Raw genomic sequence first — 213,553 nt, forward strand, 5'->3', positions numbered from 1 at the left:
GGATCGCTGCACGCTTTTCCCGCTCCGCCGTCATCTGTTGTTCCATCGCCTGCTGCACACCGGCGGAAGGAACAATGTCGCGCATTTCCACACGGGTGACTTTCACGCCCCAGGGGTCCGTGGCCTGATCCAGCTCACGCAGAAGCAGCTCATTCACCTCACTCCTGGTGGTGAAGGTCTGATCAAGATCAAGCTTGCCCATCTCTGCCCGGATCTGGGTCAGCACGAGATTGACCATCGCCGCTTGCAGATTGTCGACGGCGTAATACGCCCGTGAATGCTCCAGCAATTGCCAATACACAACCGCATCCACTTCGATCGAGACGTTGTCGCGGGTAATGCACTGCTGCGGTGGGATATCGAGCACCCGCTCCTTGAGCGATTCATGGCTCACCACCTTTTCCACCACGGGCAACACCAGAGACAGCCCAGGTTGCAATTCACGGTCGAACTTCCCGAGCCGTTCCACCAACCTTGAACGGCCACCACTGGTGACTTTCACACTGCCGGTGCCAAGCACCGCCAGCAGGATGAGGGCAGGGAGACTGAGGATCGCTTCCACATCCGCGACGCAACTGTGCGGACCATACGGAAGGTGCCTCGACGAAACAACCGCCTCCCCAGGACGGGCCGCTGGCATCAAAGTGGGTGAAGTCGCTTCCATCAGCACCAATGGCTGCGTTCTGGGTGCCCTTGATTTGGTTGGTGGTGGCCGTGGCGCTGTTAGCGCTTGAACTGGCTCAGCCGAGCTTCGACGGTCTGATGTTTGCGGCCCTGGCAGCGCTCGTGGTGTCCGTGCTCACCGCCCTGGGCCCTCTACCCACACTGATTCAAATGGCACTGTTCGTGCTGATCACGGTTGTGGGCACCCTCTGGCTCACACGCTGGTCAGCCAGTCGCAATCCCGAACCAAGCACGCAACACCAACAGGAGGAACTCGCGGATGTGCTGAGTGCAATCCCAGCGGGCAGGGAAGGCCGGGTGCGCTGGCATGGGCAAAGTTGGGCCGCCAGCTCACTGGATCTCGACCGTGACCTAGAACCCGGCGAACGGGTGCTCGTGGTGGGCCGGGATGGCACGCAACTCCAGGTGATGGCCACCACCATCGACGTCAGTCGAAAAACAGAAGGCTGACCACCTTCCCCATTTCCTCAGCACTGCGGCAACTGTTGAGCAGAGTTTCACTGTCGTGAAACGCCAGACAGATCAACTGGTCGCAACGGTTGATGATGTCTTGATTGCAAAGACTGCTGGCCAGAGGCAACGGCAGATCGTCCTGCTCCGGTTTTTCAATCAGATGCAGCACCCGATCCAGACTTTCTCGGATCTCTGGCAGTTGCCGCTCCAGGCTCTGAGGCAACAAGACGGTGAGCTTGGAGGGATCTACCTCCAACACGCCGCGAATGACTGCCGCGTTGACACCCTGCGCCCCGGATGTGACCAAAGAGTGGCCTTCCTGAGCCAAGGATCGGGCGATCAGTTCAACCAGATGAATGGCCACGATCGGGACATGGCGACTCCCAAGGATTGCAATCCTTCGCTTGCCTTTGTCCTGGAGAAGGGCCAGTTCCTGGGCAAGGGTATCGACCTTGTCGAGGGCAGGGAGATCAAGGGAGCGGCTCAAAGACATCCCGCCAGTAGCAGTTTGAAATTAGCAGCAATTTCCCCAGTCAGGGAGCCGAAAACAGGGCCGTTTTGGCAGATGCGCACAAGGGCCCTGCGAGATCAAGCGGCCAGCCCCAGGGCGGCAAACAATCGCTCGAGCTGACAATGCTCCTCCACTAAACGGAATGCATAGGTGGCCTTCACCGCCTCATGCAGACGCACATGACCAAAGGCCTGTTCGATCACTTCAACCGTGGCCAGAGTGTCGCGCTCCACCTTCAACAGCGGAACCTCCAATTCATCAGCGCGACTGATCAGCTGGGGCAAAGGCTCTCCAGCACCCGTGAGAATCAAACACTGGGTGGATGCTTCCAGTGCCGCCAACTGAATGTCGGTGCGGTCAGCACCGGTGACCACGGCCATGTTGCGACGGCGGCGGAAAAACTCCATCGCCGAGTTCACATTCATGGCGCCAATACTCAGCGTTTCCACCAAAAGCTCAAGGCGCTCCTCGCAGCAAATCACCCGGGCATCAAGACGGCGCACCAGTTCCCCAACGGTGACGCTGCGCAGCAAAGGTGATCGGGGCATCACCCCAAAGACAGCCAACCCCAGCGACTCCAGTTCAGGCACAACATGGCGCTGAAGGGTCTCCACCTCATCGGGCGTGACCGCATTGAGAACGATCCCCGCCAGTCTTTCGCCCAACTGATCACGGGCCGCCAGCAGAGCATCGACACTGCGGCTGTCTTGCCAAAGGTGCACCAGCACCACAGAGGCATCGAGCCCCTGGGCCAATTGACCAAGGCTGAGGCCGTAAAGAAGACCTTCGTGCAGGCTGCCGGCAGCTTCCAGCAAGGTCACGGTGCTGTCGACAGCTTTCAGCTGCTCCTGCAGTCGCGCAAACCCTTCGCCTGCATCAAGGGTTCCGGCCTCGAGGCGCTGATCAGCGGTGGCGGGAGCAAGCAGATGCAGAGATGGAATCAGCTGATCTTCTGTCAGACCGAGGGTGGTGCCGATGAAACGAACGTCGTCATCGATGAGCAGATCCGGAAGTGGGCCTGCCTCGGGAGTCCAGTCCAGGCTGGTGGCCAGTGGCTTGCCGAAGCGCACGGCATGGCCGGCTGCTGCCAGCTGACGCGCCAAACCCAGCACCAGGGCTGATTTCCCACTGAAGGGCTCGCACGACCCAATCAACAAGGTGGATCCCATCACCAGCTCCAAGCGCCCTTGTGGGACTCAATGTAACGGCCCCGACTCGACTGATTCGCTCGCATCGTGCTCCAACAAGAGCCATTGCCAAAACACGTCCGGTAGATCCTGAACACCAGCAGCAGGCTCGACCTGCATCAAAAAGGTGGCGAGCTGATGGGCAGGCATCACGAAGTCGTAGTGCAGCCCAGCTGAATCCGGGAAGGTCAACTCACATCGGCAGGGCGTCAGCGGTGCTCGCACGCTGCCCCAGGTCAAAACGAAAGCATGGCTATGGCCAGCATCCAGCGCACGGCTCCCTTCCAATCGCCCTCGATGCAGCTGAGGCAAGGTCCGCCGTAAGGCGTCCTCCTGCTGCAAGCCTCCGCAATAGGGAGCGAACAGGGCAATCTGAGCTGCTTCAGCGGGGCCACCCACAGGCTGCTGCTGGGATTTCTTCAAGGATGCCCCAAGCTGGGGCAATGGCCCACTCTTCTGCACCGTCAGCACTCAAGTCCCCTTGGCAGGGGTTGCGAATCGGTATCACCGGGGTCCGTGGCGCCCTTGGGCAGGCCCTGTGCCGTCAGTTTCTGGCCCAGGGCGCCGTGGTGGTGGGCCTGAGCCATGGCCCCCGTCCGCAAAGCGAAGACCCATCCTCGGCACCTCAGGAATGGACGCAATGGCAGTGCGACCAGGAAGACGCGCTCGACTCAGTTTTGCGCACCCTCGATGTGCTGGTGCTCAACCACGGCATCAATCCTGCAGGGGATCAACGCAGCGAGACCCTTTCGAAGGCCATCACCATCAATGCCTTGAGCAGCTGGCGCCTTCTCAACCGCTTTGAAGCCATCGCCACGACTTTTCCCCAGGAGGGGCGTCCCCGCCAGCTTTGGGTCAACACCTCCGAAGCCGAGATCCAGCCTGCGCTGAGTCCTGGCTACGAGCTGAGCAAACGTCTGATCGGCCAATTGGTCAGCTTGCGTTGGAGCAATCGCAGTGCTGAACAACGTCAACGGATGCAGCTGCGGAAACTCGTGCTTGGCCCGTTCAAATCCGAACTCAATCCCATTGGCCTGATGTCAGCGGACTGGGTTGCGCAACAGGTGCTGTTGCAGGCACGGATGAACTTGTCATTAATCATCGTGACTCCCAATCTGCTGACCTACCTGCTGATGCCGGTGAGCGAATTGGGGAGAGCGATCTACAACCGCCTGTTCAATCGCCCCGATCCGTGAGGATCTCGCAACCGTCAGAGGTGACCACGATCGTGTGCTCCCACTGCGCGGAAAGGCTGCCGTCACGGGTGACGACGGTCCAACGATCCTTCAAGGTGCGGCAGTGCTTGCTGCCGGCATTGAGGATGGGCTCCACGGCCAAGGTCATGCCTGCCCGCAGCTTCACGTTGGGGAGTTCATCGGTGCGGAAATTGAACACCGACGGCTCCTCGTGCAGATTTCGGCCAACACCATGACCGGTGTAGTCCTCGACCACACTGAAACCATTGGCAGCAACGTGGTCTTCCACGGCACCAGCAATGTCAAGGAGCGTGTTGCCAGCCTTGATTTTTGCCAACCCAGCCATGAGGGATTCCCGGGCGACGCGGCTGAGGGTTTGCGCTTCCTCGGGAGCATCACCCACACAGATGGTGATGCAGCTGTCGCCGTGATAACCGTCGAAATAAGCCCCGGTGTCCACCTTGAGCAGGTCACCGTTGCGGATCACCCGTTTGTTGCTGGGGATCCCGTGCACCACTTCGTTATTAATGCTGGCGCAGATGCTGGCTGGGAAGCCGTGATAGCCCTTGAAGCTGGGAGTCGCTCCCATTTCGCGGATCCGGCGTTCCGCGATGGCATCAAGGTCACCGGTGGTCTGGCCGGGTTCGACGGACCCCATGATTTCCCGCAGCACCGTGGCCACGATTCGGCTGGCCTCAGCCATGATCTTGAGCTCGCGCGCCGACTTGACCTCCACCCCGCGGCGCTGCTGAATGCGCGGTCCTGTAGCGGTTGCTTTGCCACCGTTGGAAGCAGCCAAAAGGTCAGCGAAGAGATTCATCGAAAGGGCGCACGAGATGGCTGGGATGTCGCTGCAGGCGGGTCCTGAAGTCCGCGGCCAACTCGACTGTCCTGTTTTCACGCTATCAATATCTGCAGCTTCAGGAGAGGGTGATGCCGTGGCTGCGCCGCATCCGCCAGCTGCATCGCTGGGTCGCCCCCTTCGTCGTGTTGCCGTTGCTGATCAGCCTGACCACAGGGGTGGGTTACCGCATCGCCCGTGACTGGGGAGGCCTGACAAGGGATCAGGTGCACTGGCTCATGAGCCTGCATGAGGGGGAATGGCTAGGCCCCCGGTTGGAACCGGTGGTGGTACTGCTCAACGGCCTCGGCCTGCTGTGGATGCTGGTGACCGGAGCGACCTTGGCTTGGCAGCATTTGCGCGGGGGCCAGCAAAGGCCTCAGGAACCAGGGAAGGTGAAAGGGTAAGCTGGTTGTTTGGCGTGATTACCCGGAGCTGGGATGGCAGCGGATCCGAAAGAGACTTCCGTAAAGGAAGAAGCCACTGAAGTGGCCAACAGTGACGTAGCTGTCGCCGATGCTTCCGCCAAGGCGAAGAGCGGAGCAGCAGCAGTCAAGCTCAGCGCCCAGCAGCTGATCCACGACTTTGAAGCAGCTCAGAAAAAATCTGAACTGCCCGACATCTATGTGGGCGACACCGTGCGTGTCGGCGTCCGCATTAGCGAAGGCAATAAAGAGCGTGTCCAGCCCTACGAGGGCGTGGTGATCGCGAAGCGTCACGGTGGCATCAACGAGACCATCACCGTGCGCCGTATCTTCCAGGGCATCGGTGTTGAGCGTGTGTTCATGATCCATAGCCCCCAAGTCGCCTCCATCAAGGTCGAGCGTCGCGGTAAAGTGCGTAGGGCGAAGCTTTTCTATCTGCGTGACCGGGTGGGCAAGGCCACTCGTGTGAAGCAGCGCTTCGACCGCTGAGGTTCCGGCCTCAAACCCGTCCAAAAACCATTGCTTGCGATGGTCGAGGGGTTCATCGCCTTGCGCCGTTAGTTCAGTTGGTAGAACGCAGGTCTCCAAAACCTGATGTCGGGGGTTCGAGTCCTCCACGGCGCGTCCGATGACCCCTCATGCACATTTCTGAGTTCGAGCATGGAGTTGGATCTTCAACCTGGTGATGTTGTGAAGGTGCTCGAATCAGCCGCCCTTGGCTGGGTTCGGGCCCGAGTGATTCGGGTTAAGTCTGGTGGTCGCGTGGTCGTTCAAAGCGATCAGGGGCGTGAATTCACGGCCCGCGGCAATCAGGTCCGATTGATTGAGCCTGCAGGTTTTCGTCCCTGACTGGCATGTCATCTCTTGAGCTCCGCCCACCAGCGGAGCTTTTTTTGTGACTGGGTTCAAGCTGCAGCCGCCAGTTGCAAATCAGGAAATTGTCCAGCCAAGCTCTCGCAGCGGTGGACCAGCCAGGCCTTGAGCTCCTGAAGAGATGGCTGATGCTGAAGGTCCCTACGCACCACAAGGGCTTCGCCGCTGATCAAGCCCAGGTCATAATCCAGTCGCACTAAGCCGGGCATCGCTTGCAGGGCAAGCGAACTGGCGTAGGTCAACGTGACCTGATCCTCAGTGCGCCCCTGCCACAACTCAGGGCGAAACCGTTTCATCCGCACCCGGTTTTGCCAGAGACCATGGGAACGCAGCACGGCCTCGGTCTTGGGAAACAGCCCTGAGGGCAAAGCCAGACTGGGAAAAGGGTCGAGATCCTGATCGGTTAAACCCGACCGCCCGACAAGGGGGTGATCCGCAGCAGCCACAAGATGCACAGGGGTGCGGCAAAGATCGACAACAGCCAACTCGGGATCGTGTTCAGGCAGATCCGGCTGATAACTACCGATCCATGCATCGATCACGCGCTCACGCAACAGCTGCAGCGGACGCTCCATCCCCACGTGATCCCAGACCCCTCCTTCCCAGCCCTGCGGCAAGGGATCAAGAAACGCCGGTGCAGCCCAGAAATTGGCTTCAATCCTGAGGGGATGGCTATCAGGATCGCGCTGCAAACGCTTGAACTGATGCACCCGCCGCTCCATGAACAGCAGGGTTGAGTCCCCATCAAACTGCCACTCCCCACGCACCCTCTCGAGAGCCAAATCAAACAACGCCAAGGTCTCCACGTTGTTCCGCGACACCGTGCTCTGGGAACAATGCAAACGCTGAGCAGCCTTGTCTCCAGACCGCAACCAGACGGTGGTGTCGAGCATGCGCAGCGCGTCAGGCGAAAGCATGAACCGAAGGAATCCCTGAATGGCGAACTGAGTGCTGCCATTAAGCACCGCGCAGCGGAGCCTGCGTCAACAACATGACGACAAGACTCGATTCCATCCGAAACCTGCATAAATCAGCCCAGAGAACCAGTTGGTTGACGGAGGGCAGGGCTGAGGTCGATACTTTCTTGGTCGCTGAAGCGACACAGGGCAACCGCAGGTGATTCATCTCCTGAGTGGTTACACCTGGGACCGTAGTTCAATTGGTTAGAGCACCGCCCTGTCACGGCGGAAGTTGCGGGTTCGAGCCCCGTCGGTCCCGTTCCAAAAGCCCCACACCACAGTGTCGGTTCGAGTTCGTCTGGCTCCCAGCCCAACCGGAACCCTTCACATTGGGACGGCCCGCACGGCAGTTTTCAACTGGTTGTTCGCTCGCAACTGCGGTGGATCGTTCCTGCTGAGAATTGAAGACACCGACAAGGAACGGTCAAAGCCGGAATTCACCGAGAACATCCTGCAAGGTCTTCAGTGGTTAGGGATCGACTGGGACGAGTCGCCCGTGATCCAAAGCGAGAGGATTGAGCATCATCGCGCTGCAATCCAGACCCTGCTCGATCGAGGGTTGGCCTACCGGTGTTACGCCAACGAAGACGAACTCGAAGCGATGCGCGAGGCGCAAAAATCCTCCAATCAGGCCCCCCGCTACGACAATCGTCATCGCAATCTCACGCCTGAACAGGAGGCGGCGTTCCAAGCTGAAGGGCGGGAGGCCGTAATCCGCTTCCGCATCGACGACAGCGCTGATATTCGCTGGAAGGATTTGGTGCGCGGTGCCATGAGCTGGCGCGGTGCCGATCTGGGTGGCGACATGGTGGTGGCGCGCCGTGCACCTGCCGATCAGATCGGAGACCCCCTCTACAACCTGGTGGTCGTCGTTGATGACGCCGCCATGGAGATCAGCCATGTGATCCGCGGAGAAGATCACATCGCCAACACCGCCAAGCAGATCCTGCTTTACGAGGCGCTTGGGCTTCCTCTTCCCACCTTTGCCCACACCCCTTTAATCCTCAATGCTGAGGGGCGCAAGCTGTCCAAGCGTGATGGCGTCACGTCCATCAATGATTTCCGTTCGATGGGTTACACACCCGACGCCATTGGCAATTACATGACCTTGCTGGGCTGGTCTGTGCCCGAGGGCATGGAGGAGCGATTCAGCCTGGCTCAGGCGGCTGAAGTGTTCAGCTTCGATCGCGTCAATAAGGCCGGCGCCCGTTTTGACTGGGACAAACTCAACTGGCTCAATGCCCAGGTGCTGCATGCCTTGAGCCCGGAGCAGTTGCTCGATGCACTCCAACCGCTCTGGGATCAGCAAGGTTGGTCTGTGCCCAGCGATCGTGCGTGGGCTCTTGCCCTGGCTGAACTGCTCGGCCCTTCCCTGACCTTGCTGAAAGACGGCATCGATCAGGCCGCACCCTTCTTCAGCGAACCAGCACTGGAAAGCGATGCTCTCGCTCAGCTGGAGGTTGACGGTGCTCGCCCAGCCCTCCAGGCCCTAAGCAGCCTTCTGGAAAGCGATCCCTGGGATGGACTCGATCCAGACCGTGGCAAGGAGTTGCTTGGTGCCGCAGTCAAAGAAGCCGGCGTCAAGAAAGGAGTGCTCATGAAGACACTCCGCGGTGCTCTGCTTGGACGACTCCAAGGCCCAGACTTGATGACCACCTGGGGCCTATTGGCCCGGCTCGGCTGTGATCGACAGCGATTGCTCCGCTGCTTCTGAAGCCGAAGCTGACAACCCATCTTCAGCCGCTGGTGCCACCAGTCCGAGCACTTTGGCTAGGGGTTGGGCTGTGAGGCCTTGGAGGCCAACAGTCATCAAGATGGTGAGAAACACCAGACCCTGCAGTCGGCCAGCACCCAGCACACCGGCTTGTTCCAAGCGAATCGCGAATAAAGAAGCCACAGCTGCGGTCACGATGCCGCGGGGCGCCAACCAACCCATAAACAATTTCTGACGCCAATCCAGCGGCTGACCCACCGTCGCCAGGCTGACGGCCACCGGGCGCACCACAAGCATCAACACCAGAACACAGCTCACGCCACCCCAGCCCAGAGGGCTGAGTTCAGCCCAGGAAACGTCGGCCGCCAGCAAGGGGAACAGCATGGTGATGGCCAGCCGAGCCAATTCACGAATCACCTCATCCAACTGAGCGGCATGGGTGGCAGGCCGTCGACCAACCACCACCCCTGCGGCAACTGAAGCGGGCAGACCCGATTCAGGAAGCAACCATTCACAGGCCCCAAACATCAGAAACAACATCCCCAGGGTGATCTGCAGGGGCAATCCCACCGAGGGATCGGGAGGCAGGCGTCGTAGTCCCTCAGACAGCAACCAACCGAAGGTCAGTCCGATCATCACCCCACCACCAAGGCGGGCCAGAAGGCCATAGGCCAGTTCACGCCAGCCATGAAGATTGCCCAACAGCAACTCCAGCAGCAGTAGCGCCAGTACAGCGCCCACCGGTTCAAGCACCAGGCCCTCGGCTTCGAGCACATCCCCCAGTGGGGGGGCCAGACGAATCTGTTGAATCAAGGGGGTGACCACCGTGGGCCCCGTGGCCAAAACGATGGCGCTGTACACCGCCGCCACCGACCAGTTCAATCCAGCCAGCCAATGGGCTGCCAACAGAGCCCCCCCGAGAGACAGCACCAATCGGACCACCGAGATGCGCAACACGGTGGCCTTGATCGTGTCGCCGGGCAGACGCAGGTTGAGGCCGCCATCAAACAGCACGAGACTGACCAGCAGCCCAACCACCGTTCCCAGGCCCTGACCAAGATCAAGGGGCTCCACCAGTCCCAGCCCGGATCGACCGATCAGCAAGCCAGACAACAGCAGAAGTACCACACCGGGCAGCCCCGTCAGAGCCGCCAACAGACGTGCAGAAGCTCCCGCAAAAACGGTGACACCCCAAAGCAGCCCCAGCCTCTCAGGCGTCATCGAGAGAGGAGAATTGCGGCTCCACCCGGAGCCCGATCACTGCGTCGGGGCGCACCACGAGATACTCCCCAGATAACTCCTCCCCGAGGGGCACATTCACAAAGCCCGCACTCTCTCCTGCGTTGACCAAACCCTGATACCACTGCTGAAACTGCTCGAGGGTCGGAAAGTGCACCAACTCGGTCTGCCCCCCGATCAGATGGAGTGAAACGGCATAACGGCGGGGGGTGCGAGTCATGGATGAACCGTACCTGCCGGAACCATGGCCACAGGATGCCGAATCCGGGGACTCTCCGCCGCGAACCAGGATTGGGGTTGCGCTGAAGCCGGGAGATACAGGGGATGGCGAGGGTGACCGGCGCGGGTCCGCCCCAGGCAGAACGGTCCCATGCCCCCGGTCTTGTGGCGCTGCACGACTAACGCCTCCACACGATCCAGCAACCAACGATCGCGATCCCGAAGACAGCCGTTAGCTCCCCAGCCGAACCAGAGATCCCAGTGGGAGCAACGGGACCACTTTTTCAACCAGTGGTCAAGAACGGCCTCGTTGGCAGGGCCCACCGGCCGCTGATGACGGCGCAAGGTGGCGGGGGAAGGCGTGATCAAAGCGAACAAATTGACCACGACCAGTCGCCGGTAGCCCCACTGACGCGCAAACGCGGACAGCCTGCGAAGGGTGGGGTCATCCCTGCTGGCATCGGCCGTTGATGGGTTCAGACCACAAAAGATCAACCCATGGCGCGCAGGATCCGCAGCAATGTGAGAAGCGCATGTCTGCCAAGAACGCCCCAGCAACCAGCGGTAGCGCCCGCTGGAACTGAAGGCTGCACAACCGGTATCAGACCTCAAGCAAGGCACGGGCGGCCTCAAGGATGCGAGCACTGGCCTGGCCATCGCCGAAGGGGTTCACCGCCCGGGCCATGGCGTCATACGCCTGGGGATCACTGAGCAGTCGATGGGCCTCCTCGGCAATGGTGCCGGCATCCGTACCCACCAAACGAGCCGTGCCGGCCTCAACCGCTTCGGGGCGCTCCGTGGTGCGGCGCAACACCAACACCGGCTTCCCGAGTGCCGGAGCCTCTTCCTGCAACCCGCCCGAATCGGTGAGCAGCAGAGTGCACCCTTTCATGGCTGCCACCAAACGGTCGTAATCCAGGGGCTCGGTCAGGACCACACGGGGATGGTTGCCCAATAAGGCCTGAAGCGGCTCTCGCACCGTGGGGTTGCGATGCAATGGCAGAAGAAGAGCCGTGTCCGGATGATCATTGAGCACCTGGAGCATGCCCTCGGCAATGGACTGAAGACGCTCTCCCCAGTTTTCCCGGCGATGTACCGTCGCCAGGATCACCCGTTGCCTGCTCCAGTCGATGGCAACGTCGTCCAGCTGTGGAGCACGCTCTGCCATGCGCAGCAAGGCATCAATCACGGTGTTGCCCGTGACCATCACCTTGCCCACCACACTCGAGGCCAGGAGGTTGCTCTCCGATTGCTGGGTCGGAGCGAAGTGGAGTTGGGCGACCTGGGAAATCAGCCGGCGGTTCGCCTCCTCTGGGAAAGGATCCAGGATGTTGTCGGTCCGCAGCCCCGCTTCCACATGGCCGACCGGGATCTGCTCATAGAAGGCAGCGAGGGCTGCAGCAAAGGCTGTGGTCGTATCTCCCTGAACTAGCACCAATGACGGGGGATAGGCCTGAAAGTCATCTCGCAGCCCCTGCAGTGCCGCACAGGTGACATGCGTGAGGGTCTGCCGGGGGGCCATCAGGTTGAGGTCCTGGTCAGCCTTGAGGCTGAACAAGTCCATCACCTGGGTGACCATCTCCCGGTGCTGGCCGGTCAACACGACCCGGGTCTCCAGCAGCTGGCAAGCCTGAAATTCCTGAATTACTGGAGCGAGCTTGATCGCTTCCGGCCGGGTGCCGAGGACAATCGTCACCCTGGGCTTGCCAGCCATAGGTTTCAGCAAGACCACCAAACCTTAAGCGGGAATTCCGCTTGCCAGATCGTCAGACATGGCGAAGCTGAAATGATCAGCGCCCGCTGCCGCCGTGACCAGTCCGGTTTTTCCGCCCGGGTTCCCCCCCCGTCCACCTCAAGAGACGGCAGGAGAGTCGAGCCGCTCAGCCGAATCCAGCAGCCCGCCCTTACCCCTCGGCCTCCCGCTACCGCCTTCCGACGCGAGCACCAAGGCTGCCCCTGCCAAGGCCGAGGCCCCCAGCCTGGAAGACCTCGTGCGCACCGCGCACGAGGCGGGCCACTCGGATGTGCATCTCGGGGTTGGGGAACAACCGCGCTATCGAGCCAGGGGTGAAATGCTCACCAGCGAATGGCCGGTGACCACTGCCGCGGTCTTTCAGGGCTGGATGCAGGAGATCCTCAGTCCCCTTCAAATCGACGCCTTCACCACCCAGAAGGAATTCGATGGATCCCATGCCTTTCCATTTGTGCGCGTGCGCATCAACCTGCTCGACTCCCTGCGGGGACCGGCCATGGTGCTTCGCCTGATCCCCCAGACGATCCTCAGCCTTGAGCAACTCAAGCTGCCGGACGTCCTGCGTGAATTGGCCGCCAGACCCAAAGGCCTGGTGCTGGTCACCGGGCCAACGGGTTCTGGGAAAAGCACAACCCTGGCGGCCATGATCGATTGGATCAACAGCCATCAAACGCGCCACATCCTCACGATTGAGGACCCCGTGGAATTTGTGCACACCAGCCGTCAGTCCTTGATCCGCCACCGGGAAGTGGGACAGCACACACTCAAATTCCACAACGCCCTGCGGGCCGCTCTGCGGGAAGACCCTGACGTGATTCTCGTGGGAGAAATCCGCGACAGGGAAACGTTGAGCACTGCGCTGGAAGCATCCCAAACCGGTCATCTGGTGTTTGGAACGCTGCACACCAACTCAGCCGTTAAGACTGTGGAGAGGGTGCTGGGGATGTACCCCCCCGACGAACAGGACAGTGTGCGACGAGCCCTGTCTGAGTCGCTGCTTGGGGTGATCGCCCAAGGACTGATTCGGACGACCGACAGCAAACGCGCCGCCTTCCACGACATCTTGATCAACACAGATGCCTGCCGGGATTACATCCAGCGAGGTGCCCTTGATGAAGTGGAGGAAATCATGGAGCGCAGTGGATTTGATGGCATGGTGACCATCAATCAATCCCTGCTGGCTCTTGTCGAAGCAGGAAAGGTTGACGGCGAGAAGGCGGTGGCGGTGAGCCTGAAGCCCAATGAATTGGCGCAGGCACTGAGAGGACGAGGCTGACGATCAGGACAGGCCGCCGCTCACCAAGCGAACAAGCAACAGCACAGCCAGACCAACCGACAGACCCAACATGGCGAGGCGTCCATTCCAGATCTCAGCTTGAGGCGTGAAGCCCCGACGCCAAGAATTCAGCTCTCCGCTCGAGACATTTTCAACCTGACCGCTGTCAGGCGCAGAATCAGATGCCATTTTCAACGATCAACTCATTTGATCGTAAAGACAATGGCGATCTGATCGATGGATCAGAAAGGTGCAGGCTCGGACTGCAGGGCGGACGCCTGTTCAAGAGGCCACCGGGCGGAGACACCGAGGGACAGGGAACTGAAGGGAGTCCCCCGGATCAGCCGCTGCAAAGCTGCAGCCCCCACCATCGCGGCGTTATCCGTGCAATAAGCCAGGGGCGCACATTGCACGCTGACGCCTGCAGCCTGACCGCGCTGCATCATCAGGTTGCGCAAGCGACGATTGGCGGCGACACCTCCCACCATCACGAGGGTGCTCAGACCCTTCTCCCTGCAACAACGCAGGCTGCGGTCCACCAAGACATCGGCCACCACCTGCTCAAAACTTGCCGCCAGGTCAGCCAGAGGGAGAGTTTCAGTTTGAGAGCGCAGCGCTTCCACCTGGCGCAACATCGCCGTTTTCAGGCCGCTAAATGAGAAGTCGTAGGGGTAGAAGCCTCCCTCCGGCCGTTTCACCCGTCCCTTCGGCAGCGCAAAGCGGGTCGGATCCCCCCCCTCGGCAACCGCCTGGATGGCAGGGCCTCCGGGATAGGACAACCCAAGCAGACGCGCCACCTTGTCAAAGGCCTCTCCGGCCGCATCGTCGTGGCTACGACCCAGCCGCTCCATGCCTCCTTGCGCATCGACACGGATCAACTCGGTGTGACCACCACTGACCAGAAGTACTAAATAAGGAGGACGAGGAGGCTCTGGGGCCAGCTGCACCGAAGCCAAATGGGCTTCGAGGTGATGAATCGCCAGGAAAGGTCGTTGATGCAGCACCGAAAGGGTGCGGGCCGTGACCGAACCGACCATCAGGGCACCGACCAACCCCGGAGCCACGGTGGAGGCCACAGCGTCTAGATCCGCAAACACCACACCGGCATCCTCCAGAGCGGACTCCACCAGCCGAGGAAGCGCCTCCACATGACGACGGGACGCAATTTCGGGCACAACACCGCCCCACTGGGCATGTTCCTCCACCTGGGAGGCGATGCCTTGGGAGAGCACCTCCAGCTTGCCGTTCCGCCACTGCACGACAGCAGCAGCCGACTCGTCACAACTTGTTTCGAGGGCCAGCACGGTTGTCATTGGGTTGGGCAGCCTCCCCTAGTGTCCGCTTGTGACATCCTGCCGTTTCGGGGCAGGCTTAATCAGGAATTGTTCCGATGCGTCGTCTCTTTGCCCTTGCGCTTTCGGCCCTTCTTGTCTTCGGCTTCGCTCCGGTTGCCAAGGCAGATGTGGCAGGTTTGACCCCCTGCTCCGAAAGTGCCCGTTTCCAGCAGCGCGCTAGCGCAGCCGCCACTCCTCAGGCCAAAGCCCGCTTCGAGATGTACAGCCAGGCTGTCTGCGGTGAGGACGGCCTTCCCCACCTCATCGTTGATGGTCGTTGGAGCCACGCCGGTGATTTCGTGTATCCCGGCCTGATGTTCCTCTACATCACCGGCTGCATCGGCTGGGCTGGTCGTGAGTATCTGAAAGCAACTCGCGGCACTAAAGATCAGTACACCAAAGAGATCCAAATTGATCTCAAGCTTGCTCTGAAGAGCTGCATCGCTGCCGCAAGCTGGCCCCTTGCTGCCTTCGGTGAGTTCACCAGCGGCAAACTGCTTGAGAGCGACGACAAGGTGACCGTTTCACCTCGCTGAATCCTTCCTTATTCCAGCCACTTCGCTTCCCCTCACGATGCAGAAATTTCTCACCACAGCTCCGGTTGTTGCGGCCATCTGGTTCACTCTCACTGCCGGAATTTTGATCGAGTGGAACCGCTTCTTCCCTGATCTCCTTTTCCACCCCATGTGATCCACGGATCCATCAGAAAAGGGCCCTCAGGGGCCCTTTTTTTGTGCTGATCAGCAGGGATGCATTCAGCGAGCGTTCAAGCAAGGGAGGTTCCCTGCAAACCCATCAGACGTTCCAGTTCAGCTAAGGCAAGCTCGAGATCGTCATTCACCACGACAGCATCGAATTCCGCCTGAGCCTCCAACTCCTGACGGGCCCGTGCCAACCGCTTTTGAATCGCCTCTTCAGAGTCGGTACCTCGACCGCGGATGCGTTGCTCCAGCTCGTCAAAGCTGGGAGGTGCCAGGAAAATTTGAAATGCCTGAGGAAACGAACGACGCACTTGTCGGGCGCCCTCCAACTCGATTTCCAGAAGCACCGGCGAGCCCTCAGCCAATTGAGCCTCCACTGGCTGACGGGGAGTGCCGTAACAATTGCCGGCAAACTCGGCCCACTCCAGCAGGCCTCCTTCCGCCACAAGGGCATCAAAACGCTCGCGCGTATGAAAGAAGTAATGCTGCCCGTCCCGCTCGCCATCACGAGGAGCTCTGGTGGTGGCTGAAACCGACAACCAGAGGCTGGGATGACGCTCACGTAAACGCGTCACAAGAGTGCCCTTGCCCACTCCGCTGGGCCCGGTGAGGACCGTGAGCCGCGCGGATGTCTCGGTTAGGGCCATGGATCGCCTCAGATCGCCCAGCAGGGTAGGAAGGCATGCTGCTCTGCAGGATCCGTCTCACCTGCCATGGGATTGCCCTCACCCCAGGTCATGGATTTCACCACCCTAAGGGCGGTGGTCAACGACCTGCGCGGCAGGATCCTGCCCAGTCGGTTTGAGAAAGCCCAACAGGCCGATGGCCAGACCTTGCAGTTGGGGTTCCGCACCCTGAAGGGCATGGTGTGGCTTGAACTGAGTTGGCGGGCGGACTGCCCGCGGCTGATCCAGATCCCAGCCCCACCGAAACAGGGCAGCGGCAGCACTCTGGCCCAACAAACCCAACACAGCCTCCGGCAGCTGGCCTTGGTCGCCATCGAGCAGCAGGACTTTGAACGGGTGGTCTGCTTCGACTTCGCTAGTCGGCCCGGTGATCCAGTCCAACGAAGGCTTGTGCTCGAGTTGATGGGTCGCCACAGCAATCTGCTGCTGCTGGATGAACGCCAGCGGGTCATTGCCATCGGACGGCAAGTGCGGGATCACCAATCCAGGGTTCGCCCGATCAGTACCGGAGACCCGTATTCCCCTCCACCCCCATTGCAGGGCAGACCACCTGACGAGGCCGAGAGCTTCGAGCGCTGGAAGCAACGCCTCAGCCTGCTGCCGATTCCCCTGTCCAAAGCACTGCCGCAGGCGTATCAGGGCATCAGTCCAGCGCTCTCGCGCCAACTGGCCGGTGAACGGGTGAAGCGCTCCGTGGAGACCCTTGAGGCCAGCGACTGGGAACAGCTGCACACCCAGTGGCAGCAATGGCTGCAATGCCTCCACGACAACCGCTTCGCCCTGCGCCGCACTGATGGGAGCACCTATCAAGTCTGGGGAGCGGGCAAGGATGCCACCAGCTCAGGTGAGGACGTGCCCCTCAGCCTGGCGCTGGGCCACTTCTACAGCGACCACCTGCAGGGCCGCGAGCTGCGACGCCACAGCGATGAACTGCGCCAGCAACTGGCAGCGGCTCGCCAACGCGAACAGGAGCAGCTTCAAGATCAGACGAACAGGCTCCTCGCAACAGAGAACGCTGACGCTCTGCAGCAGGAGGCCGATGCCCTCCTCTGCCACGCCAATCCCAGCAGGGAACAGATTGATCGGTCCCAGACGCTCTATCGCCGGGCGAAAAAACTGCGCCGTGCCGTCCCCCTGCTGGAAGAGCGCATGCGCCACCACGAGCAGCGCCTGACCCTGATCGACGGAAGCGAGGCCTTCCTGGACGACGTGCTCGCTGCGGATTGGGATCGCAGTGAAGAACGCATCAGAAGACTGCAAGAACTGCGCCTCGAGGCCCAGGATCTGCTGGCCCCTCGTCAACGCCGCCGGGCCCATCAGAGCAACATGCGAGCGTCGTCCCAGCCCCAGCCCCTGGAGTTGACATCACCTGGAGGACTGACGATTCAGGTGGGGCGCAACCATCGACAAAACGACTGGATCAGCCTGCGACAGGCCCGTCCAGGCGACCTCTGGTTCCATGCCCAGGAATGCCCCGGTAGCCACGTGGTGCTGAAAGCATCCAATGGGCTTGCCGAAGACGGCGATCTCACCTTGGCAGCAGACATGGCGGCCCTGTTCAGTCGCGCCCGGGGGAATCGCCACGTCCCTGTAGTGATGGTGCCTGTAGAACAGCTACAGCGCATCGTTGGTGCCGGCCCCGGGACTGTGCGCCATCGGGGCGGGCGGGTGTGCTGGGCCGAACCGGAGCGCGCCGAACAGCAGCTCAAGGCCGGAGAACTTCTAGCCTGAGCCCAGCACAGGCCAGCCCTTCTGAGCTCTCCCGACCCGACCGATCAGCCGGACGCCAGCCCGCAGCCCCTGCAGCCACCGCCCCCCATTCGGATTGGTGCGGCCAGCGGGGAGGACCTGCCTGGCGATCAGGAGATGCCCCTAGTGGACCATCTCGAGGAATTGCGCCAGCGAGTGTTGCGCAGTCTTGTGGCGGTGGTGGTGGCCGCTCTCGCCTGTTTGGTGGCGGTGAAACCGCTGGTGCGACTGCTGGAGGAACCCGCTGGGGCCATTCACTTTCTCCAGCTGGCCCCGGGAGAGTTTCTATTCGTGTCGTTCAAGGTGGCGGGGTATGCCGGCCTCACCCTGGCCCTGCCTTACATCCTCTATCAGGTTTTGGCCTTTGTGCTGCCGGGCCTGACCCGCAGCGAACGACGTTTGATCGCTCCGGCCGTGGCGGGGTCAGCGGTGTTGTTCCTTGCCGGAATCGCATTTTCCTGGTGGGCCCTGGTTCCAGCCGCACTGCGTTTTCTGGTGAGCTACGGCGCTGACGTCGTGGAACCGCTTTGGTCGATCGAGCGCTACCTCGACTTTGTGTTGCTGCTGATGCTGGCGACCGGTCTTGCCTTCCAGCTGCCAGTGCTGCAGTTGCTGCTTGGACTGTTTGGCCTTGTGACCTGGAACCGCATGCTGGCGGCCTGGCGGTGGGTGGTGCTTGCGGCGGCGCTGGCAGGAGCAGTCCTGACGCCATCGACGGACCCGGTGACGATGCTTCTCCTTGGCGGAGCGATCACAGCGCTTTACCTGATCGGCGTGGGGCTAGTGGCCTTCACCCAGGGATTCAAATCAGAAACTCCTCAAGACGCTCAGCCCCCTCAAGCGGCAGGCTGAGGGCCTTCCCTAATCGGGGACGGTCCTTGGTGCTGCTGAGCCAATCACGGGCGACGTCCGCTTGAGCTAAACGATTCACAACATCCACAACCTGGGCGATGTGCTCCCGATAGGCCGCTTCATCAAGGGGAAACGACTGCTGTTCCAGGTAGGCCCACATCACCTGCAGGTAGAGGCGACCGCGACGCACCACCAATTGCAAGTCGTAACTCGCCTGCCATCGCTGCTGAAGACAGCCAATCACCTCATCAACAGTGAGCGGTTCAGGGGCTTCAGCAGAACGGACGTCAAGCACGGAATGGCCGCAACAAACAATCGGTAAAGCCCTGTCGCCACAAAGCGTGGCAGGACCCTTTGGCATCCATAATGGTCGCCATTCAGTGACGGTTGATCACCCGCCATGACCCAAGCCTCCTCGAGCGATGTGCCCGGAATGGGTCGTCGGCAGTTCATGAATCTGCTGACCTTCGGCTCTGTGACTGGCGTTGCCCTGGGTGCTCTTTATCCGGTCGCCAACTACTTCATCCCCCCCCGCGCCGCTGGTGGCGGCGGTGGCACCAGTGCCAAGGATGAGCTCGGAAATGCCGTCACCGCATCTGGTTGGCTGAGCAGTCACCCAGCTGGCGACCGCAGCCTGGTGCAAGGCCTCAAGGGTGACCCCACCTACCTGATCGTTGAAGGCGACGACGCCATCGGCAGCTACGGCATCAATGCGATCTGCACCCACCTGGGCTGCGTGGTGCCCTGGAACAGCGGCGCCAACAAGTTCATGTGCCCCTGCCACGGCAGCCAGTACGACGCCACGGGCAAGGTGGTGCGTGGTCCCGCTCCCCTCTCCCTGGCCCTGGCCAACGTGAGTGTCGAGAACGACAACGTGTTCGTGAGCCAGTGGACCGAAACCGACTTCCGCACGGGCGAGAAGCCCTGGTGGGCCTGATCAACCCAACCGTTTCTCCCATCCCCTCCCGCTCCTCGTCCCCCATGCGTCGCCTCCTTTCACCTCTCTTCGCCGCACTGATCGTCGGCGTAGCCGTGTTGACGGCTCCCACTGCCTCCTGGGCCTACCCCTTCTGGGCTCAGCAGAACTACGAGGCACCGCGTGAAGCCACCGGCAAGATCGTTTGTGCCAACTGCCACCTGGCCAACAAGACCACGCAAGTGGAACTTCCCCAGTCGGTACTTCCCGACACGGTGTTCAAGGCAGCCGTGAAGATCCCCTACGAAAACGGCCTTCAGGAGATCGGTGCTGACGGCAGCCAGGTTCCCCTTCAGGTGGGTGCCGTGGTGCAGCTTCCTGATGGCTTCACCCTGGCTCCCCAGGAGCGTTGGACCGACGAAATCAAGGAAGAGACCGAAGGCGTCTACTTCACCCAATACAGCGACGATCAGCCCAACATCCTGCTGGTGGGCCCCATCTCTGGTGACGAGCACCAGGAAATCGTTTTCCCAATCCTGTCGCCCGATCCCGCCGCTGACAGCAGCATTCACTTCGGCAAGTACCAGGTGTTTGTGGGTGGCAACCGTGGCCGCGGTCAGGTGTATCCCACCGGTGAGAAGAGCAACAACACCGTCTTCACCGCTCCGGCTGCAGGCAGCGTCAGTGCGATCGCCCCTGGTGACAACGGCACCAGCGTGGTGACCATCAAGGCTGCCGACGGCACCACCACCGACGAAACCATCCCCGTCGGCCCCGAGTTGATCGTGGCTGTTGGTGACCAAGTCGAAGCTGGTGCTCCTCTGACCAACGACCCGAACGTGGGTGGCTTTGGCCAGATGGACGGTGAGATTGTTTTGCAGAACCCTGTTCGGATCTATGGCCTGCTGGCCTTCTTCGCCGCCGTGGCTCTGGCCCAGATCATGCTGGTGCTGAAGAAGAAGCAGGTTGAAAAGGTCCAGGCTGCTGAGGGTGTCTGATCACCATGGCTTTTGAAGCCCTCCTTCCCCTGGTGGCTCTCCAGTCGCCAGGGGAATTTTTGCCTTTCACCAGAGACTGGGTCCTGCCGCTTCGCTGGTACGGACTCCTGATTGCCCTGGCGGTTCTGGTGGGCCTCAACCTCTCCAGCTGGCTGGCCAAGCAACGCAACCTTGAGCAAGGCCTGATCAGCGATCTACTGCCGATCCTGGTGCTGGCAGCCGTGATTGGAGCACGGATCTATTACGTCACCTTTGAGTGGCCGAACTACGCCGCCAACCCCTTCAAGGCTTTTGCCATCTGGGAAGGCGGCATTGCCATCCACGGTGCACTGCTGGCAGGAACGATTGCGGTCATTCTCTTTTGCCGCTGGAGGCGACAACCGTTCTGGGATGTGCTCGATGTGTTGGTGCCCTCAGTCGCTCTCGGCCAGGCCATCGGCCGCTGGGGAAATTTCTTCAATGGCGAAGCCTTCGGTGTGCCCACCGACCTTCCCTGGAAGCTCTTGATCGAGAGCGTTCCTCGCAACGTGCAGAGAATCTTCCCGGAAGCCCAATATTTCCATCCCACCTTTCTTTACGAATCACTTTGGAACCTGGCTGTGTTCGCGCTGCTGATGGTGCTGTTCCTCAAAGCCAAACAGGAGGGAGGCCTACGTCTTCCTGCCGGTGCCCTGAGCTGCATCTATCTGCTCAGCTACAGCTGCGGACGGCTTTGGATCGAAGGGCTGAGGATTGACCCCCTCTGCCTTGGTGGCCTGCCCCCGTTCTGCGAGGGGGGCTTGCGCATGGCTCAGGTGATGAGTTTGGGCCTAATGATTGTGGCTGCAGCTGGGCTCTGGTGGCTCTACGTCCGTCACAACGACCTGCCTGATCCCGGGCTTCGCAACGGTTCTTCCACATGACCTCCTCCTCCAGCGCTGAGCCCTCCACCATCGCCATTGTTGGCGCCGGGCCTGGAGCTCCTGATCTGCTGACCCGACGAGCAGAAGACCGCCTTCGAGCTGCGGATGTGTTGATCTGGACTGATTCTCTGGTCTCCCCTCAGATCGCAGCCCTGGCTCCCGAAGGCTGCGAACGCATTCGCACCAGCACTCTCACCCTTGAAGATGTGCTGCCGCTGATGATCGATCGCGCCCGTCAGGGCCTGCGGGTGGTGCGTCTGCACGATGGTGATCCCTGCCTGTATGGAGCTCTTTCAGAACAGGTCTGCAGTCTTGCCGATGCTGGCATTGCGGTCGAAGTGGTCCCCGGACTCAGTGCTTACCAAGCCACCGCATCAGCCTTAAGCGCCGAACTCACCATTCCAGGAGTGGTTCAGACCATCGTGCTCAGCCGTGCAGGCGGTCGCACCGGTGTGCCTGAGGCAGAAGATCTGAGCAATCTGGCGAGGCTTAAAGCGTCTCTCTGCCTGTATCTCAGTGCCCGCCATGTGGACGAGGTTCAAGCCACCCTTCTCGAGCACTACCCGGCAGACACTCCCGTCGCGATTGGCTACCGGGTGAGCTGGCCCGACCAGTGGCTGAACGTGGTGCCCCTGAATCAGATGGCAGCGGTCTCCAAGGAACGTCAGCTGATTCGAACCACGCTTTATGTAGTCAGTCCAGCCCTCGCCAACCAGGGCGAGCGATCCAAGCTTTACTCCCCCTCCCACGACCACCTCTTCCGCCCACAAGCCAGCTGAGGGAAGGGCACCGGTGGTGGTCTAAGATCTTCTGGTGCGGGCGATTAGCACAGTGGTAGCGCACTTCCTTCACACGGAAGGGGTCACTGGTTCGAATCCAGTATCGCCCATGACATTGGTGAGTTCAGTCAGGGAAATGGCTGAGCTTGTTGATCAACCAACAGACAAAGCTTTGCTTTGCCATTAAGTTCTCGGTGATCAAGTGAGGGTGCCTACGCCGATGGCGAGTCGCGATTCATTCTCCGTCGACCCCCAAAGTGACGCCCAGCAGGAGGTCATCACTGACCTGCAGCACGTGGGACAAGCTCTGCAGCGTGCTCGCGAGGCACAGGGCTTGACCCTTCACCAGCTGGCCGACGCCCTTCACATGGGGGACGAACAGCTGAAAGCCCTGGAGACCGGCGACAGGGACCACCTGGCAGAAACTGTGTTCGTGCGCGCCACAGTGCGCCGAGTGGCCAGCAAGCTGCGACTGGACCCTGAACCGCTCATCGCCGCCCTGCAGTCGTTGGACGGCCCAAACCCCTCGCATCGTCAGAGTGGCAGCGGCAGGACTGACGCTGCCAAAACCCAAACCCGCCCTCAACAAGAACCACCTGCTGGCCGTCGCAGAGGGTGGCTCCGGGTGGCCACCGCAGCCACTGCCATCGTGGCCACCATTGCAGCAGGCTGGAGCTGGGGACAAAGCACCCTTCTCCGTCAGGCCAAAGAGAACGAAGCGGCTCCATCAGACGCGAGCTCTTTGGGTGCGTCCAAGCCCCTGAGCCAAGCCAGCGCGCCGATCAACGCAGCCCCCACGTCACCTCAAACGCTGACCATCCACACCAGCCAACCCAGCTGGATTGCCGTGCGCAATCAAGACGGCGAGGAGTTGTTTGCAGGGATGTTGGACAAGGAAAAAACCTTTGCCGCCAGTGAAGGGCTTGAGATTTACGCCGGTCGACCTGACCTGGTCAGCGTCAAGAGTGCGGGAAATCAGCAGAGTCCACTGGGACCAATTGATCAAATTCGCTGGTATCGGATCAGCGCTGCACCCGAACCGATAAATCCAACCCTGTAACGTCCTTCACCACCGGCGCACAACTTTCCAAACTCCACTGCTCCAAACTGAGGTTCTGGTTTAAGCGTTCCGGGATCAGGGCCACATCCAAGGCACCTTTTGACGTGAAGGTGCGGATCGAAGCGATCACGGGTTCTGGACGACGATCCAGGGCAGCTGCCAGGCGGAGCAGCAGAGCCATTTCTGAAACAGTTCGCCGTTCTTCGCGGGTCTGCAGAGCCTGCCAGGCTTCATGACGCTTCTTGGGAAGACTGCGGCGGTGATAACGAGCAATCGCCGCGACCATCACATGCTCGGTTTCTGAGTACCCGAGCAGCTCTCCATGACGGATGAGATACCAAGAATGCTTGTGGTACGCACTGAGATTGATGTGCTGACCGCAGGAATGAAGCATCGCCGCAGCCCAGAGCAACTCCCTTCCGGGACCAGGGTCACGATGCAACACCCCAACGGTGTTGTCGTACAAGGCAAGGGCATGGCTAGCGACCCGCTCGGCCCGGGGGCGATCCACAGCGAAACGCTGCACCTGGTGAATCACCGTGCGTTGACGAATGCTGCTTTGAAAACTGAAGCGATCTTCCAGAAGGCCCTGACGCAGCATCCAATCAACGATCAACCCCTCCCGCAGAGCCCTCTCACTCAGCACCATCTCCTCTACACCGAGCATCTGCATGGTGGTTTGCAGAATCAGAGCGCCCGGGACGATAATTTCTGCCCGGCGGTCATTGATAGGTGAAAGCGCTTTGCGCTCCTCAGGGGTGAGAACCACCAACTTGTCCACCACCTGCTCAAGCCTCTCACGGGCAATGCGATAACCGTGCAACTTGCGCGGCGCGCGATCGTCGTGACTTGCCGCCAGGGCACCGATGGCCATGGCCGTTCCGCTGGTGGCCACCAACACCGGCTGCTCACCAGCATGAAGCCGGCGGCGCACCTTATCGACAGCAGGCTCCAATGAGCCCTGGATGTAAGCGCGAAGGAACGCCTGGCTTTGCGCTGGCAACGGATCCTCCGTGACGAAATCCCGCTGCAATCGCACCGCTCCGATCCGGGTGCTGGTGAGCGCCCTGGCATCACGGCCATCCGCCAGGATCAATTCAGTCGATCCGCCACCGATATCCAGCAAAAGGTGGGGACGGTCGCCGAACGACATGCCGGATAACACGCCCAGATAGATCAGCCGTGCTTCTTCAGGACCACTGACCAGATCAACGTCCAGATCAAGCTCATCCTTGATCTGTTGAAGAAAGTCACGCCCGTTGGGAGCTTCACGCACAGCGCTGGTGGCGGCCGTGACGATTTGCTCCACCTGGTGGCTCGCCGCTAGTTCAGTGAACTGACGCAGGGCATCCATCCCCCGGGTGATCGCCGCCTCGCAGAGATGGCCTGTGACTGGATCCCGCTCCCCAAGCCTGGTGGTGGATTTCTCCGCCAGCACGATGCTGAAGGTGCGCAGATTGGGGTCGACTGCCGCCACCAGCAGGTGGGTGGAGTTGGTGCCGATGTCGATTGCAGCGACCCGCCTCAAGCTGGATCCTGCTGCGCCCGGGATGGTGTCGGATGTCGCGGCATCGGCACCTGTCATCAGCGCTGAACGGCTAACCAGAGCCACTCTGCCACTGGCTGCCGTCAGGAAGGCCAAGGTGTCTAAGGTTTTTTGAAACTTCTCTCGACGTGACCGGCGCCCTGCCACGCCAGCAACCAACAGCTCTCGCCAGCTGGTTCCAGCTGTTGCGTTGGAACAAACCCAGCGGTCGCTTGATCCTGCTGATCCCCGCGGGATGGAGCCTCTGGCTGACTCCGACTGCCCCCCCTTCACCGTGGTTGGTGCTGTTGATTGTGGTGGGAGGCCTAACGGTGAGCGCCGCCGGCTGCATTGCCAATGACCTCTGGGATCGGCGCCTTGATCGGGAAGTGGAGCGCACCAAAGGAAGGCCGCTGGCGCGAGGTGGGCTTTCGGTGCCGGTGGCCGTCGCCTCACTTCTGGCGCTATTGGTGCTAAGCCTGCTGGTGGTCCTCGGTCTGCCGACCGCAGGACGCAGCCTTTGCCTTGGGCTGGCTGTGATGGCCCTGCCTCCGATCCTGCTCTACCCCTCAGCCAAACGCTGGTTTGCTTTCCCGCAGGCCGTTTTGGCCATCTGCTGGGGCTTTGCCGTGTTGATTCCTTGGGCTGCTGCAGAGGGAACGATGAGGGCGTCACCGGCCTTGCTGCTCTGCTGGCTGGCCACCCTCACCTGGACCTTCGGCTTCGACACGGTTTATGCCATGGCCGACCGGCCAGACGACCGAAAACTGGGTCTGCGCAGCAGTGCCCTCAGCCTGGGCAGACATGCCGTGACCGCGGTGCAGATTTCCTACGCCATCTGCCTGATCGCTCTGGCTCTTGCAGCGGTCAGTGCCGGAACCGGCACAGCCTTCTACCCGTGTTGGCTGCTCGCCGCCGCGGGCATGGTGGTGGAAACCCGGAAGCTACAACCGCTCAGCCAGCAGCCAATGGGGGTCTACGGACGCCACTTTAAACATCAGGTCTGGCTTGGCAGCTTGCTGCTGCTGGGATTGGTGCTGGCTGGGCTGCAGGGATGAGGCAGTCGGCACCTCCACTGAAGGCAGGGGACCTGGTGGGCGTTGTCGCCGCCAGCTCGGCATACGACGATCTCCAACCCTTGGCCGCAGGCCTTGAACTACTCCGCAGCTGGGGACTGCAAGCCAACAATCAGTCCATCCCGGTGCGCCGCTGGGGCTACCTGGCGGGAACCGACCAGGAACGGATCGCTGATCTGCAATGCCAGCCATCTCCGGCCTTACTGGCGTGTGCCCGTGGAGGCTGGGGCGCCGCAAGACTGCTGGAACATCCCATCCCGTGGAATCCAGGCTGGTTACTGGGATTTTCCGACGTCACCGCCCTGCTCTTGGCCCGCCAGAGCGCAGGCCTGGATGGCGGCATTCACGGCCCCTTGCTCAGCACCCTGGCGGCGGAACCGATCTGGAGTCAGGAGCGGCTAAGGGCGCTGCTCTTCGGGGAACCACTGGCAGACCTGCAGGGCCAATCCTGGGGGAAGGGTGCGGCCAAAGGGCCGCTGATCGCCGCCAATCTGACCGTGGCGTCTCATCTGCTCGGCAGCCCGCACATGCCCGATCTCACAGGGGCGATCCTGATTCTGGAAGACGTCGGCGAACTCCCCTACCGGTTGGATCGCATGCTCACCCACTGGCGACTGACGGGGACGCTGCAGCGCCTTGGCGGCATTGGTTTTGGCCGCTTCAGCGGCTGTGAAGATGACGATCAGCGCCCCGGCTTCAGCTGGGTTGAGGTGCTGAAAGAACGCACCTGTGATCTCGGTATCCCCGTGGTCGGGAATCTTCCTGTCGGCCATGGGCCGGAAGGCAACGCAGCCTTGCCGATGGGGCGACCTGCGCTCCTCGATGGAGACCACGGACTGCTCAGGCTCCTCTGAGCGACAGAACAGCCTCTGCCACCACCAAATCAAACGGTGTCGTGACCTTGATATTGGCGGGTCCGGCATCCAGCACCGTCACATCCCAACCAAGCCGTTCATAAAGGGAGGCATCGTCCGTGACCTCCCAGCCGCGCCGACAGGCCTCCGCATGGCCTTCCCGCAACTGGTCAACCGCAAACCCCTGGGGCGTCTGCGCCGCCCAAAGTTCGGAACGATCAGGGGTTGCCGTGATCAACCCCTTGGGATTGACCCGCTTGATCGTGTCCGTGACCGGGGTCGCTGCGATCACAGCCTCTCCGGCCATCACGGCCTGAGCACAGCGATTGAACAGGTCGGGTTCCGCCAGGCAACGGGCGCCGTCATGGATCAGCACATGCTCCGCACCCGCCGGCAACCCCGCCAGGCCGCGCAAGACCGACTCCTGACGGGTACGACCTCCTTCAATCCAGCAAATGGGCTTGGATCCGGCCCGTGGCGCCGCCGCAGCGGTGATGTCTGCAATGGCCTCACGATCACCGACCTGACCGACGATGCCGATCCAAGCAATGGCCTCGGCCTGGAGCGCCGCCTCCAAAGTCCAGGCCAGCACAGGCCTCTTCAACAACGGCAACAGCAGCTTGTTGCGGTCAGCCCCCATGCGACGACCACTTCCGGCGGCGGCAATCAACAGATGCACAAGCGACTCCTGCGGCCGGCAGGGGGAAACGGCCTCCATACAATCAGCTCGCACCCTTCTTGTGCTGCTGGTCCATGCGTCTTCTTGCCCTCTCTCCGGGGAGTCTTCAGCAGCAACTCGAACGGCTGCCCGCCATTGCCACCGCCGCTGAGCAGCTCAAGGCCACTGTGCAGGTGGCTTGCCCGCTGGCGCACCGCCAGGCCTGGGAACTCGTGCCAGCGGTTGAGAAGGTGATTCCCTTCAACTTCGATGAAGGCTCCACCCTGGCGGACTGGGCCAACCTGCTGGGCTGCGTGCGCGAGCCCGATTTCCAGGTCTGCTTCAACTTCGCCAGCGGACGGCAAGTGAATCTGATGCTGGGCATGAGCCACATCCCCACCCGGATTGCCCTCGATGGTTTCGCCACCACTGAGCAGGTGCAACTGGGCTCTGGCTGGACAGCCCAGCAACCGAGTGGATTTCTTCAGGCCATCGGCCTGACCCTGGATGCCGACCGCTTCCGCCTGTCCCTGCCCGCCAAGAGCCTGGACACAGTGCGCGCTGAGCAGCCCCGCGGGGACGGCCCCTTGCTGCTGATGGCCCCCGGCGGACAGGACAACGACTGGCCGGAGAGCCATTGGCGCGCCCTGCCAGACACCATCCGGAAACGCCTGCCTTCACTGCGCTCCCAACAGCTCACGAACGGCGGCAAACTGCAGACCCGTGCAGCCCAGGTGGCTTGCTCCGATGTGGTGTTGAGCAGCTGCCCCGTCACCCAATTGCTGGCGGTCTTTGCTGGCGTGCCACTGGTGGCACTGGGGGCAGACGCCACGGAGATGCCCCAACGCGAAGGTCTGCGCTGTCTTGGCGACAGCAGGATGGGTCTTGGTCAGCTCAGTGAAGAGGATGTGTTGACCGCCCTCGGCTTCGGATGACGCCGCGGCGGTTGCGCTCCAACCTGCGACTTCTCACCCAACCCTGGATCGGACCGATCCTGGCTTTGATCACCGTGATCTGCGGTGGAGCCCTCGGGTATCGCATCACCGAAGGCTGGGACTGGGGAGACTGCTTCTGGATGGTGCTGATCACCATCAGCACCATCGGCTACGGCGAAGTGGAACCGCTCTCCACCGCTGGACGGCTGGTGACTGTGCTGATCATTGGCGGCGGTGTGGTGGTGGTGCAGCTGACGATTCAGCGGCTCCTCGGTTTGGCGGAATCCGGTTACTTTCGCCAGTTGCGTGCTTTGCGCTTTCGCCGCAAACTCCGGCGCATGCACGACCACGTCATCATTTGCGGGTATGGCCGCATCGGCCGCGAGATCGGCGAGCAACTCCTGCAAGACAACATTCAGGTGCTGGTCGTGGAGCTTGATGCACAACGCATCCAAGCGGCCAAGGAAAGGGGGCTGCGCGTGCTCGAAGCCGATGCCACCAGCGACGAAACGCTTCTGGAAGCAGGCCTCCATCGCTGCCGCAGCCTGGTCGCTGCACTACCAAGCGATGCCGCCAACCTCTACGTCGTGCTGAGCGCCAGAGGCCTGCAGCCCAGCTGCCGCCTGATCACACGGTCTGACAGCGAAGAGGCCGCAGCCAAGCTCAAACTTGCCGGAGCCAGTGTGGTGGTCAGCCCATACGTGGCGGGTGGTCGCGTGATGGCAGCTTCAGCGCTCCGCCCGCTGGCCGTGGATTTCATGGAGCTGTTGATGGGCTCCGATTGCGAAATCGAGGAATTCCAACTCAGCAGCGCCCCGGATCGGCTTGAGAACCTCTCCGGTCGCACCCTGTCTGAGCTGCAATTGGGACGCCGCAGCGGGGCCATGGTGCTGGCGATCCGTGACCAGGGGAGACTGGTGGCGAATCCAGGCGGAGAGATGCGTTTAGAGCCTGGACAGCTGCTTGTGGTGCTGGGCAGCAAGGAGCAGCTCCTGCGCTTCCGCGACCTCCTGGGAAGCTCCGTCGACATGGTAGAGACCATGGGTCGATCCAGCACCGCTTGAGTCCTGGTGGGATCAATCTCTACGATCCAGCCACCGCGGAGACTTCCATGACGACCCACGCCTCCCTCGCCGGCCAGACGGCTCTGGTGACTGGAGCCAGCCGAGGCATCGGTCGCGCCGTTGCCCAGGCGCTGGCCGAAGCCGGGGCTGAAGTTGTCGTGAACTACGCCAGCTCACCCGATGCTGCGGAGTCCGTGGTGAATGAGATCACCGCGGCAGGAGGGAAGGCCTACGCCCTGCAGGCCAACGTGGCCGATGAAGACGCCGTTGACGGGTTAATCAAAACGGTGCTCGAGCGCAGTGGCCGCATCGATGTGCTGGTCAACAACGCCGGCATTACGCGGGATGGATTGTTGATGCGCATGAAGACCGCTGACTGGCAATCGGTCATCGACCTCAACCTGACCGGTGTGTTCCTTTGCACCCGTGCAGTCACCCGTCCGATGCTGAAACAAAAGAGCGGTCGGATCATCAACATCACCTCGGTGGTGGGGTTGATGGGCAATGCAGGACAGGCCAATTACGCCGCGGCCAAAGCCGGGGTTGTGGGCCTGACCCGTAGTGCCGCCAAAGAGATGGCCAGCCGCGGCATCACCGTCAACGCAGTGGCGCCTGGATTCATCGCTACCGATATGACCAAGGATCTTGATGCCGATGGCATCCTGGCGGCGATTCCTCTGGGCAGCTTCGGCACGCCGGAACACATCGCCGGCACCGTGCGTTTCCTCGCCGCAGATCCGGCTGCCGCCTACATCACCGGACAAGTGCTTCAGGTGGATGGCGGCATGGTGATGGGCTGAAGAAGGGTCCCCTGAGGACTAGCGATTGAGCAGCTTGAGCTGCTCATCGCGAAGCCGTCGGATGCGCTGCAACAGGCGCAACTTGCGGCTCCGCTCTGTGGCAGTCAGAAAGATTCGCAACGGCGCATAAATCAGCGCCATAGCGGCTGCCAGGCCGGCAATCAACGTGAACGACTGGAAGCCGGGTTCATCCATGGCCGGACCATAACGAGACGCACCAGGGGGGGCAGCATCTGGCCAGCTTCGATTCGGCTTTCCCCACCCAAAAGGTGTTTTTGAGGGTCAGCTCCCTGTGGGACATTGACTTTCGGGTATCGATTAATCATGGCCAAACTGCTGAGCTTTTCGGATGAATCCCGCGGTTCTCTCGAACGGGGGATGAATGCCCTGGCCGATGCGGTACGCGTCACCATCGGCCCCCGCGGACGCAACGTGGTGCTGGAGAAAAGCTTCGGCGCCCCCGACATTGTCAACGACGGCGACACGATTGCCCGCGAGATCGAGCTCGACAATCCTTTCGAAAACATCGGCGCCAAGCTGATCCAGCAGGTGGCCTCCAAGACCAAGGACAAGGCCGGTGACGGCACCACCACAGCCACCGTGCTGGCCCAGGCCATGGTGGAAGAAGGTCTGCGGAACACAGCTGCGGGTGCCAGCCCCATCGAACTGCGTCGCGGCATGGAGAAAGCTGCCGTCCAGGTGGTGGCGGGCTTGGCCCAGCGCAGCCAAGCGGTGAGCGGCGCTGGCATCGGCCAGGTGGCCACTGTGAGTTCCGGTGGTGACGAAGAAGTGGGTCGGATGATCTCCGAAGCCATGGAGAAGGTGAGCGTCGATGGCGTGATCACCGTCGAGGAGTCCAAGTCACTTGCCACGGAACTGGAAGTAACCGAAGGCATGGCCTTTGACCGTGGCTACAGCTCCCCCTACTTCGTAACCGACGGAGAGCGTCAGATCTGTGAATTTGAAAACGCCCTGCTGCTGCTGACCGACCGCAAGATCAGCGCCATTAACGACCTAGTTCCCGTTCTCGAAACCGTTCAAAAAACCGGAAACCCCCTGGTGGTGCTGGCGGAAGAAGTGGAAGGCGAAGCCCTCGCCACTCTGGTGGTGAACAAAAACCGCGGCGTCCTTCAGGTGGCGGCTGTTCGGGCCCCCTCCTTCGGGGAGCGGCGTAAAGCGGCCTTGGCTGACATCGCCATCCTCACCGGCGGCACCGTGATCAGCGAAGACCGTGCCATGACCCTCGACAAGGTCACCCTGGCGGACCTGGGCCGCGCCCGTCGCATCACCATCACCAAAGAAAGCACCACCATCGTGGCCAGCGATGAGCATCGTGCAGCAGTGAACGATCGCGTCGCAGCGATCAAACGCGAGCTCGAGAACACCGAATCCGAGTACGACCGCGAGAAGCTCAGTGAGCGCATCGCCAAGCTTGCTGGGGGTGTTGCGGTGATCAAGGTGGGTGCTCCCACTGAGACCGAGCTGAAAAACCGCAAACTGCGCATCGAGGATGCCCTCAATGCCACCCGGGCCGCCGTGGAGGAAGGCATCGTTGCTGGTGGTGGCTGCACCTTGATCCAGCTGGCCCAGGAGCTGGATGGCCTGGCAGCTCAGCTGCAGGGCGATCAGCGCACCGGTGTGGAGATCGTGAAGCGTGCCCTGAGCGCACCCCTGCGCCAAATCGCCATCAACGCCGGCGCCAACGGCGATGTGGTCGTCGAGGAAGTGCGCAATTCCGGCAAGGGCTTCAATGCCCTCACCGGCGGCTTTGAGGACCTGCTCCAAGCGGGCATTCTCGATGCAGCCAAAGTGGTGCGCTTGGCGCTTCAGGATGCCGTCTCGATTGCATCCCTGCTGATCACCACCGAAGTGGTGATCGCCGACAAACCTGAGCCCGCTGCTCCTGCTGCCGCTGGCGACCCCATGGGTGGCATGGGCGGAATGGGCGGCATGGGCGGCATGGGCGGCATGGGAATGCCCGGGATGATGTGAGCACCCACCGCCTGGTGCGGACGAGCGCTAGATCGAACGCACCAGGCGGGCATGAATTCTGCACACCGTGAGAGCTTCCGGGGGCGGCCTGCGACAGAGGCGCCCTAGCTCGCGGTTTAACGCCTGAAGTTCACTCATGGGCAGGCCAGCTAAGGGGACCCCGAACACGAGACCTCCTACTGCCAGAGGCAAGGGCAGAAGAGCAGCGATTCTCCGCATTGGTCTCACGCGTCTCACTTGATTCTGAGCTGTTGGTTCTTCAGAACCCGCAAACCACCGGATTCACTTCAAAGAACGGAACAGAGGCGGACTAAGCCGCCATCTGCCTGCAGTAGGCAGCCACCTGGAGATCGACACCGGTAATCGCTGTGCCCACCACCACTCCATCGGCTCCCAACGCCAGGGCTTGCGTGGCCATCCCAGCGGACGCAATCCCGCCCTCGCAGATCAAAGGCACCTGATCAGGCAACTGGGCACGGAGTGGCTCCAGTAAGGACCAGCCCGGCGGTGTCTCCGAGGCCGTCTCGTGTGTGTAGCCAAACAGGGTGGTGCCGACCCAGGCACAGCCCAAGCGTGCAGCCTCCAGGCCATTGGCGATGCTGTCCACATCCGCCATCAATGGGGCGCCCAGCTCCTCGTTCGCCCGTCGCACCAGCACTTCAAGCGATTCACCATCGGGGCGGGAGCGGGCCGTTGCATCCAGGGCCACCACATCAGCACCCGCAGCCCAGACAGCTTGAATCTCATGCCAACGGGGCGTGATGTACACCTGGCTTTCTGCAAAGGTGCGTTTCCAGAGGCCCACAATCAACGCCTCTGGGCAGCGGCGTCGCACCGCACCAATGTGCTCCGGGCTCTCCAGCCGAACCCCGATGGCACCGTTGTTCAAACTCGCCTCAGCCATCGCGGCGATCACCTCCGGCTCATGCATCGGCGAGCCCTCAGGGGCCTGCACCGACACGATCAGCCCGCCCCGCAGGCTTGCCCGATCCAATCTGACCATCATTCAGGACGCCTGAGGGAAATCATCCACAACCGTCGGCAGCCAACGGCGCAAACGCTGCAACTTGGGTGATGGCGGGGGTGGCACCTCTTGCAAAGGAGCCGGGAGAGACAGATCACTGGCTGAGACCGACGGCTCCACCGTGCTGGCGACCTCATCAAGGCACCCTTGCAATGCACTTGTGAAGCGACCCAAAACAGACGCCGGCGGAGCCGGCGCAACAGACGGTTGCTCCCCCGTGGTGTCGGGCTGGGGGAGGGAGCTCACCCCATAACGGTGGACCCACTGCTGTTCGACCCGAGCGATTTCACGCTGGTCGGCCCGGGCGCGGGCATCAATCAGCTGCTGGCGCAGGGCCTCCCGACGTCGCTGGGGGAGTGGGGCGCTGGAGGCAGTCACAGGATCAGGCAAGTTTGCGGTTGAGCAAAGGGCGAATCAGTAGAAACAGGCCCACGGTGAGCACCATCAGCACCATCAAGCAGGCATATCCGCTCACAGGGCCGTAGGGCGCCTGAAGCAGAACAGCTGACAGGTCCAAAGGACCGGCGTAGGCAGCGCGAATGGGTTCAATCGCGAAGGTAAGCGGATTCAAGGCCGCAAGCCAGCCCAACCATGGGGGCATAAACGACAGCGGCGCCAAAGCCGTGCTGGCAAACAGCAGCGGCAGGTTGGCCACAAAGATCACCGCAATCAATTCGATATGGCCGGGGAGTGCAAAGGCCAGCCCCAGACTGAGCGCCGTGACGGCAAACACCAGGAGCAGGAGGGTCAGCATCACCAGCCCAAGACCCGCCAGCCCCGGCCAGCCATAACCCAACAGGGCCGCGGTTCCCATAATCGCCAGGCTCTGAACCAGGCTGAGGGAGGTGATGTAGATCACCGACGCCAAAACAATGGAACTGCGACTGCGCAGCGGAGCCACCAGAAGACGGTTCAGGAAGCCGAATTCACGGTCAAACATCACCGGGAGCCCGGCATTGAGCGCGGCGCTGAAGGCCGTGAACACAATCACTCCCGCACCAAGAAAGCGCCCATAGCTTGTGCCTCCCGGGAGGAGCCCCTCAGGAGCACGGGAAAACAGCGCCCCAAACAGCACAAGCCAGATCAAAGGTTGCAGCACCCCCGCCACCAACGTGGAAGGACGACGCTGAAGCTGCAGAAACAGGCGGCGGGTGAGGGCCGTGGTTTCCTGCACCAGTTCAGCCAAGGGTGCGCTGGTGGCAACGGAACTGGTCATCGCGAAATCGAAGCGAACAAGAACGGCAAGGGAACGAACAATGTGATGCGGCAGAACGATTGGCAGAGGCGGAACTCAGCGCATGGACTGCTTGCGCTCCTGCTTGGGATCCCGCTGGCCGGCCACGGCCAATTCGGCATCCATCAAGGTGCGGCCGGTGGCCTGGAGGTACACATCATCCAGGCTGGGTCGGCTCTGGGCGAGGGCAAACACCGGCAGGCCCGCCTGATCCAGCTGATCACGCAGCCGTTGCATCACCTGATCCCCCTCCACGACCAGATTGAGGGAATACCCCTGGGCGCGATTCACAACAATCTGGCGGACCCCCGCGACGGGCTGAAGCAACCCCTGGAGCCGTTCTGCCTCCTCGGCATCGCTGAATTCCCGCACCCGCAAGGTGATCCGGTCACCGCCAAGGCGTTGTTTGAGTTCATCGGGTGTGCCCTCGGCAATCACGCGACCGGCATCAATGATCGCCATGCGATCCGCCAAGGCTTCCACCTCCTCGAGATAGTGGCTGCTGAGCAAGACTGAGGTGCCCTGCTGGCGCAGCTCCCGCAGCACCTGCCAGATCGCCGCCCTGCTTTCAATATCCAGGCCAACCGTGGGCTCATCGAGCACCAGCAGCTTGGGTCGATGCAACAAACCGGCAGCCAGATCAAGGCGCCGACGCATTCCACCGGAGTACGTCCCGCAGCGGCGATCAATCCAGTCCTGCATGCCGAGGAGCGTGATCAACTCGCCCATGCGCTGATCACGATCAGAAGGGCGCAGGTGATACAGATCACCCTGGAGCTGCAACAACTCCCGACCGGTGAGGATCTTATCGATCGCCACCTCCTGAGCCACGTAGCCGAGCATGCAGCGAACGGCCCGAGGGTCCTTCAGGGCATCAATGCCGGCAACCTGCACCTCGCCGGCATCGGGGGCCAGCAACGTGGCGAGGATACGGAGTGTGGTGGTTTTACCGGCCCCGTTCGGTCCCAACAAGCCGTAGAGACAGCCCTCTGGCACAGCGAGACTGAGGTCTTCGAGCGCCTTCACAGCCCCGTAAGACTTCTGCAGATGGGCCAGCTCCAACAAGGGCATTGAGCTGTCGCGACAGGACTACTGAAGTGGAATCTAGGCAGCGACCCCGTTGTGGATGGCGTTGAGACCACGGAACAACAGATCGATTGCCGCATGCACCTGAAAATCGAACAATGCAGCTCCGGGAAGGCGGCTCAGGATCAGCAAAAGGCAGATGCCGAAGAGATAAAGAATCGACCAGCGGAACAATCCTTTGGCCCGCTCCGTGCTTTCTGGGGCATCAGCCAGGTTGTGGACCATCTGCAACAGGCGCGCATTAAAAGGAAGCAACAGCAGCCCATACAGCAGGCCACCCTCTGGCAACGCCAGCACGCCAAACCCGCTGAGCACCACCGTGGCCCAGCCGTAGCGACGAATCGCTCGCGCCGTCACCACCGGACCCTTGACCACTGGAAGCATGGGGATGCCAACAGCGCGGTAGTCCTCACGCAACAGCAAGGCCAGCGCCCAGAAGTGGGCCGGTGTCCACACCATCACCAGCGCAAACAGCCACCATCCCCCCAAGCCCACATGCCCGGTGGCCGCTGCTGCGCCCACCAGAGGAGGAATGGCACCTGCCACACCGCCGATCACGATGTTCTGCGTCGTTCTTGGCTTCAGCAGAGCCGTGTAAAGCAGCACATAACTGCACAACCCCAGCAGGGACAGCCCAGCCGCCAGGCAATTGACCCCGCTGACCAGCAAGAGAGCAGCCGCCAGGGTGCAGGACACAGCACCGGCGAACGCAGCGGTGGGCGACAAGCGCCCCGAAGGCAAGGCCCGACCACTGGTGCGCTGCATCCGCCGATCGAGATCCTGCTCCCAAAGGCAATTGAGAACCCCAGCAGCAGCAGCAGCAAGGGCTCCACCGCCCAGGGTGCATGCCAAGCGCGGTGAGGGAAGGGGCCAGCCTTCACTCAGGGCCATTCCCCCAAGGGTGGTGGCGAGCAACAAAGGGATCAGACGCGGCTTGGCCACCTCCAACCAGGCAGGGAGCTTGACCCGCTTGCGAGAGGGCACCACCTGATCACGGGTGATGGTCAGGGAACCGGGAGCAGTGGAACTAGCCATGACAGGGCTCCAAGGAAGTGGAATCGAAATCCGCCGGATCGGAACGCACGGCAAGCCGTGGTCTCCGACAGGTGAGGGCTGCCAGGAGAGCAACCAACAGACAGGCGACCAATTGATGGGCCACGGTCACCGCGGGTTGGGCCAAACCAAGGCGGAGCGTGAAGACACCCAGGCCGATCTGGGACATCACCAAAGCCGCTGCACTGAGAAGCAACGGCCACTGACGTCGGGTCCAGCCACCCGCAAGGAGGGCAAGCAGCACAAACAGCAGCACCGTGACCGCGACGGGGGTCGCGGCGCTGCGATGCCAGTGCAGCCACTGACATCCCTGCCCGACGGCCAAGCAACGCTTCGCTGCCCAAGAGGTGGCCATACGCCCCCCCAAGAGGCACTGACCAACCACGGCCAACACACTGAGGCTTCCGAAAATCCGCCACCACAACGGTGAAGAGACCTCGGAGGTTGAGGTCTCAGCCAGCAGCAACTGGCTGAGACCACTGAGCATCACCACAAGGGTGAGCCCCAAGGCCAAATGGGCTGTCACCACTCCGGTGGGAAGCAGTTGCAGCACGGTCAACGCACCAAGCCCCCCCTGCAGCACCACCAGCAGCACCAAAACGGCACTGCAAGGCAACAACCATTTCGGCAATTGATCACGCCACCACCAAGCGGCCCCCAACTGGACGAGCAGCGCCACACCGATCACGAAAGCGTCGAGCCGGTGAAACCACTCCAGGAAGACCTGGAGATTCATCTGACGTCCGGGCAGGAACGTGCCGTAGCAGAGAGGCCAATCGGGACAGGCCAGCCCGGCCTCCATGACACGCGTGGCACCACCGATCACCACAAGAGCCACAAGGGCGACCACCAAATGGCTGGCGAGTTGAGCGAGCCGACGACGAATCGGCCATCCAGACGAACAAGCCAATGGAAGAACTCCTCCCTCGGCAGCAATGGGAATGAACGGAAAGTAGCCGTCTCATCCACAACCGCACGGTGTGTGGCTGTTCACAACATCAATTGACGACATTGCAAGAAAACTCGTCTCGTCGTCCTGACATTTTCGACAAACAGAAAGCCTCAAAAAGACTGCAAAATCAACGATTGAGGCGACGTGTCACGATCAGCGCCGAGGATTTTCCACCCGTCTTAAGAATCACGTGTGGTTCACCTCTGACGATCCCCATAGTGTGAAACGAGTCACGGATTTAACCCGTGCCCATCCCCTCTTCAATCATCACCCTGGTGCTGGGAATGATCCTGGTACTTGGTGGGCTATGGGTTGGTCAAAACATCAACCTCCTCCCCGTCGATGCCAGTGCGAATGCACCGGTCTACGACGAACTTTTCCGTGTGCTGTTCAGCATTGGCACGATCCTGTTTGTCGGCATCGTTGGCCTGGTCCTGTTCAGCTTGCTGCGCTTCCGGCGGCGTGAAGGCCAACTGGGCGATGGCCTGGCAATCGAAGGCAACCTGCCTCTGGAAATCTTCTGGACTGCGGTGCCGGCGATCGTGGTGCTGTTCGTTGGCCTCTACAGCTACGACATCTACGACCGGATGGGGGGGATGACTCCGCTGAACCACGGCATGGATCACAGTGCCATGGTCAGCGCAGCCACTGGAGCCGATGAGACTGGGCCTCGGGTCTGGGGAGGCATCGGCAACGGCACGACCACCACAGCGGAAAGCGGAGCGATCGCTCCAGTTCCGATCGAAGTGACGGCCATGCAGTTTGCGTTTCTCTTCCGTTACCCACAGGGAGATTTCATTTCCGGCGAACTGCACGTTCCAGCAGGTCAGCCGGTGAGCCTGCGCATGGAAGCCAAGGATGTGATTCACGCCTTCTGGGTTCCTGAATTTCGCCTCAAACAGGACGTCATCCCCGGCCAGCCCACGGTGCTGAATTTCACCCCCACCCGACCGGGAACCTATCCGATCGTCTGCGCCGAGCTTTGCGGTCCGTACCACGGTGGCATGCGTTCATCGGTTGTGGTCGATGAACCCGATGCCTACACCGCCTGGTTCAACGCCAATAACAAACTGGAGGTCGCTTAGGCATGACTGTTTCTCTGCCGCCTCAAAGCGAGCACCACGTCCCAACCCTGCAGCCGACAGGATGGTTGCGTTATTTCAGCTTCAGCGTCGACCACAAAGTGATCGGCTTGCAGTATCTGGTCTGCGGTTTTCTTTTTTATCTGATCGGTGGAGCTCTGGCGGGTGCCATCCGTACGGAACTGCTCAGTCCTCTCTCGGACTTCATGCCCCGGGATGTCTACAACCAGGTGCTGACCCTCCATGGAACGGTGATGATCTTTCTGTGGATTGTGCCAGTGGTCAACGGAGCCTTCGGCAACTATTTGATTCCGTTTTACGTCGGCGCGCGTGACATGGCCTTCCCCCGGCTCAATGCCGTGGCCTTCTGGCTGATCCCGCCTGCTGGATTGCTATTGATCAGCAGCTATTTCATTACCGGTGCTGCCCAGTCCGGATGGACGGCCTACCCACCCTTAAGCATCACGACCCCAGCCAGCGGCCAGATCATCTGGATCCTGAGTGTGCTGTTACTGGGGGGAAGCTCAATCTTTGGGGGCATCAATTTCATCGCCACAGTGCTCAAACTGCGGCGACCTGGGCTCAAGCTGATGCAGCTACCGATGTATTGCTGGGCCATGCTCGGCACCAGCATTCTGGTGGTGCTCTCCACCCCAGTTCTGGCTGGAACGCTGATTCTGCTCAGCTTCGACATCGTTGCCCACACCGGCTTCTTCAACCCAGGCCTGGGCGGAAATGTGGTGGTTTATCAACACCTTTTCTGGTTCTATTCCCACCCAGCCGTTTACATCATGGTGTTACCAGCCTTCGGGCTGGTCAGCGAAATCCTGCCGGTACATTGCCGAAAGCCCCTGTTCGGTTACGCCACGATGGTGTATTCGATCATGGCGATTGTGATCCTGGGCCTGGTGGTCTGGGCCCACCACATGTTCACCAGTGGCACACCACCCTGGATGCGCCTGTTCTTCACCATCGCCACCGCATTCATTGCCGTTCCCACAGGAATCAAATTCTTCAACTGGCTGGCCACCCTCTGGGGCGGGCGCATTTCGCTGAACAGCGCTGTTCTGTTTTCCTGTGGATTCATTATCAATTTTGTGCTGGGGGGAATCACCGGTGTCGCCCTCGCCCAGGTTCCGTTCGACGTGCATGTGCACGACACCTACTTTGTCGTCGCCCATTTTCACTACATCGTCTACGGCGGCACGGTGTTTGTGATCTTCGCCTCGATCTACCACTGGTACCCAAAAGTGACCGGGCGAATGCTCAACGAAAGCCTTGGCAGGCTGCATTTTCTGCTCACCTTCATCGGCTTCAACCTCTGCTTCGCACCTCAGCATTGGCTGGGTCTGAACGGCATGCCCAGACGGGTTGCGGAGTACGACCCTCAGTTCGCCTTCATCAACCAGCTCAGCAGCGCCGGTGCTCTGCTGATGGCCATCAGCACGTTGCCGTTCCTCTGGAATGTGATCGCCAGCGCCTTCTTTGGAGAGATCGCCGGCGACAACCCCTGGCAGGCGCTCACGCCCGAGTGGCTCACCAGCTCACCCCCACCGGTTGAGAACTGGAAAGGAGAGGCTCCTCTGGTGACTGAGCCCTACGGCTATGGCGTCCCCCTCGATGAAATTGACCTGGCTGCCACCAGCGGCCGTGACCTCTGGAGCAGCGGGAAATGACCACTCTTCATCCATCCAGCGCTGAGACCTCGGCCACCGACACGGCCCATGACCATGAGGACCACCGCATGTTTGGTGTGGCCACCTTCCTGGTCGCCGATGCGATGACCTTTGCCGGCTTCTTCGCCGCCTACCTCACATTCCATGCCGTGAACCCCCTGGAACCTGGGGCTGTTTACGAACTCGAATTACCGCTTCCGATCCTGAACACGGTGTTGCTGCTGGTGAGCAGTGCCACATTCCACAAAGCAGGCCAGAAGCTTCGCCAACGCGACAATTCAGGATGCAGGCAATGGCTTCTGATCACAGCAGCTCTGGGTTTGGCATTCCTTGCCAGCCAAATGGTGGAGTACTTCACCCTTCCATTCGGATTGACCGACAACCTGTTTGCCAGCACCTTCTATGCCCTCACGGGATTTCACGGTCTGCACGTGACCTTGGGTGCCCTGATGATTCTGATCGTGTGGTGGCAGTGCCGCATACCCTCAGGACGGATCACGGCCGACAATCAATTCCCCCTGGAGGCCGTTGAGCTCTACTGGCACTTCGTGGATGGCATCTGGGTGGTGCTGTTTTTGATCCTTTATCTGCTCTGAAACGAGCACCTAGAAAAGAGACCAGGGTCCTTGCCGCGCAGACCTTTGATCGCCACAATTCAGATATCTCTTCCTGATCAGATGCTGGTCGGCCAGGAACTCCTCGACAAGGCGCGCGCCCTCAGCAATCGGCGCGAAGATGAAATCGCCCGTGGCTGCGGCTATGTCGGCCCCAGCGGCAGGGTGCTCAAGAAAAGTTTTTACCGTGCCCTGGTTGAGGCCAAGGGCTACACCCTCCCATCCACCAGCAACAGCGGCGGTGGCCCCCGAGGCCGTCAAGCCGAATTCCGCACCCGGGTGCACGGCAACGGCAATCTGTTGATCGGTCACGCGTACACCCGTCGACTGGGCCTTGAACCCGGCCAGGAATTCCGAATTGAGCTGCACAAAGACTCTGGATCGATCTGGTTGTTGCCAATCGACGACACCGAATCAGACCCAGCCAGCGAGGCCTGATTCGGTCATCCGCGAGCTCGCCTTAAGCCATCGCCGGTGGATCGCCGTCGTTGTGAACGGTTGAACTGAAGGCGATCAGCTCTAGACCGCTGAATAGGAAACTGATCCCCACCAAGGTGCCCAGCACCCAGAGCAGATTCCAGAAGCCTTGGGTCACAATCAACAGACCAAGGATGAAGGTAATCACCCCATTGGCAATAGCCCATCCAGCACCGGGCCTATTGCGATTGGCCAGACCATTCAAGAAAGCCACCACGCCTTCGACGAGGAAAACAATGCCAATGGCCAGGGCAAACATGGCCACCTGCTGAAGTGTTTCCTGGCGCAGATCCTTGAGGATCGAACCACCGGCCACGATGAACAGGGTCGACACCACCAAGCGCCAGAAGCAGATCCAGCGCCCCATCCGTCCGGAACGGGCCAGATTGCTGATCCAGCCCACGATGCCGCCGATCAGAAACAGCACGCCGACGACAGCCACCGTCCAGACCGACGCGAGCACAGGAAACACCAGGGCCAGGATGCCCAGCACAATCAACAGAATGCCCTCGGCGATCGCGAAGGCCTTGAAGCTGCCCAAAGAATCAGGGCGCTCATCGACAGTCATCGATGGTTCAGGTTGAACAACTCCCGCAACCTATTAACGCCATCCAAAGCCGACCACGTGTTGTGATCCTCAGCCCCATCCATGGGCGTTAAGCCAATCACTGGTGATCTCCACGTCGGGCTTGGCTTGATGGGCAGAAGCCCCAGGTTGCGCCTGCAGAAGTAAACGCTCGGCGTAACGCGCGATCACATCCGCCTCGAGATTGACACTGGCGCCCACCACAAGATGGTGCAAAGACGTTGATTCCCAGGTATGGGGAATCACGGCAATCCAGAAGCGAGAACCGTCGTCACTACAACCCGCCACGGTGAGACTGATGCCGTCGACGGCGATGCTGCCTTTCTCACAGACATAACGGCCATAGGACGGATCGTTCCACCGCAGCTCTAGACGCCAAGACTGCGACAAGGCCTCAACCGCCATCACCGTTCCCGCCCCGTCGATATGGCCACCCACCAAGTGGCCACCCAGCCGATCCGCCAGGCGCAAGGCCGGTTCCAGGTTCACCGCCCCACGTCGGCTCGCCTTCACCCCCAGGGTGGTGCGGGCCAGGGTTTCTTCGCTGACATCCGCCAGAAAGCCGTCGCCCACACACTCCGCAACGGTCAAACAAACCCCATCCACGGCCACACTGTCACCCAGCTGCAGCGGCGCAAATGGGGCACAGCCGGTGACCAACAGCTGCACACCACGCCGCTCCACCCTGCCGACCGCCTGCACCAGCCCCGTGAACATTGCTCCCCACCCGCGGCTGTTCCTCTAGCCATAATCGGATAAAGGGGATGCAAGGCCGTGGTTGAAATGCACGTTGCCGGGATCGCCCTCGATGCGGCGAGCCGCAGCCCGATCGTGCTACTTCGGGATCCAGCGGGGCGCCGCCAGGTACCGATCTGGATTGACCAAGCGCAAGCGCACAACATCATGGCTGGCATCCAAGGGAATGAACCGCCGCGGCCCCTGAGTCACGACCTGATGGTGTCCTTGCTGGATGCGGGTGAGCTGGTTCTCGAACGAGTGATCATCCACGCGATTGAAGACAGCACCTTCCACGCGCTGCTCAAGCTCGGCCACCAGCCATGCAGTGCGGATGACGACAGCAGTGCCCCAGGCCAAGACGCGGTCTCTGAAGAGGCAAGCATCGATCCGACCGCTGAAGAGATCGAGATTGATGCCCGCCCCAGCGATGCCATTGCCCTGGCAGTCCGCACTGGCACAGGCATCTGGATGCTGGAGGAGGTGGTCGCCGAAGCCTCGATCCCCGTGGATGCGGAAGCCGATTCCGAAGAACAAGACGAATTCCGCCGCTTTCTCGACCAGGTCAGCCCCGCGGCCCTGGTTCGCCACCTCCGGTCCCGCCAGCCAGGCAGTGACAGCCCGCCTGAGGACGACAACGAACCAACACCATGACCGGCATGGCCACCAACCCGAAGGCCCGGCGTCGGCCCTTCGGGGATGGACCGGCGGTGAGCCTGTTCACTCTGGGGACCATGCGAGCCCTCGCCACGTCGGTCCAGATGCTGGAGGTGGTGGAAGCGGCGGTGAACGCCGGCATCAACCACCTGGAAACGGCTCCGGCCTACGGCCCTGCCGAAAGCTTCCTTGGGGCCGCGTTGCAGACCCTCGACCATAGGGGCATCGCACCAGCTGGCGGCTGGGTGATCACCAGCAAGGTGCTGCCGGGGGTGAGCCTGGCGGACGGCCAGGAGCAGCTGCTGGCCTGCATGAAACGCCTGGGGGTGTCCCGTCTCGACAACTGGGCCATCCATGGTCTGAATCGAGAGGAGCATCTCCACTGGGCCCTGGAGGGCGACGGCCAAGCCCTGATGCATTGGGCGCAGACACAAGGCCTGGTGGGACAGGTGGGATTCAGCAGCCACGGCAGCAACAGGCTGATTGAGACCGCTCTGCGCAGTGGCGCCTTCCGGTTTTGCAGCCTGCATTTGCACCTTCTCGACCCTCAGCGCATGCCCCTGGCAGTCCTGGCCTTGGAGAAGGGCCTTGGGGTGATGGCCATCTCCCCAGCCGACAAAGGCGGACGGCTCCAGGACCCCAGCCCCACCCTGATCGACGACTGCCAGCCCCATGCCCCGCTGGCGTTGGCCTATCGCTATCTGCTCAGTGCCGGCATCAGCACCCTCACCCTTGGTGCCAGCCAAGCCTCCGATCTGCAACTCGCCCAGCAACTGGCGGCATCAGACCACCCCCTGAGCAGCAGCGAAGAGGAGGCCTTGGTCCAGCTGAACGCCCGCCGCAGCGAACGCCTGGGGTCAAGCCAATGCGGCCAATGCCAGGCCTGTCTCCCCTGCCCGAACGCGGTGCCGATTCCAGCCCTGCTGCGCTTGCGCAACCTGCGGCTCGGGCACGACCTGCAGGGTTACTGCGAGGAGCGTTACAACCTCATCGGCCGTGCAGGCCATTGGTGGGAATCCCACGATGCCAGTGCCTGTAACCGTTGTCAGGCCTGTCTGCCCCGGTGCCCCCACCAGCTCCCCATTCCCGACCTTTTGGCCGAAACCCACGCTCTGCTGTCGGCGCCTCCCCGCAGGCGCCTATGGGGTTGAAGCGGCCCAGTTCGCTTCCAGCGCAGCCCGTTGGTCCGGCGTGAGCGGAGAGAAACTCCAGCAGCGATCCCACACCTGCTGCGAGGGCAGCACCAGGGAACGAAGCCGCGCTGGCACAGCACTGCGGGCCTGATCCAACTCCGCGTAGGGAAGAGGCGGAACCCAGCCATCACCCAGCAACCGCCCCATCAGAGGAGCCTTCCAAGCGTCCTCCACCCAGGATTGCGGCAGAGGTTCCCGGGTCTGGGACGGCCGCATCAGCAGGGTCCAGTCCAGAGGAGCACCCTGCTCCGGCAGCACGGCATGGACCCTTGGATCACTGCGCAAGGTCGCCATGCAACGCACCAATGGAAGCACCGCTGCCCGGGCCTTGCCTTGCAGCAACCAGTTGAGGGCATGGCGATCGTCGAAGACCAGGGCTGCAGCACGCAGACGCTGCAAAGCATCCTGGCGATCCATGCGATCAGCGATGCTCAGCACCACCCGCGGACTGGAGGGCAGCACCAGCTTCCCGGCAAGGGACGGCTCCAGCAGGGCATTCCAGCCATCAGCCGCGGCAGTCGGGGTGAGGGCATCACCGCGGAACAGCAGCACCCAGGGGCTGACCGACACAGGGAGCGACGCCGCCGCCTGAGCCGGTGAAAAGCCGACGAGGAACGCCTGCGCCTGGGGACTGAGACGGGCACGCAGAGCGGGGGCTGCCAGGGGCTGAACAGCGTCCGCTGCGACGTTGGCGACCCAACCATCCGGGAGGGCCAGCAGATCGGCCTGCTCCGGCAGGCCGGCGTTCCATTGCTGCAACGACTCCAAAGCAGACAACTGCCAGGGCTTGGGCAAGCGACGACGCCATTGCAAAGGCAAGGTTTCAGGCGCAGCCATCAAGGTGGGCGAGGCTGTTCGGGCACAGCCAGCCAACCCACCCAGGCCCAACAGAACCCCGTACTGGAGCAGTTCGCGGCGCTTCAGGGAAACAACAGGCGTCATGGCACTGACCCTAAAAGGGCATCCATGGCCTGATCACAGTCGTGCTGAAGCCGTTCCAGCGACACCCCACGCAATTGAGCCAGGAGCGCCAAACCTCCAGCACCGACGCCTTCCTTCACGTGCCCCTGCTCATAGGCCTGCAGCTGGTGATGGCGACTGGTGTCGAAATGCAGGCCACAGGCGAGAGCCAGCAACGGCACCTGGCAATGGGCCTCCAGCCGCCCGAGCAAGCGGGGCAGGGCAGGAGAGGAGAGCGCCTGGTTGGAGGCATCGAGTCGCTCGCCCGCGAGCCAAGCCGTGGTGCCCAGGGTGAGCAACCGCGCCAGCGCGGCCCGTTCCCCCACGTCGCAGCCCCTGAAGGCCAGGGCGATCACGGCAAGCATCTGGCTGCCACCCGCCAGCATCACAGGCTGCCTGGCCTTTAAGGCCCCCAGCACAACACCCGCAGCGAGCGCTTGAAAGGGGTCACCCACGGCAGCCACCAATGCCATGGGATCCACTAGTGCCGGCAACCCTGCAGCCGCCAGTCCCTGAGCCACCAACTGTTGTTTGAGGCGTACCGGGGGGTGCAGGGCACTGCCACTGACCAGATCCTCCACAGGCAAACCCAGCCCCTGGAGCACGGCCTGAGCCGTGGTCGTTCCTCCCGGCACGCATTCCGCCAACACCAAAGGGCGCCGGAGCGCTGATCCAAGCCGATAGCCCCGCTCCCACAGATTCCGCACCCGGGTCAGGGCCATGGCGCGCCCACCGCTCAAACAGGCGGAAGGCCCAAGATCCGGTGACTCCATCCGGAGATGCGGGAAGGGAGGCGACTGGGGCAAACCAAGGGTGGCCACCTGGGGGATCAGCTCCAAATGCTGAACCGCCACCCAACTGATCAAGGCTGGCGACACCCCTGCAGGCAAGGGAGGCAAGGGCCAGCAGGGCCGGTGAGAGGGCCCATTGAGCAGGAGTTCTGCATCCGCAATGGCGGTGTAGCGCCGAGACTCCGCCGTGGCACCTGCCGCAGAGATTCCCTCCACCTCAGCGGTGCGGGTGGCCGCCAGCACCAACAGCAGATCAGGCCGCAGGCCAGGGTCAGTCCATGGCTGCAAGTGCTGTGCCAACTCGGGTGCGGTCCAACGACCCCCGATCAGCTCACATCCTGGGGGAAGGGCTGTCGGCATCGGACGAAGGCAGAGACATCGGGTCGATCAGGGCCACCTAGAGGGGATCCAGCGCCACCAATCCCTCAAGAGCCTTGGGAGGAGAGGGAATGGGTGCCTTGAGACGCGGAAAAATCCAGTACGACAGGGCATGGAGTGCCAGCACATAAATCAGCTGCTGAACGAGCACCAACGCCAACGCCATCAGCTGAACCTGTTCCAGATCAGGGGCGATGGATAGCCGCAACGGCACCTGCACAAATGCCAGGGCGTTGTTGATGACGCCGATCAAGCCATTGAGCATGTTGTCGCCGGCCCGGGTGATCACTACCCAGAGGTTTTCACCCACCAGAAGGGAGAGGGCCACCACCCGCACTAGGAAGCCAGCCGCGCCGATCAAGGTGCCCAGGCCCCAGCTGATCCACCAACTCATCCCCCGCAACCAACACCACCCCAGCCAGAGCGACAGAAAACCGTAGGGGAACAGGATCAACGGTCCGCGAACAGGCCCCATCAACGCCACCAGCAGCAGAACCACCAACAGCACCCCTTCGACTCCCGCTTTGCCGCCCCGACGCAGAAGCAGCAGTGCCAGGGGCAAAGGAAGCGCCAGACGGAACAACGCGCCCCCGACCGGGAGGTAATAGAGCGCCAGCCAGATCAACGCTGCAGTCGCCGCCAAATACGAGGTTTCCATCACCCGCAGGGCCTGGCGACGGCTCATGCCAGTGGCAGGAGGGAGGGTCAAGGATTGGCTCCGCGGGATTCCGGGGTCACCCGCAGGCTGTGGGGGGGTTGGATCCGTTCAATCGTTTCGACCTCAAACCCAATACCGGCCTCGCGCAGGGAGCGGGTCACCACCTCCGCCGGAGCGGCAGGATCAGCCGCCGACAAGCGAATGGTGATGCGGTAGGGCTGGGGAGACTGGGGTCGGGCCTGGGGTTTGGCCACTGGAGCCTGCTTCGCGTTGGCAGCTTCGGAGCTGTTCTGAGTAGTGGTGGTTTGAGCAGTGGTCGGAGCCTTGTCGGGCTGTTTCGTTCCGCGTTCAGCCGTCCCTGCAGCAGCAGTCGTGGACGAGCCAGTGGTGCTGGACACTGCTGGAGCAGCAGAAGATCCATTCGCAGCAGGTTGCGACGACCCGGTCTGGGTCGCGGGTGGCGCATCAAAACTCTCGGACAGCTGTTGGCCGATCGGAGTACTCCCGCAGGCCTGAAGCACCAACACGGCCGGCAGCAACCAACTGAGGCCAGAACGGGCCTGGCCCATCAGGTATCTCCAGGCTTAATCACCCGCACAGCGCTGGCACGCAGACGCCCGGTCTTGGTGGTGGCCGGAGGCTTCTTCGCTGCAGGTTTCTTGGCCGCAGGCTTCTTGGCTGCGGGTTTCTTGGCGGTGGTGGACTTTTTACGGGAGGTCTTCTTGGCAGCAGCTTTGGCCTCCAGCAATTCGACCGCCTCCGCCAGGGTGATGTCATCCGCTGTTTTGCCCTCAGGCAACGACGCATTGACCTTGCCCTGCTTCACATAGAGGCCGTAGGGACCGTCGTACACCTGGATCGTCTCGTCACTGCCCTCCGGCTTTCCGAGATCTTTAAGGGCCGTGCGGCCACCACGGCCTCGCTTCGGCATCGCCAGCAACTCGAGGGCACGACTGAGGCCCACCGCCAGCACATCGTCGTCGCCCTTCAGGGAACGGTAATCCTTTTCGCCCTTGCCCTTGTCCCACACCACATAGGGACCAAAACGGCCGAGGCCGGCCTGCACCTTGCCGCCATCAGGGTGCTCACCGAGCAGGCGGGGAAGGCGCAGCAGCCCCAGCGCATCATCCAGGCTGAGGTCTTCCGGTTTCACGCCCTTGGGCAGAGAAGCCCGCTTGGGCTTGGGATTCTCATCACTGACCTGGCCGCGCTGCACATAGGGGCCGTACTGGCCAAACAGCAGGTAGACCAGATCACCGGTTTCAGGGTCCTCGCCAAGAGCTTCTGGGCCATCCGCCTTCTGCTTCAGGATCAGCTCAGCCTTCTCCGCATCGAGGTCAGCCGGGGTGATTTCGCGCGGGAGGGTGGCCTTCAGCAGCTCCTCTTCCCCGTCTTCACCGACGCGCTTCGACTCCAGGTAGGCCCCGAAGCGACCGATGCGCACCACGCAGGGCAACCCCTCGAGATCAACGGTGCGCGACGCACCGGCATCGATATCCCCCTCACGCTGCTGCACCTGGTGTTCCAGGCCCTCATCACCTTTGTAGAAGCCCTCGAGGTAAGGCAGCCATTGCACCTGGCCGTGGGAGATCTCGTCGAGGGTGTTCTCCATCCGGGCGGTGAAGCCGGGGTCCACCAGATCCGGGAAATGCTCCTCCAGCAGCGAGGTCACAGCAAAGGCCGTGAAGCTGGGGGTCAGCGCGTTGCTCTGCAACGTGGCGTACCCACGATCCACAATCGTGCCGATGATGCTGGCGTAGGTGGAGGGACGTCCGATCCCTTCCTTCTCCAGCATTTTCACGAGCGAAGCTTCGCTGAAACGCGCTGGAGGCTGGGTCTGGTGACCAAGAGCCTCCACCTCCTGCGGGCTTGGTGAATCACCGGCTTTCAAAGCCGGCAGAAGCACTTCCTGCCCTTCCAGAGCCGCATCAGGATCGTCACTGCCTTCCACGTAGGCCCGGAAGAAGCCTGGAAAATCGATGCGCTTGCCGTTCGCCCGGAAACGGGCATCTGCAACGGCCAGATCCACGGACATCATCGTGAGCCGCGCTTCGGCCATCTGGCTGGCGACCGTGCGCTTCCAGATCAGTTCGTACAACGACAGATCGCGGCCATCGAGACCTGTTTCTGAGGGTGCACGAAAGCTTTCACCAGCAGGGCGAATCGCCTCGTGAGCCTCCTGGGCGTTGCGGGCCTTGGTGCTGAATTGACGCGCGGTCTTGCTCAGATACTCCTTGCCGTAACGGGACTGCACACAGCTGCGGGCGGCGCTGATGGCCTGATCCGACAGATGAACGGAGTCCGTTCGCATGTAGGTGATGAAGCCACGTTCATACAGACCCTGAGCGCAGCGCATGGTCTCGCGCGCCGACAGACGCAGCTTGCGGTTGGCCTCCTGCTGCAGGGTGCTGGTAGTGAAGGGCGGCACCGGCCGGCGCACGGTCGGCTTTTCTTCCACCGACTCCACCTGCCACTCCGCGCTGCGCACGGTGTCGGCAAGTTTGCGGGCTTCGTCTTCACTCAGCAGACGAACCGCACTGCCCTGCTTCAGGGCACCGGTGGTTTCGTCGAAATCATTGCCGGTGGCAATTTTCTGACCACCAAGATGACTGAGTTTGGCGTCGAAGTTGCTGCCGGCATGGGCCAAGTGGGCCTTCAGGTCCCAGTAGCTGCCACTGCGGAAGGCCCGACGGGCCCTCTCCCGTTGCACCAGCAAACGCACAGCCACGGACTGCACGCGCCCAGCTGACAGCCCCCAGGCCACCTTCTTCCAGAGCAGCGGCGAGAGGGTGTAGCCCACGAGGCGATCCAGGATCCGACGGGTTTCCTGGGCGTGCACGAGCTCCATGTCGAGCTCACGGGTGTCATCCAAGGCTCGCGAGATGGCCTCTTTGGTGATCTCGTGGAACACCATCCGCTTCACAGGCACCTTGGGTGCGAGCAGCTGCAGCAGGTGCCAGCTGATGCTTTCGCCTTCCCGGTCTTCGTCAGTCGCCAGCAGCAGCTGGTCGACCCCTTTCAGTGCGTCCTTGAGCTCCCGGACCACCTTCTTCTTGTCCTTCGGGACCACATAGAGAGGCTCGAAGTCAGCCTCAGTGTTGACGCCGAGGTTGGCCCATTTCTGCCCTTTGTGCGCTGCAGGGATCTCACTTGCGTTGTTGGGCAGGTCGCGCACATGGCCCATCGAGGCTTCCACCCGGTACCCCTTGGGGAGGAAACCACGGATGGTGCGGGCCTTGGTGGGGCTCTCGACGATGACCAGGGTGTTCGCCACAGGCGGGAGGTAACCGTCCCCTTCTTTATCGCACCGAGGATCCAACTGGGGCGAATGGCGGTTTTTGCAAACGCAGGAAGAGGTGAATCCGGCAGCGCCGCTACAGTCATCCGGACTGGTCTGATCCCGCAAGCGCCATGCCCGAGTTGGGTGCACTGCTTCTTTCCACCCAGGCCATGGCCGCGCCCGGCGATTTGCTCAACCTGGCATTGAATGCCGGAGCGATTGCGCCGGAAGGGGCTGTGTTGCTGGCGATGCTGGCCACCTTGCTGGTGGACCTCGCGGGTGAAAAGGTTGCGATCCGCTGGGTTCCCCCCATCTGCTATCTCGGCTTGGGTGGCGCCCTCGTGCTGCTGGCACTGCAATGGAACACGCCTCTGGAGCCCTCGTTCCTTGGCGCCTTCCTCTCCGACCGCTTGGCGATTGCCTTCCGCGCTGTGGTGGCCACATCCACCCTTCTATCGCTGCTGATCAGCTGGCGCTATGCGGAGAAGAGCGGCACTCCCGTCGGCGAGTACGCCGCCATTCTTCTGGCCGCCACGCTCGGCGCCATGTTGCTTTGCGGCGCCACGGATCTGGTGAGCGTCTTCGTTTCCCTCGAGACCCTCTCTGTCGCCAGCTATCTGCTGTCGGGTTACATGAAGCGCGATGCCCGAAGTTCCGAGGCAGCGCTCAAATACCTGTTGGTGGGCTCCGCCGCAGCGGCAGTGTTTCTCTACGGCGCCTCCCTTCTCTACGGACTCAGCGGCTCCACCAGCCTTGAAGTCATTGGTCTGGCGCTGGTCAACAGCCCCACACCACTTGCTGCCTTAGCGCTGGTGTTCGTGCTCGCCACCGTGGCGTTCAAAATCGCTGCTGTCCCCTTCCACCAATGGACGCCTGACGTCTATGAGGGCTCACCCACGCCTGTGGTGGCGTTCCTCTCCGTGGGTTCGAAAGCTGCAGGCTTTGCTTTGGCACTGCGCCTGCTGGTGGGCTGCTTCGGCTCGTTCGACACCCAGTGGAAGCTGCTGTTCACCGTGCTTGCCCTGCTGAGCATGACCCTCGGCAACGTGGTGGCCCTGGCCCAGACCTCCATGAAACGGATGCTGGCTTACAGCTCCATCGGCCAGGCCGGCTTCGTGATGATCGGCCTCGTCTGCGGAACAGAAGAGGGCTTCGCCGCCATGGTGCTCTACATGGCTGCCTACCTGTTCATGAACCTGGGGGCATTCGCCTGCATCATCCTGTTCTCCATCCGCACCGGCAGTGATCGAATCGCCGATTACGCCGGTCTCTATCAAAAGGATCCCCTCATCACCTTGGGGCTCAGCCTCTGCTTGCTGTCCCTGGGGGGCATTCCTCCGATGCTGGGATTCTTCGGCAAGATCTATCTATTCTTCGCCGGCTGGGCTGATCAGCAATATCTGCTGGTGGTCGTGGGCCTGATCACCTCTGTGATCTCGATCTACTACTACATCGGTGTGATCAAGATGATGGTGGTGAAGGAACCGCAGGAAGCATCCGATGTGGTGAAGGCCTACCCCGAGGTGAAGTGGAACACCATCGGCCTTCCTCCCCTGCGCTTTGCACTCGTGGCCTGCGTTGTAGTGACGGCCGTAGGAGGCATCCTTTCCAACCCGATCTTCCAGTGGGCGAACAGTGCCGTGGATGGCACCCCAATGCTGCAGCAAGCGATTGCCCTGGCCAGTCAACGTGCCCTCGGCTGAATCCAACGCCACGGCTCGGGCCTCCACCCCAACGGCCCAACCCGTGGCGCAACTGAGTGGGGTCAGCAAGGTCTATGGCCAGGGCGAGACTGAGGTTCGTGCCCTCGATGGCCTCGACCTCACGGTCAACCAAGGCGATTACCTGGCCGTGATGGGCGCTAGTGGATCGGGCAAGAGCACAGCCATGAACATCCTCGGCTGCCTCGACCGCCCCACGGGAGGGAATTACCGGCTGAATGGCGTCTCCGTGGAGGAGCTCAACGATGACGCCCTGGCTGATCTCCGCAATCAGCAGCTGGGGTTTGTGTTCCAGCAGTTTCATCTCCTGCCCCACGCCACAGCCCTTGAGAACGTGATGCTGCCGATGGTGTATGCGGGAGTGCCAGCAGCCGACCGGCGCCAACGCGCCACGGAGGCCCTTGAACGGGTGGGACTGGCGGAGCGACTGCAGAATCGCCCCAATCAGCTGTCTGGAGGCCAGCAACAACGGGTGGCCATCGCCCGGGCAATCATCAACCAACCTGCCCTCCTACTGGCGGATGAACCCACCGGCGCCCTGGATTCCCGCACCACCGACGACGTGCTCCAACTGTTTGATGAGCTGCACCATCAGGGCATCACCCTGGTGTTGGTGACCCATGAAGACGATGTGGCAGCCCGGGCCGCCACCGTGGCCCACTTCCGCGATGGCCGCGTGGAATCGCTGACCCACAACAAGCGGTGACTTGCCTGTGGTCCAGCTCTTGCCGGCCTGCTTAACCTGAGATTCGGCACCCGCAGCCTGCATGCCCGACCCGGCAACACCCCGTCTGCGCGTCCTGGTGGTGGACGACGAGACCAAACTCACCGAATTGCTGCGCCTCGAGCTGGACGTGGAGGGCTACGACGTGGATGTGGCCTCCGATGGTGCAACTGGTCTGGTCAAAGCGCGCTCACAACCATCCCCAGATCTGATTGTTCTGGACTGGAACCTGCCGGACTTTTCTGGTGTGGACATCTGTCAGCGCATTCGCCGCGGCGGAGTCACCACACCAATCCTGATGCTCACAGGTCACGACGACGTGGCCGACCGGGTCACCGCCCTGGATGCCGGAGTCGATGACTATCTGATTAAGCCGTTCTCCATCGAAGAGTTGATGGCTCGCCTGCGAGCCATGCAACGGCGAGCACAGAGCTTCTCCGGCAGCGGCCAGGAGAGCTTGCCCGTGCGGCTCAGCGTTGGAGACCTGCGGGTCGACACCAGCACCCGCGACGTCGTCCGCGGCGAGCGGACCATTCAGCTGTCAGTGAAGGAATACGACCTGCTGCTGTTCCTGATGCGGGCCGGCGGAAAGGTGCTGGAGCGCGCGGACATCATGCGCGGCGTTTGGGGAGAGAACTTCTATGGCGACGACAACCTGCTGGATGTCTATATCCGCTACCTGCGCCAGAAAATCGAATCTCCGGACCGACCCACCCTGATTCACACCGTGCGCGGTGTGGGATTCATCCTCCGGGACGAGACGCAGCAGGCGACTTAAGGCTGTCGAGCAATTGGCCCACCAGCATCGCTACCGCATCACCCCCCTGCGCCGTGAGGGGATTGAGGTCCATGTCTCCGGGGTCCATGGCCACCCAGCCGCCGGCTTGGGGTCGGCGCAATTCGAAATGCAAATGGGGCCCCGTGCTGAGGCCTGTGCTGCCGACCCGACCAATCACTTCCCCCTGCCGCACCCGCTGCCCCTGCTTCACATAGATCTCCGACAAATGGCCATAGAGCGTGCGGCGACGAGGCTCGGTGTGCTCCAGCTCCACCGCAATGCCGTAGCCCCCCGCCAAACCACTGCTGGTCACCGTGCCTGAAAGGGCTGCCACCACGGGGGTGCCCTCAGGAGCCGCCAGATCCCGGCCTGCATGCATCAACCAATTGCCCAGCACAGGATGGAGCCGCCAGCCGAAATCACTGGTGGTGATCGCCGAGCCAATGATCGGAAACAGCAGACGACGGTCGCCGTTGCCTGCGAGTGCTGCTGGCCGCGGTGAGACGGCAAACACCGACTCAAGCCGGAAGCCACCCGTTCCCATCAGGGCCGACACCGGCACTGTGATTGGGGGCAGGGGCCGACCATCGGCGCCGCGCCTGAGGGTGGTGGGGAATGCCTCACCGCCCCGTTTGCGCCAGGCGATACGGGCGGCAAGGCGCCGACCCGCACCCGAGCGAATCGCCACCCCAGACTCACACTCCTGCCGCGACAACGCACCGCTGCGACAGGCCTGCTGCAGGCGAGGCACATCAATCGGCACACCAGGACTCTCCCCCTGCAGCTCACGCCGTTCCGCCGGTGTGATCACCTGCTGGCGCTCAAGGTTCTCGAGAGAGCCGTCAAACCGCAACGGCGGTGCCTGGGGTGGCATCTCCCTGGGCGGCAGTACTGGACCCGGCAATCCCTGAGGGATCCCACCAGGGATGGTCAGCAGCCACACAGCAGCAAGCCAGCGCACAGCCAAAGCGAATGGGGCACGGCGAGACTCTAGAGACCATCCACAGCGCCATCCAGCCAACGCGTCCAGCTGGTGGTGCGGGCGCCCTGACGCAGGAGTAGGGCACCATCCTCACGAAGGCCCTCCACGTGCCAATGACCTCCGGTGTCAGGGTCGCGCACCTCGCGAGACCACAAGCGTGCCTCCGTGGCCTGGCACACCGCGTCTGGATCGAGCACCAAGTTCTGAGCGCGATCCAGAGCCGACAGCACCTCAGCGGTCCAGATCAACGCACTGCTGGAACGCAGCAGAACCTTTGGCTGGCAATCCGCCAGAGCAATGGCCCCTGGAGGCACCGGATTGACCACATTGAGACCGACCCCGACACGGGCCAAGCGCACGCGGCTGCCGCGATGCACCATGCGCGGAAGGATGCCGGCCAATTTGCATCCATCCACCAAAAGATCATTGGGCCATTTGATCGCGACCGGCAGACCGAAAGCCTCCAGCCGCTCCGCCAGGGCCACCGCAACGGCCAACCCCAGAACCCCAGGGGCGGCATGCTGCCCACGCCAGGGCAAGGCCGCACTCAGCCAAACACCCCCGGGGGGCGATTGCCAACGCCGGCCCCACTGGCCATGACCACAGGTCTGACGCCGCGCCACCACGGCTCTGGGAACAGCCCCCCGCCAAGGAGAGTCCTGTAACCAATCACTCAGCACCGTCTCGGTGCTCGCACACACCGGCAGGGCGCGCAACCTCCAAGGTGGCTGTCCGCTGCACTGACGCCAATGGGCCAGAGCAGCTGCACCCGACCGCTTCAGCACTGCTGTTGCCAGAAGGACTCCAGACGGGCGACGGCCGCCTCCAGCTCCTCCACAGGCCTGACAAGAGCCATGCGCATCCAGTCTTGGCCACCCGCGCCGAACCCTGACCCGGGGGTCAGGGCCAGACCCGTCTGCTCCAGCAGAGCCGCGGTCAACTGTTCGTCATTCCAGCCCCGTTCCCGCGCCCAACCCGGCAGCGGCAGCCACAGATACAAAGCCATCGAAGGGGTCGGGACCTGCCAGCCCAGGCGGGCCAACGCCTGAAGGGTGCGATCACGCCGCTCCCGGTACACGGGCAGCAGGCGCTGCGGCCAGTCTGGTGCTTGAGACAACGCTGCCATTGCTCCTTCCTGGAGGGCCAAGGATTGGTTGAAATCCACCACGCCCTTGAGCTGCCGCAAGGCCGTGATCAAGGGCTCTGCCCCCACCGCAAAGCCCAAGCGGAAACCACCCAGACACCATCCTTTGGACAGGGAAAAGAACTCCATGCCGCGCTCACGCCAGCCGGCACAGCGCAGCAGCGATGGGGCCTCGCCGTCTAAAGCCAAATCCACGTAAGGGTTGTCATGGGCAAAGACCAGGTCATGGCGCTGAGCCCGTGCCATGGCCTCGTCCAGCCAAGCCTGCTGCCCCACCTGAGCGGAAGGATTGTGGGGAAACCCCATCACCATCAGCCTCAGCTGATCCCAGACCGTGTCGCTGAGGCTGTCAAAACGCGGCCGCCACTGTTCCTGCGGATCCAACGGAAGGTGTTCAACCCGTGCGTCGGCCAGCAACAGACCGCCGCGGTGGGAGGGATAACAGGGATCCAGGATCAACCCACCATCGCCTGGATTGAGCACCGCCAACGGCAGGTGGGCCGTGCCCTCCTGGGATCCCACCAGCAGCAACACCTCCCGATCGGGATCCACCGCCACATCAAAACGACGGGCGCACCAGGCCGACACGGCCTCTCGGAACGGCCGGGTTCCCGCGTGCAGGCAGTAGGTGGCGCTGCCGGAACGATCAAGCGCCGCGGCCATCGCCTCCAGCGCCTCAGGGGGTGGTTCGAGATCAGTCGACCCCAGCGATAGATCCACCAACGGTTGTGAATCGGCAGCCGCGCTGGAGCGATACAGCTGTTTGCGCTGATCGTTGCGATCAAAAACGCCGCTGCCGAGGCGGTCAAGTCGCCTAGAGGTGAGCATCCAGGAAAGCCTGAAGCTGAGGCTTGGCGATCGCACCCTCCTGACGCCCGATCTCCTTGCCGTCACGGAACAGGATCAGGGTGGGAATCCCTTGCACCTGATAGGCATCACGGGTGGCAGGGTTGCCGTCCACCTCCAGCTTGCCCACCTGAAGCTTGCCGGCGTAGGTCTCGGCAGCCCAGTCCATGAAGGGGGCGATCAGTCGGCAAGGACCACACCAGGGTGCCCAGAAATCCACAAGCACGGTGGTGGTTGCCTTCAGCACCTCCGCCTCGAAGGTGGCATCGGTGTAATCGGAGACAGCTTGGCCCACAGCAACGGGTGTAATTCCCCCCGATCCTATGGATCAGGTCGGGGGGATGGGCCCCGGATGCTGCCCAGGTTCAGAGTTTGTCGATTGATTTCTTCAACTCTTCGAGGTCGGCATCCACCTCCGACACCTTCACCTCCTTCACGGCGGGAGCATCACCGGCAGGAAGGGCGACCGCCTCGGGGCCACCAGCGAGTTTCTGGCGCAAATTGGCCAGTTCATCATCCACATCGTCGCCACCTTCAAGCGCCATGAACTGGCTCTCGAGATCAGCACCGGCCAACTCAGCAGCGGCTTGGCTCTGGGCCTCCATCGCTTCGACCTTGTCTTCCATGCGCTCAAAGGCAGCCATGGCCGTGTTGCTGCCAATGCTTCCCACTGCGCTCTGAAGCTGCTGCTGGGCCTTGGCCGCCTGGGCCCGGGCCTTGAGCATGTCTTTCTTGGTGCGGGCTTCGGCGATCTTGCCCTCGAGAGCCACCAGGCTTTTCTTGAGGGTCTCCACCTGCGCATCCTGACCCTGAACCTGAGCCACCAGAGAGGTGGCGGTCTCCTGGAAGGTCTTGCGGCGGGAGAGGGCTTCGCGAGCCAGGTCCTCCTCACCTTTTTTCAAGGCCAGTTCAGCCCGCTCGTACCAGGTTTTGGATTGCGCTTCAGCCTGATCGGCCTGATTGCGCAGGCGCTTCTGACTGGCAATCGCCGTGGCCACCGCCTGGCGCAGCTTCACCAGGTCGGCCTGCATGTCAGCCACCGACTGGTCGAGGATCTTGACGGGATCTTCCATGCTGCTGACCGCAGCATTGGCGTTAGCGCGAACAAGTCGGCCCAGCCGATCGAAGAAACCCATGACGGGAAGCCAGCAATGAAGAGCAGCAGTCGGAGGCTAGCGAGACATCCCTGAGAGCCCGCCTACGATCAGAAAGGTCTCATCAACTGGAGGACCGCTGAGGCGATGGCACGGGCTCCGAAATCCCAGCGGCGTGCGTTTGGGAAAGGCGAAGTGCTGATGCCACCGCCACCAGCACCAGCGGAAGCTCTGAGCTCCTGCCTGGATCAGCTGCGCTCAAGCTGGCGCCGAGAGGGCTCCTTGGCCGCCATCTGGCAAGACTGGCCCAACCTGGCCGGTGCCCAGCTCGCTCCCCATTGCCGCCCGCTCAACCTGCAGGGCGGAATGCTCACCGTGGGGGCGAGCCATCCGCAATGGCGGCAAGCCCTGCTGTACAGCCGGCCCCAGCTACTGGCGGCCCTTCGCGCTGCCGGCCACGGCATCAAAGACCTCCGCATTCAGCAGCATCACGGCCAAGCCAAGGTTGAGCTCGACAGCGAAGCATCCATCTGGGCACGGCACCCCAGTCGCATTGATGTGCACGGCATGGACCACTGCCCCCGCTGCGGGCGCCCTTCACCCGCAGGGGAGATGGCGCTGTGGGGCCACTGCGGCTTCTGCCGGCGCAGCGAACTCGCCCAGGTCATGCCTGTGGCAACGGACATGCCCATGGACGACAACACGGGGGCAGCTCAGTAGCGCTCTGGCCGAGGCTCCCGCCAGTCAGCGCTGACACCCTGCTTCTGGAGCTCTCCTGCACGGGCTTCAAGGCGGCGGCGGTCGACGCGCCAGAGCCTGTAGATGCCATGGCGGGCCAGCTCCTGGTGCTCGAGACCCTGCCAATGGGACCGTTCGCTGGTGCGGTCATCGATCACCACCAGGGCCGTGGGCTTCTCCTCAACCGATGTGCCGCGAAAGCCACGGCGGTGATTCTCATGGCGAAAGCGATCGACCACGTTGACCAGAGCGCCCTTGGAGAGGCCTTCGTACACAACCACTTGATCGGTGTAGAAGTGCAAGGACGGCTTCATCGCTCCAACCATCGCCAAAGGTTCAGGGCCCTGACGTGCCCGTTCGCGCACGATCACGTCGGCCACCTGCCGCACCGGCAACTGCCGCACCCGGTCGCCCAGCAGCATCATCGGCACCAGAGCCACGAGCTGAAAGACCACAAGAGGACCTTGCATGGCCAACAACCGACCAGGCTGAGGACGCCACCAGAGCCAGGCCCCCAACACCACGGCCACGGTCATGCAAACCGCAGCTCTCAGCACAAAACCGCTGGCCAACAACTCCGCTGGCAGGGTCGGCATCTCAGGGTCATTAATCAATGGGACCCAGATCCCAGCGCCCCAGAAGCCCGATGCCAGCACGGCCGCCAGCAGCACCGACGCCAACCAGCAGGCACTCTGCGCCCTGCGGGATCGTGCTGTTGAGGGCAACAAGGCCAGAGCGATCAGAAGTCCGGCCGCCGGTGTGGCCGGCAACCAGTAACTGGGAAGCTTGGTAGCCGCCGATGTGAACAGCAGCAACACTGCCAGCAACCAGCACCCCGCGAACAGCTGCAGGCTGTCCGGTGCCGCAGCGGGGGGCCTGCGGCGCCAGAGGTCTTGCACCAGCTGCGCAAGTCCCAGCAAAAGAAGGGGCGTGAACGGCAAGGCCGCCACCAACAGCACCGGCCCGAAGAACCACCAGGGCTGGAGGTGGCTGTTCACCACCGAGGTGAAGCGCTGAAAGTTGTGATAGCCGAAGAAGCTGTCCCAAAAGGGTTGGCCCTCCACCAACAGCTCCAGGCCATACCAGGGAAGACTGATCAGGGCGGTGATCGTCAGACCTGGCAGAGGACGAAGCTGGCACCAAAGACCTGCAAGGTTGCGGCGAGCCAGGCCAAACAGCAGCAAGGTGATGCCGCTCAGCACCACAGCCACGGGTCCCTTGGTGAGCACCGCCAAACCCAGCACAACCCAGGCCAGCCACCAACGGCGACCACCGGTCGCATGGCAGCGCCACTGGCACAGCAAGCTGAGTGCGAGGGTTCCTGACAACAGGCCATCACTGACTGCTGTGCGACTCCAGAGCAGCACCAAGGGCGAGAGCACAAACGCCAGAGCTGCGGCCACGGCCGTGCGTCGGGGATGGCCATCCCCGGGCTGCGGGAAACGCAACAGCGTGTCCCCGAGCATCAGCAGGGTGATCAGCGTGCCCAGCGCTGAGGGCAAACGGCCAGCCCAGGTGCCCAATGGATCCCACTGCGCTTGAGCGGGGAGGGCATAGCCGAGGCCCATCACCCAATAGACGAGAGGCGGCTTATCGAAGCGAGGCAGTCCGTTCACGCGAGGCGTCAGCCAATCACCTGTGCGCGCCATGGCACGACCCGCCGCCGCAAACAACGGAGGGGTCTCATCCACCAGTCCGTTGCCCCCCAACTGCCAGAAGCAGATCGCCAGGCCAAGCGCCAGAAGGACCAGCAGACATCGCCGGCGCTGTTGCCGGCTCAGAGGCTGGGAGGTGACGGCGGCCACGGCCTCAGGAGTACTGCTCATCAGGCGATGCTGCCATCTCTCGCCACCAGACCGTCTCGAATCCAAGCCTCCACCCGTTGGGCAAACACCTCCTGGCTGGCGTTGGCTTCCACCCACGCCCTGCAGTGCCGTCGTTCCAAAGAGGCCACCTCAACGGTGGCGCCTCTGAGTGCATCCACATCGTCCGGAGTCACCAGCAGCCCGGTTCGCCCGTGCTGCACAAGCTCCCCGGGGCCGCCGCGGTTGTAAGCCACCACCGGAACACCACAGGCCAGAGCTTCCACCACGACATTGCCGTAGGCCTCATTCCATTTGGGGGTGTTGATCAGGGCCCTGCACTGACCCAGCTGCTGCTGCAGCGCCTTGGTGGGCAGAAAACCACGCCATTCGATCGTGCCCGCAGGCACCCCGGCCTCGACCCGCTGGGCGTAGTCCTCATCTTCACGCACCCCCCACACCAACAGGGTTTCCCCCAAGGCAGCCGCCACGGCAGCGGCATCTTCCAACCCCTTCTCTGGGGCCACCCGTCCGGCCCAGCCGAGGGGGCCATCGGCCCTGGCCTGGAAGCTGTAAGCCCCGAGGTCGAAGCCATTACCCACCAACCGAGCCGGGGCGGGAAGAGCGAAATCATTGGCCTGCGCTTGGGTGTGAAACGCCAAGCGCCGCTGGTCCCAGCGGGCCAGGTCAGCAATCTGCTGATCCATCACCTGGGCCACGGACACCATGCTCACCAAGTGAAAGAGGGGCTGCTGAACCCGCGGCGTCAGCCAGAGGGGCAGCCAATCATAGGAGAAGTTGAGCACCGCATCGGCCTCCCCAGCCAAGGCCAGCGCCCTGTCCCAAAGCCGCGGCAGCAGGCCATCGGCAGGAATGGTCACCGGCGCTTGATGCTCGGCGTGCTGCCAACTGGGTTGATCCACACCACCCACGGTCTCCAGATGCAGGGATGGCGACGGCTGAGGAGAGCGCGAGCCTTCCGGCGCCACCAGGGTGAGTTGATGACCACGACCCAACAAGCCACGCACCAGGGAGGCCAGGGTCAGTTCAACGCCACCACCTCGGCCGCTGCCCAACGCACCGATCGGGGTGCTCACCAGCACCAAATGCAGCGGTTCGCAATCCATCAAGCCCTCCTTCATCCTCCGGACCCCTCCGCAGCATCGAGCACCACGACCGGGTCAGGTTCCCACCAGCGACGTCGCTGACTGACCAACACCACAGACAACAGCACCAGCACCACCCCCACCCACTGGAGGGGTTCCAGACGTTCCTGCAACCACAGCCCTCCAGAGGCCAGCGCAAATACTGGTGTGAGGAAGCCCAGGGTGGAGAACGCCGTCAACTCCTGGCGATTGGCGAACCAAAAAAACAGGCCATAGGCAAGGGCGCTGCCCAGCAGGCTGGCGTAGGCCATCAGCACCCACTGCGAAGGCCCCCAAGGCGGCACGAGGGCATAGGCCGGATCCAAGCCATGCCAAAGCAGCAACGGCAGACCCCCGAGAAGCATGTGCCATCCCGTCACGGTGACGGGATGGCTGGCGCTGCAGGCGTAGCGACTGAACACCGTGCCCAAAGCCATGGCCACCGCCGCAGCCAGCATCCATGCGGTGCCCCCTTCCCAGAGACCGGAGAGCGACACCGCATCACCAAACAGCCACCAATGGCGCAGCAAATCCGGGGGCACCCCCAGGCACACGATGCCCGCGAGCCCCAGCACCAAGCCAAACCAGCCGACGGGATTGATCGCCTCGGCGAACAGGCTGCGGGCGAGGAGCGCCACCATCAGCGGCTGGGAATCGATCAACACCGAACCGAGACCAGCACCGGTCTCCTGCAACCCCCTGGCCAGACAGAACTGAAACAGGGTGGCGTCGACCAGGGTGAACACCACAAACCAGAGACGGTCCTGCGGAGCGATCCGCCAGGACGCACCCAGAGCCGGGAGGGCCAGAAGGAGCACCAGCCCAGCCGGCAGCAGTCGCAGCGCTGCCACCAACTCCGGCCCACCCGTGGCCAACAGAGGGGCCATCGCTGCCATCGCCGTTCCCCACAACGCAAAGGGCAGCACCATCAGCAGCCCGAGGCGGATCGACACGATGACTTCAGTTCACAGGCTCCTTTTTAAGATCCAAAGCATTACGACTGCCCCCCATGGTTTGGCCCTGGCGCCGCAAATCCCGTCGACGCATGGCACGCATTGCCATCGAGGGGGCGATTGCGTCGGGGACCCGCAAGCGGGTGTTGAAGGCTCTGCGCGAAGTGGAGCAGCGGGAATTTCCTGCCCTGTTGCTGCGCATCGACAGCCCCGGCGGCACCGTGGGTGACAGTCAGGAAATCCACGCAGCCCTGCTGCGCCTGCGGGAGAAGGGCTGCCATGTGGTGGCCAGCTTCGGCAATATCTCCGCCTCCGGTGGGGTCTACATCGGGGTCGCGGCCGAAAAGATCGTGTCGAACCCGGGCTGCATCACCGGCTCGATCGGCGTGATCTTGCGGGGAAACAACCTCTCCAAACTGCTGGAGCGGGTTGGGATTCGCTTTGAAACCGTCAAGAGCGGTGCCTACAAAGACATCCTGTCCCCCGACCGGGCCCTCAGTGCAGACGAGAGGGAACTGCTGCAGGCCCTGATCGACAGCAGCTACGCCCAGTTCGTGGATGCCGTGGCCGAAGGCCGTGGACTGAGCCCGGACACGGTGCGCAAGTTTGCCGATGGCAGGGTGTTCAGCGGTGCCCAGGGCAAAGAGCTGGGTCTGGTGGACGAACTGGGCGACGAAGAACGGGCCCGCGCCCTCGCGGCCGAACTGGCAGACCTGGATGAGGACTGCAAACCGATCACCCTCGGCAAACCCAAGAAAAAATTGCTGGCCAGCCTGCCGGGTAGTTCCGTTGTCGCGCGCCTGGCGGAGATGCTGGAGACCGAGCTATCCCATAGCGGCCAGGCACTCTGGCTGTATCGCCCATGACCCGTCCTTCCCTTGCCGACGGCCTGGCTCTTCGGGGCCTCAGGGGAGCAACCACCTGTGACACCAACAGCGTGGACTCCATCGAGGCGGCCGTCGACGCCTTGGTCACCTGCCTGGTGGAGCGCAATGGCCTGCAAGCCGACCGGATTGTGTCCGTGACCTTCTCGGTCACCGCTGACCTGGATGCTTGTTTTCCGGCAGCCATCGCCCGCCGGCAACCGGGCTGGGATCAGGTGGCACTGCTCGATTGCCAGCAGATGGCGGTCCAGGGAGATCTGGCCCGCTGCATTCGGCTTCTGGCGCATGTCTGGCTACCAGCTGAGCAAAACCCTTGCCACGCCTACCTTGGCGAGGCAAGTCGCCTAAGACCAGACAGATCCGGTCACAACTGACAGATGGGAGGCCGGCTCAGACGCGTTCTCCAGCGGACTCTCTCCAACACAATCAGATCACGCCATTTGAGCGATGGCTGACGCCATCCACTTCTTTGATTCATGACTGACAGCAACCCCATCGTTCCTGGAAGGCTTCTGCGCCGGATCGGCCTTGCAGGCGGGATCGCAACGGCCGGGCTTCTGGCAGCAGCCCCATTGCTGGACAGCATCCGCCCGGCTGCCGTGCAGGCCCAGGGCACCCCCTCCCTTCTGGAGTTCCGTTGGGAAAACAGCAAGGACTACAAGAAGCTGTATTACTTCCAAAGCAGCACGGTGCCAAGGGATCGGGCTGAATACTTCCTGATGCTCAAACCGAAGGACCGCAAGAGCGCGATCCTCAAGCTCAGCATCACGGTGCCCGAATACTTCAACGCCAAGATCAAGCCCAGCCGCGTCAGCCTCTGCAGGATGCAATTGGGCGGCATGTTGGCCCGCAGCCGCTGCAAAGAGACCTTGCCAGCCGTGATCGAGGTGAATGAGACCCAGACCGCCATTGAGGTTTTTCCCGAGGCACCGATTCCCACCGGCGGCACTTACGCGGTGGTGATGAAGATCTTCAACCCCAGCAACAGCGGCATGTTCCAGTTCAACGCCTTGGCGCAGGCACCTGGCGATGTCCCCGTGGCGGGCTACCTGGGCAGCTGGCTGATCGACATCGAACAGTAGGACCACCCAACTGATAAATTGGCGAATTGACGACAGGTCGGGCGCCGACAATCCATCATGACGAAACGAACCCTGGGTGGTACTAGCCGTAAGCGCAAGCGCGTTTCTGGTTTCCGTGTGCGCATGCGCAGCCACACCGGTCGTCGCGTGATCCGCACCCGTCGCAAGCGCGGCCGCGCACGCCTCTCAGCCTGAGCCTGAGTCCCCAACCACCAATCTCCTTCAATGGTCCTGCCGGCACCAATGCGTCTGCGGGGCCATCGTTGTTTTGATTGGTTGCATCGCAAAGGGCGACGACACCATGGGACGCACATGGTGCTGCGCATCGCCGACGCGAAACCCCAGTATTTGAGAGCCGAGGTCGCGGCAGCCGAGTCACATGCGCCTCAGTCACAACGGTGTCGCTGTGCTGTGGTGATCAGCGGCAAGGTCAGCAAGCGCTCGGTGGTGCGCAACAGGCTCCGCCGCCAGTTGCATGACCACTTGCGCTCGCGCCTGGAGGAGCCGACAACCCTTGACCACCATTGGCTTCTCCTCAGCCTGAAGCCTGGGGCCAGCGAGGCGGGGGCTCCATTGCTGGAAGAATGCGACAGATTGCTTAAGGACGCGGGATTGTTGTCATGACCACCACCATGCAGGAAGACACCTTTTACGAAGGTGGGCCAGCCAAGGGCGATCTGATCTTCAATTTGCTGCTGGGACTGACGTTGATCGGCATTCCCTTTGCCGTCGGCGCCATCGTTCGGGCCCTTTGGCTGCGGTTCCAGATCACCAGCCGACGCATCTCCGTTAGCGGCGGCTGGATGGGAAAAGACCGCAGTCAGGTGGTGTACAGCCAGATTCGCGAGGTGCGCTGCGTGCCCCGCGGCTTCGGAGCCTGGGGAGACATGGTGCTGGTTCTCAGCGATGGTGCCCGTCTTGAGATGCGATCGGTGCCGAACTTCCGTGCTGCCGAGACCTATATCCTCGAGCGGATCGAAGCCAAACGTGCATCCAGCACCGCGGTTGACACCAAAGGGTTTGCGGCCTGAGCCCAGACCCCTACGACGCCCTGTTGCACACTGGCAGGGCTTTTCTGCCCCCTCTTCAGGACCTCCATCGTGATCGGATACATCTCCGACAACCTGCTGATTCCAATCCTGGATTTCTTCTATGGATTGGTGCCGAGCTACGGCTTGGCGATCGTGGCGCTCACCGTTGTGATCCGCTTGGCGCTGTTCCCTCTCAGCGCCGGTTCGATCCGTAGTGCGCGCCGGATGCGCATCGCTCAACCCGTGATGCAGAAGCGGCAGGCGGAGATCAAGTCGCGGTTCGCCAACAACCCCCAGAAACAGCAGGAAGAGCTGCAAAAGCTGATGAAGGAGTTCGGCAGCCCCTTGGCGGGTTGTCTGCCCCTGTTGGTGCAGATGCCGATCCTGTTCGCCCTGTTCGCAACCCTGCGGGGATCACCGTTCGCGGACGTGCCCTACACGCTCAACATGAAGGTGCTGCCCGCTGAGCAGATCGCCGCGGTTGAGCCCAAGCCGTTCAACAGTGCAAGCCATTCCATCTTCATCACCGAAACCAACCATGTTCCGGTGATCGCCAGCCTTCCCGGCGGCACCAAACTCGGTGCAGGGGAGAGCGCCAAAATCCAGCTCCAGACCAAGAGTGGTGAAGCCTTCAGCCAGGTTCTGACCAGCGTTGACGACGGTCAGAAATTCATGCCGAACTGGACGGTGACCAAGGGTGACGATGTCGTGTCCGTCGCCGAAGACGGCACGATCACAGCCATTGCACCGGGTGATGCCACGGTTGAAGGCAAGATCCCTGGCCTCGCGGCCCGCAGTGGCTTCCTGTTCATCAAAGCCCTGGGTCAGGTGGGCTTCTACAGCGATGGAGCCATCAACTGGGATATCGCGATCCTGGTGGGTGCATTCGGCGTAAGCCTGTTTGCGTCCCAGCTGCTGTCCGGCATGGGAATGCCGGCCAACCCTCAGCAGGCCACCGCCAACAAGATCACCCCCGTGATGATCACCGGCATGTTCCTGTTCTTCCCTTTGCCGGCGGGCGTTCTGCTCTACATGGTGATCGCCAATATTTTCCAGGCTGGACAGACCTTCCTGCTCACCCGGGAAGCCCTGCCCGACAACCTCCAGGCGATTCTGAATGACCAGATGAAGCAGCAGGCGACGGCAACAGCTGGCACCGGTGCTCAGGGCGGATCCCGACTGCCCTTCGAACCCCGAGGCGGCAACAAGTGATCCCTGGGCTTGAGCCCGTTCCGCTGCGTGACCTCCAGGCTCTTGGTGCGCCAAGGGTCTGGGAGGTGGAGGGCATGCTCGAGGATCTCGAATCGCTCACCCCGGTGCGCGGCGAGCTTCAGGCAGAACACCGTGGCAACGTGCTCGAGGTGAGCGGAGAGCTGCAAACGATCGTCAGCCTCTGCTGCGACCGCTGCCTGGGCCAGTTCAATCAGAGCCTCAAGGTGAAAACAGAGGAACTGATCTGGTTGGGAGATGACCAATCCAGCGACGCCATGGCGGAAGCCGGCTTCGATCCCGACAGCCCCGATGGTCTGATCGAAAGCATGGATCCACGCAGCAGCTTCGAACCCGAGCGCTGGGCCTTCGAACACTTGAGCCTGCAGCGTTCTGTGGTCAATCGTTGCGGCAACGACTGCCCTGGTCCTCCCCAGCCCGAGAACACAGGCGCAGCCATGCCAAGCGCGCCGATCGATCCCCGTTGGCAGGCCCTTCAGCAGCTGCGGGAGAGCAGCAACAATGCTTGAACTCTGGCGCGATCAACTCGACCTGCTGGTGCGGGCCGGGACGCCACTGATCTGGATCCGCAGCCCTGAGGAGGAGCGGGTTGAGGCCCTATTGCAACAAGCTGTGAGCCGACTGGGGAACCGGCGACTCGCCACCTGGAACTTCATCGATGGCCTGGGTGGTGTTCTCAACAGCGAAGGCCTGGGGGCCCGCCAACCGATGGTGGTGCTGCAGTGGCTGCAGGAGCTCGAAGCCAGCCAACCCACCCTGCTGTTGCTGAAGGACTTTCATCGCTTCTGCGACGATCCCGGCATCGCACGAATGCTGCGCAATCTCACCAGTCGCTTGCGGGAGCGCCCCCACACGCTGGTGTTGAGCACCGGCGCCTGGACGCCCCCGGCAGAGCTGGATGAATCCCTCACCCTGCTGGATCTGCCCCTGCCCCGGGAGAACGAAATCCAGTCACTCCTGCAGTCCATTGCCCAGGCCAGCGGCAGTTCGCTCGACGCGGACGTGCTTGAAGAGCTGACCCATGCCTGCAGTGGGCTGACAGAAGCCCGGGTGCGCCACGTGGCAGCCCGGGCCCTAGCCCAAAGAGGAGCGCTCAGCCGCGACGATCTGACCGATGTCCTCGAGGAAAAACGCCGCTCCCTCGCCCGCAGCGAGGTCTTGGAGTTCTGCCATACCGATGCCGATCCCGCCGACATTGGCGGCCTCGACGCGCTCAAGCACTGGCTGAACCAACGCCACCAGGCCTTTTCTGATGAAGCCAGAAGCTTCGGTTTACCACTCCCGCGCGGGGTGCTTCTGGTGGGCCCCCAAGGCACCGGCAAATCCCTGACGGCCAGAGCGGTGGCCCACAGCTGGTCGATGCCCTTGTTGCGCCTCGATGTGGGGCGCCTGTTCGCCGGCCTGGTGGGAGCCAGCGAGGCCCGCACCCGCGAAACGATCGAACGGGCAGAAGCGATGGCGCCCTGCGTGCTCTGGATCGACGAGATCGACAAAGGCTTCGGGGGCGATGCCCGCAGTGACGGGGGCACCAGTCAGCGGGTGCTGGCCACGGTGCTCACCTGGATGGCGGAAAAGCGCTCCGCCGTGTTCGTGGTTGCGACCGCCAATGCGGTGGATCGGCTGCCGGCAGAGCTCCTGCGCAAAGGGCGTTTCGATGAAATCTTCCTGCTCGACCTGCCCGCACCAGCAGAGCGGGAAAGCATCCTGTCGTTGCATGTGGCCCGGCGCCGCCCTGGGCTCAGCCTGCCCCTCAGCTCCGTGGTGGGCCGCACGGAGGGCTATTCCGGAGCAGAGCTCGAGCAGACGGTGATTGAGGGAATGCATCTGGCCTTCGCGGAGCGCCGGGAACTGAGCGAAAGCGATCTGATTCGCGCAGCCTCCCAGCTGGTGCCGCTCTCCCGCACGGCCCGGGAACAACTGGATGCCCTCAAGCACTGGGCCAGCAGTGGGCGGGCAAGGGCCGCCAGCAGCACCACCCCCGAGAGCTTTCGTATTGCGCCAGATGAAGAAGCCTGACGCGGCGTAACGACCGGCTTCAGAAACGCTGGCAGCCACTGGGGTGCTCCGTACCGTCGCAGTATTCGGAAAGGGCCAGCGTGAACCGTTACAGCGACCTCACCTCCCAACTGGCTGTGGCCTGCCTGGGCGCTGGTGTGATCACCACCGTGGCCGTGGCCCAGGGACAGAATCCATTGACCGCCCTCGGCATCACCCTGTTCTCCGCCGTGGCTGCCGTCATGGTCGGCCAGGTGCTCTGAACACCAGCGCCTAGGCTGCCGGCGCCGCGATCCAAACCCCCGTGCTCGATCAGCGCCTGGTGCGTGACAACCCCGACCTGATTGCCCGCGAACTCGGGCGGCGGGGGATGAACGTTGACCTCACCGGTCTCCAGTTGATCGCCCAGCAGCAGCGCAATCTCGAAGAAAAGCGCAGCAGCCTCCAGGCCGACGGCAATCGCATCGGCAAGGAAGTCGGACAGAAGATCAAAGGCGGGGCCGACCCCAAGGGCGAAGAGGTCGCCGATCTTCGCCGCCAAGGCAACCAGATCAAGCAGCAGGTGGCTGTTCTGGAGGAGGAAGAGAAAGAACTCTCCGCCAAGCTGCGCGAACAACTGCTGAGTTTCCCGAACCTGCCCTCGCCTCAATGCCCTGAGGGCCGCAGCGAAGACGACAATCAGGAGGTGCGCCGCTGGGGCACCCCCCGCCAGGACGAAGGGCTGGAAGAGCACTGGCAAATTGCTGACCGGCTTGGGTTGCTCGACACCGAGCGTTCCGTGCGGATCTCCCAGAGCCGCTTCGTGACCTTGATGGGCCAGGGCGCACGGCTTGAGCGGGCGTTGATCAATTTCATGCTCGACCTGCACTGCAGCAAGGGCTACAAGGAGGTGCTTCCGCCGGTGCTGGTGAACAGTGCCAGCCTGCAGGGATCGGGACAGCTGCCCAAATTTGCGGAGGAAAGTTTCCGCTGCGCGGAAGACGACCTCTGGCTGACCCCCACCGCTGAGGTGCCTGTCACCTCCCTGCACCGCGACGAAATCATTCCCGCTGACCAGCTGCCCGTTCGCTACGTGGCCTACAGCCCGTGCTTCCGGCGCGAGGCCGGCAGCTATGGACGGGACACCCGTGGCCTGATTCGCCTGCACCAGTTCAACAAGGTCGAGCTCTACTGGTTCGTGCATCCCGATCACTCGGAGAAGGCGCACGCCCAGATCACCGCCGATGCGGAAGCGGTGCTTCAGGCCCTGGAACTGCCCTATCGGGTCCTCGACCTCTGCACGGGTGACATCGGCTTCTCCGCCGCCCGCACCTACGACCTCGAAGTGTGGTTGGCCGGTGCCGGTGCCTACCGGGAAATCTCCAGCTGCAGTGTCTGCGGCGATTTCCAGGCACGCCGTTCCTCGATCCGCACCAAGGAAGGGAAGAGCACACGCCTGGTGCACACCCTCAATGGCAGCGGGTTGGCAATTGGCCGCACCATGGCCGCCCTACTGGAAAACGGTCAGCAAGCGGATGGCAGCGTGCTGCTTCCCAAAGCCCTGGTTCCCTACTTCGGTCGCGAGCGTCTCCAGCCAGAATGAGCCTCCTGAAAACGACGGCGTGAACGTTCTTGCGGCACTGCTGGCCCTCGGCCTGCTGGTGGTCATTCATGAAGCGGGCCACTTCCTGGCTGCCGTAGGCCAGGGGATCCGGGTCAATGGATTTTCTGTGGGATTCGGGCCAGCCCTGCTCAAGCGAGAGCACAACGGGGTCACCTACGCCCTGCGGCTTCTGCCCCTGGGTGGATTCGTGTCGTTCCCCGATGACGACGAAAACAGCACAATTCCTGACGACGACCCGGATCTATTGCGCAATCGGCCGATTCCCCAACGCATCTTGGTGATCAGCGCCGGCGTGCTGGCCAACTTGTTGTTGGCCTGGCTGGTGCTGGTGGGGCAATCGGCGTTCGTGGGCATTCCCGCCTCACCCGAACCCGGGGTGATGGTGGTCGCCGTGCAGCCCGGTGAAGCCGCCGCCCGTGCAGGGCTGAAGGCGGGTGATCAGATTCTCAGCATCAACGGCGACGTGCTTGGGAGCGGCCAGGAGGCTGTGCGTTCGCTGGTGAACCTGATCAAGACCGCGCCAGATCAAAACCTGAACCTGGTCAGCCGCAGCGCTGGTGACGCCAGCTCGGATCGCCCGCTCACCCTGACGCCAGTCGACCGCGACGGACAAGGGCGAATCGGCGCGCAACTGCAGGCCAATCTCAGCGGCGATCTCCATCCCGCCTCCAACCCGCTGCAGGCCGTGGCTTATGGCAGCGACCAGTTCATCGGCATGATCCGCAACACGGTGGTGGGGTATAGCGGCCTGGTGACCAACTTCGGCCAAACCGCCCAGCAGGTGAGTGGTCCGGTGAAGATCGTGGAGATGGGGGCCCAGCTCAGCAGCCAAGGCGGCGGCGGGTTGGTGTTGTTCACCGCCCTGATTTCCATCAACCTTGGTGTGCTGAATGCCCTGCCCCTACCCCTGCTGGATGGGGGGCAACTGGTGATGCTGCTGGCGGAAGCGGTGCGGGGCAAACCATTGCCTGAGCGTTTTCAGATGGCGGTGATGCAATCAGGACTGCTGCTGCTGCTGGGCCTGAGCGTTGTCTTGATCGTGCGCGACACCAGCCAACTTCCGCTGGTGCAGCAGCTCACCGGCCGCTGAGGAGTTGGGGGCAGGCCAACAGGTATCGTGGTGGATTAGTCCGCATAGAACGACCGCCTGTATGGCCAAGAAGTCGATGATCGCCCGCGATGTGAAGCGGAAAAAGATGGTTGAGCGCTATGCGGCTAAGCGCGCGGCTCTGATGGAAGCGTTCAACGCTGCCAAGGACCCCATGGAGCGTCTGGAAATCCACCGCAAAATCCAGGGCCTGCCCCGCAACAGCGCCCCCAACCGCGTTCGCAATCGTTGCTGGGCCACCGGCAAGCCCCGTGGTGTGTATCGCGATTTCGGCCTGTGCCGCAACCAGCTGCGCGAGCGCGCTCACAAAGGTGAACTTCCTGGCGTGGTCAAGTCCAGCTGGTGATCTCTGTGCTGGCTGACAAGCCCACATCAAACAAGCCAAAGAGGTGCAACAGCACCTCTTTTTTTATGCGCTCCAAGGCGCGGATTCCGGCGGGGACTGGGCAACTGTTCCAATCAAATGACAGAATGGGACTTGACAGAAAGACATAAGCGCAAGTGCAAGGTCAGACACAGTCGATCTCCTTCGATGGTCGGGAGATTCGACTGACCACGGGGCGTTATGCCCCCCAAGCCGGCGGCTCAGTGATGATTGAGTGCGGCGACACCTCCGTGCTGGTGACCGCCACCCGATCCTCCGGTCGTGAAGGCATCGATTTCCTGCCCCTCATCTGCGATTACGAGGAGCGCCTTTACGCCGCTGGCCGCATTCCCGGCAGCTTCATGCGCCGCGAAGGTCGCCCTCCTGAGCGGGCCACCCTTATTTCCCGCCTGATCGACCGGCCGATGCGGCCGCTGTTCCCCAACTGGCTGCGCGACGACCTTCAGATCGTGGCCACCTGCATGTCGCTCGATGAGCGCGTGCCCGCCGACGTGCTGGCGGTCACCGGAGCGTCCCTGGCCACCTTGATGGCAGGCATTCCTTTTCAAGGCCCCATGGCAGCGGTGCGTGTTGGCCTTCTCGGCGACGACTTTGTTCTGAACCCCAGCTACCGCGAAATTGAACGCGGCGATTTGGATCTGGTGGTGGCTGGAACACCTGAAGGTGTGGTGATGGTGGAAGCCGGCGCCAATCAGCTTCCCGAGCAGGACGTAATTGAAGCCATCGACTTCGGCTACGAAGCGGTGTGCGAATTGATTAAGGCCCAGCAAGCCATCCTCAAAGAGGCCGGCATTGAGCAGGTCATTCCCACCACTCCCGAAGTCGACGCAACCCTGCCGACCTATCTGGAGAAGAACTGCACCAAGGCCATCGGCGAGGTGCTGAAGCAGTTCGACCAGACCAAAGGTGAGCGCGACGACAAGCTCGACGCGATTCGCACCTCCACAGCCGAAACGATTCAGGGTCTCAAGGACGACGACCCGGTGCGCGTTGCTGTTAGCACCAACGGCAAGGCCCTGCCCAACAGCTTCAAGGCTCTGACCAAGAAGCTGATGCGCCAGCAGATCGTCAAAGACGGCAAGCGCGTGGATGGTCGTGCTCTGGATGAAGTGCGGACGATCAGTGCCGCCGCTGGTGTGCTGCCCAAGCGCGTGCATGGCTCCGGTCTGTTCCAGCGGGGGCTGACCCAGGTGCTCTCCACCGCAACGCTGGGCACCCCCAGCGATGCCCAGGAGATGGACGATCTCAACCCCAGCAACGAGAAGACCTACCTCCACCACTACAACTTCCCCCCCTACTCGGTGGGTGAAACCCGTCCGATGCGTTCGCCCGGTCGCCGCGAGATCGGCCACGGCGCGCTGGCCGAGCGGGCCATCATTCCCGTGCTGCCCGCCAAAGACACCTTCCCCTACGTGGTGCGGGTGGTGAGCGAGGTGCTGAGCTCCAACGGCTCCACCTCCATGGGCTCGGTCTGCGGCAGCACCCTGGCGCTGATGGATGCCGGCGTTCCCCTGAAATCACCCGTGAGCGGCGCTGCCATGGGTCTGATTAAGGAAGGCGACGAGGTGCGCATCCTCACCGACATCCAGGGCATCGAGGATTTCCTTGGCGACATGGACTTCAAGGTGGCTGGCACCGACAAGGGCATCACCGCCCTGCAGATGGACATGAAGATCACCGGCCTGCCGGTGAACACTGTGGCTGATGCCGTCAACCAGGCCCGTCCTGCCCGCCTGCACATCCTCGAGAAGATGATGGAGGCGATTGACACCCCCCGTCAGGGTCTGTCACCCCATGCTCCTCGCCTGCTCAGCTTCCGCATCGATCCCGAACTGATCGGCACCGTGATTGGGCCCGGTGGTCGCACCATCAAGGGCATCACCGAGCGCACCAACACCAAGATCGACATCGAGGACAGCGGCATCGTCACGATCGCTTCCCACGATGGTGCTGCGGCTGAAGAAGCGCAGCGCATCATCGAGGGCCTGACCCGCAAGGTGAACGAAGGCGAAGTCTTCACCGGCTCGATCACCCGGATCATCCCGATCGGCGCCTTCGTGGAAATCCTTCCTGGCAAGGAAGGCATGATCCACATCTCCCAGCTTTCCGAAGCACGGGTGGAGAAGGTGGAAGACGTGGTCAAGGTGGGCGACGAAGTCACCGTGCGCGTGCGCGAGATCGACAACCGCGGTCGCATCAACCTCACCCTCCGAGGCGTGCCTCAGAACGGCGAAGAAGCCGCACCCGAGCCTGCCCCCACCCCCGTGGCTCCGCTCACCTGAGTCAGGCTTTGACCTTCAATCCCCCACCAGCACCTGTTGGTGGGGGATTTTTTGTGCCTGTCCAACACTGCCAACACCTACCAGAAGGGGGACTTTGCCCCCCTGAGACCGGTTCTTCAGACCTGAAAACCAGGATCAATCGTGGCCATCGCCTTCGCCGACTGAGCGCACAGCTCAGCATGGGCTTGGCCATGGCTGGCGATCAGGCAGCCCGCCTGACGCACATCGCCGGTGTTGTAGGTCAAGAGCTGACCGTCGGCATGGGTGAAGGCACCACCTGCAGCCAGCAGCACCGCTTCCGGAGCAGCCATGTCCCAGTCCTTAGGAGCACTCTTGCCGGAGAGGGAGACGTAGAGGTCAGTTTCCCCGCGCAGGATCGTGGCGACCTTGTAGCCAACGCTGCCCACCGCTTTGGAACCGCCGAGCGCGAGGGTGTCAATCAGCTTCACCAGTCGGTCGTCACGGTGGCTGCGGCTGGCCACCAGGATCAGATCCGAAACCGCGGTTCTGTCACTGAAGCGCACCGGTGACCGCTCACCCTGACGGTTTTCACACCAGGTGCCATCGCCCACCACGCCGAACCAGAGCTCGTCCACTTCCGGCAGCAACACCACTCCCACCACGGGGCGTTGCTGATGCACCAAGGCCAGATGCACCGCGTATTCACCGGTGCCCTGAAGGAAATCCTTGGTGCCATCGAGAGGATCGAGGATCCACAGCCAATCGGCAGCCAGAGGCTCGCCGTCTGTGAGCTGCTCCTTCGCTGTTTCCTCACTCAGCAGCGTCCAGCCTGCGGATGGGAACGCCGATTGAAGACCATCCAACAACCACTGGTTCACCGCCAGATCAGCGGCAGATACAGGGCCCTCACCGCCATCATCCACGCTCAAGGCCTTGGGAAAACCATGGGGCGGCTGATCGCCACGGGCGTAGGCCCGCAGGATGTCCGCCGCTCCCCAGCACAACGGGCGCAAGGACGCGACCAACGCCTCCTGGCTGATGCCGTCGGGTAACGCAACGGAAGGGGACATCAGGGTGCTCACACAGTGGGGACATTGTGATCGACACCCCGATGCCAGAGCCCAGAGCGCAGTGCCAGACTTCGAGAACACCGTCAGCGGTGACGGCAACACCTTCAGAGCGCGTCGCACTCGCATGGTTCAGGAACCTGCAGGCGGGAGTCTGTACCTCGTGGGCACACCGATCGGACATCTGGGGGATCTCTCCGAGAGAGCCCGCAGGGTGCTGGCGACGGCGGATGTGATCGCCTGCGAAGACACCCGCCACAGCGGCCAACTGCTCAGTGCCCTGGGTGCTCAAGGGAAACGGCTGAGCTTTCATCAACACAACACCCGCGGCCGCATTCCCCAACTGCTGGACCTGCTCGAACAAGGGCAAAGCGTGGCGGTGATCAGCGATGCCGGCCTTCCAGGGATCAGTGATCCCGGTGAAGACCTGGTCGCTGCAGCCCGCAGCGCAGGGCGAGAGGTGATCTGTGTGCCGGGTCCCTGTGCCGCCACCACCGCCCTGGTGAGCAGCGGACTGCCCAGTGGCCGCTTCTGCTTTGAAGGCTTCCTGCCCCCCAAAGGCAAACAACGCAAGGAGCGCCTGGCCGCAATCGCCTCAGAGCCGCGCACCACCGTGATCTACGAAGCACCGCACCGGTTGCTGCAACTCCTCAACGACCTGTTGACGCTCTGCGGCGGTGACCGCCCCCTGCAGGTGGCCCGCGAACTGACCAAACGCCACGAACAGCAGGTGGGACCGACGGTGGCCTCAGCTCTCGCACATTTCAGCGTCCACAAACCCCAGGGGGAATTCACCCTGGTGCTGGGCGGGGCACCGGAAGTCGTCGCAGAAGACCACGGCGACGCCTATTGGCGCGACGCGTTGCAGCAATTGATCGAGGGTGGTCTCAGTGCCAATGCCGCCGCCAAGCAACTCGCCCAAGGAAGCGGTCGATCCAAACGGGAGCTCTACGCCCTACTGCACAACACATCCGACACGGATGGCGATGAGGACGCAGACTGAGACAACTTCCACTGAGTCGATGGTGCAGCGCCTCCGCCTGTTCTTGCTCAGCTGCGGTGGTGCCGGTCTGCTGCTGCTGGTGCTCTGCCTGGGCGCCCAGAACCTCAGCGAACGCCGCGCACTCAACCTCGGCATCGGTAAAACCGCACCCTTACCCACAGGCTTCATCGTGGGCGTCAGCACGGTTCTGGGCGTGCTCAGCGGTGGATCCCTTGCCGCCCTGCTGATGCCGCCCCAGCGAGACTGATCTCAAGCTGGACAGTCTCTAAGCATCAAGGGCAATCAACGACCCTTCCAGCACCAAACGCGTAATGCCGCGGGCCAGCAGATAGCTGGAGGTGCGCGTGAACACCGTGGTGTCAGGCACCCGAATCACCCGCTGGTTGCGGCCGCACTGGCGCTTGGCCGTGCGCGGGCTGGCAAACAGGCCGATGGCCTGACGCTCTTGATCCACCGGATCAAGGGAACCCAGCTCGGGGAAATCGCTGAGGGGGCGGGGATCAAGCTCCACCACCTTGTCGACCAGCATGTAAACGCTTTCAGGGAGCACCCCTGGCCCCAGAGGCTGGGTGGGCACGGGCACATGGCTGTCGGCGTGGGTGATGCCGGTGAGGATCGCCACCTCATGAAACTGATTGGCGGGATCGTGATCCGCGTCGCTCAGCTCAGCCTCCTGATCACCAGCCCCGGCCGATTCGGCGGCATTGCAATCATCAACGTCATCCAGGGCCAGGATCTGCTGGCTGGCTTCAGAGCCTGCAGTCTTTGACTCTGGCTCAGGCGCTGGCACTACTGCAGGCTCCGGAGCTGGTGCCGGCTCTACGTCAGCCACCGAAGTTGCAGCAACCGGCCGCACCCCTTTTGCACGTGCAGCTTTGAGCGCGTTGTATTCCTCAGCAGGCAGCAGGGTTCGCACCGTGCGGCTCACCGTATTCACGCTGCAGCCAAAGGCCTCAGCGAGAACCGAACTCGCTTCGCCTGCGCTGTAACGCTCAACCAGATCCTGCTTCTGACTGTCGGTGAGCCGGCTCGCAGGCATGGAGGACATTGCACAGAAAGCAACTCTAGGTGCCGCTGCCCCGGGGCCTGCTGCCAAAATGCAACGGTGCTCCCTTAGCTCAGCTGGATAGAGCAGCTGCCTTCTAAGCAGCCGGTCGTTGGTTCGAATCCAACAGGGGGCGTTCAGTTACCGCAAGGCTTTTCACGATCCACCTGGGACACCTAGTGACCACCATCACGGTGCTTAAAGGGAAATGCTGGTGAAGGGGGTCGACTGATACCCATGCACCCGTGACGCTGACGGCCATGGATGCTGTATTGCTGTTGAGGCGTCTGGGCTGATGGCCCGTCACCGGAAGCCACCACGGGCTCACGCTGAGGATGAAGCGCTTCGTGGTCGCTGGGCTGGGCTGCACGAACAGGACGCGCTGCAGGCCAAGTTCCATTCACCAGCAGAGCACCACCGTGCGCGGCGTCGCTGCCGGCAGTTCCTTGAGGGCGGTGCTGACGCCTGGGCCGATCTTTAGGCATTCCCTTCACACCCCAACGACCCAGTGAGCATGGAGGGTCCCACCTAGGCCATGGTCGAGGGAGCCAACACTCCTGCTGATCATGAGAAAAGAGGACTGGATTCGTCTTGCGATGCCCTTCTCGATCAGCCTCCTAGCGATGGCGATCATCACCCAGCCGCTGGTGTCGAATGCATTCCCGAGCAGCATCGAAGTGACTCAACGTTTCGGGGATAGCTGGAGAATGAGCTGCGATTAGAGGCGTGCCCTCTGGTTAAGAGATATGAAGCCAGAGGGCTCAAGTCCCAATTGCAACAGGTTTTTCATGAACTTGGGTAACAGGCGTGTGAAAGAATGAAAAGGTGTAATCCATCTAAATATTGGCTTTACCGATTTTCTTTAGATTCATGGGAGCGTTGCTTCTGGGCACGGCCCTTCTCCCCATGGCTAATTCCCGTAAAGATTTGATCTTGCTTGGAGGGTCCTTCCTGGTGGGCTTGGGATCTCTTCAGATCGTCCTGACTCTCGGAGGTTTTTGATCAATCAGATAGAAATCGTCAAGCGCTCCTGTGCCGACAACTTTCTGGCTAGTTTCTAATAAAAAAGACCGCTAAATGCGGGCGATGGCGCCAGGTATTGGAGGCTGATTGATGGTCTTTTTGGGGTGATTGAAGCAATAAAAAGCCCCTGCACTGGCAGGGGCTTTAGGGTTCTAGGGTTTTAAATAAAGGGTTTACCCTACAACCATTTTCCATTAAAATGTCCAGGAATAAGTATCGTTCCTCCAGCCACGCCTTCCAGTTCCTCTTCACTGAGTTGGCTGATGTGTTCGGTGCCAAAGTCGTGACCGTGCTCTTTAGCAATAGACACCACATCATCCTGTGATTTAGCTGCCTTAAGTCGGTCTTGAAGACTGGTGTCGCCTTGGACCTTCTGTAGGAATGCCTTGAGTTGCTCTTTGGACATCGCTGGCTAGGTCGCTTCTGCAGTCATAGCAACGGTCGGCAGGCAATAAAAAACCCCGCTCCTGGCGGGGCTTTTTGCCTCTTCTCTTCGATCAAACGGTGGTCGTCATTCAACTAACGACGTGATCACCAATGGAACCGCCAGCTTGTTGGATCGTGCGGTTCACAGGGCCAGCAGGAGTGAAGTCAACGACACCATTGACGAAATCCTTCAAGAATCCGCCGCCTTGCACGGCCTCCAGATCGTCTTCGTTGATGGTTTGAGCGTCGAAAGTTTGAGTGGTCATGGTTTTGAAGTGAGTTGAGTGAGTGATGTGTGGGGTGTTGCCCCCTCGACTCCTTCAAGGTCACAGCCCTTCTGGTGATCCCCAGTGCATGGAAGTGGTGGAGGAAAGGCCAGGATCTGGTGAGGTGCTGGTGAACGGCTCAGAACCCAGTCGCAACCTTGTTTATGGGTCCACTCCTCTTGCATGCAGGCAATAAAAAACCCCGCTTGTGGCGGGGCAGTGATCTGATTTTTTGCCGGGGGATGGATCAGCCACATTCATCGAAGACCGCCCTGCTTTCCCACTCGTTGGTGTTGTATTGCTTTCAGCTCATCGCGTGAGCATCAGGCTCCCCGGGTTCAACTCACTTCAAGACGGGCTTGCGGCCTTTGCCACCACCACGGGAGCCGGGCTCTTCCCGATAGCTACCAGAGTTCTGGCCACAGTCGCCTTGTTTTTCATCGCTAATGGCGTCGTGAATGGCATCAGCGACGTCTTCTTTGACTTCGTCCCAAAGCTCATTGGTCAGCCAGCCGAGGGTAAAGGCTGCACCGATTGCAACCGCCGGCGCGACCCAAGCGATGCCGCCATTCAGTTCAGACAGTTCGGCGAGTTGAAGCTCTTGGTCGACGGTGGTCTCGTTGATGAAAGAAGTCGTCATTGGTTTTTGTTGGGTGAAGTGTGGTGGAGGTCTCCCTCCGACTCACACACCATCGCCGTGATCGCCACCCGCTTCATTGATCTGGGTCAACGGTTTCTGTGATCTTGGTCACAGGGGGCATTTGCGGATGCACCGCCGAGCCCACTATCTAATAAAAAAGCCCGCTAAATGCGGGCGATGGTGCCAGATATTGAAGGCTGATTTGCTGGCTTATGGGTGTGACTGAAGAAATAAAAAACCCCTGCGGTTGCAGGGGCTTTGAGTGTGTAACCTGAAGGAGGCAGTACAGAATCATCAGCTCCTTTTGCGGAGGAACCCAGGAATAGCGGAATTGAGAAGGGAATGATCAATAGGAGCAGGAGCAGGCATGCCAGGCAGTATCGATTGATTAGTCACGCTGCAGCCCCCACCAGCAAGACCACCAGCCACGCCTTCAAGGACTTCTTCTACAATTTCTGATTCAGCCTTCTTCAAATCGTCAGCAGAAATACTAAACCCAGCCTCTTGGGCAATCGCAGCAACAGCATTGGCATCGCTGGCTGCTTTCAGCTTCTCTTGAAGACCGGTGTCTGCTTTGACCTTCTCTAGAAAGGCTTTGAGTTGTTCTTCTGACATGGGATAGATGCTGATACAGCAGTCATAGCAGCGGTCGGCAAGCAATAAAAAACCCCGCTCATGGCGGGGTGGTCTCGACGGCAGCGGCGGTCAGGCTCATCTGCGGATGCACCACCGAGCCCACTATCTAATAAAAAAGCTCGCTAAATGCGGGCGATGGTGCCAGGTATTGGAGGCTGATTGATGGTCTTTTTGGGGTGATTGAAGAAATAAAAAGCCCCTGCGGTTGCAGGGGGCTTTGATTCATCCTTCAATATACTAAAGTCGCTAGGCTCTAGTTAACCTTACACCACCCATCACTGAGTTTTATCTTACCCACGCTAGTCCTATAAATACACTCCAGACACCACGCTCCGCCAGCCACGGCTTCCAGTTCCTCTTCACTGAGTTCAGCGATCTTATCAACAGTGAATTCGTGGCCGTGCTCTTTAGCGATGCTCACAACATCATCAGATGACTTAGCTGCTTTTAGCTTTTCCTGAAGTGTGGTGTCGCCTTTCACCTTTTCTAGGAAGGCTCTGAGTTGCTCTAATGACATGGTTTGTAGGGGCTTTGATGAGTAGGCTCAGAATCCATGAGGCTCAGAATTGGCAGCTCTCGGGGTCGGAAGTCTTTCGGCAGTCAGCTCTCGTCGCTTTATCCACCCCTATTATCCCTCCACCAGCCACGCCTTCCAGCTCCTCTTCACTGAGTTGGCTGATGTGCTCTGCGCCAAAGTCGTGACCGTGCTCTTTAGCAATAGACACCACTTCATCCTGTGACTTAGCTGCCTTGAGTCGTTCTTGAAGATTGAGGTCGCCTTTGACTTTCTCCAGGAACGCCTTGAGCTGCTCTTTAGACATAGCTGGCATCGGTCGATTTAGCAGTCATAGCATCGGTCGGCAGGCAATAAAAAACCCCGCTCGTGGCGGGGCTTGGGCTGATTGTTGGTGAATGGATCATCGATATGGGGCAGGTCCGTGGCCCGCTATCCATAGGGGGAGGGTGATGGGCAACATATGGGTCTCATTCACCCTTCGCTCGAAACTGCCACCTTCGACGAGTTCCAGTTGGTCGTCAGTCAGCTCGATGATCTGGGCTTGGGTGTTGAGTTCAGTCATGGTTTTGAAGTGAGTTGAGTGAATTAAGCGGTCAGAAAATTACTTTGTTAAGTGATGGAGTATGTCAAGGGTGTCGATAAGCGGTGGCAGCGTATGGAAGAAGCCACCTTCGACAGCCTCTAGTTGGTCTTCGGTCAGTTCAAGGATCTGATCCTCAGCAGTGACGTCGGCTTGAGCGTGATTAGAAGTGGTCATGGTTTTGAAAGTGAGTTGAGTGAGTGATGCGTGGGGTGTTGCCCCCTCGACTCCTTCAAGGTCACAGCCCTTCTGGTGATCCCCAGTGCACGGATGTGGTGTGGATGCAGGCAAGGTCTGGTGAGGTTCTGGTGAACGGCTCAGAACCCAGTCACAGCATTGTTTATGGGTCTCCTCCTCCTGCAGATAGCCAATAAAAAACCCTCGCTCGTAGCTAGTCGTCTGCCACGGAGACGGTGGTGGGGGTCATCTGCGGATGCACCACCGAGCCCACTATCTAATAAAAAAGCCCGCTAAATGCGGGCGATGGTGCCAGGTATTGGAGGCTGATTTATGGTCTTTTTGGGGTGATTGAAGCATTAAAAAACCCCTGCCGTTGCAGGGGCTTTGATGAGTAGGCTCACTAGCACTATTATGGACACCATCCCCAGCCACCATTGGTCCAAGTCCCCCAGCAGCCACGGCCACGCAGTCCAGTTTTCCCACCTCCAGCCACGCCTTCCAGTTCTTCGTCTGAAAGCTCAGATTGAAGCTTAGTTAGGTCATTAGCAGAAATACTAAACCCTGCTTCGTTGGCAATCGCAGTAACAGCATCGGCATCAGCAGCTGCTTTCAGCTTCTCCTGAAGACTGGTATCGCCTTTGACCTTCTCTAGGAAGGCTTTGAGTTGTTCTTCAGACATGGGATAGATGCTGATACAGCAGTCATAGCAATGGTCGTCAGCGTTGTCAGTTGGCAATAAAAAGCCCGCTAAATGCGGGCGATGGTGCCAGGTATTGGTCGGCTGAGTGAAGGGTTTTTTTGGGGTGATTGATCAAATAACCCCCCGCGGTTGCACGGGCTTTGATGAGTAGTCTCACTCACACACAGTACCATGACTGACCGCTTCCAGTTAGCAACAACTCTCGTTCTTCCAGTTACACTGGACCTGGTTCCCACCAGACACACCTTCCAGCTCCTTTTCACTGAGTTGGCTGATGTGTTCGGTGCCAAAGTCGTGACCGTGCTCTTTAGCAATAGACACCACTTCATCCTGTGACTTAGCTGCCTTGAGTCGGTCTTGAAGGCTGGTGTCTGCTTTGACTTTCTCAAGGAATGCCTTTAGCTGCTCTTCTGACATGGCGGGCTAGGTCACTTCAGCAGTCATAGCAACGGTCGGTAGCGTTGTCAGTTGGCAATAAAAAAGCCCGCTAAATGCGGGCGATGGTGCCAGGTATTGGAAGCTGATTAGTGGTCTTATTGGTGTGATTGAAGAAATAAAACCCCCTGCGGTTGCAGGGGCTTTAGGGTTCTAGGGTTTTAAATAAAGGGTTTACCATTTATTTCCGGGAATAACATCAGTTCCGCCAGCCACGCCTTCCAGCTCCTCTTCACTGAGTTGGCTGATGTGTTCGGTGCCAAAGTCGTGACCGTGCTCCTTAGCAATAGACACCACTTCATCCTGTGACTTGGCTGCCCTAAGTCGTTCTTGGAGATTGAGGTCGCCTTTGACCTTCTCTAGGAATGCCTTGAGTTGCTCTTTAGACATAGCTGGCTAGGTCGCTGCAGCAGTCATAGCAATGGTCAGTAGCGATGTCAGATAGCAATAAAAGGCAAGTAAATGCGGGCGATGGTGTCAGGTATCGGAAGACATTTGTGACTGCTTGAGGGTGATTGAAGAAATAAAAAACCCCTGTGATTGCAGGGGCTTTGATGAGTAGGCTCAGTCACACACAGCAACAGCACACATCGACAGTCCGATTAGCAACCCCCACAGTCACCAGTCAGCACCCCCGCCAGCCACGCCACGTTCGACAGGCGCGATAATCACCAGTCGCTTCCCCGCCAGCCACGCCTTCCAGTTCCTCATCTGAAAGTTCTGATTGAGCGTTCTTCAAGTCATCAGCAGAAATACTAAACCCTGCTTCCTTGGCAATCGCAGTAACAGCATCATTGTCAGCAGCTGCTTTGAGCTTCTCCTGAAGACTGCTATCGCCCTTGACTTTTTCCAGGAATGCCTTGAGTTGTTCTTCTGACATGAGTATCAGGTCTGTTCAGCAGTCATAGCAACGGTCGGCAGCGTTGTCTGCATCTAATAAAAAAGCCCGCTAAATGCGGGCGATGGTGCCAGGTATTGAAGGCTGATTTGTGTGCTATTTGGGGTGATTGAAGCAATAAAAAACCCCTGTGATTGCAGGGGCGTTGAGTGATAAGTTTTAGTAGAGTTCACCACATAGGTCCTCCGATTTCTCCATTCAAGATACATAAGTGCCACGGAGTGCAATTGTCGTGCACCCGTACATCCCTGTTCTTGGGTGATGCGGTTAGGGCATTAATTGTTGGACTCTCCCACTTCTTCTTCTTGGCAGCTGTTGTGCTTGGGCCGCCAAACTGGAGGCTTGCGACTGCGCGCCGATGCCGATCCCTTGGGGTGATCACCTCGATTTGGCCCGATGCGTAGCCCTGATCGGTGAGGAAGACCTGGGGGAGGCGACCACGCTGCTGGGCCGGTGCCTGTTTCACCTGCAGCGGGATCTGGTGCTGGAGAGCTGGGAGGAGTCGACCCATCACCCGGTGCATCAATCCCAGAGGGCTGAGGTCTGATATGGATTTCCGTAAGAGGCCGGCGACCCTCAAACGGATTTTCATTGCAGCCTTTCACCCCTCTAGTTATTATTTAGGGGCATTAATTGAGCCCTCTATATATAAGCTAAGCTTATCTGTAATATAAGCAATACTGATACTTAGGGGGTTGACATTGGTCGGAGTTTGTGTTAATATACATTTATCGGGAAGGTGTAACTTAGCGCCCTCTCAGACAGTCAATTAGCTGAAAAGCGTTGCTGTTACAGGCTTTTTGAAAACCGACTCTTGAGTCCGTTTTCGCCCGCACCTTGAAAACTTGGCTTCAGGCGGAATTTCAACCCTTCAGGAAATTCTGCTCATGATTCAAATTGCACCAACGCGCCTGCCCAAGATGGGCTCAGGTCGCGTTTCTCTGCAACGCCGGAAGGAATACGAATCCGAGATGGCGTTCTTTCGTGCGTGGATGCAACAGACCGTTGAGAGCCTTGGCTTCTCCCCTGGCTCGCGGTCCTGGTGTTACCTCTTCGAGGACGCGCACATCATCACCAAGGGTGATTTCACCAAGGCCACCAAGTGGCTGGCGGATGCCCGCAAATCGTTCGACAGCGATGGCAAGCCGTTGATCCCGCGCCGTTTCGTTGCCAAGGACGATGCCCGGCAAATGACCGGCGCTGATGTCTACGACAAAGAGAAGACCGCACGGGATTACATCAACAGCGAGATCCGTGACATGCAGGCAAGAGCCCGTCAGTGGTGGCCTGCATCGTTCTGGAAGTACCAGCACAGCTACCCAATCCTCTGGACTGAGAAGGCTGATCTGGTGAAGCTGTTCGAGCCGGCCATGCACCCCGCCATCAAGCGGTTCACGGGCAAGGGCTGGGCTGACATCAACAGTCGGGCCAATGTCGTGCAGGAGGTCGTCTGGGCCAGGGATAACAACCTGGAACCGGTGATCCTCTACTGCGGCGACCACGACCCAGCAGGGGTTCAGATCAGCGACATGATCCGCAGCAACCTTCGGCCCATTGCTGAGGTGCTGCTAGCTGAGCAGGACATTCCCATGTCCTACGAATTCAGCCGGGCTCTCTATTCAATGGAAGGCCTGGAGATCGTTCGCTTCGGCCTGAACACCGACTTCATCGAAGACAACGACCTGCTGTGGATTGATGGGCTGGAGACCTCCAGCGGGAGGGATCTGAACGATCCAGGCCACCCAGATCACAACAAACCCCACGTTCAGCAGTACCTCGCTGAACACGGGCCACGGAAGGTGGAGGCCAACGCCCTCATCACCAGACCCGAGGCAGCCCAGCAGCTGATCACCGACGTGCTCGATCAATACATCGACGCCGATGGTGTGGAGCGCTGGGAAGCTGAAAACAGAGAGGCTTCAAAGGAAGCCACGGAGAAGGTTGAGCACCTAATCAAGATGCTCACGTTCCTCGACACCCAGGGATGGCTTTACAGCGGCCACAAGCTCGAAGCCGCCGCTGAAATCCATCGCGCCAAGACTCTGCCGTCAGGGCCGGAGATCGACGTTTAACCCTCTGCCTGAAGCCAGGTTGCATCCCGACCGGCTGCCCATAAGGCAGTCGCTCTCAGGGCCGCGTTTCAAAACTGGAGACACCGGGCGCCAATGTCTCCAGAAACGCCCCTTTCCGGGATACCCTAGGGCGCCCTCTGGACTTAAAAGCCCAGTAATAGCCCCGAAAACCCTTGCTATGACTGGCGTCTCGTTTGCCTTCTAAGCAGCCGGTCGTTGGTTCGAATCCAACAGGGGGCGTTCAGTTACCGCAAGGCTTTTCAGGATCCACCTGGGACACCTAGTGACCACCATCACAGTGGCTGAGGGGCAATGCTTTCAAACGCAGCTGAAGCGTTCGACTGATGCCCATGCACCCGTGACGCTCACGGCCATGGATGCGGTGTTGCTGTTGAGGCGATTGGCCTGATGGCACGGCGCCCAAGTCGACCACCGGCGCGGGCTGAGGCTCTATTGGGGTTTCGGGTATGGCAGCGAAACGAGCGGAATGCTTATCGCACCCGCGCATTCAAACCATCCTCAATGCGGTCTAACGCAGTTTGCTCTTCGTGGGTGGCGAGCATGCCGATGACGGTGAAAGAGATCAGAAGGGCGGTGACCATGGGTTGAAAGTGATGTGTGGGGCTCTGCCCCTTCGACTCCTTCAAGCTCCCAACCCCTCTGGTGAACCCCAGTGTTTGGCTGTGGTGGGGACACAGGAAAGTTCTGGTGAGGTTCAGGTGAACAGCTCAGAACCGTTTCACAGCCTCGCTTGTAGGCCCCTCGCTCCTGCGCATAGCCAAAAAAAAAGCCCTGCCGTGTGGCGGGGCTTTTTGCCTCTTCTCTTCGATCAGAAGGTGATTCGTCAGAACAGATCACCAATGGTTGGTCCACCCATGGACTGAGAAAGTCGGTTGACTGGACCCACAAAAGGAACGAAGTCGACGACTGTGTTGGCAGTCTGAGAACGGCCACCCTCGACGAGTTCCAGTTGGTCGTCAGTCAGTTCGATCATTTGAGCTTGAGCGTTGAATTCAGACATGGTTTTGAAGTGATTGAGTGATGTGTGGGGTGTTGCCCCCTCGACTCCTTCAAGGTCACAGCCCTTCTGGTGAACCCCAGTGCACGGTTGTGGTGGGGATGTAGGCAAGTTCTGGTGGTGCTCTGGTGATCAGCTCAGAACCCAAGCAAAACCTTGTTTATGGGTCCACTCCTCCTGCAGGCAGACAATAAAAAACCCCGCTTGTGGCGGGGATTTTTATTGCCAAAACAGAAAAGATTGACCATAAAGCAGGAGGTTATTTTAGGGGAACACCTGTGGTAATGAAGGCGGTAAAAATACATCCTCCATAGCTGCACCAGCCACCACCAACAGCCTCCTCAAGATCATTGTCTGAGAGATACTTAACGCGTTCGTCGGGTGCCTGCATTGAGACACTTCCGCTCGCAACCTCTTTGGACAAAAGCAGCTGCTCCATGGCTTCAGTCGTCTTGGCTGTACGGAGCTGTTCCTGAAGATGCGGGTCAGATGCGACCTGTTCAATGAGAGACTTGAGTTGATGTTGAGTCATTGTCTTAATGCGAAAGAAGCTGGAAGTGGGGATTAGGACTTGTAGCTATTGATGTTGTCGATGTTTTGGCCAGTGCTGCCGCCCCAAAGTGAAGCAATTGTGTTCATCTGACCAATGACAGGGATGAAGTTCATTCCGACATCGACCCAAGTGCCAACAGTTTTGCCGCCTTGGATTGCTTCGAGCTGGTCGTTGGTCAGTTCTGCAGATTGATTGTTGTTAGTCATGGTTTTGAAGTGAGTTGAGTGAGTGATGTGTGGGGTGTTGCCCCCTCGACTCCTTCAAGGTCACAGCCCTTCTGGTGAACCCCAGTGCATGGATGTGGTGGGGATGCAGGCAAGTTCTGGTGAGGTGCTGGTGATCAGCTCAGAACCCAAGCAAAACCTTGTTTATGGGTCCACTCCTCCTGCAGGCAGACAATAAAAAACCCCGCTTGTGGCGGGGATTTTTATTGCCAAAACAGAAAAGACTGACCATAAAGCAGGAGGTTATTTTAGGGGAACACCTGTGGTAATGAAGGCGGTAAAAATACATCCTCCATAGCTGCACCAGCCACCACCAACAGCCTCCTCAAGATCATTGTCTGAGAGATACTTAACGCGTTCGTCGGGTGCCTGCATTGAGACACTTCCGCTCGCAACCTCTTTGGACAAAAGCAGCTTCTCCATGGCTTCAGTCGTCTTGGCTGTACGGAGCTGCTCCTGAAGATGCGGGTCAGATGCGACCTGTTCAATGAGAGACTTGAGTTGATGTTGAGTCATTGTCTTAATGCGAAAGAAGCTGGAAGTGGGGATTAGGACTTGTAGCTATTGATGTTGTCGATGTTTTGGCCGGTGCTTCCGCCCCAAAGTGAAGCAATTGTGTTCATCTGACCAATGACAGGGATGAAGTTCATTCCGACATCGACCCAAGTGCCAACAGTTTTGCCGCCTTGGATTGCTTCGAGCTGGTCGTTGGTCAGTTCTGCAGATTGATTGTTGTTAGTCATGAGTTTCAAGTGAGTTGAGTGAGTGATGTGTGGGGTGTTGCCCCCTCGACTCCTTCAAGGTCACAGCCCTTCTGGTGAACCCCAGTGCATGGATGTGGTGTGGATGCAGGCAAGATCTGGTGATGTTCTGGTGAACGGCTCAGAACCCAGTCACAGCAAAATTTGTTGGGCCACTCATCCCTGCGGATAGGCAATAAAAAACCCCGCCATTGCTGACGGGGCTAAAAGCATTTATTGATTTTCCTCTAGTACGACTCCCCCACTGGGATTACTGCTGTACGGGCAGTCATCAGGATGTGGACGTTCCCAAAGATTGCAGAAAACTCCGTACCTGCGCTCATTTCGAAAGTGCCTTGCTTCTCGACGTGCTTCCCGCCTTTCTGCACGAGCAGCTTGACGCTCTGCTCGATCCCCCCCAGAGATGGCTTGCAGCTGATCGAGGGTTAGTTCGGTGTTGGTCATGGCTCTGTGTTGCGTGAGGTGTGGTGGAGGTCTCCCTCCGACTCACACACCATCGGCGTGATCGCCACCCGCTTCATTGACCTGGCTCAACGCCGGCTGTGATCTTGGTCACAGGTGCACGCAGACAATAAAAAACCCCGCTCGTGGCGGGGCTTTTTGCCTCTTCTCTTCGATCAGAAGGTGATTCGTCAGAACAAGTCACCAATGGTCGGTCCACCAAGTTTGTCAGAGATGGTGTTGGCTGGGCCGACATAAGGAACGAAGCTGACGAGGGTGTTGACAACGTCAGAACGGCCACCTTCGACGAGTTCCAATTGATCATCAGACAGTTCGATGATTTGGGCTTGAGTGTTGAGTTCAGTCATGGTTTTGAAGTGAGTTGAGTAAGTGATGTGTGGGGTGTTGCCCCCTCGACTCCTTCAAGGTCACAGCCCTTCTGGTGAACCCCAGTGCATGGTTGTGGCGTAGATGCAGGAAAGTTCTGGTGAGGTGCTGGTGAACGGCTCAGAACCCAGTTGCAACGCCCAGTTCAAAAGACACGAACAATCAAAAGAAAACCCGCATCCTCCGTTCCTCTAGCGAGCTGGGCTTCGACACCAGGGTGGCATCATCTTCGGATGATGGCTTTTTGCATTCCTCTTGGTCTTTCGGTGCTTTGAGACGACGTGAATTATCAGTGTTCTGATAAAACAACGAAGGCTTCATAGGTGAAAAAATGTTCTCTACGATACAGAATGAGTGTTGAGCATGGCTTCGCCAACACGCGTTAAAGCATTGTGGCCATTCGCTGGGTTCTTCACCCCGCCTCAGGGGCCCAGCATCACTTTCCGGTGTCAGGCCAGATGGCTTGGCAGCCAGGGTCTCGCTCTAAGGCAATCTTTGTTGCCTGATTCAGTGCTTCATCTCCGAGATACGAGCCCTTGATGAGGGTGGTTAGTCGTCGCAGAGCCTTTCTGCCCTGATCCTCATTGATCCAGCCCAGGCCACCTCCTTCTGCCAGGTCGGCGCCCATGTCGCTATCGCCTTCTATTGGAACGATTGTTCAGGGCGAGCTCAAGATTTCGCAAATGCGCATTGAAATGGTGTTTCAAGCACTGTTGGTGCTGCTGGCTGCCACATTCAGGATATGAGTATGACACTTCAGTTATTGGTGGCGCGTGGCACGGCTCGGGTGCTCATCAACGGCACAGCTTCACCTGACTATGGCGAGGTGATCACTTTGAGAAAGTTTTTAATGCAAGCAGGTGAACATGACCTCGCGTCGGGCTTGCTAACCCTTGCTAAGACCATGCATCCCACTACAAAAGAACTTTTAGATTTTGGCCCAGCCGCATAGGTAAATCACCGACCTCGATGCTGGCTGAAGGTTGGGTCCGCAGAGCTATTTCTGGCCGTAGTCGTCCAGAAGCCGTTTCTGGAGATTGAGCTGACGGAGCTTCTCTACGTGCTGCTCATGCTCTCCGCTGCTCCAGTGGTGTGGAAAGGCAACTCGGGCTTGAAGCTCCGAGATTTGATCGTTGAGATTTCTCGTTTGGTCCTCGGACCTGAGTACCTATTCAGTGTGGACCATCACCCGGCATCAGGCGCCCAGCCCATTCCTACTGCAACCGCAAACCATCAGCAGAACTTTTAAGCTCAAGGCGTCTCAACCCAGGAATCATGGTTCGCACGCTTGTCTCTGTCCTGGCTGCTGCAGTGATGTGGGTGCAAGTGCCCCAATGGCAAGCCGACTGGTCGCGGTGTTCCGTGGATGTACCTGACGCCGATTGCCATTGGTATGTCGTGGCACCTGACAACACATTCGGAGAAGGGTTCGACTGGGCCGCAGCCCCTTGGTTTGATGCCAATGGCCTAAGCGATATTGCCCAACTGACCAACACGATGACCAATATCAATAGGCAGGCCAGCGAAACTGCCTCGTCCTGACTTGTTAGAACCCGCTTCAAGAGACCAACCCACTTCCCTTTGCCGCGTCCGTGCCCACTGACCGCGGCAAAGGGAATAAAAAAAACCCACCGTGTGGCGGGGCTTTTTATTGCCTGCCCCGCAGTGACAATCAGGAGGCCGCCTGCTGTCGCGCTGCCGTTTCGGCATCGATCCGGGCTTGCTCCAGCCGCTGCTCCAAGCGCTGCTCATTGGCAACGCAGGCTTCGGATTCAGCCCAGTTCCCCTGGCGGGAGAACCAAGCAGCGCGCACCTGTTCCCACCGGATCGCCATTTGCAGCAGGTCGACGTGGGATCGATCTTTACCCCTCAAACGGGTTGACACAGCAAGCGTTTCAGGAATCGCTTCAAGTCTGGGCAGGCCAAACCTAGGGCCGTGAGTGCTGTTGCCGTGACAACGCGGGGAAGCGTTGGTGATGACCGGCAGCAGGGCTCACTAGAACCTGGAACTAACGCTCCTAACGGTTTTGAACCACGCCGCCCGTTGTTTTGCGGCGACCGAGCGCGTAGCCCACAGCCACACCAACCGCAGCGCCCGCTGCTCCAGCGGAGAGGGCTTGGACTTGATCACGGTTGAGGCGTCCTCCTGCGGGAAGCAACACGGCGACGGCGATGAGGATCCCAACAATTGCCAAGGGTGTATCGCGCCCCCCTGACCTCGAGGGTTGGCTGCTGCCTCTGGGTCCAGAGGGTGGGCCTGACTTCCCCTGCCCACCATCGCCAGCGGCCTTGGCATTGATTTCCCGCTCTAGGCGGTCGATTTCTTTTTCAGCGCTCATGACCTCAGATTGAATTGGCTCTTGCTAAGGCGCATCCATCAGTTGAGGGATTGAGGGGTGGAGAGCTGCCCTCAGTCGAGGGAGGGACCGACTGCCTCTAAGGCAGCCAGTCGATCAAAAGTGGTCCCGCTTAAAAGTGGTCCCGCCCTCAAAAACGGGACCACTTTCACCCCCGTAGGGGGCACCCTTGGGCGCCCTCAACCGCCCTGACCCCAGTCATAGCTTGAAAACCCTTGCTACAACTGGGTTTTTCTCTGCCTTCTAAGCAGCCGGTCGTTGGTTCGAATCCAACAGGGGGCGTTTTGAAAAGCGAGTCACCGCAAGGGGTTTCAGCGAAGCGCACAGCAAACGACCGCCCGCCCCGCCACGATGGCGCCATGCCCAAGACTACTTGGGAAAAAGCCAATGAAGCTTTTGGCGGTCACGGCTGTTTTTAATCGTCCCGTGGTTCTGATAAAGGGACTTGCGTTGGATTCCGCTCGTGTTTATGAAACTTGAATCCACCACTTAGACCTTCAAGGTCATGATCAAACAGCTCCTGCTTAACGGGCTGTTTCTTTGAGACCTTCGTCGAGTCTTTCTCTTGTGTCATATGGAACTCGAGGGCTGCTCCTGTCTTAGCAGCCCTATCGGATCTATTTCGCTTCCCCCAGCAACCCAGTATCTACGCCGGTTTCTGATGCCCAATAAGGACCGGCCCCTTGTTGATCGTCACCCGCAAAAGAACGGGGAGGGCTGGTTGCTGAACGAACAGGAACAGCTGATCGTCTGCTTCCGCAATGCCCTCCCCTCAGCTCACGCCAAGTGGATTGAGCTAGAAACCAGACCCATGCGGGGCAGTGGGCAGCCGATCGTCAGGCGAATGCTGCGCCATAACGCGATCGAGGCATGGAGCAACATGCAGAAGACCGGATGGAAGCGCTGTCAGCCCAGGTGGTGAGTGGGTTCTGAGGATTGATTGCCCTTCAATGTAAATAGAGCACGAACTCCACTTTATTCAACTCGATTCGAGCAGGTGACGCATCAGGACCGCAAAGAGCTGGGTTTTCAAGCTCAAAAGAGAGGACTGTTCGTTGGCATCACCGCCAGGCCAGTTGGTGCAGGCCTCTGATACAGCCCGGTGAAGAAGGCGCAATGCATGAATCTCCACCGAGATGGTGGCGACCATTGGATTGTCTTCCATCATCGTCAGGAACGAAATAAGGCGATATCAAAGGCCCTGGGAATGCTGACGCACCACCCAGGCTGAGGCAGCCTGCTGTTTCTTCCAGGCCACCAGTAGATCTTTAGCAATACTACGCAGGGCCGCCAGATCATCCGAACTGTCAATCTCGCGTGAGAGTTTCTCGATCTCAAACTTCTGACCCAGAGTCAATGCGATTGGTTCCATTGGCTTGTGGCTTCCTTAATGGAAAGTACCCCGGATTTTCTGAGGCGGCAAATTAAAAACGTAGTAGTTGCAACCGATTCGGGAAGAAAGTGTTCATCTCAATGCATTGCTTTCATTACAGAATATTGCCTGATTTTGCTGATCACTCAGATCGAAAAGGCTTATGGCCTTAGAAAAGATGTACAGGCCTGGATTAGATGCATTTCTCCTGGGAAAAACATCTGGAATTGTCCAGGAATGTAGCTGTTGCGTCAGACAAAAATCAGGGTACCGCTCTTGCTTTGATGGGTCTTGCTCTCACCATGCTGGCCAAGGATCTTCTTGCCCATGAGTTAAAGGTCTCAGCCATGCCGTCCTCCAGGACTTAACTCAAGGAAAGCCCATCTCATAGCTGCTCAGCCAAATCCTTTTTCAGATGGTTTCTTTGGCTTGGTCCTTGCTTTGCTCATTTGAGCTGTCTCGGCAATTACAGGCTTCTCCTCTTTGAAGAAGACCCCATCAAGCCAAACGGTGATCATATAAACAACCACCAAGACAGGTATCAGGACTGCCCATTGGTTCTCGAATTCGTATGGGAGTCGTTGGACCCCAAAGATTGCCAGATAGCCAGTGATGAGAGTGAAGACAAACCTTCTGATTGAAGCAGCGTTCAAACCAGGCCCTGGCTAGTTGAGCTGAGTCTATGAGTGTCCGTCGCCAAACAGGTATCACGTCCATGATGTTGAGACAATCTCTGATTACTTGATAGGGAGTCTGTTCATATCGCCAGCAGTAGTCTGCAAGGATTTGATTCTCACATTCTGTCAGGCGAAAATTTCGCTTTGCAGTACAGGGAGTAGACGCCTAGTTCGTCGCCGTCATAGACAACTCGAACCTTGTCTCCAAGGTCTTTCAACGTCAATTCCCATTCCAGGTGTAGTTCCTCTGAGCTAATGGGCCATTGGATAATTAGTGTCTCTTCTTGTGATGTCGTCGTCATCAATCCTTTGAGCGAGACAGGCTGCAGTGAGCAGCCGTCTGGCTGCAAAGAACCTGTGACGTTGTTCGGGATTGATTCAGAGCTCTCTCTCAATCCGGTGCGTTCTCGTTGGTAGTTTTGGTCAGTGGCATTTAGCTCCTGAATTAGATCCTCAAGCTCAACTGACTCGCATAGCAACTCGTTCGGTGACTTCATTGAGTCACTAGTGCACTGGTCTTCAACGAACATACGAATCCTCAGCGAACGAATATTGATTACGGGGTTCAGCTCACATAAGTGCTGAGAAGTGGGTTCGCCTCCCCCACCTCGGCTTAGCGACGATTACGTCAGGCCCTTCCCTGAAGCTCTGACCACCTTTGTGGTTGTCGAAAGTAAACCCGTTTTTCTGGCAACTGTGGTTTAGATGCCCGGTGGTGAAGACCGCACCTTACCTCAGGTTGCTGCCGATTGAATCCATCAAATTAAATTTGGCATGAGTGATTAGGGAATAGCCAGCCTCGCCACACGGCGGGGCTTTTTAGTACCTATGCGGCGAGAGCAGAAGAGCTTGAGGCCCTTTAGTTTTCCGATAGACATGCATGACGACATTGACATAAGTGACAGAATGCAAATACTCGCGTCTATGCCGTGCTCATGCATCTTTTAAAGGGGGTACTGGCATCTGCGGTAGTGATTGCTGCGTCACATGGAAGATCAGATGGTATCGACGAGGATAACTACCATGATTTGACTGAACAGTCTTGCATGGGTGCGAGAGCACTAATCGACCTTGACCATGGGCATCCTGCGCACTTTTGCAAGGAGTTTTATCGAGAGAGAGATCTACTGCCGAAGTAAATTGAAAACGAGGAATTTTAAATTCCTACTATTGCTCAAAAAAGAATATACATGCACTAATGCTTATAGACTTCGCGGAAATAATGAGATATTGGCAAACATGCTATAATTTCTTGTAGACATAGAATCATTAGGTTGCCAGGGCGCCAATTAACAAAAGGGTATTATTGAGCGCACAAAGCCCGCTCCAGCCAAAATGTCGTACTGACTAACAGTCAAATGAAACAGCTTAAAGCAATTGCGTTTATTTCATCCGTTGGCATTTGTTGCGCTAATTTCACACTACTGCCCAAAGTTAGCCTTGCGCAAAGAGGGTCGTATGGGGAATTTTCCGGATATTGTGAGTTTAACGGAAAGAGTGAGAAATGCTTCATAAAAGAATGGGGAGTTGGCCTTCATAAAGTCACTTGGCTCTCCGATGGGGTTCAAGCCATCTATGCTGAAACCAACCAGGGCTCTTATGTAGAACAAAATGGAGTGAGATACCCTGCCGAAGTAAGAGGAGGTTGCACATTGCCAACTAATGGTTGTCGTATAATTTTTAAAACACAAAATGGAACAACCATTTTGCCCGCATTGCATGCAATAAATGGCAGGGGGCGTTGAGTAGTCACTATCGATCTACCGACAAAAATTTATCCCGTCAGCGATGGCGGGCTGTACAGTTTTGGAATAGTACTTCAACTAACATGAAAAATTCAATTGCTTATGCTGCTGCTGGGCTGTCAGCTCTCATCGCAAACCCTATTTGCGCATATGAGGAAATGAAGCCACTAAATTATTACCCCCTTCGCTATAAATGCAAAGGCGGACATACAGTTGCGCTGGCTTACAATTCTCTTGACGAGATCCCCTCGGCTGGATGGGGCTACAATGGAAAAATGTTGATCAATGGTAAAGAGTTCAAGGTGAGCTATTATTTCAAGGGTGCGCAAGTAATAGACAGCCATGGGTCGTCATATCCCAGCTTTCAAGGAAGAGGTCAGGCCAAAGGAATAGCCACTTTATCGTTAAGCGATAAGTCCAGTTTTACTTGTTGGGAAGTGATTTAGTGAGATATTTTATGTGAGCCGGTTTTGAGCAATTGATTTTAGCTTTTATCTCCCAACAGTCCTTATACACACTTCACCCCGTCGCAAGGCATTTTTTTATTGCCTGCCGCAGCAGGAGGGAGCTGTAAGCAAGGCTGTGACTGAGTTCTGAGCCGTTCACCAGAACATCACCAGAAACTGGCCTTTCCCCCACCAGATCCATGCACTGGGGATCACCTGAAGGACTGTGACCTTGAAGGAGTCGAGGGGGCAACACCCCAAACCTCAATCACTCAACTCACTTCAAAACCATGACTGAACTCAACACCCAAGCCCAGTTCATCGAGCTGACTGACAATCAACTGTAACTCGTCGAAGGGGGCAGTTTCGAGCGAAGGGTGAATGAGACCGGTATGTTGCCCATCAGCATCCCCAGATGGATAGCGGGCGGACCTGCCCCATATCAATGATCCATGCACCGACAATCAGCCCAAGCCCCGCCACGAACGGGGTTTTTTATTGGCTGGGCTCCCCTGTGACCAAAATCACAGCTTCTGTTGAGGCAGGTCAATCAAGCGGGTGGCGATCACCGCGATGGTGTGTGAGTCGGAGGGATGACCTCCGCATTTACTTCTCACACGAAACAGAACCATGAACAACACCGAACTAACCCTCGATCAATTGCAAGCCGTCGCTGGTGGACTGTTTGATTTTGGTGGTACGCAATTCCGCTCTCTAGGCGTTAGCCCTATTTCATTGGATGTTGGTCCAGTCAATACACCTGAGAAATCTCACGCTTCAATCGCTCCGCTACCAAGCCCCAGCCCGCGCCGGACTCGGTTCGCTGTCGCTGAACGCAATGGGATGAACGGCTGATCACCCATTCACAATCACCAGCCCCGCTACGAGCGGGGTTTTTTATTACCTGCCCCGCAGTGGTAATCAGGCAGCCGACTGCTGTCGCGCTACCGCTTCGGCATCGATACGGGCTTGCTCCAGCCGCTGCTCCAAGCGCTGCTCAGTGGCAACGCAGGCTGCGGCCTCATCCAGCCTCCCTTGGCGGGAGAACCAAGCAGCGCGCACCTGTTCCCACCGGATCGCCATTTGCAGCAGGTCGACATGGGATCGATCTTTGCCCCTCAAAGCAGCTGGCACAGCAAGTGTTTCGAGGATCGCTTCAAGTCTGGGCAGGTCTGACCCAGGTCCGAGAGCTGTGTTGCCGTAACAACGCAGCGATGGGCGGTTGGGCATGGCGAGGGGCTCCGCGTTCACCGGGGGCCAACACCCCTTAGCGACGGGCCGCTGACCCATTCAGATCAGCAGGTTTTCGTCGACTGAGTCGCCAAGAAGAAAGACCGCCCCTCCAGATGGAGAGACGGCCTAGCTCTGAATGTTGCTTGAACCCATCATCCGGAAGGCCGAATGGGGCGGGTCGAAGCGTCTGGCTGTGTGGCTTGTCGGGCCAGTCAGGCAGCTTCTAAAGCCCGCTCTTTTGGACTGTCGTCTCGCATTGGACGCCCCCGAACTGGAGTGATGACCAAAGTTTGTTGCAACCACTCGGCTCAATGCATCGGTCCAATCGCGCATTGCCTTAAAGGGCAAAACATCCCAGATTCAGACTGGTGTACCTGAGATCAGGGGCAGCCTGATCCACCTGCAGCAGGATTTACTGGTGGAGCTTTGGAAGGAGCAGCTGCCTTGCAAGCAACTGCTCACGTTTGCAAATGAGGCCCCTGAAGCCCCAGAAATGCAAACAATTCTGCAAACTCAGCCAGAGCGCCAACCAGCAGACCCCTTACAGCAACTACCGTCTAACTGTTCATACAATCTGCCTTCTAAGCAACCGGTCGTTGGTTCGAATCCAACAGGGGGCGTTCAGTTACCGCAAGGCTTTTCAGCACCCAGCAGGAACACCTAGTGACCACCAGCACGTTGGGCTGAAGGGGCAATGCTGTTTCAGACGCTGCATCGCCTGCGGGAAGCATTGGCAACGAAGGTGAAGCAATCGCCTGATGCCCATACACCCGTGACGCTCACAGCCATGGATGCGGTGTTGGTGTCGCGGTTGCTATTGAGGCGTTTGGGCTTATGGCACGTCGCCCAAGGCGACCACGGGCGCAGGCTGAGGCTCTATTGAGGTTTCGGGTATGGCAGCGAAACGAGCGGAATGCTTATCGCACCCGCGCATTGAAACCATCCTCAATGCGGTTTAACGCGGTTTGCTCTTCGTGCGTAGCGAGCATGCCGATGACGGTGAAGGAGATCAGAAGAGCGGTGACCATGGGTTGAAAATGATGTGTGGGGCGCTGCCCCTTCGATTCCTTCAAGGTCCCAACCCCTCTGGTGAACCCCAGTGTTGGGCTGTGGTGGGGACGCAGGAAAGTTCTGGTGAGGTTCAGGTGGACAGCTCAGAACCGTTTCACAGCCTCGATTGCAAGTCCCTCGCTCCTTCTGATAGCCAATAAAAAACCCCGCTCGTGGCGGGGCAGTGATCTGAGTTGTTGCGCCGGGGGATGGATCAGCCCCCAAACAATTGACCGCCCTGCTTTTCCCGGGTTGGGTCTTGTATGGCTTTCAGCTCATCACATGAGCATCAGGCTCCCCGGCATTCAACTCACTTCAAGACGGGCTTGCGGCCTTTGCCGCCTCCACGGGAGCCGGGCTCTTCCCGATAGCTACCAGAGTTCTTGCCAGAGTCGCCTTCTTCGCTGATGGCGTCATGAATGGCATCAGCGACGTCTTCTTTGACTTCGTCCCAAATGTCACTGGCCAGCCACCCGCCAACAAAGGCTGCACCGGTTGCAACCACCGGCACGACCCATGCGATGCCGCCATTCAGTTCAGACAGTTCGGCGAGTTGAAGCTCTTGGTCGACGGTGGTCTCGTTGATGAAAGAAGTCGTCATTGGTTTTTGTTGGGTGAAGTGTGGTGGAGGTCTCCCTCCGACTCACACACCATCGCCGTGATCGCCACCCGCTTCATTGATCTGGGTCAACGGTTTCTGTGATCTTGGTCACCAGTATTCAGATCCCAGTCACCACCTGGGCTGGCAGCGTTCCATCCGCTCTTTTGCCTGTAGGCCAGGCCTCGATGGCGTTGTGCCGCAGCATCCGCCTGACGATGAGCTGCTCTTCTTCATTCAGAAGCGAACCCACCCCATTCTCTTGGGAATGACGGTCAACAAGCAGCCGGCCCTCCTTGAGCATGGCGCCTCTACAAAACTCGCCCAGCTCAAAACAGTCCAAGGGCATCCATCACCTTCACTCGAATTCCACCGAGTTTTGACCAGGCAGCTACAGCTTCGGCCTTGCTCTTGTAAGGCCGCCAATCGTCTTCTTCGATACGGCGTTGGATATGAGCTGCCACGCGCTGGGCGACGGCCACATCACTTGGAGCGCTCAGATCGATGGTCTTGCCATTGATCGTCAACTGAGGGCCCATGGCTCAAGCGAAGCGGCCCCCAGTCTGCAGCGCCCTTGTCTTTGCAGGCGCCGACAAGATCTGAAGGGAGTGGAAAGAAACCAGGCGAGGTCCTCGTGTGACTGTCCTTCAACTCGACTTCACCATGTCGTCGGTTCGAATCCAATCGGTGCCGCTCAGCCACCGCAGAACTGTTCGGGGAGCAAGGACGCCGAGATCAACGGCAGCAGCGGCCAGTTGCGTCGCAGTACTGCAAGCGACAACGGATCCTGAGCTTTCAACCCAAGATGCGTTGAAAGCCGACAGGTTCATGGCATCCAAGTTCTTCCACGTGCATCACGAGTTCCGCGCTGGCAAAGCGCAGCAGTGGTGGGAGACGGCCCAAGCAGCGATGGCTCCAGGTGGAGGCTGGGATGAGGCCGTCGCCAAAAACCTCGAAGCGGGGTTCTACAACCATTCGTTCTGCCCAATTGGACCTGAAGGCCCTGCCTTCTGCATCTGGGAAGTGCGCGAAGGAATCACAGCAGAAGAGTTTCAGGAGTTCATCGACGGCCCGAATGGCGTGAACTTCGGGCTGGGGGCATGGATGAACATCTGCAGGGAGATCAACGTTGAGATGGCAGGGACCCCCCCATACCCAAGAAAGTTCTGACACAACTTGAGATTGGCGTTAAGCCTGGTGTGGACTTGACTCAATCGCCGAAGCACCGACTTTCAAAGTCAATTAATTGCGGGCACTCTGCATGAACTGGATGCCGGCAAAGGACGCGACAGAGCACGACTAAAACCCCTCTGAGAGGCCGTTTAATGAAGTCCGCAAGTCTCATGGAGAGACTCGCGGGGCTACTCACAGAGGCTTTTGGGCAGGAATTAGAGGGCGTTCAGTGTCATCTCTTCAGGTTAAAGCAAACGCCACACACATTGAGCCATTCGAAAACAGATGGGCTAAACATGAAAAACCCTTCGACCCCTGCGTTATGCACCCAGAGCTCAAACGGCGCTACCAAAAACTGTTTAACTTCTACGACAAAACTGGTGATGGCCGCCTTGTATTTGCAGACGACCTAGCTCCTGTCGCTGATGCGATCGACGCTCGCTGGGGAAAAAACAAGCGCCCTATCCCGAATCTGCTCAAACTGCTTTACACCACATATCAAAAAGAGAACAGCCGCAGGGATCTGAATCACGACGGCCAGGTGGAACCAGACGAATTCGTCTCGGCCCATGAGAATGTAGTGAACAGCTTTCAAGCGAGTCCTGACAAAGCGCGAGCGTTCATACGACAGGCTGCTGGAGGCTTTTTCTCTTGCCTTGATTTGGATCAGGATGGATGGCTAGTTCCCGACGATCTTGCAGCCTACGCAGAGGCTTATGGACATCCCAGTGACTGGGTCGAGACCAATCTCAATGCCATGTTGCAAATGTTGGACAAACCACTTGGCCGGATTGATTTGGAAACGTTTCTACTTCTGATTGAGCAGTATTGGTTCGACCCATCCCCGAATGTTCCCGGTGCAAAGTTATTCGGGCAATCTGCCTGAATAGATGTCGGCAAAGGACTCGATAGCGGGTTGGCATTGACCCGTCAGACAAGGCAACAAACGCAACAGATGAGTCGAGAAGGGCCGCATTACCACTTTCCTGCTCGCTGGTATTGCGTGTTCTTGCTGAGTCTTTGCACTTAAGTTAATGCATCCAGTACACCCTGATTCCCGGCCACCCCAGCCAGCCTTCACTAGCCATAATCACTAGAACATCTACAGCAAAAGCATGTTATGCTTAAGTTGAATTTATGGCGGCTAACATCCAGAGGAGGATGCACAGCGCGCTATTCAATACCCCAAAACAAGCGTAGGCGACGCGACTTCACACGCTCAGAGCTGCGCCTATTTGCAGACAAACTGGAACACGTAGTCATACATCTTTCCGGGATCATTCTTCCTCCATTGATCATTATTAGGGAAGCGATAGCGTTCACCTTTGCAGTCCCAAAACGTATTATCAAAGCGCTCTTTCCCGTCGGTGTACTCCCACTTCACCAGCACCCGGCGAAGACCACGCTCTTGCTTTTTGATTTTTTTCGCATACATCAAGTTTCCTTTTGTGTCCTGACCCATCAAGACAAAGCCGTCCTTATCAACAAGGCGACCAGTCGCATCAATCTGAGCGGCCTGAGCCTGAAATGAAGGAACCAGCACCATGCCAGCAACCATCAACAAGTAACTGAATAACTTCAAAGCAAATCCTCTTGCGAAGAGTCGAGATCACGAGACTTAGAGCCTCTCAAGGCTGACAAGCCGAACATCGAGCCACAAGCAATTTTAGTATTTAATAACCTTTTCAACACAGGTGTAGGTGATCGCGAAACTGAACGGCAACGCATCAGCAATCCCAGCCACCCACCTCAAAAGCCCATCCCATCTCCACATGCCCTGCTGATCCACAGGGCTTAACAGCGGCGCGCCGCGAAGGCGGAACTCACCCGACGGATCAAAGTGAAAGCAACAAGATGAGATGGGGGCGACTGCGATCTTTGGCAACCCTGCAGAGCGCCGACCGCAGTCGCGACTCCCACCCAAACGATGTCGAGCGGATCGTGACGCCCGTGAGGCTGATCGGGGAATGCTGACCTGATAAGAACTGGGTGGTCGCGGAAGGCGCCGGCCATGGGCTTCATGCCTGGCCTGGATCTTGATGCGACCAACGGTGCAGTGAGCTTCTCTGCAACGCTTTTTCGCCCACCCCCAGGCAACCGGCAGCCAACGCCATTCCGCAGGATGCATTTCCAACCAAAAGGAACGCACGAAACCAAACAAGCCTGACTGAATCCCCCATCAAACCGGTGCCCTATCCCAACATGAGCAAGATCACTCTGCGAGATGAGTTTGATCAACAGGCTTCAACCTTTCTGCCCATAACTTGTGTTCAGTTCGCAATCATCGCGAACAATTTTTCATCACTCCTCTCACCATAAAACTGTTTCGTTCTGATCACAGCCTTGGCCTTGCTGCCGGCCTCGTGGCAACAGCAGGCATCATCCCGCTGACAACGGCCATCTCTCAAGCAGCTCCTTCTGCTCAACCCCACGCCTCACAAACCTGGATTGCACGTTGCAATGGCGTTCAACTGAACTTCATGCCACGCGCCAACAAATTCATCATGTATTGGAAAGGCACGCCACAAAATGCGAATGCCTCGCGTAACGGCGGCGTTCAGATTGCGACATATCGGATCACCAATCTGTCGAACAACAGCCGACAGGAATACATGACTGGCAAATTCCCCAACGAAATGCCCGGATTGTGCTGACGCGCGCCAAGAATGGAAGGGGTCGAGACAAGGTGTCGTTCCTGCGCAACCATGGCCACACCGGTGCACTGGGCAGCTGGAAATACTGCGACACCCGGATTGTTGTTCACGGATGCTGAATGCATGCACCCGCCTCCTCAAAGCGGAGATCTCTTCATCAGAGCGATTCAAGACGCCAGCTGCAAGCAGCGCTGCACTTGCACCATCAGCGCCTGAGCGAGGCCCACAAAACACCAAAGCAAGACAGCGAGACAATGAGCGACACCCAAGTGATCATTCAGCGGCTGACCGAGATCCTGGAGGTCGATTTCAGCTGGCATGAAGAATGCCAGGAGACTTGGGAATCGGAAGGCGACGTTGGCTGGATCAGCGGCGCCTTGGCCCAAGCCGATGAAAGCGACGCTGTGCGTGCCGCAGCCCGTCAGGAGGTGGTCGCTGAAGCCCTCGACACTGTGGCGATGCTGTTCGGTTGGGAACGCCCGGTCGAGGACTGAGAGCGGGATTTCGTCCCGATCCAGGACATCTTCATCGCGATCGTTGGTGGCGTCGCTCGCATCGGCAGCCGCCTCATCACCGGCATCCATCAGGCCAGCGATCATCGCCTCGCTATCCAATCCCGAGGCAAACCTGCCCCTTCAGTTGGGATCCGTGGGAAAGAGCTTCCACTCAGCGTCTTCAGGGATCTCCGGCGCTTGCTTGAGATCTTGCGGTTCCTCAAACAACACACGCCATTCCGGACAACGACACGGCACATAGTCGCTGTGCTCAATCCGGATCCCTCCCAGCACCGAAGGAGCGCCGTACCAGCCCGCCCGCCAATGGGACTGCTCATTCAACCCGCCACGGAACCAGACCCAGCAGCGCGCATTTGGTTGTGTTGTGGATTTCGCCGGCATCAGCGTTGTTGAGGCCGCTCCGGTGTAGCACCACCGGAGCGTGCAGCAAAAGACGGGGGCAACCCAAAGAGCGTCAAGGCGCTAGCTGCGGCGATCGAGCTCCTCATCACCGGCATCCACCAAATCGTTGAAGCGGGACACCCCCGCTTCACGAAAACAGAACTCCCTGGAGGCAGGCTTTTGATCCTTGGATCGCGGCTGGTCCCACCCTTCGCGATAGTCCTGCTCCTCTTGCCACTCCGACACTGATCACCACGTCGTTGCAATCACGCTAACGACGCCCATCAGAGCCCCTCAGCAGAGGGCTCTGAGCGCAGAACCCGTGGTTCGAACCCACTTCGATTACTGAATCAGGTTCATCCCCAGAAAGCCCTTCCCCATCCCGAAGCCGGGGCGTTTGTCCTGCAGAAACGTGATCGCCACCTCCACATCCAAAAGGCCTGCCTCCTCCAGCTCCGCAAGGGGCACCTGCCCCTCGCTTCTCGCGAGGTAATTGCGATGGATGTCGTCCTTGCGCGCCCCTAAGAAACTCACCACCTCCTGGAGGAGACAATCGCGCCACTCGTCCTTTTGCTGCTGTGAGACCCCCATTCCCTCGCTCCGAGACCTGATCGGCGCAGGCTAGGGGCCCCATTCACCTGCGGCGTCAGGTCTGGTTCCCGCCGAGCATGTCCTCGTAGCCCTCGTAGGGGTCGTATTCCGCCCAGCCAGGACTGGCCTGGTCCATCAAGTCGTATTCACCATCAATCATCTGCATCCGGGTGTTGCCGTAGGGAACCGTGTTGCAGGTCACGCCCCCACCGTCGAGCGGCGTGCAGTCATCGAATCTCACTTGGGCGTGCGCCGGTCCACACACCATCAGGCAGCTCAACAGGGCAACAGCAGCAGAACGCATCAGCGGGAGAAACAGACTGCACCCATGCTGCTTCCTGCTTCAGCGATGCGCTGCCAACGTGCAAACGTCACAGGCCATGGCAGCGTCGCTGCACGGCCACAAGGGTCTCGTTGGCCTTGGCACCTCGACCGGCCCCCAGCTGCACCATCACCACCTCGGCCTGCAAGCCAAGCAACAAGCTCTGGCAGGGGTAGCGATCCAGATCTGACGCTTTGCGCTGCAGATCTTCGGCCTGCACCAGTGCCCTGCTGCACACCTGGGGCTGTTCGGACGCGAAACAAGCGCGGGCCGATGGGGTGACCGTCGCCAGGCTCCCTGCCCGGGCTGACAGCAGGCCCCCGGTGCTGATCAGCACCATGGCGGTCAGGCTTCGTGCAACGAAGTGAAGGGATCGCACGAGAACGGGTGGTGTCAGAGCGCAGTCTGATCACCAAGACCGATCACTGAATGCACTGCCCCCTGACACTCTTCATCAACTGACGCTGCTGGAGACCGAGAACCGCGATCTCCTGGGATGATGGTGAGGCTTTTTCTGGAATCGGATGTACACCGACTGGACCGCCGTCGCCCTGCTGCTGTTCACCACCGTGCCCCTGCTGGCTGTGGTAGCGACAGCCGCCTTCTTCATCTGGCAGCAGAAGAAGAAGCAACAGCTGCGCTGATTTCCACCGACAAGCTGCCCTCGGCCGGCGTCAATGGGGACGTCCGGCCCTCTGGGCTTTCATCGATCGCTTTTCCCTGTCCTAAGCAGCTGAGACAGGTGCGAAAGCGCTGATCGGCCACGCGTTGAATGCCGCTCCCTCCACAGCGTTGGCAAACCATGTCCTTCACCAGCGTGCTGAATCCAGTGTGGGGAGATTCCTAGGCAGGAATCCCGAAGCCTTTGTGAAGATCAGGGCTGCAGCAAGGCCGCGAGTGCTCGGCCAGACCCCTTGAACTCCTGAAGCAAGTCGCGCGCTGAGAGCACACTCGTTTCGGGCACCAGCTGCAGCTGGGCCGCGAGATGGCCCACCACCTCCTCCGGCCGCCTTTGGCGCTCACGCCATGGCGCCAAGCCCTCGCTGCCCTCCCGCTTGGCCAGCTTCTGCCCCGCGGCATCACAGAGCAATGGCACATGGCTGTACTGCGGTGCGGGTTGGCCGAGAGCAGCCATCACCGCCACCTGCGCAGAACGCACCGGCGCCAGATCAGCACCGCGCACAACCGTGGTGATGCCACAGGTGAGTTCATCCACAGCGGTGGCTAGGTGATAAGCGATAAAGCCATCCGCACGCCGCACCACGACGTCGCCGCAGTCGAAGGCTGCAGCGTTGTCGAGACGCAACCGCCAGGCCGGGAGACGCTCCGCCTGCCAACCCCAGCTCAACTGACGCTGACGGCAGGTGCCGGGGTAGATGACGGCTTGCGCCAGGTCACGGCGACTGCATCGGCATGCGTAGAGCTGTCCGCAACGCCGGAGGTGGGAGAGCACCGAGTTGTAAAGCCCCCGACGCTCGCTTTGCCTCAGCACAGGGGCGTCCCAATCCAGGCCCAACCAGCGCAAATCCTCCAGAACACTCTTGATGGCGCCCGGTCGCACCCGAGGCGTGTCGAGATCGTCGATGCGCAACAACCAGGCGCCGCCAGCCTCACGGGCCAGCAACCACGACACCAGCGCGGTGCGCAGATTGCCCAAATGCAAGGGGCCCGAGGGCGTCGGAGCAAAGCGACCGCGGTATCCGGATTGCTTGAGGGCTGCACCAGCCACCAGGGCCGCCTGCAAATGCTCAGGGAGGGCAGAGCGGAGGGACATGGACTTGCCCAAAGAAGCTGGCAAAACAAAAGGGTGGCCCATTCAGGCCACCCGGGGTGCTGCGCCTCAAGGAGACAAGCAGTGATCAGAGGCAGATCAGCCCTGAACGCGGTCTTTGAACATCTTGCCGGCGGTGAAGGCGGGAACGCGCTTGGCAGGGATCTTGATCTTTTCGCCGGTCTTGGGGTTCAGACCCTGGCGGGCGGAGCGCTCGCGGGGCTCGAAGGAACCGAAGCCGAGGATCGACACTTTCTTGCCTTCCACAACGGAGTCGATGATGGTTTCGATCGCGGCATCCACCACCAGAGACACGTCGGTCTTGGTGAGCTCGGTGCGAGCAGCAACGAGGTTGACGAGGTCAGCTTTGTTCATGGGGAGGGAGTGAGTTGCGGAAGCGGTTGGTTGGCGATGCGGAGGTCGACATCCGCTGAAGCTTCCCTGAGCGCGCCAATCGTATGGAGAGTGGGCGGCTGCGGCAAGCCACATGTCTGATGCCGCAACGCTTTACACAGATCCATGTGCGGAAACACCAGCAGGCACGCCCTGCGACCAGGCACTCCAAGGCACTAGCCGCTCTCCCCGCAAAGCACCAAGCCCCGCCCCAGAAGCCAGTGATGGCAAGGGATCTGAACCCACCCATTCGCGTAGACGTTCGAGGCTGCGCTGCTGGCGCGGCCAGTGGAAGGTGCGTCGATGCTGCAAACCAGCCAGAACCCCCACTGCCACAGGCACCAGCAAACGTCCGCAGAACAACACGTTCCAGGGGGCCGGAGCATGCACCACACAGCTCCCCGGCGTGGGCCCGGGGGTCCACAACAAGCGCAACCCCACGGCCGTGCGGTGTTCCTCGGCGAAGGTCTCCAGGGGGTCCACGCCCGGCAAGAGGTAGGCCTCCTGCTCCTGCACCAGCACCGGCCAGCCGAGCCGCTGCTGCAACCGCCGCACACGGCCATGTCCCTCCCGGTTGGTGAGCAGCACCTTGGGCGTGCGTCCTGCAGCGAGCCGTTGCAGAGCCTCCAGGCTGGCCTCGGTGAGCGGGGGGCAATCGATCAACACCGGCTCATCACCACAGTCGAGCCACCAGGACGAACCACCGAGGCAATCGCGGTTGGGCGGGAACAGCCACAGATCGGGGCGAATCTGCTGCGGCGGACGGCCGGGCTCCAGCGCGGTGGTCAGCGTCATGGGGAGATCAAAGCAACCGCACCCTCCAGTTTGCGCTGGTCACTACCTTGAGGGCAGTGCGTCCTGCGTTGCGCGGGCGGGATCCTTGGCCACGATCCACCGCGGCAGCCCCTGGCCGATGGGCAGCACGATCACGGCACGAGGCGTGAATTTCTCCCTGGCAGCTCCCGCTGCCAACCGGGTGGAACTGCTGCTGTTCCCCCATGGCGATGCAGCCCAGCCGGATCGAATCATCGACCTCGACAGCGCGCACCGCTCCGGGGACTACTGGCATGTGGAGGTGGAAGGGCTCGGTGCCGGCTGCTGCTACGGCTATCGCGTGTTCGGCCCGCTGCAGCCCGGGGGCCATGGCTTCCGGCCCGCCAAGGTGCTGCTCGACCCCTGCGCCCGGGCCATCAGCGGCTGGAACGTTTACCGGCGCGGCTCCGCCACCGGCGCATCTCCCAACACTGATGCCTGCCTGAAGGGGGTGGTCTGCGAACGGGACCGATTCGATTTCAACACCCATCCCCGACCCCAGCACCGCTGGAACCGCAGCGTGATCTATGAGCTGCATGTGGGCAGCTTCACCCGGCGTGAGGACTCCGGCCTGGAGCCCAACCTGCGGGGCACCCTGCGGGGCTTGATCCGCAAACTCCCCTATTTGCAGTCGCTGGGAATCACAGCGATCGAACTGCTGCCGATTCAGGCCTTTGATCCCCAGGATGCGCCTCCAGGTCGCGACAACGTGTGGGGCTACAGCCCCCTCAGCTGGTTCGCGCCCCACCACGAATTCATCGAAGGCCACGACCCCCTCGCCGCGCGGCAGCAGGTGCGCGAACTGGTGGCCGCCTGCCACGACGCCGGCATCGAGGTGCTGCTGGATGTGGTCTACAACCACACCACGGAGGGCAACCAGCAAGGGCCAACCCTCAGCTGGCGAGGCATTGCCGATTGCCTCTACTACCACCAGACCGCCAAGGGCGAGTACCAAGACGTGAGCGGTTGCGGCAACAGCATTGCGGCCAACAGGCCCTTGGTGCGCCAGCTGATCCTGGAATCCATGCGCTGCTGGGCGATCGAGCTGGGGATCGACGGTTTCCGTTTTGATCTGGGCATCGCCCTCAGTCGCGGGGAAAAGCTCAAACCGCTCGACCATCCACCGCTGTTTGAAGCCATCGACAGTGACCCCGAGCTCAGTGATCTGAAGCTGGTGAGTGAACCCTGGGATTGCGGCGGGCTGTATCGCCTGAGCGATTTCCCCTCCAAACGCATCGGCGCCTGGAACGGCAGGTTCCGCGATGACCTGCGCCGCTTCTGGAAGGGCGATGAGAACAGCACCTGGACGCTGGGGCAACGCCTGCGGGGCAGCCCCGACCTCAATGACGGCAAACCGCTGAAGCTCGACCGCTCAGTGAATTTCATCACCGCCCACGACGGCTTCACCCTGGCGGACCTAGTGAGCTTCAACGTCAAGCACAACCTCGCCAACGGTGAAGACAACCGGGACGGCGAAAACCACAACAGCAGCTGGAACCATGGGGTGGAAGGGCCCACCACCGATCGGGCCGTGCAAACCCTGCGCCGCCGCCAACAACGCAATTTGCTCACCAGCCTGCTGCTCAGCCGCGGGGTGCCGATGCTGCTGATGGGCGATGAAGTGGGCCGCAGCCAGGGGGGCAACAACAACACCTGGTGCCAGGACAGCCCTTTGAGCTGGATGATCTGGCGGCAGGACGACTGCGACGGCGATCTTCTCCTCTTCGTGCAACGGCTGTTGAAGCTGCGGCAGCGGTTGCCGGATCTGTTCAGCCCCGAGACGCCGATCAGCGAAACGCGACCCCGGCGTGGCAGCGAGCCCGACCAACTGTGGCGCCAGTGGCATGGGGTGGAACTGAACAAACCCGACTGGGCCAGCTGGTCTCACTGCATTGCCACAAGCCTGCAGCGGGGTGATCGCGGTGCGGTGCTGTGGGTGGGCTTCAACAGCTATTTCAAAGCAATGCACTTCGATCTGCCGCCGGCAGCCTCTCCTTGGCACCGCCTGATCGACACCGCCCTGCCGGCGGGCGACGACCTGCCGGAGACCCCAGAACCGTGGACCCCTCAAGGCGTGCCCCTGGAAAGCCGCAGCCTGGTGGTGATGGCAGCCCGGGAACTGCTCCCCAGCGAAACGAACACAGGCTCAACAACGGCCAACAACACATAGCCGTTACAAGACAGACACGGCCGCGAAACGAGACAGTGCCATCTACAAAAGCGGGCGGCGGGAATCGAACCCGCATCATCAGCTTGGAAGGCTGAGGTTTTACCACTAAACTACGCCCGCACTGGTACAAACCAACTGGTCAAAAAATGACCCGGTTGCCTCAGTACCCGTGCATTATGACCACGCGCCGCCCCCTGTCAGCCTTTTGACCCGCACCGACACGCTTCCCGGGGGCAGTCGCACCCGTTTGATGCTGGCCTACGGGCTGGGCGATGCCGGCACTGGACTGGCCGCAACCCAACTGGGGTTTTACCTCTTTCCCTTCTTCACCTGTGCCGCAGGGCTGCCCGCCTTCCTCGCCGGCTCTCTGCTGACGGTGATCAAGGTGTGGGATGCCATCAACGATCCCCTGATCGGCTGGATGAGCGACCACACCCAAAGCCGCTGGGGTCCTCGCCTGCCCTGGATGCTTGGCGCAGCCCTACCCCTGGGGATCAGCCTAGCGGCGATGTGGTGGGTGCCGGATGGGGGCATTTGGGAACGCACCACTTACTACGTGGTGATGGCGATCCTGCTGATGACTGCCTACACCAGCGTCAACCTTCCCTATGCGTCCCTCTCGACTGAGCTGACGCCTGACACGGCGATCCGCACCCGCCTGAATGCAGCCCGTTTCACAGGATCGATCATCGCAGGCCTCAGTGGCCTGGTGGTGGGAGCCGTGGTGCTGGGCAACGGCGCCGATGGCTACCTGGTAATGGGCCGGATCACCGGCACGATCGCCGCGGCCGCAACCCTGGCCTGCTGCTGGGGCCTCGCACCCTTCGCCAAAAAGGCCCAGCGCCCCAGTGGCGCCAGCGAACCACTCCTGTTGCAGCTGAAGCGAATCCGCTCCAACCCCCGCTTCCTGCTGGTGCTGGGGCTGTATCTGCTGCTCTGGTTTGGCCTACAACTGATGCAGGTGGTGGCCCTGATCTGGCTGGTGCAGGTGATTCACCTCTCCCCGGGTCTCTCCACTTGGATCCTGTTGCCCTTCCAGATCAGCGCCCTGGCGGGCCTGCAGATCTGGAGCCTGGTGTCGAACCGCCGTGGTCGCCTCGTCGCCCTGCGCTGGGGTGGAGGCCTCTGGATCGCTGCGTGCCTGTGGTCGATGGCGTTTGCCCCTCTGGCCCCCGGTGCCAGCGGATGGGCCCTCGCCTCACTGATCGCCTTGATCTCCCTGGTGGGCATCGGTGCCTCCACCGCCTATCTGATTCCCTGGTCGCTCCTGCCCGACGCCATCGATGCCGACCCGGCCCACCCGGCTGGCATGTACACCGCCTGGATGGTGCTGGGGCAGAAACTGATCATCGGCCTGAGCATGTCGGTGTTTGGCGGCCTGCTCTCCCTCACCGGATACATCTCCAGCCAGACCTGCGACGGCGCCCTCAGCTTCATCGAACAACCGGACACAGCCCTGCTTGCCATCCGCCTCTGCATGGGCTTGATTCCAGCTGGACTGGTGGCCATCGGCTTAATGGTGATGCGACGCTGGCCCGATCGAGGCGCCCACCTCCAGCATTCCTGAGCCGCTGACCCGCCGATGAGAGCCCCCCGCTGGTTACGACGCCTGGGCAGCAGCCTGCTGATCGGAGGCCAGGCCGTGTCGGCCACGGCCCGCGGCAAGATCAACACGATTGATCTGTTTGATCAACTGATGGAAGCGGGCCCAGGCAGCTTCTTGATCGTGCTGATCACCGGAGTGGCCGCCGGATCGGTGTTCAACATCCAGGTGGCCGCAGAGCTGAGTGGCATGGGTGCGGGATCCACCGTGGGCGGGGTGCTGGCCATCGGCCTGGCCCGTGAGATTGCGCCCCTGCTCACCGCCACCCTGCTCACCGGCAAGGTGGCCACCGCCTACGCCGCCCAGCTGGGCACCATGAAGGTGACCGAGCAGATCGATGCGATCACGATGCTGCGCACCGATCCGGTGGAGTACCTGGTGGTGCCCCGCCTGATCGCCATGGTGGTGATGGCACCGGTGCAATGCCTGCTGTTCTTTGCTGTGGCCATCTACAGCGGCCAGATCACCAGCACCGAGTTTTACAACATCCCTCCAGCGGTGTTCTGGAACTCAGTGCGCACCTGGCTTCAGCCGGACGACCTGCCGTTCATGCTGATCAAAGCCCTGGTGTTTGGCCTGCAGATCGCTGTTCTGGCCTGTGGCTGGGGCCTGACCACCTCCGGCGGACCCAAGGAAGTGGGCACCAGCACCACCGGATCGGTGGTGATGATCCTGGTGACCGTGGCACTGATGGACGTGCTGCTCACTCAGATCCTGTTTGGCTGATCCCTTGATGCCCGAGATGACATCCCCAAAGAAAGGCGCCGTCAGCATCAGCCCCAGCCCGCGGCTGCCGCTGCTGATCCTGGTGCTGGGCCCAGCGCTGCTGCCCTTGCCCCTCCATCCCTGGCCGACCCTGATCAACAGCCTGATCGCCCTGGCCCTGGTGGTGCAGAGCTACAGCCTGCGGTTGGAATTTGAAGAGCGGGCCCTGATCGTGTGGCGCGGCAGCCAGGAACTGCGCCGCTTCCCATACGAGGACTGGATCAGCTGGCGGTTGTTTTGGGATGGGTTCCCCACGGTGCTCTATTTCCGCGAGCGCAAAAGCCCCCATCTGATCCCGGTGCTGTTCAACGCCAGCGAGCTGCGTGAGCAATTACGCACACGAGTTGGCAATCTGGAACAGAACGCCTCCGGCACTGATCCGTCCTGACGCGCTTTATGGCTGACGAACTTCAAAGCACAGAGTCCAGCGAAGCCACCAGCAACGGCAGCAGCGCCAACGACGCCAGTGGCAATAAAGCCAGTGGCAACGACGCCAGCCCTGGGCAAGCGGCAGACACCGCTCCTGCTGAGCCAGCCGCGCCTACGCCTGACTCCGCTGTCAGCACCTCAGAGGCCAACAGCCCTCAAGCCAGCACTGGCACAAACCCTGCCAACAGCGATGACAGCCAGACCAAGGACTGGCAAACCCTGGCCACGGCTGAGCTGCTGGAACGCCGCAGCCAACTCCAACAGGAGATCGCCGAGCTAAGCCAACGCAAGCTGCAGCTGGAAACCGACCTGCGCCAGTCGTTTGCCGGGCAGTCGGATGCGATCGCACGGCGGGTGAAGGGGTTCCAGGAGTATCTCGGCGGTGCCCTCAATGACCTGGCCCAGTCGGTGGAAAGCCTGGAGCTGGTGGTGCAACCGATGGTGGTGCAACCGTCACCCCTCGATCAGCAAGCTGCAGACCCTGCCGGGGAGGCGAGCGATGCCAGCACTCCGCCAGCTGTTGCCGACACCTTCCGCCCCGATGAAGACCTGATCCGCGCCAGCCTGCAGCGGTTCCTGGAACAACCCGATTTCTACGCCGGGCCGTGGAAGCTGCGGCGCAGCCTCGACAGCAACGATGTGGGCCTGCTGGAGGACTGGTTTTTCAACCAAGGCGGGCGGGGGGCCCAGGCCAGCCGCGGCAGCCGCCCCCGCAACGTGTTGGTGAGCGCCGCCCTGATCTCGGTGATCGGCGAGCTCTACGGCGATCAGTTCCAGGCGTTGGTGCTGGCCGGGCAACCGGAACGGCTTGGGGAATGGCGCCGCGGGCTGCAGGACTGCCTCGGGCTCGGCCGGGAAGACTTCGGGCCCAACAGCGGCATCGTGCTGTTCGACCGCGCCGATGCCCTGGTGGAGCGGGCCGATCGCCTGGAAGAACGGGGCGAAGTGCCCCTGATCCTGGTGGATGCCGCCGAACGCGCCGTCGACATCCCCGTGCTTCAGTTCCCCCTCTGGCTGGCCTTTGCAGCCCAGCCGGATGAACTGCTGATCGACGAGGAGTTGCTCTGATGGGTCTCATCACCGCCCTGCTGCTTCTAGCGATCGGCTACCTGCTCGGCTCCATCCCCAGCGGCTATCTGGCAGGGCGCTGGTGCAAGGGCATCGACCTGCGCGAGCTGGGCTCCGGCTCCACCGGCGCTACCAACGTGCTGCGCCAAGTGGGCAAAGGCCCGGCCCTGGTGGTGTTTGTGATCGATGTGGCCAAGGGTGCCGCTGCCGTGCTAATGGCCGGCAGCCTCTTGCCGGGCCATGACTGGATCCAAGTGCTGGCAGGCCTGACGGCCCTGGCCGGTCACATCTGGCCGGTGTGGCTGGGATTCAAGGGTGGTAAGGCAGTGGCCACCGGCCTGGGCATGTTTCTGGGGCTGGCCTGGCCCGTGGGCCTGGCCTGTTTCGGCATCTTCCTCACCACGCTGACCCTGTTCCGGATCGTGTCGCTCTCCAGCGTGCTTGCAGCCATCAGCCTGCCCCTGCTGATGGCTGCAAGCACCGACGGCTCCGCCAAAGTGGTGGTTGCATTGGTGGCGATGGCCTTGGTGATCTGGCGCCACCGCAGCAACCTGCAGCGAATCGTGGCCGGCACCGAACCCAAGATCGGCCAGAAGCGCTGATCCTTTAAGGAGAAGCAAACGCTGAAGAGCTGAGCCGGCACTCACAAGCAGGCTAGCTAAGTCGGACTAAGCTAAAAGGAATCAGTGGAGAGCTGCTATGACCACGGTGAATGTGCATCAAGCCAAAACGCAGCTCTCGAGGCTTCTCCAGCAAGTGGAAGCCGGGGAAACGATCGTGATTGCCCGCGCTGGCAAACCTTCAGCTCAGTTGGTGCCGATCAACGCACACCCCAAAGGGATCAACCCGCCGGGAGCAATGTGTGATCAGATCAGCATTGGAGAAGATTTCGAGCGACCTCTCGACGGGTTGTTCGATGGCAGGCTTGAGCCATCCAGCCCAGAACAGCCATGAGCAGGGTGCTGCTGGACACCCACCTGCTGCTGTGGTGGCTGAAGGATGACCCGCGCCTTCCTCCCTCCCTGGTCACAGAACTGCAGACCGATCAACACGACGTTCTGATCAGCCAGGCCTCGCTCTGGGAGATGGCGATCAAGGTCAATCTTGGGCGGTTGAGCGTTGACCTCAAGGTGCTGGAGCAACGGGTTCCAGACGAAGGATTTCAGTGGCTACCGATCAGCAATGAGCACCTGCTGGAGGTGGCCCAACTGGAACCCATTGAGGGGCATCGTGACCCTTTTGATCGTTTGCTTGTGGCCCAATGCCGGGTCGAACCACTGCTGCTCTTTACCTGTGATCGAGCCTTGCAAGCCTATGGAGCCTGCGTGCGCCTGATCACCTAACCGCCAAGACCAGACCGAGCCAGCCAGCACTGCTGCGAGCATCAGCCGTCGAGGGGATCGCCAGTGCCAACGGCTCGGGGTGCTGGACCCGAAACGCCGCTGATGACAGCAGGCACTGATGGCACTGCCAAAGTGGTGGTGGCCGTGGTGGTGATGGCCCTGGTGATCTGGCGCCACCGCAGCAACCTGCAGCGGATCGTGGCCAGCACAGAACCAAAGATCGGCCAGAAAGCCTGAAGATCCACACCCTGGCAACACAGCAAGGCGCTGCTGAAGCGCCTGTTTCCTCCCTCAGTTGAGGGAGCCCAAAGCAAAGCCCTCTCCATCAACTGAGGGAGAGGGCTGGTTCTTGCGGGTCAGCGATCAGCCGATGAGCTCTGCGCAACAGGCTGCAAATGCCGCACTAGATCGTCAGCCTCCTCTTCCCATTTTGATGCGCAGCGACAAAGGTCGGGTCGCTGGTGCCTGACAGGGCCGGATTTCAAACAAGCCGGCCCTGCACAACAGTCCAACATCACGTACGCTTTCTTGTACATAAGGGGCTTCGCTATGACGTCCATCTCCGTAACCGAAGCCCGCAAACGCTTGTTCGCCTTAGTGGATGAGGTGGGTGAATCCCACGCTCCCATTGAAATCAAGGGCAAGCGCGGCAACGCCGTGCTGGTGTCGGAAGACGACTGGCGTGCAATCCAGGAAACGCTTCATCTAACGGCCATTCCAGGAATGCGAGAGACGATTGTCGAAGGCATGGCAACAGCAACCACCGAACTGAGCGAGGATCCGGGCTGGTGACTTGGCGTGTGCTGTTCACCCGCCAAGCCCAGAAAGATGCCCGCAAGCTGGCCAGCGCCTCGCCGGCATTGAAAGCCAATGCTGAGCGCTTGATCGCGTTACTCAAGGAGAATCCTTATCAACAGCCTCCCCCCTACGAAGCCTTGTTGGGAGATCTGAAAGGGGCATGTTCCCGCCGAATCAACATCCAACACCGTCTCGTGTACCAAGTGCTGGATGACGAACAGATCGTGAAGGTGCTGCGTCTCTGGAGCCATTACGACTGACGTCGCATTTCAATCGTCGTTGCCGAACCCTGGCCCACCAGGGTTGATCTAGGCAGAGCCTTCAGCAATCAATTCAGAACAACATTGGCCAAATGCCGCACTGGGATCGTCAGCCTTGGTGATCGGCCGGCCGATCACCAGCTGACTGGCACCAGCGGCAATCGCCTCAGCCGGCCCCATCACCCGGGCTTGATCACCAACAGCGGCGCCTTTGGGGCGAATGCCCGGGGTGACCAACGCGAACGGTTCGGGGTGCTGCGACCGCAATGCCGCGGCCTCCAGGGGTGAACACACACACCCACCGATGCCGGCAGTCGCCGACAGCTGCGCCAACGCCGGCACCCGTTCGGCGATGCCCTGGCCAATGGCGAGTTCCCGTTGCAATCGCTGCTCCTCCCAGCTGGTGAGCACCGTCACCGCCAACAGCGTGGGGGCGGGTTGACCCGCACCTTGAGCACCCTCCTCTGCCGCGGCCTGTGCCGCCTGGAGTGCTTCGCTGCCGGCGCAGGCATGCACCGTGATCAGTTCGGCCCCCAGCGCCGCCGCCCGCCGGCAAGCCCCGGCCATGGTGGCCGGGATGTCGTGAAACTTGAGATCAAGAAACACCCGCAATCCCTGCTCGCGCAGCTGGGCCACCACATCCGGGCCCGCCTGCACGAACAGCTCGAGGCCCACCTTCACCCAACGCAGCCCATCCACCTGACCGACAAAGACCAGCGCCTGCTCGGGCGCCATGCCATCGAGGGCCACGATAATCCGATCGGCGGGGCCTGAAGAGAGCGATGGAGCCAAGGCAAGCGGGTGAACCTGATTCCATCCTGTCGTCCCGGCAGGAGCATCTCAACCGAGGTTCAAGCTGAGGGCGACAATCTGATGCCTGTCGTTTGCTCAATGAAGCTCAGATAGTCGCGCTGCGATTCAGGCTTGCGCACGAATTCGGGGCCAACACCAGCCACCCCGGCAGCTAAGAGGCTCAAGAGGTGAAACACACGGCAGGCTTTGATGCGCTCGTGATTGAGGGGCCTGATTGATTGATAAGTCTTGAGAACCCCATCGATAATCTGTTCACAAACCTGCGACGACATGGCCGGGTCAACCTGGCGCACCAAAACCCGATAAACATTCATCGTATGCGCCAGATCGACAGCAGGATCAGCAATACAAAACCCCCAGTCCAATACGCCCGAAATGGAGCCATTGTCAACCATGACATTGCCTCCGTGATAGTCGCCATGAATCACAGCAAGAGTCTCACCATCCAGGGGCAAATGATCACGCAGCCAAGCCATCAGATCAGCAGACCAAGGGGTCGTTTGCTCAAAAAACCCCAAGACTTTGTGCTGAAAAACAGGGCTTAGAAACCGCTCATCGGGGACACCAGCGCGCCTCAGCGACTCCACGATGGGCCTCACATCCAGCCCATGCATGGCGGCCATCGACTCGCCCAAGACCTTGCCATGACGCTCTGGATCCAGCGCAAACACGATTTGACCGGGCAACAGATCCATGACGGCAAAGACACCTCCCAATACCGTTTTGTCCCCACAAACACGGTGAATCAGGGGGGTCTTGAGACCCTGCTGATTGAGCGTTCGATGCACAAGCTGGTGATGCATCAGCTCCTCCACCTCCCGCTCAGGCCGTAACACGCGCAGAACCTTTGGCTCCTCATCGATCAGCTTGTAGCGATACAGCCGGGCATCGCAGCCTCCCCTCAGCCGCATCGGCTCAAGCTCATAAGCGACTCGGTCTGACGATTCCGATTGCAGGTAGGTCAGGAAATCAGAAGCAATCTGCTGATCGGATCTGCATTCAGGGTCAAGAACTAGTGCAGGCATTGTTCTTCGCTCGGATGAACTCACCATTGCGCCAGTTCTCTCTGGGCGAATCCCCCAAAAGGGGGATCTCTAATGATTCAGCTCTAGCGCTAACGAATGTCCGACGTGTTCATACCGACATGCTCGCCTGCTCAAACGCAGGAATCAACGCAGCTGCAGCAGATCCAGCCCTGGAAACAATTGAAAGTCTCGATCAAAACTGACCAAACGCCACTGGTTGGTGATCGCCAGCGCCGCCAGGTGGGCATCCGTGCACAGGCGTGGCGATAGCTCTGCTTGACGCATCAAACCATGGAACACATCCCAGCCCTCGCTGGACGGTTGTGCATAGCTGACCCCTGGTTGTTGCACAAACTGATCAAGCAACGCTGAGGCGGCGGCAGCTGTCAACGCGGCATCACCCATCACCTTGGGCTGCATCACCAATCGCACCAGGCCCAGGGCCGTGACCGTGCAGAACAGCACCTGTTGGGATGCCTGCTCCTCCCAATACGCCACAGCACTGGAGTGGTGCTGGTGCGTGGGCGAAACCAACGCCAGCCAAACGTTGAGATCCGGCAGATCAGCGGTGGCGCTCAAGATTCCAGCAGCTCAAACAAACCTGCATTGCTGAAGGTGACGTTCTGCTGTTGCAACGGCGCTTGAAGGGTGGGCAAATCACGGGCAGAGCGGCGAGCCGGAGTGGCTGCCGGGTCAGGCGCATCAAGCCCTTGCTCCACGTAGTCATGAAGAAGTTGCTTCAGGCTCACCTGCTTCATCGCAGCCCTGGCCTTCAACCGCGCGAACAGTGGATCCGGCAAGTCGAGAGTGGTGCGCATGCCATGACGCATCTCTGATGCGCATATTAGTGCGCATCAGCAGCAAAAACATCTGATAGCAAGAGCCCTCCGTCCTCAGGCCACCAAGCGGCGGAAGGTTTTCTTGCCCAATTGCAGCACCTTGCCCTCAAGCTCCGCCGCTGAGGCGAACTCCTGGTTGGGGTCGGTGATCTTCTCCCCCTCCAGGCGCGCCGCACCACCTTTGATCTGACGGCGGGCCTCGCTGCTGCTGGCGCAGATCCCCACGGCACTGAACAGATAAAAGGCCTTGGCCGGGAAGTTCACCTCCGCCAACGACGCTTCAGGCACATCCGCTCCGGCATCACCGCTGCCTCCCACCAGGCTGGCGGCATCCGTCTGCGCTTTGGCTGCGGCGTCATTGCCATGGCGGCTGGCGGTCACCGCCAGGGCCATCGCCTTCTGCTTCTCGCGCGGATTCTCCGGCAACGTCTCCAGATCGAGATCGGTCAGCAAGGTCACGTAGTCGTCGATCGCCCCATCGCCGACCTTCTCGAGCTTGGAGTACATCGAGAGCGGATCCTCCTCGAGGCCCACCACGTTGCCGAGGCTCTTGCTCATCTTCTGAACGCCATCAAGCCCCACCAGAATCGGCAGCAACATGCCGAACTGGGTGCGCTGGCCAAAATGCCGCTGCAGGTCGCGGCCCATGGCCACGTTGAACTTCTGATCGGTGCCCCCCAGCTCCACATCGGCGTCCACCGCCACTGAGTCGTAGCCCTGCAGCAGCGGATAGAGGAATTCATGCAGCGCAATCGGCGTACCGCTGCCGTAGCGCTTGGAGAAATCATCTTTCGCCAGCATCTGGCCCACCGTGGCCGTGCCCAGCAAGCCGATCACCTGGGGCAGATCCAACCCCTCCAGCCATTCGCTGTTGCGGCGCACCTCCAGCCGGCCGGGGGTTTCAAAATCCAGCAAGGCCTGCTCTTTGGGTTGGCCCTGGCCCAACTGGCGCAGATAAGTGGTGGCATTGGATTCCACCTGTTCTTTGGTGAGCTGCACCCGGGTGGCGCTCTTGCCGGTGGGGTCACCGATGCGGGCGGTGAAGTCGCCGATGATCAGCACCGCCGTATGGCCGGCATCCTGAAAGGCCCGCAGCTTGCGGAACAGGATGCTGTGGCCGAGGTGAATATCACTGCCGGTGGGGTCAATGCCCAACTTGATGCGTAGTGGCCGGCCTTCCTTCTCAGCGGCCGCCAAACGCGCGGCCAGGGCTTGATCCGCATCCGCAGGATCCCCTGCAGGGAAAAGGTCGGCCATGCCGCGGGCCAGCCAGCTCGGCAGGGAGTGCGACAGAGACGACATGGCGGCGGGGGCGGCAAATCCAGTGCGGATCGTACGGGGCCCCCAGCCAAAGCCCTCTCAGGAGGGTGACTGATCCAGCTGGCTCTTCATGCGCTCGAGCGTCTGATTCATCTGCTCAAACATCTGCTCAGGGGTAATCCCGAACTGCCCCAGCTGGGTGCGCAGCTGCTCCACGGTGAGCTTGGCCTGGAAGTCTTCCGAGAGCTCAAAGCGCTTCATGAACACGCGGTAGCGGCCCATCAGCTCTTCCATCGTGTCGATGAACTTCTTCTTGCCCTCGCGATCGAACTTGCCGTAATCCGACCCGAGCTGCATCAGCTGCTGATAGTCGGTGAACAGCCGCTTGGCCTCCTCCTGAACAATTTCGGATTCAAAGAACGCCATCAGCTGCGCATTCAGATCGTGCTGAGTCTGACCAATTCAACCGATCCTTAACAGTGCGGATCAACGCCCCCTGGCCGTAGCCACCATGCAGGGGGCCGTCCAACCCTGTCGCACCCGTGGACTTCACCGACAAGATCCCGGTCTTGCAGGAACAGCGCCGACAAGGCCACAGCCTGCTGCGGCGCAGCCGCACCTTGCTGGGCAGCGGCGATCGGGTGCTGCTCACGGCTCTGGTGAGCTGGATGGAAGGGCTCACCCCATTGGTGGGGGCGGCCACCACCGAGGCCGAACTGCTCGGGCATATGCACAACAACACCCCTGAGCTTCTGATCTGCACCGACGTGCTCGAACAAGGCACCGGCGTCAGCCTGCTGAACCAGGCCAAGCGCCACAGGCCAGACCTCAAGGTGTTGCTGCTGGTGCAACGCCCGCTGGTGCGCATCATCCTCCAGGCGATTGATGCCGGCTGCGATGGCATCTGCGCGGCCGAGCTCAGCGGCAGCGGCTCCGTGCTAGCAGCACTCGACGCCATGGACAGCGATGGCCATTACATCGACCGCATCGCCAGCGGGGTGCTCAGCCATGGCCAGCTGCTCGGCAGCGGAGGACAGCAGAGCCCCCTCCTGGCGCCCCTCAGCCTGCGGGAAGAAGACGTGCTGCGTGGCCTCTGCAAAGGCATGACCAATCAACAGATCGCCGATGCCTTCACGGTCTCGACCGAGACGGTGAAAAGCCACGTGAGCAGCGTGCTGCGCAAATTGGCCGTGACTGATCGCACCCAGGCGGTGGTCAAGGCCTTTCGTGAAGGGTTGGTGGAGCTCCCCACGCGCCCCCCGACCTGGACACCCTGAGAGAGTGGCCCACGGCCGACCTCACCGGCGATGCAGCCCAGGCTTTCCGTACTGCTTGCCGCCCTGATGCTGGCCGCCGCTGGCGAGGGATGGGCCGAAGGCCAGCCGGATGCCGCCACCCAGCTGGTGACGAAGACCCAGGCCCACAGCATCTGCCTGATCACAACCGACACCCTGCCGCCGACCCAGGCGCGCCGCATCGCCACGCAATTTCTGGCCGACCAAGGCATCAGCCCGCGGCAACGCCAGGCCGTTCAAGGGGATCCGCGCTTCCGAAACCTGCTGCAGGCCTACATCCAAGAACGAGGTGGCTGCAGGGGGTTGGTGGAAGCACTGATGCCGTGACGCACCCCACCAACAGTCGTTAAGGTCAGCCCACCGTCTTGGAGCGCGATGGCCCGCGGGCACTGGTTGGATCCACTGGCCCGGAAAGTGCTCCAGGCCGTGGGGGAATTGCCCCCCGATCCGCCGGCACCTGCAGCGATGTCGATGCCCGCTGAGGTCGAGCCCCAACCACCGAGCTGGACCCTCGACGTGAACCGGGCCACGGCAGCCCAATGGCGACAACTGCCTGGCTGCAGCGACGCCATGGTGGATGTGCTGGTGCGTCTACAGCGCGGTGGTGTGCAGTTCAGCCAGGCCGACGACCTGTTTCAACTGCTGGATCTGCCGCCCCTGGTGGCGGAGCAATGGCGCCCCCATCTGATTTTTCATTGGTATGGCGATGCTCCACCCCTGGCCGAACCACCCCCCCTGGAGCTGAACAGCGCCAGCCCTCTGGAACTCCAACAAACCTTGCTCTGGCCGCAGGCGCGCCTCAACCGCTTGATTCAGGAGCGGATCCGCCAACCTTTCGCCAACCTGGCCGACCTGCAGGAGCGGCTCTGCCTGCCGCCGGAAGCGATCGAAGAGCTCCTGGGCAAAAAGGTGCGCTTCGGGGAACGGCGCCCGGGCCCCAGCCTGCCACCACGGCGATAGCGATGCCCCCATCCAGCCGTCAGGGCGATCTGTTCAGCGCCAGCGATGCCCAACAGGGCGCCGCACCCATGCCCCGCAGCACCCAACTGCCGGAGGCGCTGACGATCACAGCCGCCCAGCTTCAAGCCTGGCAAGCCCGCATTCATCGCCATCAACAACCCCTGCTGCACCAGCCGCAGACCCAAGGGGAACAAACGCTGCTGTTTGCCGAAGCCGATCGGGATCCACTGGCGGGCTTCGATCCCCTCGCCCTCAAGCCACTGCCCCTGAGTTTCTGGCGCTGGCCACAAAGCCCCCACCAAGGGGCTGCCATCTATGTGGTGATGGACCGACCTGAGCAGCTCGACGACCCGATCCTGCTGTATGTGGGCGAAACCATGGCGGCCGACCGCCGCTGGAAAGGGGAGCACGACTGCAAGGCCTACCTGGCGGCCTACGGGGAGGCGCTGAGCCGTGCCGGACTGGCCAGTAGCCCCAGCATCCGCTTCTGGGGAGATGTACCGGCAGCCACCCGGGAACGCCGACGGCTGGAGCAACAACTGATCCAGACCTGGCTGCCGCCGTTCAACAAAGAGACCCGCGAACGCTGGGCCACCCCCTTCAACGCCGACTGAAACAGCTGCCGGCTGAATCCTTAGCATCGATCGCACCCAGACCCGTTGTGATGCAGTTCTCCCTTTCATCGGCCAGCCTCGAGAGCTGGACCGGCAGCGTGCTGGCCGTCGGCCTGGTGGAAAGCGATGCCAGCGGTCTGGTGGAGCAACTCGAGAGCCGCCTGGAGCTGGCGATCAAGCCCTGGCTGGAGCAGCGGCGCTTCAAGGGCAAGTCGGGAGAGGTGACCAGCCTGCAGGTGCTGAAGCCAGGGCTCTCCAGCCTGGTGTTCGTCGGTCTTGGCTCCGCTGAGAGCGTGACGCTGGAGACCCTGCGCGGCGCCGCGGCCAAGGCGGCCAAAGCAAGCCTGGGACAGGGGGACAGCCTGGGCCTGCTGCTGCCTTGGGGCAACCACGACAGTGCGGCCGTGGTTGCCGCCGCTGAAGCCGTGCGCCTGACCAGTTACAAGGATCAGCGCTTCCGCAGCGATGCCGAGCCCCACAACGTGCCCGAACGCATCGAGCTGCTGGGCCCCTGCCCAGCTGGCACGGAGGCCGCCTTGGCCGCTGTGGCACCGGTGTGCGCCGGTGTGGAACTGGCCCGCGAACTGGTGGCCGCCCCTCCCAACAGCCTCACCCCCGCCGCCATGGCGGACACCGCCGCTGCAATTGCGCGCGACTTCGGCCTGGAGCTCACCGTGCTGGAACGCAGTGACTGCGAACAGCGAGGCATGGGTGCCTTCCTCTCTGTGAGCAAGGGGTCTGACCTCGACCCCAAATTCATCCACCTCACCTATCGCGCCGAAGGACCGATTGATCGGCGCCTGGTGCTGGTGGGCAAAGGCCTGACCTTCGATTCCGGCGGTTACAACCTCAAGGTGGGGGCCGCTCAGATCCACATGATGAAGTACGACATGGGCGGCAGTGGCGCGGTGCTTGGCGCCATGCGGGCCTTGGCCGAACTGCGCCCTGCAGGCGTGGAGGTGCATGCGATCGTTGCCTCCTGCGAAAACATGGTGAATGGTTCTGCCGTCCACCCCGGCGACATCGTCACCGCCTCCAACGGCACCACCATCGAGATCAACAACACCGATGCGGAAGGGCGACTGACCCTCGCCGATGCCCTGGTGTACGCCAGCAAGCTGGAACCCGACGCGATTGTGGATCTGGCCACCCTCACCGGCGCCTGCGTGATTGCACTGGGTGAGGAGATCGCCGGCCTCTGGAGCCCGGACGACACCCTGGCGACAGCGCTGGGGAACGCGGCCGACCAGGCCGGAGAAGGTCTATGGCGCATGCCCCTCAAGGCCAGCTACCGCGATGGACTGAAGTCGCAGCTGGCCGATCTCAAGAACACCGGCCCCCGCCCCGGCGGTTCAATCACCGCAGCCCTGTTCCTGAAGGAATTCGTGGATGCCGGTATCCCCTGGGCCCATCTGGATATCGCCGGCACCGTCTGGAGTGACAAAGGACGCGGCATGGATCCGGCAGGGGCCACCGGCTATGGCGTGCGCACCCTGGTGAACTGGGTGACAGGCGGCGCGACCACCGCCGCCTAAATTCCAGCCACAACGGAGCAACGACCCCATGGCGTCCAGCCCCCTCCGCTGGTATGTGCGAGCCCAACTCGGCATCTTGCTGCTCCCCGCAGGCCTCTGCCTGTTCGGGGAAGCAGTGAGCCGTCGCACCCTGCAGATGGCCGGAGGGGACGGTGGCCCCTGGTGGTGGTACGGCACCCTCAGCCTGATCCTGATCAACGCCGGCGTGGGATTGATGATTGAGAGCGGCCTGCTGCGCGGCTATCCCAAGCGCCGGCAACCCCCCAGCCAGGACTGACCGAAAAGACCTCAACAGAAGCGGTCAGATCAAGACGCCGCCGCAGAAACCACCCGAGCATCACCGTCATGCACCTGGCCGAATGGCAGATCACCAGGGCACTCGAGCGCATGGATCTGCCAGCGTGCCCGGTCCGAGCAGGAGGTCAACACCCGATCGAGATCATCGGAGGCCTGCTTCGGAGAAGGGTACGGACCAACGTGACGGGTCACAAGACCGTCTTTGATGGTCAGCAGATACATACATCTCCCCTACAAATCACACCAGGATGGTAATCACTGGCCCCAGGGGTGAAAAGAGGGTAAAACCCGCACCTTCACTGAAAAGTTGATGAGCCAGCCCCCCAAACCGGCTTCAGATTTTCCTCAGATTCCTGTTGAAGAGTGCGGCAATTGATCAGCAATCGCTTACGTCCAACCGGGCCTAGACGCGCCCGAACTGTGCCCGGATGAACATTTGGTATCACCCGTCACGGATGAGACGCCCGGCGCTTAGGTAATTTGACTCAGTCGCGAGAGCGATGCGTCGATCAGGGGAGGAGCTGAGGGGCCCTCCTTTTTTTGTGCTCCTGGCTCTGGTGTCGCTGGCGTCTACGGGGCCTGGTTCAGCCAAGAATTGCCTGTGCGCGCCACCTTGCCCCATACCTGATCCAAGCGGCGGTCGCGGCCACAGGCGAAGCGGTAGTAGTTGTACTGGATCGGGTTGCGATCGGCGTAATTCTGGTGATAGTCCTCAGCAGGCCAGAAGCGCGCCGCAGGACGGATCTGCACCTTGAGGGCGTCAGCCGGCACCTGCAACTCCCGGGCCACGGCCGCCGCGCTTGTCTGAGCTGCTGCAACCTGGTCATCCCCATCGGTGAAGATCACAGGCCGATAGGAATCACCGCGATCGCAGAACTGGCCGTCACCATCGAGAGGATCCACATTGCGCCAGTAGTGACGCAGCAGGGTCGCGTAAGTGATCGCGCCGGAGTCGAAACGCACCCGCACCGACTCCTGGTGGCCCGTGGTCTCACCACTCACCTGCCGGTAGGTGGGGTTGTCGACATGGCCACCGCTGTAGCCGCTCTCCGCGGAAATCACACCGGGGACCGACTCCAGATCATGTTCAAGACACCAGAAACACCCACCGGCCAGCACCGCCTCCTGGGTGGCACCGGCCCAGGCGGCCGGCCCTCCTGCCAGTAACAGCGGCACCAGCAGCAGCGCAACAAAGAAGCGAATCATTGGGGGATCGAATCAAGAATTGCCGCCGCCGCCCGATCGGTGACACCAGGGGTGCCAAGCGTCTCGCGCAGGCGGCGGTAACCGTCATGCATCCGGGCACGACTCGGCCCATCGTCCAACAGGGGAATCGCCTGAGCCAGAAAGTCTTCCACGGTGAAGTCATCCTGCAGAAGCTCCGGCACCAACCGCTCCTTCAACAGCAGGTTCACCGGTGAGATGTGATCCACCTGGAAGCGAAGCAGATAACGCGCCACCCAAGCGGTCAGGCGACTGACGCGGTACCCCACCACCTGGGGGACGCCCTGGAGGGCCAACTCCAGATTCACGGTGCCTGATTTCCCAAGCGCCAGATCCGCGGCTGCGAACAGCACCGGCTTGAGGGCATCCGCGTCGGCCGCAGGGATCACCCGGCCCTTCACCCCAGCGGCTGCCAGGGCTTCCTCTAGAGGCTGTTCAAAACGACTCAGCCCCGCCGGCACCATCACCGCCAGGCCCGGGTCACGGGCCTGCAGGCGAGCTGCCACTTCAGCCAGCACCGGCATCAGGTAGCGCAACTCCTGAGGACGGGACGCCGGCAACAGCAGCAGCAGACGACCCTCCGGCTCAAGCCCGAGCTGACGACGCGCCTCCGCGCGGTCGGGCCGGTCGGCGGTGAGATCCAGCAACGGATGGCCCACCCAGGTGACCTCCGCGCCATGGGAGGCATAAAACGCCGCTTCCTCCGGGAAGATGGCCAGGATGCGATCGGTGAACTTCAGCAAGCTGCTGGTGCCGCCGTCATTCATACGCCAGGCCCATTCCTGGGGGGCGATGTAATAAGTGATCGGCACCTGCGGCAGTTGCCGCCGGAGGCGCTGTCCGAGGCGCACATTGGCCCCCATGTAGTCGATCAACACCACCGCATCCGGGGGGCGGGCCGTCAGTTCACGGTTCACCCGCGCCTGCAGCTTGAGGGTGGGAAGCACCAGGGGCAGCGCCTCCAGCAGACCGATCGAACCCAAGGGGGCCGTATCTGCGAGCAGCTCAGCGCCGGCGGCCTGCATGCGCGCCCCACCCAGCGCAATCACCTCCAGCGGCACCCCGCGCACGGCGGCCTGCCGGTGCAGAGCTGACACCAACAGGCTTCCCTGCAAATCACCGGAGACTTCACCGGTGCTGATCAGCACGCGCACCATCAGCGGCTGGCGGCGGGCATGGGACCACGACGGCCCTGGCCAATCGATGCCTCCAGGAAGCGGCAAAGGTGGTCCGCTGCAGGCAGCAGCTCCTGCTGTTGGGCCAGCTTGAGGCCTTCAGCAATCACATGATCCGAGCGGTAAAGCAGGGTCCAGATCTCCTGAAGCTGGCGCATCTCGCGCCCCTCATGGCTCTGGGCCATGCCGCTGCGGCGCAGGCCCACGCGGTTCAACCCACGCACCCGGCCGGGATGCCCTTCCACCAGGCAGTAGGGGGGCACATCCCGATCCACACGGGTCATGCCACCCACCATCGCCATGCTGCCGATATGAACGAACTGGTGGATACCCAGACAGCCGCCGATCACCGCCCTGTCTTCAATCACCACATGACCGGCCACCTGAATGGCGTTCGACATCACGATGTCGTTGCCCAGGGTGCAGAGGTGGCCCAGATGGCAGTAAGCCATCAACAGGTTGCGATCACCAATGCGGGTCACCTCCCCTTCATGGGTGCCGCGGTTGATGGTCACGCACTCGCGAATGGTGTTGTGGTCCCCAATCACCACTTCGGTGGGGGCACCGCGGTATTTCAAATCCTGAGGTTCCTGCCCCAGACAGGCGCCGGGAAAAATGCGGTTGTGGGCGCCGATCGTGAGCCGACCATCAAGCACCGCGTTCGGACCGATCCAGGTGTGGGCACCAATGCGCACCTCGGGGCCGACCACGGCACCAGGGCTGATCACCACACCCTCGGCCAGTTCGGCCTTGGGGTCGACGCAGGCCAGGGGATGCACCTGCGCAGGTTGACGGTCACTGATCGCTGAAGCTGCGTTCTCACTCATGGCCTTCAGTCCATCATCGAGAACATCAGGTCTCCGGAGCAGACCAGCTGACCATCCACGGTGGCCTCGGCTTTCACCTTGCCGAACCGCTTCCGCTTAAGGCTGACCAACTCGCAACTGATGCGCAGCTGATCACCGGGCACCACAGGCCTGCGGAAGCGAACACCATCAATTCCGGCGAACACAAACAGGCCATTGGGCAGATCGGGCATCTGCTTCACGATCAGGCCACCCACCTGGGCCATCGCTTCCACGATCAACACCCCGGGCATCAAAGGCCTGTCAGGGAAATGGCCCTGAAACTGGGGTTCATTGAGGGTGATGTTTTTGATCGCCACCGCACGCACGCCGGGCTCGTGCTCCAGCACCCGATCCACCAGAGCGAAGGGATAGCGATGGGGCAGCAACCCCATGATCTGCTCGCTGTTGAGGAGCGGTTCCGCGGGTGTGGTGGAAGCCTGGGTCAAGGGAATTCAGCTGGAGGACAGGGGAGTGGCAACGAGAGCGGCAGCCAGGTCGGTGTGCAGTCCATGGGAGCCCCGATAGACCAGCACCTGCGCCGAAGGCAAGCCAACCAGAGCCAGATCGCCAATCAAGTCGAGCAGCTTATGGCGCACCGGCTCATCATCGAACCTCAGGGGTGGATTGAGCCAGTGATCCCCGTCACAGACCAGGGCGTTATCAAGGGCTCCCCCCTGAATCAACCCGGCAGCGCGCAACTGCTCCACCTGCTCACGAAACCCGAAGGTGCGGGCCGGGGCGATCTCGCTCACGAACAGCTCCGGGGTAAGGGTGAGGCTGAACTGCTGACGACCAATCGCCGGCTGGGGGAAATCAATCGCGCCCACGACGCTGAACTGGTCGGCTGGAACGGCCGTGATCACACTGGAGCCCCGATGCTTCACCAGCGGCTGCTCCAGGCTGGGGCGCGGAACACGCGGCGATGCTGCAGGCACAAGGCCCACGTCCGCGATCGCCTCCACCCATCCCAGGGCCGAACCATCCAGGAGCGGCACCTCCGCACCACTCACCCGCAGCTCCGCATGGGTGATGCCCGTGCCCGCGAGGGCAGCCAGCAAATGCTCCACCGTGGCCAGACGACGCTCCCCGAAATCGAGGGTGGTGCAGAGCTGACTGTCGCGCACCTGACTGGGAGCCAGCTGCACGGGGGCACCACTGGACTCGTCGTCCCACGACACCCAGTACCCGGGGCGCTCGCTCGGCAGCAGCGTGACCGAGACATCCACACCACTGTGGAGGCCAACACCCGAGCGGGTGATGGCACCAGCAAGGGTCCAGGCGCCGTCGTAATCGACAGGCCAGATCTGCATCAGAACTTCCAGCCGACGCCGAGGTTGAAGCGCCAGTCACCGGTGAAGTCTTGGCTGGCGACCTCCAGTCGCAGCGGGCCCACAGGGGTGGTGACGATCACACCCGTACCGACCGAGAAACCGGAACCGGGCTTCTCCAGTAGTTGACCAGGCCTGCCGGGCACATTGGCTTGGGAGCCGAAATCGGTGCCGGCATCCGCAAAGATCTCACCGGAGAAGATGCTGATGATCGGGAAGCGGTATTCGATCGTGGCTTCACCGAAGCTGCGGCCCACGGCCAGATCGCAGTCATACCAACCACGCACGGAGTTGGAACCACCCAGACAGAACGCTTCGTAGGGGGGGAGCTGGCCAAGCACCGTGCCCGCCTTCAGCTGAATGCCGATCGCCTGCGGGCAGTTGGCCTTTTCACCGGGCTTGGGACGGCAGCCTTTGGCGATGCGCAACCAGTTGACCGGGATGAAGTGGGTGTAGGTGGTGCGAACACGGTTGAAGGTGGGGGAGTTCTCACCAACGGAGACGAACTGCTCCGTACCGAAACTGAAGAAGTTGCCCGACGTTGGGTTCCGCGGATCGTTGAGGTTGCTGTAGGTCGCAGCGAAACGCAGACCGGCCAGGTTGTTCTCCGTGGCGCAGTTGAAGGACACACACACAACCTCGTCGTTGGGGATGCGGTGGTCTTCGATGTTTCGGTTCGGGAGCGCGTAAACGCGGGAATCACCGTTGAAGTTGATCGGCCGCACGTTCTGCACGTTGAGGCCCACCAACACGTTCCAGGGAACGCTCTTGTAGGGATCACCGCCATTGAGGGGGCGGGCAAAGATCACATTGCCGCCGACCCGCTGGAGGGCCACGGAATCACCCTCGAACTCAAACCAACTGGTCTTGGGGAAGTCGTTATCGGCTTTGGTGACGCTCTTGAACTTGTCGGTGTTGAACGAGCTCGGGGGATTGGTGATCGAATAGGCGTACTGACCACCGTTGTCGGCGTAGTCGCGCAGGGTGAGGATGTTGCCGTTGTCCTGGCTCTGGAACACCTGAGGCACTTCACGGCTCAGGAACAGCGACGTGCGGAATGAGGTGCGGTGCTGATCGCCCTTGATCCAGGGATCGGTGAAGGTGAAGTTGGCCAGACCGCCGTACTGGCCGTAGGTGATATTGAGCGCGAGGTTCCAAGCCCGGCCCAGCAGGTTGGTGTCAGCCAACTGCACCTGACCGAACACACCCTGGCTCTGGCTGTACCCCAGACCACCCGAAAGAGAACCGGTCGACTGCTCGACGATGCCGAGGATGATGGTGACGCTGCCGGGCTCACCGGCCACGGGCTTGAGGGTCACCTTCACATCGCTGAACAGGGAAGTGCCGTAAAGACGCTTGAGGTCCCCTTCCAGCTGGGTGCGATTGAAGGGCTGACCCGGCTGGATCGAGATCTCGCGGGTCACCACCCAGGGCCGTGTCTTGCCCTTGATCGGCTCACCCTTGTCGTTGGTGGCCTCGCCCTCCTTGTTGAGGAACTGAACCTCAACACCAGCGACGGTGCCGATCACCACCTTGAGCTGCACCACCCCCTCAGGGCTGACGCGGCTCGGCCCTGACACCCGCGCCAGGGAATAGCCCTCCTTGGTGTACCAGCCCTGCAGCTCCTTCATGCGCAGCTGCAGCTCATTGAGGTTGAGCGTGCGGCCGTAATCAGAACTGAAGGTGTCAGCGATCACGCTGGCGGGGATTTTGGAATCCTCCGGCTCCAGCTCCACCTTGGTGAGCACCGGGTTCGGCACCACCTGCACTTGCAGCTTCACCCCCAGGGGGCCGTCAACGGGTTCGATCCGCACATCGGAGAACCAGCCGGTGGCGTAGATCGCATCCAGATCGAGCTTGAGCTGGTCGCGGGTGACGCGGCTGCCTGGGCGCACCCCCATGGCGTCATAGGCCGCCAGCTCAAGGCGCTCCTGCTCCGGATGGCCGGCAATGCCTTCGATCACCACCTCACTGATCAGCACCCTGGGCTGTTCCGGTGGCTGCTCCTGAATCGGTTGTGCGACTGGGTTAGCAGCAGGCGCTGGGGTCACCTCGAGGGAGTCCACCTCAGTGGCCTCCACCTGCTCGCCATCGGTCGAGGCATCGCCGTCCTCTGTAGAGCCCTCCAGCACATCCACGGTGATGGCTTCGGTCTCCGTGACCGTTTCGGCATCCGCTGATGCAGGACTCTCGTCCTGAGCGCGCACCGGAGCCGTGGCCAGAAGCGGCAGGGCCAGTGCCAGGCCCAGCGCCCCCTGCCGAACGGCGTCCTTGGTCCGGCTGGAGGAGAAGTTGACCATGAAAGGAGGAGGAGTCGGCCCAAAAGCCGCTAAGTCCTCGCGACCTTACCCGCAGTTGCGGGGGTTCGGGCAGGCCCCTTGGACCCGTTTGCAGACCTCCCCGTAGGCCTCGATCACCCCACCGAGATCTTGACGGAAACGATCCTTGTCGAGAATTCGCTCCTGGGGATCGGTCGTGCGCAGGTCCCACAGCCGGCAGGTGTCAGGACTGATCTCATCAGCCACCACCAGCTCCCCTGCGGTGTTGCAACCGAGTTCGAGCTTGAAATCCACCAGCTGAAGATCAAGGCTGCGGAAAAAGGGCACCAGGGCAGCGTTGACATGACGGGCCAGGCGCTCGATCGCCACGCGCTGTTCTGCAGTCACAAGTTGCAGCAACTCAAGACGGGCCTCGGTCAGCAAAGGATCACCGAAGGCATCGTCTTTGTAATAGAGGTCAAGCAGGGCTGGCTCCAGGCTGGTGCCAGGGGCAATCGGGGTTTGCTTGCAGAGCGATCCGGTGGCCACATTGCGCAGCACCACCTCCAGAGGGATCACCTCCACCTTCTGGACGGCCATCCAGGTCTCGTCCACCAGACCCAGATAGTGGGTCGGGATCCCGTCGCGTTCGAGCACCTCAAACAGGCGCGCTGAGATCTGACAGTTCAGGCGGCCTTTGTCTTCAATCTGCTCACGCTTGAGGGCATTAAATGCCGTGGCGTCGTTCTTGTACTCGACCAGCACCCGGTCGTCCTGATCGACGGCATACACACGCTTGGCCTTGCCCTCATAGAGCAGAGCACCGTGGGAGAGGGTCATGGATTCGCAGGCGTAACGGGACCAGCTGGCCCTGGCTTGATTGATTCTTCCAGGGAGGACTGCCCGGCCTGGTCCCGGGGGGAACGCAACTGGCGTTCCAGCTCGGCACGCTGACGGTCCTGCTCAGGGGACTCCGTCCCGTCCTGGAGCAGTTGCCAAAGGGTGTAACGGTCATCCACCCGGGTGGCCAACCGCTCCAAGCGGGCCCGCGGCCGTGCACCGTCGCCACCAGCATTGCGTTCCAAGCGCAATTGCAGCCGCAGCAATTCCTCTGCAAGCGCCCAGGCCTCCGCCGCTGCAGCCTGATCGAGAGCCGCTTCAATCAACTGGCTGGCATCGTGCTGACCGAGCATTTCCAGCCAACGGGCAGCGAGCCCCAAACGCTCCGCCGCCACCAGCCCTGGTGTCTGAGCACTGAGCGCCACAGCCGCCGCTCGATCGAGGCGCCCCAAAGCCGCTTCATGCAAAGCCAGTTGATCCAGGGCCGAACGGGTTAACGGCAGTCCAGCGTCGCTCTCTCCCACCTCCACCTGCAGTGCTTCCAGGCGCGAAAGATCGCCATCCGCAAGCCGACGCAGCGCCAGAACCGCAGCCTCGTGATCCAAGGCTGCAGATGCCGCTCGCCAAGACAGCAGCAACCACTCCTGCCGCTGGAGGCCGGGGCCAGGGCCGTAGCGCGTGAGCACCCGCCGCGCACTCCCGGGTGCGCGGCACGCCAACAACGCCCGAGCATTGGCGGTCACCACCGCAAACGGCTGCGGAGCCGGGGCCACCAGCATCAACCGCTCGCGCAGGTCACGCATCCGTTGGCCCAACCCGAAGCGGGCCGCATCGCGGCAGGCCCCATCCAGTTGAGCCAGATTCCCGCTCTCGAGCACCTGGAGATACTCCGCTTCCGCCATCGGTTGGCTCGGCGGCGGCGCCGCAGCTGCGGCTGGCTCCACAGGCAGGGGAGCGGCTGCCAGCAGCAGGGAGATGGAGAGGGAGGGAATCCCCATGGGGCAGCCGTTCAACAAAGATGGACGCAGATCGACCCAGGCGCTCGTGCCCGGCGATCCGCTCAAACCTAAGGGCCCTGCCCCGCCCGATTCGCTGCCATGGCCAACTCCGCTTCCGGTCTCCAGTCGCTTCCCGCCCTGCAGAGGGTGCTTGTGGTCGGCAGTGGTGGTCGGGAACATGCCCTGGGTTGGGCCTTGAGCCGCTGCCCGGGCATCGAAAAGGTGTGGGTCAGTCCGGGGAATGGCGGTGTTCCGGATCCCGCGTCAGCAGGCGACGCGGGCTACTGCCGCTTGACAATTGCCGAAAGCGATCACGCCGCACTGCTGGACCATTGCCGCAGCGCCTCGGTGGACCTCGTGGTGGTGGGCCCGGAAGCACCCCTGGCCGCCGGACTAGCGGATCACTTGCGGGATGCAGGGGTCGCCGTGTTCGGCCCGAGCGCCGATGGGGCCCAACTGGAAGCGAGCAAGGCCTGGGCCAAGCAACTGATGCAGGACGCCTCCATTCCCACCGCCGGCCATTGGTCGATCAGCAGTGCTGAGGAGGGTCTTGCCGTTCTTGAGCAGATTCAACGGCCCCTGGTGGTGAAAGCCGATGGCCTGGCGGCCGGCAAAGGCGTCACCGTTGCGACAAGCGTGGAGGAATCCGCCAACGCGATCCGCGAGGCTTTCGGCGGGCGATTCGGCTCGGCCGGGGAGCGGGTAGTGCTGGAGGAATGCCTGCAGGGACCGGAGGTGTCGGTGTTCGCTCTCTGCGACGGCGAGCGCATGGTGATCCTGCCGCCAGCCCAGGATCACAAGCGCCTGCTGGATGGGGATCAAGGCCCCAACACCGGCGGTATGGGGGCCTATGCGCCAGCCCCTTTGCTGGATGGCGAGGGCCTTGAAACCGTGCGTCAGCTTGTGCTGAAACCCACCCTCAAAGCGCTACGGGAGCGGGGCATCAATTATCGCGGCGTGATTTACGCGGGCTTGATGCTCACCCAAGACGGGCCCCAGGTGATCGAATACAACTGCCGGTTCGGGGACCCGGAGTGCCAGACCCTGATGCCACTGATGGGGCCGGAACTGGCCCAGGTGCTTCAGGCCTGCGCCCTCGGACGCCTCGATCTGGCCCCAAGCTTGACCATCGAGGCCGACTGCAGCGTCTGCGTGGTGGCCGCGGCGGCCGGCTATCCGGAGGCACCGCGCAAAGGCGATGCCATCCAGGTCGATCTGCAACCCGGCGCGAATCACCAGCTGTTCCACGCCGGCACGTGCCGCGATGACCAGGGCCGCTTGTTGAGCTCCGGTGGCCGGGTGCTGACGATGACCGCCCAAGGCACTGATTTCGATCAAGCCTTCGCCAGCGCGTACCAGGCTCTCGAGCAGGTGCGCTTCGATGGCATGCACTACCGCCGTGACATCGGCCATCAGGTGCGGCAGCCCTAGGCTCGCTGTCACGCACTGCGGCGGCGATGGTCTCCAGCAACCCACCTGCTTCTGAGCCCGCTGCAGAGGCTGCCCCGTCGTGGTGGCAGCGCTTCAGTGGCTGGTGGGCTGAATTCAGCCTTCAGACCAAACTCCTGGCCATTGCCACCCTGGTGGTGAGTCTGGTGATGACCGGCATCACCTTCTTTGCGCTCAACGGCATCCAACGGGATGCCGTGATGAACGACACGCGCTACGCCAGAGATCTTGGGCTGCTACTGGCGGGCAATGTCACCGAGCTGGTGGACCATGGCCATGATCGCGAGCTGGCCAATGTGGCCGAAAAGTTCTGGCGGTCCAGCACCAGCCTCCGCTACATCTTTTTCGCCGATCCCGAGGGTGTGGTCTATCTGGGCATCCCCATCAGCGGCAGTGCCGCCGGTGGCACCAGCGACCTACGCCTGAACCGCAGGCTGCAACTGCCGGCAGAGCTGCAGACCCGTCCCCAGAACCCTTTAGTGCGTCAACACCTGACCCCCCAGGGGAAGGTGACCGATGTCTTCGTTCCCCTGGTCCGCAATGGCCGCTATCTGGGCGTTCTGGCCCTGGGGGTCAATCCCAGCGAAACGGGCTTGGCCAGCGCGGCGCTCACGCGAGAAGTCACCGTGGCGGTGTTCATCTCCATCTGGGTTCTGGTGATCCTGGGGGCGGTGTTCAACGCCCTCACCATCACCCGCCCGGTGAAGGAATTGCTGCGGGGTGTCCGTCGCATCGCTCGAGGCGACTTCCAGACCCGCATTGGTCTTCCGGTGGGGGGCGAACTGGGCGAACTGCTCGATGGCTTCAACGCAATGGCCTCCCAGCTCCAGGCCTATGACGCCGCCAACATTGAGGAGCTGACCGCCGCGCAGGTTAAGCAGGCCTCCTTAATTGCCACCATGGCGGATGGAGCTGTGCTCCTGGATGCCCAGGGGCAGATCGTGCTGGCCAACCCCACAGCCCGCCGGTTGTTCCGCTGGGAAGGTCGCAAGCTCGAGGGGCAGGACTTCCTCGGTGAACTGCCGGAATTGCTCTCCGTCGAACTGCACAGCACCTTGGATGCCGTGCTGTGCAACTCCGCCGACAGCAACGAATTACGCAGCAGCGCCGGGGAGCCGCCCCGCACCCTGCGCTTTGTGTTCCAAGCGGTGCGCGATGCCAGCGGGGAAAGCCTGAAAGGCATCGCCGTCACCATTCAAGACCTCACCCGCGAAGTCGAACTCAACGCCGCCCAAAGTCGTTTCATCAGCAACGTCTCCCACGAACTGCGCACACCGCTGTTCAACATCAAGAGCTACGTCGAAACCCTGCATGATCTCGGTGATCAACTGAGTGCAGACGAGCAAAAAGAGTTTCTTGGCGTCGCCAATGACGAAACCGATCGGCTGACCCGCCTGGTCAACGATGTTCTCGACCTGTCCCGACTGGAGTCGGGCCGAGTGGTTCAGTTCGAACCCGTCAGTCTGCGGCCGGCGATGGAACAGACCCTGCGCACCTATCGGCTCAATGCCGAGGACCGCCAGGTGGACCTACGCCTGGAGGTGGCACCGGATCTGCCGGAAGTGCTGGGCAACTGGGATCTGATTCTGCAGGTGCTCGACAACCTGGTGGGCAACGCCCTCAAGTTCAGCCGACCGGGAGGGCCGCTCATGCTCCGGGCCTACGCCTGGCCCGACAGCTGCGAGGTGAAGGACCAGGCCATCGTGGGCAGTGAAGGCCCCACCTGCGCGCTCACCTCCCCTTTACCGAAGCTGCGCATTGAAATCGCCGACACCGGCTGTGGCATCAGTGAAGCGGATCAACAGCGTATCTTCGATCGGTTTTACAGAGTCGAAAACGCTGTGCACACCGAAGTGGGGACAGGCCTCGGACTCTCGATCGTGCGCGGAATCATCGAGAAACACGGCAGCCAGGTGTTCATGGTCAGCGAACCCGACGTCGGCACCACCTTCTGGTTCGACCTTCCCTTAGCCGCTGCCGACCAGGACGAGCTGGCGCTTCAAGCGGAACGCCAGAACCGACGGCAACAGGCCGACCTCGAAGAGCAACTCAGCTCCTGAGGGCCATCAGGCGTCGGGATTCACACCGCGGACAATCCGCGACAGCTCGCTGCGCTCATCGGTGGTGATCCGGTGCGGAACACCACTAATGATGCGCTCGAAGTTAGAGAAGGAGTCCTTGATCTCCGGACCATTGCCCGTGATCACGAATTCACGGATGCCTTTGTCGTGCCAAGAGCCACGCATCTTGAACACGTTGAGAGCACGAGCCATCTCACCGTGGATCTCCACGTACTGAAGCATCAAGATCGTGTCGGTGATGGTGGAAATATGAGAGTCGGTAATCGAATGACTCCCCATAAATTCCTCCGATGTGTTCGTAAAGAAACCAGCGATTTCTTCCTGCTTGGCATACCCAGTGACCCCGATCACAAACTGGCGGAAGGCGTTATGGCTTACACCTCGGGCAAGAGCCGATAGAGAGTCGATCGCCATCCGAGACGGCTTGAACTGATTGATCTCCGTCTTGATGATCTGGAGGTGATCCTCAAGGCCCGTGGATTCGGGATAGGCACAGATAATCTTCAGCAGCCCATCCTGCTCCATCTGCTCAAAATCAATTCCCCAACTTGTGGCGTTGCGCAGCAACTGGGCCCGCGACTCCTCATAGGCAAAGAGGATGGCTCGCTCCTTATTGCGGCAGGCATCCTCAATGAATTTCGACACCAGCAAGGTCTTGCCCGTACCGGTGGCGCCGGTGGCCAGAATGATCGAATCCTTGAAGAATCCTCCGCCACACATATCGTCGAGTCGCTGCACGCCTGAGCTGACGCGCACGTTGGACGACCGCTGCGTCAGACGCATGGCCCCAAGTGGGAAGATGCTGATGCCGTGGGCGCCCATGGTGAAGGGAAACTCACCCTTCATGTGCGTGGTACCGCGCAGCTTGAGGATTTCAACCGTGCGGCGACGGCGCTCACCCTCCAGCACATTGCGGAGAATCACGACATTGTCGGACACGAATTCCTCAACCCCATAACGGGCAATGGGGCCGTATTCATCAATGCGCTCGGTGGTCATCACCGTGGTGACCCCGATTTCCTTGAGACGGGCAATCAGCCGGAAGATCTCGCGTCGCACCACGAACACAGCGTCATACTGCTGGAACACAGCCGTGATCGAGTCAATGGCCACCCGCTTGGCCTTGTATTTGCGGATGGCGTAATTAATGCGCTCAATCAGGCCTGAGAGGTCAAAACTACCGGCAACATCCTGACCATCAGGATCCGGAGAGGCGTCGAGGATGAAGAGCTTATCCTGCTCCACCATCTCCTGAAGATTCCAGCCAAAACTGGCCGCATTGCGAAGAATATCGAGCGGCGACTCTTCAAACGTGACAAAAATCCCAGGCTCATCGAAATGGGCGATGCCGTTGTGCAGAAAATGCAGCGAAAAAACCGTTTTTCCTGTGCCAGAGGTGCCGCTGATCAGCGTGCTACGCCCAATCGGCAAACCGCCATGGCAGACATCATCAAAGCCCTCGATCCCTGTCGGGAGCTTCTGAACCTGCATCTGAGGAGAGCCCGTGGATCCTGAGATCTTCATGACGTCACTGGATTACTCGAACGTTAATCAGAGGAAAGAGACTTGGCCGAATGACCACGAATCGTCTTAAGAATCTGTCGACACCATGTCTTCATCTGACAACGAATCCCTGAATGAAGAACCCAGTCCGGAGTCGGTCAACTCGTCATAGAGAAGATCGAGACCAATCAGGACTCGCTCACGGTCGGAGAGATCGCCGATAATTCGCCGCACGGGCGGCGGCAAAATCTTCGAAAGCGTCGGCGTCGCAAGAATCTTGTCTTCCTCCGCCAGCTGAGGATTCTTGAGAACGTCAATCACCTTGAGGGCGTACACACCCTTGAACTCAGTCTCAAGAATGTTGCGCAGGGTTTTCAACGCCCGCATGGAGTTGGGGGTATTCCCCGCCACATAGAGCTTGAGGATGTAAGTCTTGCGTGGGCTCATGACGACACCACCTCCTCACCGAACTGCTCAGACCGAGCCAATTGAGACTCTGTCGGAATGGAACGGCGATACATCTCACAGAGATGGGCCATCACATCCAGCAGTGCCAAGCGGTAGTCCTGCAGAAAATCGTTCTTGTGCCCTTCAAGTCTGAGCTTCTTCCAGAAATCGTCAATCAAGTTCATGTGAATTTCCACAGCTCTTGTAATTGGCAGGTCACCAAAGAAGGCAGTATTCACGAAGCTTTCGAGAGCCTGGTTCGCCGCCGCTGGATCCCGGAAATAGCTGAGCAACAGATCGCGATAAGTGCGCTCCAACGACTTCAACAATTCCTCCTGCTCGCCAGGGGGAAGACGACTGAGAAAACGCGAGGGATCGCGTTTGTAAAACACACCGAGGTAACCGAGGCGCTCCTGCAGTCGGCTGGTCAGCCGCCAGGCACTGGCTTCCACCAACACACCGCCTTCCACATCCAGGGCTTGGCCTTCCCCATGCAGTTCTTCCTTTTGCCCATGACGGAGGAAGCGTGAGATGGCCGCATCAACGTTGTAACCGAGTTGCTCCAGCTGATCGGCCGGAAGATGCACCTCTTCTGGGTGGTAGTCCACCCGACCCATCACCTCTCCCACAACCACAGCCGGGAAGAGCAACCCTGCCTCCAGCAGAGAGCGACGCAGATCCGGCTCCAGCAGCGACTGCTCAATCACCACCGCATCCACCGCTTCGCGCTGCTGCTCAAGAGCCGCCTGAAAGTCGGTGACGCCCCCCGTCAAGCCAAGGTCAACAACGGTGTAACGGTTCTCGGGCAACCACGACCGGCAGGCGGGCAGCAGCTTCGGGCTTTTCAGCAGCAAGGCAATGGCGAGGGCCGGACCATTCATCCTGCGCGGGAGGCTCTTGATCTGATCTTGACGAAAGGGAAAGCAAAGGTGGAAGATCTTTGTTTGTCTTTCGATTGCGGGTCAGGCCGAATCGAGACGCGTCGCTCAGAACCAATTCACTGGTTTGGCAACGACTGATCTCGAGCCTGAACGCGTCACTTTTTCTCCATGGCAGATCCCAGTAACGAGACCTACGCGATTGTTGAGGCCTCAGGTCAGCAGTTCTGGCTGCAGCCCAACCGCTATTACGACCTCGACCGTCTTCAGGCCGGCGTTGACGAGACCGTGACTCTCGAGAACGTTCTTCTGGTGAAGGACGCCAAAGGCACCACCCTTGGCCAGCCTTACGTCAAAGACGCCACCGTTGAGCTGAAGGTGATGGATCACCGCCGCGGCCCGAAGGTGATCGTTTACAAAATGCGCCCCAAGAAGAAGACCCGCCGCAAGAATGGTCATCGTCAGGAGCTGACCCGCGTGATGGTTCAGTCCATCAAGGTCGGCGGCAAGGCCATCGGCTGAGCTCCTCCAGCACCTCTTCTCCACTCATCCGACCCCGACATTTCTCATGGCACATAAAAAAGGCACAGGCTCAACACGGAACGGACGCGACTCCAATTCCAAGCGCCTTGGCGTGAAGGCTTACGGCGGCGAAACCGTGACCGCAGGTTCGATCCTGATCCGTCAACGCGGCACCGCCGTTTTGCCCGGTCTGAATGTTGGCCAGGGCAAAGACGACACCCTGTTCGCTCTGACCGACGGCGTTGTCACGTTCGAGACCATCAAGCGCGGCCTTCGCACCCGCAAGCGCATCAGCGTGGCCACCGCCGGCTGATTGAGGCCCGGAGCGATCACGTCGATCCTGAGGCGGAGCTCTAACGCACTTCGCCACCTGCAACCTCAGCACCTCGCGGTGCTGAGGTTTTTTGTTGTCAGAGCGGCCGGTAAGCCCTGGTGGTGATCAGGAAGGGGTGAAACACCTCGAGGAAACGGGTCTGCAGGGTGCGGAAGAAAGCATCCACCAGCGCCGGGTCATCGAAATGGAAGGGATATTCACCGTTGTGTCCCTTGAAGAAATACCAGTTCAGAAGAGCGGTGGCGCCGGGCGCCATCGCGGCATGAAAGCACTCCAACTGATCCGAGGGATGGGGGAGATGCTCCAACACGTCGAGGCACACCACTGTGTCGAAACGCTGCCCCTCACAGCTCTCAAGATCTCGATGCACCGACAGGCGGTCCGCCAGGCCAAGGGCTTTGGCGCGGTCGGCAACAAACGCCCGGTTGTGGGGATTGAGGTCGACAAACCAGACGTGGTCGACAGACGGCAATGCGGCAGCCGCCAACGCATGGGTGCCAATGCCACCACCGAAATCGAGCACCTGGCCACGGGCAAATTGCTGCTGAAGGCGAAGGGTGTCAGCGATGTAATCCGCGCTACTCAGATGCCAAGCCGCCAGCTCCAACAGGTGACCGGTCCCCACCGTGTCTTCATAGAAGCCGGTGGCATCGTCCGCTTGGAAGGCGCCCGGATGGAGAGCCGCCAGGTCGTCCGTACTGCGGGCGAGACGAGTTTCCACCTCATCGAGGGGGAGGGACAGATAGGCGCTGAGGTGGTCCTTGACGGCCAGGCCGTCGTGAAGGAAGGCCGCCACATCCACGCTGCTGGATAGAAGCTGTTGCATGGTCTGGTCTCACGCCGCGGCCAACCTACCGGTCAGCTCGAGCTGGCACAGTCATGCCAGATGGGCGCACGCGCTGGTGGACTCTCCTTGCGGCTTCGTAGTGATCGATAAGCCGGCAGGGCTCACCTCCCACAACTGTGTGAGCAGGTTGCGGCGTTGCTTCGGGCTGAAACGCGTGGGCCACGGTGGCACCCTCGATCCGGCTGTGACCGGCGTGCTGCCCATCGCCCTCGGCCCCGCCACCCGGCTGCTCCCCTACCTCCCCGGCGAGAAGACCTATCAGGGCAGCATCCAGCTGGGCCTAACCACCAACACCGACGACCTTGAGGGCGAACAGCTGAGCAGCCAACCCTGGCCGCAACTCAGCGCAGCAGACCTGGAGGACGCTCTGGACTCCTTTCGCGGAGCCATCCAGCAACGGCCTCCCCAGGTCTCAGCCGTGCATGTGGATGGCGTGCGGGCCCATGCGCGCGCGCGACGCGGCGAACAGATGGAGTTGCCTGCCCGCCCCGTCACCCTTCACCGGCTGGAACTTCTCGGCTGGGATGCAGATCAGGGACGCCTTGCCCTGGAAGTGCATTGTTCCTCAGGCACCTACATCCGCTCGTTGGCCCGTGATCTGGGAGAACGGCTGGGCTGCGGAGGCTGCTTGGCCAACCTGCGCCGGGTGCAGGCCCTTGGCTTCCAGATCGATCAGGCCAGTGACCTGCCCGACTGGCCCGAGGATGGGCCGTTGGAGCCAGCCGCACGGCCACCGATCCTGGCGCCCCAAAACGCTCTGAACCATCTGGTTCAACACCCGGCCACGGGCCCACAGATCGAGGACTGGCGCTGCGGGCGAAGACTGACCCTGCCCGACGGGCTCGGCACGCTCGGGGAACCGGTGGTGGTGCTGGGAGACAACGACGTGATGCTCGGCCTGGGACTTCTGGAAGTCGATCAGCAACTGCGCCCCAAGGTGGTGTTCGACGCTCGCGGCTGATCAAGCTGACCAGGCAGGCATCCTGCCGGTACCCTGCCTTCCAGTTCTCAGGGCAGACGCACATCGATGGCCGGCCACAGCAAATGGGCCCAAATCAAACGCACCAAAGCCGTGGTGGACGCCAAACGTGGCGCCGTGTTCACCCGCATCGGCCGGGAGATCACCGTGGCCGCACGGGCCGGGGGGGATCCAGCCGGCAACTTCCAATTGCGCACGGCCATCGCCAAAGCCAAGGCCGCCGGCGTCCCCGCCGCCAACATCGAGCGCGCGATTGCCAAGGGCTCCGGCCAGGCCGGTGATGGGGCCAACGCCTTGGAAACGATCCGCTACGAGGGCTATGCCGCAGGCGGTGTTGCCGTGCTCGTGCACGCCCTCACTGACAACCGCAACCGCACTGCCGCTGACGTTCGTCTCGCCTTCAGCAAGAACGGCGGCAATCTTGGAGAGAGCGGCTGCGTCAGCTACCTGTTCAGCCACCGCAGTGAAGTGCGCATCGCGGCGCCAGTGGCCGAGAGCGAAGGCAGTTCCCAAGGCCCGATCGACGAGGAGGCCCTACTGGAAGACCTGCTGAACCTGGACGCAGACGGGTATGAGCTCAGCGACGACGGCACAGCCCTGGTGCACGGCTCTTTCGAGGCGCTGGAAGCCCTTCAGAACGGGCTGCGCAAACAGGGGTGGAGCGTGCAGGAGTGGGAGCACTGCTGGCATCCCCTCACCCAGGTCACGCTTCAGGATTCGGACACAGCACGGCAGTGCCTCAAGCTGCTGGAGGTGCTGGAGGACCTCGACGACGTGAGCAGCATCAGCGCCAATCTCGAACTGGCGCCGGATCTGGAGATCGACTGACCTGCCGGCAGGCCTGTGCGCGAGATCACAGCCCTGCGGATTGAGATCACAGCCCTGTACAGGCACCTCGGAGAGGGTGACTGCAGATCCCACTCCGGTCATGAATCGCCTCCAAAACCTCGCCGCCCTCCAGCAGCTCACCGCCACCCTTGAAAGCGGGGCTCCGGATCTGGCCAGCGAAATCCGCCTGCGCCAGGCCGCCTACCTGCACACGATCATTGCGGCGGTCCTCAACGAGCAAGTGGCAGGCCTACCGGAAACGGCCCCGATCATTCGCTGACATCAAAAAGCCCCGCCAAGGCGGGGCTTTGCTCTGGGGACTAGCGGCCCTCAGCGCTGATAGGCCACTCCGCGATAGGTGAGGGTTTCAGCAGCTGCAGAAGCCTCGGCCCGACGGGTGTCGTCAGACGTGCGGCGGTAGGTGAGTTGCACCACAGGTTTTGCATCAGCGCTGGTCTGACGCGTGTAAACGTTGCCCATGTAACTGAGCTGCATGAAGGTTCTCCGAGTTAGCTCAAGCCCCCGTTCCATGGCCTGAAACGAACTGCGCTCCGGACTCACGATCTGTGGGCCGCGGAGTGAACGTCGGCAAGACAATTTGGCCTTGCAAATTTGTTTTAGAGGATCTGTCGAGAGGGGGGTCGTTCAGCCTGCTACAGACCCACCGATCATGGGCATTCCGGCACACCCCAGCCCCCGCCGCCTGGGGTGGCGAGCGTCAGACAATCCCCGGCCAAGACCTCGAGCTGCACGCATCCAGGCAACTCCTGCACCGTTCCATCGGCACGGGTGATCTGGTTGCGACCGCAGGCGCCATCACACCCACCGGCAAGGCCGAAGGGAGCGATCTGGCGACTCCCCGCCAACACCCCCACCGTCATCGGTTCGAGGAAGCGAAACGTCCGCTCCAGCCCATCACCTCCGCTCCAGCGCCCTGCACCACCACTGCCGCGACGATGACCGAAGCGCTCCAAACGCACGGGGAAGCGTTGCTCAAGAATTTCAGGGTCCGTCAGCCGGGAGTTGGTCATGTGGCACTGCAAGCCTGAGACACCGGCAAAGCGCTGTCCCGCGCCGGTGCCTCCAGCAATCGTTTCGTAGTACTGGTAGCGCTCGTTGCCGAAGCTGAGGTTGTTCATGGTGCCCTGAGCCGCAGCCATCACCCCCAGGGCCGCGAACAGCAAATTGCAAAGCGCTTGCGAGGTCTCGACATTGCCCGCCACCACCGCAGCGGGTGCCATGGGATTGAGCAAGGATCCAGCCGGAACCGTCAACGTGAGCGGACGGAAACAGCCGGCGTTCAACGGAATCGGCTCCTCCACCAGACAGCGCATCACGTAGAGCACGGCGGCTTTGGTCACCGCCAGAGGAGCATGAAAATTGTGGGTGCCCTGGGCAGAGCTGCCGCTGAAATCGAGGTGCGCTCGTCGGTTGCCCCGATCCACCTTCAGATCCAGCTGGAGCCTGGCGCCGTTATCGAGCACCACCTCAAAGCTGCGATCCTCCAGCCCGGGAAGCAGGGCTTCAACAGCCGCAGCGGCATGATCCTGCACATGGTGCATGTAGCGGCTGACCCTCTCCTGACCGTCCCGGGCCACTAACGCCTCCAGCAGGTCCACCCCGAGACGGTTGGCCGCCACCTGTGCCTGAAGATCCGCCAGCAAGAGCTCCGGCGCCCGCGGAGGAATGGGCTCCTGCGCCAGCCGCCGGGCCCAGGACTGACGATCAAGCCGACCAGCACGCACCAGGGGCCAATGGCGCAAGCGCAAGCCTTCCTGCTGGATGTGTTCACTGAAGGGCGGCATGGATCCGGGGGTCAGCCCGCCCACATCGGCATGGTGCCCGCGGCTTGCGACAAAGAAGCTGGGCGCACCAGCGCCCACAAACACCGGCGTGATCGCCGTGATGTCCGGTAGATGGGTCCCTCCATGGAAGGGGTCATTGCTGATCACCACATCACCGTGCTGGAGCGGAGGCACCGAACCCTCCTCCACCTGGGCGAGCAGATCCACCACGGCATCCCCCATGGAGCCCAGATGCACGGGAATGTGGGGCGCATTGGCAACAAGGGCCCCCTCGGCATCAAACAGGGCGCAGGAGAAATCGAGCCGTTCGCGGATATTCACCGATCGGCTGGTCTGGCGCAGCCGTTCCCCCATCCGTTCGGCGATCACCATGAAGCGGTGATGGAAGAGGCTCAGTTCCACCGGGTCAACGGTTGTTTGGAGGTCTGAAATCGGCTCCTCCTGAACCCGAGAAATGGATGCATCTCCCCCCACCTGCACCTCCAGCACCAACTCGCCCCCCGGCAGGCAGCGCGCCTGCCAACCGGGATCCAGCACGATGCAACCCGTTGGCTCCTGGATGAGGGCCGGACCCTCCAGCTGTTGCCCCTCTCGGATCTGGTGGCGATGCCACAGGGGCACCGAACACCAGCTGCGGCCTGGGCAATGCATGGTCACGGGCTTTGGCTGTTGGGTTGAGGAAGGCTGTTGGGTTGGTGAAGGCTGTTGGCTTAGAGAGGGCTCGCCGGAAAGCCGAATGTCCTCGCCCTGGGCAAGCGTTGCCAACAACGCCGGTGCCAGCACCTCCACCTCAAAACGCTCCACCACAAGAGGTACCTGCCGCTGCGGCACGAAACCGAAGCGTTGCTGGTGCTGAGCGGCAAAGGCATCCTCCAGCACCTTCAAAGGCGGCAACTGCAATGCCGCCCCCTCCACCAGGGCAGGGAGCGCCACCAACAGCCCTTGCTCAGAATCAGGATCCCGCAACTCGAGTGCGATCTGTCGCTCCAGGCCGCCATTGCAGCGATCCCCATCGGCCAACAGCTGTTGTTGGGCATCGGCCAGCGCCGCCTCCACCTGCTGCGTCAACGCCGGCACCACAGACGACTCCAGTGGGCGGCGCACGGCACCCTGCCGCCACTGGCGCTGACGCGCCTGGCCCATGCCATAAGCCGAGAGCACTCCAGCCAGGGGATGGAGGAGCACCTGATCCAAGCCCAACGATCGGGCCAGACGGCACGCCAGCTGCCCTGCAGCACCGCCGTAGGCGACCAAAACACCACCACGGATGTCGTGGCCCCGCGCGAGCGACACCTGCTCGATTGCCGCTGCCATGATCTCCACCGCCAGATCCAGGGCACCCTCCGCCAGCTGCTCGGGCGTGCGCTTCAAGGCCCGGGCGAGGGCCGCAAATTGATCACGCACCACCTGTGAGTCCGGCGGCTGATTGGCCTTGGGACCGAACACCGCAGGGAACCCCTCCACCTGCAGACGCCCCAGCAGCAGGTTCGCGTCCGTGATCGTGAGCGGCCCCCCGCGGCGATAACAGGCCGGCCCCGGATCGGCGCCGGCAGAGCGCGGCCCCACGATCAATCGATCGCCATCGCGGGTGATGATCGATCCCCCGCCAGCAGCCACGGTGTGAATCGGCAGCCGCGGTGCCAGCAACTGCAATCCAGCCACCTCTGTTTCAGGGCTGCGCTCCCACGCCTGGTCGGATGCGCCAGCGGGCAGACAGAACACATCCGTGCTGGTGCCGCCCATGTCGAATCCGACCAGAGGCTCTTGCTGGAAACCGGCCCTGCGCGCCACCGCCACCGCACCCACCATCCCGCCAGCCGGACCCGACAGGATCGTGTCCTTCGCCAGGAGGCTGCCCATAGGCTGCAGGGCTCCGCTGGAGGTCATCACCCGCATCCGCGTGGCCGCCCCCAGGGCCTGCTGCACCTGATGGAGATAGCCGAACAGGGGGCGCGCCACCGCTGCTTCCACCAGGGTGGTCTGCCCTCTCGGCACCAGTCGCGGCAGCGGGGCCACCTGATGGGAACAGACCACGGTGGTGAAGCCAATGGCGCGGGCAAGAGCCTCCAGCCGGCGCTCATGGTCGGGATGGCGCCAGGCATGCATCAGGGCAATGGCACAGCTGCGCACCCCCTGGCGGTGGTGGGCTCGCAGGCGCTCTTCGAGGGCGCCATCCAGCACCAGGGGCGTCACCGCGTTGCCCTCAGGGTCAAGCCGGCCTTGCACCTCCTCCACCCCGATCGCCAGAAAGGGCGGAGCTTGCAGCTGAAGAGCAAACAGGTCGGGGCGATGCTGGTCGCCGATCCGGAGCACGTCCGCCAGGCCCTGGTTGGTGACCAGCACAACGTCGTCGCCCGCTCCCTCCAGCAGGGCATTGGTGGCCACGGTGGTGCCGAGCCGCAGCTCCTCGATGGTGGCGTCCCCCGAGGCTTCAACCTCAAGAAGGGCCTTCAGGGCGCAAACAGCGGGATCCCCTGGGGTGTGGGGCTGCTCGGACAACACCTTGCGCACCAACAGCCGACCATCGGGGGCCAAGGCGACCAGGTCGGTAAAGGTACCGCCGCGATCCACCCAGAAGCGCCAGTCCGTCAACGCGCTGCCACCGCAACTCCAAGGGCCGCATCATCCGCCCACAGCCTCACCCTTGGATGGCGCAACAACCAACTGGCAGGCAGAGAGGGATCGCAACCGGTGGCGAACACCCGGGCCAGGATCTCGCGCTTGGCGTCACCTGTGACGATCAGATGCACTTCCTCCGCCGCCAGGATCTCGGCTAACCCCAGGGTGATCGCCCGGTTCGGCACCTGCTGGGGATCACCACCAAAAGCGGCAGCGTTCTGCTCCTGGGTGGCACGGCACAGGGAAACGCAGCGGCAGATCACATCCGCACCGCAGGGAGGCTCGTTGAAGCCCACATGGCCATTGGCCCCGAGCCCAAGCAGCTGCAAACCAACCCCTCCAGCCGCCTGCAGGGCGTGGCCATAGGCCATGGCCTCCTGTTCTGGATCGGCGGCCGCACCATTCGGAACCCGCAGCTGATCAGGCGACAACCCCAAAGGGCCAGCGAGCTGATGCTGCATGTAAGCAGCGAAGCTGTCCGGATCGGCAGCGGAACGGCCGACGTATTCATCGAGATTGAAGCTGAGCCAGCCCTGACGCAACCGGGCGCGTTCAGTAGAGCTCCAGTGATGCAAACGCTCCCGAAGGGCCGCATAAAACGGCTCCATCGTGCGCCCGGTGGCCAATCCCAGAGGTCGCGGATTGGTCTGCGTCAAACGCTGACGCAACGCTTGCTCCCAGTGATCGACCACGGCCTCCATCAGCCCGATGGGCTCGGGCCGCCGCTCCAGAACGATCGTGTCGGGCAGATGCAGTGCAGCCACGGTTGGGCTTCATCAACTGTTCCAGGCTGGCCTGAGCGCGGGGTGGAATGCCATGGATGGGTCATCCGCCGGCTGAAACGGGCGAATGGTAATGCCCCGGTAGTAGTGCCTGAGAATCTGACGAAAGTCAGCGCCTTGCTCCGCCAGGCCTCGGGCTCCCCACTGACTCATCCCCACGCCATGGCCAAACCCCTGGCCGCGCACTTCCAGCACACGCCCGCTTTGCGGAGCACTCAATCCAGGCGCCGGCACAAGCGGAGGCGGCGGAGGCGGCGGGATCAAGGCCTGGGCACGGCCATGGCTTTGAGGCGAGGTGCTCGAACCACTGGCCGAATCACGCCAGAGCCCGATCAACAGGGGCCGATCACCCTCAGGTAAGCCACCCTGCTGCGCCGGACGACTGTGCTGACCCGCGACGTCCTGGGCCAGCCAGTTGAAACGGACCATCGTGCTTTTGAGGCCAAGCCGCTGGCGCAACTCACGACCGCTCAGCACCACAGAGCCTCCGGGTCCGCGCACCCGTACTGAGCGCAGGCGGCCGGTGGAGCTGGTGCGCAGCACGTCCACCGCCTGCAGACCACCGGTTTCCCGGAATGCCGCCTGCAACTGGCGGCGGTCGAACATCTGCGTCCAGCGATGGACCGGACTCTGAGCATCGTGATCGGGAACGCTCACCAGATAGGGCAGCTGTGTTCTCCACACTTCTCCGCTGGGCTCGGTGGCGCCGCCGGAACTGCTGTGAAACACAGCATTGATCAACTTGCCGCCATGGACCATTACCAAGGAGCGGGTGGTGTCGACAGCCTCCTGGGTGCGCGGCGTGGCCGATTCCAGGCCTCGGTACACCTGACTGGCAACGGTGGCCTGCACATCAAAGCTGCCCTTTCGCCCCCGCTGCCGCAGGGCATAGGTCCGTGCTGCCACAGCCTGAGCCTGCAGGGCAGCCAAGGGCCAGTCCTGGGGCATCTCACTCCCCACCACGCTGGCCAGGTAGGTCTCGACCCCCAGATGGTTCACCGCTTGGAGGCGGCCATTGCGCACCATCAGCTCCAGGGAGCCGGCGTAGCGCCGCTTCCCGAGCCAGATCCCACGAGGATCCTGGCTATGCACGGTCAATCCCGTCACGCGCACCTGGCGCTCTCCGCGCAGATCCGGGCTGTCCACCAACAACCGTCCCCTACTGAGGCGCACCTGCAAACGCGTCAGCTGCTGAGCCCGCCTGCCCAGGCCCCTGACTTGAAAGCGGTTGCTGCCATCCGCCCGCAGATCCAGACGGGCACCTTCCGCCACCAACACCCGCATCTGCGGTTGCCGCGAGGTCATTTCCACGGCTGGGAGCGGAAGCACTGGGCCCAGCACGGGCTGAACCAGGGCGAGGCCAGCTGCCGCCACGGATACCCGAGCGAAGACAAACAGCCGATGGGAACCAGGCCTTGCCATGCCGTCCAATCGCCAGGGCAGCTCAGTGTGCCCTTCAGTCGCCAGGAGCACCAGGGTGCTGCATGCCAGATTTGATGGTTGCCCGCCCTAGACCGTGCAGGTCACTTTCCTCGGCACCAGCTCCGGCGTTCCCACCAGGGCTCGCAATGTGTCCTCCGTCGCCCTGCGGCTGCCGCAGCGATCGGAACTGTGGTTGTTCGACTGCGGCGAAGGCACCCAACATCAATTTCTGCGCAGTGATCTGCGCCTCTCGCAACTGCGCCGGGTGTTCATCACCCACATGCATGGCGACCACGTGTTTGGCCTGCCCGGTCTGCTTGCCAGCCTGGGGCTGGCGGGCAACAGCTCCGGCGTGGATCTCTACGGCCCGGACCCCCTTGAGGCCTACTTGCAAGGAGTGCTGCGCACCAGTTCGACCCGCATCGGCTACCCGATGGCGTTCCACCGGGTGAAAGAGCCCGCCCAACAGGGAACGCTGGTGCTTGAAGACGACGACATCATTGTGCGCGCCACACCCCTCACCCACCGGGTGCCGGCCTACGCCTACCGCATCGAGCAGAAACCGAGGGCTGGTCGCTTCGACGTAGCCAAAGCGCACGCGCTGGACATCCCCCCGGGACCGATCTATGGCGAACTGCAGCAAGGGCGCACCGTCACCCTGGAGGATGGGCGCACCATTGATGGGCGCGATCTCTGTGGCCCTGCCCGCCCGGGGGTGAGCGTGGTGTATTGCACCGACACGGTGTTCTGTGAAGCAGCGGTCGAGCTGGCGCGCGGCGCCGATCTGCTAATCCACGAATCCACCTTTTCCCATGCCGAAGCGGAGATGGCATTTCAGCGCCAGCACTCCACCAGCACCATGGCCGCCCAGACGGCGGCGGAGGCAGGGGTCAAACAGCTAGCCCTCACCCATCTCAGTCCGCGTTACGCCCCGGGAAATCCAGTGACCCCGCAAGATCTGCTGCAGGAAGCGCAGGCGATCTTCCCCAACACGCTGCTGGCCAAAGACTTCCTCACCCTCGAGATCAGCCCCCCGGCCTAAGTCGGCTGCAACAGTTCATGAGCACGCCCCGGGAACGCCCCCAAGGGGTCATCCGCCCGTGATACAAGAGCTTGGTGCGGTGTATCCGTCAGATTCTGGTGTCCTTTATGGCCTCTCCCTTTCATTCCTTGCAACGGTCTTTAAGCCGGCTGCTGCTCGTTCTGCCTGCGCTGGTCGCTCTCACCTTCAGCTCTCCTGCTCTGGCTGCCCAGTGGGATGCAGACACCCTCACGGTCAACGCCGACGCCAGCGGCACTGAAGTGACCTTCTCCGAACAGGAGATCAAAACTGGCCGCAAGGTTTTCAACACCAGCTGCGGCACTTGCCATGCCGGTGGCATCACCAAAACCAACCACAACGTGGGCCTCGACCCCGAAACCCTCGCCCTGGCCACTCCGGCCCGTAACAGCGTTGAGGGTCTGGTGGACTACCTGAACGACCCCACCTCCTACGACGGGGAATACAGCATCGCTGACCTGCACCCAAGCATCCGCAGCCGCGATCTGTATCCCGCCATGCGCGATCTGACCGATGAAGACCTGCGCCTGATGGCGGGCTACATCCTCGTGGCCCCGAAGGTTCTGGGCGAAGAGTGGGGTGGCGGCAAGATCTACTTCTGATCCCCAGCCTTCTCAAACCATCACAAAGCCGCCCCAGAGGCGGCTTTTTTGTGCCCGATTGCAGGAGTTCAACAGACTCAAACTGGGCTTGTGGGGCCGATCGGAAGGCCTAGGGCTGGCGGTTGGAGGGCTCCAACGAGCGGGGTTGACGGCTGTACCACCACTCCTGCAAGCCAGGGGTGAACCGAACCGAGAACAGCGTTAACACCGTGGAGGTTGGCCGCGATCCCGGCTGCAGCAGCTCCACCGCATAGGAGGGACAACGGCGAGCAGCAAGATCAGGCACAAAGCGGCGTCCAACGCGGCGCCAACTGGGTTCCTTGCTGCGCCACACCAGCCGACAGCAAGGCCAGGGCAACTCCTCACGGTCGAACAGGCGGCAGCAAGGACCGATCACACGGAAGCTGTATTGACCGCCAGGGCTGGTGTGAATGCTGCCGTGCTCGAGCAGGTCTTCGACTTCAGGTCTGGCGGGAGCGGCCGCTGACGCTGCAGGCATGGCTGTTCAGAGACAGGGCCACACCCTGCCACCAAAAAGCCACCCCTAGGGGTGGCCAATGGACAGTCCGTCGAAGCGACGATGGGGGTGTCAAACCACTTGTCAGATCCTTGGGATCGAGCTCAATAGAGCTCTTCCTCAGCGTGGGTCTTGATGGTGCAGTCGGAGGTGGGGTAAGCCACGCAGGTCAGCACGAAGCCAGCTTCGATCTGGTCGTCGTCCAGGAAGCTCTGGTCGGACTGGTCAACGGTGCCAGCAGTGATTTTGCCTGCACAGGTGGAGCAAGCGCCTGCACGGCAGGAATAGGGAAGATCGATGCCCTGCTCTTCAGCGGCGTCGAGGATGTACTGGTCGTCGGGCACTTCGATGGTCTTGTTCAGACCTTCGCTCTCGCTGACCAGAGTGACCTTGTAGGAAGCCATGGATGGATGGGGTGTGCAGTGACCTGAAAAACAGGCATGCAGGACTGAACACTTCTACATCGGACTGGGGCAATCCCACCCTTTTCAACGAGGCTTTCCAGACAAGGCCAATCAGATCCAGAGCACTGATAAGCCGAACTTATGCAGTTTTCGGGCGCTGGATCTCGAGCAAACCCCAGCGCCCCTGGGAGCCCAGCTCCGTGACTGACCAGCCCAATCCCTCCAGCACGCTGGTGAGACGGGGAGCCTGCTCCACCAGCAGTCCACTGAGCAATCCACGCCCTCCCGGAGCCAGCACGCTGGTGAATTGGGGAGAAAGCGCTTCAATCACCGGAGCCAGGATGTTGCAGAGCAACAGCTCAGACGGTTGGCCGGCATGCATGGCCGCCAGCACCTCCACCGAACCCTGCTGCACGCTCAGCTGCTGATCCGTCAGACCGTTCAGCCCGGCGTTGTCCCGGGTGGCGCGCTCCGCCAAGGAATCGGTGTCTGCCGCCAAGACCCTTTCGGCACCCAACGCCAATGCCGCCAGACTGAGCACGCCACTGCCACAGCCCAGATCGGCAACGGTCAGACCCACCGGCGGCCGGGCCTCGAGCGCCTCCAAACACAGGCGTGTGGTGGGGTGACTGCCGGTGCCAAACGCACTGCCTGGGTCCATGCGCAGCACAAGGCGATGGGCATGCTCCTGGGGAGCCTCCAACCATGCAGGCAGGATCAGAAGCCTCTGGCCCACCGGATCCGCCTGCCAGTGCTGCTTCCAGGTAAGGCTCCAGTCCTCATCATCAAGCTGGACCCACTCCGGCTGCGGGAACGACAGACCAAAGGTTTCGGCGAGGGGCCGCAGGCTGTCGACCAACTCCCTCCGCTGGTCTTCATCCCACTCCGGCGCGGGCAACCAGGCCAGGAGGGTGCGCTGATCGGGGCGCTCCGGTGCATGCTGCACGGCCAGTCGGTGCAAGCCGAGGCTGTCCAACTTCCACAACAGGGACTCCTCCAACTCCGACTGGAGGGGCAAGGAAAGGCGCCACCAGCGCAGGGAGTTGGAGGTCATGGCAGAACGGACAACACCGGAGGAGCGATCAGAGAGTCACAGGGTGGGCTTCCTGAATGCCGTCAATGGCATTGATGTTGGCCAACAAGGTGGGAGGAATCGGATCGTCGATGCTCAGCACCATCACCGCATCACCACGCACGATCCGGCGTCCCACCTGCATCGAGGCGATATTGACATTGTGCTCGCCGAGCACAGACCCCAACTGACCAATGATTCCCGGCATATCCCGGTGACGGGTGAAGAGCATGTGACGGCTGGGCGGCACATTCACTGGGAATTCATCAATCGTGGTGACCCGCAGCTCACCATCGGCAAACACCGCACCGGTGACACTGTGCCCCCCCTGGGACCCACGTGTGGTGAGCTGAAGCGAACCACCAGCGAAATCGCGGCTTGCCTCATCCTTCACTTCCAAGACGTGAATGCCGCGGGCTTTGGCCTCAAGGGCTGCGTTCACATAGTTGATCCGTTCCCCGAGCGCATTGGACAGCAAACCCTTCAGCGCTGCGATCACCAGAGGCTGGGAGGGATGCTCGGAGAATTCACCCTGAAGACGCACTTCAAGCTCCTCCACCTGACCGCCGGCCAATTGGCTGATCAGCAGACCCAACGTTTCCGCGAGCTGCAGATGGGGCTTCAAGCGCTCCATGATCTCGGCACTGAGGCCTGGGATGTTGACCGCACTGCGGGCCGGCAGCCCCAACAACACGTCGCGAATCTGCTCCGCCACATCGGTGGCGACATTCTCTTGGGCTTCTTCGGTGGAAGCGCCTAGGTGCGGCGTGAGCACGAGGCCCCGTTGCACCTTCCGCAGCGGGGAATCTTCCGCCAGAGGCTCGCTGGCAAACACATCCACACCAGCACCGGCGATCACCCCGTTTTCGATCGCTTCAGCCAGGGCCGCTTCATCGATGATTCCGCCCCGGGCACAGTTCACCAGACGCGCCGTGGATTTCATGCTGCGCAGCAGCTCAGCATTCACCAGGTTTTCGGTGTCGGGAGTGCGGGGGATATGCAGCGTGATGTAGTCCGCTGAGCTGAACAGATCCGGCAGCTGGGTGAGGCGCACCTGCATTTGCTGGGCGCGCTCAAGCGAGACAAACGGGTCATAGGCGATGACCTCCATGCCCATGGCCTTGGCCACCTTGGCCACATGGGAGCCGATCTTGCCGAGGCCGACCACCCCTAAAACCTTTTTATAAAGCTCGTTTCCGACGTATTTCTTGCGATCCCAGGCGCCCTCACGCATGGAGGCATGGGCCTGGGGGACATGGCGGGAGAGGGAGAGCAGCAAAGCAAGGGCATGCTCAGCCGCCGCAATGGTGTTGCCCTCTGGGGAATTCACCACAAGCACGCCTCGCTGCGTCGCAGCGGGGACGTCCACGTTGTCGACGCCGACTCCGGCCCGCCCCACGATGCGGAGCTTGTCGGCGGCCGCGATCACATCGGCGGTCACTTGCGTGCCGGAGCGGATCATCAAGGCGTCGTATTCACCGATGATCGATTTCAGCTCTTCTGGGCTGAGACCGGTGCGCTGATCGACCTGGGCCACCTGGCTCAGGATGTCGATGCCGGCCTGATCAATGGGGTCGGAAACCAGAACTTTTGTCATCAACCGGCGAAAGACTGCCGTGGGCCACTGTAAAGACAGGCCCGCAGGCCAGAATCGAACGCTCTCAGGGACTCACCCATGCCTGTCTGCGTGCTGGTGCTGAAGGAACAAGAAGCCGCCGCATCGCTGGAACAGAAGCTGCGGGCCAATGGCCTGCCCCTTCAGCGCTGCCTGTTGGTGTCGCCTGCGAAGGGCAGTGCCGATGGCGTGTCCTTCGACTCGGTGGATCTGCTCAACTTGAAAAAGGCGCGCCAGCAGCGCCAGCGCACCATGGCCCGCTGGCTGCTCCCATTTGGGTTCATGGCGGGGCTGACCTTCACGCAGATCACCACCCTCGAAACCTTTGCCGCCCTCGGCCCCTGGGGCCAACCTGTGATGGGTGGCCTGCTGGGGATGGGATCAGGCCTGATGGGCAGTTACGCCGCCGCCGCCAGCGTTCCTTCTGACAACGAAGACGGCGTTCGCATCCTGCGGAACCGCCACGAAGAGAACCGCTGGTTGCTGCTGCTGGAAACGCCCACCGGCATCGAACCACCGTGGCAACTGCTGCAGAGTGCTCGACCGATTCAGGTGGTGCGCCTCAACGACCTGTGAGGCTGCCGCGACAAGCCTTGCTGCAAGGCAGCCAAGATCCCGAAGGCCTCGACGCATTGATCGACGTGGCCGACCAAGTCCTGCGCACCTGGCAGCCCCAATGGTCGTGCTTTGTCTCAGCGCCCCTGCGGGAAGACGCGGTCCAACGTCTGGCCGTCCTGACCGAGCTGCAAATCCACGCTGATGGAGGACGACCGGAAGCGGAACGACAGCGGTTGCTGATCAGCCGCTGCGAAGGCGGCACCGTCCCCCAAGAGGAGCATCCCCTGCCCGTGATGGGGCTGGAGGTGGAAGGCAACTTCCTGTTCGACCCCGTGGACCCCCACGACATGCGTGCGGCGATTCTGGAACTGGGCATCGAGGCCGGGCATCTCGGCGACCTTTGGATCCGCGGCGATCGTGGAGCCCAGCTGCTCTGCACACCTGAAGCAGCCGTGGCACTCCATGGCCGTAGCGGCCGTGTTCGCGATGTGGACATCCAGCTCGAGGAGCGGCCGGTGGCGTCGCTGCAATTGCCGCAGAGCCGCGTCCCCAAACGGTTCGCCAGCGTCGAAGCCTCCTGCCGACTCGACGCCATTGCCTCAGCGGGCTTCGGCCTCTCCCGGGCAAAGGTGGTGGATCAGATCCGCAGCGGGCGTTTGCGCCTCAACTGGCAATCCGTTCGCCAAGCCAGCAAAGATCTGAGAGTGGGTGATCGACTGCAGCTGCAAGATCGCGGCAGCGTGGAGGTGCTGGCTCTCGAACGCACCAAAAAAGACCGCTGGAGGGTTCACATGGAACGCCGCTAAGCACGGAACAGCCAACTCCAAATTCAGACCGGCTGCTACATTCTTTGGCGCACCAATGAGGTGCAAACCGCTTTCACTACAAAGTGAACTGTCGGGCGATTAGCTCAGGGGTAGAGCACTACATTGACATTGTAGGAGTCACTGGTTCAAATCCAGTATCGCCCATATCCCTTGCAGGGGAATGAAAGTCCATGAAGTCCAGCGTAGTTGTGGGCCTTGGACGTTCAGGAGTCGGAGCCGCCAAGCTGCTTCACTCTCAAGGCCATCAAGTCACCGTTCTGGAATCGCAATCCAAGGACAGCGCCAATGCATCAGCGTTGCGCCAATTGGGTGTCGATGTCCGTCTCGGCTGTCCCCTGATTCCCGACCCGTTTGCGTCGTGGACAGATCCTTTGGATCAGGTGGTGATTAGCCCAGGCATTCCCTGGGATCACCCCACCCTCGGGAGCCTTCGCCAACAAGACATTGCCGTCTGCGGCGAAATGGCCGTGGCCTGGGACGCGCTGTCGCACCGCCCCTGGATCGGGATCACCGGCACGAACGGTAAAACCACGGTCACCCACTTGCTGCAACACGTGCTGAGTCATGCAGGACTGCAGGCACCCATGGCGGGCAATGTGGGGCACTCCGCCGCCGAGTTGGCGCTTGCCTGCAGCTCAGGTCATCTGCCACAGCCCGATTGGATTGTGATGGAGATGAGCAGCTATCAAATTGAAGCGGCGCAGCAGGTGGCTCCCCGTATCGGCATCTGGACGACCCTGACCCCCGATCACCTGGAGCGCCACGGCACCCTCGACGCCTACCGAGCGATCAAGCACGGTTTGCTCGCCCGATCCGAGCAGGCGGTCCTCAATGCCGATGACCCAGACCTCTGCCGCCACCACCACCAATGGCCTGCGGCCACCTGGGTGAGCACCAGCCCCACACCTCCTGTGCCCTGCACGCTCTGGATCGACCCAGAGCAATGGGTGTGCAGCCGCGAGCAGCGCTTGTTCCCTGCTGATGCACTGCCCTTACCCGGCAACCACAATCGCCAAAACATGTTGCTGGTCACGGCGGCGGCTCTCCATGCAGGCCTGCCACCCAGCGCCATCGAAGCTGCCTTGCGCTGCTTTTCCGGTGTCCCCCACAGGCTCGAACCCCTGGGACTGGTGAAGGGCATGCGGGTGTACAACGACAGCAAGGCCACCAACTACGACGCCGCTGCTGTCGGGCTCCGGGCCGTGGCAGCACCGGCGGTGGTGCTTGCCGGAGGTCAAACCAAACAGGGTGATGCCTCGGAATGGCTCAGCCTGCTGAAGGAGCGCGCTGCAGCTGTCGTGCTCTTCGGCCACGGCGCTCGCGAATTGAAGACCTTGATTGCGGGCGCGAGCTTTGACGGACAGGTCGCCCTGGTTGACACGTTGGATGCGGCCGTCAAAGAAGCCCTGGCACTGTCATCCGGCCAGCCGGCCCAGGCTCTACTGCTTTCGCCAGCCTGCGCGAGCTTTGACCAGTATTCCAATTTCGAGGAACGCGGCGAACACTTCCGCCAACTGATTAACGCTGCCCAACGCGCAAGCTGACCCCAATCAAGGCCAAGGATCAGCAGGCAATTCAGACCAGTAGATCAATCAGAAACCAGCGCTAAGCTCCGTTGACGGTGCACTGGACAGCAGCCATTCAATCGATGCGTTCGCCCAACTACTGGCTCATGAAAAGTGAGCCGGACGTCTATGGAATTCACCATCTCAAAAGCGAACAAACGACGCTCTGGGATGGAATTCGTAACTATCAGGCGCGCAATTTCATGCGCACCATGGCCGTTGGCGATCAGGCATTTTTTTATCACTCCAATTGCAAGCCACCGGGCATTGTGGGCCTGATGGAAGTGACTGAGCTGGGAATCGTGGACCCCACGCAGTTTGACCCGACATCCAAATACCACGATCCAGCCTCGAAGCCTGAATCGCCGCGCTGGGATTGCGTCCGCCTGCGTTATGTCGGGGAATTCGAAAGCATGCTCAGCCTTGATGCCCTGAAAGAGGCCTACACCGCGGAACAGCTCACGGTGGTGCGGCGCGGCAATCGCCTGTCGATCATGCCGGTGGCAACAACCATCGCCACCGACCTGCTGGAACGCCTTGGCCCACTCCAGTGAGCCAACCACGGCCATGGGTCGGGAACGCCTGCCTCTGAGCACTGTGTTGCCTCGGGCTTGGAGGGGATTCACCAGCGCTCCCTGGCCTTGCGTCGGCCTGTCGGGGCTGATTCTGAGCAGTGCTGCCGGGCTGGGAACTCTGGCGCGAGAACTTCAAGCGAATTCAAGTGCCTGGATTCGCCACAGCGGGGATTTGGTCTGGGTCTTGTCCCTGCTCGTGCCTCTCATCCTCATGCTTGGCCTTCTGCGCCTAGCCGACACCCTGTTGCCCAGCACAGGCCCCGATGACTGCGACGTTCCCCAGGCCAAGGAACGCATTCCATGGCTTTTGCGCCAATCTGTCGCCCTTGCCCTGATCGAAACCCTGATCCTGCTGGGAGGGATCACCACGCTGCGCGGCCTCGGCACAGCCCTGCTGGCCCACAGCGGCGTTCTGGCAGCAGTGGCACTGCTCGCGGGAGGAATCGCCCTGACCTCTTGGACCGCGGGGCAGGTGCTTGCCCTGCCACTTCTGATTCACCATGGCCACCGGCCCTTAGCGGCGATGGAGCACAGCCGCAAGCTCGTTCAACAAAATCGGCTGAAAGTGTTGGCGCTTCTGGGCCTCCTGGTCGGGCTCAATTTGATCGGACTGATGGGAGCCTGCCTGGGGCTACTCCTGACCCTGCCGTTAAGCGCCCTGATCCTGATGGCCAGCTGCCGGACTCAGACCCCCTGGAGGAAGGACTGACGGCTGAACATGTTGCCGACATAAAGGCGCGTAATCTCGCGGGACTCCACACCGTTCTGCACAAGGAACCCGGCCAGAGCGGCCTGAACCAAGCGGTATTGATCCCAATTGGGATAACGCTCGATAAAGCTGGCCATCGCCTGCTGCAGGGGCAGGGGGAGCTCGGCATGGAAGCTGACCACGGAATCGGCCACCAGCTCCGCGGAGACCTCCTGAGCGGGGCGGTCTACACCGACAACTGGAGCAGTATTCAGCGCCTGCATCGCTTCCGTCACCTGAATGTCTCCCATTCCGAAGTCCACGAACAGTAGTCAGTTCTCCACATCCGTCAGCCAACGTCAAGAAGGCCGAAACCAGGCCAATCCCAGCATTCTCCGGATGAGACCCCAGGCCCAGAGCCATTCCAGGACGGGCGATGCAGAAAATGCATCGAAAGAAACATCAGCCATCCGCCCGTCAAGACGCACCCATCAGAACCGCACCTTTTCCACAGGAGAGGCCCTGACGGGCCTTTTCAGACCCTTGACTGTGGAAAACCTGTGCAAGGCCAAGGGTCGATCCGTGGGGAAATCAATCAAAGCAGTTTGATTAGCCCTGCTTATTCTTTGTTGAATCCCAGGCCGTTCTCATCGCTGCCACAAACGCCTGCGCTGCTGGAGCTGGCCAGTGCGCTTCAAGACCACGGCAGCCGGGTGTGCCCTCCAGCACAACGCCAAGACTCCAGCGGTTGCGATCACCATCCAGGCAGCCCCACCAGAGATCGCGTTCCATCTCCAGTTCGATCGCTTCGTCCTCCATCAGCTGGGACTGAAGATCGCGATGTTGCTGCGTCAGCACCAAGATCAAGGCCACTAGGCCCTGCCACTCCGTCTCGGTGAGCTCGAACGCCCAACCTTCTCCACCGATCAAGGCAGAAAAATGCGGGCGGCTGCGGTCAAGGGCCAGGCGCCAGCCTGGCCCTTCCTGCTGAATCATCCAGGCAGCAGATCAGGCTGGTCCTGCTCATCGCTCAGCTCAACGATGGCGCGTTGCACCGGTTTGACGCTCGACTCCTCCAGCAGACCATCGAAGTCGTCAAAACGACGTTGCTTGGCGCGGAAGGCGATCCTGACAGTGGTGAGATAACGGTTGCTCGATTGACGAATCAAGCTCTCGCCACGCTTGGCCAGGTCTTTTGAATCCACACCTGCGCTGAACACGTTGTCCCTGGCATCGATCCACCATCTTAAGTGAGAAGGTCGCTTGGGAAGGGAACGTGCACCGGATAGGTGCGCTGAACACTGCCGGGTACGCGCAAAACGATCTGACGACCGATTCCCATCGCGGCCAGAGGTCGACGCAGCAACGACAACAACCCGCTGACCTCTTCGAGATGGCGAGCATCGAGGCACTCGATCCGAATGCTTCCCCAACTGCGCGACATCCTGCAATCGCGCAGCGGTTCCAACTGGGCCTTCAGCTCAGGCTCCTCCCGATAGAAGGACCAGACGAGTCGCTGCAAGCGATCCATGGAGATTCCCTCGTAACCTTCAGCTGCTCCCAACCTGCCCATGGCGTTGGAACAGACCCCGACGGGCGAACAAAACCTTCAGATTTGCGAGGCTGCCGGCACCCTGGCCATTGATCTGGGGAGCACCACCACCGTTGTGGCATTCCAGTCGCCACAAACCGCAGGTCCCCAGCTGCTGGAGCTTGACGCCATCAGCCGTTCTCCTGGCCAGGTCCCCAGTTTGATCTGGGCCAAGGGAGCAGACGATCCCAGCCCACTGGTGGGGCGGCAGGTGCTGGATGCCGGCCTGGAAGACAGCGATGCTCCTCAGTTGCTGCGTGATTTCAAGCGGAAGATCGGAGCTCCATCCGGTGCACCATCCGCTGCGAACCACCTCAGCCCCGAAGCAGCCGCCGAACTACTGCTGCAACAGATCTGGACCCGGCTACCGGAGGGACTCCAGATTCAACGCCTGGTGCTCACCGCACCAGTGGAGCATTACAGGGGCTATCGCAACTGGTTGCTGCAGGCCAGTGAACACTTGCCTGTCGATGAAGTCGCTCTTGTGGATGAACCCACAGCAGCAGCTCTGGGCGCCGGTCTTGCGCCAGGGGCACGCCTGCTGGTGGTCGACATCGGCGGAAGCACAATTGATCTGTCCCTCGTGGCCCTGGAAGGCGGAGAGGGCCGGGCCGCCCCGCTGGCCCAACTGTTGCGCTTCGGTGGCCGCAGCCTGAACAACAGCCGGCAAGCACTGCGCTGCGCCAAGGTATTGGGCAAGGCCGGGATCACCCTGGGCGGTCGCGACCTAGACCGTTGGATCGTCGACCATCTCCACCACGACGCGTCGGAGGCCAAGGCAACGCCGCCAGCGGCCCTGATCAATGCGGCTGAACGGTTGAAATGCAGACTCAGTGCTCCCGAACTGGGCGACCACACGTTGCTCACGGAATTGGCCGTCACAGACCAGAGCGCCCCGTTGGAGCTCCAACTCAACCGACAGCAGTTCGAAACCTTGCTGGAGACGAGAGGTCTGCTGGCAGTACTCGACGATCTCCTGGAGCAAACCCTGGCCGGCGCTCGTCAGCACAACTGTGATCCCTCCATGCTTCAGGGGGTGCTGCCGGTGGGGGGCGGAGCGCAACTCCCTCTGCTGCGGCGCTGGTTCAACGAACGGCTGGGGGGTGTGCCTCTCCTGCATGCGCCTCCCGTGGAAGCCGTGGCCGCCGGTGCTCTCAGCCTCACGCCGGGCGTGCACGTGCGTGACGTCCTGCAACGCGGTGTCTCCTTGCGCTGTTGGGACAGGCGCACAGGAACGCACCACTGGCATCCGTTGTTTGTTGCCGGCCAGACCTGGCCCACGGAGGCCCCCTTCACCCTGGTGCTGGCTGCGAGCCAAGACCAACAGCAGACGATCGAGTTGGTTCTCGGAGAACCGGAGACTGAATCGCGCCATGACGTGGTGTTCGTCAATGGCTTACCAACAGTGCGGGCCAGCAGTGGTGGACCTGAGGTGCGCCCCTGGGGCTCCCCCACCATCCAGGTGCCCTTGGGTCAACCCGGAGAAACAGGGCAGGACTGTCTTCGGCTTGCCTTCCGCCTCAATGAAGACGCCCAACTGCTGATGGAAGGCGCAGACCTACGCACCGGTGAACCCCTTGCGTCTCGTGTGCTCGGCCCCGTTCGCTGAACGCCGATCCCTTGACAGCGTTCGGGCGGTGCACGGTCCGTCCACGCCAGCGTGAGAAAGGCAGCTGACGTCCATAGAACAGGTGTGATTGTTCTGAACTCCGACATTGGCGCTGCGTCGCCATCTGCTGCCGCGCTTTTGGTTGGGGATCACCCTTGGTGGGGTGGCCATGCTTTGTGGTGTGGCCTACTGGTGGGAGCGTCAGCTCCCGGAACGGCTGGAACAGGCCATTCGCGATGGCGACACCTTGGCGTGCCTGCATTACAGCGAGCAGCTGGCTGCTCTGCGCTGGCTGGGCCAACAAGCTCCGGAAGAGCTGGCTCTCTGTCGGAGACAGGCCGCCGTACAAGCCTGGAACGACGGGCGTCACGCTGATGCCCTGGGCTTTCAAGAGCTGCTGGTGAATTCAGGGGTCGGCACGAGCGTTGACCAGCAACGCGATCAAAACCAACTGAACCGCTGGCGAGAGCAGCTCCGCGATCAAGCCCTCAATGCATTCCGCGACGGCAATCTCAACGAGGCCCTCTCCCTGCTGAAGCCTGTGGAGCGCGGCACGAGCCCCTCCGGCAGTCGCCTAAGCGACAGCCTGCAGGAAACCTGGAACCGCAACCAACTCGACCACCAGCGACTGGCCGAACTGGTCCAATCGAAACAGTGGTGGGAAGCGCTGGCGGTGCTGAACCGCATGGACCACCCCTGGTGGCAGAGCAAGGCCCAATCCCTGCGCCAAACCGTGGAACAAGCCATCGATCAGCGCAAAGACCTGGACGAACACCACAACCATGGCGAGCTTCCCGCCCATACCGTTCCCAACAGCGCTCTCGATGCCGCGGTGCAGCGCAGAATTCGCGAAGGGATGGAGCCCTGGAAAGCGTTCGAGACCGGATGCGCCGACGTGGGCGGCAGGGTTGAAGAGGAAGGGCCCGAAAGTCTCTGCCGACGGCGCTGACGATCAACTCAGATGACCCATGACGCATGACACAATGCCGACATCAACGCATTGGCCCATGCAACCCGGAGACAAAGTGGTCGTGTCCGCCAACGTTGTGGTCTACAACCATCCCCAACATCGCGGCGAAGCCTTCGATCTCCAAGGGAGCGACGGCGAAGTGGTCACCGTGCTCAATGATTGGAAAGGGAAGCCCATCAGCCCCACTCTCCCTGTCGTGGTGGCCTTTGGCCGTTACAAAGCCCATTTCCGCGCCGATGAGCTGAACGCAGCCGGCTGAGCCGAGCCCTCAGCTCATTGCACCTGGCGCAGATACACACCCTCCTCACCATCCACATCCTGAAGCCGCAGCTCGATCGTTTCGCTGCGGCGGGTCGGCACGTGACGACCACAAAAATCGGGCTGAATCGGCAACTCGCGATGACCGCGATCGACCATCACCAGCAGCATCACCTTGCGGGGCCGTCCCCAGGCCTGAATGGCCTCTAAAGCGGCTCGGATCGTTCGTCCTGTGAAGATCACGTCATCCACCAACAGGACATCCCGGCCCTCGATGCTGATCGGCAGGTCAGTGGCCTGAACCATGCGTGTCCCAACACGCTCCAGGTCATCGCGATGAAAGGTGGGATCAAGGGTTCCCTTGGCCAGGGCATGGCCGGTCAGCGCCTCAAGCTGACGGGCAAGAACACTTGCCAGATGCACCCCACGCGTGGGGATGCCCAACAACAAGAGATCCTGACTGCGATCGACACTTTCCAACACTTGGCTGGACAAGCGCTGAACCGTGCGGGCCAAATCCTGAGCGGACAGAATTTCTACCCTCTCGGGCCTGGCAGAGGCAGACATCAAGCTGTCGCTGAGGCCATTCAGTGTATGGGTGTTGCAGTAAGCAAAAGCTGACCGACCCCGAACCGAACCTCCTGAACGGAGCTTCTGGAGGTAACTTGAATATGGAGAAGCTCTTAAGAACAGATAGCGCGGGGTGCATGTGACGACCAGCAGTGATAAGGACCTCAGCCGTAAGTCCGGAGTAGCCCCAGTGGTTCTCGCCATCCTGGATGGATGGGGACACCGTGACAGCGAAACCCATAACGCCATCCGCCATGCATCCACTCCAGTGATGGATGCGCTCTGGCATGCCTATCCCCACAGCCTCATCCAGGCCAGCGGTGCCCACGTGGGGCTGCCCGATGCACAGATGGGCAATTCAGAAGTGGGGCATCTGACCATCGGAGCGGGACGCATCATCCGCCAAGAACTGGTGCGAATTTCTGAAACCGTTCGCCAGGGCGAACTTGCTCAAACGCCTGCACTGGCCCAACTGGCGCAAAGCCTTCAAGCCAATGGTGGGACCCTTCACCTCATGGGGCTCTGTTCCAACGGTGGAGTCCACAGTCACGTGGACCATCTCTGCGGCCTGCTGCGCTGGGCTGCAGAAGCAGGAATCGCACGGGTCGCCATCCACGCCATCACCGACGGTCGTGACACACCCACCCAAAGCGCTCCCACCTTCCTGAAACAGGTTGAAGACGCGATCCAAACCGCCGGAGTGGGGGAGATCGCCAGTCTCTGCGGTCGCTATTGGGCCATGGACCGGGATCAGCGTTGGGAGCGGACCTCCAAGGCCTATTCCCTGTTCACTGATCCATCCCTCGGCTGCAGCAACGCCCCTGTGAGCGAGGTCCTGCAGAACAGCTACGACGCAGGAGTCACGGATGAATTCCTAGAGCCAGTGCGCCTGAGTGACGCCTTCCTGAAGGATGGAGATGGTTTGGTGGTGTTCAATTTCCGCCCAGACCGGGCCCGCCAACTGGTTCAGGCCCTGACCGTCGACGGTTTTGCTGGCTTCGAACGCCAACACAAACCACGGCTCGATGTGGTGACCTTCACCCAATACGAAGCGGGACTCCCCGTCACCATTGCCTTCCCACCCGAATCGCTCGACCAGCTGCTGGGGCAAGTGGTCTCCGAACACGGATTGAAGCAGTACCGCACCGCAGAGACCGAAAAGTATCCCCACGTCACCTATTTCCTCAACGGAGGCATCGAACAACCCCTGGCTGGTGAAGATCGGCATCTGGTGCCGTCGCCACGCGTCGCCACCTACGACGAAGCTCCAGCCATGTCTGCCGATGTGCTGACCGACAGCTGCATCGCCGCCATTGAGCGCGGTGAGTACTCCCTGGTGGTGATCAACTACGCCAATCCAGACATGGTGGGGCACACCGGCGTGATGACCGCCGCCACCGAAGCCATCCAAACGGTGGACCACTGCATTGGGCGACTGCTTGATGCCGTTGGCCGCATGGGAGGCACTCTTCTGATCACCGCTGATCACGGGAACGCCGAACTGATGGAAGGTCCCGATGGTCAAGCCTGGACGGCGCACACCACCAACCCAGTGCCCGTCATCCTTGTAGAAGGAGAGAAACGCAAGCTGGCTGGCATGGGCAACTCCATCCGCTTACGCGAGAACGGAGGGCTTGCTGACATTGCTCCCACCCTGCTTCAGATCCTGGGTCTGCCGAAACCCAAGGCCATGTCAGGATCCACATTGATCGAAGCGATCGAGACTCTGTCGCCGTTGAGCGCCAGACTCCCTCAGCCGGTCTGATTCACCCACACCTCGGAACCGATGCTCACCACTGTCTTGTCTTGGACCTGGATTGGCAGTGGCGTGCTGCTGATCCTTCTGGTGCTGCTTCACAGCCCAAAGGGTGATGGCATGGGGGGAATTGCAGCCAGTGGCAGCTCCATGTTCACCAGCGCCAGCAGCGCAGAAGCAACCCTCAACCGGATCACCTGGACCTGTCTGGCCGTATTCCTCACCCTGGCGGTGATCCTCAGCGCCGGTTGGCTGAGCTGAAGCGATCCTGCCCGCACGGCGGATCAGCGAGTCCAAGTTCCCCCAAAAGTCTGGGTGTCGCAACCCAGGCTTTTTGTTTGGGAGTCCACCAAGAGCACAGCCTGAGGCGCTCAGTCCTCGCTATCTGATTCCACATCCCCTCGCATGTGATCGAGTCCCGCTGAAGCCAGACGCTGGGAGCGATTGATCGCCTTCACGATCACAAACAGGGCCCAACCCACAATCACCGAATTCAGCAACACGTTGATCGCGTTGCCAATCCGCAACTCACCACCGGCATAGGGGATCACCCATTTGTCCCAGCCACCATTGCGAATAAGAGGATTCAGCAAGGGCATCAACAGGTCTTTCGTGAGGGCATCCACAATCTGCTGAAACTGGGTACCCACCACCACCGCAATCGCCAGATTGAGAGCGTTGCCCTTCTGGAAGAAGAACTCCGTGAACTCACGGAGCCAACGACGAAAAGCGAGCATCAGCCTGAAATCAGCAGGCGTCCATTGCAACACGAGCATGAAAAAGCCCCCGTTTGCACGGGGGCGAAGCATTGAAACCGTTGCGGGCTGACGATCAGTAATCGAAGTCGCCGCCACCCATGCCGCCAGCGGCAGGAGCAGCTTCCTTCTTCTCGGGCATGTCAGCGACGATGCACTCGGTGGTCAGCACCATGCCAGCGATCGAAGCGGCATTCTGCAGACCGGAGCGGGTCACCTTGGCGGGATCGACGATGCCGGCGGCCAGCATGTCGACGTACTCACCATTGGCGGCGTTGTAGCCCTCGTTGAAGGCCTTGGCCTTCACGTTTTCAGCCACAACAGCACCGTTGACGCCGGCGTTCTCGGCGATGCGCATCAGGGGAGCGGTCAGAGCGGTCGCCACAATGTTGGCGCCGATCAGCTCTTCGCCCGACAAGTTGCTTGCAGCCCACTGCTCAAGAGCAGGTGCCAGGTGGGCCAGGGTGGTGCCGCCGCCGGGGACGATGCCCTCTTCAACAGCTGCCTTGGTGGCATTGATGGCGTCTTCGAGACGAAGCTTCTTGTCCTTCATCTCGGTTTCGGTGGCTGCACCCACCTTCACCACGGCCACACCACCGGACAGCTTGGCCAGGCGCTCCTGGAGCTTTTCCTTGTCGTAGGTGGAGTCGGTCTCGTCCATCTGCTTCTTGATCTGCTCACAGCGAGCGTCAACAGCAGCCTCATTGCCCTCGGCAACGATGGTGGTGGTGTCCTTGTTGATGGTCACGCGGCGGGCGGTGCCGAGCATTTCAAGCTTGGCGTTCTCCAGCTTGAGGCCGGCGTCCTCGGTGATCAGCTGACCATTGGTCAGCACAGCCATGTCTTCGAGCATGGCCTTACGACGGTCGCCGAAGCCAGGAGCCTTCACAGCAGCCACGTTGAGGACACCGCGCAGACGGTTCACCACCAAAGTGGCGAGGGCTTCCTTCTCGATGTCCTCAGCGATGATCAGCAGAGGCTTGCCGGTGCGGGCGATCTGTTCGAGCACAGGCACCAGGTCCTGCACCAGACCGATCTTCTTATCGGTGAGGAGGATGTAGGGCTCGTCAAGAACAGCCTCCATCCGCTCGGTGTCGGTGGCGAAGTAGGGGGAGATGTAGCCCTTGTCGAAGCGCATGCCCTCGGTGACCTCAAGCTCGGTCTCCATGGACTTGCCCTCTTCGAGGGAAATCACACCTTCCTTGCCAACCTTGTCCATGGCATCGGCGATCATCTTGCCGACTTCTTCGTCGTTGCCTGCAGAGATGGTGCCCACCTGGGCGATGGCATTGCTGTCAGCAATCGGCTTGGCGTGCTCCTTGATCTTGGAGACCAGGAAGTCGGAGGCCTTGTCAATGCCCTTCTTAAGGGTGATCGCGTTAGCGCCGGCCGCCACGTTGCGCAGACCCGCCTTCACCATGGCGTGGGCCAGAACGGTGGCGGTGGTGGTGCCGTCACCAGCAGCGTCGTTGGTCTTGGAAGCTGCCTGACGGATCAGAGCCACACCGGTGTTCTCGATGTGATCCTCGAGCTCGATCTCCTTGGCGATGGTGACGCCGTCATTGATGATCTGAGGAGAACCGAACTTCTTCTCCAGCACCACGTTGCGGCCTTTAGGGCCGAGGGTGACAGCAACGGACTCCGCCAGGATGTCGATGCCTTTCTCGAGAGCGCGACGGGCGTTCTCGTTGTAGATGATGCGCTTGGCCATGGGGGGCGATCTGAATTTGGGTTAGTGAAAAAATCTTTGGCTTCAGTCCAGAAGCCGGCAGTGACAACGTCGGCGCAACAGGCGAGCTCTCAGCTGTCGACGCGTCAGTCGACGAGGCGTCAGTTGACGACAGCCAGGATGTCCTTCTCGGACAGCAGAACGTATTCATCACCACCGAGCTTGATGTCGGTACCGGCGTACTTGCTGTAGAGCACCTTGTCGCCAACACCAACTTCAGGAGCCTGACGGCTGCCATCGTCATTGCGCTTACCAGGACCCACCTGGACCACCTCACCCACCTGGGGCTTTTCCTTGGCGGTGTCAGGCAGAAGAATGCCGCCGGCAGTGGTTTCTTCAGAGGCAGACACCTTGATGAAGATGCGATCTCCGAGGGGCTTGACGGTGGAGACGCTGAGGGAAACAGCAGCCATGGTTGATTGCAGAAGCAGAAACGAAGGCGCCAGGCGCCGTGCATCGACAGAGAAGCACTTAAGAAAGCGCCTGGCACTCAAGGTCGACGAGTGCCAACCTATGTGTCTGCGATGGGGTCCGACCAGCACCTGAGCGTGCGGGTGACCGAACCGTGCTGAGCTGCCGGTTGCGGTGGTATCGTTGCGCCGCTCAGGAAGGGAATGCCTTCAGAGCAATTGGTTGCTCCGTTCCCTCGAATTCTTCCTCTCTTATGGCTGCTGCTGCTACCGCCGGTACCAAGGGTGTTGTCCGCCAGGTGATCGGTCCGGTTCTGGACGTGGAATTCCCTGCCGGCAAGCTGCCCAAAATCCTGAATGCCATTCGGATTGAAGGCAAAAACACTGCTGGTGAAGACGTTGCACTGACCGCAGAAGTGCAGCAGTTGTTGGGCGACCACCGCGTGCGCGCTGTTGCCATGAGCGGCACCGACGGCCTTGTGCGCGGCATGGAAGCCGTTGACACCGGTGCAGCCATCTCCGTGCCCGTTGGTGAAGCCACGCTCGGACGCATCTTCAACGTGCTGGGTGAGCCCGTTGACGAGCAGGGCCCTGTGAAGGCCACAGCCACAGCCCCGATCCACCGCGAAGCCCCCAAGCTGACCGAGCTTGAGACCAAGCCCAAGGTTTTCGAGACCGGCATCAAGGTGATCGACCTCCTGGCTCCCTACCGCCAGGGCGGCAAGGTCGGCCTGTTCGGAGGTGCCGGCGTGGGCAAGACCGTGCTGATCCAGGAGCTGATCAACAACATCGCCAAAGAGCACGGCGGCGTGTCTGTGTTTGGCGGTGTGGGTGAGCGCACCCGCGAAGGCAACGACCTCTACGAGGAATTCAAGGAATCCGGAGTGATCAACTCCGAAGACCTGTCCAAGTCCAAGGTGGCCCTTTGCTACGGCCAGATGAACGAGCCCCCCGGCGCCCGCATGCGCGTCGGCCTGTCGGCTCTCACCATGGCTGAGCACTTCCGCGATGTGAACAAGCAGGACGTGCTGCTGTTCGTCGACAACATCTTCCGTTTTGTGCAAGCCGGTTCCGAGGTGTCCGCGCTTCTGGGCCGCATGCCTTCGGCTGTGGGCTACCAGCCCACCCTGGGTACCGACGTGGGCGCTCTTCAGGAGCGCGTCGCCTCCACCCTGGAAGGTTCGATCACCTCGATCCAGGCCGTCTACGTCCCCGCTGACGACCTCACTGACCCCGCTCCTGCCACCACCTTCGCCCACCTCGACGCCACCACGGTGCTGAACCGTGCCCTGGCTTCCAAGGGCATCTACCCCGCTGTGGACCCCCTCGATTCCACCAGCACCATGCTCCAGCCCGCGGTTGTGGGTGATGAGCACTACCGCACCGCTCGCGCCGTACAGTCCACCCTGCAGCGCTACAAAGAGCTCCAGGACATCATTGCGATTCTGGGTCTCGACGAACTGTCCGAAGACGATCGTCAGACTGTGGATCGCGCTCGCAAGATCGAGAAGTTCCTCTCCCAGCCCTTCTTTGTGGCTGAGATCTTCACTGGCATGCCTGGCAAGTACGTGAAGCTGGAAGAAACCATCAGTGGCTTCAACCAGATTCTCGCCGGCGAGCTCGACCACCTGCCCGAGCAGGCTTTCTACCTGGTGGGCAACATCGAGGAAGTGAAGGCCAAGGCTGAGAAGATCGCAGCTGACGCCAAGGGCTGATCAAGACACGAGGACGTCAGCAGACGTCCTCAATTCCTTTGATCCAGGCTTTTTTCGCACCCACGTTCTGACTCCCCATGTCCCTCACCCTCCGCGTGCTGGCGCCCGACCAGAGCGTGTTTGATGGCAGCGCTGACGAGGTCATCCTCCCCAGCACCACCGGCCAGCTCGGCATTCTTCCTGGGCACGTGTCCCTTCTGGCAGCCCTTGATGTTGGCGTTCTTCGCGTTCGCAACAACAACGGATGGCAATCCATCGCTCTGATGGGCGGCTTCGCTGAAGTGGAATCCGACGATGTCACCGTTTTGGTGAACGCTGCCGAATTGGGCAGCGGCATCGACAGCAGCACTGCTGAGGCTGAACTGGAGAAGGCCAAAGCTGAAGTGACCCGGCTTGAAGGCCAGCCCGCTTCACCCGAAAAAGTGAAGGCACAACAGTCTTACGACCGTGCCCGCGCTCGCGCCCAAGCCAGCAAGTAAGGCTTTCCCTCAAGGCATTAAAAACGCCCCACTCCGGGGCTTTTTTAATGCCTCAGCAACGACTTCACGCAGCAAACAAGGCTTTCACACCATTGCGATGCAACTCTTGCATCTGAATTGAATCAATCATTCCAGCGAAGCGAAAGAGCCTAAACTCAAAGCACTTGATTGCAAGGCACGTGAACAATAAAGCCTTCTTTGCCGCTGGAATCATTGCAGTCGCAGCTTCGGCGACCGCTCAAGACGCCTTTTCCAAAGAGGCAACAACCAACGCGCCAACGAGCAACCGAGTCGCCAGCAAGCCTCAAACCACGCGCCCAACAGAATTTACATTTACAGCATTCGGTGATGCGGGATGGGCCGAAACGCATACGGCAAGAGCTCCATACAGCGCCGGCTTTAAAAAAGCATTTGACCGCTTCAACCAAAAGCAAAATACACTGGGAGACATTAATTACATCAACTGGGAAACAAGCATCGGAACACAGTGTGACCAGTTCTGGGCAAGCCACTCCCCAAGCACATACGCATTTCTCACTCATCCTCGGGAGCTTGAAGACGCCATCAAGCTGGGGTTCAACGCGATTGGGTTAGCCAATAATCACAGCTTCGACTGCGTCAAATCAAGAGAAGGGAACGGCCCAATCCAGACCCACCGCTTTATCAGCAAGCTTGAAAAGAGCCATCCTAATACAGTTTTCAGTGGCGTTTTTGCGAATGAACGCGAAGAGCCAGCCAAAAAAGAGATCACTCTCAAGCAGGGCACAGTCCCCGTGACATTCCTAAGTGCTTATGCAGGAGGGAACAGAAGCCACTGCGCCAATATCTCTTGCACAATCAATCTATCCAAAGAAAAGCAAGCTTTTGCCGACAAGAAACGCCTGAGAATTCTCGCACTCCATAGCTGGAACAAAAGTTCCCACCAATCACTGAAAGCGATTTTAAGGCAATGGATACAAGATGACCTTGTGGACATCGCCATCGGCACTGGCCCTCACATCGCCGAAACAATTGAGGTTGTCAACACGAAACACGGTAAGAAAATTCTCGCAACAAGCCTTGGAAACTTCATCCACCCAAGCCTTGCCGCCCAACCCAACAATGCAGTGCTTCAAACAACCTGGACCATCGACCCCGTCAGTAAAGAACCCAAGCTTCTCAAGGCCAACGCTCTAAAGGTCAGTTGCGACGGCACAACATGCATCAACACAGGAACAAGAAAGCTGCATTGATTTTCGGATGTCAGGGTCGAAAGACAGGCGGCTCGGTCAAGATCGAGCCAACATTGCGATCGATTTGATCTTACGCACTGGATCAATGGCAACACCCGCCTCGTTGATCACCTCAAAATGAAGATGGGGCCCAGTGCTATTCCCTGTGCTTCCCATCTCAGCAATAATCTGACCAGCAGTCACACGCTCACCAACACCCACGAGCAGCCGGCTGCAATGGGCATACCGGGTGAGCGAGCCATCACGGTGGCGGATCTCAACCGTTAAGCCATAGCCTCCTGACCACTGCGCTTTGACCACGTCACCAGCCCAAACAGCATGGATTGGTGTTCCAACGGCATTGGCAATATCAATGCCGCGATGTTGGCGCCCCCAACGCCACCCAAACCCTGACGTGAAATCACCCTGAGCAGGAGCATGCTCCTCAGGCCCTGGAAGCAACAAGCTCAGAAAATGCTGGACAAACACATCTGATCCACAGGCAGAGCGCGTGCTGGTTGAACCATCCATGATGTCTGCAACCGGATCCAAACCAGCATCACAGCGACTGAGTGGACGCAGCAACGACGGCCGATCTTCACTCCCGGACTCAAGCGAACCCATCAGCAGCGCTTCTTCAAGCTCCACCGTGAGACGCGCCCGACTCGACGATGCCTGGACAGGCTTGGGATCCAAAGCAGGAGACCCTGGCATCAAGTCGTAGAGACCAGATACCCCAGCTGCAGCGAAAGCCGCTGGTATCAACAGAAAACGTTTCGAGATCAAACTACGCATCAACCAAACACTCTTCGCCTGACATCCAGACAAAAAGACGAGACAAGTGTCGCTTTAAGACGCGCAAACAAGAGCCGTCTACAGACAAAAGAAAAGCCTGCACGCAGCAGGCCATTCTTCAATCAAAAACGATGCTGAGAATCAGGCGGTACCGCAGAAGGTGACATCAGGGAACTTCAGCTTGGCCTCATCGAGACTCTTACCTTTGCCCTCTTCTTGCCAATAGTTGATCACCTCGGTGGCCTTGTTGAGCACTTCAACACGCTCGTTATCGGTGATCCAGCTCTTGCCTTCCAGTTCACCCTTGAGGGTTTCCCAGGCATCTTCACGAGGCCAGAAGAAATAGGCGGTCAGAGGGCTGGGGCCACCACCCACGATCTGATCAACAGCCAGGGCGACGTTGTCGGGCAGCCAAAGAATCTTCAGCAGGAAACGACCCTCATCGGCCTTGGGGGTGTAGCCGGAAGGAACGCCATCGGCATCGATGGTGGCGGATGCCAAAGCAGCACTGCCGCCGCGCATCACCGGACGGCCTTCCTTGGCCTCCTCAGAGCCGGCTGCAGGCGCGTCCTGGGGAGCCGAATCGGCTGCTGCAGCTGCGGTGGCGACCTCCTGGTCGGCGGCAGCGCCTTCGGAAACCGTCATGGTGTCAGCGCTCAAGAAATCACGACAAACAACTAACCTACCAGCCGCTGAACCCTGATTCCCTCTGGAACGGCCAACCCCCGCGCCCCGCTGTCTTCTGCTGTTTGACATCGACGGTGTGATCCGCGATGTGGGGGCAAGCTATCGACGCGCCCTTCAATCCACCGTTGAGCACTACAGCGGCTGGCGACCGGAGGCCGCCTGCATCGATGCTCTGAAGGGAGAAGGTTGCTGGAACAACGACTGGGACGCCAGCCTTGAACTTCTGCGCCGGCGCCAGGCCAGCCATCCCTCCGCACTGGGCACCCTGCCGGAGCGTGATGCTCTGATCGACGTCTTCAGTCGCTTCTATTTCGGATCTGATCCGGAGGGGGATCCTTCGGCCTGGGATGGCTACATCTGCGACGAGCCACTGCTGGTCAGCGACACCTTCTTCACGGCGTTGAGCGGCAAAGACGTCGCCTGGGGATTCGTGAGCGGCGCTGAACCCCCCTCCGCCCGCTTCCTGCTCTCCACTCGTCTCACGCTCAGCGATCCACCGCTCATCGCCATGGGCGATGCCCCCGACAAGCCCGACCCCACCGGATTGCTCACCCTCGCCAACGCATTACTGAACCAACCGTTTTCTGCGACAGCCCCACCAGTGGCCTACCTGGGCGACACCGTGGCTGACGTGGAAACTGTTGTGCGCGCCCGAGCCCAACACCCAGAGCAACGCTTTGTGAGCCTGGCGGTTGTACCACCCCACCTGCAAACCCCTCAACAGGTTGCAGCAAGGGACCAGTACGAACATCAACTGATGAAGGCCGGCGCTGATGTGATCCTCAGCTGCACCCAGGAGGTCCTGGGATGGGTGGACCAGCTGGATTGAGGAGCGCGAAAAGGCCTTAACGCTCCATATCGGCTGTGGCCTTCAGCGCCGCGGCCGTCAGCACCTCATGTCCACAAGCCACCTCCTGGCAATCCCGCACGGCAACGTCATCTTCGATACGAATGCCGATGCCCTTCCAACGGTCATCAATGGCAGGTTGGCCATCGGGAACCGGCAAGCGGTCGCTCACGTAAAGACCTGGCTCGACGGTCAGCACCATGCCTGGTGCCAGGTTCACGGGATGGTCCCCAAGGCGATACGCGCCAACATCATGCACATCGAGGCCGAGCCAATGGCCGGTGCGGTGCATAAAGAGGTGGCGGTAGGCACCCTGCTCGATCACACCATCGGCGTCGCCGCTCAGCAGGCCGAGATCCAGCAACCCCTCCACCATCACCCGCAGGGCGGTGTCGTGAACCTGTTCTGCCGTTCCGCCAGGGGCCACAGCCGCCACGGCTGCGATCTGGGCCTCAAGCACCAGGTCATAAAGGTCTCGCTGTTCACCACTGAAGCGACCATTCACGGGGAAGGTGCGTGTGATGTCGCCGTTGTAGTAATCGCTGAGGGAGCATCCAGCATCAATCAGCAGCAGATCGCCGTCACGGAGCTGGGCGCTATTGGCGATGTAGTGCAGAACGCAGGCGTTATCCCCACCGGCAACGATCGATCCATAGGCCGGGCCACGCGCACCCGCAGCCAGAAAATGCTGTTCAATCAGCGCCTGGATCTGGCGTTCCCCCATTCCTGGCTGGGCGGCCTGCCGGGCCAGTTCATGGGCCTCAGCGGAAATCCGGCAGGCCTCCCGAAGACGCTCCAACTCCTGCGGAGTTTTCTCGAGGCGCAGACGATGCAGCAACGGGCAGGGGGCCACCAAAGCCAGTGCTGCAGCACCGGTGCGGGGCTGCCGGTCGAGCTGCGTCCCCCAGGCCTGAAGCACCAGAGGTTCCACCTTGGAATGATGACCAACCCGGAAGGCGATGCCTTCGGCACCCTCGAGATAGTGCGGCAACAGCTCCGCCAGATCCTCCAGGGGATGGGCAAGATCGGCCCCGAAATGCTCCATCGCCCCCTCGACACCCCAGCGGCGCCCGGTCCAGACTTCAGCCCCCGGTTCGCGGGGCTGCACAAACAGCACGTAACGCTCCCCGTCCGGACGATGGGGCAGGAGCAAGGCAACCGCATCCGGCTCATCGAATCCGGTGAGGTACCAGAAGTCGCTGTTCTGGCGGAACGGCCATTCGCAATCGGCATGGTGGGTGACCAGAGGCGCAGCCGGAATCACCGCAGCGGCATCACCCAAAAGATCAAGGAAACGCTGACGCCGCTCGGCATGGCAGTGCTGATCGATCACGGCGAAGACAGAGCGACGGGGTTCCGTCAGGATGGCAGGCAAAGCGTCCCGCCATGAGCTCCGATCTCCTGATCCTGCTGTTGATGGTGGTGGTGGTGCTCGTCGGCTCCGCCCTCTGCTCCGGTGTGGAGGCAGCCCTGCTGTCGGTGAACCCTGTTCGTCTGCACGAACTGGCCAGTCGCAGCAAACCCGTGGCCGGCGCACGCACCCTGCAGCGCCTGCGTCAACGGCTCGGCCGCACTCTTTCGGTGCTGGTGATTGCCAACAATGCCTTCAATATTTTCGGCAGCATGATGTTGGGCGGCTGGGCTGCCCGGGTCTTCAAGGAACAACAGTTCAGCGACATCGCCTTACCACTGTTTTCAGTTGCGCTCACCGTGCTGGTGATCCTGCTGGGGGAGATCCTTCCCAAAGCGCTCGGCACCCGCCTCGCGATCCCCGTTGCCCTCAGCAGTGCGCCAGTCCTTCAGGCCCTAGGAGTGATCATGCGCCCACTGGTGCTGCTGCTCGAGCGTCTGCTGCCTGCCATCAGCGAAGAGAACGAACTCAGCACGGATGAAAACGAAATCCGCCTGCTGGCCCGGTTGGGCTCGCAACAGGGGCAGATCGAAGCGGATGAAGCGGCGATGATCGCCAAGGTGTTTCAACTCAACGACCTCACGGCCAGGGAGCTGATGACCCCTCGGGTTGCCGCCCCCACCTTGGCCTGCAACGCAAGCCTGCATCAGCTGCGTCAACAACTGGTCGACAACGCCTCCCCCTGGTGGGTGGTGCTCGGCAAGGAAGTGGACAACGTGCTGGGCGTCGCCAGCCGAGAGAATCTGCTGACCGCTCTACTGGAACACAAGGGACATCTCACCGCCCTCGATCTGGCCGAGCCCGTCGAGTTCGTGCCCGAAATGATCCGGGTGGACCGACTGCTCACCAGCTTCCGGCGCGACAACAGCGGGGTGCGTGTGGTGGTGGATGAATTTGGCGGCTTTGTTGGCGTGATCGGTGCGGAGGCTGTGTTGGCGGTGCTGGCCGGCTGGTGGCGCAAATCCGCTACTCCGGGGGCAGCCCCGTGAGCAGCACAGCGACTGAAGCCCCGCAAACCACCCTGGAGCGAGGCCTTCTCTGGCTCCAGCACTGGCGGAGTGACCTCGTGCTGAGCGGGCGTGAACGCAGCCTGCTGGCCGGCAGCCTTGCCAGCCTCGACCGGCAGCTGGAGCGCCTGCACCATCGCGTCCTCCGAGTGGCGGTGTTTGGCCGCGTGGGAGTGGGCAAGTCGAGCTTGGTTAATGCCCTTTTGGGGGAAGAGCGCATGGCCACTGATGTGGCCCATGGCTGCACCCGACATCAACAAGCCGTGACCTGGCCGCAACGCATCGAAGGCCTGCAACGGGTTGAGCTGGTGGACACCCCCGGGATCGATGAGGTGTCGGCGGCGGCCCGGGGACGGCTGGCGGCACGGGTGGCTCTTCAATCCGACCTGGTGCTGCTGGTGCTCGATGCCGACATCAGCCGTGTGGAACTCGAGGCCCTTGAGACCTTGGTGGACAGCGGCAAACCGGTGCTAACGGTGCTGAACCGCAGCGATTGCTGGTCGGACGACGAGCGCAACCTGCTGGTGGCAAGCATCGGCCGCCGCGTCAAGGCCCACTGCGGCGCTCTCGCCGGACAAGGCCTGCGCGAACCACTAGCGGTGGCAGCGGCACCACGTCAAGCCACCCAGCTCCAGGACGGCCGCGTGCGCAGTGCGCGGCAATCCCCCCGCATCGCCTTACTGCGCGACAAGCTCCAGGAACTCCTGCACGCTCAGGGTCCCGCCCTGCTCACCCTCAATGCGCTGCGACAGGCCGAACGGTTGCAGCACCAGATCGAACAGGCACGCCTGAAGCACCGCCGCCGCGATGCCCAGGGGATGATCGGCCGCTTTGCTGCCATCAAGGCCACCGGCGTCGCTGTGAATCCGATGGTGCTGCTCGACCTGGCCGGTGGGATGGCCTGCGACACCGCACTGGTGATGCAGCTCTGCCAGCTCTATGAACTCCCCATGGGAGGGCCAGCGGCCCGGCAACTTCTGCAACGACTCACGGGGCATAACGCCCTGATCGGAGGAGCCCAGCTTGGGATTCAGGCGGCCCTGAGTGGCGTGCGTCAGCTGCTCCTCGCAGCCGCTCCCTTCACCGCCGGCCTCAGCCTGGCGCCTGCTGCACCGGTCGCCCTTGCCCAGGCCGCTTTGGCGGTTCACACCACCCGGCGCACCGGCAAGCTCACCGCCCGCTGGCTCCTGGAACAACGAGGCCGTGGTCGCCGCAGCCAACCGGTGCCCGCCTCCCTGCTGCGGCGCCTTGCCGGCCGTGATCACACCCTGCGTTTGCTCCTGCAGGACTGGCCTCGCCCAGCGCAGCAGTCAGGTCTGGCGGATGTGTTGCCATGACCACGGTCGCTTTGCTGGGGACCAGCGCCGACCCTCCCACCTGCGGTCATCAGGCCCTGCTAGAGCAATTGCTGGACCACCACGACCGGGTCGTGACCTGGGCCAGTGACAACCCTGGCAAACGGCATGCGTTGCCCTTGGCGCAACGCTGCAGCCTGCTGAAGACCCTGGTGCAGGCCATCGACAATCCCCGCTTGAGCCAGGTGCAGGAGTTGAGCAGTCCCTGGGCGATCACGACCCTGAGGCGCGCTGAAGCACTGTGGCCCGATCACCACCTGAGCTTTGTGGTGGGCAGCGACTTGGCCGATCAGATTCTGCGCTGGAAAGATGCCGACCAACTCGTGAGGCACTGCCGCATCACCATCGTGCCCAGGGAAGGGTGGCCCATAGCCGATGACGCCATCCACCAACTTCAGAGCAAGGGTGCGGAAGTGGAACTACTGCCGTTGAAGATCCCTGGCACCGCCAGCTCCAACGCCAGACGCAATCACGATGCCTCCCAGATTCCTGCTGTGCTGAGGCCCCTGCTGCAGAAGCAAGGGTTCTACGGTTTCAGCGCAACGTCCGATCCCGCCGCACGCTGAAGGTTCATGCGCATTGCTCTGGCCCAGATCAATCCCCTGGTTGGTGACCTCAGCGGCAATGCCCAGCGCATCCTTGAGGCCAGCCGGCAAGCAATCGACCAACAGGCTGATCTGGTGGTGACGCCGGAACTGGCGATCTGGGGGTACCCGCCTCGCGACCTGCTGCTGAATCGAGCGCGGGTGAACGAACAACAACAGGTGATGGACCAGCTCAGCAGGGAACTGGGCGAGCTGAATGCAGAACTCGGGGTGCTTGTCGGCCTTGTCGAAGGGACTGCCGATGGCCAACACCCCCGTCTGTTCAACGCCGCAGCCTTGATCCGCCAGGGGCAGTGGGAAGTAGTGGGGCGCAAACAGTTGCTGCCCACCTACGACGTCTTCGACGAAAGCCGCTACTTCCGGCCTGCCGATGGGCCCTCAATGTTGACGTTCCCCATCGGAGACAGAACCTGGCAGCTGGGCCTCACCCTCTGCGAAGACCTGTGGGTGGATCCAACCCTGCATGGTCAGCGACTGAAGGGTCCCGATCCGATTGCCGCATTGGCGACAAAAAAGTGTGATCTGCTGCTCAACCTCTCAGCCTCACCCTTCGGACGGGACAAAACCGCCGTTCGCCATCAACTGGCGCAACAAGCGGCCAACCGTCTGCAGTGCCCAGTGGTGTACGTCAACCAGGTGGGCGGCAATGACGAACTGGTGTTCGACGGCGCCAGCTTCGTGATGCTGCCGGGCAAGGGGGCTGCCTCAGCAGGCTTCATGCCCCTGCAACTGCCGAGCTGCCGTGAATCCGTTGCGGTGTGGGATGCGAAAGCGAGCGAATCCAGCCCCTTGGCCTCCACAGCATCACCAATCCCAGTGGAAGAGGAGCTGTTTCGTGCCCTGGTGCTCGGTGTGCGCGACTACGCCGGTAAATGTGGCTTCCAGCAAACCCTGTTGGGCCTCAGTGGCGGGATCGATTCAGCCCTGGTAGCTGTGATTGCCGCCGCCGCCCTTGGGGGCGATCGCGTGCAGGGTCTGCTGATGCCGTCCCCTTGGAGTTCGCAGGGGTCGATCGACGACGCAGCAGCTCTCGCCAGCCGCCTGGGACTGAGCACTCAGACACTGCCGATCGCCCCACTGATGCACAGCTACGACGCGGCACTCACTCCAGCGCTGGCCGGACCGCCAACGGATGTGACCGCGGAAAACTTGCAATCCCGCATCCGCGGAACCTTGCTGATGGCCGTGGCCAATCAGCAGGGACAGCTGCTGCTCACCACCGGCAACAAATCCGAGTTAGCCGTGGGGTACTGCACGTTGTACGGCGACATGAACGGAGGGTTGGCTGTGATCGGCGACCTCTATAAATCCACCGTGTTTGCCGTGTGCGATTGGCTCGATAGCAACCGCTCCAAACCCTGCCGCCAAGACTTCCATCTCCCGCTTGATGGGGAACTCATAGGCCAGGCGATCCGCGAAAAACCGCCGAGTGCTGAACTCAGGCCGGATCAGAAAGACAGCGACTCCTTGCCGGACTATGCCCTGCTCGACCCTCTCCTGAAGGATCTGATTGAAGAGCGCTGCGGCCGCGAACAACTGTTGAAACGCGGCCATCCAGCAGCAGAGGTTGATCGGGTACAACGCCTGTTCCGGCGGTCTGAATTCAAACGCCGCCAAGCAGCCCCCCTGCTCAAGGTGAGCAGTCAGGCGTTTGGTAGCGGATGGAGGCTGCCGATCGCGTCTGGCTGAGCCAGATTGAGAGCAATTCCTGAGAACCATGGCCCACTCCGTTCTCACGGCACCCATGGCCACCATCGGTGTTCCGAGCGAAATCAAGGTGGATGAGCAACGGGTCGCGCTCACCCCAGATGCGGTGCGCGAGCTGGTCACCCAGGGACTGGAAGTGCGGGTGCAGAGCGAAGCCGGAGCCGGGGCCGGCATCAGTGACCAAGCTTTCGCAGCGGCAGGCGCGCGGGTGGTGACCCGGGAAGAGGCCTGGGCCGCCCATCTCGTGGTGAAAGTCAAAGAGCCTCAAGAGGAGGAATTCGGCTTCCTACGCGACGACATGGTGCTGTTTACCTACTTGCATCTCGCGGCGTACCCGAAGGTGGGTGAGGCCCTGCTGAATGCGGGCACCACCGGCGTCGCCTACGAGACGGTGCAGCTCGAAAACGGCAGCCTGCCCCTGCTGGCTCCCATGAGCGAAATCGCCGGACGCCTGGCAGCCCAAGTGGGAGCCCACTTGCTCGAGCAACCCCATGGCGGCCGTGGAGTCTTGATGGGCGGCTGCACCGGTGTACAGCCTGCTCGAGTGGTGGTATTAGGTGCCGGCACCGTGGGATGGAATGCGGCCCGCGTGGCAGCAGCGATGGATGCAGAAGTGATGTTGCTGGATCGATCCCCAGAAAAGCTACGCAGCCTGGAAGCAGCAAGGCGAGGCCGATTGATGAGTGTGGTGAGTAGCCGTGGACTGCTGGAACGTCTCGTACCCAGCGCCGACCTGCTCATTGGCGCCGTGCTCACTCCGGGAGGACGGGCCCCAACCCTTGTGGATGAAGACCTGGTCAAACAGATGAAGCCCGGTTCAGTGATCGTGGATGTGGCGATTGACCAGGGGGGGTGCGTGGCCAGCAGCAAAGAAACCACCCACACCGACCCCACCGTCAACATCCATGGCGTGCAGCACTACGCCGTCGGCAACATGCCAGGGGCTGTGCCCTTCACATCCACCGAAGCATTGGTGAGCGTCACCTTGCCCTACATCCTTGGCATCGCCGGCAGGGGACTGGAAGAAGCTGTCACCGAGCGGCCGGAACTTCTCTCCGGTCTCAACACAGTGCAGGGGGCGGTCTGCCATCCCGGAGTGGCCAAGGCACTCGGACTGCCGCCGCGACACCCAATGGCCTGCCTGCGCTGAGCAAGGCTTCAAAATTCTGCCGCCACCTGACATCACATCTAGGCTTAGAGATGACATCAAGGTGGGGTGATGAGAGAGAACTGGAAGCAGCAATGGCTCGATATCGTTGCACCAGACGAACCACATAAACTCTCAAGACGCCTTGACTGGGATGAGCTAACGGAAGAAGAATTCCGTGAACATCTTTCAACATCTCCGACCAAGGCCAATCGCTTCGAGGGGCATTGGCAGAACTGCCTGAACGAATGCCGGCTAGCCATTCAGAAGGCATGGGAGCAACCCCTTCTACCCATTTCTCCTGACAACCAGCAACGGCCCTTTGAAGACCTGTGGCGACCAATCTGCAACGAGGCCAGGGAAATACTAAAGAAAAGATTAAGCAGGCTTGATGGAGTCGGGGAAGGCATTTTTGAGCAATTGACAAACAGCCTGCTCAACCGACTCTGCTCGATTGGCGAACAGGTTCTGTGGGAGAAATTCAACAGCGAACGCTCGCCAGGCGTCATGCTTCTTGCCCATCTAGGGAGCAATGGCGATGGCTCGGGCCCACCGGTACGCGAAGGCTACGAGCAGTTCATTCGCAATCATCGCCAGGATGGCCTGACACAACTGCTTGGGGAATTTCCGGAACTCGGCCGACTGATTGGCACGATCGTGCTGCTATGGCTGGAAGGAAGCCAGGAAATGCTGGAACGGATCGACCAAGACCGGCAGACCCTGGAAACCCTTTTCGGCATCCCCAAAAACGCTCCTCTACAAACAATCCACCAGGGCCTCAGCGATCCCCACCGAGGGGGTCGAGCAGTGGCCATCCTCGGTTTTGCAGGACCTGGGGAAGAACAATACAAACTTGTCTACAAACCCAAAGACATGGCAGTCGATGCTGCCTATCAGGACTTACTAAAAGACATCAATCGAAGCAGCTCAGACAAGCCCCTTAAGATACTCAAGATCCACAACGGAGAAGGCTATGGATACATGGAATATGTCAGCCACAAACCAGCACGCGACGACAAAGAATTAGGTTTCTTTTACAAAAATGCTGGACGCCTAACGGCCGTACTACACCTCTTAGGCTGCACAGATTGCCACCACGAGAACCTGATCGCATGCGGAGATCAACTCCTACTCATCGACACAGAAACTCTCCTCGAAGCAGAGTTACCCAACCATATCAACAATGACACCTCAGAGGCGCCGGAGCTATCAGCGCTCCAGAAGAGATGTCAACGCTCAATCCTGAGGTCGGGACTCATGCCTCAATGGATGTTTCTAGGGTCCGAAAAAATTGCAATTGACATCAGCGCTCTTGGCATCAGCCCACCCAAACAGGAGACGCAGAAAACCTCGGGATGGCTTGGACTGAATAGCGATGGGATGATGCCGGGAGTCATCGAAAGGAATGCAGACCTACCAACGAGCCTTCCAATTGGCATTGGCTCACCCAACCCGTTCAGCCTCCATTTAGACACATTCTGCGAAGGCTTCAGGGAACAAAATCAAACACTGATCGAACAGAAGGATCAGTGGCTCAAGGAGGGTACATTTCTAAATCGATTCAAAGGGCTGAGGCGAAGAATTGTCTTGAGGGCCACCCGAGTTTATTTTGCAATTCAACGACAGCAACTGGAACCGGCGGCGTTACGATCACCGCTCATTCAAGCGATCAAGCTCGAACAGTTAAGCAGAAGCTTTCTACTCGCCGAACAGAAACCTCTGCACTGGCCAGTTTTCGCAGCAGAACTGGAGCAAATGCAGCAGCTTGACATCCCCTTCTTCACTCACCAAATCGATAGCGACGCACTCGACCTCAATCAGGCACAGACCCAGCTTCCGGGATACATCGAAACAAGCGGACTAAGCGCCGCCAAAGAGCGCTTAGAACAGCTGGACACAAGCGAAGTCGAATTCCAGATCAAACTGATTCGCGGTACTTGCAATGCCCAAAAAATTCGTCGTGGAGCAAGCGTGGAGACCAGCGTCCACAGCGCGCAAGAGAACCAATACACAACCCAAACCAAAAGCGCTGCTGACCACCAAGTAGCAGCAACAAACGTGATGAACTGCCTCGCTGATTTAGCCATCGAGGACAACAGTGGACAGATGGAGTGGCTCGGGATGGATCTAGGTGCTGATGGTGAGTCATTCTCATTCGGCCCAGTCGGATTTTCCCTTTATGGGGGATCGAGTGGTGTCGCCATTCTTGATCACACACTCCAGCGCCTCAACGGCACAAATTCACAACTCTCGGCCATACAAAGCGGTGTACTCCAATCGATACAGCAACTCGCTGAAAAGGCTTCAGAAGACCAACGACTGCGATGGTGGCGTGATCAATCGCTCGGACTAAGTGGATGCGGGGGGATGCTACTGACTTTGCAATGTCTGGGGCAAACTTCATGGGCACAAAGCCTTCTGAAATCAGGACGTCAGCGATTTCTGGAGGCAGACCGGCAACTTGACTTGATCGGTGGTTGTACAGGACTGATTGGTCCCTTGCTGCACCTCAAGAGCCCTGAGGCCCTAGACCTTGCAATCCACGCAGGCAAACACTTACTTGAGCAACAACAAGAGGATGGATCATGGCCAGGCAGAGCAAAAAACACTCCAGGCTTACTGGGGTTCTCCCACGGGACAGCAGGGCATGCAGCGGCTCTCGCCAAGCTTCATCAAGCAACGCATGACAACCGCTTCCTCGAAGGAGCAAAAGCCGCGTTGCACCATGAGCGGGCACACTTTGATTCGAAGGAAGAAAACTGGCCAGACTTCAGAGACATCACGCAATCTGGGAGCTTCATGACCAGTTGGTGCCATGGAGCACCAGGCATCGGAATCGCTCGCGCCTGCCTTTGGCAAACAGAACTCTGGGATGAGCAATGCCGGGATGAAATCCACGCAGCAATACGAACAACGTCAAAATCAATCGGTCAACTGCGATCTGACCACCTCTGCTGCGGCAAAGCCGGGCTGGCAATCATCCTGGAAATGTTGTGCGATGGCCCGTGGGGAGTAGAAGCTCATGTTGCCGATCTCGCCCGTGAGCGAACGATTCAAATTCACACTTCACTCATGAATCGCACTTCAAGCAAGATGCCCGACCTGATTTGCTTTGCAGCGAAAGAAACCAGTTTGGTCCTTCCAGGTTTTTTCACAGGCCTAAGCGGCATTGGGATGGCGTTACTAAGAGACGATCAATCGAAACAGACAACACGGCGTTTGTTAACTGCAGGTCTCTGGACGGAATAAAATTCTCAATCAATGACTGTCGAGCATTTTCTTCAAATAGCCATGACCCTTAAGATCCTCCCATGCACCAAACTCAGCGGGAAGGCCCTTTTCCAAAACAATAATTTGATCGGCACGTTGAATCGTCGAAAGGCGGTGGGCGATACTGATACGAGTAATACCGAGAGAGTCAACGACTTCAGTGATGTGCTGTTGAGAGCGAGGGTCTAAAGCACTGGTCGCCTCATCCAGGATCAACACCTTTGGATTCGAAATCAAAGCACGGGCGATGGCAATTCTCTGAACCTGACCACCAGAAACATTTCCACCCGAATCACTAAGCAGAGTTTCAAGCTGCATTGGCATAGAGCGAATTTCATCGGCAATCGCAGCACGCTCAAGCGCATCCCATATCTGATCCTCGGTGTACTGAATGCCACCGGAGATGACATCAAAAATTGAACCGGCATTCAACCTTGCGGTTTGCATTACAACACCCAACTGGCGTCGATACGCACGGATTGCAAGCTGAGTCAGTGGAATGCCATCAACAAGCACCTCACCACCTTGTGGCTGAGTAAAACCGAGCAGCATCCGTACCAGAGTTGTTTTCCCACAGCCACTCGCTCCAGTGATTGCCGTATGCTTCCCAGAGGGAATATCAAAGGAGAGGTTGCTAAAAAGGGGATCCGAACTTCCTGGGAACTCATAAGAAATATTCTGGATGCGAAATTCTCCACGAAGGGAATGGCGCAAAGCGTCAGCCTGATAGCCCTTTTCAACATCGGCATACATCACAGGTGCAGCACGTCTCCAAAGCACAGCAGCTCGCCCCGCAGTGTTGGCGAACATGTTGACAGCATTTGTCACAGCACCATTGAAGCTTGAGAATGCAGCATTAAAAGAAATAAACGCGACAACAGTTTGATCAAGGTTGACACTTTCAGAAGAAGAAAGAATCTTGTAAGCAACAACTGCAAAAAGGAAGAGAGAAGCTATAGGAGAGACAACTTCGCCATACTGAGAAATCGCGTCGCCGTAGACATTGGCACGCAACTGTAATAGCGCATATCGGTTCACCTCACGCAACCAACGCAACAACAGAAAAGGCTCAGCACCAGCTGTACGTATCTGTGGCATGCCCATCACAGACTGCAAAGAAAAATTCGTAATCTCCGCTCCACTCTCAAGCAATGGCATCTGAAGACGAATAGAACGCCATGTAATCACTAACAAGCAGACAACCGCAATCGACGTGAATGCCAACGCCCAAAACGCAAGCTGACGATCATAAACAAACATCAGAACAAAATAGCTTAATGAGAATAACGTCGAAAGCAGTGTTGTCAAAACTCCACTACCCAGAAGCTGGCGGAGTTGACTAATTGAATTCACGCGCGATGCAAGGTCTCCTGTCGTATAGCGACTGATAAAACTCATTGGCAGACGCATCAAGCGATCCCAGACTGCTGACTGCAACCTGAGGTCTGCCACACTCTCAAGCCGGAGCATCATTAGATTCTGCAAAAAGGATGCAGCAATGGAACCCAAAACGATCAAAAAGACGACAACAACACCTTCCACAAGAAGACGCTGATCATTTTGAGGGAGGATCTTACTAACAAGAGTATTCGTCAGGATTGGAATCGAAAGATTGAACAACATCACCACAGCAGAGGTGATGATCAGTGCAAGAATAGGGAAAAGGTCTGCAGCGAAAGCAAATTTCAAGACCGACAAAGGCCCTGGAACCAATGGCGGCAAGGATGGGTAAATCTCGTAAGCATCGTCCACCAGAGACGGACCACGATCCGCTCGAACATGAACTTGCTTATGAGCACTGTACAACCAGTTTTCACCAGAATGACGGTATAGAGCCCAGGGCTGTTGATGATCAGCATCAAAGACAATCATCAAAGGGAACTCATTATCATTAGTAGGGTCTAAATCCCAATAATGGGTCTCAAAATCACGAGGTGTTGTTATCTGCCTATGATGAATATCATTATAATCAAGCAATTGAACAATATCGGCACCAGGAAGTGAATCAAGGGTCATTGTCCTGCATCCCAATTGCGCCATACAAAAGCCAAGCAAGCGTAATTCTGGGTATTGATCATCCTCAACAGGAGGAGTGAACAAAAGCTCCTCTTCTAGATCACGTGCAGAGCGAAGAGCTTGCTGAGAAAAATTCAAACTCATAACTACACCTCTAAACTCTGACTTTGACCGTTCTCGTTTTGAACAAGCTGATGAAATAATCCACCTTGCGAAAGCAGTTCTGATGGGGAGCCCCTTTCAACAACAAGGCCGTTTTGCAGAACAAGGACTTGATCACTGCGCAAGGCTGCATCGAGTCGATGTGCAACATTGATCACTGTTATTTTTCTCCTCTTAAGAGCATTCAATACCTTAGATTGAGTTTCATTGTCAAGAGCACTCGTCGCCTCATCAAATAAAAGAATGCTCGGATCACGCAACAGAGCCCTGCATATTTCAAGTCGTTGACGCTCGCCTCCACTCAGATCACTTCCATTATCTCGAAGATGGCGATGAAAGGATTCAGGGTGATTATTTATGGTTTGGAGAATCTGAGCATCCTCTGCAGCATGTTCCAACTGTTCCAAGCTGTAACCAGGGCGCCACAACGAAAGGTTGTCATGAACACTGGCATTAAAAACAAAGACCTGCTGTGGGACATAAGCCAGACTGTTCCTCATCACTGCATCACCATGGGCTGACCACGGCTGATCATCAAACAGCAAGTCGCCGGACGAGGGTTGATATAAACCCGCCAAAATACGTATCAACGTTGTTTTACCTGAGCCACTACCACCAACAATTGCCAACTGGGAACCAGCAGGCACAGAGAGATTCAGGTTGCTGATAAAGGGCGGAGAAACAGGGTCAAAGGCAAAACTGAGATCCCTCAACTCAATGGATCCTTTCAGACGAAGAGAAGCTGAATCCTGACTAACCGAACCAGGGCTTGAGGAGGACAGATTAAAACTACGCACCAAGGGATCATCGTCATTCTTTTTAAGATCATCAAGGCGTCCCATATCTCCGATCAGCCTCTGGATGACAGAGTTCAATTGCGGCAATAATGAGATTGGGGCGGTCAACTGGCCCTGGATGAACTGAAAGGCGACTAGAGTTCCTAAAGAGATTTTTCCTTGAATAATAAGAAAACCACCAACTGCAATAATCAAAGCATTAAGCATAAAGGTACTACCACTCGCCGTAATCGTTGAAAAGGCCATCTGGGCACCCAGAAGCTGATTCTGTATAACAACATTTCCAAAACTTCCTTGCCATTGACTCAGGAAGTCGAATTCAAGACCTGAAGCCTTTAATGTTTCAATGTTATTAATGCCTTGCAGGCCTTTTCCTTGTGCCTTGCCTTGCTCAATTGCCAATTTGCGGTTGGCATCGTAACGCCTCTCAGTCAACCACCAATTCAGGAAGAGATTCCCACCCATCACGAAGATAACGAGAATCGCAAGCCAAGAAGATATGATCAGCGCAAAAACAAGAACAATCAACCCCGTCCAAAGGCTAATCGCAAAAGTAATAATTTGAGCAACAAGAACCTGGGTTGCTTGCATCCCAAGCAGCATTCTACTAGCAATTTCACCGTGAAAGCGAGTTTGATAAAATCCATAGGTAACACTAAAAAGCTTCCTAAATAAGTTTGCGGTCATCTTTTTGGACAACAACAATGTCATCCGCCGCAAAATGACGTACTGAACGGCCAACAACGACAGCCAGCCCAAAACGGAAGCAGTTAGAAGCCAAATGATTGGAATGCCAAAATACAATCGTTGGTTCTGGAGAAAACTATCAATAAATGTGGACGTCAGGCCAGCAACCAACAAGGTCAGAATTGCTTGACCAGTTGCAATGAAGGTCAACTGAAGCAATGCATTGCGATAGGGCCAAAGTGTCGAAAACAACCCCCATAGTGGGGATCGCTGAGAACCACCTGTTTGAAAGTCAGGTCCCGGCTCAAACTCAAGAACGACTCCGGTAAAACTATCTAAGAATTCGTCCATCAGGACGCGCACACGGCCCTGAGCTGGATCGCTTAGAAAGGCATGGTCTCCCTCAAAACCTTCGACAACAAGAAAATGGTTGAAACCCCAAAATATGACGCACGGGAATCGCCCCTCATTGCGCAACTGTTCGCCAGAGCAACGGTACGCCCTGGTGTTCAATCCATATCCACGCGCCGCAACGAGCAGTTGCTTGGCATTGGAGCCATCACGATTCACACCACAAGCTTGGCGAAGATCACTGAGCTCAACAATTCGGCCAAAAAAATCCAAAATCGTCGCCAGTGAAGCAGCGCCACATTCAGCCGCTTCATACTGCAATCGAGTACGTACCTTAATCCGAGTTTTTGAGAGTTGCTTCGTCATCAAGCCACTGCTCTCATCGCTTCTGAGATTCAGAAAGTGAGCCAGCCGTCCCTTTATCCGGTGGGGTTAAGCCAAAGAAATTCTTGATCGCCGGAAGAACGAGAGCAATTGGAGCAACGCGACGGGTAGTAATTTCAACCATGACTTGATCACCGGGAGTAGGGGGGAAAGGCAAATCGGAATTCGAACTCCAGACATAACCACCGCTATTCATTGGAGTAGTTTGATTAGAACGCTCTAAAGCAACAACTGCAAGGGTGGGAGAAGGTTCGCGATTGACAATTGTTTGTGCCATCGCCTTCACACCAATTCGAGCAGTGACTTGGTCAACACCACTCGGCAATTTACCCATGGAGATCACAGTGCCCTTAATCCCTCCCACTTCAGAACGCTTGTACCCAGAAGGGGTGGCTAGAGCAGACATACCAGGGAAAACCTGAGCCATTTCCCTGCTTGATAAAAAAACTGGAATCATGGTTGGTTCATCAAGACGATTCTCACTCAATTCCATTAGTACTTCACCTCTGGTTACGCTTTCCCCATCATTCGGAACAATCGTCGACAGATACACGTCACGAGGTGCAAAAATCAGCTGATTATTAACGAGTTGCGCCAATTGTGTCCTGACTTTCTGATAAGCCTGATCCTTCCGAGACGAAATCCGTATTAATTCATTATCATTGCCATGCATCTGCGAACTAAGTTGATCGATGGTTGCTTGCTCTTGCAATATTTGCGATCGGCTCACAAAGCCTTTAAGCTCAAGAGGTTTCATGCTCTCTAAATAGGCAGATCGACTGACATACTCATTCTTCAACATTTCTTGTTTAGCCACAATATTATTCATCTCCTCAACTGATTTGCGAAGTGTGCGGTTCAATTGATCAATCGCGCTGCTTAACTTCTCCAGCTCTGCTGATGATTGCACCCAAAGCAACAGCCGACCCTTTGAGACTTTTAAACCATTAAAAGCTTCTTTTAGACTGTCCGAAAAACGAGAGGAAGCGGTTTTCTCTTCATTCGCTGTGGCCGAGTGCAAGCCTGGCTGACTGGCTTCGTAAATATCAACTGCCAGTTCAGCCATCTCGCGATCATTAAATTGCATCGGCGTCGCAAGAAAAAGCCGTGCTTTTTCTTGCCATTCTTGTTGAGACCGATTGAACATATAAACAGCCGAACCATCAGTACCACTCAAACTGGAATTAATGGTACTCACAGGCAACAACACACCTGTTCCTTGCACACTCACGGGGATTCGAGCCAAAGTGGCCCAAAACCCACCAGCTAAAGCAATCAAGCCACCCAGCACCAATGTGGCACGAAGGGGAGGCGTGAGCAACGTAACTGGTCCATTACGGTCGCCAACCCGACGCCGTTTTTGAAGAGCGCGTTGCGTGAAAAGTTGAGTCATGGCGAGGTGGGATTGCGCAGACGTTGAACACGCTCTTCAACGTCTTGCTTAGCTGTTACTGGCCATGTTGCTGAGTAACGATACAATTCTGCAATAGAAGTATTATATTTCAAGATCGAGTCTGCCATCTGCTGTGAGGACTGGGACAGCTGATTAATCGCCTGCACCACTGACGTAATATCTCCGACACCGACCTGAAAACGTGCTCGCGCTGCAGCTTGCGCCAATTCAGCACTTTGATAACTCCGACGGGCTGCTTTGATTGCAATCGCTGCGGTTTGCATTTGCCCATAAGCTGTCCTCACTTCGCTCACGACCTGATCTTCCGTCTTTGCTTTCAAGGCAAGTAAATTTCGGCTTTGTGCAAAATTCTGCTGCGCCTGGGCAGCATTGATACCTCCATCAAATTGCCAATTAAAGCCAATACCAACATTCGCTGTCCATTGGCGATTCGTGTTGTAAGTACGTCCTGGGTCGATCCCCAAGTAGGTTTGAGGATAGCCATTGTTTCCCTGGACCCCCCCCCGTCCAACAAGAGAAAACACTGGCAAATAAGCTTTCATGTTAGCGATTCCTGTCCATCGATATGATTCTGCCTGCGCGGAATACGCCAAAATCTCCTCTCGATATTGGAGTGAACGCTGCAAAGTATCACCAAGAGTCCTATCCCATAACCCCTGAGGCGAAGCCGGCTCCGAAGGCACCGCCAGCGCATCTTCCGGAAGCGCCATGAACTGGGCAAGCTGAGCAGTTGACGCAATATAATTTTGCATATATTGCACTAATTGCGTCAACTGAATATACAAACTAGAACGCTGCTGTTCAACCTCAGCAACGGTTACCATGCCAATCGCTTTTCGAGCCTCAAGCATGTCAAGCTGCTGCTTGTTAATATCAAAAATCTGCTTGAAACTATCGATCAACTGTTTGGTGTTTTGAATCTGAAAATAGGACTGCTGAAGACTCAAAATCAGCTGCCTCGCTGCATTATCAAACAATAACCTTTGCTGCTCTAGGGAACTTTGAGCTGAATTAATGCCTGGCTGCCTAGTGGGATCAATAAATGTCCATTTAAGCTGGGCCGTCACTCCCACTTGAAATTGCTGCTGTTGCTGAGCTTGCTTGGATTGATACTTCTGAGGCACATTGCTTTTAATTTTCTTCCATTTAGATCCCTGATAAGGCCTAACTTGTGCGTAATTATCTTGAACATACGTCGTCCAGTTGTAACCTACAAATGGATTGGAGCCTTGAATCTGGAAAGTAGGATTCCACTTCCGCTGAGCCTGAATCAAAGCCCACTCTTGGCCTTGTAATTGGGCGAACTGCTCAGCAAGAGAGGGATTATTCGCCACACCTTGAGCGACCGCTTCCTGCAGGCTCACCTTCACGGCACGGGCCTCAATTGTGGCCTGCAAGTTTTCAAGCTCACCAAGAAGTTCTTGTGGACGAACTTGGCCTGAAACAGCAGCTGGCTGATGGGACTGGTGTGCAGAGGGAAAGGGTTCAGCCCTTAAAGCAACCAACCAACCAGACGCCCCGGTAAGACAAACTGTCGCGATCGAAACCAGCTTCAGCGGATCCAGCACCTAGCTCGCGTTTCTACACAGCAAGAAGTTACCGCAATCTCGCTTGATGACGAGCCAACGAGCCTTCAGATGCACACTTTGGCATAAGCACAAATCCCGTGAGCGCCAAAGGGGTATTCATTGGGTAAGTGCGAGTGCACGCAGATAGACCCACTCACCATTGAGATCTCTCGAACGCCTCTCAAACAACGAGACCTCCTGCAGAGAATGACGATGCCCACCCTCAGAGAATGAGGCTTTAAACGTCACAGTTCCCTCGACATCTTGGATTCCTCCAGCCTCCACGGCCTCAATCTCAAGACCTAGCCAACGGGTCTTCCGGCAGCTGTTGCGGAGTTCTCTGCGACGCCGCTCCAATGGAGCCTCTGGATCCAAGTGGGTGGCAATGAGATAGTCGACATCCCCCAAAACGAAAGCGGTGTAGCGAGAGCGCATCAACTGTTCAGCCGTTTCAGCTCTTGTTGTGGCCCAATGCAATGGGCCACAACAAGAGCCGTAGACAAGACTGCTACCGCAGGGACACGGAGACTTGGGGGAGCACAGCGACGTTCCAAAACCAAGCGCCATCACGGAAGCACCTGAAGTGCAGGGAATGGTCGCTGTACCGCCGAAGCAGACAATCCCTCACGCAAAGCAACGATGAGACCCGCAGCCTCGGCGTAGGAGGACGCCGCCAACAGAGGGCACGTCCGATCCAGATCAAGCGCCTGAGCCGTGACTTGAAGCAATGAGGGGTTGGCCACGGTGATCACAGGCACCGATCGCTCCATGCAAGCCAGCAGCGCCTCACTGCCAAGTGCTCCATCGGGCACAACCACAGCACCGAGCTGATCGGGATGTAGGAGGTGGCTTGACTGCAACGCATCAGCACGCAAAAGATCGGGTGCCCTGCTGAGACCCACCAACACGCAGGACAAAAAGGTGTACCCCAGCTCTTCACCGGCAGCACGAGGGTCCAGTTGGGGATCCAAGGGGAGCGGTGCCAACGCGGGAGCATGGGCACAAGGCAGCTGCAGGTGCCTCACCAGAAGGTGACTGATCACTGCTTCCGCGCCAGCGAGAGCGTCCACCCCACTGCCATGGCGATAAGCCTCGAGGGCTTCACTGTCAGGGTCTTCGGGGAAGCGTGCCACCACAGCAATGGCCGTCGCCCCGGCCGCCTTGAGACGCTCCCCAGCTCGGAGCAGCGCATCCGGCCGCTCCAATGTCCCCCAGCTAATTCCACTATCCCCCAGCTCCAGATGCACCCCCAATGGAGCATCGGTCGTTACTACCGGGCCAATCTCGAGGCCAAGGCTGGCGCGGCAACCATCCGCCACCTGGAGATGACGTTGACGCAACTCAGGCTCGATGCCCGCATCCAGCAACAAGCCAATGCGTTGGCGACGCACCGGCCGCAGCATCCAATCACCGACCGCAAAACGATCGAGGGCATAACCCTCTACATAATGAATCCGGGGATCACTCCAGTAGAGCGAAGCCCCGTTCATCACGTTGGGATGGGTGATCAGGCATCCGCTGGCTGCCGCCAACAATCGAGCGCTGGGTAAGGCATCTCCAGCAAAACCACCCACATCACAACCAATACCCGTGGGAACCAGGAACAAAGTGAGACAAGGCTCGGCACCCGAGGGAAAAGCACTCATCGAATCAGCACAGCCTCCACCTGAAGCAGCGTGGACGCGCCTGCAGGATCCCGATCCACCGCGGTGATCGCCCAACGCAACGGCTCACCCTCGCGACGAAGTTGCTCCAACAACCACGCCCGCAACTGGTGCCGAGGTAGATCCACGGGACAGGACAGACTCAATCGCCGCGAAGCGAGCTTCACTTCTGGTATTGACCGAACTGGGCCTCGTAGAGCGCATCCTCCTGACCAGCCAGAACCTTGAGATCCGATCGGGGATACGACACGCACAACAATGCAAAGCCGTCTTTGCGCAGATCCTCTTTGACGCCCATCGCATCAGGCTGGTGCACTTCACCCTCACCAATGCGGGCCGCACAGGTGGTGCACACTCCAGCGCAGCAGGAGCTGGGGATCATCACACCTGCCGCTTCAGCAGCAGCAAGAACGGTCTGATCAGAGCGGCAAGAAAAAGAATGCTGCTCGCCATCAAGATCAACGGTGATGGAGTAGGTGGCCGCAGAGGTGTCGCTCATCCGTCAAGAGACGTACCGGGAGCGCGCATTCTCTCAGGGCGCGGGCCTCGAACAGCTCTGCCACTGATTGGGATGGGGAGATAAGTATTCAGGTGGCCGTTTTGCAGCACGCGCCGTGAGCACAAAATCAAAGCTCACCGACACGCGCAAGCCATCAGGATCGGCATTTTCAAGCACGCTGTGATCCAGCCGTGAAGGGAACACCACCAGAAGTCCCGGCTCAGGAGCAAGGAACCATTGGGGTTGGATTCCAGGATGGTCATCACGAAGCGGTCCACCATGGCCCACTGCGAGACCGGGAACCAATTCGTTGAGATGGCTCGGTGCATGCAAACACAGCGCACCGTCGGCTCCGGTACCACCACCGCTGAGGTACACAACCGCACTGAGATGGGCATTGGGATGGTGGTGACGACCGATCACCTGCCCCCACTCACTGAGCACCGGCCAACAACGCTGGAGATGTAAATCCACCTGAGCACAATCGAACCCAGTGCACGCGAGATAGTCCCAAACCCGAGCCACCACCTGGTCGGCTAGAGCACGAAAATCACGGTGCTCGTGCAGCTGCCAGACACCATTAAGGTCTCCAGTCCAGGCACACCCAGGATCAGGATTGCTGCTTTGATCACCTCGCAGGGCCATCAGCGTTTGAAGCTGCGCCGCGACCTCCAGAGGGTCGAATCGCAGCTGCTCGGTGGCGACCACGGTGGGGAAAAGAGCGTGCAAGTCCAAAGATGCACCACCGCACTGACTGCATCATCCCTCCAGCAGGATCCACACCAACAACACGCCAAAAAAAAGCCGGCCCTTGGGCCGGCAAGCGATGAATGAATACGTCGGTCAACCAACGGCAGCTGCACCACCGGCAACTTCCAGAATCTCCTGGGTAATCGCAGCCTGACGGGCCTTGTTGTAATCCAGGGTCAACTCCTTGGCGAGAGCCTTGGCGTTGTCGCTGGCATTATTCATGGCCGTCATCCGACTGGCCAGCTCGGAAGCAGCCGATTCCTGGAGGGAACGGAGAAGCTGATTCTGCAAATAAAGGGGCAGAAGAGCATTCAACAACTGATCAGGGCTCTGCTCGAAAACGATGTCCGAAGGCACAGAAGGCTGGGCATTCGCCGGAGCGGATCCAGCCTCGACACGAAGCTGCCCCTCTTTGGTGGTGAGACGGAAGATCTCATCATCAGCAGCTGCAATCCCCTGGGCATCCAGAGGAAGCAGAGTCTGAACCACGGGCTTGCAGCTCACCAAGTTGATGAACTTCGTGAAGATGATCTCAACACGGTCTGTGCTGCCGGACAGGAATTCGGCAAACACCTCGTTGGCGATCGATCCAGCCTCGTCAGCGGTCGGAACCTGATCAAGACCCGTGAAGGTGGCCTGGATCGGATAGCTGCGGTTAGTGAAGTAGGTGATGGCCTTGCGACCGATGAGCACCAGGTCAACCTTGTAACCCTGTGCCTTGAGCTCATCAAAACGCTGTTCGGTGCGCTTGATGATGTTCGTGTTGTAACCGCCGCAGAGACCCCGGTCACCGGTGACGGCGACAAGGGTGATGGACTCAACGGTGCGTTGATCAAGCAGAGGAGCATCGGCATCCTCGAAACGCATGCGTGACTGCAGGTTTTCCAGCAGGCGTGCGAGCCGATCTGCGAAAGGACGGCTACGGAGTACCTGCTCCTGAGCGCGACGGACCTTGGCGGCCGCCACGAGACGCATGGCCTCAGTGATCTTGCGGGTGTTTTTGACCGATTTGATTCGGTCTCTGATCTCCTTGAGATTTGCCATGAGTGAAAACCTCTCAGTTGGCGGTGGCCAGCATGGTGGAGGTGACTTCGCTGATGGCCTCCTTGAGCATGGTCTCGGCTTCGGGGCTGAGAACCTTTTCGGTCTGAATCTTCTGGATGAAGTCAGGCTTGTTGCTCTTCAGGTATTCGCGAAGTTCACGGGAGAACTGAACCACCTGCTCAACAGGCACATCATCAATGAGGCCCTTAACGCCTGCATAGACGATGGCGACCTGCTCAGCAAGGATCAGCGGGCTGAACTGAGGCTGCTTGAGCAGCTCACGCAGACGCTTACCGCGTCCCAGCTGCTGCTGGGTTGCAGCATCAAGGTCGGAAGCGAACTGAGAGAAGGCTGCCAGCTCGTCGAACTGAGCCAGCTCCAGCTTCAGGGTGCCGGCAATTTTCTTGATGGCCTTGGTCTGGGCTGCGCCACCCACGCGGCTCACGGAGATGCCGACGTTGATCGCAGGACGGAGACCGGAGTTGAACAGGTCGGAGCTCAGGAACACCTGACCGTCGGTGATCGAAATCACGTTGGTGGGGATGTACGCAGAGACGTCGCCAGCCTGGGTTTCGATGATGGGGAGAGCAGTCATGGAACCCTTGCCCATGGCATCGGAGAGCTTGGCTGCACGCTCCAGCAGGCGGCTGTGGCAATAGAACACGTCGCCGGGATAGGCCTCACGACCGGGGGGACGACGGAGCAACAGCGACATCTGGCGATAAGCCTGCGCTTGCTTGGTGAGATCGTCGTAAATCACCAGGGTGGCCTTGCCCTTGTACATGAAGTACTCGGCGATGGAGGCACCGGTGTAAGGAGCCAGGTACTGCAGAGCAGCAGACTCGGAAGCGTTAGCGGCAACGACGACGCTGTAGGCGAGAGCTCCACGCTCACGCAGCACTTCGGTGACCTGCGCTACGGATGCGGCCTTTTGACCCACAGCCACGTAGACACAGACCACATCCTGATCGGCCTGGTTGAGGATGGTGTCGATCGCGATGGCGGTCTTACCGGTCTGACGGTCACCAATGATCAGCTCGCGCTGGCCACGACCGATGGGGATCATCGCGTCGATGGCGGTGATGCCGGTCTGCATCGGCTCATGGACCGACTTCCGCTGAATGATGCCGGGGGCGGGTGACTCGATCAGGCGGGTTTCAGTGGTAGCGATTTCGCCCTTGCCGTCAATCGGCTGGCCCAGAGGGTTCACAACCCTGCCAAGCATGGCGTCACCAACAGGCACAGCGGCGATCTTTCCAGTGGCGCGCACCGTGCTGCCTTCTTGAATACCGTTGCCTTCGCCCATCAGCACTGCGCCGACGTTGTCGTCCTCGAGGTTGAGGGCGATGCCTTCGGTGCCGTCTTCGAACTCGAGGAGTTCACCGGCCATGGCCTGCTGAAGGCCGTAGACACGGGCAATACCGTCGCCCACTTGGAGAACGGTGCCAACGTTGCTGACCGAAACGGATTTGTCGTAATCCTCGATCTGCTGTTTGAGGATTGCGCTGATCTCGTCAGGACGGATGGAAACCATGGCGGGTAATCCCTGGAGAGGGTTGGTAAGAGAGGAGCAGGAGAGAGAGTTTGGAGGTCAGCTCGCTTTCGCAAGCGCCAGACCGAGGCGACGGACCTGGCCGGCAAGGCTGGCATCAATGACCTGGGATCCCAGATTCACGACAAAGCCACCGATCAGGGAAGGGTCAACGGAGAGATCCATCTCAATGGAGCCCTTGCCGACCATCGCTTGAACCTTTTTGGTGAGGGCAGCCTGCTGCTCCTCAGAAAGAGGTTGGGCCGTTGAAACCTTCGCCAGGGACACCTGGCGTGACTGCCTGTAGAGCTCAAGGAAACGGTTGAGAACTGCGTCGAACGCGACAAGGCGTTGACGATCAGCCAGAACCTTGAGCAGGTTCATCAGTGAGGGCTTCAGCGATTCACCGAGAAGACTGCTGAGGGCTTTCTTCTTGGCATCGGGTTCCAGAACAGGCGATGTCATCGCATCCCTGAAAACCTCCGAATCGGACCAGAGTGCAAGCAACTCCTTGCACTGTGATGCAACATCATCTGACTCAGATCTGGCATCTGTGATCTGGAGAAGGGCTTCGGCGTATGGGGTCGCCAAGGAATTCAGCAGAGGCATCAGGCACCCTCCAGGTTTGCGATGGAGGCATCGATGATCTTGGCTTGCGCCTTGTCATCGAGCCGAGCAGGCAGGTCGGCCATCACTTTGTCGATGGCGGCAAGTGCAGCCTTGCGACGAAGCTCCTCAGTGAGGCGAGCGCCCTCGGCATTCAGATCGGCTAGGGCATCTTCCTTGAGAGCCGCCATAGCCTCAATGGTGCGCTTCTCACCATCGGCGCGGATGGCAGCGGCGCGGGCCTTACCTTCCTCGCGAATTTTTTCAGCTTTCTGTTGCGCGGTTGCCAGATCCGACTGGGCCTTCGTGAGGTCAGCCGATGCGGTTTTCAAACGAGCCTCAGCATCGTCGAGTTCCTTGAGAATTGACTCACGACGGCGATCGAGCATGTCGCCGAGAAATCCCTTGAGGAAATAGACCAGAACGCCGATCACGATGACCAGGTTGATCAGATTGGTCTCAAGGGGATTGAGATTGATCGCGAAACCGCCTTCGGCGGCGAAAAAATCGAAAACGGTCATCATGAAACGGCCAGCAGACGTTGGATGATCTGGGCGCTGAGCTGATCAACCTTGGACATCAGTTGAGTCTGAGCTGCCTCGCGCTGGGATTCGATCTCACGGCGCGCCTGTTCACGGGTGCGATTGGCCTCTGCCTCAGCAGCAGCGAGTGCCTCGCGATACAACTTGTCGACTTCCTGCTCGGCCTCGACGATGGCTGATTGCGCCGCCTGGCGAGCCTCGCGAAGTTGTTCCGTCAGGTCAGCTTCCAGTCGTTCAACCTGAGCAAGCTTCTGCTTGGCATCGGCACGGCTGGTTGAGATATACCCCTCGCGTTCTTCGACGACCTTGCCGACCGGACGGAAGAAGAGGGAATTAAGCAGAAAGGTCAGGAGAACCACCTGAAGTGCCATCAGAGGCAGGGTGGCGTCGAGGTCAAAAAGACCTCCCTCCGGAACCGCCGCTTCAGCGAACAGAAGCCAGGTCATGGAAGAGGTGAGCTGGAGAGGAGCGAAAGAGTGCGACGAGAGTCATATGGGGGAGCAAACCGTCAAGACGGTTGCTCCCCAGACCTCATCAACCTGCGAAGGGGTTGGCGAACAGAAGCACCAAGGCCACCACAAGGCCGTAGATCGTCAGGGACTCCATGAAAGCGAGGGAGAGCAGCAGGGTGCCGCGGATCTTGCCTTCAGCCTCGGGCTGACGAGCAATACCTTCAACAGCACCTTGGGAAGCGCTGCCCTGACCGATACCAGGGCCAATTGCAGCCAGACCAACGGCCAGACCAGCAGCGACAACGGAAGCTGCGGAAGTGATGGAATCCATGTTGAGTGCGTTTGAGGGCGCGCCGCGTGGCGCTGAGCGAATGGAGCGGGAGTTAGATCACCCTGCGCAGGGACACTGTCTCTAGAGAAAGTGGGCCCGAATCCTGATGACCGGACCTGCGCGCAGAAGGTTTTAGCAGACGGGCGATCTGAGGAGGTGTCTGCTGATTAATGCGATTCGTGGAGACCTTCACCGATGTAGAAGGCCGCAAGAGTCGCGAAGATCAGAGCCTGAATGGCACTGGTGAACAGGCCCAGCAGCATCACGGGCAGGGGGACAATCAGTGGCACGAGATAGACGAGCACACCAACCGCGAGTTCATCGGCGAGGATATTTCCGAAAAGACGGAAGGAAAGCGATAGAGGTTTTGTGAATTCCTCGATGATTTTGAACGGGAGCATGATGGGGGTCGGCTCCACGTACAGCTCGAAGAATCGAAGCCCCTTCTTGCTGAGTCCGGCATAGAAATAAGCCAGAGAGACCAGCAAAGCCATCGCCACCGTGGTGTTGATGTCGGCTGTCGGAGCGCCGAGTTCGCCTTCAGGAAGCTCAATCACCTTCCAGGGGATCAGAGCACCACCCCAGTTGCTGACAAAGATGAACAGAAAAAGAGTGCCGATGAAGGGAAGCCACTCGCGGTAATACTTCTCACCGATCTGATCACGGGCAAGATCGCGCAGGTAATCCCACATGAACTCCAGAAGGTTCTGCACCCCTTGGGGATCCCGATTGAGCTTTCGGGTCCCCACAAGCACGAGGGCGAGCAGGACACCAATCAGGATCCAGGAGCTGAGAAAGACCTGACCGTGCAGATTGAGGTTGCCGATCTGCCAATACAGATGGTGGCCAACCTCCAGTTCGGCGAACGGCAGTGAGAAAGGCAGCAAAGCCATGAATGCAGGAGGGAAGTGCGCGGACTCAGCCGTCGAGGACGGTCTGAAGAATCAAGGCGGGCTTGTAAAGGAGAAAACCCACGAATGCGGGGAGGAGATCAAGTTGGGAGAAACGAGCCGCAGAAACGATCAGAATGATCGGAACAACGAGCTGAAAACGGCCAACCTGACGTGAAGCTCCACCGAGCCGGGCCACGCTGCGGGAGAGGAGACGCAGGTAGAGAACACCAGCAAGAGCTCCGACCAACAGGCTGCAAGCCACATGCCCGTCGAAACCGATGGCTGCTACGGGAACAGCAACAGCGGAAACAACCAAGGTGGCCTGCATCAGGCGCTGTTGCAAACGTCTGAAATCCTCCATACCGTTGTCTGAGGAAGAAGTTTCCCCATCCAGACCAGTGGGAGGCGACGCCTGCAAACTGCACCTGAGAAAGCGCGCGGAATCTATCACGCGCTATAGACATTTCAGTCGAGCGCTGGGATCAACAACAGCAGGCGGAGGTTCAAAAGTTGGCGAGCCAAAGCAGCCGTTCCTTCACCAAAGCCCAGCGTCCCGAGGGGAGTCTGAGGCTGCTGGTCCACAGCTTTCAACAACTCCAAGGCCTCTGGCTCAATCGAGAGGGGCTCCAGATCCGGACCAAGCATGCTGGTGGAAGGCCAACCCCAGACGCAGGGCTGACGCTCTCCGAAGGCAGCAAGCAACTCCTCGTCGTCATCCCATCGCTTGTGGATGACTGGAGCAGCACTCACGAAAAATTCGAAATGGCTGATATCGGGGTCAAGCTCTTCGACAAGCAGCCACTGGTCCAGCTGAGGAAGGCTGCGGGCGCGTTCCAGCAACTCCCCCTGAAGCAGACGTGCAGGATCCCAGACGCTCGGATTCGAGAAGCCAGCGAAGTGCAGACCCGAGGAGTCCAAATAGTTCAGTAGCCCCCGCAGGTTGTAACTGGTTTCCTGCGGATGCAGGTACATGTCCGCGAAGTTGGCGTCTGCAGCGCAATCGACTGACCATCGCTGCTCGTGGTGGCGGCGCAAGCGGTTGTCTGCGGGCAAGACCTCAAACAATTGGCGGCCCAAAGCCAAACCTTCAGGACCTGTGCCCACGGAGAGCTGAGTCAAAGCGCGCTGCACTCGATGGATTTCCCACCGCCCAGCATCGGCATAAAGGAAAAGGTGCAGCAGACCATGAGGGGCAAGGCGGTCACCCAAAGCCTTCAGTCCGGCGGAAGGGTCATCCAGATGGTGCAGAACCCCAACGGAATTGATGTAATCGAATGCCCCCTCCCCAGCCAGATCCAGCAGGCTTCGCTGCTCTTGCCTAAGAGACGACACCACCTCAGCAGCACCGGAACGACGCAGACGTTCCCGAGCCACATCGAGGGCGCCTGCGCTGATGTCCACAGCCAGTACGTCGGCACCAGGATTGGAGTGGCAGAGATAGTCCGTGGTCACCCCCGTGCCGCAACCGGCATCAAGAATCCTGAGTGGTGGTGCGGAACTGAGCGGAGGCTTGGACACACCAAACACCGCTTGATGAACACTGCGGAGATTCCAGCGCCAGTTGTACCCGGGCGGTGGGCCGTCCTGGAGAGGATCTCCAGGGAAAGGGAAACGGTCGTAAAAGGCACTAACAACTGGCGTTGCAGCATCCGTTGAGGACTGGGACATCGGCAGCAGGAGACGGCAAAAGCCACGCACGTTCAGCCGAGCATTTCATGGGCGACACCCCTGTCAGGGCCAGGCTCCCCATCCCTGCAAATATTTGTTCATGGCAGCTCAGAATCCTCTGACGCGAGCCGTATGGTGTCTCGATCTGGCTTGCTTCGTTCATGACCGTGACCGCCAGCAGCGGCAGCACAAGAGTTACCCCCCAGCTCTTCGACACCCTGCCTCTTTCGAGCGTTCGCCAGGCTGAGCAGCAAGATCGCTTCCCTGATGGGGGAGAGCTGGACAACCTGATCACTTTCTTCCGCAGCGGACAGGACCGTATACAGGCTGCAGAACTATTGGCAGTGAATGCTGAGGCGATCGTCGCTCGCGCTGCCAACCGGATTTTTGCCGGCGGAACACCTCTTTCATTCCTCGATGCTCCACTCAGCCGCGGGGAAATCACCAAAGCGGATGGAACCGTTCTGGCTGCTGACCAGGTGGCCTTCCAGCGCTCAGTTGAGACATTTACCGGCTCGAGCGCAACTGTCAAGAGGGGCAATGCCTTCACCCGGTTGCTACGCGGAAATAACGAAGACGCTGACGTTCGGGTCGTCCTTCCGACTGGTTTTTCACCAATCAGCGTGGCCAAGTACGGACCCGAACGAATGCGGAAATCAGTCCGCGACATGGGTTGGTTCTTGCGCTACGTGGGCTACGCACTCGTGGCTGGTGATCCGAGCATTCTTTCGGTCAACACCCGTGGGCTGAGGGATCTTCTCGAAAAAGGCTGCTCATTGGTCGCCACAAACGTGGCCTTGCAGGAGATGCGAGCCGCTGCAGCGTCCCTGCTGAGCGACCGCCCCGAAGCACGTCGGCTGACCATCGACTGCTTCAACGTCTTGTTGACTGAATTGGCCGTTGCCACGCCTTCTACTCGACAAAAGCTCGGAAGCAAGCAACGCCAAGGCCTGCAGCTTCCTGCGATTTATGCCCTTGCCTCCCAGGGAGGTTCGCAGCGCTACAGCATCAAACCATCGATGAGCGGCAGCGAACGCCAAGAGATTGTTCGCGCTGCGTACCGGCAAGTTTTTGAGCGCGACATTGCTAAGGGCTACTCCCAAGCCCCCTGTGCTGCTGAGGCCTCTCAGTTGGTGCAAGGCAAAATTTCAATGCGGGAATTCATTCGTGCTCTCGGATGCTGCAAGGAATACCGCCAGCAATTCCACGACCGCTTCGTGAACAGCCGCGTGGTTGAGCTCGCCTACCGCCATTTCCTCGGCCGAGGCATTAGCTCCCTGGAGGAGTTCAAAACCACCTTCGCGATCTTGAGTGATCAAGGCTTGAACGGCTTGATCGATGTGCTGGTGAATTCTTCGGAATACGCCCAGACTTTCGGCGAGGAAACCGTTCCGTTCCTGCGGGACCTTGGAGAGGAAGCCCAGGAAAGTGCTGGGTGGGGCTCGAACAGAAAACTGTTCCGTTTCAGTGCTCCTTTCGATGGCGCTCCCCAATACGTCACCCTTTACGCCTCCTATCGCCAGCCACTGGCTGACCAGCACGTCTACGGCGGGGGTAATGATCCCATCGGCAACCAGTACGGAGCGATCTTCCCCAGCGGCACTGCCTCGGTCAGCACCCGTCCAGCTCCCTATGGATACGACACCCGTCGTTTGCTGGTGAGCAACGGTCTGGCCGCTCCCGGGCAGATGGATAGTGATCAGTTCCGCAGCAGCCGTCCCCGCAAAGTGGGCCCTCGGGTCATGCGTCTTCAACAGATCGCCACAGGCGGAGCAACTGTTCCCCGTCGTGGAGGCCAGCCGAGTATCAGAGCCACAGAATCGAGCACACAGGCCGTTATTAACGCCGTTTATGTGCAGGTACTAGGCAATGCTGGCTACGCAGGCGAGCGGATGGGATCAGACGAGGCAAGACTTGAAAACGGTGATATTTCTCTGCGCGACTTTGTGCGCATCGTGGCCAGTTCTGATGCTTTTCGGCGTCGCTACTGGAGCGGCCTCTATATCGCCAAAGCGATCGAAGTCATGCATCGCCGGTTGCTCGGTCGCCCCACATTTGGCCGCTGGGAAATCGACGCTCTCTTCGATACAGCAGCGCGCAAAGGCTTTTACGGCCTCGTCGATGCTCTGATCGACAGCAAGGAGTACAAAGACTGCTTCGGGGAAGACACTGTTCCCTATGAAAGATTCATCACCCCTGCCGATCTCAACATGAGGCGGGTTCCAACATGGAAGCAAGCTATTAACCTTGAAGCCATTGCTCCTAGTAAACAAGTATCGAGACCTGAGACAAAAACTGTCGAGAGACTGAAGACCAGCGGAGATCTCACAAAGCGCAACCTCCCCCCTTCAGGAGGCCAGATCAAATGGCAAGAATCCTCATCCACTAGAAAGAGTCAGAATCAAGCGCCCTCTTTTGCCCTCACAAAGACATTTGATAGAGCCAATAAAACTAAAACTCCATCGTGGCAAGCCAAGGTTGAGTTCAGAGGGATCGTCAGCCCGGAGATTCCTGGCGAAAAGATTCTTCAGGCCCTAAGGCGCAATGACATCAATGGCTTTGCATCACGCGTTGGCCTCAAATCCTCAATTGAATTAAATCCACCTTTTACCGAAGAAGCACTGTCTTCCGTTATTGACGAGACCTATCGGCAACTCCTCAATCGAATCCCATTTGATGACGAACGCCTTGTTGAAGCAGAATCTCAACTAAGAGATCAAAAATTCCCCCTTGTAGGCTTTATTGAAGCTGTTGCGCTGAGCGACATATTCCAGAAACGTCTCAGCGCCATGGCTCCTTTGAGAGCTGCAGCCGCAAGTCATCTTGCCATCCTTGGACGCGCTGCAACCCCCAAAGAAGCAGCTGAATTCGTCCAGGTCAGAGCGAGCGATGGCCAATCCGCAGCCATTCGCAAAATCTTTGAACGGCGCGAAGCAGAGGATGCCAACCGTCTACTGCAAATCAAACTTCCTTCCACGGATGGGCGCCAAAGTTTCAGGGAGCTTCAGACCTCCAGGAAAGAGAGCCTTCCAAGGCCTATTTCTGCTTCTACTTCGCCTACCTACCTAGTAGACACGGATCAAAATGCTGGAGCCAAAACAAGCGGCCGCTTCAAGTCCCCCAAGGCATCCCGTCCAGCGACTGCACTACCACTGCCTCCATTAGCGCGAGCACTTGAAAGCAAAGACACCACAGGCTTCCAAAGAAGGTCAGGCATCGCTTCACCCATAGCTCTAACCCCTCCCTTTAGCGAAGACGAGTTGACCATTGCCATTGAGGCCACCTATCGCCAACTCATTAACCGCATCCCGCTAGATAACGAACGACTGACAAGCGCCGAATCCTTACTTCGCAATGAAGACCTCGACCTTTCGGGATTTGTGGAGGCAGTTGCCATGAGCGATCTCTTCCAACAAAGGCTGTCAACCATGGCGCCACTTCGGGCGGCATCTGCAGCCGCCCTAGCCCTATTAGGACGCGCATCCACACCTTCGGAAGCTGCCGAATTCCTAAAGATTCGCGCAGCTGCTGGACAGCCAGAGGCCACGCGCTGGCTTCTGACTTCTGCAGAGACCTTCAACACCAACGAAGTCCCTCGCATCCAAGGCATGGAGACGAGCCCAGGACAATCTCAGTCAACAGTGATTCGCACTGCCTCACTGTATCGAGGAAATTCAGCACTGAACCCCCCAAAAGATTCCGCAATCTGAATCAACGAACAACTCAATAGCTAAAAGCCAAAAACATTGGCTCGCAATAGGCGAGCCAATGTTCTTTTTATGGAAAATAAATTTGACAGAAAGCAGCAAATTTTCAATAGCAGAAAATAGCAAATGCGAATCACCAGAATCACTGCGGCGCAGCAGGTCTGCCCCTATACAGCCCATGAAGAACTGTTAACGAGTCCTAATAAGTGCCAGCCGCTGCCCGCACAATGATTGAGCGATCAGCCAAACTGTTCGCGTCAACCTATTCACCGGATCTCGGCCTCCTTCGGGCGGCCGCGCTTTTCGAGGCAGAACTGCATGAGCATCGTCTCCAACTCGATCATCAACGCGGACGCCGAAGCCCGCTATCTCAGCCCTGGCGAACTCGACCAGATCAAGGCGTTCGTGAGCGGCGGCCAGCGCCGTCTTCGCGTTGCCCAGGTTCTGTGCGAAAGCCGTGAGCAAATCGTCAAGCAAGCTGCTGGCCAGCTCTTCCAGAAGCGGCCTGACGTCATTTCACCCGGCGGCAATGCCTACGGCGAAGAAATGACTGCGACTTGCCTTCGCGACATGGACTACTACCTGCGCCTGGTGACCTACGGCGTGGTTGCTGGCGACGTCACCCCCATTGAAGAAATCGGCGTGATCGGCGCCAAAGAGCTCTATCGCTCCCTGGGCACCCCCCTGGAAGCACTGGCCTCTTCTGTGCGTGAAATGAAGATTGTTGCCATGGGCCTCCTCACCGGCGCTGACGCTGAGGAAGCAGGAACCTACTTCGATTACGTGGTCGGCGCTCTCGCCTGATCCCTCATTACTGCCACACCACGCAACTACTGAGACTCCATGCAAGACGCCATCACCAACGTCATCAACAAGTCCGACGTCCAGGGTTTGTATCTCGACACTGCCTCGATGAGCAATCTCGAGCAGTACTTCGCGAGCGGTGAGCTCCGTGTTCGTGCTGCTGCCACCATCAGCGCTAATGCCTCCGGCATCATTCGCGATGCTGTTGCCAAAGCACTGCTCTATTCGGACATCACCCGTCCGGGCGGCAACATGTACACGACCCGTCGCTATGCAGCCTGCATTCGCGACCTCGACTACTACCTCCGTTATTCCACCTACGCCATGCTGGCTGGTGACACCTCGATTCTCGACGAGCGTGTTCTGAACGGCCTCAAGGAGACCTACAACTCCCTGGGCGTGCCGATCGGCGCCACCGTTCAGGCGATTCAAGCCATGAAGGAAGTGGTGGCTGGTCTTGTTGGCCCTGATGCTGGCAAGGAAATGGGTGTCTACCTCGACTACATCTGCTCAGGCCTCGGCAACTGAGCCCATGCGGTTGTTCAAAGTCACCGCCTGCATACCTTCCCCTGAAAAGGTTCGTACGCAGCGCGAATTGCAAAACACCTTCTTTACGAAGTGGGTTCCTTACGACAGCTGGTTCGCTGAACAACAGCGCATCCAAAAGCAGGGTGGTCGAATCATCAAGGTCGAACTCTGCACAGGCGGTCGTCAGGTGAACGTCGGCAATTGATCTGAGTTCCAACGCTCAAGCTCCTCAAAGTCCGGTCAACGACCGGACTTTTTTTGTTTCCACGCCTTGGCAAAGTGCCGATCAGACGGCTGAATGGAGCCTCTGAGTGCTGTTGTCCTTGTCCCGCAAGCGCGTGAACCCAACACGGAGGTCCCGCAGGAGTGAGGGACGCCCGACAGTCGAAGCGGAGCAAGGACGTGAACCACGCAACGTTTTGCAGCGCACGCTCCCTCTCGACTGGTCACTGTGGCCAGCCGAAGCCCGCTTGCTGCTCAGTCTCACAGCGATCTGGAGCTTGGCTGGCCTCTTGGTGCTGGGATCAGCAAGCTGGTGGGTTGCCGCCCGCGAAATGGGCGAAGGGGCTTACTACCTGAAACGCCAACTGATCTGGATGCTGGCCAGCTGGGGATTGCTGGCAGCAGCCATCAGCACTGATCTACGCCGGTGGATGAAGTGGGCGGGACCAGCCGTATGGATCGGCTGCTTGCTGGTTGCCGCCACCTTGGTGTTCGGCAGCACCGTGAATGGCGCCAGCCGATGGTTGGTGATCGGCCCCGTTCAGATCCAACCGTCCGAATTGGTCAAGCCATTTGTGGTGCTGCAGGCCGCCAATCTGTTCGCCCACTGGAAGCGCAGTGCGATCGATCAGAAGTTGCTGTGGCTCGGAAGCTTCGCAACGCTGATCCTGCTCATCCTCAAACAGCCGAACCTAAGCACCGCAGCCCTCACAGGCCTGCTGCTATGGCTGATGGCCTTCTCCGCGGGCCTACGGCTGCGCACCCTGTTCGGGACGGCCTTAGCCGGTGCCTCATTGGGCATCACAAGCATCTTTTTCAACGAATACCAACGCCTGCGCGTGATTTCCTTCGTGGACCCGTGGAAGGACCCCCAGGGCGATGGCTACCAACTGGTGCAGTCCTTGCTGGCCATCGGATCCGGCGGCATTTTTGGCCAGGGCTTCGGCCTCTCGACGCAGAAGTTGCAATACCTGCCCATCCAAAGCACCGATTTCATCTTTGCCGTCTATGCCGAGGAATTCGGGTTCATCGGCTCGGTGATGCTTCTGGTGTTTTTGATGCTTGTCGCCTTTCTCGGTCTACGCGTCGCCTTGCGCTGCCGCAGCAATACCGCCCGCCTGATCGCCATTGGCTGCACCACCTTGCTGATTGGCCAGTCGTTAATGAACCTCGCTGTGGCCTCCGGCTCCATGCCCACCACGGGCCTCCCTCTCCCGATGGTCAGCTACGGCGGCAATTCCCTCCTCTCCAGCTTGCTGGTGGCCGGCCTGCTGATCCGCTGCTCGCTGGAATCCACCAGCCTGGTGGGGGGTCGCCGGCCTCGGCGGCGGCGCGCACCTGAAGACCGACACCTGGCATCCACTCGATAGGGTGAGCCTTCCCGAACGACCCGGATCCACCGGCTGGGACCATTCACGCTTCCTTCCTGACGTTCGCCACCCTCGATCTATCGGACCTGGCCCGCAGCAGCGAACATCTCCTGCAACAGGCGCTGAACCAACCGGGGCCACTCACCCTGGGACTGGTGTTTGCAGGTGGAGCCCTGACCAGCCTGGGCCCCTGTTCGCTGTCTCTGCTGCCGGTGACCCTGGCCTACCTGGCCGGTTTTGAAGCCAAGCAGCCCGCATGGCAGCGGAGCGTTCTCTTCTGCTCAGGCATCGTCGGCGCTCTGGTGGTGCTGGGCAGCCTCAGTGGTCTAGTGGGGCGGATCTACGGTCAGGTACCGGATGTGGTGCCCACCCTGGTGGCCCTTCTGGCCGTCGTGATGGGGCTGAACTTGTTAGGGCTGATCCGAATCCCCCTCCCTGCCGGACCCGACCCCATGCGCTGGACAAAGCGCGTGCCCGCACCCTTAGCTCCGATCGCCGCTGGACTGGCCTTCGGACTCGCCGCCTCCCCCTGCACAACCCCTGTACTGGCGGTACTGCTGGGCTGGATCGCCACGAGCGGCCAACCCCTGGTGGGCGTGATGCTGCTCACCAGCTTCGGCATCGGCCAGGTGCTTCCTCTGCTGATCGCCGGCAGTGCAGCGGCCAGCGTGCCCAAACTGCTGGCGCTGCGTCCCATCGGGCGCTGGGTTCCCCCCATCAGCGGCGTGGTGCTGCTCAGCACAGGCATGCTCACCTTGCTGGCCCGCTGGACCTGATCGATGTCTGTGCTTCGCCGTCTCGCCGCTCTGCTCTCCGATCTGCGGCTGGCCATCGTGCTGCTGCTGTTGATTGCCATCGCCAGTGCCATCGGCACGATCCTTCCGCAGGGAGAAGCCCCTGATCTGTATCTGGAGCGGTTCAATGCCGATCCCTGGCTGGGTTTCGTCAATGGGGATCGCATGCTGCAACTGCAGCTGGATCGGATCTATTCCAGCGGCTGGTTTCTGCTGCTACTGGGATGGCTTGGCCTGGCCCTGATTCTCTGCAGCTGGAGACGACAATGGCCCGCTCTACAAGCAGCACTGCGCTGGATCGATTACCGGGAACCTCGCCAGCTAAGCAAGCTGGCTCTTGCCGAAACGCTCCCCAGCGACGATCCGAACACCTCCCTCAACGCGCTCGGCCAAAGCCTGCAGGCCCAGGGATGGACCGTGCAGGAGAAAGACGGACGCCTGGCCGCGCGGCGCGGCGTGATGGGCCGGGTTGGGCCCTTGCTGGTTCACACCGGATTGGTGCTGTTGATGCTTGGGGCCGCATGGGGAGCCCTGGCCGGCAATCGTCTGGAACGTTTTCTCGCGCCTGGCCGGAGTCTGGATCTTCTCGATCGATCGGGCACCAGTCAGATGACGCTCACCCTGGACAGCTTCGCGATCGAGCGCGATCCCGCTGGTCGCACCGAACAATTCCGATCCCAGCTGCTACTGCAGTCGGCAGGAGACGCACGGCCGCTGCGGGAAGAGATCAGCGTCAACCACCCACTTCGCTATCGCGGCATGACCGTCTATCAAGCGGATTGGTCTCTGGCCACGATCACCGTGCAACTGGGCAAAAGTCCCCTGCTACAACTCCCACTGCAAACCTTCCCTGAACTCGGGGATCAACTCTGGGGCCTGGTGCTTCCGACCCGGCCCGACGGCAGTGAACCGGTGTTACTCACCACCAGCAGCGAGGCCGGCCCAGTGCAGGTGTTTGGTGAGGGCGGCGACTTAATCACCAATCTGCGCCCCGGCGGCACACCAGCCGACGTGAACGGCTTGCCCCTGCGTGTGGTGGAGGTGATGCCCGCCAGCGGGTTACTGCTGAAACGGGATCCCGGGGTCCCCTTGGTGTACTTGGGATTTGCGATCACCTTGCTGGGGGGTGGCTTGAGCCTGGTGGCCACCCGACAGCTTTGGGCCGTCAGCGACTTACAACATGGAAAGTTGCATGTTGCAGGGCTCTGCAACCGCAACCTCAGTGGCTTTGCTCAGGAGTTCCCGACACTGCTCAACAAGGTTGCCGGGTCCCATGGCTGACGCGCACCACGGTGTGCACATTGCCGCGGGGGTTGAAGTCGGCCTCGAGTTGCATCCACACGGGCTCGCAGGCTGAAACCAGGTCGTCCAGGATGCGGTTGGCCACCTCTTCATGGGAGATGGTGCGGTCGCGATAGCTGTTCACGTACAGCTTGATCGCCTTGAGTTCCACCACCCGGGGTCCCGGCTGGTAGATGAGCCGCAGCACCGCAAAGTCGGGATAGCCCGAGAAGGGGCAGAGGCAGGTGAATTCCGGAAGCTCGATCGAGACCTCATAGGGGCGCCCCGGCCGGGGGTTGTCAAAGCAGATCAGCTCGGCATCAGCGATGGCCCGCTCGCCATAGAGAGGCGTACGCGTGGCATCGGAGGCGGCTTTGCTCAAGGCTTTTCAACAGTCGCTTTGAACCCTACGACCGAGCCCCAGTACTCCGCGAGAAAAATTTTTCAGACAATCTTCCAGCGCAACCCCTAAAACTGTTCACCATGAACAGCAAAGCGGGAATAGAGCATCTCTGAAGGACAAAACGTTGAGCTCGGTCGACCTTTCGCGTCGACCCGCAAGCCGGAAGTAGCCCATCCGCAAGGCGAAGCAACGCTCCTTCCATCGAAGCGGCCCCGACTCTCGGGATTGATCCACTCCCTTCGACACGGCCACCATGTCCACTCAACACTGCACCTACCGCGGGGTCAGCTATGCCCACGCCCAAGACGCACAAGTGAGCGACGCTCCGGTTAAACACACCTACCGAGGCCTTCAATACTCCTCCTCTCTGCGCCATCAAGCAGCAGCCCCCGACGCCACTGTCGAGCTCCATTACCGCGGCAGCGCCTAATCACCACCGCCAGCAGGCGTGCCAGGAGCAGGTGAACTGCTGAGGCGACCGATCGAGAAATCGGTAACGAACCGCACAATTGCCTCGATCCGGCTGCGCCGTAATAGCGGTGGGCAAGGGGGCTTTTAAAGCCCAATCGAGCCTGCGACAGGTTGTGGCAGGCCTACCGAATCCTTGCCGTTTCTGACACACTTTCAACACCTGTCCTGACAGCGCCTTCCATGAAAAAAGTCGAGGCCATCATTCGCCCCTTCAAGCTCGAGGACGTGAAACTCGCTCTCGTCAATGCAGGCATCGTCGGCATGACCGTGAGCGAAGTGCGCGGATTCGGCCGTCAGAAAGGCCAGGTGGAGCGCTATCGCGGCTCAGAATTCACTGTTGAGTTTTTGCAGAAACTGAAGATCGAAGTGGTGATCGACGACAGCAACGTTGACACCGTGGTGAACGCCATCGCTGAAGCTGCGAAAACGGGCGAAATCGGTGACGGCAAGATCTTCATCTCCCCCGTTGAGAGCGTCGTGCGCATCCGTACCGGAGATCGCGACACCACAGCCCTTTGAGCAGAGTCTGCGACTCAACGCGCTGACGCCAGGGTGGTGTCCACCACCTTGGCTATCTGTTCCTTCTCCAGTGCAACAACCGCTTGCCCAGCATGAGGACCTGCAGTCCAGGGCAGTAAGGGCGCGCATGCACGCAACCACAGCAGGTATTCATGGTTGCCGGCGGGCCCCGTGATGGGTGATCCCACCAAGCCGTAGGCGGTCCACCCGAGCGATCCGGCTGACTCCAGCACGTCTCGGATGGCATCGCAGTGGGCAGCAGGGTCCCGCACCACACCCCCTTTCCCCACCCGCTCTTTCCCCACTTCGAACTGGGGCTTCACCAACAGCAGAGCTTCACTCGATTCAGTCGTCAGCAGCGCCTGCATCGCGGGCATGACCAGCCGCAAGGAAATAAACGACACATCGGCCACCGCCAGATCAGGTCTGGGATCGTTGGGGCCATACAGCTCTTCAGGCGTCAGCCGACGCAGATTGGTGCGCTCCTTCAGCACCACCCGAGGATCCGTGCGCAAACTCCAGGCCGTCTGGCCATAGCCCACATCAATCCCGTAGACCCGGCTGGCCCCGTGCTGGAGCAGGCAATCGGTGAAACCGCCGGTGGAGATGCCCCCATCGAGACACACCCGGCCCTCCACCTGAATCGGGAAAACCTCCAATGCACCGAGCAGCTTCTCCCCTCCCCGAGACACGAAGCGGGGTGGCTGCTCCACACGCACCGCGAGATCAGGCGCCACCTGTTGGCCTGGCTTGTCCAGCAACTGACCACAGCCATCACGCACCTTCCCGGCCCGGATCAACTGTTGCGCCTGTTGACGGGTCGGCACCAGGCCGAGCGTCAGCAGGTGCTGGTCCAATCGGGTCTTGTGTGCCATTTCGTCATAAAAGCAGAGGGGAAAACCGAACAAATCCAGGTGGTCAGACCGGAGACCCCAAAACCCCGGGGAAGATCAATCCAACCGAGCCTTTGGCCGTGTCAGCCAGTCAGCCTCCCCGCAGCCATCGCCCCGGCCGGAATCAGGCTGAGCGCACGCTTCATCCCATCAGCAGCAACCCAGACAACGCCGTGTTCGAGCTGCTGCCGCCCGGCAGCTTCGCGACCCTCGACAACCACCCCTCCGATCTGCCTCCTTTCCAAGTGATCCATTGCCGAGGCGGCCGCTGCCTCGTGCGGCAACAGGCCTGGGGCAAACACGTGCAGTGGGAAGTGGAGCACCAGCGCCTCCATTCGGCCTGAAGGCTGGGCCATACATTGGACAGGTCGTTGCCACGCGCTGGCCTTGATCGAGAGATACACCCTGCCCGAAATGGGCGAACTCTGGACTGACAGAGCCAAATACCAGAGCTGGCTCGATGTAGAGGTTGCAGCCTGCGAAGCCAATTGCAGCC

General features: G+C 60.2%; 255 protein-coding genes, 6 tRNA genes, 3 pseudogenes and 1 riboswitch (2 of these 265 running past the window's edge). Of the genes and pseudogenes, 125 read left to right on the forward strand and 139 right to left on the reverse strand.

The features are described from left to right. Window positions 1-562: the 5' portion of an SPFH domain-containing protein gene (locus tag RS9916_RS06890; protein ID WP_007098593.1), read on the reverse strand. Its footprint begins 353 nt before the window's first position; the window shows 562 of its 915 coding nt (coding positions 1-562); the start codon lies at window positions 560-562; its stop codon lies off the left edge, out of view. Window positions 563-672: 110 nt separating this feature from the next. On the opposite strand from RS9916_RS06890, the gene RS9916_RS06895 reads away from it, so the two are divergent. Continuing rightward, window positions 673-1,134 carry an NfeD family protein gene (locus RS9916_RS06895; protein ID WP_007098594.1) on the forward strand — a complete coding sequence of 154 codons (462 nt, stop codon included), beginning with the start codon at window positions 673-675 and terminating at the stop codon, window positions 1,132-1,134. Here the strand turns inward: RS9916_RS06895 and RS9916_RS06900 are convergent. The 3 genes from RS9916_RS06900 to ebsA form a co-directional block, all read right to left on the reverse strand. Next, a complete protein-coding gene (locus RS9916_RS06900) occupies window positions 1,112-1,630 on the reverse strand; it encodes a hypothetical protein (protein ID WP_007098595.1) in 519 nt (172 codons plus the stop codon). The genes RS9916_RS06895 and RS9916_RS06900 overlap by 23 nt on opposite strands. Window positions 1,631-1,725: 95 nt before the next feature. Beyond that, on the reverse strand, window positions 1,726-2,817 hold the full coding sequence (locus tag RS9916_RS06905; RefSeq protein WP_038024321.1) for a phosphotransacetylase family protein: 1,092 nt from the start codon (window positions 2,815-2,817) through the stop codon (window positions 1,726-1,728). A 27-nt stretch (window positions 2,818-2,844) separates the two neighbouring features. Further along, entirely contained in the window at window positions 2,845-3,258 is a 414-nt protein-coding gene (ebsA, locus tag RS9916_RS06910) for a type IV pilus biogenesis protein EbsA (protein WP_050752256.1), read from the reverse strand. A gap of 20 nt (window positions 3,259-3,278) precedes the next feature. Between ebsA and RS9916_RS06915 the strand changes: the two genes are divergently transcribed. Further along, complete coding sequence (locus RS9916_RS06915; RefSeq protein WP_232199544.1) at window positions 3,279-4,031, forward strand: SDR family oxidoreductase; 753 nt, start codon at window positions 3,279-3,281, stop codon at window positions 4,029-4,031. Here the strand turns inward: RS9916_RS06915 and map are convergent. Next, a complete protein-coding gene (map, locus tag RS9916_RS06920) occupies window positions 4,012-4,851 on the reverse strand; it encodes a type I methionyl aminopeptidase (protein WP_007098599.1) in 840 nt (279 codons plus the stop codon). The genes RS9916_RS06915 and map overlap by 20 nt on opposite strands. A gap of 113 nt (window positions 4,852-4,964) precedes the next feature. Between map and RS9916_RS06925 the strand changes: the two genes are divergently transcribed. The 4 genes from RS9916_RS06925 (at window position 4,965) to RS9916_RS06940 (ending at window position 6,146) form a co-directional block, all read left to right on the forward strand. Beyond that, a complete protein-coding gene (locus RS9916_RS06925; protein WP_007098600.1) occupies window positions 4,965-5,279 on the forward strand; it encodes a hypothetical protein in 315 nt (104 codons plus the stop codon). Window positions 5,280-5,312: 33 nt separating this feature from the next. Then, window positions 5,313-5,786, forward strand: coding sequence for a 50S ribosomal protein L19 (rplS, locus tag RS9916_RS06930; protein WP_007098601.1), 474 nt, complete (start codon window positions 5,313-5,315; stop codon window positions 5,784-5,786). Between the two features lie 62 nt (window positions 5,787-5,848). Further along, a tRNA-Trp gene (locus tag RS9916_RS06935) sits at window positions 5,849-5,921 on the forward strand. Window positions 5,922-5,957: 36 nt separating this feature from the next. Then, window positions 5,958-6,146, forward strand: coding sequence for a hyperconserved protein Hcp (locus tag RS9916_RS06940; RefSeq protein WP_006043540.1), 189 nt, complete (start codon window positions 5,958-5,960; stop codon window positions 6,144-6,146). A 56-nt stretch (window positions 6,147-6,202) separates the two neighbouring features. On the opposite strand, the gene RS9916_RS06945 is transcribed toward RS9916_RS06940, so the two are convergent. Beyond that, entirely contained in the window at window positions 6,203-7,087 is an 885-nt protein-coding gene (locus RS9916_RS06945) for a LysR substrate-binding domain-containing protein (protein WP_038024325.1), read from the reverse strand. A gap of 227 nt (window positions 7,088-7,314) precedes the next feature. On the opposite strand from RS9916_RS06945, the gene RS9916_RS06950 reads away from it, so the two are divergent. After that, window positions 7,315-7,388: transfer RNA gene (locus RS9916_RS06950), tRNA-Asp, on the forward strand. Window positions 7,389-7,409: 21 nt separating this feature from the next. After that, window positions 7,410-8,843, forward strand: a complete 1,434-nt coding sequence (gltX, locus tag RS9916_RS06955) for a glutamate--tRNA ligase (protein ID WP_007098603.1) — start codon at window positions 7,410-7,412, stop codon at window positions 8,841-8,843. Here gltX and RS9916_RS06960 read toward each other — a convergent pair. Genes RS9916_RS06960 through wecB form a run of 4 tightly spaced genes read right to left on the reverse strand, consistent with a single transcriptional unit; the run spans window position 8,793 to window position 12,015 of the window. Then, window positions 8,793-10,064 carry a sodium:proton antiporter gene (locus RS9916_RS06960; RefSeq protein WP_007098604.1) on the reverse strand — a complete coding sequence of 424 codons (1,272 nt, stop codon included), beginning with the start codon at window positions 10,062-10,064 and terminating at the stop codon, window positions 8,793-8,795. The genes gltX and RS9916_RS06960 overlap by 51 nt on opposite strands. Continuing rightward, window positions 10,054-10,302: a hypothetical protein gene (locus RS9916_RS06965; RefSeq protein ID WP_007098605.1), complete on the reverse strand. Its 249-nt coding sequence runs from the start codon at window positions 10,300-10,302 to the stop codon at window positions 10,054-10,056. The genes RS9916_RS06960 and RS9916_RS06965 overlap by 11 nt, the downstream gene beginning before the upstream one ends. Continuing rightward, window positions 10,299-10,922 carry a DUF1643 domain-containing protein gene (locus RS9916_RS06970; protein ID WP_232199545.1) on the reverse strand — a complete coding sequence of 208 codons (624 nt, stop codon included), beginning with the start codon at window positions 10,920-10,922 and terminating at the stop codon, window positions 10,299-10,301. Before RS9916_RS06970 ends, RS9916_RS06965 begins: the two co-directional genes overlap by 4 nt. Beyond that, entirely contained in the window at window positions 10,903-12,015 is a 1,113-nt protein-coding gene (wecB, locus tag RS9916_RS06975) for a non-hydrolyzing UDP-N-acetylglucosamine 2-epimerase (protein WP_038023427.1), read from the reverse strand. The genes RS9916_RS06970 and wecB overlap by 20 nt, the downstream gene beginning before the upstream one ends. A gap of 94 nt (window positions 12,016-12,109) precedes the next feature. On the opposite strand from wecB, the gene RS9916_RS06980 reads away from it, so the two are divergent. Continuing rightward, window positions 12,110-13,330, forward strand: a complete 1,221-nt coding sequence (locus RS9916_RS06980) for a type IV pilus twitching motility protein PilT (RefSeq protein WP_007098608.1) — start codon at window positions 12,110-12,112, stop codon at window positions 13,328-13,330. A 3-nt stretch (window positions 13,331-13,333) separates the two neighbouring features. Here RS9916_RS06980 and RS9916_RS06985 read toward each other — a convergent pair whose 3' ends face one another. Both RS9916_RS06985 and tsaD read right to left on the reverse strand, forming a co-directional pair. Further along, entirely contained in the window at window positions 13,334-13,519 is a 186-nt protein-coding gene (locus RS9916_RS06985) for a hypothetical protein (protein WP_007098609.1), read from the reverse strand. A gap of 53 nt (window positions 13,520-13,572) precedes the next feature. Beyond that, window positions 13,573-14,643, reverse strand: coding sequence for a tRNA (adenosine(37)-N6)-threonylcarbamoyltransferase complex transferase subunit TsaD (gene tsaD / locus RS9916_RS06990; protein ID WP_007098610.1), 1,071 nt, complete (start codon window positions 14,641-14,643; stop codon window positions 13,573-13,575). 77 nt (window positions 14,644-14,720) lie between these two features. Here tsaD and RS9916_RS06995 point away from each other — a divergent pair, with 77 nt between their 5' ends. Together RS9916_RS06995 and psaJ are read left to right on the forward strand one after the other, a co-directional pair. Then, window positions 14,721-15,200 carry a photosystem I reaction center subunit III (PsaF) gene (locus RS9916_RS06995; RefSeq protein ID WP_007098611.1) on the forward strand — a complete coding sequence of 160 codons (480 nt, stop codon included), beginning with the start codon at window positions 14,721-14,723 and terminating at the stop codon, window positions 15,198-15,200. A gap of 37 nt (window positions 15,201-15,237) precedes the next feature. Next, a complete protein-coding gene (gene psaJ / locus RS9916_RS07000) occupies window positions 15,238-15,354 on the forward strand; it encodes a photosystem I reaction center subunit IX (RefSeq protein ID WP_007098612.1) in 117 nt (38 codons plus the stop codon). A 76-nt stretch (window positions 15,355-15,430) separates the two neighbouring features. Here psaJ and gmk read toward each other — a convergent pair whose 3' ends face one another. Then, entirely contained in the window at window positions 15,431-16,012 is a 582-nt protein-coding gene (gene gmk / locus RS9916_RS07005) for a guanylate kinase (RefSeq protein WP_007098614.1), read from the reverse strand. Window positions 16,013-16,102: 90 nt separating this feature from the next. Between gmk and RS9916_RS07010 the strand changes: the two genes are divergently transcribed. Continuing rightward, the gene (locus RS9916_RS07010; protein WP_232199546.1) at window positions 16,103-17,782 is read left to right on the forward strand and encodes an NFACT family protein; all 1,680 of its coding nucleotides are present in this window, start codon (window positions 16,103-16,105) and stop codon (window positions 17,780-17,782) included. Between the two features lie 135 nt (window positions 17,783-17,917). Beyond that, on the forward strand, window positions 17,918-18,652 hold the full coding sequence (tatC, locus tag RS9916_RS07015; protein WP_007098616.1) for a twin-arginine translocase subunit TatC: 735 nt from the start codon (window positions 17,918-17,920) through the stop codon (window positions 18,650-18,652). Here tatC and RS9916_RS07020 read toward each other — a convergent pair. Then, on the reverse strand, window positions 18,603-18,947 hold the full coding sequence (locus RS9916_RS07020; RefSeq protein WP_007098617.1) for a DUF3067 family protein: 345 nt from the start codon (window positions 18,945-18,947) through the stop codon (window positions 18,603-18,605). The genes tatC and RS9916_RS07020 overlap by 50 nt on opposite strands. A 105-nt stretch (window positions 18,948-19,052) precedes the next feature. On the opposite strand from RS9916_RS07020, the gene petC reads away from it, so the two are divergent. The 6 genes from petC to RS9916_RS07050 all read left to right on the forward strand — a co-directional run bounded on the left by petC (window position 19,053) and on the right by RS9916_RS07050 (window position 23,307). Then, the gene (petC, locus tag RS9916_RS07025; RefSeq protein WP_007098618.1) at window positions 19,053-19,589 is read left to right on the forward strand and encodes a cytochrome b6-f complex iron-sulfur subunit; all 537 of its coding nucleotides are present in this window, start codon (window positions 19,053-19,055) and stop codon (window positions 19,587-19,589) included. A 44-nt stretch (window positions 19,590-19,633) separates the two neighbouring features. Further along, window positions 19,634-20,566 carry a cytochrome f gene (gene petA, locus RS9916_RS07030; protein ID WP_038023432.1) on the forward strand — a complete coding sequence of 311 codons (933 nt, stop codon included), beginning with the start codon at window positions 19,634-19,636 and terminating at the stop codon, window positions 20,564-20,566. Window positions 20,567-20,571: 5 nt separating this feature from the next. After that, window positions 20,572-21,468 (forward strand): prolipoprotein diacylglyceryl transferase, encoded by an 897-nt coding sequence (lgt, locus tag RS9916_RS07035; protein ID WP_007098620.1) that lies wholly within the window; start codon window positions 20,572-20,574, stop codon window positions 21,466-21,468. Further along, complete coding sequence (gene cobM, locus RS9916_RS07040; RefSeq protein WP_007098621.1) at window positions 21,465-22,247, forward strand: precorrin-4 C(11)-methyltransferase; 783 nt, start codon at window positions 21,465-21,467, stop codon at window positions 22,245-22,247. The genes lgt and cobM overlap by 4 nt, the downstream gene beginning before the upstream one ends. A 38-nt stretch (window positions 22,248-22,285) precedes the next feature. Next, window positions 22,286-22,357 (forward strand) — tRNA-Val (locus RS9916_RS07045). A 110-nt stretch (window positions 22,358-22,467) separates the two neighbouring features. Beyond that, a complete protein-coding gene (locus RS9916_RS07050) occupies window positions 22,468-23,307 on the forward strand; it encodes a helix-turn-helix domain-containing protein (protein WP_007098622.1) in 840 nt (279 codons plus the stop codon). Here the strand turns inward: RS9916_RS07050 and RS9916_RS07055 are convergent. Further along, the gene (locus tag RS9916_RS07055; protein ID WP_050752312.1) at window positions 23,270-24,892 is read right to left on the reverse strand and encodes a Ppx/GppA phosphatase family protein; all 1,623 of its coding nucleotides are present in this window, start codon (window positions 24,890-24,892) and stop codon (window positions 23,270-23,272) included. The two genes, RS9916_RS07050 and RS9916_RS07055, sit on opposite strands and share 38 nt — an antisense overlap. 89 nt (window positions 24,893-24,981) lie before the next feature. Here RS9916_RS07055 and RS9916_RS07060 point away from each other — a divergent pair, with 89 nt between their 5' ends. Both RS9916_RS07060 and RS9916_RS07065 read left to right on the forward strand, forming a co-directional pair. Next, a complete protein-coding gene (locus RS9916_RS07060; RefSeq protein WP_007098624.1) occupies window positions 24,982-25,890 on the forward strand; it encodes a 4-hydroxybenzoate polyprenyltransferase in 909 nt (302 codons plus the stop codon). Beyond that, the gene (locus RS9916_RS07065) at window positions 25,887-26,762 is read left to right on the forward strand and encodes an LD-carboxypeptidase (RefSeq protein ID WP_007098625.1); all 876 of its coding nucleotides are present in this window, start codon (window positions 25,887-25,889) and stop codon (window positions 26,760-26,762) included. Before RS9916_RS07060 ends, RS9916_RS07065 begins: the two co-directional genes overlap by 4 nt. Here RS9916_RS07065 and ispD read toward each other — a convergent pair. After that, entirely contained in the window at window positions 26,749-27,441 is a 693-nt protein-coding gene (gene ispD / locus RS9916_RS07070) for a 2-C-methyl-D-erythritol 4-phosphate cytidylyltransferase (RefSeq protein ID WP_038024331.1), read from the reverse strand. The two genes, RS9916_RS07065 and ispD, sit on opposite strands and share 14 nt — an antisense overlap. A gap of 74 nt (window positions 27,442-27,515) precedes the next feature. Here ispD and RS9916_RS07075 point away from each other — a divergent pair, with 74 nt between their 5' ends. The 3 genes from RS9916_RS07075 to fabG are packed head-to-tail and all read left to right on the forward strand — an operon-like array spanning window position 27,516 to window position 30,219. Then, the gene (locus tag RS9916_RS07075; RefSeq protein ID WP_007098627.1) at window positions 27,516-28,355 is read left to right on the forward strand and encodes a glycosyltransferase family 9 protein; all 840 of its coding nucleotides are present in this window, start codon (window positions 27,516-27,518) and stop codon (window positions 28,353-28,355) included. Further along, window positions 28,352-29,419 carry a TrkA family potassium uptake protein gene (locus RS9916_RS07080; RefSeq protein ID WP_007098628.1) on the forward strand — a complete coding sequence of 356 codons (1,068 nt, stop codon included), beginning with the start codon at window positions 28,352-28,354 and terminating at the stop codon, window positions 29,417-29,419. Before RS9916_RS07075 ends, RS9916_RS07080 begins: the two co-directional genes overlap by 4 nt. A gap of 47 nt (window positions 29,420-29,466) precedes the next feature. Continuing rightward, window positions 29,467-30,219 (forward strand): 3-oxoacyl-[acyl-carrier-protein] reductase, encoded by a 753-nt coding sequence (gene fabG / locus RS9916_RS07085; RefSeq protein ID WP_007098629.1) that lies wholly within the window; start codon window positions 29,467-29,469, stop codon window positions 30,217-30,219. Window positions 30,220-30,237: 18 nt separating this feature from the next. On the opposite strand, the gene RS9916_RS14845 is transcribed toward fabG, so the two are convergent. Beyond that, window positions 30,238-30,414, reverse strand: coding sequence for a hypothetical protein (locus RS9916_RS14845; protein WP_007098630.1), 177 nt, complete (start codon window positions 30,412-30,414; stop codon window positions 30,238-30,240). 129 nt (window positions 30,415-30,543) lie between these two features. Between RS9916_RS14845 and groL (RS9916_RS07090) the strand changes: the two genes are divergently transcribed. Next, entirely contained in the window at window positions 30,544-32,211 is a 1,668-nt protein-coding gene (groL, locus tag RS9916_RS07090; protein ID WP_007098631.1) for a chaperonin GroEL, read from the forward strand. A gap of 27 nt (window positions 32,212-32,238) precedes the next feature. Here the strand turns inward: groL (RS9916_RS07090) and RS9916_RS14850 are convergent, their stop codons facing one another. The 7 genes from RS9916_RS14850 to RS9916_RS07120 all read right to left on the reverse strand — a co-directional run bounded on the left by RS9916_RS14850 (window position 32,239) and on the right by RS9916_RS07120 (window position 37,518). Next, the gene (locus RS9916_RS14850; RefSeq protein WP_071961558.1) at window positions 32,239-32,430 is read right to left on the reverse strand and encodes a hypothetical protein; all 192 of its coding nucleotides are present in this window, start codon (window positions 32,428-32,430) and stop codon (window positions 32,239-32,241) included. 91 nt (window positions 32,431-32,521) lie between these two features. Then, a complete protein-coding gene (locus RS9916_RS07095) occupies window positions 32,522-33,214 on the reverse strand; it encodes an N-acetylmannosamine-6-phosphate 2-epimerase (RefSeq protein WP_038024333.1) in 693 nt (230 codons plus the stop codon). Window positions 33,215-33,217: 3 nt separating this feature from the next. Further along, entirely contained in the window at window positions 33,218-33,613 is a 396-nt protein-coding gene (locus tag RS9916_RS07100; RefSeq protein WP_156777501.1) for a hypothetical protein, read from the reverse strand. 4 nt (window positions 33,614-33,617) lie between these two features. After that, window positions 33,618-34,451 carry an ABC transporter permease gene (locus RS9916_RS07105; RefSeq protein WP_007098635.1) on the reverse strand — a complete coding sequence of 278 codons (834 nt, stop codon included), beginning with the start codon at window positions 34,449-34,451 and terminating at the stop codon, window positions 33,618-33,620. A gap of 75 nt (window positions 34,452-34,526) precedes the next feature. Then, a complete protein-coding gene (locus tag RS9916_RS07110) occupies window positions 34,527-35,540 on the reverse strand; it encodes an ABC transporter ATP-binding protein (RefSeq protein ID WP_007098636.1) in 1,014 nt (337 codons plus the stop codon). 33 nt (window positions 35,541-35,573) lie between these two features. After that, window positions 35,574-36,590, reverse strand: coding sequence for a heme o synthase (locus RS9916_RS07115; RefSeq protein ID WP_007098637.1), 1,017 nt, complete (start codon window positions 36,588-36,590; stop codon window positions 35,574-35,576). Continuing rightward, window positions 36,583-37,518: a heme A synthase gene (locus RS9916_RS07120; protein ID WP_038023436.1), complete on the reverse strand. Its 936-nt coding sequence runs from the start codon at window positions 37,516-37,518 to the stop codon at window positions 36,583-36,585. Before RS9916_RS07120 ends, RS9916_RS07115 begins: the two co-directional genes overlap by 8 nt. A gap of 287 nt (window positions 37,519-37,805) precedes the next feature. Between RS9916_RS07120 and RS9916_RS07125 the strand changes: the two genes are divergently transcribed. The 4 genes from RS9916_RS07125 to RS9916_RS07140 all read left to right on the forward strand — a co-directional run bounded on the left by RS9916_RS07125 (window position 37,806) and on the right by RS9916_RS07140 (window position 41,370). Then, window positions 37,806-38,645 (forward strand): cytochrome c oxidase subunit II, encoded by an 840-nt coding sequence (locus RS9916_RS07125; protein ID WP_007098639.1) that lies wholly within the window; start codon window positions 37,806-37,808, stop codon window positions 38,643-38,645. A 2-nt stretch (window positions 38,646-38,647) separates the two neighbouring features. Next, on the forward strand, window positions 38,648-40,318 hold the full coding sequence (gene ctaD / locus RS9916_RS07130; protein WP_007098640.1) for a cytochrome c oxidase subunit I: 1,671 nt from the start codon (window positions 38,648-38,650) through the stop codon (window positions 40,316-40,318). Beyond that, the gene (locus RS9916_RS07135; protein ID WP_007098641.1) at window positions 40,315-40,914 is read left to right on the forward strand and encodes a cytochrome c oxidase subunit 3; all 600 of its coding nucleotides are present in this window, start codon (window positions 40,315-40,317) and stop codon (window positions 40,912-40,914) included. The genes ctaD and RS9916_RS07135 overlap by 4 nt, the downstream gene beginning before the upstream one ends. Window positions 40,915-40,995: 81 nt before the next feature. Further along, a complete protein-coding gene (locus RS9916_RS07140; RefSeq protein ID WP_007098642.1) occupies window positions 40,996-41,370 on the forward strand; it encodes an AbrB family transcriptional regulator in 375 nt (124 codons plus the stop codon). Between the two features lie 22 nt (window positions 41,371-41,392). On the opposite strand, the gene RS9916_RS07145 is transcribed toward RS9916_RS07140, so the two are convergent. Together RS9916_RS07145 and RS9916_RS07150 are read right to left on the reverse strand one after the other, a co-directional pair. Then, window positions 41,393-41,977 carry an HdeD family acid-resistance protein gene (locus RS9916_RS07145; protein WP_007098643.1) on the reverse strand — a complete coding sequence of 195 codons (585 nt, stop codon included), beginning with the start codon at window positions 41,975-41,977 and terminating at the stop codon, window positions 41,393-41,395. Between the two features lie 69 nt (window positions 41,978-42,046). Next, window positions 42,047-42,712: a riboflavin synthase gene (locus tag RS9916_RS07150; RefSeq protein WP_007098644.1), complete on the reverse strand. Its 666-nt coding sequence runs from the start codon at window positions 42,710-42,712 to the stop codon at window positions 42,047-42,049. Between the two features lie 66 nt (window positions 42,713-42,778). Between RS9916_RS07150 and RS9916_RS07155 the strand changes: the two genes are divergently transcribed. Then, entirely contained in the window at window positions 42,779-43,384 is a 606-nt protein-coding gene (locus RS9916_RS07155) for a bifunctional nuclease family protein (RefSeq protein WP_007098645.1), read from the forward strand. Beyond that, window positions 43,381-44,538, forward strand: coding sequence for an aldo/keto reductase (locus RS9916_RS07160; RefSeq protein ID WP_007098646.1), 1,158 nt, complete (start codon window positions 43,381-43,383; stop codon window positions 44,536-44,538). Before RS9916_RS07155 ends, RS9916_RS07160 begins: the two co-directional genes overlap by 4 nt. Here RS9916_RS07160 and RS9916_RS07165 read toward each other — a convergent pair. Genes RS9916_RS07165 through topA form a run of 5 tightly spaced genes read right to left on the reverse strand, consistent with a single transcriptional unit; the run spans window position 44,527 to window position 50,641 of the window. Further along, complete coding sequence (locus tag RS9916_RS07165; RefSeq protein WP_007098647.1) at window positions 44,527-45,522, reverse strand: hypothetical protein; 996 nt, start codon at window positions 45,520-45,522, stop codon at window positions 44,527-44,529. The genes RS9916_RS07160 and RS9916_RS07165 overlap by 12 nt on opposite strands. Beyond that, on the reverse strand, window positions 45,519-46,691 hold the full coding sequence (locus tag RS9916_RS07170; RefSeq protein ID WP_007098648.1) for a nicotinate-nucleotide--dimethylbenzimidazole phosphoribosyltransferase: 1,173 nt from the start codon (window positions 46,689-46,691) through the stop codon (window positions 45,519-45,521). The genes RS9916_RS07165 and RS9916_RS07170 overlap by 4 nt, the downstream gene beginning before the upstream one ends. 37 nt (window positions 46,692-46,728) lie before the next feature. Then, window positions 46,729-47,394: a DUF2232 domain-containing protein gene (locus tag RS9916_RS07175; protein ID WP_007098650.1), complete on the reverse strand. Its 666-nt coding sequence runs from the start codon at window positions 47,392-47,394 to the stop codon at window positions 46,729-46,731. A gap of 20 nt (window positions 47,395-47,414) precedes the next feature. Then, window positions 47,415-47,936, reverse strand: a complete 522-nt coding sequence (locus tag RS9916_RS07180) for a hypothetical protein (RefSeq protein WP_007098651.1) — start codon at window positions 47,934-47,936, stop codon at window positions 47,415-47,417. Further along, entirely contained in the window at window positions 47,936-50,641 is a 2,706-nt protein-coding gene (gene topA, locus RS9916_RS07185; protein ID WP_038024337.1) for a type I DNA topoisomerase, read from the reverse strand. The genes RS9916_RS07180 and topA overlap by 1 nt, the downstream gene beginning before the upstream one ends. 137 nt (window positions 50,642-50,778) lie before the next feature. Here topA and RS9916_RS07190 point away from each other — a divergent pair, with 137 nt between their 5' ends. The 3 genes from RS9916_RS07190 to RS9916_RS07200 all read left to right on the forward strand — a co-directional run bounded on the left by RS9916_RS07190 (window position 50,779) and on the right by RS9916_RS07200 (window position 53,870). Beyond that, entirely contained in the window at window positions 50,779-52,350 is a 1,572-nt protein-coding gene (locus RS9916_RS07190; protein ID WP_007098653.1) for an NAD(P)H-quinone oxidoreductase subunit N, read from the forward strand. Then, a complete protein-coding gene (locus RS9916_RS07195; protein ID WP_007098654.1) occupies window positions 52,337-53,074 on the forward strand; it encodes an ABC transporter ATP-binding protein in 738 nt (245 codons plus the stop codon). The genes RS9916_RS07190 and RS9916_RS07195 overlap by 14 nt, the downstream gene beginning before the upstream one ends. A 61-nt stretch (window positions 53,075-53,135) precedes the next feature. Further along, complete coding sequence (locus RS9916_RS07200; protein WP_007098655.1) at window positions 53,136-53,870, forward strand: response regulator transcription factor; 735 nt, start codon at window positions 53,136-53,138, stop codon at window positions 53,868-53,870. On the opposite strand, the gene RS9916_RS07205 is transcribed toward RS9916_RS07200, so the two are convergent. The 5 genes from RS9916_RS07205 to RS9916_RS07225 all read right to left on the reverse strand — a co-directional run bounded on the left by RS9916_RS07205 (window position 53,836) and on the right by RS9916_RS07225 (window position 57,978). Continuing rightward, a complete protein-coding gene (locus tag RS9916_RS07205; RefSeq protein ID WP_007098656.1) occupies window positions 53,836-54,837 on the reverse strand; it encodes a M23 family metallopeptidase in 1,002 nt (333 codons plus the stop codon). The two genes, RS9916_RS07200 and RS9916_RS07205, sit on opposite strands and share 35 nt — an antisense overlap. 23 nt (window positions 54,838-54,860) lie before the next feature. Then, window positions 54,861-55,637: a biotin--[acetyl-CoA-carboxylase] ligase gene (locus RS9916_RS07210; protein WP_007098657.1), complete on the reverse strand. Its 777-nt coding sequence runs from the start codon at window positions 55,635-55,637 to the stop codon at window positions 54,861-54,863. Continuing rightward, window positions 55,631-56,824 carry an aminotransferase class I/II-fold pyridoxal phosphate-dependent enzyme gene (locus RS9916_RS07215; protein ID WP_007098658.1) on the reverse strand — a complete coding sequence of 398 codons (1,194 nt, stop codon included), beginning with the start codon at window positions 56,822-56,824 and terminating at the stop codon, window positions 55,631-55,633. The genes RS9916_RS07210 and RS9916_RS07215 overlap by 7 nt, the downstream gene beginning before the upstream one ends. After that, the gene (trxA, locus tag RS9916_RS07220; RefSeq protein ID WP_007098659.1) at window positions 56,811-57,137 is read right to left on the reverse strand and encodes a thioredoxin; all 327 of its coding nucleotides are present in this window, start codon (window positions 57,135-57,137) and stop codon (window positions 56,811-56,813) included. Before trxA ends, RS9916_RS07215 begins: the two co-directional genes overlap by 14 nt. A 70-nt stretch (window positions 57,138-57,207) precedes the next feature. Next, window positions 57,208-57,978 (reverse strand): PspA/IM30 family protein, encoded by a 771-nt coding sequence (locus RS9916_RS07225; protein ID WP_007098660.1) that lies wholly within the window; start codon window positions 57,976-57,978, stop codon window positions 57,208-57,210. Window positions 57,979-58,083: 105 nt separating this feature from the next. Between RS9916_RS07225 and RS9916_RS07230 the strand changes: the two genes are divergently transcribed. Continuing rightward, on the forward strand, window positions 58,084-58,656 hold the full coding sequence (locus RS9916_RS07230; protein WP_007098661.1) for a DUF721 domain-containing protein: 573 nt from the start codon (window positions 58,084-58,086) through the stop codon (window positions 58,654-58,656). On the opposite strand, the gene RS9916_RS07235 is transcribed toward RS9916_RS07230, so the two are convergent. Genes RS9916_RS07235 through RS9916_RS07245 form a run of 3 tightly spaced genes read right to left on the reverse strand, consistent with a single transcriptional unit; the run spans window position 58,650 to window position 62,577 of the window. Continuing rightward, the gene (locus RS9916_RS07235) at window positions 58,650-60,500 is read right to left on the reverse strand and encodes a glycosyltransferase family 39 protein (protein ID WP_007098662.1); all 1,851 of its coding nucleotides are present in this window, start codon (window positions 60,498-60,500) and stop codon (window positions 58,650-58,652) included. The two genes, RS9916_RS07230 and RS9916_RS07235, sit on opposite strands and share 7 nt — an antisense overlap. Next, window positions 60,500-61,603: a glycosyltransferase gene (locus RS9916_RS07240; protein WP_038024341.1), complete on the reverse strand. Its 1,104-nt coding sequence runs from the start codon at window positions 61,601-61,603 to the stop codon at window positions 60,500-60,502. Before RS9916_RS07240 ends, RS9916_RS07235 begins: the two co-directional genes overlap by 1 nt. Before the next feature lie 11 nt (window positions 61,604-61,614). After that, window positions 61,615-62,577, reverse strand: coding sequence for a DMT family transporter (locus RS9916_RS07245; RefSeq protein ID WP_038023440.1), 963 nt, complete (start codon window positions 62,575-62,577; stop codon window positions 61,615-61,617). Window positions 62,578-62,630: 53 nt separating this feature from the next. Here RS9916_RS07245 and sppA point away from each other — a divergent pair, with 53 nt between their 5' ends. From sppA to RS9916_RS07305, 14 genes are all read left to right on the forward strand, one after another. After that, the gene (sppA, locus tag RS9916_RS07250; RefSeq protein ID WP_007098665.1) at window positions 62,631-63,440 is read left to right on the forward strand and encodes a signal peptide peptidase SppA; all 810 of its coding nucleotides are present in this window, start codon (window positions 62,631-62,633) and stop codon (window positions 63,438-63,440) included. Beyond that, window positions 63,437-63,832: a chorismate mutase gene (gene aroH / locus RS9916_RS07255; RefSeq protein ID WP_007098666.1), complete on the forward strand. Its 396-nt coding sequence runs from the start codon at window positions 63,437-63,439 to the stop codon at window positions 63,830-63,832. The genes sppA and aroH overlap by 4 nt, the downstream gene beginning before the upstream one ends. Before the next feature lie 102 nt (window positions 63,833-63,934). Beyond that, window positions 63,935-64,540 (forward strand): DUF2808 domain-containing protein, encoded by a 606-nt coding sequence (locus RS9916_RS07260; protein ID WP_007098667.1) that lies wholly within the window; start codon window positions 63,935-63,937, stop codon window positions 64,538-64,540. A 57-nt stretch (window positions 64,541-64,597) separates the two neighbouring features. After that, a complete protein-coding gene (rpmH, locus tag RS9916_RS13860; protein ID WP_007098668.1) occupies window positions 64,598-64,735 on the forward strand; it encodes a 50S ribosomal protein L34 in 138 nt (45 codons plus the stop codon). A gap of 30 nt (window positions 64,736-64,765) precedes the next feature. Continuing rightward, the gene (locus tag RS9916_RS07265) at window positions 64,766-65,164 is read left to right on the forward strand and encodes a ribonuclease P protein component (protein WP_038023443.1); all 399 of its coding nucleotides are present in this window, start codon (window positions 64,766-64,768) and stop codon (window positions 65,162-65,164) included. Next, window positions 65,161-65,571: a PH domain-containing protein gene (locus RS9916_RS07270; RefSeq protein WP_007098670.1), complete on the forward strand. Its 411-nt coding sequence runs from the start codon at window positions 65,161-65,163 to the stop codon at window positions 65,569-65,571. The genes RS9916_RS07265 and RS9916_RS07270 overlap by 4 nt, the downstream gene beginning before the upstream one ends. Before the next feature lie 69 nt (window positions 65,572-65,640). After that, window positions 65,641-66,783 (forward strand): membrane protein insertase YidC, encoded by a 1,143-nt coding sequence (gene yidC, locus RS9916_RS07275; protein ID WP_007098671.1) that lies wholly within the window; start codon window positions 65,641-65,643, stop codon window positions 66,781-66,783. After that, window positions 66,780-67,310, forward strand: coding sequence for a DUF177 domain-containing protein (locus RS9916_RS07280; protein ID WP_007098672.1), 531 nt, complete (start codon window positions 66,780-66,782; stop codon window positions 67,308-67,310). The genes yidC and RS9916_RS07280 overlap by 4 nt, the downstream gene beginning before the upstream one ends. Further along, entirely contained in the window at window positions 67,303-68,817 is a 1,515-nt protein-coding gene (locus RS9916_RS07285) for an AAA family ATPase (protein ID WP_007098673.1), read from the forward strand. The genes RS9916_RS07280 and RS9916_RS07285 overlap by 8 nt, the downstream gene beginning before the upstream one ends. Window positions 68,818-68,897: 80 nt before the next feature. Beyond that, window positions 68,898-69,059, forward strand: a complete 162-nt coding sequence (locus RS9916_RS14855) for a hypothetical protein (protein ID WP_007098674.1) — start codon at window positions 68,898-68,900, stop codon at window positions 69,057-69,059. 41 nt (window positions 69,060-69,100) lie between these two features. Further along, on the forward strand, window positions 69,101-70,378 hold the full coding sequence (serS, locus tag RS9916_RS07290; protein ID WP_007098675.1) for a serine--tRNA ligase: 1,278 nt from the start codon (window positions 69,101-69,103) through the stop codon (window positions 70,376-70,378). Between the two features lie 19 nt (window positions 70,379-70,397). Continuing rightward, entirely contained in the window at window positions 70,398-71,489 is a 1,092-nt protein-coding gene (gene rseP, locus RS9916_RS07295) for an RIP metalloprotease RseP (RefSeq protein ID WP_007098676.1), read from the forward strand. A 61-nt stretch (window positions 71,490-71,550) separates the two neighbouring features. Continuing rightward, window positions 71,551-71,853, forward strand: coding sequence for a 30S ribosomal protein S14 (gene rpsN, locus RS9916_RS07300; RefSeq protein WP_007098677.1), 303 nt, complete (start codon window positions 71,551-71,553; stop codon window positions 71,851-71,853). A gap of 155 nt (window positions 71,854-72,008) precedes the next feature. After that, window positions 72,009-74,174 (forward strand): polyribonucleotide nucleotidyltransferase, encoded by a 2,166-nt coding sequence (locus tag RS9916_RS07305; protein ID WP_007098678.1) that lies wholly within the window; start codon window positions 72,009-72,011, stop codon window positions 74,172-74,174. 116 nt (window positions 74,175-74,290) lie between these two features. On the opposite strand, the gene RS9916_RS07310 is transcribed toward RS9916_RS07305, so the two are convergent. Beyond that, window positions 74,291-75,205: a 3'(2'),5'-bisphosphate nucleotidase CysQ gene (locus RS9916_RS07310; RefSeq protein WP_156777502.1), complete on the reverse strand. Its 915-nt coding sequence runs from the start codon at window positions 75,203-75,205 to the stop codon at window positions 74,291-74,293. A gap of 124 nt (window positions 75,206-75,329) precedes the next feature. Here RS9916_RS07310 and rsmI point away from each other — a divergent pair, with 124 nt between their 5' ends. Both rsmI and RS9916_RS07320 read left to right on the forward strand, forming a co-directional pair. Next, entirely contained in the window at window positions 75,330-76,205 is an 876-nt protein-coding gene (gene rsmI, locus RS9916_RS07315) for a 16S rRNA (cytidine(1402)-2'-O)-methyltransferase (RefSeq protein ID WP_038024344.1), read from the forward strand. A 19-nt stretch (window positions 76,206-76,224) separates the two neighbouring features. Next, window positions 76,225-76,452 carry a hypothetical protein gene (locus RS9916_RS07320; protein ID WP_007098681.1) on the forward strand — a complete coding sequence of 76 codons (228 nt, stop codon included), beginning with the start codon at window positions 76,225-76,227 and terminating at the stop codon, window positions 76,450-76,452. Window positions 76,453-76,470: 18 nt separating this feature from the next. On the opposite strand, the gene RS9916_RS07325 is transcribed toward RS9916_RS07320, so the two are convergent. Then, window positions 76,471-77,244: a hypothetical protein gene (locus RS9916_RS07325; protein ID WP_007098682.1), complete on the reverse strand. Its 774-nt coding sequence runs from the start codon at window positions 77,242-77,244 to the stop codon at window positions 76,471-76,473. Between the two features lie 68 nt (window positions 77,245-77,312). Between RS9916_RS07325 and RS9916_RS07330 the strand changes: the two genes are divergently transcribed. Further along, a tRNA-Arg gene (locus tag RS9916_RS07330) sits at window positions 77,313-77,386 on the forward strand. Between the two features lie 159 nt (window positions 77,387-77,545). Further along, the gene (locus RS9916_RS07335) at window positions 77,546-77,731 is read left to right on the forward strand and encodes a hypothetical protein (protein WP_007098683.1); all 186 of its coding nucleotides are present in this window, start codon (window positions 77,546-77,548) and stop codon (window positions 77,729-77,731) included. A 720-nt stretch (window positions 77,732-78,451) separates the two neighbouring features. On the opposite strand, the gene RS9916_RS07345 is transcribed toward RS9916_RS07335, so the two are convergent. The 12 genes from RS9916_RS07345 to RS9916_RS07385 all read right to left on the reverse strand — a co-directional run bounded on the left by RS9916_RS07345 (window position 78,452) and on the right by RS9916_RS07385 (window position 83,533). Continuing rightward, window positions 78,452-78,679 (reverse strand): Nif11-like leader peptide family natural product precursor, encoded by a 228-nt coding sequence (locus RS9916_RS07345; RefSeq protein WP_007098686.1) that lies wholly within the window; start codon window positions 78,677-78,679, stop codon window positions 78,452-78,454. Window positions 78,680-78,788: 109 nt separating this feature from the next. Further along, a complete protein-coding gene (locus tag RS9916_RS14860; protein ID WP_198003411.1) occupies window positions 78,789-78,965 on the reverse strand; it encodes a hypothetical protein in 177 nt (58 codons plus the stop codon). Between the two features lie 343 nt (window positions 78,966-79,308). After that, window positions 79,309-79,605, reverse strand: coding sequence for a hypothetical protein (locus tag RS9916_RS07350; RefSeq protein WP_007098687.1), 297 nt, complete (start codon window positions 79,603-79,605; stop codon window positions 79,309-79,311). A 294-nt stretch (window positions 79,606-79,899) separates the two neighbouring features. Continuing rightward, window positions 79,900-80,220, reverse strand: coding sequence for a Nif11-like leader peptide family natural product precursor (locus RS9916_RS14130; protein WP_007098689.1), 321 nt, complete (start codon window positions 80,218-80,220; stop codon window positions 79,900-79,902). Window positions 80,221-80,494: 274 nt separating this feature from the next. Further along, complete coding sequence (locus RS9916_RS07360; RefSeq protein ID WP_007098690.1) at window positions 80,495-80,758, reverse strand: Nif11-like leader peptide family natural product precursor; 264 nt, start codon at window positions 80,756-80,758, stop codon at window positions 80,495-80,497. A 43-nt stretch (window positions 80,759-80,801) separates the two neighbouring features. Next, window positions 80,802-81,062, reverse strand: coding sequence for a Nif11-like leader peptide family natural product precursor (locus tag RS9916_RS07365; protein WP_050752257.1), 261 nt, complete (start codon window positions 81,060-81,062; stop codon window positions 80,802-80,804). A gap of 96 nt (window positions 81,063-81,158) precedes the next feature. Then, entirely contained in the window at window positions 81,159-81,320 is a 162-nt protein-coding gene (locus RS9916_RS15125) for a hypothetical protein (protein WP_007098692.1), read from the reverse strand. A gap of 39 nt (window positions 81,321-81,359) precedes the next feature. Continuing rightward, a complete protein-coding gene (locus RS9916_RS14865) occupies window positions 81,360-81,515 on the reverse strand; it encodes a hypothetical protein (RefSeq protein ID WP_007098694.1) in 156 nt (51 codons plus the stop codon). Between the two features lie 412 nt (window positions 81,516-81,927). Then, a complete protein-coding gene (locus RS9916_RS07370; RefSeq protein ID WP_007098696.1) occupies window positions 81,928-82,197 on the reverse strand; it encodes a Nif11-like leader peptide family natural product precursor in 270 nt (89 codons plus the stop codon). A gap of 210 nt (window positions 82,198-82,407) precedes the next feature. Further along, window positions 82,408-82,635: a Nif11-like leader peptide family natural product precursor gene (locus tag RS9916_RS07375; RefSeq protein WP_007098697.1), complete on the reverse strand. Its 228-nt coding sequence runs from the start codon at window positions 82,633-82,635 to the stop codon at window positions 82,408-82,410. 192 nt (window positions 82,636-82,827) lie between these two features. Then, a complete protein-coding gene (locus RS9916_RS07380; protein WP_007098698.1) occupies window positions 82,828-83,043 on the reverse strand; it encodes a Nif11-like leader peptide family natural product precursor in 216 nt (71 codons plus the stop codon). 235 nt (window positions 83,044-83,278) lie between these two features. Continuing rightward, window positions 83,279-83,533 carry a Nif11-like leader peptide family natural product precursor gene (locus RS9916_RS07385; RefSeq protein WP_007098699.1) on the reverse strand — a complete coding sequence of 85 codons (255 nt, stop codon included), beginning with the start codon at window positions 83,531-83,533 and terminating at the stop codon, window positions 83,279-83,281. Window positions 83,534-83,909: 376 nt separating this feature from the next. Here RS9916_RS07385 and RS9916_RS07390 point away from each other — a divergent pair, with 376 nt between their 5' ends. The 3 genes from RS9916_RS07390 (at window position 83,910) to RS9916_RS15280 (ending at window position 86,032) form a co-directional block, all read left to right on the forward strand. Beyond that, window positions 83,910-84,098, forward strand: a complete 189-nt coding sequence (locus RS9916_RS07390; RefSeq protein WP_007098700.1) for a hypothetical protein — start codon at window positions 83,910-83,912, stop codon at window positions 84,096-84,098. A gap of 373 nt (window positions 84,099-84,471) precedes the next feature. After that, the gene (locus tag RS9916_RS07395) at window positions 84,472-85,623 is read left to right on the forward strand and encodes a hypothetical protein (RefSeq protein WP_232199547.1); all 1,152 of its coding nucleotides are present in this window, start codon (window positions 84,472-84,474) and stop codon (window positions 85,621-85,623) included. Between the two features lie 283 nt (window positions 85,624-85,906). Continuing rightward, window positions 85,907-86,032: a hypothetical protein gene (locus RS9916_RS15280; RefSeq protein WP_007098702.1), complete on the forward strand. Its 126-nt coding sequence runs from the start codon at window positions 85,907-85,909 to the stop codon at window positions 86,030-86,032. A gap of 435 nt (window positions 86,033-86,467) precedes the next feature. Here the strand turns inward: RS9916_RS15280 and RS9916_RS14870 are convergent, their stop codons facing one another. The 9 genes and pseudogenes from RS9916_RS14870 to RS9916_RS14875 all read right to left on the reverse strand — a co-directional run bounded on the left by RS9916_RS14870 (window position 86,468) and on the right by RS9916_RS14875 (window position 88,988). Next, a complete protein-coding gene (locus tag RS9916_RS14870; protein ID WP_232199548.1) occupies window positions 86,468-86,617 on the reverse strand; it encodes a hypothetical protein in 150 nt (49 codons plus the stop codon). Between the two features lie 283 nt (window positions 86,618-86,900). Then, the gene (locus RS9916_RS07400; protein WP_232199549.1) at window positions 86,901-87,080 is read right to left on the reverse strand and encodes a hypothetical protein; all 180 of its coding nucleotides are present in this window, start codon (window positions 87,078-87,080) and stop codon (window positions 86,901-86,903) included. Beyond that, window positions 87,081-87,173, reverse strand: a pseudogene (locus RS9916_RS15285) (Nif11 family protein); the annotation flags it as partial. A gap of 32 nt (window positions 87,174-87,205) precedes the next feature. Further along, window positions 87,206-87,400: a hypothetical protein gene (locus tag RS9916_RS07405; RefSeq protein ID WP_007098706.1), complete on the reverse strand. Its 195-nt coding sequence runs from the start codon at window positions 87,398-87,400 to the stop codon at window positions 87,206-87,208. Window positions 87,401-87,661: 261 nt separating this feature from the next. Then, window positions 87,662-87,841, reverse strand: coding sequence for a hypothetical protein (locus RS9916_RS07410; protein ID WP_232199550.1), 180 nt, complete (start codon window positions 87,839-87,841; stop codon window positions 87,662-87,664). Next, window positions 87,842-87,934: pseudogene (locus tag RS9916_RS15290) on the reverse strand (Nif11 family protein); the annotation flags it as partial. 32 nt (window positions 87,935-87,966) lie between these two features. Then, the gene (locus RS9916_RS07415; protein ID WP_007098706.1) at window positions 87,967-88,161 is read right to left on the reverse strand and encodes a hypothetical protein; all 195 of its coding nucleotides are present in this window, start codon (window positions 88,159-88,161) and stop codon (window positions 87,967-87,969) included. 231 nt (window positions 88,162-88,392) lie between these two features. Beyond that, window positions 88,393-88,623: a CCRG-2 family RiPP gene (locus tag RS9916_RS15385; protein ID WP_156777503.1), complete on the reverse strand. Its 231-nt coding sequence runs from the start codon at window positions 88,621-88,623 to the stop codon at window positions 88,393-88,395. Window positions 88,624-88,811: 188 nt separating this feature from the next. Then, on the reverse strand, window positions 88,812-88,988 hold the full coding sequence (locus tag RS9916_RS14875) for a hypothetical protein (RefSeq protein ID WP_007098710.1): 177 nt from the start codon (window positions 88,986-88,988) through the stop codon (window positions 88,812-88,814). 1,294 nt (window positions 88,989-90,282) lie between these two features. Between RS9916_RS14875 and RS9916_RS07430 the strand changes: the two genes are divergently transcribed. Continuing rightward, window positions 90,283-90,549: a hypothetical protein gene (locus RS9916_RS07430; protein WP_007098714.1), complete on the forward strand. Its 267-nt coding sequence runs from the start codon at window positions 90,283-90,285 to the stop codon at window positions 90,547-90,549. A gap of 130 nt (window positions 90,550-90,679) precedes the next feature. Here the strand turns inward: RS9916_RS07430 and RS9916_RS14465 are convergent, their stop codons facing one another. Both RS9916_RS14465 and RS9916_RS07435 read right to left on the reverse strand, forming a co-directional pair. Further along, a complete protein-coding gene (locus RS9916_RS14465) occupies window positions 90,680-90,841 on the reverse strand; it encodes a hypothetical protein (RefSeq protein WP_007098715.1) in 162 nt (53 codons plus the stop codon). A gap of 184 nt (window positions 90,842-91,025) precedes the next feature. Then, a complete protein-coding gene (locus tag RS9916_RS07435) occupies window positions 91,026-91,346 on the reverse strand; it encodes a hypothetical protein (protein WP_007098716.1) in 321 nt (106 codons plus the stop codon). A gap of 679 nt (window positions 91,347-92,025) precedes the next feature. Between RS9916_RS07435 and RS9916_RS07445 the strand changes: the two genes are divergently transcribed. After that, window positions 92,026-92,286 carry a DUF1651 domain-containing protein gene (locus tag RS9916_RS07445; RefSeq protein ID WP_007098717.1) on the forward strand — a complete coding sequence of 87 codons (261 nt, stop codon included), beginning with the start codon at window positions 92,026-92,028 and terminating at the stop codon, window positions 92,284-92,286. A gap of 57 nt (window positions 92,287-92,343) precedes the next feature. Here RS9916_RS07445 and RS9916_RS14885 read toward each other — a convergent pair whose 3' ends face one another. The 3 genes from RS9916_RS14885 to RS9916_RS14895 all read right to left on the reverse strand — a co-directional run bounded on the left by RS9916_RS14885 (window position 92,344) and on the right by RS9916_RS14895 (window position 93,389). Beyond that, a complete protein-coding gene (locus tag RS9916_RS14885) occupies window positions 92,344-92,514 on the reverse strand; it encodes a hypothetical protein (protein WP_198003412.1) in 171 nt (56 codons plus the stop codon). A gap of 42 nt (window positions 92,515-92,556) precedes the next feature. Beyond that, entirely contained in the window at window positions 92,557-92,736 is a 180-nt protein-coding gene (locus RS9916_RS07455) for a hypothetical protein (protein WP_007098719.1), read from the reverse strand. 395 nt (window positions 92,737-93,131) lie between these two features. Continuing rightward, window positions 93,132-93,389, reverse strand: coding sequence for a hypothetical protein (locus tag RS9916_RS14895; RefSeq protein WP_007098721.1), 258 nt, complete (start codon window positions 93,387-93,389; stop codon window positions 93,132-93,134). A 1,382-nt stretch (window positions 93,390-94,771) separates the two neighbouring features. Here RS9916_RS14895 and RS9916_RS14470 point away from each other — a divergent pair. From RS9916_RS14470 to RS9916_RS14480, 3 genes are all read left to right on the forward strand, one after another. Then, the gene (locus tag RS9916_RS14470; protein WP_156777504.1) at window positions 94,772-95,158 is read left to right on the forward strand and encodes a hypothetical protein; all 387 of its coding nucleotides are present in this window, start codon (window positions 94,772-94,774) and stop codon (window positions 95,156-95,158) included. Between the two features lie 83 nt (window positions 95,159-95,241). Continuing rightward, window positions 95,242-95,604, forward strand: coding sequence for a hypothetical protein (locus RS9916_RS14475; RefSeq protein WP_007098723.1), 363 nt, complete (start codon window positions 95,242-95,244; stop codon window positions 95,602-95,604). A gap of 630 nt (window positions 95,605-96,234) precedes the next feature. Continuing rightward, complete coding sequence (locus RS9916_RS14480; RefSeq protein ID WP_156777505.1) at window positions 96,235-96,459, forward strand: CCRG-2 family RiPP; 225 nt, start codon at window positions 96,235-96,237, stop codon at window positions 96,457-96,459. Between the two features lie 66 nt (window positions 96,460-96,525). On the opposite strand, the gene RS9916_RS07470 is transcribed toward RS9916_RS14480, so the two are convergent. Next, entirely contained in the window at window positions 96,526-96,894 is a 369-nt protein-coding gene (locus tag RS9916_RS07470) for a hypothetical protein (RefSeq protein WP_007098724.1), read from the reverse strand. A gap of 637 nt (window positions 96,895-97,531) precedes the next feature. On the opposite strand from RS9916_RS07470, the gene RS9916_RS14900 reads away from it, so the two are divergent. Beyond that, entirely contained in the window at window positions 97,532-97,720 is a 189-nt protein-coding gene (locus RS9916_RS14900; RefSeq protein ID WP_038023452.1) for a hypothetical protein, read from the forward strand. 477 nt (window positions 97,721-98,197) lie between these two features. On the opposite strand, the gene RS9916_RS07485 is transcribed toward RS9916_RS14900, so the two are convergent. From RS9916_RS07485 to RS9916_RS07495, 3 genes are all read right to left on the reverse strand, one after another. Beyond that, on the reverse strand, window positions 98,198-98,488 hold the full coding sequence (locus RS9916_RS07485) for a hypothetical protein (protein WP_007098727.1): 291 nt from the start codon (window positions 98,486-98,488) through the stop codon (window positions 98,198-98,200). 118 nt (window positions 98,489-98,606) lie between these two features. Further along, window positions 98,607-98,789, reverse strand: coding sequence for a hypothetical protein (locus tag RS9916_RS14905; protein WP_007098728.1), 183 nt, complete (start codon window positions 98,787-98,789; stop codon window positions 98,607-98,609). Between the two features lie 25 nt (window positions 98,790-98,814). Further along, entirely contained in the window at window positions 98,815-99,024 is a 210-nt protein-coding gene (locus tag RS9916_RS07495) for a hypothetical protein (RefSeq protein ID WP_007098729.1), read from the reverse strand. A gap of 289 nt (window positions 99,025-99,313) precedes the next feature. Here RS9916_RS07495 and RS9916_RS07505 point away from each other — a divergent pair, with 289 nt between their 5' ends. Next, window positions 99,314-99,655, forward strand: coding sequence for a hypothetical protein (locus RS9916_RS07505; RefSeq protein WP_038023460.1), 342 nt, complete (start codon window positions 99,314-99,316; stop codon window positions 99,653-99,655). Between the two features lie 232 nt (window positions 99,656-99,887). Further along, window positions 99,888-100,544: an EF-hand domain-containing protein gene (locus RS9916_RS07510; protein ID WP_007098731.1), complete on the forward strand. Its 657-nt coding sequence runs from the start codon at window positions 99,888-99,890 to the stop codon at window positions 100,542-100,544. Window positions 100,545-100,889: 345 nt separating this feature from the next. Here RS9916_RS07510 and RS9916_RS07515 read toward each other — a convergent pair whose 3' ends face one another. After that, entirely contained in the window at window positions 100,890-101,216 is a 327-nt protein-coding gene (locus RS9916_RS07515; protein ID WP_232199551.1) for a hypothetical protein, read from the reverse strand. Between the two features lie 706 nt (window positions 101,217-101,922). Here RS9916_RS07515 and RS9916_RS07520 point away from each other — a divergent pair. Together RS9916_RS07520 and RS9916_RS14485 are read left to right on the forward strand one after the other, a co-directional pair. After that, window positions 101,923-102,312 carry a hypothetical protein gene (locus RS9916_RS07520; RefSeq protein WP_007098734.1) on the forward strand — a complete coding sequence of 130 codons (390 nt, stop codon included), beginning with the start codon at window positions 101,923-101,925 and terminating at the stop codon, window positions 102,310-102,312. Window positions 102,313-102,566: 254 nt separating this feature from the next. Next, window positions 102,567-102,806: a hypothetical protein gene (locus RS9916_RS14485; protein ID WP_156777507.1), complete on the forward strand. Its 240-nt coding sequence runs from the start codon at window positions 102,567-102,569 to the stop codon at window positions 102,804-102,806. A 141-nt stretch (window positions 102,807-102,947) separates the two neighbouring features. Here RS9916_RS14485 and RS9916_RS07530 read toward each other — a convergent pair whose 3' ends face one another. From RS9916_RS07530 to RS9916_RS07560, 8 genes are all read right to left on the reverse strand, one after another. Continuing rightward, window positions 102,948-103,148: a hypothetical protein gene (locus tag RS9916_RS07530; RefSeq protein WP_083773088.1), complete on the reverse strand. Its 201-nt coding sequence runs from the start codon at window positions 103,146-103,148 to the stop codon at window positions 102,948-102,950. Between the two features lie 141 nt (window positions 103,149-103,289). After that, entirely contained in the window at window positions 103,290-103,454 is a 165-nt protein-coding gene (locus RS9916_RS14490; RefSeq protein WP_007098737.1) for a hypothetical protein, read from the reverse strand. A 96-nt stretch (window positions 103,455-103,550) separates the two neighbouring features. Further along, entirely contained in the window at window positions 103,551-103,799 is a 249-nt protein-coding gene (locus RS9916_RS07535) for a hypothetical protein (protein WP_007098738.1), read from the reverse strand. A gap of 55 nt (window positions 103,800-103,854) precedes the next feature. After that, entirely contained in the window at window positions 103,855-104,103 is a 249-nt protein-coding gene (locus RS9916_RS07540) for a hypothetical protein (protein ID WP_007098739.1), read from the reverse strand. A gap of 67 nt (window positions 104,104-104,170) precedes the next feature. Continuing rightward, window positions 104,171-104,461, reverse strand: a complete 291-nt coding sequence (locus tag RS9916_RS07545; RefSeq protein ID WP_071961602.1) for a hypothetical protein — start codon at window positions 104,459-104,461, stop codon at window positions 104,171-104,173. Between the two features lie 534 nt (window positions 104,462-104,995). Beyond that, window positions 104,996-105,895, reverse strand: coding sequence for a tRNA glutamyl-Q(34) synthetase GluQRS (gene gluQRS / locus RS9916_RS07550; RefSeq protein WP_007098743.1), 900 nt, complete (start codon window positions 105,893-105,895; stop codon window positions 104,996-104,998). A 96-nt stretch (window positions 105,896-105,991) separates the two neighbouring features. Next, complete coding sequence (locus RS9916_RS07555; protein ID WP_255346327.1) at window positions 105,992-106,381, reverse strand: HU family DNA-binding protein; 390 nt, start codon at window positions 106,379-106,381, stop codon at window positions 105,992-105,994. 18 nt (window positions 106,382-106,399) lie between these two features. Continuing rightward, window positions 106,400-107,080 (reverse strand): MBL fold metallo-hydrolase, encoded by a 681-nt coding sequence (locus tag RS9916_RS07560; protein ID WP_007098745.1) that lies wholly within the window; start codon window positions 107,078-107,080, stop codon window positions 106,400-106,402. A 118-nt stretch (window positions 107,081-107,198) separates the two neighbouring features. On the opposite strand from RS9916_RS07560, the gene RS9916_RS07565 reads away from it, so the two are divergent. Next, window positions 107,199-109,268, forward strand: coding sequence for a glycogen-debranching protein (locus tag RS9916_RS07565; protein ID WP_198003438.1), 2,070 nt, complete (start codon window positions 107,199-107,201; stop codon window positions 109,266-109,268). 49 nt (window positions 109,269-109,317) lie between these two features. Here RS9916_RS07565 and RS9916_RS07570 read toward each other — a convergent pair. Beyond that, window positions 109,318-109,388: transfer RNA gene (locus tag RS9916_RS07570), tRNA-Gly, on the reverse strand. Window positions 109,389-109,518: 130 nt separating this feature from the next. On the opposite strand from RS9916_RS07570, the gene RS9916_RS07575 reads away from it, so the two are divergent. The 10 genes from RS9916_RS07575 (at window position 109,519) to RS9916_RS07615 (ending at window position 115,534) form a co-directional block, all read left to right on the forward strand. Then, window positions 109,519-110,835, forward strand: a complete 1,317-nt coding sequence (locus tag RS9916_RS07575; protein ID WP_038024347.1) for an MFS transporter — start codon at window positions 109,519-109,521, stop codon at window positions 110,833-110,835. Window positions 110,836-110,850: 15 nt separating this feature from the next. Beyond that, window positions 110,851-111,597, forward strand: coding sequence for an ABC transporter permease (locus RS9916_RS07580; protein WP_007098748.1), 747 nt, complete (start codon window positions 110,851-110,853; stop codon window positions 111,595-111,597). A 16-nt stretch (window positions 111,598-111,613) separates the two neighbouring features. Continuing rightward, the gene (locus RS9916_RS07585; RefSeq protein ID WP_038024349.1) at window positions 111,614-112,024 is read left to right on the forward strand and encodes a DUF3119 family protein; all 411 of its coding nucleotides are present in this window, start codon (window positions 111,614-111,616) and stop codon (window positions 112,022-112,024) included. 8 nt (window positions 112,025-112,032) lie between these two features. Continuing rightward, complete coding sequence (locus RS9916_RS07590; protein ID WP_007098750.1) at window positions 112,033-113,133, forward strand: DUF3086 domain-containing protein; 1,101 nt, start codon at window positions 112,033-112,035, stop codon at window positions 113,131-113,133. Further along, on the forward strand, window positions 113,133-113,735 hold the full coding sequence (plsY, locus tag RS9916_RS07595) for a glycerol-3-phosphate 1-O-acyltransferase PlsY (RefSeq protein WP_007098751.1): 603 nt from the start codon (window positions 113,133-113,135) through the stop codon (window positions 113,733-113,735). Before RS9916_RS07590 ends, plsY begins: the two co-directional genes overlap by 1 nt. Before the next feature lie 97 nt (window positions 113,736-113,832). After that, complete coding sequence (locus RS9916_RS07600; protein ID WP_007098752.1) at window positions 113,833-114,087, forward strand: type II toxin-antitoxin system Phd/YefM family antitoxin; 255 nt, start codon at window positions 113,833-113,835, stop codon at window positions 114,085-114,087. Then, window positions 114,084-114,476, forward strand: a complete 393-nt coding sequence (locus RS9916_RS07605; protein WP_007098753.1) for a type II toxin-antitoxin system VapC family toxin — start codon at window positions 114,084-114,086, stop codon at window positions 114,474-114,476. Before RS9916_RS07600 ends, RS9916_RS07605 begins: the two co-directional genes overlap by 4 nt. Window positions 114,477-114,578: 102 nt before the next feature. Next, window positions 114,579-114,713, forward strand: coding sequence for a hypothetical protein (locus RS9916_RS15295; RefSeq protein WP_255346328.1), 135 nt, complete (start codon window positions 114,579-114,581; stop codon window positions 114,711-114,713). Between the two features lie 312 nt (window positions 114,714-115,025). Then, the gene (locus RS9916_RS07610; RefSeq protein ID WP_007098756.1) at window positions 115,026-115,268 is read left to right on the forward strand and encodes a type II toxin-antitoxin system Phd/YefM family antitoxin; all 243 of its coding nucleotides are present in this window, start codon (window positions 115,026-115,028) and stop codon (window positions 115,266-115,268) included. Further along, window positions 115,265-115,534 (forward strand): Txe/YoeB family addiction module toxin, encoded by a 270-nt coding sequence (locus RS9916_RS07615; RefSeq protein WP_007098757.1) that lies wholly within the window; start codon window positions 115,265-115,267, stop codon window positions 115,532-115,534. Before RS9916_RS07610 ends, RS9916_RS07615 begins: the two co-directional genes overlap by 4 nt. Window positions 115,535-115,582: 48 nt before the next feature. Here the strand turns inward: RS9916_RS07615 and pyrF are convergent, their stop codons facing one another. The 6 genes from pyrF to RS9916_RS07645 all read right to left on the reverse strand — a co-directional run bounded on the left by pyrF (window position 115,583) and on the right by RS9916_RS07645 (window position 119,897). Next, window positions 115,583-116,326, reverse strand: coding sequence for an orotidine-5'-phosphate decarboxylase (pyrF, locus tag RS9916_RS07620; protein WP_038023468.1), 744 nt, complete (start codon window positions 116,324-116,326; stop codon window positions 115,583-115,585). A gap of 59 nt (window positions 116,327-116,385) precedes the next feature. After that, window positions 116,386-117,399 (reverse strand): aminoglycoside phosphotransferase family protein, encoded by a 1,014-nt coding sequence (locus RS9916_RS07625; RefSeq protein ID WP_156777508.1) that lies wholly within the window; start codon window positions 117,397-117,399, stop codon window positions 116,386-116,388. A 117-nt stretch (window positions 117,400-117,516) separates the two neighbouring features. Next, window positions 117,517-117,951, reverse strand: coding sequence for a TA system VapC family ribonuclease toxin (locus RS9916_RS07630; protein WP_007098760.1), 435 nt, complete (start codon window positions 117,949-117,951; stop codon window positions 117,517-117,519). Continuing rightward, window positions 117,948-118,190, reverse strand: coding sequence for a hypothetical protein (locus RS9916_RS07635; protein ID WP_038024353.1), 243 nt, complete (start codon window positions 118,188-118,190; stop codon window positions 117,948-117,950). The genes RS9916_RS07630 and RS9916_RS07635 overlap by 4 nt, the downstream gene beginning before the upstream one ends. A 75-nt stretch (window positions 118,191-118,265) precedes the next feature. Continuing rightward, on the reverse strand, window positions 118,266-119,513 hold the full coding sequence (gene tyrS / locus RS9916_RS07640) for a tyrosine--tRNA ligase (protein ID WP_007098762.1): 1,248 nt from the start codon (window positions 119,511-119,513) through the stop codon (window positions 118,266-118,268). 57 nt (window positions 119,514-119,570) lie between these two features. Then, on the reverse strand, window positions 119,571-119,897 hold the full coding sequence (locus RS9916_RS07645) for a DUF1825 family protein (RefSeq protein ID WP_007098763.1): 327 nt from the start codon (window positions 119,895-119,897) through the stop codon (window positions 119,571-119,573). Window positions 119,898-120,013: 116 nt separating this feature from the next. Here RS9916_RS07645 and RS9916_RS07650 point away from each other — a divergent pair, with 116 nt between their 5' ends. The 6 genes from RS9916_RS07650 to RS9916_RS07675 are packed head-to-tail and all read left to right on the forward strand — an operon-like array spanning window position 120,014 to window position 124,152. Then, window positions 120,014-120,748 (forward strand): response regulator transcription factor, encoded by a 735-nt coding sequence (locus RS9916_RS07650; RefSeq protein ID WP_007098765.1) that lies wholly within the window; start codon window positions 120,014-120,016, stop codon window positions 120,746-120,748. A 30-nt stretch (window positions 120,749-120,778) separates the two neighbouring features. Then, a complete protein-coding gene (locus RS9916_RS07655) occupies window positions 120,779-121,093 on the forward strand; it encodes a hypothetical protein (RefSeq protein ID WP_007098766.1) in 315 nt (104 codons plus the stop codon). Window positions 121,094-121,141: 48 nt separating this feature from the next. Further along, window positions 121,142-121,726, forward strand: a complete 585-nt coding sequence (locus RS9916_RS07660; RefSeq protein WP_007098767.1) for a hypothetical protein — start codon at window positions 121,142-121,144, stop codon at window positions 121,724-121,726. Between the two features lie 2 nt (window positions 121,727-121,728). Then, window positions 121,729-122,340: a hypothetical protein gene (locus RS9916_RS07665; RefSeq protein ID WP_007098768.1), complete on the forward strand. Its 612-nt coding sequence runs from the start codon at window positions 121,729-121,731 to the stop codon at window positions 122,338-122,340. Window positions 122,341-122,390: 50 nt separating this feature from the next. Next, the gene (locus RS9916_RS07670) at window positions 122,391-123,875 is read left to right on the forward strand and encodes a leucyl aminopeptidase (protein ID WP_007098769.1); all 1,485 of its coding nucleotides are present in this window, start codon (window positions 122,391-122,393) and stop codon (window positions 123,873-123,875) included. Window positions 123,876-123,903: 28 nt separating this feature from the next. After that, window positions 123,904-124,152 (forward strand): hypothetical protein, encoded by a 249-nt coding sequence (locus RS9916_RS07675; protein WP_007098770.1) that lies wholly within the window; start codon window positions 123,904-123,906, stop codon window positions 124,150-124,152. Window positions 124,153-124,181: 29 nt separating this feature from the next. Here RS9916_RS07675 and RS9916_RS07680 read toward each other — a convergent pair whose 3' ends face one another. From RS9916_RS07680 to RS9916_RS07720, 9 genes are all read right to left on the reverse strand, one after another. After that, window positions 124,182-124,394 (reverse strand): hypothetical protein, encoded by a 213-nt coding sequence (locus RS9916_RS07680; RefSeq protein WP_007098772.1) that lies wholly within the window; start codon window positions 124,392-124,394, stop codon window positions 124,182-124,184. Between the two features lie 348 nt (window positions 124,395-124,742). Further along, on the reverse strand, window positions 124,743-125,378 hold the full coding sequence (gene msrA / locus RS9916_RS07685; RefSeq protein WP_007098773.1) for a peptide-methionine (S)-S-oxide reductase MsrA: 636 nt from the start codon (window positions 125,376-125,378) through the stop codon (window positions 124,743-124,745). Continuing rightward, the gene (gene lpxB / locus RS9916_RS07690; RefSeq protein WP_007098774.1) at window positions 125,375-126,553 is read right to left on the reverse strand and encodes a lipid-A-disaccharide synthase; all 1,179 of its coding nucleotides are present in this window, start codon (window positions 126,551-126,553) and stop codon (window positions 125,375-125,377) included. Before lpxB ends, msrA begins: the two co-directional genes overlap by 4 nt. Beyond that, entirely contained in the window at window positions 126,553-127,398 is an 846-nt protein-coding gene (gene lpxA / locus RS9916_RS07695) for an acyl-ACP--UDP-N-acetylglucosamine O-acyltransferase (RefSeq protein WP_007098775.1), read from the reverse strand. Before lpxA ends, lpxB begins: the two co-directional genes overlap by 1 nt. Window positions 127,399-127,403: 5 nt before the next feature. After that, window positions 127,404-127,811 (reverse strand): 3-hydroxyacyl-ACP dehydratase FabZ, encoded by a 408-nt coding sequence (gene fabZ / locus RS9916_RS07700; RefSeq protein WP_050752313.1) that lies wholly within the window; start codon window positions 127,809-127,811, stop codon window positions 127,404-127,406. Window positions 127,812-127,871: 60 nt separating this feature from the next. Further along, complete coding sequence (lpxC, locus tag RS9916_RS07705) at window positions 127,872-128,729, reverse strand: UDP-3-O-acyl-N-acetylglucosamine deacetylase (RefSeq protein ID WP_007098777.1); 858 nt, start codon at window positions 128,727-128,729, stop codon at window positions 127,872-127,874. Beyond that, window positions 128,729-131,047: a BamA/TamA family outer membrane protein gene (locus RS9916_RS07710; RefSeq protein ID WP_007098778.1), complete on the reverse strand. Its 2,319-nt coding sequence runs from the start codon at window positions 131,045-131,047 to the stop codon at window positions 128,729-128,731. The genes lpxC and RS9916_RS07710 overlap by 1 nt, the downstream gene beginning before the upstream one ends. Window positions 131,048-131,092: 45 nt before the next feature. Next, window positions 131,093-131,845 carry a phosphoribosylaminoimidazolesuccinocarboxamide synthase gene (gene purC / locus RS9916_RS07715; protein WP_007098779.1) on the reverse strand — a complete coding sequence of 251 codons (753 nt, stop codon included), beginning with the start codon at window positions 131,843-131,845 and terminating at the stop codon, window positions 131,093-131,095. Then, window positions 131,842-132,843: a hypothetical protein gene (locus RS9916_RS07720; protein ID WP_038023471.1), complete on the reverse strand. Its 1,002-nt coding sequence runs from the start codon at window positions 132,841-132,843 to the stop codon at window positions 131,842-131,844. Before RS9916_RS07720 ends, purC begins: the two co-directional genes overlap by 4 nt. Window positions 132,844-132,942: 99 nt before the next feature. Between RS9916_RS07720 and purD the strand changes: the two genes are divergently transcribed. Together purD and RS9916_RS07730 are read left to right on the forward strand one after the other, a co-directional pair. Continuing rightward, complete coding sequence (gene purD / locus RS9916_RS07725) at window positions 132,943-134,274, forward strand: phosphoribosylamine--glycine ligase (protein WP_007098781.1); 1,332 nt, start codon at window positions 132,943-132,945, stop codon at window positions 134,272-134,274. Window positions 134,275-134,300: 26 nt separating this feature from the next. Then, window positions 134,301-136,352 (forward strand): ATP-binding protein, encoded by a 2,052-nt coding sequence (locus RS9916_RS07730; RefSeq protein ID WP_007098782.1) that lies wholly within the window; start codon window positions 134,301-134,303, stop codon window positions 136,350-136,352. A 6-nt stretch (window positions 136,353-136,358) separates the two neighbouring features. Here RS9916_RS07730 and kaiC read toward each other — a convergent pair whose 3' ends face one another. From kaiC to RS9916_RS07745, 3 genes are all read right to left on the reverse strand, one after another. Beyond that, complete coding sequence (gene kaiC, locus RS9916_RS07735; protein ID WP_007098783.1) at window positions 136,359-137,897, reverse strand: circadian clock protein KaiC; 1,539 nt, start codon at window positions 137,895-137,897, stop codon at window positions 136,359-136,361. A 66-nt stretch (window positions 137,898-137,963) separates the two neighbouring features. Next, a complete protein-coding gene (kaiB, locus tag RS9916_RS07740; RefSeq protein ID WP_007098784.1) occupies window positions 137,964-138,323 on the reverse strand; it encodes a circadian clock protein KaiB in 360 nt (119 codons plus the stop codon). Then, a complete protein-coding gene (locus tag RS9916_RS07745) occupies window positions 138,320-139,204 on the reverse strand; it encodes a circadian clock protein KaiA (RefSeq protein WP_007098785.1) in 885 nt (294 codons plus the stop codon). Before RS9916_RS07745 ends, kaiB begins: the two co-directional genes overlap by 4 nt. Window positions 139,205-139,372: 168 nt before the next feature. Here RS9916_RS07745 and rplU point away from each other — a divergent pair, with 168 nt between their 5' ends. After that, window positions 139,373-139,723: a 50S ribosomal protein L21 gene (rplU, locus tag RS9916_RS07750; protein WP_007098786.1), complete on the forward strand. Its 351-nt coding sequence runs from the start codon at window positions 139,373-139,375 to the stop codon at window positions 139,721-139,723. A gap of 46 nt (window positions 139,724-139,769) precedes the next feature. Further along, window positions 139,770-140,036 (forward strand): 50S ribosomal protein L27, encoded by a 267-nt coding sequence (rpmA, locus tag RS9916_RS07755; RefSeq protein ID WP_007098787.1) that lies wholly within the window; start codon window positions 139,770-139,772, stop codon window positions 140,034-140,036. A gap of 97 nt (window positions 140,037-140,133) precedes the next feature. Here rpmA and RS9916_RS07760 read toward each other — a convergent pair whose 3' ends face one another. Further along, a complete protein-coding gene (locus tag RS9916_RS07760) occupies window positions 140,134-140,883 on the reverse strand; it encodes a bifunctional 2-polyprenyl-6-hydroxyphenol methylase/3-demethylubiquinol 3-O-methyltransferase UbiG (RefSeq protein WP_007098788.1) in 750 nt (249 codons plus the stop codon). Window positions 140,884-140,959: 76 nt separating this feature from the next. On the opposite strand from RS9916_RS07760, the gene truB reads away from it, so the two are divergent. From truB to RS9916_RS07775, 3 genes are all read left to right on the forward strand, one after another. After that, entirely contained in the window at window positions 140,960-141,865 is a 906-nt protein-coding gene (truB, locus tag RS9916_RS07765; RefSeq protein WP_038024357.1) for a tRNA pseudouridine(55) synthase TruB, read from the forward strand. Window positions 141,866-141,931: 66 nt separating this feature from the next. Further along, window positions 141,932-142,711: a YebC/PmpR family DNA-binding transcriptional regulator gene (locus tag RS9916_RS07770; protein WP_007098790.1), complete on the forward strand. Its 780-nt coding sequence runs from the start codon at window positions 141,932-141,934 to the stop codon at window positions 142,709-142,711. A gap of 100 nt (window positions 142,712-142,811) precedes the next feature. After that, on the forward strand, window positions 142,812-142,991 hold the full coding sequence (locus tag RS9916_RS07775) for a hypothetical protein (protein WP_038023476.1): 180 nt from the start codon (window positions 142,812-142,814) through the stop codon (window positions 142,989-142,991). A gap of 50 nt (window positions 142,992-143,041) precedes the next feature. On the opposite strand, the gene RS9916_RS13865 is transcribed toward RS9916_RS07775, so the two are convergent. The 4 genes from RS9916_RS13865 to RS9916_RS07790 all read right to left on the reverse strand — a co-directional run bounded on the left by RS9916_RS13865 (window position 143,042) and on the right by RS9916_RS07790 (window position 149,390). Continuing rightward, window positions 143,042-143,272 carry a DUF4278 domain-containing protein gene (locus RS9916_RS13865; RefSeq protein ID WP_156777509.1) on the reverse strand — a complete coding sequence of 77 codons (231 nt, stop codon included), beginning with the start codon at window positions 143,270-143,272 and terminating at the stop codon, window positions 143,042-143,044. A 107-nt stretch (window positions 143,273-143,379) separates the two neighbouring features. Beyond that, window positions 143,380-147,108, reverse strand: a complete 3,729-nt coding sequence (locus RS9916_RS07780) for a hydantoinase B/oxoprolinase family protein (protein ID WP_007098793.1) — start codon at window positions 147,106-147,108, stop codon at window positions 143,380-143,382. Continuing rightward, window positions 147,105-147,899 (reverse strand): glucosamine-6-phosphate deaminase, encoded by a 795-nt coding sequence (locus tag RS9916_RS07785; protein ID WP_007098794.1) that lies wholly within the window; start codon window positions 147,897-147,899, stop codon window positions 147,105-147,107. The genes RS9916_RS07780 and RS9916_RS07785 overlap by 4 nt, the downstream gene beginning before the upstream one ends. Before the next feature lie 12 nt (window positions 147,900-147,911). Then, window positions 147,912-149,390: a SpoIID/LytB domain-containing protein gene (locus RS9916_RS07790; protein WP_007098795.1), complete on the reverse strand. Its 1,479-nt coding sequence runs from the start codon at window positions 149,388-149,390 to the stop codon at window positions 147,912-147,914. A 43-nt stretch (window positions 149,391-149,433) separates the two neighbouring features. Between RS9916_RS07790 and RS9916_RS07795 the strand changes: the two genes are divergently transcribed. Both RS9916_RS07795 and psbV read left to right on the forward strand, forming a co-directional pair. Further along, window positions 149,434-150,381, forward strand: coding sequence for a ribonuclease Z (locus tag RS9916_RS07795; protein ID WP_007098796.1), 948 nt, complete (start codon window positions 149,434-149,436; stop codon window positions 150,379-150,381). A gap of 107 nt (window positions 150,382-150,488) precedes the next feature. Then, a complete protein-coding gene (psbV, locus tag RS9916_RS07800; RefSeq protein WP_007098797.1) occupies window positions 150,489-151,001 on the forward strand; it encodes a photosystem II cytochrome c-550 in 513 nt (170 codons plus the stop codon). A 109-nt stretch (window positions 151,002-151,110) separates the two neighbouring features. Here psbV and RS9916_RS07805 read toward each other — a convergent pair whose 3' ends face one another. From RS9916_RS07805 to serA, 4 genes are all read right to left on the reverse strand, one after another. Then, window positions 151,111-151,500, reverse strand: a complete 390-nt coding sequence (locus RS9916_RS07805; RefSeq protein WP_007098798.1) for a hypothetical protein — start codon at window positions 151,498-151,500, stop codon at window positions 151,111-151,113. A gap of 122 nt (window positions 151,501-151,622) precedes the next feature. Then, window positions 151,623-151,922 (reverse strand): ferredoxin, encoded by a 300-nt coding sequence (locus RS9916_RS07810; protein ID WP_006043345.1) that lies wholly within the window; start codon window positions 151,920-151,922, stop codon window positions 151,623-151,625. A 139-nt stretch (window positions 151,923-152,061) separates the two neighbouring features. Continuing rightward, complete coding sequence (gene prmA / locus RS9916_RS07815; RefSeq protein WP_007098799.1) at window positions 152,062-152,976, reverse strand: 50S ribosomal protein L11 methyltransferase; 915 nt, start codon at window positions 152,974-152,976, stop codon at window positions 152,062-152,064. Between the two features lie 28 nt (window positions 152,977-153,004). Then, window positions 153,005-154,591 carry a phosphoglycerate dehydrogenase gene (serA, locus tag RS9916_RS07820; protein ID WP_007098800.1) on the reverse strand — a complete coding sequence of 529 codons (1,587 nt, stop codon included), beginning with the start codon at window positions 154,589-154,591 and terminating at the stop codon, window positions 153,005-153,007. 78 nt (window positions 154,592-154,669) lie between these two features. Here serA and RS9916_RS07825 point away from each other — a divergent pair, with 78 nt between their 5' ends. From RS9916_RS07825 to RS9916_RS07850, 6 genes are all read left to right on the forward strand, one after another. Next, the gene (locus RS9916_RS07825; RefSeq protein WP_007098801.1) at window positions 154,670-155,185 is read left to right on the forward strand and encodes a hypothetical protein; all 516 of its coding nucleotides are present in this window, start codon (window positions 154,670-154,672) and stop codon (window positions 155,183-155,185) included. Next, window positions 155,182-155,973 (forward strand): photosystem II S4 domain protein, encoded by a 792-nt coding sequence (locus tag RS9916_RS07830; RefSeq protein ID WP_007098802.1) that lies wholly within the window; start codon window positions 155,182-155,184, stop codon window positions 155,971-155,973. Before RS9916_RS07825 ends, RS9916_RS07830 begins: the two co-directional genes overlap by 4 nt. A 93-nt stretch (window positions 155,974-156,066) precedes the next feature. Then, window positions 156,067-156,138, forward strand: a tRNA-Val gene (locus RS9916_RS07835). A gap of 26 nt (window positions 156,139-156,164) precedes the next feature. Beyond that, window positions 156,165-157,538 (forward strand): UDP-N-acetylmuramoyl-L-alanine--D-glutamate ligase, encoded by a 1,374-nt coding sequence (gene murD / locus RS9916_RS07840; RefSeq protein ID WP_007098803.1) that lies wholly within the window; start codon window positions 156,165-156,167, stop codon window positions 157,536-157,538. Window positions 157,539-157,642: 104 nt separating this feature from the next. After that, a complete protein-coding gene (locus RS9916_RS07845) occupies window positions 157,643-158,113 on the forward strand; it encodes an EVE domain-containing protein (RefSeq protein WP_038024361.1) in 471 nt (156 codons plus the stop codon). Then, window positions 158,097-158,843: a hypothetical protein gene (locus RS9916_RS07850; protein ID WP_007098805.1), complete on the forward strand. Its 747-nt coding sequence runs from the start codon at window positions 158,097-158,099 to the stop codon at window positions 158,841-158,843. The genes RS9916_RS07845 and RS9916_RS07850 overlap by 17 nt, the downstream gene beginning before the upstream one ends. On the opposite strand, the gene RS9916_RS07855 is transcribed toward RS9916_RS07850, so the two are convergent. The 4 genes from RS9916_RS07855 to RS9916_RS07870 form a co-directional block, all read right to left on the reverse strand. Then, window positions 158,819-159,106, reverse strand: coding sequence for a DUF2811 domain-containing protein (locus RS9916_RS07855; RefSeq protein WP_083773090.1), 288 nt, complete (start codon window positions 159,104-159,106; stop codon window positions 158,819-158,821). The two genes, RS9916_RS07850 and RS9916_RS07855, sit on opposite strands and share 25 nt — an antisense overlap. A gap of 325 nt (window positions 159,107-159,431) precedes the next feature. Further along, a complete protein-coding gene (locus RS9916_RS07860) occupies window positions 159,432-159,818 on the reverse strand; it encodes a DUF1818 family protein (RefSeq protein WP_007098808.1) in 387 nt (128 codons plus the stop codon). Further along, window positions 159,815-160,042 (reverse strand): DNA-directed RNA polymerase subunit omega, encoded by a 228-nt coding sequence (locus RS9916_RS07865; protein ID WP_007098809.1) that lies wholly within the window; start codon window positions 160,040-160,042, stop codon window positions 159,815-159,817. The genes RS9916_RS07860 and RS9916_RS07865 overlap by 4 nt, the downstream gene beginning before the upstream one ends. Before the next feature lie 26 nt (window positions 160,043-160,068). Then, window positions 160,069-160,353: a hypothetical protein gene (locus RS9916_RS07870; RefSeq protein WP_038024365.1), complete on the reverse strand. Its 285-nt coding sequence runs from the start codon at window positions 160,351-160,353 to the stop codon at window positions 160,069-160,071. A 40-nt stretch (window positions 160,354-160,393) separates the two neighbouring features. Between RS9916_RS07870 and RS9916_RS07875 the strand changes: the two genes are divergently transcribed. The 3 genes from RS9916_RS07875 to RS9916_RS07885 all read left to right on the forward strand — a co-directional run bounded on the left by RS9916_RS07875 (window position 160,394) and on the right by RS9916_RS07885 (window position 163,251). Next, window positions 160,394-162,022 (forward strand): Hsp70 family protein, encoded by a 1,629-nt coding sequence (locus tag RS9916_RS07875; RefSeq protein ID WP_007098811.1) that lies wholly within the window; start codon window positions 160,394-160,396, stop codon window positions 162,020-162,022. Window positions 162,023-162,128: 106 nt separating this feature from the next. Then, window positions 162,129-162,971: a hypothetical protein gene (locus RS9916_RS07880; RefSeq protein WP_007098812.1), complete on the forward strand. Its 843-nt coding sequence runs from the start codon at window positions 162,129-162,131 to the stop codon at window positions 162,969-162,971. Window positions 162,972-163,029: 58 nt separating this feature from the next. Beyond that, entirely contained in the window at window positions 163,030-163,251 is a 222-nt protein-coding gene (locus RS9916_RS07885; RefSeq protein WP_007098813.1) for a ferredoxin-thioredoxin reductase variable chain, read from the forward strand. 14 nt (window positions 163,252-163,265) lie between these two features. Here the strand turns inward: RS9916_RS07885 and pyrR are convergent, their stop codons facing one another. After that, entirely contained in the window at window positions 163,266-163,817 is a 552-nt protein-coding gene (pyrR, locus tag RS9916_RS07890) for a bifunctional pyr operon transcriptional regulator/uracil phosphoribosyltransferase PyrR (protein ID WP_007098814.1), read from the reverse strand. Window positions 163,818-163,953: 136 nt separating this feature from the next. Here pyrR and gpmI point away from each other — a divergent pair, with 136 nt between their 5' ends. Next, complete coding sequence (gene gpmI, locus RS9916_RS07895; RefSeq protein ID WP_038023480.1) at window positions 163,954-165,585, forward strand: 2,3-bisphosphoglycerate-independent phosphoglycerate mutase; 1,632 nt, start codon at window positions 163,954-163,956, stop codon at window positions 165,583-165,585. 21 nt (window positions 165,586-165,606) lie between these two features. Continuing rightward, window positions 165,607-165,837 (forward strand): preprotein translocase subunit SecG, encoded by a 231-nt coding sequence (secG, locus tag RS9916_RS07900; RefSeq protein ID WP_007098816.1) that lies wholly within the window; start codon window positions 165,607-165,609, stop codon window positions 165,835-165,837. Between the two features lie 110 nt (window positions 165,838-165,947). Here the strand turns inward: secG and RS9916_RS07905 are convergent, their stop codons facing one another. From RS9916_RS07905 to groES, 3 genes are all read right to left on the reverse strand, one after another. Then, complete coding sequence (locus RS9916_RS07905; protein WP_038024366.1) at window positions 165,948-166,313, reverse strand: MscL family protein; 366 nt, start codon at window positions 166,311-166,313, stop codon at window positions 165,948-165,950. A gap of 94 nt (window positions 166,314-166,407) precedes the next feature. Next, window positions 166,408-168,042, reverse strand: a complete 1,635-nt coding sequence (groL, locus tag RS9916_RS07910) for a chaperonin GroEL (RefSeq protein WP_007098818.1) — start codon at window positions 168,040-168,042, stop codon at window positions 166,408-166,410. Between the two features lie 119 nt (window positions 168,043-168,161). Then, the gene (gene groES / locus RS9916_RS07915) at window positions 168,162-168,473 is read right to left on the reverse strand and encodes a co-chaperone GroES (RefSeq protein ID WP_007098819.1); all 312 of its coding nucleotides are present in this window, start codon (window positions 168,471-168,473) and stop codon (window positions 168,162-168,164) included. 251 nt (window positions 168,474-168,724) lie between these two features. On the opposite strand from groES, the gene atpD reads away from it, so the two are divergent. From atpD to RS9916_RS07930, 3 genes are all read left to right on the forward strand, one after another. Further along, window positions 168,725-170,185 (forward strand): F0F1 ATP synthase subunit beta, encoded by a 1,461-nt coding sequence (gene atpD, locus RS9916_RS07920; protein WP_007098820.1) that lies wholly within the window; start codon window positions 168,725-168,727, stop codon window positions 170,183-170,185. Window positions 170,186-170,262: 77 nt separating this feature from the next. After that, window positions 170,263-170,664 carry an ATP synthase F1 subunit epsilon gene (gene atpC / locus RS9916_RS07925; protein ID WP_007098821.1) on the forward strand — a complete coding sequence of 134 codons (402 nt, stop codon included), beginning with the start codon at window positions 170,263-170,265 and terminating at the stop codon, window positions 170,662-170,664. Between the two features lie 179 nt (window positions 170,665-170,843). Next, entirely contained in the window at window positions 170,844-171,896 is a 1,053-nt protein-coding gene (locus tag RS9916_RS07930; protein ID WP_038023483.1) for a CapA family protein, read from the forward strand. Window positions 171,897-171,932: 36 nt separating this feature from the next. Here RS9916_RS07930 and RS9916_RS13535 read toward each other — a convergent pair whose 3' ends face one another. Both RS9916_RS13535 and RS9916_RS07940 read right to left on the reverse strand, forming a co-directional pair. Next, window positions 171,933-172,589, reverse strand: coding sequence for a M23 family metallopeptidase (locus RS9916_RS13535; protein WP_232199554.1), 657 nt, complete (start codon window positions 172,587-172,589; stop codon window positions 171,933-171,935). Between the two features lie 222 nt (window positions 172,590-172,811). Next, on the reverse strand, window positions 172,812-173,315 hold the full coding sequence (locus RS9916_RS07940; protein ID WP_071961604.1) for a 30S ribosomal protein PSRP-3: 504 nt from the start codon (window positions 173,313-173,315) through the stop codon (window positions 172,812-172,814). Between the two features lie 109 nt (window positions 173,316-173,424). On the opposite strand from RS9916_RS07940, the gene RS9916_RS07945 reads away from it, so the two are divergent. Continuing rightward, a complete protein-coding gene (locus RS9916_RS07945; RefSeq protein ID WP_071961560.1) occupies window positions 173,425-174,186 on the forward strand; it encodes a TIGR01548 family HAD-type hydrolase in 762 nt (253 codons plus the stop codon). A gap of 16 nt (window positions 174,187-174,202) precedes the next feature. Here RS9916_RS07945 and RS9916_RS07950 read toward each other — a convergent pair whose 3' ends face one another. After that, on the reverse strand, window positions 174,203-175,579 hold the full coding sequence (locus RS9916_RS07950; protein WP_007098827.1) for an aminopeptidase P N-terminal domain-containing protein: 1,377 nt from the start codon (window positions 175,577-175,579) through the stop codon (window positions 174,203-174,205). Between the two features lie 11 nt (window positions 175,580-175,590). Here RS9916_RS07950 and RS9916_RS07955 point away from each other — a divergent pair, with 11 nt between their 5' ends. The 6 genes from RS9916_RS07955 to RS9916_RS07980 all read left to right on the forward strand — a co-directional run bounded on the left by RS9916_RS07955 (window position 175,591) and on the right by RS9916_RS07980 (window position 184,685). Beyond that, window positions 175,591-176,604, forward strand: a complete 1,014-nt coding sequence (locus RS9916_RS07955) for a CNNM domain-containing protein (RefSeq protein ID WP_007098828.1) — start codon at window positions 175,591-175,593, stop codon at window positions 176,602-176,604. Further along, window positions 176,601-177,959 (forward strand): GTP-binding protein, encoded by a 1,359-nt coding sequence (locus tag RS9916_RS07960; protein ID WP_050752314.1) that lies wholly within the window; start codon window positions 176,601-176,603, stop codon window positions 177,957-177,959. The genes RS9916_RS07955 and RS9916_RS07960 overlap by 4 nt, the downstream gene beginning before the upstream one ends. After that, window positions 177,956-178,543 (forward strand): nicotinate-nucleotide adenylyltransferase, encoded by a 588-nt coding sequence (locus RS9916_RS07965; protein WP_007098830.1) that lies wholly within the window; start codon window positions 177,956-177,958, stop codon window positions 178,541-178,543. Before RS9916_RS07960 ends, RS9916_RS07965 begins: the two co-directional genes overlap by 4 nt. A 6-nt stretch (window positions 178,544-178,549) precedes the next feature. Then, a complete protein-coding gene (locus RS9916_RS07970) occupies window positions 178,550-180,271 on the forward strand; it encodes an NAD+ synthase (protein ID WP_007098831.1) in 1,722 nt (573 codons plus the stop codon). A gap of 28 nt (window positions 180,272-180,299) precedes the next feature. Next, window positions 180,300-181,439, forward strand: a complete 1,140-nt coding sequence (gene ald / locus RS9916_RS07975) for an alanine dehydrogenase (protein ID WP_038023486.1) — start codon at window positions 180,300-180,302, stop codon at window positions 181,437-181,439. 69 nt (window positions 181,440-181,508) lie between these two features. Next, the gene (locus RS9916_RS07980) at window positions 181,509-184,685 is read left to right on the forward strand and encodes a type 2 lanthipeptide synthetase LanM family protein (protein ID WP_007098833.1); all 3,177 of its coding nucleotides are present in this window, start codon (window positions 181,509-181,511) and stop codon (window positions 184,683-184,685) included. Window positions 184,686-184,694: 9 nt separating this feature from the next. On the opposite strand, the gene RS9916_RS07985 is transcribed toward RS9916_RS07980, so the two are convergent. The 18 genes from RS9916_RS07985 to RS9916_RS08070 form a co-directional block, all read right to left on the reverse strand. Then, window positions 184,695-186,866 (reverse strand): ATP-binding cassette domain-containing protein, encoded by a 2,172-nt coding sequence (locus RS9916_RS07985; RefSeq protein WP_007098834.1) that lies wholly within the window; start codon window positions 186,864-186,866, stop codon window positions 184,695-184,697. A 2-nt stretch (window positions 186,867-186,868) separates the two neighbouring features. Further along, window positions 186,869-189,085, reverse strand: a complete 2,217-nt coding sequence (locus RS9916_RS07990; protein ID WP_007098835.1) for an ATP-binding cassette domain-containing protein — start codon at window positions 189,083-189,085, stop codon at window positions 186,869-186,871. 13 nt (window positions 189,086-189,098) lie between these two features. Further along, the gene (locus tag RS9916_RS07995) at window positions 189,099-190,496 is read right to left on the reverse strand and encodes a hypothetical protein (RefSeq protein ID WP_007098836.1); all 1,398 of its coding nucleotides are present in this window, start codon (window positions 190,494-190,496) and stop codon (window positions 189,099-189,101) included. After that, window positions 190,493-192,085 carry a TolC family protein gene (locus tag RS9916_RS08000; protein WP_007098837.1) on the reverse strand — a complete coding sequence of 531 codons (1,593 nt, stop codon included), beginning with the start codon at window positions 192,083-192,085 and terminating at the stop codon, window positions 190,493-190,495. The genes RS9916_RS07995 and RS9916_RS08000 overlap by 4 nt, the downstream gene beginning before the upstream one ends. Window positions 192,086-192,202: 117 nt before the next feature. Continuing rightward, the gene (locus RS9916_RS14910; protein WP_007098838.1) at window positions 192,203-192,562 is read right to left on the reverse strand and encodes a YchJ family protein; all 360 of its coding nucleotides are present in this window, start codon (window positions 192,560-192,562) and stop codon (window positions 192,203-192,205) included. A gap of 89 nt (window positions 192,563-192,651) precedes the next feature. Further along, on the reverse strand, window positions 192,652-193,731 hold the full coding sequence (locus tag RS9916_RS08010) for a DUF3326 domain-containing protein (protein WP_007098839.1): 1,080 nt from the start codon (window positions 193,729-193,731) through the stop codon (window positions 192,652-192,654). Then, window positions 193,728-193,877 carry a hypothetical protein gene (locus tag RS9916_RS08015; protein WP_007098840.1) on the reverse strand — a complete coding sequence of 50 codons (150 nt, stop codon included), beginning with the start codon at window positions 193,875-193,877 and terminating at the stop codon, window positions 193,728-193,730. Before RS9916_RS08015 ends, RS9916_RS08010 begins: the two co-directional genes overlap by 4 nt. Before the next feature lie 35 nt (window positions 193,878-193,912). Beyond that, a complete protein-coding gene (locus tag RS9916_RS08020; protein ID WP_007098841.1) occupies window positions 193,913-194,248 on the reverse strand; it encodes a 2Fe-2S iron-sulfur cluster-binding protein in 336 nt (111 codons plus the stop codon). A 33-nt stretch (window positions 194,249-194,281) separates the two neighbouring features. Continuing rightward, on the reverse strand, window positions 194,282-194,983 hold the full coding sequence (locus RS9916_RS08025; protein WP_007098842.1) for a putative 2OG-Fe(II) oxygenase: 702 nt from the start codon (window positions 194,981-194,983) through the stop codon (window positions 194,282-194,284). A gap of 108 nt (window positions 194,984-195,091) precedes the next feature. Further along, complete coding sequence (locus RS9916_RS08030; RefSeq protein WP_007098843.1) at window positions 195,092-196,042, reverse strand: F0F1 ATP synthase subunit gamma; 951 nt, start codon at window positions 196,040-196,042, stop codon at window positions 195,092-195,094. Window positions 196,043-196,055: 13 nt separating this feature from the next. Beyond that, window positions 196,056-197,576, reverse strand: coding sequence for a F0F1 ATP synthase subunit alpha (atpA, locus tag RS9916_RS08035; RefSeq protein ID WP_007098844.1), 1,521 nt, complete (start codon window positions 197,574-197,576; stop codon window positions 196,056-196,058). Between the two features lie 57 nt (window positions 197,577-197,633). Beyond that, window positions 197,634-198,182 carry an ATP synthase F1 subunit delta gene (atpH, locus tag RS9916_RS08040; protein WP_007098845.1) on the reverse strand — a complete coding sequence of 183 codons (549 nt, stop codon included), beginning with the start codon at window positions 198,180-198,182 and terminating at the stop codon, window positions 197,634-197,636. Next, complete coding sequence (locus RS9916_RS08045) at window positions 198,182-198,700, reverse strand: F0F1 ATP synthase subunit B (protein WP_007098846.1); 519 nt, start codon at window positions 198,698-198,700, stop codon at window positions 198,182-198,184. The genes atpH and RS9916_RS08045 overlap by 1 nt, the downstream gene beginning before the upstream one ends. After that, window positions 198,700-199,167 carry a F0F1 ATP synthase subunit B' gene (locus tag RS9916_RS08050; RefSeq protein ID WP_007098847.1) on the reverse strand — a complete coding sequence of 156 codons (468 nt, stop codon included), beginning with the start codon at window positions 199,165-199,167 and terminating at the stop codon, window positions 198,700-198,702. Before RS9916_RS08050 ends, RS9916_RS08045 begins: the two co-directional genes overlap by 1 nt. 88 nt (window positions 199,168-199,255) lie before the next feature. Beyond that, the gene (atpE, locus tag RS9916_RS08055) at window positions 199,256-199,504 is read right to left on the reverse strand and encodes an ATP synthase F0 subunit C (RefSeq protein ID WP_007098848.1); all 249 of its coding nucleotides are present in this window, start codon (window positions 199,502-199,504) and stop codon (window positions 199,256-199,258) included. Between the two features lie 167 nt (window positions 199,505-199,671). Next, a complete protein-coding gene (gene atpB, locus RS9916_RS08060; protein WP_007098849.1) occupies window positions 199,672-200,397 on the reverse strand; it encodes a F0F1 ATP synthase subunit A in 726 nt (241 codons plus the stop codon). A gap of 25 nt (window positions 200,398-200,422) precedes the next feature. Further along, on the reverse strand, window positions 200,423-200,758 hold the full coding sequence (locus RS9916_RS08065) for a hypothetical protein (RefSeq protein ID WP_007098850.1): 336 nt from the start codon (window positions 200,756-200,758) through the stop codon (window positions 200,423-200,425). A 104-nt stretch (window positions 200,759-200,862) separates the two neighbouring features. Beyond that, on the reverse strand, window positions 200,863-202,065 hold the full coding sequence (locus RS9916_RS08070) for a bifunctional 2-polyprenyl-6-hydroxyphenol methylase/3-demethylubiquinol 3-O-methyltransferase UbiG (RefSeq protein WP_007098851.1): 1,203 nt from the start codon (window positions 202,063-202,065) through the stop codon (window positions 200,863-200,865). Between the two features lie 161 nt (window positions 202,066-202,226). On the opposite strand from RS9916_RS08070, the pseudogene RS9916_RS15390 reads away from it, so the two are divergent. The 8 genes and pseudogenes from RS9916_RS15390 to RS9916_RS08105 all read left to right on the forward strand — a co-directional run. Next, window positions 202,227-202,853, forward strand: a pseudogene (locus RS9916_RS15390) (cell wall anchor protein); the annotation flags it as partial. Between the two features lie 231 nt (window positions 202,854-203,084). Further along, window positions 203,085-205,775: a phycobilisome rod-core linker polypeptide gene (locus tag RS9916_RS15395; protein ID WP_369791603.1), complete on the forward strand. Its 2,691-nt coding sequence runs from the start codon at window positions 203,085-203,087 to the stop codon at window positions 205,773-205,775. Window positions 205,776-206,090: 315 nt separating this feature from the next. Continuing rightward, window positions 206,091-206,576, forward strand: a complete 486-nt coding sequence (locus tag RS9916_RS08080; RefSeq protein ID WP_007098854.1) for an allophycocyanin subunit alpha — start codon at window positions 206,091-206,093, stop codon at window positions 206,574-206,576. Between the two features lie 39 nt (window positions 206,577-206,615). Next, window positions 206,616-207,104, forward strand: coding sequence for an allophycocyanin subunit beta (gene apcB / locus RS9916_RS08085; RefSeq protein WP_007098855.1), 489 nt, complete (start codon window positions 206,616-206,618; stop codon window positions 207,102-207,104). Window positions 207,105-207,108: 4 nt separating this feature from the next. Beyond that, on the forward strand, window positions 207,109-207,309 hold the full coding sequence (locus tag RS9916_RS08090; protein WP_007098856.1) for a phycobilisome linker polypeptide: 201 nt from the start codon (window positions 207,109-207,111) through the stop codon (window positions 207,307-207,309). 118 nt (window positions 207,310-207,427) lie between these two features. Next, window positions 207,428-208,696, forward strand: a complete 1,269-nt coding sequence (locus tag RS9916_RS08095; protein WP_083773091.1) for an FtsW/RodA/SpoVE family cell cycle protein — start codon at window positions 207,428-207,430, stop codon at window positions 208,694-208,696. A 110-nt stretch (window positions 208,697-208,806) separates the two neighbouring features. After that, window positions 208,807-209,472 carry a cytochrome c biogenesis CcdA family protein gene (locus tag RS9916_RS08100; protein ID WP_232199624.1) on the forward strand — a complete coding sequence of 222 codons (666 nt, stop codon included), beginning with the start codon at window positions 208,807-208,809 and terminating at the stop codon, window positions 209,470-209,472. Between the two features lie 3 nt (window positions 209,473-209,475). Then, a complete protein-coding gene (locus RS9916_RS08105; RefSeq protein WP_007098859.1) occupies window positions 209,476-210,771 on the forward strand; it encodes a cytochrome c biogenesis protein ResB in 1,296 nt (431 codons plus the stop codon). Here RS9916_RS08105 and queF read toward each other — a convergent pair. Further along, window positions 210,743-211,153 (reverse strand): preQ(1) synthase, encoded by a 411-nt coding sequence (gene queF / locus RS9916_RS08110; RefSeq protein WP_007098860.1) that lies wholly within the window; start codon window positions 211,151-211,153, stop codon window positions 210,743-210,745. The two genes, RS9916_RS08105 and queF, sit on opposite strands and share 29 nt — an antisense overlap. A gap of 141 nt (window positions 211,154-211,294) precedes the next feature. Further along, window positions 211,295-211,370, forward strand: a riboswitch (Glutamine riboswitch). Between the two features lie 57 nt (window positions 211,371-211,427). Here queF and RS9916_RS13870 point away from each other — a divergent pair. Both RS9916_RS13870 and RS9916_RS08115 read left to right on the forward strand, forming a co-directional pair. Then, window positions 211,428-211,604 (forward strand): DUF4278 domain-containing protein, encoded by a 177-nt coding sequence (locus RS9916_RS13870; RefSeq protein ID WP_007098861.1) that lies wholly within the window; start codon window positions 211,428-211,430, stop codon window positions 211,602-211,604. Between the two features lie 221 nt (window positions 211,605-211,825). After that, window positions 211,826-212,164, forward strand: coding sequence for a P-II family nitrogen regulator (locus tag RS9916_RS08115; protein ID WP_007098862.1), 339 nt, complete (start codon window positions 211,826-211,828; stop codon window positions 212,162-212,164). Between the two features lie 14 nt (window positions 212,165-212,178). Here the strand turns inward: RS9916_RS08115 and RS9916_RS08120 are convergent, their stop codons facing one another. Continuing rightward, a complete protein-coding gene (locus tag RS9916_RS08120) occupies window positions 212,179-213,039 on the reverse strand; it encodes a TlyA family RNA methyltransferase (protein WP_050752315.1) in 861 nt (286 codons plus the stop codon). A 98-nt stretch (window positions 213,040-213,137) separates the two neighbouring features. On the opposite strand from RS9916_RS08120, the gene RS9916_RS08125 reads away from it, so the two are divergent. Further along, window positions 213,138-213,401: a hypothetical protein gene (locus RS9916_RS08125; RefSeq protein ID WP_232199556.1), complete on the forward strand. Its 264-nt coding sequence runs from the start codon at window positions 213,138-213,140 to the stop codon at window positions 213,399-213,401. 43 nt (window positions 213,402-213,444) lie between these two features. Beyond that, a protein-coding gene (gene purB / locus RS9916_RS08130) for an adenylosuccinate lyase (RefSeq protein ID WP_007098865.1) crosses the window boundary here: on the forward strand, window positions 213,445-213,553 show its beginning. 1,187 nt of this gene lie beyond the right edge of the window; 109 of the gene's 1,296 nt are visible here — the first part of the coding sequence; its start codon is at window positions 213,445-213,447; its stop codon lies off the right edge, out of view.

This window comes from Synechococcus sp. RS9916 (genome assembly GCF_000153825.1).
GTDB lineage: Bacteria > Cyanobacteriota > Cyanobacteriia > PCC-6307 > Cyanobiaceae > Synechococcus_C.

What these genes read in the sequence shown, in the direction of transcription:
- RS9916_RS06895 (WP_007098594.1), top strand. Translation starts at nt 673, where the DNA reads ATGGCTGCGTTCTGGGTGCCCTTGATTTGGTTGGTGGTGGCCGTGGCG.
- RS9916_RS06900 (WP_007098595.1), bottom strand. Translation starts at nt 1,630, where the DNA reads ATGTCTTTGAGCCGCTCCCTTGATCTCCCTGCCCTCGACAAGGTCGAT.
- RS9916_RS06905 (WP_038024321.1), bottom strand. Translation starts at nt 2,817, where the DNA reads ATGGGATCCACCTTGTTGATTGGGTCGTGCGAGCCCTTCAGTGGGAAA.
- RS9916_RS06915 (WP_232199544.1), top strand. Translation starts at nt 3,279, where the DNA reads ATGGCCCACTCTTCTGCACCGTCAGCACTCAAGTCCCCTTGGCAGGGG.
- map (WP_007098599.1), bottom strand. Translation starts at nt 4,851, where the DNA reads ATGAATCTCTTCGCTGACCTTTTGGCTGCTTCCAACGGTGGCAAAGCA.
- RS9916_RS06925 (WP_007098600.1), top strand. Translation starts at nt 4,965, where the DNA reads ATGCCGTGGCTGCGCCGCATCCGCCAGCTGCATCGCTGGGTCGCCCCC.
- rplS (WP_007098601.1), top strand. Translation starts at nt 5,313, where the DNA reads ATGGCAGCGGATCCGAAAGAGACTTCCGTAAAGGAAGAAGCCACTGAA.
- RS9916_RS06940 (WP_006043540.1), top strand. Translation starts at nt 5,958, where the DNA reads ATGGAGTTGGATCTTCAACCTGGTGATGTTGTGAAGGTGCTCGAATCA.
- RS9916_RS06945 (WP_038024325.1), bottom strand. Translation starts at nt 7,087, where the DNA reads ATGCTTTCGCCTGACGCGCTGCGCATGCTCGACACCACCGTCTGGTTG.
- RS9916_RS06960 (WP_007098604.1), bottom strand. Translation starts at nt 10,064, where the DNA reads ATGACGCCTGAGAGGCTGGGGCTGCTTTGGGGTGTCACCGTTTTTGCG.
- RS9916_RS06965 (WP_007098605.1), bottom strand. Translation starts at nt 10,302, where the DNA reads ATGACTCGCACCCCCCGCCGTTATGCCGTTTCACTCCATCTGATCGGG.
- wecB (WP_038023427.1), bottom strand. Translation starts at nt 12,015, where the DNA reads ATGGCTGGCAAGCCCAGGGTGACGATTGTCCTCGGCACCCGGCCGGAA.
- RS9916_RS06985 (WP_007098609.1), bottom strand. Translation starts at nt 13,519, where the DNA reads ATGGCATCTGATTCTGCGCCTGACAGCGGTCAGGTTGAAAATGTCTCG.
- tsaD (WP_007098610.1), bottom strand. Translation starts at nt 14,643, where the DNA reads ATGACAACCGTGCTGGCCCTCGAAACAAGTTGTGACGAGTCGGCTGCT.
- RS9916_RS06995 (WP_007098611.1), top strand. Translation starts at nt 14,721, where the DNA reads ATGCGTCGTCTCTTTGCCCTTGCGCTTTCGGCCCTTCTTGTCTTCGGC.
- psaJ (WP_007098612.1), top strand. Translation starts at nt 15,238, where the DNA reads ATGCAGAAATTTCTCACCACAGCTCCGGTTGTTGCGGCCATCTGGTTC.
- gmk (WP_007098614.1), bottom strand. Translation starts at nt 16,012, where the DNA reads ATGGCCCTAACCGAGACATCCGCGCGGCTCACGGTCCTCACCGGGCCC.
- RS9916_RS07010 (WP_232199546.1), top strand. Translation starts at nt 16,103, where the DNA reads ATGGATTTCACCACCCTAAGGGCGGTGGTCAACGACCTGCGCGGCAGG.
- tatC (WP_007098616.1), top strand. Translation starts at nt 17,918, where the DNA reads ATGCCCCTAGTGGACCATCTCGAGGAATTGCGCCAGCGAGTGTTGCGC.
- petC (WP_007098618.1), top strand. Translation starts at nt 19,053, where the DNA reads ATGACCCAAGCCTCCTCGAGCGATGTGCCCGGAATGGGTCGTCGGCAG.
- petA (WP_038023432.1), top strand. Translation starts at nt 19,634, where the DNA reads ATGCGTCGCCTCCTTTCACCTCTCTTCGCCGCACTGATCGTCGGCGTA.
- lgt (WP_007098620.1), top strand. Translation starts at nt 20,572, where the DNA reads ATGGCTTTTGAAGCCCTCCTTCCCCTGGTGGCTCTCCAGTCGCCAGGG.
- cobM (WP_007098621.1), top strand. Translation starts at nt 21,465, where the DNA reads ATGACCTCCTCCTCCAGCGCTGAGCCCTCCACCATCGCCATTGTTGGC.
- RS9916_RS07050 (WP_007098622.1), top strand. Translation starts at nt 22,468, where the DNA reads ATGGCGAGTCGCGATTCATTCTCCGTCGACCCCCAAAGTGACGCCCAG.
- RS9916_RS07055 (WP_050752312.1), bottom strand. Translation starts at nt 24,892, where the DNA reads ATGACAGGTGCCGATGCCGCGACATCCGACACCATCCCGGGCGCAGCA.
- RS9916_RS07065 (WP_007098625.1), top strand. Translation starts at nt 25,887, where the DNA reads ATGAGGCAGTCGGCACCTCCACTGAAGGCAGGGGACCTGGTGGGCGTT.
- RS9916_RS07075 (WP_007098627.1), top strand. Translation starts at nt 27,516, where the DNA reads ATGCGTCTTCTTGCCCTCTCTCCGGGGAGTCTTCAGCAGCAACTCGAA.
- RS9916_RS07080 (WP_007098628.1), top strand. Translation starts at nt 28,352, where the DNA reads ATGACGCCGCGGCGGTTGCGCTCCAACCTGCGACTTCTCACCCAACCC.
- fabG (WP_007098629.1), top strand. Translation starts at nt 29,467, where the DNA reads ATGACGACCCACGCCTCCCTCGCCGGCCAGACGGCTCTGGTGACTGGA.
- RS9916_RS14845 (WP_007098630.1), bottom strand. Translation starts at nt 30,414, where the DNA reads ATGGATGAACCCGGCTTCCAGTCGTTCACGTTGATTGCCGGCCTGGCA.
- groL (WP_007098631.1), top strand. Translation starts at nt 30,544, where the DNA reads ATGGCCAAACTGCTGAGCTTTTCGGATGAATCCCGCGGTTCTCTCGAA.
- RS9916_RS14850 (WP_071961558.1), bottom strand. Translation starts at nt 32,430, where the DNA reads ATGCGGAGAATCGCTGCTCTTCTGCCCTTGCCTCTGGCAGTAGGAGGT.
- RS9916_RS07095 (WP_038024333.1), bottom strand. Translation starts at nt 33,214, where the DNA reads ATGGTCAGATTGGATCGGGCAAGCCTGCGGGGCGGGCTGATCGTGTCG.
- RS9916_RS07105 (WP_007098635.1), bottom strand. Translation starts at nt 34,451, where the DNA reads ATGACCAGTTCCGTTGCCACCAGCGCACCCTTGGCTGAACTGGTGCAG.
- RS9916_RS07110 (WP_007098636.1), bottom strand. Translation starts at nt 35,540, where the DNA reads ATGCCCTTGTTGGAGCTGGCCCATCTGCAGAAGTCTTACGGGGCTGTG.
- RS9916_RS07115 (WP_007098637.1), bottom strand. Translation starts at nt 36,590, where the DNA reads ATGGCTAGTTCCACTGCTCCCGGTTCCCTGACCATCACCCGTGATCAG.
- ctaD (WP_007098640.1), top strand. Translation starts at nt 38,648, where the DNA reads ATGACTGTTTCTCTGCCGCCTCAAAGCGAGCACCACGTCCCAACCCTG.
- RS9916_RS07135 (WP_007098641.1), top strand. Translation starts at nt 40,315, where the DNA reads ATGACCACTCTTCATCCATCCAGCGCTGAGACCTCGGCCACCGACACG.
- RS9916_RS07140 (WP_007098642.1), top strand. Translation starts at nt 40,996, where the DNA reads ATGCTGGTCGGCCAGGAACTCCTCGACAAGGCGCGCGCCCTCAGCAAT.
- RS9916_RS07145 (WP_007098643.1), bottom strand. Translation starts at nt 41,977, where the DNA reads ATGACTGTCGATGAGCGCCCTGATTCTTTGGGCAGCTTCAAGGCCTTC.
- RS9916_RS07150 (WP_007098644.1), bottom strand. Translation starts at nt 42,712, where the DNA reads ATGTTCACGGGGCTGGTGCAGGCGGTCGGCAGGGTGGAGCGGCGTGGT.
- RS9916_RS07155 (WP_007098645.1), top strand. Translation starts at nt 42,779, where the DNA reads ATGCACGTTGCCGGGATCGCCCTCGATGCGGCGAGCCGCAGCCCGATC.
- RS9916_RS07160 (WP_007098646.1), top strand. Translation starts at nt 43,381, where the DNA reads ATGACCGGCATGGCCACCAACCCGAAGGCCCGGCGTCGGCCCTTCGGG.
- RS9916_RS07165 (WP_007098647.1), bottom strand. Translation starts at nt 45,522, where the DNA reads ATGACGCCTGTTGTTTCCCTGAAGCGCCGCGAACTGCTCCAGTACGGG.
- RS9916_RS07170 (WP_007098648.1), bottom strand. Translation starts at nt 46,691, where the DNA reads ATGCCGACAGCCCTTCCCCCAGGATGTGAGCTGATCGGGGGTCGTTGG.
- RS9916_RS07175 (WP_007098650.1), bottom strand. Translation starts at nt 47,394, where the DNA reads ATGAGCCGTCGCCAGGCCCTGCGGGTGATGGAAACCTCGTATTTGGCG.
- RS9916_RS07180 (WP_007098651.1), bottom strand. Translation starts at nt 47,936, where the DNA reads ATGGGCCAGGCCCGTTCTGGCCTCAGTTGGTTGCTGCCGGCCGTGTTG.
- RS9916_RS07190 (WP_007098653.1), top strand. Translation starts at nt 50,779, where the DNA reads ATGCCCGAGTTGGGTGCACTGCTTCTTTCCACCCAGGCCATGGCCGCG.
- RS9916_RS07200 (WP_007098655.1), top strand. Translation starts at nt 53,136, where the DNA reads ATGCCCGACCCGGCAACACCCCGTCTGCGCGTCCTGGTGGTGGACGAC.
- RS9916_RS07215 (WP_007098658.1), bottom strand. Translation starts at nt 56,824, where the DNA reads ATGCTCACCTCTAGGCGACTTGACCGCCTCGGCAGCGGCGTTTTTGAT.
- RS9916_RS07225 (WP_007098660.1), bottom strand. Translation starts at nt 57,978, where the DNA reads ATGGGTTTCTTCGATCGGCTGGGCCGACTTGTTCGCGCTAACGCCAAT.
- RS9916_RS07230 (WP_007098661.1), top strand. Translation starts at nt 58,084, where the DNA reads ATGGCACGGGCTCCGAAATCCCAGCGGCGTGCGTTTGGGAAAGGCGAA.
- RS9916_RS07235 (WP_007098662.1), bottom strand. Translation starts at nt 60,500, where the DNA reads ATGAGCAGTACTCCTGAGGCCGTGGCCGCCGTCACCTCCCAGCCTCTG.
- RS9916_RS07240 (WP_038024341.1), bottom strand. Translation starts at nt 61,603, where the DNA reads ATGGATTGCGAACCGCTGCATTTGGTGCTGGTGAGCACCCCGATCGGT.
- sppA (WP_007098665.1), top strand. Translation starts at nt 62,631, where the DNA reads ATGGTTTGGCCCTGGCGCCGCAAATCCCGTCGACGCATGGCACGCATT.
- aroH (WP_007098666.1), top strand. Translation starts at nt 63,437, where the DNA reads ATGACCCGTCCTTCCCTTGCCGACGGCCTGGCTCTTCGGGGCCTCAGG.
- RS9916_RS07260 (WP_007098667.1), top strand. Translation starts at nt 63,935, where the DNA reads ATGACTGACAGCAACCCCATCGTTCCTGGAAGGCTTCTGCGCCGGATC.
- rpmH (WP_007098668.1), top strand. Translation starts at nt 64,598, where the DNA reads ATGACGAAACGAACCCTGGGTGGTACTAGCCGTAAGCGCAAGCGCGTT.
- RS9916_RS07265 (WP_038023443.1), top strand. Translation starts at nt 64,766, where the DNA reads ATGGTCCTGCCGGCACCAATGCGTCTGCGGGGCCATCGTTGTTTTGAT.
- RS9916_RS07270 (WP_007098670.1), top strand. Translation starts at nt 65,161, where the DNA reads ATGACCACCACCATGCAGGAAGACACCTTTTACGAAGGTGGGCCAGCC.
- RS9916_RS07285 (WP_007098673.1), top strand. Translation starts at nt 67,303, where the DNA reads ATGCTTGAACTCTGGCGCGATCAACTCGACCTGCTGGTGCGGGCCGGG.
- rpsN (WP_007098677.1), top strand. Translation starts at nt 71,551, where the DNA reads ATGGCCAAGAAGTCGATGATCGCCCGCGATGTGAAGCGGAAAAAGATG.
- RS9916_RS07310 (WP_156777502.1), bottom strand. Translation starts at nt 75,205, where the DNA reads ATGTCCCCTTCCGTTGCGTTACCCGACGGCATCAGCCAGGAGGCGTTG.
- rsmI (WP_038024344.1), top strand. Translation starts at nt 75,330, where the DNA reads ATGGTTCAGGAACCTGCAGGCGGGAGTCTGTACCTCGTGGGCACACCG.
- RS9916_RS07320 (WP_007098681.1), top strand. Translation starts at nt 76,225, where the DNA reads ATGGTGCAGCGCCTCCGCCTGTTCTTGCTCAGCTGCGGTGGTGCCGGT.
- RS9916_RS07325 (WP_007098682.1), bottom strand. Translation starts at nt 77,244, where the DNA reads ATGCCTGCGAGCCGGCTCACCGACAGTCAGAAGCAGGATCTGGTTGAG.
- RS9916_RS07335 (WP_007098683.1), top strand. Translation starts at nt 77,546, where the DNA reads ATGGCCCGTCACCGGAAGCCACCACGGGCTCACGCTGAGGATGAAGCG.
- RS9916_RS07345 (WP_007098686.1), bottom strand. Translation starts at nt 78,679, where the DNA reads ATGTCCAAAGAGCAACTCAAGGCATTCCTACAGAAGGTCCAAGGCGAC.
- RS9916_RS14860 (WP_198003411.1), bottom strand. Translation starts at nt 78,965, where the DNA reads ATGACCACTCAAACTTTCGACGCTCAAACCATCAACGAAGACGATCTG.
- RS9916_RS07350 (WP_007098687.1), bottom strand. Translation starts at nt 79,605, where the DNA reads ATGACGACTTCTTTCATCAACGAGACCACCGTCGACCAAGAGCTTCAA.
- RS9916_RS14130 (WP_007098689.1), bottom strand. Translation starts at nt 80,220, where the DNA reads ATGTCAGAAGAACAACTCAAAGCCTTTCTAGAGAAGGTCAAAGCAGAC.
- RS9916_RS07360 (WP_007098690.1), bottom strand. Translation starts at nt 80,758, where the DNA reads ATGTCATTAGAGCAACTCAGAGCCTTCCTAGAAAAGGTGAAAGGCGAC.
- RS9916_RS07365 (WP_050752257.1), bottom strand. Translation starts at nt 81,062, where the DNA reads ATGTCTAAAGAGCAGCTCAAGGCGTTCCTGGAGAAAGTCAAAGGCGAC.
- RS9916_RS15125 (WP_007098692.1), bottom strand. Translation starts at nt 81,320, where the DNA reads ATGACTGAACTCAACACCCAAGCCCAGATCATCGAGCTGACTGACGAC.
- RS9916_RS14865 (WP_007098694.1), bottom strand. Translation starts at nt 81,515, where the DNA reads ATGACCACTTCTAATCACGCTCAAGCCGACGTCACTGCTGAGGATCAG.
- RS9916_RS07370 (WP_007098696.1), bottom strand. Translation starts at nt 82,197, where the DNA reads ATGTCTGAAGAACAACTCAAAGCCTTCCTAGAGAAGGTCAAAGGCGAT.
- RS9916_RS07375 (WP_007098697.1), bottom strand. Translation starts at nt 82,635, where the DNA reads ATGTCAGAAGAGCAGCTAAAGGCATTCCTTGAGAAAGTCAAAGCAGAC.
- RS9916_RS07380 (WP_007098698.1), bottom strand. Translation starts at nt 83,043, where the DNA reads ATGTCTAAAGAGCAACTCAAGGCATTCCTAGAGAAGGTCAAAGGCGAC.
- RS9916_RS07385 (WP_007098699.1), bottom strand. Translation starts at nt 83,533, where the DNA reads ATGTCAGAAGAACAACTCAAGGCATTCCTGGAAAAAGTCAAGGGCGAT.
- RS9916_RS07390 (WP_007098700.1), top strand. Translation starts at nt 83,910, where the DNA reads ATGCCGATCCCTTGGGGTGATCACCTCGATTTGGCCCGATGCGTAGCC.
- RS9916_RS07395 (WP_232199547.1), top strand. Translation starts at nt 84,472, where the DNA reads ATGGGCTCAGGTCGCGTTTCTCTGCAACGCCGGAAGGAATACGAATCC.
- RS9916_RS14870 (WP_232199548.1), bottom strand. Translation starts at nt 86,617, where the DNA reads ATGATCGAACTGACTGACGACCAACTGGAACTCGTCGAGGGTGGCCGT.
- RS9916_RS07400 (WP_232199549.1), bottom strand. Translation starts at nt 87,080, where the DNA reads ATGGAGCAGCTGCTTTTGTCCAAAGAGGTTGCGAGCGGAAGTGTCTCA.
- RS9916_RS07405 (WP_007098706.1), bottom strand. Translation starts at nt 87,400, where the DNA reads ATGACTAACAACAATCAATCTGCAGAACTGACCAACGACCAGCTCGAA.
- RS9916_RS07410 (WP_232199550.1), bottom strand. Translation starts at nt 87,841, where the DNA reads ATGGAGAAGCTGCTTTTGTCCAAAGAGGTTGCGAGCGGAAGTGTCTCA.
- RS9916_RS07415 (WP_007098706.1), bottom strand. Translation starts at nt 88,161, where the DNA reads ATGACTAACAACAATCAATCTGCAGAACTGACCAACGACCAGCTCGAA.
- RS9916_RS15385 (WP_156777503.1), bottom strand. Translation starts at nt 88,623, where the DNA reads ATGACCAACACCGAACTAACCCTCGATCAGCTGCAAGCCATCTCTGGG.
- RS9916_RS14875 (WP_007098710.1), bottom strand. Translation starts at nt 88,988, where the DNA reads ATGACTGAACTCAACACTCAAGCCCAAATCATCGAACTGTCTGATGAT.
- RS9916_RS07430 (WP_007098714.1), top strand. Translation starts at nt 90,283, where the DNA reads ATGGTTCGCACGCTTGTCTCTGTCCTGGCTGCTGCAGTGATGTGGGTG.
- RS9916_RS14465 (WP_007098715.1), bottom strand. Translation starts at nt 90,841, where the DNA reads ATGGCGATCCGGTGGGAACAGGTGCGCGCTGCTTGGTTCTCCCGCCAG.
- RS9916_RS07435 (WP_007098716.1), bottom strand. Translation starts at nt 91,346, where the DNA reads ATGAGCGCTGAAAAAGAAATCGACCGCCTAGAGCGGGAAATCAATGCC.
- RS9916_RS07445 (WP_007098717.1), top strand. Translation starts at nt 92,026, where the DNA reads ATGCCCAATAAGGACCGGCCCCTTGTTGATCGTCACCCGCAAAAGAAC.
- RS9916_RS14885 (WP_198003412.1), bottom strand. Translation starts at nt 92,514, where the DNA reads ATGGTCGCCACCATCTCGGTGGAGATTCATGCATTGCGCCTTCTTCAC.
- RS9916_RS07455 (WP_007098719.1), bottom strand. Translation starts at nt 92,736, where the DNA reads ATGGAACCAATCGCATTGACTCTGGGTCAGAAGTTTGAGATCGAGAAA.
- RS9916_RS14470 (WP_156777504.1), top strand. Translation starts at nt 94,772, where the DNA reads ATGAAACAGCTTAAAGCAATTGCGTTTATTTCATCCGTTGGCATTTGT.
- RS9916_RS14475 (WP_007098723.1), top strand. Translation starts at nt 95,242, where the DNA reads ATGAAAAATTCAATTGCTTATGCTGCTGCTGGGCTGTCAGCTCTCATC.
- RS9916_RS14480 (WP_156777505.1), top strand. Translation starts at nt 96,235, where the DNA reads ATGAACAACACCGAACTAACCCTCGATCAATTGCAAGCCGTCGCTGGT.
- RS9916_RS07470 (WP_007098724.1), bottom strand. Translation starts at nt 96,894, where the DNA reads ATGGGTCAGCGGCCCGTCGCTAAGGGGTGTTGGCCCCCGGTGAACGCG.
- RS9916_RS14900 (WP_038023452.1), top strand. Translation starts at nt 97,532, where the DNA reads ATGCTGTTTCAGACGCTGCATCGCCTGCGGGAAGCATTGGCAACGAAG.
- RS9916_RS07485 (WP_007098727.1), bottom strand. Translation starts at nt 98,488, where the DNA reads ATGACGACTTCTTTCATCAACGAGACCACCGTCGACCAAGAGCTTCAA.
- RS9916_RS14905 (WP_007098728.1), bottom strand. Translation starts at nt 98,789, where the DNA reads ATGCTCAAGGAGGGCCGGCTGCTTGTTGACCGTCATTCCCAAGAGAAT.
- RS9916_RS07495 (WP_007098729.1), bottom strand. Translation starts at nt 99,024, where the DNA reads ATGGGCCCTCAGTTGACGATCAATGGCAAGACCATCGATCTGAGCGCT.
- RS9916_RS07505 (WP_038023460.1), top strand. Translation starts at nt 99,314, where the DNA reads ATGGCATCCAAGTTCTTCCACGTGCATCACGAGTTCCGCGCTGGCAAA.
- RS9916_RS07515 (WP_232199551.1), bottom strand. Translation starts at nt 101,216, where the DNA reads ATGGTTGCTGGCATGGTGCTGGTTCCTTCATTTCAGGCTCAGGCCGCT.
- RS9916_RS14485 (WP_156777507.1), top strand. Translation starts at nt 102,567, where the DNA reads ATGAGCGACACCCAAGTGATCATTCAGCGGCTGACCGAGATCCTGGAG.
- RS9916_RS07535 (WP_007098738.1), bottom strand. Translation starts at nt 103,799, where the DNA reads ATGGGGGTCTCACAGCAGCAAAAGGACGAGTGGCGCGATTGTCTCCTC.
- RS9916_RS07540 (WP_007098739.1), bottom strand. Translation starts at nt 104,103, where the DNA reads ATGCGTTCTGCTGCTGTTGCCCTGTTGAGCTGCCTGATGGTGTGTGGA.
- RS9916_RS07545 (WP_071961602.1), bottom strand. Translation starts at nt 104,461, where the DNA reads ATGGTGCTGATCAGCACCGGGGGCCTGCTGTCAGCCCGGGCAGGGAGC.
- gluQRS (WP_007098743.1), bottom strand. Translation starts at nt 105,895, where the DNA reads ATGTCCCTCCGCTCTGCCCTCCCTGAGCATTTGCAGGCGGCCCTGGTG.
- RS9916_RS07555 (WP_255346327.1), bottom strand. Translation starts at nt 106,381, where the DNA reads ATGTGGCTTGCCGCAGCCGCCCACTCTCCATACGATTGGCGCGCTCAG.
- RS9916_RS07560 (WP_007098745.1), bottom strand. Translation starts at nt 107,080, where the DNA reads ATGACGCTGACCACCGCGCTGGAGCCCGGCCGTCCGCCGCAGCAGATT.
- RS9916_RS07565 (WP_198003438.1), top strand. Translation starts at nt 107,199, where the DNA reads ATGGGCAGCACGATCACGGCACGAGGCGTGAATTTCTCCCTGGCAGCT.
- RS9916_RS07575 (WP_038024347.1), top strand. Translation starts at nt 109,519, where the DNA reads ATGCTGGCCTACGGGCTGGGCGATGCCGGCACTGGACTGGCCGCAACC.
- RS9916_RS07580 (WP_007098748.1), top strand. Translation starts at nt 110,851, where the DNA reads ATGAGAGCCCCCCGCTGGTTACGACGCCTGGGCAGCAGCCTGCTGATC.
- RS9916_RS07585 (WP_038024349.1), top strand. Translation starts at nt 111,614, where the DNA reads ATGACATCCCCAAAGAAAGGCGCCGTCAGCATCAGCCCCAGCCCGCGG.
- RS9916_RS07590 (WP_007098750.1), top strand. Translation starts at nt 112,033, where the DNA reads ATGGCTGACGAACTTCAAAGCACAGAGTCCAGCGAAGCCACCAGCAAC.
- plsY (WP_007098751.1), top strand. Translation starts at nt 113,133, where the DNA reads ATGGGTCTCATCACCGCCCTGCTGCTTCTAGCGATCGGCTACCTGCTC.
- RS9916_RS07600 (WP_007098752.1), top strand. Translation starts at nt 113,833, where the DNA reads ATGACCACGGTGAATGTGCATCAAGCCAAAACGCAGCTCTCGAGGCTT.
- RS9916_RS07605 (WP_007098753.1), top strand. Translation starts at nt 114,084, where the DNA reads ATGAGCAGGGTGCTGCTGGACACCCACCTGCTGCTGTGGTGGCTGAAG.
- RS9916_RS15295 (WP_255346328.1), top strand. Translation starts at nt 114,579, where the DNA reads ATGACAGCAGGCACTGATGGCACTGCCAAAGTGGTGGTGGCCGTGGTG.
- RS9916_RS07610 (WP_007098756.1), top strand. Translation starts at nt 115,026, where the DNA reads ATGACGTCCATCTCCGTAACCGAAGCCCGCAAACGCTTGTTCGCCTTA.
- RS9916_RS07625 (WP_156777508.1), bottom strand. Translation starts at nt 117,399, where the DNA reads ATGGTGAGTTCATCCGAGCGAAGAACAATGCCTGCACTAGTTCTTGAC.
- RS9916_RS07635 (WP_038024353.1), bottom strand. Translation starts at nt 118,190, where the DNA reads ATGCGCACCACTCTCGACTTGCCGGATCCACTGTTCGCGCGGTTGAAG.
- tyrS (WP_007098762.1), bottom strand. Translation starts at nt 119,513, where the DNA reads ATGTCGTCTCTGTCGCACTCCCTGCCGAGCTGGCTGGCCCGCGGCATG.
- RS9916_RS07645 (WP_007098763.1), bottom strand. Translation starts at nt 119,897, where the DNA reads ATGGCGTTCTTTGAATCCGAAATTGTTCAGGAGGAGGCCAAGCGGCTG.
- RS9916_RS07655 (WP_007098766.1), top strand. Translation starts at nt 120,779, where the DNA reads ATGCAGCCCAGGCTTTCCGTACTGCTTGCCGCCCTGATGCTGGCCGCC.
- RS9916_RS07660 (WP_007098767.1), top strand. Translation starts at nt 121,142, where the DNA reads ATGGCCCGCGGGCACTGGTTGGATCCACTGGCCCGGAAAGTGCTCCAG.
- RS9916_RS07665 (WP_007098768.1), top strand. Translation starts at nt 121,729, where the DNA reads ATGCCCCCATCCAGCCGTCAGGGCGATCTGTTCAGCGCCAGCGATGCC.
- RS9916_RS07670 (WP_007098769.1), top strand. Translation starts at nt 122,391, where the DNA reads ATGCAGTTCTCCCTTTCATCGGCCAGCCTCGAGAGCTGGACCGGCAGC.
- RS9916_RS07675 (WP_007098770.1), top strand. Translation starts at nt 123,904, where the DNA reads ATGGCGTCCAGCCCCCTCCGCTGGTATGTGCGAGCCCAACTCGGCATC.
- RS9916_RS07680 (WP_007098772.1), bottom strand. Translation starts at nt 124,394, where the DNA reads ATGTATCTGCTGACCATCAAAGACGGTCTTGTGACCCGTCACGTTGGT.
- msrA (WP_007098773.1), bottom strand. Translation starts at nt 125,378, where the DNA reads ATGATTCGCTTCTTTGTTGCGCTGCTGCTGGTGCCGCTGTTACTGGCA.
- lpxB (WP_007098774.1), bottom strand. Translation starts at nt 126,553, where the DNA reads ATGGTGCGCGTGCTGATCAGCACCGGTGAAGTCTCCGGTGATTTGCAG.
- lpxA (WP_007098775.1), bottom strand. Translation starts at nt 127,398, where the DNA reads ATGAGTGAGAACGCAGCTTCAGCGATCAGTGACCGTCAACCTGCGCAG.
- fabZ (WP_050752313.1), bottom strand. Translation starts at nt 127,811, where the DNA reads ATGGGGTTGCTGCCCCATCGCTATCCCTTCGCTCTGGTGGATCGGGTG.
- lpxC (WP_007098777.1), bottom strand. Translation starts at nt 128,729, where the DNA reads ATGCAGATCTGGCCTGTCGATTACGACGGCGCCTGGACCCTTGCTGGT.
- RS9916_RS07710 (WP_007098778.1), bottom strand. Translation starts at nt 131,047, where the DNA reads ATGGTCAACTTCTCCTCCAGCCGGACCAAGGACGCCGTTCGGCAGGGG.
- purC (WP_007098779.1), bottom strand. Translation starts at nt 131,845, where the DNA reads ATGACCCTCTCCCACGGTGCTCTGCTCTATGAGGGCAAGGCCAAGCGT.
- RS9916_RS07720 (WP_038023471.1), bottom strand. Translation starts at nt 132,843, where the DNA reads ATGGGGATTCCCTCCCTCTCCATCTCCCTGCTGCTGGCAGCCGCTCCC.
- purD (WP_007098781.1), top strand. Translation starts at nt 132,943, where the DNA reads ATGGCCAACTCCGCTTCCGGTCTCCAGTCGCTTCCCGCCCTGCAGAGG.
- RS9916_RS07730 (WP_007098782.1), top strand. Translation starts at nt 134,301, where the DNA reads ATGGTCTCCAGCAACCCACCTGCTTCTGAGCCCGCTGCAGAGGCTGCC.
- kaiC (WP_007098783.1), bottom strand. Translation starts at nt 137,897, where the DNA reads ATGAAGATCTCAGGATCCACGGGCTCTCCTCAGATGCAGGTTCAGAAG.
- kaiB (WP_007098784.1), bottom strand. Translation starts at nt 138,323, where the DNA reads ATGAGCCCACGCAAGACTTACATCCTCAAGCTCTATGTGGCGGGGAAT.
- RS9916_RS07745 (WP_007098785.1), bottom strand. Translation starts at nt 139,204, where the DNA reads ATGAATGGTCCGGCCCTCGCCATTGCCTTGCTGCTGAAAAGCCCGAAG.
- rplU (WP_007098786.1), top strand. Translation starts at nt 139,373, where the DNA reads ATGGCAGATCCCAGTAACGAGACCTACGCGATTGTTGAGGCCTCAGGT.
- rpmA (WP_007098787.1), top strand. Translation starts at nt 139,770, where the DNA reads ATGGCACATAAAAAAGGCACAGGCTCAACACGGAACGGACGCGACTCC.
- RS9916_RS07760 (WP_007098788.1), bottom strand. Translation starts at nt 140,883, where the DNA reads ATGCAACAGCTTCTATCCAGCAGCGTGGATGTGGCGGCCTTCCTTCAC.
- RS9916_RS07770 (WP_007098790.1), top strand. Translation starts at nt 141,932, where the DNA reads ATGGCCGGCCACAGCAAATGGGCCCAAATCAAACGCACCAAAGCCGTG.
- RS9916_RS07775 (WP_038023476.1), top strand. Translation starts at nt 142,812, where the DNA reads ATGAATCGCCTCCAAAACCTCGCCGCCCTCCAGCAGCTCACCGCCACC.
- psbV (WP_007098797.1), top strand. Translation starts at nt 150,489, where the DNA reads ATGGCCTCTCCCTTTCATTCCTTGCAACGGTCTTTAAGCCGGCTGCTG.
- RS9916_RS07805 (WP_007098798.1), bottom strand. Translation starts at nt 151,500, where the DNA reads ATGCCTGCAGCGTCAGCGGCCGCTCCCGCCAGACCTGAAGTCGAAGAC.
- RS9916_RS07810 (WP_006043345.1), bottom strand. Translation starts at nt 151,922, where the DNA reads ATGGCTTCCTACAAGGTCACTCTGGTCAGCGAGAGCGAAGGTCTGAAC.
- prmA (WP_007098799.1), bottom strand. Translation starts at nt 152,976, where the DNA reads ATGACCTCCAACTCCCTGCGCTGGTGGCGCCTTTCCTTGCCCCTCCAG.
- serA (WP_007098800.1), bottom strand. Translation starts at nt 154,591, where the DNA reads ATGACAAAAGTTCTGGTTTCCGACCCCATTGATCAGGCCGGCATCGAC.
- RS9916_RS07825 (WP_007098801.1), top strand. Translation starts at nt 154,670, where the DNA reads ATGCCTGTCTGCGTGCTGGTGCTGAAGGAACAAGAAGCCGCCGCATCG.
- murD (WP_007098803.1), top strand. Translation starts at nt 156,165, where the DNA reads ATGAAGTCCAGCGTAGTTGTGGGCCTTGGACGTTCAGGAGTCGGAGCC.
- RS9916_RS07845 (WP_038024361.1), top strand. Translation starts at nt 157,643, where the DNA reads ATGCGTTCGCCCAACTACTGGCTCATGAAAAGTGAGCCGGACGTCTAT.
- RS9916_RS07855 (WP_083773090.1), bottom strand. Translation starts at nt 159,106, where the DNA reads ATGCAGGCGCTGAATACTGCTCCAGTTGTCGGTGTAGACCGCCCCGCT.
- RS9916_RS07860 (WP_007098808.1), bottom strand. Translation starts at nt 159,818, where the DNA reads ATGATTCAGCAGGAAGGGCCAGGCTGGCGCCTGGCCCTTGACCGCAGC.
- RS9916_RS07870 (WP_038024365.1), bottom strand. Translation starts at nt 160,353, where the DNA reads ATGGATCGCTTGCAGCGACTCGTCTGGTCCTTCTATCGGGAGGAGCCT.
- RS9916_RS07875 (WP_007098811.1), top strand. Translation starts at nt 160,394, where the DNA reads ATGGCGTTGGAACAGACCCCGACGGGCGAACAAAACCTTCAGATTTGC.
- RS9916_RS07885 (WP_007098813.1), top strand. Translation starts at nt 163,030, where the DNA reads ATGCAACCCGGAGACAAAGTGGTCGTGTCCGCCAACGTTGTGGTCTAC.
- pyrR (WP_007098814.1), bottom strand. Translation starts at nt 163,817, where the DNA reads ATGTCTGCCTCTGCCAGGCCCGAGAGGGTAGAAATTCTGTCCGCTCAG.
- secG (WP_007098816.1), top strand. Translation starts at nt 165,607, where the DNA reads ATGCTCACCACTGTCTTGTCTTGGACCTGGATTGGCAGTGGCGTGCTG.
- RS9916_RS07905 (WP_038024366.1), bottom strand. Translation starts at nt 166,313, where the DNA reads ATGCTCGCTTTTCGTCGTTGGCTCCGTGAGTTCACGGAGTTCTTCTTC.
- groL (WP_007098818.1), bottom strand. Translation starts at nt 168,042, where the DNA reads ATGGCCAAGCGCATCATCTACAACGAGAACGCCCGTCGCGCTCTCGAG.
- groES (WP_007098819.1), bottom strand. Translation starts at nt 168,473, where the DNA reads ATGGCTGCTGTTTCCCTCAGCGTCTCCACCGTCAAGCCCCTCGGAGAT.
- atpD (WP_007098820.1), top strand. Translation starts at nt 168,725, where the DNA reads ATGGCTGCTGCTGCTACCGCCGGTACCAAGGGTGTTGTCCGCCAGGTG.
- atpC (WP_007098821.1), top strand. Translation starts at nt 170,263, where the DNA reads ATGTCCCTCACCCTCCGCGTGCTGGCGCCCGACCAGAGCGTGTTTGAT.
- RS9916_RS13535 (WP_232199554.1), bottom strand. Translation starts at nt 172,589, where the DNA reads ATGCCAGGGTCTCCTGCTTTGGATCCCAAGCCTGTCCAGGCATCGTCG.
- RS9916_RS07940 (WP_071961604.1), bottom strand. Translation starts at nt 173,315, where the DNA reads ATGACGGTTTCCGAAGGCGCTGCCGCCGACCAGGAGGTCGCCACCGCA.
- RS9916_RS07955 (WP_007098828.1), top strand. Translation starts at nt 175,591, where the DNA reads ATGAGCTCCGATCTCCTGATCCTGCTGTTGATGGTGGTGGTGGTGCTC.
- RS9916_RS07965 (WP_007098830.1), top strand. Translation starts at nt 177,956, where the DNA reads ATGACCACGGTCGCTTTGCTGGGGACCAGCGCCGACCCTCCCACCTGC.
- RS9916_RS07970 (WP_007098831.1), top strand. Translation starts at nt 178,550, where the DNA reads ATGCGCATTGCTCTGGCCCAGATCAATCCCCTGGTTGGTGACCTCAGC.
- ald (WP_038023486.1), top strand. Translation starts at nt 180,300, where the DNA reads ATGGCCCACTCCGTTCTCACGGCACCCATGGCCACCATCGGTGTTCCG.
- RS9916_RS07980 (WP_007098833.1), top strand. Translation starts at nt 181,509, where the DNA reads ATGAGAGAGAACTGGAAGCAGCAATGGCTCGATATCGTTGCACCAGAC.
- RS9916_RS07985 (WP_007098834.1), bottom strand. Translation starts at nt 186,866, where the DNA reads ATGAGTTTGAATTTTTCTCAGCAAGCTCTTCGCTCTGCACGTGATCTA.
- RS9916_RS07990 (WP_007098835.1), bottom strand. Translation starts at nt 189,085, where the DNA reads ATGACGAAGCAACTCTCAAAAACTCGGATTAAGGTACGTACTCGATTG.
- RS9916_RS07995 (WP_007098836.1), bottom strand. Translation starts at nt 190,496, where the DNA reads ATGACTCAACTTTTCACGCAACGCGCTCTTCAAAAACGGCGTCGGGTT.
- RS9916_RS08010 (WP_007098839.1), bottom strand. Translation starts at nt 193,731, where the DNA reads ATGAGTGCTTTTCCCTCGGGTGCCGAGCCTTGTCTCACTTTGTTCCTG.
- RS9916_RS08020 (WP_007098841.1), bottom strand. Translation starts at nt 194,248, where the DNA reads ATGAGCGACACCTCTGCGGCCACCTACTCCATCACCGTTGATCTTGAT.
- RS9916_RS08030 (WP_007098843.1), bottom strand. Translation starts at nt 196,042, where the DNA reads ATGGCAAATCTCAAGGAGATCAGAGACCGAATCAAATCGGTCAAAAAC.
- atpA (WP_007098844.1), bottom strand. Translation starts at nt 197,576, where the DNA reads ATGGTTTCCATCCGTCCTGACGAGATCAGCGCAATCCTCAAACAGCAG.
- atpH (WP_007098845.1), bottom strand. Translation starts at nt 198,182, where the DNA reads ATGCCTCTGCTGAATTCCTTGGCGACCCCATACGCCGAAGCCCTTCTC.
- RS9916_RS08045 (WP_007098846.1), bottom strand. Translation starts at nt 198,700, where the DNA reads ATGACCGTTTTCGATTTTTTCGCCGCCGAAGGCGGTTTCGCGATCAAT.
- RS9916_RS08050 (WP_007098847.1), bottom strand. Translation starts at nt 199,167, where the DNA reads ATGACCTGGCTTCTGTTCGCTGAAGCGGCGGTTCCGGAGGGAGGTCTT.
- atpE (WP_007098848.1), bottom strand. Translation starts at nt 199,504, where the DNA reads ATGGATTCCATCACTTCCGCAGCTTCCGTTGTCGCTGCTGGTCTGGCC.
- atpB (WP_007098849.1), bottom strand. Translation starts at nt 200,397, where the DNA reads ATGGCTTTGCTGCCTTTCTCACTGCCGTTCGCCGAACTGGAGGTTGGC.
- RS9916_RS08065 (WP_007098850.1), bottom strand. Translation starts at nt 200,758, where the DNA reads ATGGAGGATTTCAGACGTTTGCAACAGCGCCTGATGCAGGCCACCTTG.
- RS9916_RS08070 (WP_007098851.1), bottom strand. Translation starts at nt 202,065, where the DNA reads ATGTCCCAGTCCTCAACGGATGCTGCAACGCCAGTTGTTAGTGCCTTT.
- RS9916_RS15395 (WP_369791603.1), top strand. Translation starts at nt 203,085, where the DNA reads ATGAGCGGCAGCGAACGCCAAGAGATTGTTCGCGCTGCGTACCGGCAA.
- RS9916_RS08080 (WP_007098854.1), top strand. Translation starts at nt 206,091, where the DNA reads ATGAGCATCGTCTCCAACTCGATCATCAACGCGGACGCCGAAGCCCGC.
- apcB (WP_007098855.1), top strand. Translation starts at nt 206,616, where the DNA reads ATGCAAGACGCCATCACCAACGTCATCAACAAGTCCGACGTCCAGGGT.
- RS9916_RS08090 (WP_007098856.1), top strand. Translation starts at nt 207,109, where the DNA reads ATGCGGTTGTTCAAAGTCACCGCCTGCATACCTTCCCCTGAAAAGGTT.
- RS9916_RS08105 (WP_007098859.1), top strand. Translation starts at nt 209,476, where the DNA reads ATGTCTGTGCTTCGCCGTCTCGCCGCTCTGCTCTCCGATCTGCGGCTG.
- RS9916_RS13870 (WP_007098861.1), top strand. Translation starts at nt 211,428, where the DNA reads ATGTCCACTCAACACTGCACCTACCGCGGGGTCAGCTATGCCCACGCC.
- RS9916_RS08115 (WP_007098862.1), top strand. Translation starts at nt 211,826, where the DNA reads ATGAAAAAAGTCGAGGCCATCATTCGCCCCTTCAAGCTCGAGGACGTG.
- RS9916_RS08120 (WP_050752315.1), bottom strand. Translation starts at nt 213,039, where the DNA reads ATGGCACACAAGACCCGATTGGACCAGCACCTGCTGACGCTCGGCCTG.